Here is a 226,019-nt window from a genome sequence, read left to right as displayed (position 1 = left end):
AGAGCCGCGAGCCCACGCCGCCGCTCATGACAAAACTGACGATCCTCTCGGCCATGCCCATGCCCCTCAGAAGGTCTGGTTATAAGCGCCAACGGACGGATTGCGCCTCAACACTTCGTCAACCGCCTCGAACATCTCGCGCCGGCGCTCGGAAGATACCGGGCTTTCGACCACCACGACCAGTTCGGGCTTGTTGGAGGAAGCGCGCACCAGACCCCAGGTGCCGTCCTCGGCAACGACACGCACGCCATTGACGGTCACCAGATCGACGATCTTCTGGCCGGCGAAGACCTCGCCATTGCGTTTCATCGCCTCAAAGTCGGCAACCACCTTGTCGACGACGCCATATTTCAGCTCGTCGTCGCAATGCGGCGACATGGTCGGCGTGCCATAGGTCAGCGGCAGGTCGCGGTAGAGGTCGGCCATCGACTTGCCAGGACTGCGGTCCAGCATCTGGCAGACGGCGATGGCCGTAACGATGCCATCGTCATAACCCCGGCCGATCGGCGGGTTGAAGAAGAAGTGGCCCGACTTCTCGAAGCCGGCAATGGCCCCGAGTTCGGCCACCCGCCGCTTGAGATAGGAGTGGCCGGTCTTCCAGTAATCGGTCTTCGCACCGTTGGCGGCCAACACCTTGTCGGTATTGAACAGGCCCGTCGACTTCACGTCGACGACGAAGGTCGAGTCCGGGTAGAGCGCGGAGATGTCGCGCGCGAGCATGACGCCCACCTTGTCGGCGAAGATCTCGTTGCCTTCATTATCCACCACGCCGCAGCGGTCGCCGTCGCCGTCGAAGCCGAGCCCGACATCGGCGCCGGTTTCCAGCACCTTGTCCCGGATGGCATGCAACATCTGCATGTCCTCGGGGTTGGGGTTGTAGCGCGGGAACGAGTGGTCGAGCTCGACGTCGAGCGGGATGACCTCGCAGCCGATGCGCTCCAGTGCTTCCGGCGCAAAGGCTCCCGCCGTGCCGTTGCCACAGGCTGCAACGACGCGCAGCTTTCGGGCAATGCGCTTTTCCGCCACCAGATCGTCGAGATAGGTCTTGCGGAAATCCGGCACGAATTCGTAGGAGCCGCCGCCGATCAGATCGAAGTCGCCATTGAGCACGATCTCCTTCAGCGCCGACATCTCATCGGGCCCGAAGGTCAGCGGCCGCTGCGCGCCCATCTTCACGCCGGTCCAGCCGTTTTCATTGTGCGAGGCCGTCACCATGGCGACCGACGGCGTGTCGAGCGCGAACTGGGCGAAATAGGCCATCGGCGACAGTGCCAACCCGATGTCCTTGACGCGTGCCCCAGCGGCCAACATGCCCGAGACCAAAGCCAGCTTGATGGACAGCGAATAGGAGCGGAAATCGTGGCCGGTGACGATATCGGGGCCGGCGCCGAGACGGCGAATCAACGTGCCGATGCCCATGCCGAGCGCCTGCACGCCGATCAGGTTCAGCTCCGGCTCCTTGTCCGAACTCGGATGGCCAAACCACCAGCGCGCGTCGTATTCGCGAAAACCGGTAGGCTTTACCAGTGCGCGCGTCTCGAATTCGAACGTATTGGGCGAGAGATGCCCGACTGGCTTAATGTTCACAACGTCACTCCGGGCATTCGCAAGATGGCGAACCGATGGCTTTCGAACGGTCTATCGCAAGTTCGGAGCGGTGTCCTCAGCCGCAGCACAGGAACAAAGCCGAAAAAGCTCAATAAGATAACTCACTTGCGAAAAATTACGCCAGCCAATCCTTTGCCGCTTGCAGGAAGCGGAAGTGGCGGCTATAAGCCCGCCGACTGGTCACGGAGTGTAGCGCAGCCTGGTAGCGCACATCGTTCGGGACGATGGGGTCGCAGGTTCAAATCCTGCCACTCCGACCAGAAAAAAATCCCGACATCACGATCTGCAAAGCCTTGGCGGTACACCCGCCGGCGCATGCGCGCCACAACTGGGCGCCGCCCGTCGCTTTCGCCTGCCACTCGCCACAAGCAAGCCACCATGTCCTGCCTGCATCGATACAGATGCCGCCGTTGCAGGCAATCCGTTGTTTGGCCAATCAGGCGCGTCTTCTTGAAACCTTCCCACACAACCCAATAGCACAACTCAATTCACGCAATGATTGTAGAAGAATTTATATGGATTGTTGGGATATGATACAGTCTTTCTTGAGCATCAGCTACCATCAGTCATCACATTAGCAAATCAATAATCTTCTATGTGCAATCTGCTGCTGATCTTGAGCGTCTCCACAGGGTGATGTGAATAGATCTTGGCTATCGCCAAACAGGTGGCATATGGAATATCATAATTACTTTGCATACAAACAATGTTCTCGTGACATTCAGGCCTCGCAAAGACGCACGAAGCGGTGTTTGTGGCGCACGTCTCGCCTGCGCGGCAAAGTGGGAGCAGACGGTTCCAAGCCCTTTACCGAACGGATCGGCCTGAAGGCCAGGCAGGACAAGTCGCTGTCCCGCACCCGGCCACCTGATCGGCAGACCATCATTCGAGACCAATCCGGCACTTCGGCAATCGAATTTGCAATCGTCGCCCCAGTCTTCATCCTCTTGGTATTCGGGATGATCGCCTACGGCATCTATTTCGGCGCACTGCATTCCGTCCAGCAGATGGCAGCCGACGCAGCCCGCACCGCAATTGCGGGTCTTGACGAGAACGAGCGCAAGACACTTGCGCAACGCTACATCGATCTCAACGCGGACGGTTACGTCTTCATCGACAGGAAAAAGCTCGTCGTCGAGGTCAAGGACAGCGACAAGGACAGCGAGCAGTTCGTCGTTTCGCTGCGGTACGACGCCAGCCAGCTTCCGATCTGGAACCTGCTGCCGATGCTGCCGCTACCGGAAAAGACCATCTCTCGTTCTTCGACAATTCGGGTGGGGGGCATCTGAATGCGCACGAGCATCATGCAGAAGCTTCACAGCTTCCGACGTTCGACCAGGGGCAACTTTGCGACGATGTTCGCCCTGAGCCTGCCGATCGGCATTGCGGCGGCGGCATTTGCCGTCGACGAAGGCGCGCTCTACGTCGAACGCCGCGAAGCGCAATCGATCACCGACCTGGCCGCGATCTACGCCGCGGCCAACATCGCCAAGGCCGATGCTGCGGTGCTCAAGGTTTTCGCCAACAACGGCCAGGGCGGCGTGTCCCTGTCCGGTTCTTTCGACGTCCAGCCGGCGGCGGTCGGCTATAGGGAAGTCCGGGTCGAGAAGGGCCGCTACACGCCCGACGCGCTGGTCGAGGCAGACAAGCGGTTCGTCGTCGATGCGACGCCCTACAATGCGGTGCGCGTCACCTACCGCAAGGACGGGACCACCTACTTCGCCAATCTTGTCACCGGCCAACGCAACATCGTCACCTCGGCGGTCGCCAGCGCGCCCGCGGAAGCGGCATTTTCCATCGGCTCTCGCCTTGCCAGCGTCAACACGCAGCAAAGCGCCCTGCTCAATCCGCTTCTGGGCGGACTTTTGGGAACCAACCTGTCCCTGGCGGCGATGGACTACAACGCCCTGCTGGCGACGGACGTGAACGCCCTGCAGTTCGTCGATGCCCTGGCGACCGAAATCAAGGTCAGCGCCGGCACCTACAATGACGTGCTGAAAGCCGAAGCCACCGTCGGCCAGATCGTGTCGGCGCTGGCGGCCACGACCAAGGACAAGGATGCCGACGTGGCCCTTGCCAAGCTGCTCGGCGCCAAGCTGCCCGTGACGCTGAAAGTGCCGTTGTCGCACTTCATCGACCTGGGTCAGGTCGGCAAGCTGGCCCTGGGCCACGGCGCGTCGGCATTCGACGCCAAGGTCGGCCTGATGGAACTGATCGGCGCTGCCGCGGCAATCGCCAACGGCAAGGACCAGGTGGCGGCCAACATCGGTGCCGGCGTCCCCGGTCTGCTGTCGGTCAAGCTGGACCTGGCAATCGGCGAGCCGCCGCAAGGCGGCACCTGGTTTGCGATCGGCGAGGCAGGCAAGATCGTCCGCACCGCCCAGACGCGCCTGCAGATCGAAGCGACGGTCGGCGGCGCCGGCGGATTGCTCGGCGGCGTGCTTGGCGCCTCCATCAAGTTGCCCGTCTATGTCGAATTGGCCTATGCCGAGGGCCAGCTCAAGAGCGTCTCCTGCCCGACTGGAAAGCCGGCCAGCGCAATCGTCAACGTGGCCGCCAAGCCCGGCATCGCCGAGGTCTGGCTGGGCCAGGTCAATCCGGCCGATCTCCGTGTCTTCACCAAGGAACCGACGGTCCAGCCCGCGGAGTTGGTCAACGTCAATGCCGTCGGCCTGATCAAGGTCGAGGTCAACGGCAGCGCGAATGTCGACATCGGCAACACCACGCCCAAGACGCTCGCCTTCAACAAGAACGACATCGACGACCGCACCATCAAGTCGGTGTCTTCCAGCAACCTCACGCAGTCGCTGACCAGTTCGCTGATCAAGAACCTGACGCTCAGTGCCGACGTAAGATTGCTGGGCCTGGGGATCGGTATCCTCTTGCCCTCCGAGGCCGCGGTCAAGAACGCCGTCGCAAACCTGTTGTCGGGCGTCACGGCCCCGGTCGACGGCCTGGTTTTCAACGTCCTTGCGCTGCTGGGCGTCAAGGTCGGCGAGGCCGACATCCGCGTCCACGGCGTGTCCTGCGGCCGCTCGGTTCTGGTTCTGTAGCCAGAGGAGCAAACGCCTGCGGGGACAACCCCGCAGGCGCGTTCGTTCAGGCCGATTGCCGGAACTTGGTCTCGTCGATCGCCGCAGCCATCAGCGTCTTGGTATAGGTCTCGCGCGGATCGCCGAAGATCGCCTCGGTCGGCCCCTCCTCGACGATCTTTCCCTGCTTCATGACGATGATGTAGTCCGACATCGCCCGCACCACGGCCAAATCGTGGCTGATGAACAGATAGGACAGGTCGTGGTCGGCCTGCAGCTTGCGCAGCAGCTCGACGATCTGCTTCTGCACCGACCGGTCGAGCGCCGACGTCGGCTCGTCGAGAACGACGACCTTGGGCTTCAGGATCATCGCCCGGGCAATCGCGATACGCTGGCGCTGGCCGCCGGAGAATTCGTGCGGATAGCGGTTGCGCGCAGCCGGATCGAGGCCGACCTCGCGCAAGGCTTCGACGGCACGGGCATCACGCTCCTTGCCCGACAGCGACGGTTCGTGGACGAGAAGGCCCTCAGTGATGATCTGCCCGACCGTCATGCGCGGAGACAGCGAGCCGAACGGATCCTGGAAGACCAGTTGCAGTTCGCGCCGCAACGGACGCATTTCCGACTTGTCGGCCTTCGACAGGTCCTGGCCACCGAAGCGGATCGACCCCTCGCTTGGCAGCAGCCTGAGCAGCGCCCGTCCGAGCGTCGACTTGCCCGATCCCGACTCGCCGACGATGCCGATCGTCTGGCCGCGCTTGAGCGCTACCGAAATGTGGTCGACTGCCTTGAGCAGCATAGGCGGACCAGCGAGAAAACCACCGCCGATCTTGAACTCGACCTCGACGTTGCGCCCGTCGAGCAGGATCGGTGCGTTGTCTGGCGGTGCGGCCTTGCGTCCGGTCGGTTCCGCGGCCAGCAGCATCTTGGTGTAGTCGTGCTGCGGATTGGCAAACAACTCGTCGGCCTTGCCCTCCTCCACCACCTCGCCGGAGCGCATCACATAGACCCGGTCGGCAAAGCGCCTGACGATGCCGAGATCGTGGGTGATGAAGACGATCGCCATGCCGAGCTTGCGCTGCAGTTCCGCAAGCAGCATCAGGATCTGCGCCTGGATCGTCACGTCGAGAGCCGTCGTCGGCTCGTCGGCGATCAGGATGTCCGGATCGTTGGCGAGCGCCATGGCGATCATCACGCGCTGTCGCTGGCCGCCCGACATTTCGTGCGGATAAGACTTCAGGCGGCGCTCGGGGTCGGGAATCTTGACCAGTTCGAGCAGCCTGAGCGCTTCGGCGCGCGCCGCCTTGGCATCGAGCCCGCGATGCCGCCGTATCGGTTCCATCAGCTGGTTGCCGATCGTGTAGAGTGGATCGAGCGAAGTCATCGGCTCCTGGAAGATCATGCTGATCTTGCGGCCGCGGACCTTGTTGAGTTCCGACTTGCCGAGCGTCAGCAGGTTCTTGCCGCGATAGTCGACCGCGCCCGTGGCCTCGCCGTTGGACGCCAGCAGGCTCATCGCCGCCATCATCGTCTGGCTCTTGCCGGAGCCGGACTCGCCGACCACCGCCACCGTCTCGCCGGCATCGACGTGAAGGTTGATGCCCTTCACCGCCTCGACGGCGCCGTCGAGCGTGCGGAAGCGGACGCGCAGGTCCTTGACCGAAAGGATCGTTTCGCCAGCCATCTCACCTGTCCTTCGGATCGAGAGCGTCGCGCAGTCCGTCGCCGATGAAATTCAGCGCGAACAGCGTCGAGACCAGGAAGAAGGCAGGAAACAGCAGCAGCCAATTGGCGGTGCCGATGTTCTTTGCCCCGGCGGAAATGAGCACGCCCCAACTGGTCATCGGCTCCTGGACGCCGAGCCCCAGGAACGACAGGAAGCTCTCCAGGATGATGACCTGCGGCACCAGCAGCGTCATGTAGATGACCACCGGGCCGAGCAGGTTTGGAATGACGTGTCGCTGAACGATGCCGCGCGACCTCACCCCGAGCGCTTCCGCCGCCTGGACGTATTCCTGTCTTCGGATCGACAGTGCCTGGCCACGCACGATGCGCGCCATGTCGAGCCACAGCACCGCTCCCACGGCCAAGAACATCAGCACGAAATTTCGCCCGAAGAAGACGACCAGCATGATGACGAAGAAGATGAAAGGAAGCGAGTACAGCACATCGACGATGCGCATCATCACCTCGTCGGTCTTGCCGCCCATGAAGCCTGCGGTGGCGCCATAGACGACACCGATGACCACCGCGACAACGCCGGCCAGGAGTCCGATCGCCAGCGAGATGCGGCCGGCCATCAGCGTTCGCGACAGCAGGTCGCGTCCGGTGTTGTCGGTGCCGAAGAAGAAATATTGCTGCTTGATCGTGGCGCTCATGACGGCCGACAGACCGTCGGCGGATGTGCTCTCGAGCTTGGCATTGTCGAATGTGTCGGAACGGTCGAGATAGCGGATGTTGCGCGCGTCCAACGGCTTCGCCGACGTCACCGTGATGAATACGCGTTCGTCTTCCTGGCGCCACTCCTTGACGTCGACCCGCATGCGGCGGACGGCGTCGTTCATGGCGGTCTCGATCATTTCCGGCTTTGGATAGGCCGAGAAGCTCGGCGGGGTCCTGACATAGTCGGCATAGATGGTGGTGTACTGGTGCGGCACGAAGTACGGGCCGACAATACAGACCACGCTCATCGCAATCAGGTAGAACAGGCTGAACATGGCAGCCTTATTGGCCTTGAGGCGAGCCCAGGCATCGCCCCAGAGCGAGCGCCCGACGACGGGCGCGGTGATGGCAGTGTCAGTCATAGCGCACCCTCGGATCGAAGAAGGCGTAGAGGATGTCGACGATCAGGTTGAAGGCGATCGTGAACAGCGCGATCACCACCACCGTGCCCATCACCAGCGTGTAGTCGCGGTTGAGCGCGGCATCGACGAAGTACCGGCCGACGCCGGGAATGGCGAAGATGGTCTCGACGATGATCGAGCCGGTCAGCAGCGCCGCCGCTGCCGGTCCCGCATAGGACACGATGGGCAGCACGGCGCCCCTGAGTGCATGCTTGACGACGACCGACCAGTCGGAAAGCCCGAGGGCCCTCGCAGTGCGGATGTGGTTGGACCGTAGCGACTCGATCATCGAGCCGCGCATAAGGCGCGCCACGATGGCGATCTGCGGCAGCGACAGGGTTAGAATCGGGCCGATCTTGTTGATCAGGGCGCCGTCGCCCCAGCCGCCGATTGGCAGCAGCTTCCAGGTCAGGCCGAACAGGAGCTGGATCACAGGTGCGATGACGAAGGTCGGGATCGTGCTTCCGGCGGTAGCCAGCGCGATCACCGAATAGTCCCCGGCCTTGTTCTGGTTGAGCGCGGCTACGATCCCAAGGATTCCGCCGATGAAAAGGGCGAGCGCGAGCGCCGAGAAGCCAAGCTGGATAGAGATCGGCAGCCCCTTGGCAAAGAGCTCGGTGACGGTGAAATCGGGGAGATTGTAGCTCGGCCCGAAATTGCCGTGCAGAAGGTTCTTGAGGTAGTTGACGTACTGGAGCCAGAGGGGGTCGCCCAGGCCGAACTGCGCTTCGAGGTTGGCCTTGATCTCCGGGCTCAGTCCTCGCTCCTGATTGAATGGCCCGCCTGGGGCGATGCGGATCAGGAAGAATGCCAGCGTCACGATGACGAAAAGGGTGGGAATGGCGGTCAGAAGCCGCCGTATCACATATACAAACATGGGCGCCGTACTCCGTTACGCCAGCCAGAAACATTCCAGCTAGGGTCGCCGCTCCCAGGTGGGAGCGGCGACACGATCAGAGTTACTCGACTTTGCTGATGAAGCGGGTCGGGTGAACGTCCATGACGTTTTCATCGAAGCCCTTGAGCTTGGACGAAACGAGGTTCTTGTAGCTGTAGTAAAGGATCGGAATGAAGCCCGTGTCCTCGAGGACGATGCGCTCGGCTTCCTGCATGTCCTTCATGCGCTCTTCCGGCTTGCCGCCAGCGGCAGCAGCCTTGTCCATGGCTTCCTCGAACTTCGGATTGTTGTAGACCGAGTAGTTGTTGCCGCTCGCCTTGCGCGCGACGCCGAGGAAGGTCTCCGGGTCCTTGTAGTCGGCGATCCAGCCGACGCGGGCCGTATCGAAGTCGCCCTTCTGCTCAAGGAACCCGTAGTGGGTCTTGGTGTCGGTGTTGACCAGCGAAACCTCGACGCCGAGCGGCTTGAGCTGCTCCTGGATGGCGACGGCCGTGTTCTTGTGGTTCTCCGACGTGTTGTAGCGGATCTCCATCTTCAGCGGCTTGTCGGGACCATAACCCAGTTCCTTCAGGATCTTGGCGGCCTCGTCTTCGCGGTCGATCTGGGTTTTCTCGGCATAATCGGCAGCGATGGGCGTGTAGCCTTCGATGCCCGGAGGCACCATCGTGTAGCTCGGCAGCATCGAATTCTGCCAGACCTTCTCGGCGATGAAGTCACGGTCGATCGCCATCGAAATAGCCTTGCGAAGCTGCAGGTTGGTCCACGGCTCCTTGTCCCACTTCATCGCGTAGTAGTAGGTGCCAAGCTGAGCACCGACGCGCAGCTGCTCGCCGAACTTGGCCTTCAAGTCCGCCATCTGCTCGGTCGGGATGTCGTCGTTGCTGTCCAGTTCGCCAGCCTCGAAACGCTTGATGGCGGTCGAGCGGTCTTCGGTCGGGATGTAATTGACGACGTCGACCTTGACGTTCGCCGCGTCATAGAACTTCGGGTTCTTGACCAGCTTGATGTGATCGTTGGGCACGAATTCGGCCAGCGTGAACGCACCATTGGAAACCAGGTTGCCCGGCTTGATCCAGTCGGCGCCAAGCTTCTCGATCGCCGCCTTGTTGACCGGGTAGGCCGCCTGGTGGGTGAGCATTTCGAGGAAATAGGGCGTCGGAGCCTTCAGCGTCACTTCAAGCGTCGAAGCGTCGACAGCCTTCACGCCCATGTCCTCGAGCTTTGCCTTGCCGGTATTGACCTCTTCGGCATTGACGATGGGGTAGAGCATCGAAGCGTACTCGGCGCCGGTTGCCGGGTCTTCCAGGCGGCGGAACGAGTAGACGAAGTCTTCAGCCGTTACCGGGCTGCCGTCCGACCAGGTCGCGCCCTGGCGCAGCTTGAAGGTGTAGACTTTGCCATCGTCCGAAACGGTCCAGCTTTCGGCCGCACCGGGGATCAGGTTGGCGCCCTGGTCCTGCATCACCAGGCCAAAGAACAGATCGCGCAGGATGTGCGCTTCGTAGACGGTGGACGTCTTGTGCGGATCCAGCGATTCCGGATCGGCCGAGTTGCCGCGATTGTAGGTCACCTCTGCAAAGGCCGGCATCGAGATCGCGCCGGTAGCCAAGGCAAGCGTCGTGGCGAACACGGTCGCTTTCAGCATGTTCTTCAGCATGATTGTTTCTCCCAAGTGGCCTGTTCCTCGCAAAACAAGGCCTCGCCTAGTTGCGCCCGAATGCCGGATTTTTCCGGTTTCGTTGAGCGAGCCGGCAGCTCCCTACCGCCAGCGGTGGCTGACACTATCCATGGGAAATTTTTATTTCAACACGACTCGCACCTCACCTAAAGTCAACTTGAGCGCGCTCAAACCAAGCGTCCGATGAAATAACCGAGCGGAGGAAGCACGATGCTGCCTCGTTCGAATTCGCCCGAGGCGCCAGGAAAATCGAGCGGCAGCAACCCGGAAAGCCGTGCAGGAACCGGCCAATTGGCGGAATCCCTGGCAAAACTGAAAACGCAAAGCAGCCGCTCGCCATCTGCCTCGCGCACGAAAGAGAGCACGTCGCCATCTGCTTCGAGCAAGGAAATCGAACCGTGGACAAGTGCCGGCAGCCCCCTGCGCGCCGCGAGAACGGCGCGGTAGCGGGCCAGGACCGAGCCCTCGTCTCGCTGCTGCCGGTCGACGGCATGGGCGCGATGGCCGGCCGGAATCGGCAGCCATGGCTTGCCGTCGGAAAAGCCGCCCTGCTCCGACTGGGCTTCCCAGACCATCGGCGTGCGGCAGCCGTCCCGGCCCTTCTGGCCAGGCCAGAACCGGATGCCATAGGGGTCGCGCAGGTCCTCGAAGGCGAGTTCCGCCTCCTCCAGGCCAAGTTCCTCGCCCTGGTAGATGCAGATCGAGCCGCGCAGGCAGGCAAGCAGGGCAATCGAGAACTTCGCCACCGCCTCCGGATCGCCGCCCGGCCGCGTCCAGCGCGTCACATGGCGGGTCACGTCGTGGTTGGAGAACGCCCAGCAGATCCAGCCGTCGGTGACAGCCGCCTCGAAGTCGGCGATGCATTTGCGGACATGGGCGGCCGAGAATTTCGGCCCCAGCAGGTCGAAGGTATAGCACATGTCGAGCTTGTCGCCGCCGGAGGTGTAGGCGGCCACCGTCTGCAGCGAGCGCTCGCCGTCGCCCACCTCGCCGACCGAGCTGCGCCCGTCATACTCGTCGAGCAGCGCCCGGAACCGCTTGAGAAACGCGAGGTTTTCCGGCTGCGTCTTGTCGAACAGGTGGTCCTGGAATTCGTACGGGTTGGTTTCCTCGTTCTCGCCGGCGATGCTCTTCGGCAGGGGCGGGTTGTCGCGCAGCCATTTGTCGTGGACGTAGAAATTGACCGTATCCAGCCGAAAGCCATCGACACCCCGGTCGAGCCAGAATCGCACCGTCTCCAGCAGGGCATCCTGCACGTCGGGATTGTGGAAGTTGAGGTCGGGCTGCGAGGCAAGGAAGTTGTGCTGGTAATACTGCCTGCGCGTCGAATCCCACTCCCAGCCCGGGCCGCCGAAGATCGATATCCAGTTGTTCGGGGCGCTTCCGTCGGGCTTGGGCGGCGCCCAGACGTACCAGTCGGCCTTGGGGTTGTCGCGGCTGGCGCGGCTTTCCACGAACCAGGGGTGCTGGTCCGACGAGTGCGACAGCACCTGGTCGATGATGATCTTCAGCCCCAGGCGATGGGCTTCGGCAATCAACGCGTCGAAGTCGGCCAGCGTGCCGAACATGGGATCGACATCGCAGTAGTCGGAAACGTCGTAGCCCATGTCGGCCATGGGCGACTTGAAGAACGGGGAAAGCCAGACGGCGTCGACGCCAAGCGAAGCGATATGCGCCAGGCGCCGGGTGATGCCGGCAAGGTCGCCACTGCCGTCGCCCGTCGTGTCCTGGAAGGAGCGCGGATAGACCTGATAGATGACGCAGCCGCGCCACCAGTCAGCCGCAGGCGTCGTTGCCGTTTTCCGCACCATCGCAGTTCTCCTTGACCGTCACTCGCCTGGACGTTCGATCGCAAAAATCGCGCTGCGCGCCGGCACGGCGAACCGGTTGTCGACCGGCCTTGTCCCGCTTGCCGCCGGCAGCCACTGGAAGCCGGGACGATCCGGCAGCCGAAAGGCGGCGTCGCGCCGCGCGCCGTTGATCATGACGGCGAGCCGGCCTGCCAGGGCAGTTCCGCTTCCAAGCAGCATGGTCAGGCGATGCCGGTCGGGCTCGCGCCAGTTGGCGTCGGTCATCGACCGTCCCGTTTCCGTCAGCCATTCCACATCGGATACATCCGAGCCATGCCTGGGCGCGCCGGTCAGGAACTCCACTTCGGCCAGCGCGGGCATCTCGCGCCGGAGCCTCGAAAGGTCGGCGACGAAATCCTCGAGCGCGACGTCCCGGTCAGCCCAGTCCAGCCAGGTCAGCTCGTTGTCCTGGGCATAGGCATTGTTGTTACCATGCTGGCTGCGGCCGAACTCGTCGCCCGCGGTCAGCATGATCGCGCCGCGCGAGGCAAACAGTGTGGCCAGCATCGCACGCACGTCCCGACTGCGCTCGGCGGCGATCTCGGGATCCCGGCTTTCGCCCTCGACACCGTTGTTCCACGAGAAGTTCTCGTTGTGGCCGTCGTGATTGTGCTCGCCATTGGCCTCGTTGTGCTTGCGTTCGTAGCGCACGATATCGGCCAGCGTCATGCCGTCATGGGCGGCGACGAAATTCACCGTGCGCGTCTGCGCACCGCCGCCGAAGATGTCGGACGAACCCGCAAGCCGTGTCGCGAGCGCGCCGACCATGCCGCGGTCGCCGCGCCAGAAGCGCCTGACGTCGTCGCGATAACGATCGTTCCACTCCAGGAATTCAGACGGGAAGCCACCAAGGCGATAGCCGTTGTGGCCAATGTCCCACGGCTCGGCGATGAGAATGCGGTCGCCGATGACCGGGTCCTGCCGCATGGCCTGGAGCAGCGGTGCATCGGCCCTGAACTCACCACCGACCCGTCCGAGTACGGGCGCGAGATCGAAACGGAAGCCGTCAATGCCGGCATGGACGACAAAATGCCTGAGACTGTCGAGGATCATCTCCTGCGCCACCGGATGGTCGCAGGCGAGCGTGTTGCCGGTCCCGGTGTCGTTGGCGTAGCGGCCGGGGTCGTCGACCGCGGCGCGATAATAGGCGCGATTGTCGAGACCACGCAGAGAGAGCGTCGGCCCGAGTTCGTCGCTTTCGGCCGTATGGTTGAAAACGAGATCGAGGATGACGCCGATGCCGGCTGCGTGGAGCGCTGCCGTCGTCGCGCGCAGATCGTCCATTCCGCCGGGTGCCAGGCGGGGATCGAGCGCCATGAAGGTGACGGGATTGTAGCCCCAGGAATTGCTGAGCCCCAGCGCCGGCAGGTGGCGCTCGTCCATCGTCGCCGTCACCGGCATGAGTTCGACAGCCGACACCCCGAGCCGCAGGAAATGGTCGATGACGACCGGCTCGGCCAGGGCGCGGATCGTACCGCGAATCTTCTTCGGGATGGTCGGATGGGCGGTCGAGAAAGCCCGCACCGGCACCTCGTAGATGAGCCCGCCCGGCGTGAAGGCGGGTGCGGTGGTCGACGCGGCTGGCAGCCTCGCCGCCACCGCCTTGGGCATCAGGTCGGCGGTGTCGCCGCCCTGGCCTCTTCCCGCCGCCAGCCGCCCGTCATGGCGATAGGCCCTGTCAATTCGAGCGGCATAGGGATCGACCAGCAGCTTGTCGGGATCGAACCACTGGCCTTCGTCGGGCGCATAGGGCCCGTCGGCGCGGAAGCCGTAGCGCGTTCCCTCGGGCAAGCCGGCCACCGACAGCGCGAAAACGCCGTCGCCCGCGCGCTGGAGTTCCAGCCTGTCGGTCTCGGACTTGCCGACCGCATCGAACAGCGACACCCAGATGCGCTCGGCAGCACCGGACCAGGCGGCAAAACGGATGCCGCCTTCGGATACGGTCGCGCCGAACCGCGGCCGATATGCAGCCGCACCGTCTGCTGGCATCAGGTGATAACGCTCGGCTTGTCGCGGCCGATGTGACTGCGGATGCCGGCAATGTCCTCGGCAGCCTGGATCAGGTCGGCAAGGGCGGCCTGCGTGTCGAGCCCGTGCCGTGCAGGGTCGGGCTCGTAGCGCTCTATGTAGACACGCAATGTGGCGCCCGAGGTGCCTGTGCCCGACAGCCTAAAGACGACGCGCGAGCCGCCTTCGAACAGGATGCGGATGCCCTGGTTCTTGCTCACCGAACCGTCGACCGGATCGTGGTAGGCAAAGTCGTCGGCACTGGCGATCTTCATGCCCTGCACGCTCGTGCCCGCCAGCGAGGCAAGCTTGCCCCTGAGTTGGTCGACCAGCGCGTTGGCGCGGGCGGTCTCGACCTCCTCGTAGTCGTGGCGTGAATAATAGTTGCGGCCATAGGTCGCCCAATGCTTGGAGGCGATGTCCTTGGCACTCTCGCCGCGCACGGCCAGGATGTTGAGCCACAGCAGCACGGCCCACAGACCGTCCTTCTCGCGGACATGATCGGAGCCGGTGCCGGCACTCTCCTCGCCGCAAATCGTCGCCATGCCGGCGTCGAGCAGATTGCCGAAAAACTTCCAGCCGGTCGGCGTCTCGTACATGCCGATGCCGAGCTTCTCGGCCACCCGGTCGGCGGCCCCGCTGGTCGGCATCGAGCGCGCGATGCCCTTGAGCCCGGACTTGTAGCCCGGTGCGAGATGGGCGTTGGCGGCCAGCATCGCCAGCGAATCCGACGGCGTGATGAAGATGCCGCGGCCGATGATCAGGTTGCGGTCGCCGTCGCCGTCGGAAGCCGCGCCGAAATCCGGCGCGTTCGGCCCCATCATCTCGTCATAGAGATGCTTGGCGTGGACCAGGTTCGGGTCCGGGTGGTGGCCGCCGAAATCTTCCAGCGGCACGAAGTTGCGCGCCGTGCCCTCGGCAGCACCCAGCCGGCGCTCGAGGATTTCCTTCGCATAAGGGCCGGTCACGGCATGCATCGCGTCGAAACGCATGCGGAAGCCGGACTTGAACAGTGCGCGCAGCGCGTCGAAATCGAACAGCTTCTCCATCAGTTCGGCATAGTCGGCCACCGGGTCGACGACCTCGACCTTCATGCCGCCAACCTCGAAGGTGCCGAGCTTGTCGAGATCGACCGCGCTGACATCTGCGATCTTGTAGGCCGTGATCGCCTTGCTGTGCGCATACATCGCGTCGGTCAGCTTTTCCGGCGCCGGACCGCCATTCTCGGCATTGTACTTGATGCCGAAATCCTCGTGCGGACCGCCGGGATTGTGGCTGGCCGACAGGATGATGCCGCCGAAAGCCTTGCGCTTGCGGATCAGGTTCGAGGCAGCCGGCGTCGACAGGATGCCCCCCTGCCCGACCACCACGCGGCCAAAGCCGTTGGCCACCGCCATGGCGATGACCTTCTGGATCACCTCGCGATTGTAGAAGCGGCCGTCGCCGCCGACGACCAGCGTCTTGCCGGCAAAGCCGTCGAGCGCGTCGAACACCGACTGGATGAAGTTCTCGGCATAGTTCGGCTGCTGGAAGACAGGCACCTTCTTGCGCAGGCCTGACGTGCCGGGTTTCTGGTCGCCATAAGGCGTGGTGGATACGGTGCGAATCATTCAGGCATCCCTTTTTGAGAGAAGCTTGCGGTAAAGTGCGGCATATTTCTGGGCGCTGCGGTCCCATGACACATCCGACTTCATTCCCTGCTTCTGGATCGCGGCCCAGGCGGCCGGGTCGGCATGAAGCGCGTTGGCCCTGAGGATGGCGTGGTGGAAATCGCCCGCGTTTTCCGGCGCAAACTGAAAGCCTGTCGCCACCCCTGCCGTGACCGCAGCCTCGTTGGCGTCGATGACGGTGTCTGCAAGGCCGCCGGTGCGCGCGACGATCGGCACGCAGCCGTAGCGCAGGCCATAGAGCTGGGTCAGGCCACAGGGCTCGAAGCGCGACGGGATCAGGATGCCGTCGGCACCGCCCTGCAACTGATGGGAAAGCCCTTCGTCATAGCCGATGACGACACCGACCCGGCCACGATGGCGCGCGGCCGCGGCCAGCAATGCGCCTTCCAGACCCGCGTCACCCGAGCCCAGGATCGCCAGCCGCGCGCCGGAGGCGATCACCGGATCGATGATCGACGCCAGAATGTCGATGCCCTTCTGCCAGGTCAGGCGGCTGACCACGCAATAGATCGGGCCGTCGTCGCGGTCGAGCGTCATGCGCTCCTCGATCGCCCGCTTGTTCGCCTTGCGCCCCTTCAGGCTCTTGGCCGTGTAGGTGGCGGCGAGATGCTTGTCCGTCTCGGGGTTCCAGATGTCGTCGTCGATGCCGTTGACGATGCCGGAGAGATCGGGCGAGCGCAGGTTGATCAGCCCGTCGAGCCCCATGCCGAAGGCCGGCGTCCGGATCTCCTGGGCATAGGTCGGGCTGACGGTGGTGATCGCCCAGGCCGCCTGCAGGCCAGCCTTGAGGAAGCCGACGCCGCCATAATATTCGACGCCGTCGAGCGCCATCGCCTGCTGCGGCAGGCCGAGGCCGGCAAAGATGTTGACGCCGAACTGCCCCTGGAAGGCCAGGTTGTGAACCGTCATCACCGACGGCACCTGTGCCGCCTCACCGTAGCGCATGTAGGCAAGCGTCATCGCCGACTGCCAGTCATGGGCGTGCACGATATCGGGCTTGTAATCCTTGACCGCGCCGGCGGCGATGTCGGCGCCGACACGCCCCAAGGCGGCGAAGCGTCGCCAATTGTCCTGCCAGTCGGCGCCGGTGGCATCGCCATAGGGACCACCCGGCCGGTCGAACAGGTGCGGCGCATCGAGCACCAGCAGGTCGAGGCCCGCCACCTCCGCTGTATGCAGCGTTGCCTTGCCGCCGTGCAGGGCGGTGTATTGATGAACCGCCTTCTTCTTCAGCGCGCTCATCACGACAGGATAACCCGGCACCAGGCTGCGCATGCCGACGCCGAGCCCGGCGAGCGCTTGCGGCAGCGCGCCGGTGACATCGGCCAGCCCGCCGGTCTTGATCAGCGGGAAGATCTCGGGCGTGACCGAAAGCACCTGCACCAGTTACGACTCCAGCCTGTTGATCATGTCCTGGGTAATCAGGCAGATGCCCTTTTCCGAGACGCGGAAGCGCTTGGCGTCCAGCACCGGGTCCTCCCCGACGATCAGCCCCTCGGGGATGTGCACGCCGTGGTCGATGACAACGCGGCTGAGCCGGGCGTTGCGGCCGACATGGCAGGCCGGCAGCATCACGACATCCTCGAGCGTGGCGTAGGAATTGATCCGCGCGCCGGTGAAGATCAGGCTGCGCTTCAGCGAGGCGCCGGAAACGATGCAATCGCCTGACACCAGCGAAGAGACCGCCGAGCCGCGCCGGCCATCCTCGTCATGGACGAACTTCGCCGGCGGCGTCAGTTCCGAATAGGTCCAGATCGGCCAGTCGCGATCGTAGAGGTCGAGTTCGGGCGTGATGTCTGTCAGGTCGATATTGGCTTCCCAATAGGCATCGACCGTTCCGACATCGCGCCAGTAGGCCTCGGCCTCGGTGCTCGAGCGTACGCAGGACTTGGCGAAGCGGTGCGCCACGGCTTTGCCGTGCTGGACGATGTAGGGAATGATGTCCTTGCCGAAGTCGCGGCTCGATTCCGGCTCGCTGGCATCGCGGCGCAGCTGCTCCATCAGGAACTTGGTCTTGAAGACATAGATGCCCATCGAGGCGAGCGCGTAGTCGGGCTTGTCGGGAATGCCGGGCGGGTCGGCGGGCTTCTCGATGAAGGAAATGATGTTGTCTTTCTTGTCGACGTGCATCACGCCGAAGCCGGTGGCTTCCATGCGCGGCACTTCGAGGCAGCCGACGGTGACGTCGGCGCCGGCATCGACGTGCTGGCGCAGCATCAGTTCGTAGTCCATCTTGTAGATGTGGTCGCCGGCGAGGATGACCATGTATTCGGGGCCGTAGGCCTCGATGATGTCGATGTTCTGGTAGACTGCGTCGGCGGTGCCTTCGTACCATTGCGTTTCCGAGACGCGCTGGCTTGCCGGCAGGATGTCGAAGCTCTCGTTTCGCTCCGGCCTGAGGAAGTTCCAGCCGCGCTGCAGGTGGCGGATCAGCGAATGCGCCTTGTACTGCGTGGCGACGCCGAGGCGGCGGATACCCGAGTTCAACGCATTGGACAGCGCAAAGTCGATGATGCGGGTCTTGCCGCCGAAATAGACGGCGGGCTTGGCGCGCCGGTCGGTCAGCTCCTTCAGGCGGCTGCCCCGACCGCCGGCAAGCACATAGGCCATGGCATCGCGCGCCAGCGGCTGGTTTCTCTTCAGTTCCATGCCATCCTCCCTGCTCAGTCCGCCACAAACTCGAGCATGACCGTCGCCAGCGGCGGCAGGAGCAACGTCGCGGCCGCCCCTCCTCCGTCCACCTGCCTGGCGGTGACCATGCCGCTGTTACCCTTGCCCGACCCGCCATAGTCCAGCGCGTCGGAATTGAAGATTTCACGCCACTTGCCCGGTTGCGGCAGCGGCACCCGGTAGTTATCGCGCAGAACCGGAGTGAAGCTTGAAATCACGGCGATCGGTGCGCCGCCCGGCGCCTTGCGCAGCCAGGCGAAGACCGAGTTGGCGGCATCGTCGACGATCAGCCATTCGAAGCCTTCCGGCTCGCAGTCACGCGCGTGCAGCGCCGGGCGCGAGCGGTAGAGGTAGTTGAGGTCGCGCACCAGCTGCTTCACGCCGCGATGCGGGGCGAAGTCGAGCAGGTTCCAGTCCAGCGCCCTGGCCTCGCTCCATTCCGAACGCTGGGCGAACTCCTGGCCCATGAACAGCAGCTTCTTGCCCGGATAGCCCCACATGAAGGCATAGTAGGCGCGCAGGGTGGCAAACTTCTGCCAGTCGTCACCGGCCATCTTGCTGAGCAGCGTGCCTTTGCCGTGCACGACCTCGTCATGGGACAGCGGCAGGACGAAGTTCTCGCTGAAGGCGTAGAGCAGTCCGAAGGTGATTTCATTGTGGTGGTGCTTGCGGTGAACAGGCTCCTTGGAGAGATACTCCAGCGTGTCGTGCATGAAGCCCATGTTCCACTTGAAGCCGAAGCCGAGCCCGCCTTCATGCACCGGCTGCGACACCTTGGGCCAGGACGTCGATTCCTCGGCGATCGTCATCACGCCGGGATGGGCACCATAGACGGCGGCATTCATCTTCTGCAGGAAACGCACCGACTCGAGGTTCTCGCGGCCGCCGAACTCGTTGGGGATCCACTCGCCTTCCTTGCGGGAATAGTCGAGGTACAGCATCGAGGCCACCGCATCCACGCGCAGGCCGTCGACATGGTATTTCTCGGCCCAGAACAGGGCGTTGTTGACGAGAAACGAGACGACCTCGCGCCGGCCGAAATTGTAGATCGCCGTGTTCCAGTCGGGATGGAAGCCCTGGCGCGGGTCGGCATGCTCATAGAGTGCGGTGCCGTCGAAATGCGCCAGGCCATGCTCGTCCACCGGGAAATGGGCCGGCACCCAGTCGAGGATGATGCTGATGCCCGCCTGGTGGGCGCCGTCGACAAATCGCGCGAAGCCATCGGGATCGCCGAAACGGGCGGAAGGCGCATAGAGCCCGGTCGTCTGGTAGCCCCAGGACGGATCGTAGGGATGCTCGGAGATCGGCAGGAACTCGATATGGGTAAAGCCCATCTCCGCCGTGTAGGGGATGAGCCGGTCGGCCATCTCGTCCCATGACAGGAAGCTGCCGTCGTCGCGGCGCTGCCACGAGCCGGCATGCACCTCGTAGATGCTGATCGGCTCACGCCGATGGTCGGCCGCCTTCCAATGGGCGCGGTGCTTGCCGTCGGCCCATTCGTGGGCCTGTGGCCTGTCCGTAACCGACGCGGTGGCGGGCCTCAGTTCCGAGCGGATGGCATAGGGGTCGGCCTTGAGCGGCAGCCGGACGCCACGAGCGCCGATCAGCTCGAACTTGTAGGGGCGGCCCGGGCCGATGTCGGGAATGAAGATTTCCCAGATGCCGGTGTCCTGGCGCAGGCGCATCGGGTGCCTGCGGCCGTCCCAGTCGTTGAACTCGCCGACCACCGAGACGCGATGGGCATTGGGCGCCCAGACGGCAAAATGCGCGCCATCGACGCCTTCATGCGAAATCAGATGGGCGCCGAGCTTGTCGAACAGCCTGAGATGCGAACCCTCCGAGATGAAGTAGTCATCCATCGGCCCCAGCACCGGGCCGAAACTATAGGGATCGGTGAGCCACCAATCGCCGCTGCCATTGCCGGCGTGCAGTTTGAGCGGCTGGCGCTTGCGGATCGACAGCTTGCCTTCGAAGAAACCGGCATCGTTGCGGCGCAAAAGCTGGCCGCACGCCTTGCCTTCGAGCGTATGGGCGGTCACCGTTTCGGCATGCGGCACGAAACAGCGTGCCAGGAAGCCCTTGCCCGACTGCTGGAGCCCGAGCACCGCGAACGGGTCGCCATGGGTGCCGTTCACGATCGCCTCGATATCGCCATCCGTGGCTCTGTCGAGCTCCGGTTTCGTTTCGGCGGCCGCGCCGGGCTTCAGCATGTTTCGGTGTCCCCTCCCAGGGCTTCGTGCGAGGTCAGTTCATGCAATCACATCAGGCCGGTACGTTCCAGATTTCTTTGGCATATTGGCGGATGGTCCGATCGGAGGAGAACCAGCCGACACGGGCGACATTGCGGATGGCGCGGGCATGCCAGTCGGGGCTGTCGCGCCAGACAGTGTCGACCTGGCGTTGTGCGGCGGCGTAGGAATCGAAATCGGCGGCGACCATGAACCAGTCATGCTGGTAGAGACCGTCCATCAGCTCGCGGTAGCGGGCCGGATCGTCGGGCGAGAACACGCCGGACGAGATCGCGGCCACGGCCTGCTTGAGCTCGGGCGAACCATCGATCACCGCGCCCGGCTGGTAGCCGCTGCTGCGGCGCTGGGCGACCTCCTCGGTGGTCAGGCCGAAGATGAAGATGTTGTCGTCGCCGACATGTTCCTTGATCTCGACATTGGCGCCATCGAGCGTGCCGATGGTCAGCGCCCCATTGAGCGCGAACTTCATGTTGCCGGTGCCCGAGGCTTCCATGCCCGCGGTCGAAATCTGCTCCGACAGGTCGGCCGCCGGCATCAGGATTTCGGCCGCGCTGACATTGTAGTTCGGCACGAACACGACCTTCAGCAGGCCCCGCACGGAGGGATCGCTGTTGACCACCCTGGCGACGTCATTGGCCAGTTTGATGATCAGCTTGGCATTGTGGTAGCTAGGTGCTGCCTTGCCGCCGAAGAATTTCACCCGCGGCGTCCATTCGCGTTCGGGGTGCGAGCGGATCTGGTCGTAGAGCGCCACCGCCTCGATGATATTCAGCAACTGGCGCTTGTATTCGTGGATGCGCTTGATCTGGATGTCGAACAGCGCCGACGGATCGACCCTGATCCCCAGCCGTTCGCCGACGAGGTTGGACAGCCGCTCCTTGTTGACGCGCTTGACGTGGGCGAACTTCTCCCGAAACGCGGCGTCGCCTGCGAACCCGTCGAGTTCGCGTATCGCCTCGATATCGTCGAGGAAGCGGTCGCCGATAGCCTCGCGCGCAAGCCCCGTCAGGCCGGGATTGCACTGGATCAGCCAGCGGCGCGGCGTGATGCCGTTGGTCTTGTTGTTGATACGCTCGGGATAGAGGCCGTGCAGGTCGGCGAACACCGTTTCCTTCATCAGCTCGGTGTGCAGCGCCGACACGCCGTTGACGCTGTGCGAGCCGGCAAAGGCAAGGTTGCCCATGCGGACGCGGCGCTCGCCATTCTCCTGGATCAGCGAGATGCGGCTGATCTGCTCGCCGCTGAAGCGGCCGGTTGCCCTGGCTTCCAGCAGCACCTCGGCGTTGATCGCATAGACGATCTGCATGTGACGCGGGAGGAGCCGCTCGAACAGCGGCACCGGCCAGCTTTCGAGCGCTTCCGGCAAAAGCGTGTGGTTGGTGTAGGCGAAGGTCCGCTTGGTGATGTCCCAGGACGTGTCGAAGTCCATGCCATGAACGTCCATCAACAGGCGCATCAGTTCGGGCACGGCGACGGCGGGATGGGTGTCGTTGAGGTGGATCGCCGCCTTGTCGGGCAATGACTTCAGATCGCCATACTTGCTGATGTGGCGCTGCAGGATGTCCTGCAGCGAGGCGGTCGAGAAGAAATACTCCTGCCGCAGCCGCAGTTCCTGGCCGGCCTTGTGCGAGTCCGCGGGATAGAGCACGCGTGACAGCGCATCGGCCTTGTTGCTTTCGGCCAGCGCGCCGATGTGGTCGCCGGCATTGAACTTGTCGAGCAGGATCGGGTCGAGCGGCATGCCCGACCACAGCCGCAGCGTGTTGACGCGGGCACCGCGCCAGCCGACCACAGGGGTGTCGTAAGCGACGGCCAGGACGCGATCGGTGGGTTTCCAGACGTGCCGCTCGAGCCTGCCGTCCGGTGCGGTGACCTGCTCGACCGAACCGCCGAAACCGACCTCGAAGGCGCGTTCGCGGCGCTCGAACTCCCAGGGATTGCCGTGTTCGAGCCAGGTTTCAGGCAGTTCGACCTGCCAGCCATCGTGGATTTCCTGGCGGAACATGCCGTTGGCATAACGAATGCCGTAACCATGGGCCGGAATGTCGACGGTCGCCATGCTTTCCATGAAGCAGGCGGCGAGCCGGCCAAGGCCGCCATTGCCGAGTGCCGCATCAGGCTCGAGCTTGGCGATGACATCGAACTCGACGCCGAGCGAGGCAAGCGCCTGCCGCATCGCGTCCATCAGGCCGAGATTGGAAAATGCATCGCGCATCAGGCGGCCGATCAGGAACTCCAGCGAGAGGTAATAGACCCGCTTGGCGCTCTGGTCGTAGGCCTCCTTGGTGGAAGAGATCCACTCGTCGACGATGCGGTCGCGCACGACCTTGATCGAAGCGGTCAGCCAGTCATAGTCGGTCGCGACCGTGGCATCCTTGCCGAGCCGGTACTTCAGCGCGCTCAGGATTTCGGCAGCCAATGCCTCGGGGCTCGTGTCGCCAAGCGGCGGCTGAGGAATCTTCGTGGTCACTGCGCGGGTCATCTCGCCTCTCGCATATTGTTCGGCCACCCTTGACTTGCCTCGCCTGCCGACACCTGACCTCCCGCATTCATTTTAGCCATCCCGAATGCGATCTCAATCGATTTAAATCTCCGCGTCAATATCTCGCGACGCGGAGATCTGAGGTTGTACCCGGCCGGTCAGGCGGCGATTGCTGCCTCCGGCGGTGCCTTGGCTCCGGTCATGAAGGCCACGGCATCCGACATGGTGTATTCCTTCGGATCGATGACCGTCAGCCGGCGCCCGAGGCGATGGATGTGGATGCGGTCGGCAACCTCGAAGACATGCGGCATGTTGTGCGAAATCAGCACGATCGGCAGGCCGCGCCGCTTCACGTCGAGGATCAGTTCGAGCACGCGGCGACTTTCCTTGACGCCGAGCGCCGCCGTCGGCTCGTCCATGATGACGACCTTGGAGCCGAACGCCGCGGCTCGTGCCACCGCCACGCCCTGGCGCTGGCCGCCGGAGAGCGTCTCGACCGCCTGGCTGATGTTCTGGATGGTCATCAGGCCAAGCTCGGTCAGCTTTTCGCGCGCTCGCTTTTCCATCGCGCCCCGGTCGAGCATGCGGAACCAGTTGCCGAGAATGCCTGGCTTTCGGATTTCGCGACCGAGGAACATGTTGTCGGCGATCGACAGCGCCGGCGACAAAGCGAGATTCTGGTAGACCGTCTCGATGCCGGCGTCTCGCGCCTCCATCGGCGACTTGAAGTTCACCGGCTTGCCTTCCAGCAGTATCTCGCCCTCGTCGGGCGTGACGGCGCCGGAGATCGCCTTGATGAGCGACGACTTGCCGGCGCCATTGTCGCCGATGACGGCGAGAACTTCGCCGGGATAGAGGTCGAAGTCGGCATTGTTGAGGGCGGTGACGCGGCCGTAGCGCTTGACCAGCCCGCGGGCGGTGAGAAGAGGTTCGGTAGCCATCAGCCTGCAACCTTTCTGATCCACTGGTCGATCGCGACCGCGATGATGATGAGGGTGCCGATCAGCAGATAGGTCCACTGCGGGTCGGTGCCGATGAGGCGAAGGCCGAGCTGGAAGACGCCGACGATCAGCGCGCCGAACAGCATGCCGAGGATCGATCCGCGCCCGCCGAACAGCGAGATGCCGCCGATCACCACCGCGGTGATGGATTCGATGTTGGCGAACTGGCCTGCCGTCGGCGACACGGAGCCGATGCGGCCGATCAGCATCCAGCCGCCGAGGGCACAGATCAGACCGGAGATGACGTAGACCGAGATGAGGACCCTGTTGACCCGCACGCCGGAAAGCTGGGCGGCTTCGGGATCATCGCCGATGGCGTAGACATGCCGCCCCCAGGCGGTGTGGTTCAGGATGTACCAGAGGACAGCCACCAGCAGCACCATGGCGACAACGCCATAGGTGAACACGGCATTGCCGAGGCGGAAATTCGCACCGAAGAACTGGAGGATCGGCGCCTGAGTCTCGATATCCTGGGCGCGGATCGTCTCGTTGGCCGAGTAGAGGAAGTTCGTCGCCAGAACGATTTGCCAGGTGCCGAGCGTGACGATGAACGGCGGCAGCTTCATGTAGGAGACGAGCGCGCCGTTGATCCAGCCGCACAGCGCGCCGACGGCGAAGCCGCACAGGATCGCCAGCGACGGCGGCAGGCCGTAGCGGAAGGTGAACTGGCCCATCACCACCGACGACAGCACCATGATGGCGCCGACGGACAGGTCGATGCCGGCGGTCAGGATAACCAGCGTCTGGGCGGCGCCGATGATGCCGGTGATCGCCACCTGCTGCAGGATCAGCGTCATCGAGAAGGCCGAGAAGAACTTGCCGCCGATGATCAGGCCGAAAAGCACGATCGAGGCCACGAGCACGATGAGCGGCACCGCGGCCGGATTGGAATGCAGGAAATGCTGGATCTTCTCGATCGGCGAACGCGTATGCGTGTCGAAGCTGGCCACTGACGTGTCGCTGCCCGAGAGAACCTTCTCGAACTCTTGCGGCCGCCTGGCATCTGCCGAAGCGTCAGTCATGTCGATTTCCTCCCATGAGGGATTTCATATCCCCCTTGTAGGAAGGGCGACCAAGGGGCCGCCCTTCGTCTGCAAGGAGTGTCACGCCGTCAGGCGGTCAGATCAACCCCAGCACTTCTCCAGGCCGGTCTTGACGTCGATGGATTCCACGCCGGCGGCCGGCTTGTCGGTCACCAGCGAAACGCCGGTGTCGAAGAAGTCCTTGCCTTCGGTCGGCTTGGGCTTCTCGCCGCTGTCGGCGAACTTCTTGATCGCCTCGATGCCGAGTGCGGCCATCATCAGCGGATATTGCTGCGAGGTCGCGCCGATGACGCCGTCCTGGACGTTCTTGACACCCGGGCAGCCGCCGTCGACCGAGACGATCAGCACGTTCTTCTCCATGCCGACGGCCTTGAGCGCCTCGTAGGCACCGGCAGCGGCAGGCTCGTTGATGGTGTGCACGACATTGATGCCGGGATCCTTCTGGAGAAGGTTTTCCATGGCCTTGCGGCCACCTTCTTCGTTGCCGTTGGTGACGTCGTGACCGACGATGCGCGCGTCGTCTTCGTCGCCGATCTTGTTGGCGTCCTTCACGTCGATGCCGAAGCCCATCATGAAGCCCTGGTCGCGCAGGACGTCGACGGTCGGCTGCGAGGGGGTCAGGTCGAGGAAGGCAACCTTGGCGTCCTTGGCCTTGTCGCCGAGCGTGGCGGCGGCCCACTGGCCGATCAGCTTGCCGGCGAGCAGGTTGTCGGTGGCGAAGGTGGCGTCGGCAGCATCTGCCGGCTCGAGCGGGGTGTCGAGCGCGATGACCAGGATGCCGGCGTCGCGCGCCTTCTTGATCGTCGGCACGATGCCCTTGGTGTCGGACGCGGTGATCAGGATGCCCTTGGCGCCGTCGGCGATGCAGGTCTCGATCGCCGCGACCTGGCTTTCGCTGTCACCGTCGATCTTGCCGGCGTAGCTCTTCAGCGTCACGCCGAGCTCGGTTGCCTTGGCGGTGGCACCTTCCTTCATCTTGACGAAGAAGGGATTGGTGTCGGTCTTGGTGATCAGGCAGGCGCCAACCTCGGCGGCCGAAGCCGGCGCGGCAATGCTTGCGAGCGCGGCAACGGCCGCACCAAAGACAGTCGTCTTCAGAACTGAAAATTTCATCTGGTACTCCTCCAAACCAAACCATGCGAGCCCGATCAGCGGGCCTCGCCCCGGATGCTCGTTCACTCTTCCCAGTCGAGTATCCGGCACTGACGAAACACCAATCGGGATCAGCTGTCAATAATTAAATCACTCTTATTTATTATTGACAGGATTGCAGTCGGCCCGCATTCTGTCCCAAAAGAAAAGTCTGAAATTGACGGGAGGAAGCCGGTGGAGGCCGGAAGTTCGAGGCACGGTTCGCCGGACGCTGCTGAAAGCCAGCAACTGCGCGGCACCAACCAGAGCGGCATGCGCGATCACAATGAACGGCTGGTGCTGTCGCTGGTCAGGCAGAGCGGCGCGCTGGCCAAATCCGACATTGCGCGCATGACCGGCCTGTCGGCGCAGACAGTCTCGGTGATCATGCGCGAGCTGGAGGTCGAAGGGCTGCTGCTGCGCCAGGAGCCCATCCGCGGCAAGATCGGCCAGCCATCGATCCCGATGGCGCTCAATCCCGAGGGAGCCTTCTTCATCGGCCTCAAGATCGGCCGTCGCAGCGCCGAACTCGTGCTCATCGACTTTCTCGGCAAGACGCGCGCCATGCTGCAGAATTCGTATGGCTACCCCACCCCGCGCGACACGATCGACTTCGTCAGATCGGGCATCGCCCAGATGCGCGCCAGCCTGACGCGGGAACAGGACAAGCGCATCGCCGGGCTCGGCGTCGCCATGCCGTTCGAGCTGTGGAGCTGGGTCGACACGGCGGGTGCGCCGCGCGAGATCATGGACGAATGGCGCAACCGCGACATCCGCGCCGATCTGCAGACGCTGTTTTCCTTCCCCGTCTACGTGCAGAACGACGCCACCTCCGCCTGCGGCGCCGAACTGGTGTTCGGCGACATCGGCGCCTTGCGCGACTTCGTCTATTTCTACATCGGCGCCTTTGCCGGCGGCGGTGTCGTGCTGAACGGCAGGCTCTACAGCGGCCCGACCGGCAATGCCGGCGCGCTCGGCTCGATGCCGGTGCCAGGCCCGGGCGGGAGGCCGACGCAGCTCATCGACGTCGCCTCGATCGCGGTGCTCGAAAAAGCGCTGAACGCGAAGGGCATCAAGGCGTCCTATCTCTGGACCTCACCCGAGGAGTGGCGCGACCTTGGCCCCGAACTCGACGGCTGGATAGCGACGGCATCCGACGCGCTGGCCTACGCCATCGTCGCGTCGGCCTCGGTCATCGATTTCGAAAGCGCCGTCATCGACGGCTGGATGCCGCCGGCGATCCGCACCCGCCTGGTGCAGGCGGTGCAGGCGGCAATCGGCAAGATCGACGTCGAAGGCCTGCGCATTCCTTCGGTGCGCGAAGGCACGGTGGGCATCCACGCGCGCGCACTGGGCGGCGCCAGCCTGCCGCTGTCGGAACGTTTCCTCATCGGCTCGACGGCGCCGTCGCGGGGGGTCTGATCGTGCTCATCGGCATCCCCCCCCTGCTCGGCCCGGACCTGTTGTTCACGCTTCGCGCTATGGGCCATGGCGACGAGATCGCCATCGTCGACGGCAATTATCCCGCGCTTGAGCATGGCCGCCGCGTCATCCGCGCCGACGGCCTCGACCTTATCCCCGTGCTCGACGCCGTGCTTCAGGTGCTGCCCGTCGACGATTTCGTACCGCAGGCGATCTTCCGCTCCTCGGTCAAGGGCGACCCTGCCCTGCACGACCCCGTGCACGATGAGATCGAGGCGGTCTGCGCCCGTCGCGCGCCCGGCTTTTCGGTCGTGCCGCTCGCTGGCGACGCCTTCTACAGCCGCGTCAAGGCGGCCCACACCATCATCGCCACAAGCGAACCAAGGCTTTACGCCAACATCATCGTCCGCAAGGGCGTCATCTACCCGAAGGGAACCGGCAAGCCATGATCCTGTGCTGCGGCGAAGCGCTCATCGACATGCTGCCCCGGCACAGTGCGGCCGGCGAACCGTCCTTCGCACCTTATGCCGGCGGCGCCATCTTCAACTCGGCGATCGCGCTCGGCCGCCTCGGCGTGCCCACCGAATTCTTCTCCGGCCTGTCGTCCGACCTGTTCGGCCAGCAGATCCGCGACGTGCTTGCGGCAAGTGATGTCGGCTCGCGCTATGCCAACCTGTCGGGCCGCCCGACGACGCTGGCCTTCGTCCGGCTCGACAACGGCCATGCCACCTACACCTTCTACGACGAAAACACCGCGGGGCGGATGCTGACCGAGGCCAACCTGCCCACGCTCGGCGACGACATCGACGCCCTGCTGTTCGGGGCGATCAGCCTGATCCCGGAACCCTGCGGCTCAGCCTACGAAGCGCTGATGAAGCGCGAGCACAAGAACCGGGTGACGATGCTGGACCCGAACATCCGGCCGGGCTTCATCCAGGACAAGCAGGCGCATCTCGAACGGATGCGGCGGATGCTCGGCATGGCCGATATCGTCAAGCTTTCGGACGAGGACCTGGCCTGGTTCGGCGAAACCGGCAGCCATGACGAGATCGCGGCCAACTGGCTGCTCAAGGGTCCGAAGCTGGTGATCGTCACCAAGGGCAGCAAGGGCGCCACCGCCTACAGCGCACGGCACACGGTCTCGGTGACGCCCGAAAAGGTGACCGTGGTCGACACGGTCGGCGCCGGCGACACATTCAATGCGGGTGTGCTCGCCGCCCTGCATGAACAGGGCGCCCTGACCAAGAGTGCCGTCGCCGCGCTTTCGGAATCAGCCATCGAAGCAGCACTTTCGCTCGGGGCACGGGCAGCGGCGGTGACCGTGTCGCGGGCCGGCGCAAACCCGCCATGGCGGCGCGAACTGGCCTGAAACGGACGTTTTCCGGCGATTTAGCCGATCACTTTATGTTTCGCATCGCCAAGCCGGCTCAACGGCCGGCGCGCAAAACCCCATGTTTTCCGCCGATTTGGGCGCGAAATCGCTGCAACCGAAAGTAACAAGAACCGGAGCCGCGCCAAGGATGCCGCAGGGGGCTCGGCTGTTTCGGACTCAGCAACTCTGCTATCAGCGGCCCGAAGAAACGATTGGGTTTTTGGGGCCATCATGCAGTTCATCGATCTCGGCGCGCAGCGCGAACGAATCCGCGACCGTCTGAAAGCGGCTATCGACAAGGTTGTCGATGACGGCCGCTACATTCTCGGCCCTGAAGTCACCGAATTCGAGAACCAGCTGGCAAAGTATGTCGGCGTCAAGCATGTCATCGCCTGCGCCAACGGCACCGATGCGCTGCTTCTGCCGCTGCTCGCCTCCGGCATCGGCCCGGGCGATGCCGTCTTCGTGCCGAGCTTCACCTTTGCCGCGACCGCCGAGGTGGTGGCCCTTGCCAAGGCCGAGCCGGTCTTCGTCGACATCGAACCCGACACCTACAACATCTCGATCGAGAGCCTGGAAGCCGCGATCGCCATGATCAAGGCGGAAGGCCGCCTCAAGCCGAAGGCGATCATCCCGGTCGACCTGTTCGGCATCGCCGCCGACTATGCGGCGATCGACGCCATCGCCAAGCGCGAGAACCTCCTCGTCATCGAGGACGCCGCCCAGTCGATCGGCGGCTCGCAGGACGGCAAGATGTGCGGCGCCTACGGCCATGTCGCTTCCACCAGCTTCTATCCGGCCAAGCCGCTCGGCTGCTACGGCGACGGCGGTGCGATGTTCACCAACGACGACGAATTCGCCGCGCGCCTGCGTTCCTTCGCCTTCCACGGCAAGGGCGAGACCCAGTACGACAACATCCATGTCGGCCTGAACTCACGTCTCGACACGCTGCAGGCGGCGATCCTGATCGAGAAGCTCGCCATCCTCGAGGACGAGATGCAGGCACGCGCCCGTATCGCCCAGCGCTACGCCGACGGCCTCGGCGACGTGGTGAAGGCCTCGCGCGCGCCGGCCGGCGGTCGTTCCGCCTGGGCACAATATGCCATCGAGACCGCCGACCGCGACGGCCTGAAGGCCCACCTGCAGGCCGAGGGCATCCCTTCGGTCATCTACTACGTGAAGCCGCTGCATGTGCAGGTGGCCTACAGCCACTATCCGCGCACGCCGGGTGGCCTGCCGGTGTCGGATGCAATCCCGGGCACTATCCTGTGCCTGCCGATGCATCCCTATCTCAGCGAAGCCGACCAGGACCGGATCATCACCACGATCCGCAATTATGTCGGCTCCAACTCGGCCAAGATCGCGGCCGAGTAAGACGCCGCTTCCAGATCAGAACTTGAAGGCCGGATCGACGATCCGGCCCGTCGAGACGAAGTGCGGGTTGGCGAAGTCGTCCTCGCCGGCCTGGTTGCGCTTGCCATAGACGAGCGGTTCGCCGTCGAGCGTGTGGGTGATCCCGCCGGCCGCGCGCAGCACGGCATCGCCTGCGGCGGTGTCCCACTCCATCGTCCGGCCGAAGCGCGGATAGATGTCGGCCTCTCCGGCCGCCACCAGGCAGAACTTCAAGGACGAACCGACAGACACGATCTCGGCCGCCGCGACCTTCTTGATGAAGGCATCGGTTTCCGGCGTCCGGTGCGAGCGGCTGGCGACGATGGTCAGCGGCTGGCGGCCCTCGCGCACGTGAACGCGACGGCGCTCCGAGACGGCCTCGCCGTCACGGGCCTCGAAGGCTTCCGCCCTGCCCGGCCGGCCGGAGAAGAAGCGCCCCGTGCACGGCGCGTAGACGACGCCGATCTCCGGCGCTCCGCCCCGGATCAGCGCGATGTTGACGGTGAAATCGGTGTGGCGCCTGACGAATTCCTTGGTGCCGTCGAGCGGGTCGACAAGAAAGAAAACCTGACCGAGCTCAGGCGGGACGATGCCCTCGGCCGTCTCTTCTTCGGCAACGCAAGGGATGTCCGGAAACGCCGAGCGCAGGCCCGCCAGGATCACGCGTTCCGCCGCGCGATCAGCTTGCGTGACCGGCGAGGCGTCGGCCTTTTCCTTCACCGAGATGTCGGAATGGAAGACGTCCATGACCGCCCGCCCGGCATCCAGTGCCAGGCGTTCGATCACTTGCAGGATGGCTTCGTCAGATGCCGCCGCCGTCGTCGTATTGGTGTTCTGCAATGTCTCGCTCATTCAGCCAGGCCTCGACCGCCTCGACCATCTCTTCAGGGGTCTTGCCGAGGGTCTGGAGATGAATCTCAGGATTCTCCGGCGTTTCATAGGGCGAATCGACACCGGTGAAATTCTTGATCGCACCGGCCAGCGCGCGCGCATAGAGACCCTTCGGGTCGCGCTTGGCGCATTCCTCGAACGGCGTATCGACGAACACCTCGACGAACTCGCCCTGTCCCATCAGTTCGCGCGCCATGCGGCGCTCGGCTCGGAAGGGCGAGATGAACGAGACGATGACGATCAGGCCGGCATCGGCCATCAGCTTGGCGACTTCGGCGACGCGGCGGATGTTCTCGACCCGATCCTCGTCGGTAAAGCCGAGATCGCGGTTGAGGCCGTGGCGGACATTGTCGCCATCGAGCACGTAGGTGTGGCGCCCGGTGGCGTGCAGCTTCTTTTCCAGCAGGTTGGCGACCGTCGACTTGCCGGAGCCCGACAGGCCGGTGAACCACAGCACCGCAGGGCGCTGGTTCTTGAGATCGGCGCGCGCCTTGCTCGTCACGTCGAGCGACTGCCAGTGGATGTTCTCCGACCGGCGCAGCGGATGCAGGATCATGCCGGCGCCAACGGTGGCGTTGCTGATCCGGTCGATCAGGATGAAGGCGCCAGTGGTGCGGTTGTCGGCGAAGCTGTCGAAGGCGACAGGCGACTGGGCCGAAATGTTGCAGACGCCGACCTCGTTCATCTCCAGCGACTTCGCCGCCTCATGGGCGAAGTCGTTGACGTTGATACGGTACTTGAGATCGGTGACGGTGGCGCTGGCCTGGTCGGTCTCGGTACGCAGGATGTAGGAGCGCCCGGGAAGCAGTGCCTGCTCGTCGAACCAGACGACATTGGCGGCGAACTGGTCGGCGACATGCGGCCGTGCCGCAGGCGCCACCAGCAGATTGCCGCGGGAAACCTCGACCTCGTCTTCGAGCACGATGGTGACGGCCTGGCCGGCAACCGCCGTGCGCAGGTCGCCGCCCTGGGCGACTATGCGCTTGACCGTCGAGGGCTTTCCCGACTTGGCGACGACGATCTCGTCGCCCTGTGAGACCGAGCCCGAAGCGATGGTGCCGGCGAAGCCACGAAAATCGAGGTTGGGCCGATTGACGTATTGCACCGGGAAGCGGAACGGGCGCTCGGCAGCTTCTTCCTCGACGACCACCGACTCGAGATGCTCGATCAGCGTCGGGCCCGAATACCAGCCCATCTTGTCCGAGCGCCGGGTGACGTTGTCGCCAAAGCGCGCCGACATCGGGATCGGCACCACCGACTTGAAGCCCAGGCTCTCGGCAAAGGCGGCGTATTCGGACGTGATGTGGTCGAATACCTTCTGGTCGAAGCCGACGAGGTCGATCTTGTTGACCGCGACGACGATGTTCCTGATGCCGAGCAACGAGGCGATGATCGAGTGGCGCCGCGTCTGGCGCAAGACGCCCTGGCGCGCGTCGACCAGCACGATGGCAAGATCTGCCGTCGAGGCGCCGGTCGCCATGTTGCGCGTGTACTGCTCGTGGCCGGGCGTGTCGGCGACGATGAACTTGCGCTTCGGCGTGGCAAAGAAGCGGTAGGCGACGTCGATGGTGATGCCCTGCTCGCGTTCGGCTTCCAGCCCGTCGACCAGCAGCGCGAAATCGATATCCTCGCCCGTGGTGCCATGCTTGCGGGAATCGCGCTCCAGGGCCGCGAGTTGATCCTCGAATATCTGCTTGGTGTCGGACAAAAGCCGGCCGATCAGCGTCGACTTGCCGTCATCGACCGAACCGCAGGTCAGGAAGCGCAGGAGCGACTTCTGCTCCTGGCCGGCGAGATATTCGCGGACGCTTTCTGCAGCCTCGACCTTGTTTGCCAGTGCGTGCCGCATGCTCAGAAATACCCTTCGCGCTTCTTCTTTTCCATCGAGCCGGCTTCGTCGCGGTCGATGAGGCGTCCCTGCCGTTCGGAGGTGCGAGCCGTCAGCATTTCGCTGACGATGCCTTCGAGGCTGTCGGCGTCGGATTCGATCGCACCGGTCAGCGGGTAGCAGCCCAGCGTGCGGAAGCGCACCAGCTTGTTCTCCACCACCTCGCCCGGATGCAGCTTCATGCGGTCGTCGTCGCGCAGGATCAGCATGCCGTCGCGCTCGACCACCGGGCGATGCTTGGCGAAATAGAGCGGCACGATCGGTATGTTTTCCTGCAGGATGTACTGCCAGATATCGAGCTCGGTCCAATTGGACAGCGGGAAGACACGGATCGATTCCCCAGCCGACACGCGGGTGTTGAATATCTTCCACATCTCCGGGCGCTGGTTCTTGGGGTCCCAGGCATGCTGGGCGTTGCGGAACGAGAAGATGCGCTCCTTGGCGCGCGACTTCTCCTCGTCGCGGCGGGCACCGCCGAAGGCCGCGTCGAAGCCGTATTTGTCGAGCGCCTGGCGCAGGCCGACAGTCTTCATCACATGGGTGTGGGTGTTCGACCCATGGTCGAACGGATTGATGTTGTCGCGGACACCGTCCGGGTTGACGTGAACCAGGAGATCGAAGCCGAGCTCGCGCGCCATCGTGTCGCGAAACTCGATCATCTCGCGGAACTTCCAGGTCGTGTCGACATGGAGGAACGGAAACGGCGGCTTGGCCGGGTAGAAGGCTTTCATCGCCAGATGCAGCAGGACGGAGGAATCCTTCCCAACGGAATAGAGCATCACGGGCTTGGTAAAAGTGGCTGCGACCTCACGGAAGATGTGGATCGCCTCCGCCTCGAGACGGTCCAGGTGAGTCAGTCTGGCAAGCATTGAAAAGCCTTCGGAAATCGTTCCTTGGCCGCGGCTCTGGAGCCGAAACGACCGATTGGCTGCAGTTTCCCCGCAAACCGGCGGCGTCTCAAGCAGCGCAAGTCCAAATTTCGCGGCCGGCCAAGTCAGTTTTGCCCCCTGCGCCGCAACTTCGGGAATGCCATTCCACCGCATGCCGAAACAGGGCTCGAAGCGTGGATAGACATGTCCGCTTTTCCACCCCCCTTCCGGCCGGCCCTATCATCGCGCAAGAGCCAACGACAGGAGCCCGCCTTGGAACAAACGACCAACCTGAAAATGCCCTTCATCATGCCGTCCCAGGCACAGAAACATGTCACCCACAACGAGGCGCTGCAGGCGCTCGACATCCTCGTGCAACTCTCCGTTCTCGACCGGCATCTGGCAGCGCCGCCTGCCTCGCCTGCCGAGGGCGACCGCTACATCGTCGCGGCTGCGGCAACCGGCAGCTGGAGCGGCAAGATCGGCCAGATCGCCGGCTGGCAGGACGGCGCCTGGGCCTTCCACAACCCGGTCAGGGGCTGGCTTGCCTGGGTCGCCGACGAACAGCGCATCCTTGCCCATGACGGCACCGCCTGGGTCGACACCGTTGCGCTCGGCATCAACCCGGCGGCCATGGTCGGTATCAACACGACGGCCGACACCACCAACCGGCTTTCGGTGAAAAGCCAGGCGGTGCTGTTCGACAATCTCGGCGCCGGCCAGCAGGTCAAGATCAACAAAGCTGCCGCCGGCGACAATGCCTCGCTGCTGTTTCAGACCGGCTATTCCGGCCGCGCCGAATTCGGCCTCGCCGGCGACGACGACTGGCACCTCAAGGTTTCTCCCGATGGCGGCGCCTGGACGGAAGCGCTGCAGGTCAGCCGTTCGGACGGGCGCGTGCTGTTGCCGGCAGCGTTGCCATTGACCGACCAGAACCAGGCAGTGGCAAGGCGCCATGTCCGCGAACTGCTCGCTGCCGACCGGAGCTATTTCATCCGCACCGACGGCTCGGATGCCAACAACGGGCTGACCAACACCAGCGGCGGCGCCTTCCTGACGATCCAGAAGGGGCTCGACGCCGCGGCGAGCCTCGACATGGCCGGCTTCACGGTCACCATCCAGGTCGCCGACGGCACCTACACCGGCGCTATCGCCGTTCCAGCGATGACCGGCCAGGCAGGGCCATCGGCGCTCGTCATTGCCGGCAACAGCGGGACGCCGGCCAACGTGATCGTCTCGACCACCAGTGCGAATGCCATCAGCGCGCCGTCCGGCACGGCCTGCCTGGTCAAGGACATGGAGATGAGGACGTCGGCCAGCGGCTTCGGCCTCGACGCGGACGGCGGCACGCTCCGGTTCCAGAACGTCCGTTTCGGGGCCTGCGCCCAGGCGCATATCCTGTGCAGGAACAACGGCGCGGCGATCGCTGCCGGCAACTACAGCATTTCAGGCGCATCGCCGATGCATTGGTCGGCGCAGAGCGGCGGGATCGTCAACACCGACGGCCGGACCGTGACGCTCTCGGGGACGCCCGCCTTCGCCACCGCCTTTGCCGGCTGCCGGCATGGCACGATCGCTTGCGCGGGCATGGCATTCAGCGGCAGCGCGACCGGCCAGCGCTACAATGCGGCACTCAACGGCGTCATCGACACCGCCGGCGGCGGAGCGACCTACCTTCCCGGAAGCGTGGCCGGCGCTGCGGCGACCGGAGGCCAATATGCCTGAATGCCCCGGCTATTGGACGCGGTAGTACCGGCCGTACCAATCGACGAAGCGCAGCAGGCCCTCCTCGATCGGCGTGTGCGGAAGCTCGCCGATCAATGCCTCGAGGTCGCTGACGTCGGCCCATGTGCTGAGCACGTCGCCCGGCTGCAGCGGCATGAAGTTCTTCACCGCCTCTCGGCCTGTCGCGCGCTCGAGAATGCGGATCATCTCCATCAGATGTTCCTTGCGGCGGTTGCCGATGTTCATGACGCGATGCGGCGCCCAGCTGCCCGTGGCGCCGCCAGCTGCGATGTCATAGTCGGGATCGGCCTTTGGCGGCAGGTCGATGAGACGGACGATGCCCTCGACGATGTCGTCGACATAGGTGAAGTCGCGGTACATGTCGCCGTTGTTGTAGATGTCGATGGGTTCGCCCGCGAAGATGGCGCGGGTGAACTTGTAATAGGCCATGTCAGGCCGCCCCAAGGGCCCGTAGACGGTGAAGAAGCGCAAGCCGGTGGCGGGCACGCCGAACAGGTGGCTGTAGGTATGCGCCATCAGTTCATTGGCCTTCTTCGTCGCCGCATAGAGGCTGACGGGGTGATCGACGCCGTCGCGCGGCGAATAGGGCTGCTTCTTGTTGCCGCCATAGACCGAACTCGACGAGGCGTAGATCAGGTGCTTCGGCTGCGTTGCGCGGCAATTCTCGAGGATGTTGAGAAAGCCGGTGACGTTGGCGTCGACATAGGCTTGCGGATTTTCGAGCGAATAGCGCACCCCGGCCTGCGCGGCGAGGTTGATGACGATCTCCGGACGGCATTCGAAGGCCGATTTCACCGCCGCCGCGTTGGCGAGGTCGGCCCGGATGAAGCGGAAATCGTCGTTCTCGGCCAGGATTTCGAGTCGCGACCGCTTGAGCGAGGTGTCGTAATAGTCTGTGACACTGTCGAAGCCGACAACTTCGTATCCCTCCGCCAGAAGCCGCCTGGCGACGTGGAAGCCGATGAACCCGGCAGTGCCGGTGACAAGAACGGTCATGATCCCAATGCTCTTCAAATGCAAAACGCCCCGGCCTTTCTAGAGCCGGGGCGTTGCTAAGACCAGTGTGCAGTCGTTGGCCGGTCAGCCCTTCTTGGGAAGCAGCGCCCAGATCGCCGGAACGGCTGCGGCAGCGAGCGCCACCTTGATCAGGTCGGGCACGATGAACGGCACGACGCCGAACTGCCACGACTTCTCGGCGCCGATCAGCAGCGACAGCCAGGAGAAGCCCATCGCCATCATCACGACTTCGGCGACGAGCATGGCGCCGAGCATCTTGACGATGCTGCGGCCCCAGCCGCGATCAACGGCCCAGCCGACGATCGCCACCATGGCGACGAAGCCGGCGAGGTAGCCGCCGGTCGAACCGAGCATGTAGGCAATGCCGAGGCCCTTCTCGGGCGTGCTCTGGAACACCGGATAACCCATGGCGCCCTGGGCCATGTAGAGCAGGATCGTCGCAAGGCCGAGACGCATGCCATAGGCTGCGGCGATGCCCAGGACGGCCAGCGTCTGCAGCGACATGTCGACCGGTCCGAGCATGACCTTGGTCTTGGCCGAGGCGATGAGCAGCAGCGAACCGGCAACAGCCAGAAGAAGCTGGGTCGCCAGGCGCATCGCGCCCTTTTCGGGCAATGCCGCAGAGATGAGCGCGGTGGAACTGCTGGATGCAACGGCCATGTAAAACCCCTTCTGCTGTGCGTGCCAAGCACGCTAGACGTGATTTTCCCTATATTGTCTTCCGTGCTACGCGGCAAACGAATTTGCCACTGGCTCCTCGAACTCACAGATATTGGCCGGCCATGTCCCTCGACCTCGACACACGCTTCGACCCCGCCTACGGCCAACCGGTCCCGGTCGCCGAGGGCGTCATGCGGATCACCGCCAACAATCCTGGCCCTTTCACCTTCCACGGCACCAACAGCTACATCATCGGCCGCGACACCTTGGCCGTCCTCGATCCCGGGCCGGCCGACGAGGCTCATCTCGAAGCCCTGATCCGCGCCATCGCCGGGCGGCCGGTCAGCCATGTCTTCGTCAGCCACACCCATCGCGACCACTCGCCGCTGGCAGCGCGCCTCAAGGCGCTGACCGGCGCGGTGACCGTTGCCGAAGGCCCGCACCGCCCCGCACGGCCGTTGCGGATTGGCGAGATCGCCCCGCTCGACGCCAGCAGCGATACCGACTTCGTCCCCGACCTCGTCATGGCAGACGGCCAGATCGTCGACGGCGACGGCTGGCGCATGCGCACGGTGCTGACGCCCGGCCATGCCGCGAACCACGCCGCCTTCGCGCTCGAGGGCACTGGCGTTCTGTTTTCAGCTGACCACGTCATGGCCTGGTCGACCTCGATCGTCGCCCCGCCCGATGGCGCAATGTCGGACTACATGGCATCGCTCGACAAGCTCATCGCACGCGATGACCGCCTCTATCTGCCCGGCCATGGCGGCCCGGTGGTGGCGCCACAAACCTTCGTGCCCGGGCTGAAGGCGCACCGCAGGATGCGCGAACAGGCCATCCTCGAGCGGCTTGGCGCCGGGGATCGCCTGATCCCCGACATCGTGCGCGCGATCTATCGCGATACCGATCCCCGGCTCTACGGTGCAGCCGGCCTCTCGGTCCTCGCCCATCTCGAAGACCTGGTCGGGCGCGGCCAGGCTACCAGCAGCGAAGCGCCAGCGATCGACAGCGTCTATTCGCCGGTCAGGTGAGGCTATTGTTCGGGTGTTGCGGTGGTTGCCGTGCCGGCCTGGGCGGCGATCTCCTGATCGAGCGCCGTCAGGAATGCGGTGATCCGCTCGGCATTGTCGCCAAGGTCGTGACGGCCGTAGCGTGAGGCGGAACGCATGTCGACGAAGGTCGAATCGCCGTCATCCACCAGCCGAATCGCCACGTCCGACGGCAGGGCCAGAATGAAGGTCCGCGCTACGGCCTCGATGTCGACCTCACCGATGGCCTGCTCGGCGGCCGGCGGCGGCACCACGACCTCCCAGCCCTGCCGTCCCAGGACAGCCGACACGCTCTCCAGAACCCGGTCGAGCGACAGGTCGTATCGCCGCCCGGCAACCAGCGGATAGGCCTGGGCCTGCAAGGCGCGCTCGCCGGCCGAGGGCAATTCCAGGCTGTTCATCGCAGGCGTCCGCAACGACACCGCCGCCGTCAACGCCGGCGGAACCTCGGTGTCGGTCGAGATGTCGCGCAGCATCGGCAAGGTGGCGATCTGGTAGGCGACGAAGCCGAACGGCGCGAGAACGACAAGCCCGAGCAGGGCACCGGCTGTCAGGTCGTGACCGCCGCGATCGCCAAACTTCCACAGCCGCGAAAAGGCAAAGCCTGACAGCAGCAACGCGAAGGCGGCGAGCAGGGCAACGATGCCGAGCACCCAGAAGAACGCGGTCGTCTCGATCAGGCCACGGCGGTGGCCGAGCACGGCGGTGATCAGCAGCACCGTTGAAAAGGACGCCATGCCGCGCGACAGTCCGGCCGAGCGCGTGGTGCGCTGCTCATGATATCTCGACTGGAACTCGACCATGGAACCCCGTACCCGTCTGCAATGTCACAGCGCCGCCGTCCCCACGGCGAAAATGCTGCTCCTGCAAACTAGAGGGTTTCATGCGGCGGTTGAAGCGGAAAGGCGACGCCTGCCGCCGTCCCGCACATGAACCTGCTCAACCGGCGGCGTCGGATGGCAGCCGATAGTCCCTGAACCTCTCGCGCAACGCCATCTTCTGGATCTTGCCGGTAGCCGTGTGCGGGATCTCGTCGACGAAGGCGACATCGTCGGGCATCCACCACTTGGCGACCTTGCCATCGAGGAAGGCCAAGATGTCGGCCTTCTCGGGCTCCCTGCCCGGCTTGCGCACGACAACCATCAAAGGGCGCTCGTCCCAGCGCGAATGCCTGACTCCGATCACCGCCGCTTCCTGGACATCGGGATGCGCGACGGCGAGATTTTCCAGCTCGATCGAGGAAATCCACTCGCCGCCCGACTTGATCACGTCCTTGGAGCGATCGGTGATCTGCATGTAGCCGTTGACGTCGATATGCGCGACGTCGCCGGTGTCGAACCAGTCGTCGGCATCGAATTGCTCGGCGCTGGCGCCACCGAAATACGCCCCCGAGACGGCCGGTCCGCGCACCTTCAGCCTGCCAAACGTCTTGCCGTCCCAGGGCAGTTCGTTGTCGTCGTCGTCGGTGATCTTCATCTCGACGCCGAAAGGCGTGTAACCCTGCTTCTGCTGGAGGTTCAGCCTGTCATTGCCTTCGAGATCGTCATATTCCGGCTTGATCGTACACAAGGTGCCGAGCGGCGACATCTCGGTCATGCCCCAGGCATGGATCACCTCGACGCCGTAGTTGCGCTCGAACTTTTCGGTGACCATGCGTGGGCAGGCCGAACCGCCGATCACCACCTTGTTGAGATGCGGCAATTTCTTGCCGGTCTCCTCGAGATGCTGCAGCAGCATCAGCCAGACGGTCGGCACGGCAGCGGTGAATGTCACGCGTTCGGTGTCGAGCATCTCGTAGATCGAGGCGCCGTCCATCTTGCCGCCCGGCATGACGAATTTCGCGCCGACCATCGGCGTGCTCTGGGCGAGGCCCCAGGCATTGGCATGAAACATCGGCACGACCGGCATGACCACGTCGCGGACCGAGATGCCCATGGCATCCGGCATCACCGCGATCATGGCGTGGAGCACGTTGGAGCGATGGCTGTAGACGACGCCCTTGGGATCGCCTGTCGTGCCCGAGGTGTAGCACATGCCGGCTGCGGCATGCTCGTCGAGCGCCTTCCAGGCATAGTCGCCGTCGGCCTCGGCCAGCCACTCCTCATAGGCCGTGACATTCGGCAACGCCGTCTGCGACAGGTGGGCGGCGTCGGTCAGGACGATGATGCGCTTGAGCGAGGGCACCTGCGGCGCGACCTTCTCCACCAGCGGCAGGAAGGTCAGGTCGACGAACAGCGCCTGGTCCTGAGCATGGTTCATGATCCAGACCAGTTGCTCGGGAAACAGGCGCGGGTTGAGCGTGTGGTAGACCCCGCCCATGCCCATGATGCCGTACCACGCTTCCATGTGCCGCGCCGAGTTCCAGGCCAGCGTGGCGATACGCTCGCCCGTCTTGTAGCCGTCGCGCTCCAGCCGTTGCGCAACCTTCAGCGACCGCGTGCGCAACTCGGCATAGTTGGTGCGGACGATGGGCCCCTCGATCGACCGCGACACGATCTCCCGATTCGGGTGCTGCCGGGCGGCATGGTCGATGATCTTGTGGCACAGCAGCGGCCATTCCTGCATCAGTCCAAGCATGCGGATCCTCCCAGATCGTCTGCTGCCATTCTGGTCGCAATGGCGCGATTGTCCAGCCTGCCCTCCGGCATGCCAAGCCGGCAAAACGCCGGCGGCCATATTGCGGCCACGGTCCCGGTTAACCTTTGTTACCGGCTGGTGTGGTGGGTAGAGTAATGTGAGGGATCACATGGATACGCAGCCGCGCGCGGAGGATGAAGTCCTGCCGCAGACCGATACCCAATCTGAAGAAATCGGCACGGTCGAGCAGGCCGATACGGATGCCAGCGAGCAACTGGCCGGCGACGAGACGGCGGCAGCCGCCGAAGGCGGCGAAGTCGACGCCGATTCCGCGATCGAAACCAGCGAACCGGTCATGGAAGCAACAGGACCGCTCGAGCTGTCGGCGGAAGAGACCCCCGGCATGATCGAACCCGAGACGTTCGACGACGAGCAATCGTCCGAGCTGGCGACGGCCGAGGCTGAGGAGCCGGTGGCAGAGAGTTCCGCCGCACCGGAAACCGTCATGCTGTCGCCGGAAGACCTCGCGCTCGAACCCGTCGGCGCTGCCGACGCGGCGAGTGAACAAGCAGTTGCCGAAGAGGTGGTGGTTGCCGCCACCGGTGTGACGGAGGAAGAATTCACGCAACTCGTCGACGACGCGCTCGAAGCTGTCGGCGGCATCCTGCTGTTCAAGATGCACATCGACGACGACGGCGAAGACAAGCATGTCGCGGCCGCCTCGATCGGCGACGGCGCGCGCCGCCAGTTCCTGCTGCTTTCGCTGCCCGTCAGCGGCGGCAAGCTGAAGGTCGAATCGGCATCGCGCAGCAACAGCCCGCTGGCAAAGCTGGCCGAAGCCTATGTCGGCGTGGTCGAGGCCTTCCGCGCCGCAGCTTGAAGAGACCGGCTTGGCAGCGCCGAGCGGATTGCCGATCCAATATACCCTACACAAATTGCTGAAGTAGGGTATTCACTATACCCTACGCAAGGTATCGCTGTAGGGTATAGCTATGCATTTGCCGCTTTCTGTCCACACCGCATACCAGGATCTCCTCGAAGCGCATCGAATGCGCGACGTGAGGGCTATCGCTGGCTCTCCCTTCCTCAAGGAGCTTCCGCAAGGCAAATACTGGTACGCGCGGCAAAGAATTGGTGACAAGCCCGTCGATCGCTACATTGGCCCGGACAGTGACGACATGCGCCAGCTCATCGCACGCCTGCGGGAAGATATCCAAGACGACAAGAGCCTTGAACGGCACTCCGCCTTGCTGGTGGCGCAACTGCGCGCAGCCGGGCTTGCGGCGGTCGACCGCCAAACTGGAAGCATCCTGAGCGCGATGGCGAGAGTTGGCGTGTTCCGGTTGGGGGGAACACTGGTTGGAACACACGCGTTCCGACTTTACGGCGCCGAACTGGGATTTTCCTTTTCAGGCACACTCGCAGTTACACAGGACGTCGATATTGCCGCATTCGAAAACCTCAAGCTGGCAATTGACGATCAGGTCGATCCATCGCTGGCTGAAACGTTCAAAACCCTGTCTTTGGAACCCGCACCCGGACTCGACCCTAAAGGAAGGTCTACGAGATGGCGGTTGAAAGGCGGCGGAGCGATGGTCGACTTTCTTGCTCCTCGCATGCAGAGCAAAAGCGAAGTCGTCAAGCTCGAACCTCTGAACGTCTACGCTCAGACGCTTCCGTTCCTGAACTACCTGATCGCAGAGCCGATACCAGCTGTCGCGCTATACCGAAGTGGCGTGTTGGTTCAGGTCCCGAAACCTGAACGCTATGCCGTGCACAAGCTGATCGTGGCCCAACGCCGAACCGGGCTAGGCGTGACCAAGATTGCGAAAGACCTGGCTCAAGCCGAGACGCTGATCCGGGTCTTGGTCGAAGATCGTCCTCAGGAACTGGCGATCGCATACGAGATCGCCCTGAACAACGGAGCGAAGTGGCGCGAAGCTATCGCGTCATCGCTCAAGCAACGGCCAGAAATCAACCGCCTGCTTGACGAAATCTCCTGACGCAGCCGGTCATACCCAATTTGCGAATTGGGTATGACTCGCTCACGCGATCGCGCTGCTACCTTTGCGCCTTCACCGCGGCCTGCGCTGCGGCCAGCCGTGCGATCGGCACGCGGAAGGGCGAGCACGAGACATAGTCCAGCCCGACGCTTTCGCAGAACCTGATCGAGGCCGGGTCGCCGCCATGCTCGCCGCAGATGCCGAGCTTGATCTCGGGCCGCGTCGCCCTGCCCTTCTCGGCAGCGATCTTGACCAGTTCGCCGACGCCATCGATGTCGAGCGAGACGAACGGGTCCTGCTCGATGATGCCCTTCTGGCGGTAGGTCTCGAGGAACGAGGCCGCGTCGTCGCGCGAAATGCCGAAGGTCGTCTGCGTCAGGTCGTTGGTGCCGAAGGAGAAGAACTCGGCGGCTTCCGCGATCACATGGGCGCGGATGGCCGCACGCGGCAGCTCGATCATCGTACCGACGAGATAGTCGATGTTGACGCCCGATTCCTGCATGACGCTCTTGGCGACCGCATCGATGCGCGCCTTGACGTAGTCGAGTTCCTTCATCAGGCCGACCAGCGGCACCATGATCTCCGGCACGACGGGGCTGCCCGTCTTCTTGCCTGCCTCGACTGCCGCCTCGAAGATGGCGCGCGCCTGCATCTCGGCGATCTCGGGATAGGAGACGGCAAGACGGCAGCCGCGGTGGCCCAGCATCGGGTTGAACTCGTGCAGCGCCTCGGTGCGCTGGCGCAGCTTGTCCGCCGACACGTTCATCGCTTCGGCGACTTCGGCGATTTCGTCCTCGGTCTTGGGCAGGAACTCATGCAGCGGCGGATCGAGCAGGCGGATCGTCACCGGCAGGCCGGCCATGATCTCGAACAGCTCGATGAAGTCCGAGCGCTGCATCGGCAGCAGCTTGGCAAGCGCCGTGCGCCTGTCCTTTTCGCTGTCGGCGAGGATCATCTCGCGCATCGCGACGATGCGGTCGCCATCGAAGAACATATGTTCGGTGCGGCACAGGCCGATGCCCTCGGCGCCGAAGGAGCGCGCCATGCGCGCGTCGGCCGGCGTCTCGGCGTTGGTGCGCACCTTCATGCGCCGCGCCGCATCGGCCCATTCCATGATCGCGGCGAAGTCGCCCGACAGCTCCGGCTGCAGCATCGGCACCGAGCCCTTCAGCACCTGGCCGTTGGAGCCGTCGATGGTGATGATGTCGCCCTTGCGGAAGGTGCGGCCCATCGCGATCAGCGTGCCGGCGCGGTAGTCGACGCGCAGCGAACCGGCACCCGAAACGCAGGGCTTGCCCATGCCGCGGGCAACCACGGCCGCGTGGCTGGTCATGCCGCCACGCGTCGTCAGGATGCCTTCGGAGGCATGCATGCCGTGGATGTCCTCTGGGCTCGTCTCGATGCGCACGAGGATGACCTTGCGCCCGGCAGACTTCAGCTCCTCGGCCTCGTCCGACGAGAACACGATCTCGCCGGTGGCCGCACCTGGCGACGCCGGCAGCCCGACGGCGATGACCTCGCGCTGCGCCTTGGGGTCGATTGTCGGGTGCAGCAACTGGTCCAGCGACGACGGATCGATCCGGCCGATCGCCTCTTCCCTGGTGATCAGGCCTTCGCCGGCCATCTCGGCGGCGATCTTCAGCGCCGCCTTGGCGGTGCGCTTGCCCGAACGGGTCTGCAGCATCCACAGCTTGCCGCGCTCGATGGTGAACTCGAGGTCCTGCATGTCGCGATAGTGCTGTTCGAGGCGATTGGAGATCGCCACGAACGAGTTGAACGCTTCCGGCATCAGCTTCTGCAGCGACGGCTTGTCGGAGCCGGCGGCGATGCGCGCCGCCTCGGTGATGTTCTGCGGCGTGCGGATGCCGGCCACCACGTCCTCGCCCTGCGCGTTCACCAGGAACTCGCCATAGAGCATCTTCTCGCCGGTCGAGGGGTTGCGGGTGAAGGCAACGCCGGTGGCCGAGGTGTCGCCCATGTTGCCGAACACCATGGCCTGGACGTTGACCGCCGTGCCCCAGCTCTCGGGAATGTCGTGCAGGCGGCGATAGGTGATGGCGCGATGGTTCATCCAGCTCTGGAACACCGCGCCGATGGCACCCCACAGCTGCTCGTGCGGGTCCTGCGGGAAGGAGCGGCCGAGCTCTTCCTCGACCTTGGCCTTGTAGAGCACGATGACGTCCTGCCACTGCGCCGCCGTGAACTCGGTGTCGAGCTCGTAGCCGAGGCGCCCCTTTTCATCCTCGAGCAGTTCCTCGAAGACCTCGTGGTCGAGGCCGAGCACCACGTCGGAATACATGGTGATGAAGCGGCGGTAGCTGTCATAGGCAAAGCGCGCATCGCCGGCGTCCGCTGCCAGGGCCTCGACGGTGACGTCGTTGAGGCCGAGGTTGAGCACGGTGTCCATCATGCCCGGCATCGAGGCGCGGGCGCCGGAGCGCACCGAGACGAGCAGCAGGCTTTCGGGATCGCCGAAGCGCCGGCCGGTGATCGCACCGATATGGTCGAGCGCCGTGCGGACATCCGCCTCCAGCGTCTCTGGATAGCTGCGGCCATTGGCATAAAACCAGTTGCAGGCGGCCGTGGTGATGGTGAAGCCGGGCGGTACCGGCAGGCCGAGACTGCACATCTCGGCGAGATTCGCCCCCTTGCCGCCGAGCAGGTCGCGATCGCTCGAACGCCCCTCCGCCGCACCGTCGCCAAACCTGTAAACCCACTTGGTCATGCCTTCTCCTCGCCGACTGAGTGTGGAACAGGGCGGTGGCCGCCGCCCGCTTCTGGGCGAGCGATATGATGCTGCGCTGCGAAAGGCAAGGCGGAGTTCCGCCCCCGGATGTCCTACAATCGATTAATGGAGCGACGGATGGGAAAGCTTGCGGCAGCCATCTACCTCATATAGAACATATAGAGAACAATTCCTGGAGACGACAATGCGAAAGACCGGCAAACTCGACTACATCGAAATGGCGGCGGTCGGCGGCACGCTCGACCATGTGAAATCCTTCTACAGCGCGGCCTTCGGCTGGACCTTCACCGACTACGGCCCGGACTATGCTGCCTTCGCCGAGGGCCTCGACGGCGGGTTCCAGGCCGAAGTGCCGGCCAAGCCGCTGCCGATTCTCTATTCCGAGGCGCTGGAAGAGACGCTTGCGGCGGTCGAAGACGCCGGCGGCACGATCGTCAAGCCGATCTTCTCGTTCCCCGGAGGACGGCGGTTCCACTTCACCGATCCCGCGGGCAACGAGCTCGCCGTGTGGGGCGAATAACCCGCACATCCGCAGAGGAAAAGCGGCGAAGGCGCGATTGTGCTTTTGCCGCGCACTGAATATAAGGCGGCGGTCGATTGACTCGCCTGCGGCTCGAGAATTGTCAGCCTGCGGCCTGTTGGGGCGTCGCCAAGCGGTAAGGCATCGGTTTTTGGTACCGACATTCCCAGGTTCGAATCCTGGCGCCCCAGCCATCTGTCCTGAAGTCTGATTCCCGGCCAGCGGCATGAATCTTGTGCCAATCCGTGCACGGCGTTAGATCCTTGGATGTGTTCAGGACAAGGAGGCAACGATGACAGAGATTGCCGTCAACATCCGCTACATGGTCGACGACGTCGACGCTGCCGTGGCATGGTACACCAAGCATCTGAACTTCTCGCCCCTCTCCAACTTTGCTCCAGCCTTCGCCGACGTCAGGCGGGGCCCGCTGCGACTGCTGCTCAGCGGCCCGACCAGCTCGGCAGGAAGGCCCATGCCCGATGGCGAGCAACCGGTCCCTGGCGGCTGGAATCGCATCCAGCTGGTTTTCGACGACCTGCCCGGCGAGGTCGAGCGGCTGCGGGCAGCAGGCATCACCTTCCGCAATGACATTGTCTCCGGCCCCGGTGGGCTGCAGATCCTGCTCGTGGACCCCTCGGGCAATCTGGTCGAGCTGTTCCAGCCGGCGCAACGCGGACCAGCAGCGAAGTAGCTCTGGCAGCACCTCGAGCACGGCGCGCGCCAATGCGGGCACCAGGGCATGCAAACGAAAAAGGCCCCGGATCGCTCCGGGGCCTTTTTTCATTTTCATCGGTCTCAGTGATGGGCCGGTTCGGCCATCTGCTTGGCATCGGGCAGCTCGGCGTGTGCTGCCAGGTCCTTGCGCGAGATGAAGGTGTAGAACATCGGCACCACGAACAGCGTGAACACGGTACCGACGAGCACGCCCGAGAAGATCACCAGGCCCATCGAATAGCGCGCTGCAGCGCCCGCACCCGAGGCAACGATCAGCGGCACGACGCCCAGCGCCATCGCAGCGGTGGTCATCAGGATCGGCCGCAGGCGAACCTTGGCCGAGGCGATGATGGCTTCGCTGCGCGACAGGCCGTGCTCCTCACGTTGCTGGTTGGCGAATTCGACCAGCAGGATGCCGTGCTTGGTGATCAGGCCTATCAGCGTGATCAGGCCGACCTGGGTGTAGATGTTCAGCGTACCCAAGCCGAGATTGAGCGGCACGATGGCGCCGAAGATCGACAGCGGCACCGACATCATGATGATGAACGGATCGCGGAAGCTTTCGAACTGTGCTGCCAGCACCAGATAGATCACGACGATGGCAAGCGCGAAGGCAATCAGGATGGTGCTGCCCTGTTCGCTTTCCAGGCGCGACTGGCCGGAATAGTCGACGAAGAAACCGCCCGGCAGCAACGGCCGTGCGATGTCCTCGATCGTCTTCAGGCCGTCGCCGGTGGTCACGCCGGGCACCGGCAGTGCCGAGATCGTCGCCGAGTTGAGCTGGTTGAACTGCTCGATCGAGGCCGGCGACGAGTTGGTCTTGATCGTCACGACCGCCGACAGCGGCACCATCTGGCCGTTGACGCTGCGGACGAAGAACTCGCCGAGCTTCTCCGGGTTGTTCCGGTATTCCTCCGGCACCTGCATGATGATGTCGTAGCTGTTGGAATCGCGGTCGAACTCGGCGATCGCGCCGCCGCCGACAAGCAGACTCAGCGTCGAGCCGACATCGCTGACGGACAGGTTGAGCGCTGCCGCACGGTCGCGGTCGATGGTCACGGTGACCTGCGGCGCGTCGAAGGACAGCGAGTTCTGCACGACGATGAAGCGTCCCGAAGCCTGCGCCTTTTCCTTGATCTGCTCGGCCACCTCATAGACCTGGCTCGGGTCGCCGGTCGACTGGATGACCATCGAGATCGGCAGGCCGCCACCGGCACCCGGCAGCGACGGCGGGGCGAAGACCAGCGCCTGCACGCCGCTCACCTTGGCCAGCCGGCCCTGGATATCGGCTTGCAGTTCGGCCTGCGAACGGTCGCGATCGGCCCAGTCCTTGAATGCCCAGACCGAGAAGCCCGAATTGGTCTCGCCACCCATGCCGACGATGGAGAAGTTGGCCTTGAGCTCCGGCAGGTCCTTGGTCAGGTCGCGGATCTGGTCGGCGTAGAGGCTGGTGTACTCGGTCGTCGCGTAGCGAGGTGCAGTGATCAGCGAAAACAGCGCGCCCGAATCTTCCTCGGGCGCCAGTTCGCTCGACGTCTTGAAGAACATGAAGCCCGTCACCGAAACCAGCGCAATGACGATCAAAAGCGTCACCGACCGGTATTTGAGCGAGCCGGAGACCAGCCGCTCATAGCGGTTGGCGACGCGCTCGAAGGTACGGTCGACGAATTGCGCGAAGCGGCTGTGGTTGCCTGCCTTCAGCAGGCGCGCCGACATCATTGGGGTGATGGTCACCGCGACGAAGCCGGAAATGACGACGGCGCCTGCCAGCGTCAGCGCGAATTCACGGAACAGCGAACCGGTGAGGCCGCCGGTGAAGGCGAGCGGGGCGAAGACGGCGGCGAGCGTGATGGTCATGGCGACCACCGGCGCGAAGATCTCGCGCATGCCCTTGAACGCCGCCTGCATCGGCGTCATGCCCTCTTCCATGTGACGGTGGATGTTCTCGACCACCACGATGGCGTCGTCGACCACAAGTCCGATCGCCAGCACCATGGCCAGCAGCGACAAGAGGTTGATCGAATAGCCCATCATCAGAAGGATGAAGCAGACACCGATCAGCGACAGCGGAATGGTCACCACCGGCATCAGCACCGAGCGGAACGAGCCGAGGAACAGCAGGATGACGACGACGACGATGGCGACGGCTTCGGCGATGGTCTTGAACACCTCCTCGATCGAAGCACTGATGGTCTCGGTCGAGTCATAGACCATGGTGATGGTCATGCCCTCGGGCAGGCTGGCGCTGATGGCCGGCAGTTCGTCGATGACGGCTGCCGCCGTATTCAGCGGATTGGCCGAAGGTGTCGGGAAGATGCCGATGAAGGTGCCCGGCTCGCCGTTGAAGTTGACGACGGTGTCGGTGCTTTCGGCGGCGAGTTCGACATGCGCGACATCGCGCAGCCGGACGACGTTGCCGTTCGCGGACTTGAGCGGCAGTTCGCTGAACGATTCCGGCGTCTGCAACGTCGACTTCATGGTGATCGAGTAGGCGACGTATTCGTTCTTGGTCTTGCCCGGCGCCGACAGGAAGTTGGAGGCGTTGATTGCCTGCAGCACTTCGGCGGCGGTGAGGCCGCGTGCAGCGAGCTTCACCGGGTCGACCCAGACGCGCATCGAATAGTTGGCCGCGCCCAGGACCTGGACCTCGGCAACGCCCTCGATGGTCGACATGCGCGGACGGATGACGCGTTCGATGTATTCGGTCAGCTCTTCCGAGCTCATGTTCGGGTTCTGCATCGCCAGGTACATGATGGCGAACTGCATGCCCGTACCCTTGACGATGGTCGGGTCCTTGGCGTCGCTCGGCAGCTGCCCACGCACCTGCTGGACCTTGGACATGACCTCGGTCAGCGCCGTGTCCGGATTGGAGCCGAGCTCCATCTGGACCGTTACGATGCTGGTCGACGGACGGCTCTGCGAGGTGACGTAGTCGATGTTTTCGGTCGTCGCCACCGCGGCCGAGATCGGCGCGGTGATGAAGCCCTGGATCAGGTCGGCACTGGCACCGGGATAGACGGTGGTGATGGTGATCACCGTCTCCTCGACTTCCGGATACTGCCGAACCGAAAGGTTGAACAGCCCCTGGAAACCCAGGAGCAGTATCATGAAGGCGACCACCGTCGACAGGACGGGGCGGCGAATGAAGATGTCGGAAAAACTCATTTCGGGGCTGCCTTCGCGTTGGCCGAAGCCGTGGGCGAAACGGTGTTGTCGACCTTTACCGGCGTGCCGTTGGTCAGCCTGTTCTGCCCGGCAATGACGAGTTCGTCGCCCAGCGCCACGCCTTCGGTGATCTCGACGCGGCCTTCGGAGCGGCGGCCGACCTTGACGAACACCTGCTTGACGACAAGCGCCGGCTCAGCCGCTGCCGGCTGCGCCGGGGCGGCAGAAGCGGCGGCGGGAGCCGCTGCACCAGCGGCGGCCGGTTTGGCCTCGGTCGGGCGCACGACATAGACATAGTCGCCATAGAGGCTGGTGGTCAGCGCCGTCTGCGGCACGGCCAGCACGCCGTCTTCCTCGGGAAGCTCGACGCGGACGCGCACGAACTGGCCGGGGCTCAGATTACCTTCCGGATTGGTGATTTCGGCGCGGACCGAGACAAGGCGGCTCTGCGGATCGACCTTGGGGTCGATGCCGACCACCGAGCCCTTGAAGGGCATGTCTTCGGCGGCAACGCCGAAGCCGACCGGCTGGCCGATCTTCAGCAAGCCGAGCTGCTGCTCGGGCACGGAAAAGTCGGCCCGCATCGTCTCGAGATCCTGAAGCGTGGCGACGATCGTGCCGGGCGCCAGGTACTGGCCGTCATCGACCTTCGGAATGCCGATGGTGCCGGAGAACGGCGCGCGCAGCTGCTTCTGGTCGACCACGGCCTGCAGCTTCTGCACCTGCGACGCCGATGTCGTGGCCGCTGCCCGTGCGGCATCGAGCGCGACTTCGGAGCCGACGCCACGACGCTGCAGCTCCATGGCGCGGTCGAGCGACTGCTGGTCGAGCGCGGCCTGGGCCTTGGATGCCGCCAGGTCCGCCTGCTGCACGGTGTCGTCGAGCTGGATCAGCACGTCGCCCTGGTTGACGTGCTGGTTGGCCGCGAACTTGATATCCTTGATGATACCGGCCTGCTCGACGGTCAGGTCGACGCCCTGGGAGGCGTTGACGGTGCCGATGGTTTCGATGCCGGGGGTCCAGGGAGCGGGCTCGACCTTGGCGGTTGCCACGGTTACCGAGGCGACCGGCATGTTGGCGAAGAATTGCTGGATCGCGTTGTCGCGGAAAACGTTGAATCCGACGATGCCGCCAACGACAAGAACGAGCAATACGAGAGCGATGATGAGACGCTTTATCAAAGGAGATCCCCAATCCGTAAGGAATCGGCATCCGGGCGGGCCGCGATGCACATTGAACGTGTTTATAGAAAAACCCAAGTGCGGAGCGCTTACTGTACCGTCTGGACGGTATTGTCAATCCAAGATAATGTGAAGTTTCACGGAGACTCCACCATGTCGGGCCACAGACCCAGTTCACGCGAGAAGATCCTCGCTGCCGCCGCCGAACTCGCGGACATCGTCGGCCCGGGCAACCTGTCGCTCGATGCGGTGGCCCAGCGCGCCGGGGTGTCCAAGGGCGGGCTGCTCTACAATTTCCCTTCCAAGGCCAAGCTGATGCAGGCCCTGGTCCAGGACTATCTCAAGACCTTCGAGGAAGCGCTCAGCGCCAGGTCGTCCGATGGCGAAGCCAACAGCAGCCTGGCTGCCTATGTCGAGCTGTCCGCCCAGGAATGCACTCAAAAGCAGCCTTCTGCGGCCGGTGTCCTTGCCGCACTTGCCGAAGACCCCGATTTCCTCAATCCGGTCCGCGACTTCAAACGCCATCTGCTCGACCGCCTCAAGGCCGAAAATCCCGATACGGCCAAGCTGCTCGTGGCCTTCCTCGTCATCGAAGGGCTGCGCAGCATGAAGCTCTTCGACATGGACATACTCCATGAGGATGAACGCAACATGGCGATCGCCTATCTGCTCGAGCAAGCGGCAGTAAAGTAGGCGGACTGCGCCGGGGCGATCTCCGAGCGCCGGGAAAACTTCATTGCCTACGTAGATCAGGCCGGCGGCCAACCGGTGCCGATCAGCTCGCCTCGCGCAGGGCCTCGGCGGCCTGGAGGTCGACCGAGACGAGCTGGCTGACACCCTGCTCGGCCATGGTGACGCCGAACAGGCGGTTCATGCGCGCCATGGTGATCGGATTGTGGGTGATGACGACGAAACGCGTTTCGGTCGATGCCGCCATCTCGTCCATCAGGTTGCAGAAGCGCTCGACATTGTGGTCGTCGAGCGGTGCGTCGACCTCGTCGAGCACGCAGATCGGCGCCGGATTGGTCAGGAACACCGCGAAGATCAGCGCCATGGCCGTCAACGCCTGCTCGCCGCCGGACAACAGCGTCATGGTCTGCGGCTTCTTGCCGGGCGGACGGGCCAGGATTTCGAGGCCGGCTTCGAGCGGGTCTTCCGACTCGATGAGCTGAAGCTCCGCCGTGCCGCCGCCGAACAGGTGGGTGAACAGGCGCTTGAAGTGGCCGTTGACGAGATCAAAGGCGGCCAGCAGGCGCTCGCGCCCTTCCCGGTTCAGGCCCTGGATGCCCTGGCGCAGCTTGCGGATCGCCTCGATGATGTCCTCGCGCTCGGAGACGATCGCCTCCAGCCGCTCGGACAGTTCCTTCTGCTCTTCCTCGGCCCGCAGATTGACAGCACCAAGCCGCTCGCGCTCGATCTTGAGGCGCTCCAGCGTGCGTTCGACCTCGACCGGGTCCGGCATCGGGCTGTCGGCTTCGAGACCGGTGTGGCGAAGGACAAGATGAGGCGGCGTGGCCAGCACTTCCTGGATGCGCGCCTCGACCTCGCGGCGACGTTCGTCGGCGGCTGTCAGGCGTTCCTCGGCGCGCGCACGGGACTCCCGGGCCTCGGCAAGGCCCTGGATCGCGGCGGTCGCGGCCTTGTCGAGAACTGCCTGTGCGGTCTCGGCTTCCTGCAGGCGATCCGAGACTTCCTTGCGCAGGACCTCGGCGCGGCTGAGTTCCGACATCAGCGCGCGGCGGCGGGCGTCGAGTTCGTCCGGCGCTTCGGCCAGCGTTTCGCGTTCGGCAGCGGCTTCCTCGCGTCGCTCGGCGAGCGCTTCGATCTGCTCGGCAGCACTTTCGGCACGCAGCACCCAGCTCTGGCGCTCGGCGGCGATCGCGGCCAGCCGGCGCGCCCTCGCCTCGGCCTCGCGGCTGAGCCCGTCATGCACGGCGCGCGCGTCGGCCACCGCCGAACGGTCACGCGCGACAGCGCCTGAAAGCTGTTCGAGGCGCATCTGCAGGTCGGCGAGGTCAGGTGCCGAGCCGAGCAGGTCCTCGGCCTCGACATAGGTCTCCTGCGCCTCTTCATGCGCATCGGCGACACGCGTCCGGGCTTCTTCGAGCGCCGCACGGCGGCTGGTCAATTCGCCCGCAGCCTTTTCGGCCTGGGCCAGTGCATCGCGGGCGGCGCCCACCTGGTGCTGCGCTTCGCGCCATGCTTGGCGCGCCTGCCGCTCGGCCTCGGTGCTTTCGCGCACGGCGGCCTCGGCGCGTGCCAGCGCTTCTTCCGACTTGCGCACGGCCAGCGTCGCGGCGACGGCCTCGGCATCGAGTTCGGCCAGCCGATTCTTCTGCGCCAGACGCTGCGCTGCCGCCGTCGGGGCGTCGGCGCTGGCTGTCAGCCCGTCCCAGCGCCACAGCGCGCCTTCACGGCTGACAAGCCGCTGGCCCGGCGACAACAGCGCCTGGAGCTTCGGGCCGTCAGCGGCATCGACCACGCCGACCTGTGCGAGGCGCCGTGCCAGCTGGCGCGGGGCGCGGACGACTTCGGCGAGGCTGCGCGCGCCGGCGGGCAGCCTGGGATCGCCCGGCGCAGGTTCCGCATCGCCCCAGTGGACGGGGGCTGCGCGGTCGAGCGCGGCTTCGAGGTCGTCGCCCAAGGCAGCACCCAGCGCCGTCTCGAAACCGCGTTCGACGCCGATCTGTTCGAGAACCGCCGGGAAAAGGTCGCCCGAGGCAGCGTTGATGATCTTGGCCAGCGTGCGCGCTTCGGTCTCGATGCGCGCCAGTTCGGCCTTGGCCTCCTGCAGCGGCGCGCGCGACGCAGCTTCGGCCTGCCGCGCCTCGGTGACCGCACGTTCGGCTTCGGTCGCTGCAAACTCGGCCTCTTCCAGGGCCTCCTGCGCCGCTTCGGCCAGCATCTGCTTTTCCGCGGGATCGGCCAGTGCCGAGATGCGGGCGCCAATCTCGCCGGCCTCGCGGTCGAGCTCGGCAAGCTGGCGGGCGAAGCGGTCGCGGCGCTCGGCGGCGTCGCGCATGGCACGCTCGGCCTGGGTGCGCCCGGCAGCCGCGTCGGCGCGTTCGGCGGTCACCCTGCCCAATTCGGCCTCGGTCAGCGCCAGCGTTGCCATCGCCTCCTCGAAGGCAGCGCGCGTCGCCGTCTCGCGGTCGGTGGCGCCTGCGTTCTCGTCGTTGAGCGACCTTTCCTCTGCGTCGAGACGCGACAGGATCGCGGCGTTGTCGCCGATCATGCGCTGCTCGCGGGCAATGTCGGCGTCGAGCTGCTGCAGCCGCCGGTCGAGCTCGCTCTGGCGCGAGTTGATGCGCCCGGCTTCTTCCTCGAGCTGGGACCGAGCGATGGAAAGCCGCTGGAAGGTCGCTGCCGCCGCCGCAGCGGCATCGCGCATCTCCGGCAATTTGTGGGCGCCGACGGCCTGGTCCCTCGCAGCGGCCATCTGGGCGGCCGCGCGGTCGCCGACGAGCGACGTCGCTGTCGCCAGTGCCGACTGCGCCTCGCCCTCCTGGGTCTTGGCCAGCGTCCAGCGCAGGTGCAGCAGCGTGGCTTCGGCCTTGCGGATGTCGGCGGACAGGTTCTTGAAGCGCGAGGCCTGGCGCGCCTGGCGCTTCAGGCTTTCGATCTGGCTTTCGAGTTCGCCGACGACGTCGTCGAGGCGTTCGAGGTTCTGCTCGGCGGCGCGCAGGCGCAATTCCGCCTCATGGCGACGGGTGTGCAGGCCGGAGATGCCGGCCGCTTCTTCGAGCAAGGCACGACGCGCCTGCGGCTTGGCCTGGATCAGTTCGCCGATGCGCCCCTGCCCCACCATCGACGGCGAGCGTGCGCCCGTCGACTGGTCGGCGAACAGAAGCTGCACGTCCTTGGCGCGCGCTTCCTTGCCGTTGATGCGGTAGACGGAGCCGGCCTCGCGCTCGATGCGGCGCGACACCTGCAACTCGTCGGCGTCATTGAAGGAAGCTGGTGCGGTGCGGTCGCTGTTGTCGAGGAACAGCGTGACTTCGGCTGTGTTGCGCGCCGGCCGGGTGCCCGAACCGGAGAAGATGACGTCGTCCATGCCGGACGCGCGCATGTTCTTGTATGAGCTTTCGCCCATCACCCAGCGCAACGCTTCGACCAGGTTGGATTTGCCGCAGCCATTCGGCCCGACGATGCCGGTGAGGCCGCGTTCGATGACGAACTCGCCCGGTTCCACGAAGGACTTGAAACCGAGAAGGCGGAGGCGCGAAAACTTCATGCGCGCCGTTCCGCACGGAAGGGTACGCCGAAGCCGCGTGGCTCCGGCGCTACCAAACTGTCAGAGCATGCCGTCGATGACCGCCGACATTTCCTCAATGGACAAAGCCCCTTTGTAGACATTCCCGTTGATGAAGAAGGTCGGCGTGGAGTCGACCTTGAAATCCTTCTCGCCGCGGGCACGTACCGCCCTGATATCGTCCAGAAGCTTCTGGTCAGTCAAGCAGGCCTCGAACGACTCCTGTGAAAAGCCGGCGAGCTTGGAAATCTGCAGCAGCGCGTCCTTCGGGTTCTGCGATGCCGCCCAGTTCGACTGCTGCTTGAACAGCACGTCGACCATCGGGAAGTAGTTATCCTTCGAGCAGCGCGCAAGCATGAAGCCTGCCTCGGCCAGCGGGTCGAAGGGGAACTCGCGGTAGATCAGGCGCACCTTGCCGGTATCGATGTAGTTGGTCTTGATCGTCGGCAGCGTCTTCTCGTGGAAGCTGGCGCAGTGCGGGCAGGTCATCGAGGCGTATTCGACGATGGTCACCGGCGCGTCCGCCTTGCCGAGCACCATGTCGGGCAGGCTGCCGGCTTCGAGCAGCTTGGCCATGTCGACCGTGCCCTGCGCCTCGGGCGCCTTCACCGCCTGGACAGGCGTCGCAGGAGCGGCCGGGGTGGCGGTCGGCGTTGCCGGCTCGGCAGGCTTGGGCGTTGCCGCGTTGGCCTGCTCGCCGGAGTCGCTGCAAGCTGAAAGCAGCGCCGCGGCCGAAACGGCTGCGATCCCGGTAAGTGCGGTCCTGCGAGAAATCGAACGAAGCATACGAATCACCTGACGATGGTTGGATTTTGCAATGTGCGGTTACGTGAAAGCGAGAGTTGGCGCGAATTAAGGCATGGCTGTCCCCAAACCAATCGCGATTTGCCGCACTTTCGATCACGAATGCGCGAGAAAGACAGCCAGTTCTACTTTCGGCTGCCCAGTATGCTGGCGCCAAGCTTCTCGAGCGATGCCTTCAGGCCCTCGTCCTCGATCAGGCGCACCGCGCCCGACAGCTTGCCCTGCTCGGCGTCGGTCAGCTTGCGAAGCCGCGGCCTCGGTCTGGTTGCCGCTCCCGAAACCGGTTTCTGGACGATGCGGATGCGGCCTATGGCGTTGAAGCCGAGATAGGAATTGACCCGGCCGATGATCTCGCCGGTCTCGTGCTGGAGATGCAGCGCTGCCGGCCCCGAGCAGGCGACGATCAGCACCGCCGGTTCGAACGGATCGTCCTCATGCATGCGCCGCGGCCACTGGATCTTTTCAGGCCGGGTGTTGTGGGCAAGGCGGGGGCCGACGATCTCTTCCCAAGACTGGACGAGCCCGACCGAGATGCCGGTGCGCTTACGCAAGACGGGATCGAGGATGGCGCTCGCCAGATCGCTGACCGGGACGGGATTGCCCGTCCACCTTTTCCCTGCCATGTCGTTCTCCAGAATACCCCTGTCGACACGCAACGCCGAAGGCAGTCCAGACCATCAATGGCATCCCCGACCGATAGCCGCAAGCACGCCGCCGATGTCGACGGCAGGATCGCTGAACTGCTGCTCGCATGGTACGACGTTCACCATCGCGAGTTGCCCTGGCGCACGCCCCCCGCAGACCTGAAGCGGGGCATCCGCCCGGATCCCTACCGCGTCTGGCTGTCGGAGATCATGCTCCAGCAGACCACCGTCGAGGCGGTGAAGCCCTATTTCCGCGCCTTCCTCGAGAAATGGCCCACCGTCCGGTCTCTGGCGGACGCCGAAGCCGAGGACGTGATGAAGGCCTGGGCCGGGCTCGGCTACTACTCGCGCGCCCGGAACCTCAAGGCCTGCGCCGAACAGGTGGTGCAACTGCCGGGCGGACGCTTCCCCGACAGCGAGAACGGCCTGCGCGAACTGCCCGGCATCGGCCCCTATACGGCGGCGGCGATCGCTTCGATCGCGTTCGGCCGGCCGGCGGCGGTCGTCGACGGCAATGTCGAGCGCGTGGTCACCCGGCTGTTTTCGATCGCAACGCCCCTGCCCCAGGCCAAGGTGGAAATCCGTGCGCATGTCGAGCGCATGCTCGCCGCCGCGAGGCCCGGCGACTTCGCCCAGGCGATGATGGACCTCGGCGCCACCATCTGCACGCCGCGCCGGCCGCGCTGCATGCTGTGCCCGCTACGCGACGACTGCAGCGCCGTTGCCCATGGCGACCCCGAGCTTTACCCGGTCAAGCCGGCCAAGGCGGAAAAGCCGATGCGGCGGGGCGCGGCCTTCGTCGCCGTCACGCCGGACGGTTCGGTGCTGTTGCGCAAACGGCCAGGCAAGGGCCTTCTGGGCGGCATGACCGAGGTGCCGACGACGGGCTGGACCTCGCGGATCGACGGCGCGACAGGCGCCGCCAGTGCCCCCTTCCCCGCCAGTTGGCGGCGTGCCGGCAGCATCGCCCATGTCTTCACCCATTTTTCGCTCGACCTCGAAGTCTATCGCGCCGAGGTGCCGCCAAGCGCGCCACCCCAGGGGCACTTCTGGTCGGCCGCGGCCGCGCTCAATGGCGAAGCCTTGCCAACCGTCATGAAAAAAGTCATCGAAGCTGCCATACCGGGCGCAACTAAACGAACACGCTAGGGGAGCCATGAGCGAGATCCGCCACATCGTCTACGACATCGGCAAGGTGCTGATCCACTACGACCCGGACATCCCCTTCAGCAGCATCATCCCCGACGCCGCCCAGCGCCGCTGGTTCTTCGACAATGTCTGCACCAGCGAATGGAACATCGAGCAGGATCGCGGCCGGACCTGGGAAGAAGCCGAGGCGCTGCTGGTCGCCGATTTCCCCGAGCACGAAAACAACATCCGCGCCTTCCGCCAGAACTGGCACGAAATGGTGCCGCACCACTACGAGGACAGCGTTGCCTTGATGGAGAGCCTCGTCGCCGCCGGCCACGACGTCACCATGCTGACCAACTGGGCCTCGGACACCTTCCGCGAAGCACGCGGCCGTTTCCCGTTCCTCGAAACGCCGCGCGGCGTGACCGTGTCGGGCGACGTCGGCCTGATCAAGCCCGACCGCCGCATCTACGATCTGCATGTCGCGACCTTCGGCCTCGACCCGAAAGCTTCGCTGTTCATCGACGACAGCCAGAAGAACGTGAACGCCGCCATCGAGGCCGGCTGGCAGGCAGTGCTGTTCACAAATGCGAAAACGCTCGAGGCGGACCTCGAGCGTCTCGGGATCGGACGGTGACTGGAAACCGGCCGATCGACGAATCCGGACTGGCTAGATTGGCTGCCGGAATTCAATTCTTATCGCAGGCCCGAACCGGGCTCTGAAGGTCCAGAACGGGGTGTCGATGAAGCCTGCGCGCCGGTTTGTCCGGCGCGAGACTGATCGATCAGGCTCCCGCCTTTTCCATGCCGACGCGGACGATGCGGCGCAACTCGTCGATCTGGGTCAGGCCGCCGGCGCGTTCGTAGTGCCAGAAGGTCCAGCCGTTGCAGGCGTCGAGCCCTTGGACCGACGCACCGACGCGGTGGATCGAGCCGGCGGTGTCACCGATCGCCAGCGTGCCGTCGGCACGAACCTTGGCCGCCCAGCGCTTCTTGGCATCGTACAGCGTGGCGCCGGGCGCCAGCAGGCCCATGTCGAGCAGGCTGCCGAAAGCGACCCGCGGCTCGGCGCGCTTGCCGGTGAGCACGGTGAGTGCCGGGCCTTCGAGCGGACGCACCGAAGCGATGCGCTCGTTGGCGGCGTCGATATAGGCCTGCTCGCGTTCGATGCCGACGAAGTGGCGGCCGAGGCGCTTGGCCACGGCACCCGTCGTGCCCGAGCCGAAGAACGGGTCGAGGACCACGTCGCCGGGCTTGGTCGAGGCCATCATGATGCGGGCCAGCAGCGCCTCCGGCTTCTGCGTCGGATGCAGCTTGTTGCCGGCCTCGTCCTTCAGGCGCTCGCCGCCGGTGCAGATCGGAAACAGCCAGTCCGAGCGCATCTGGACGTCGTCGTTCGACGCCTTCATCGCATCGTAGTTGAAGGTGTAGTTCTTGCCCTTCTGGTCGCGCGAGGCCCAGATCATCGTTTCATGCGCGTTCTGGAAACGGCGTCCGCGGAAATTCGGCATCGGGTTGGTCTTGCGCCAGACGACGTCGTTCAGGATCCAGAAGCCGAGGTCCTGCATCGTCGCGCCGACGCGGAAAATGTTGTGATACGAGCCGATGACCCAGATTGTGCCGTTCGGCTTCAGCACGCGGCGGGCGGCAAGCAGCCAGGCGCGGGTGAAGGCGTCATAGGCGGCGAAGCTCTCGAACTGGTCCCAATGGTCGTCGACCGCGTCGACCTTCGACTGGTCGGGGCGATGCAGGTCGCCGTCGAGCTGCAGGTTGTAGGGCGGGTCGGCAAAGATGATGTCGACGGAGTTGGCCGGCAGCTTGTCGAGCGCCGCCACGCAATCACCCTTGATGATGGTGTCGAGCCATTCCGACTGTTGGGGAGTGCGGGAAAGCTGGTCGAGAGGACGCACTGCTGACATTCTGATACCCGGGATGACGCGTTACTGTTTACTCACCGTTATGGTTACCGATCAGCGTAAACAATTGGTGAAGCGGCCCCGGCAATTTGCGGTTCGGCGCAGAATGGTGTAATCGCCGCGCCTTGAGCTTTTCGGCCTGCGCCCCGGCGCCGCCCCAGTTTCCCGGACCGTCATGACCCAGCCAGAACTAGTGATATTCGATTGCGACGGCGTGCTCGTCGATTCCGAAATCATCGCCGCGCGCATCGAAGCGGAACTGCTGACCGCAGCCGGCTTCGAAATCACCGCCGAGGAGATCGCCGAGAGCTATGCCGGCCTGACCTTCAAGGACATCATGCTGAAGATCGAGGAGAAGGCGGCCATCCCCTTCCAGGCCTCGCTCATCAGCCAGGCCGAGGAACTGGTCGACCGGCGCCTCAAGAACGACGTGCGCGCCATCGACGGCGTGCACGAGGCGGTCGCCGCGGTGACCGCGCCGCGCTGCATCTGCTCCAACTCGACCACCGAGCGCATCGAGATGATGCTCGAACGCACGCGCATCCTGCCGCTGTTCAAGGGCCGCATCTTCTCGGCGCTGGAAACGCCGAGCAAGAAGCCGAAGCCGGCGCCGGATGTCTTCCTGCACGCCGCAAGCACCTACGGCGCCGATCCGGCCAAGACCTTCGTCATCGAGGATTCGGTGCACGGCATCTCCGCCGCTGCCGCGGCCGGCATGCGCGTCATCGGCTTCACCGGCGGCGCGCACAGCTATCCCGGCCATGCCGACATGCTGACCGAGGCAGGCGCCGAGACGGTGATTCGGCGCTGGGCCGACCTCGGCGGCGTGCTCGCCGCACTCAGCATGTGGTCCGAGCACGCCTGAACGCAAAAGCGCCGGCGAAACGCCGGCGCTTGATGCCTGAAGACGCTGCCCTGGAGGCCTTGCCTTACTGGGGCTTCTTCTTGGCCGGCCCCTCGTCGAAGCCCGCATAGATCTGGATGTCGCGCGCGGTCGGAACCGGGATCACGACATTGGCGTCGGTGAAGACGAACTGGGTCGCGGTGGACGGATCGGACACCTGCACCACGTTCTTGTGGAGCTGCGAATAGAGCACCTCCTCGCCGCGGATCACGGCGATGCGGATCGGCATGTTGACCGTGCCGGCACCGCCGGCCGGGCCGACCACGACCTTGCCGGCAACGCCGACCTTGATCGTCATCTGGCCGTCGGCGCGCGTGCAGCTGCGGGTGACGTCGGTGATCGCCGACTGGTGGACCAGCTTGGTCGCGTCATCCTGGCCGCCCTTGGCGTAGCTGTTGAAGAAGGCCGTGCCGTCGCGAAGCGTGACATTCGGGCAGTAAGCAAGCAGCTCGCTGGCCAGGATCTTGCCTTCCTCGGCGGCAATCTCCTTGGGGTCCTTCGGGGCGGGAGGGCTGAAAAAGCCGCCGCTGCCGCCCGATTGGCAGCCCGTGACGGCGAGCATAAAGCCTGCGGTCGCCAAAGCCGTCAGAAAACGGCCGTCGATCAAACGAAACACCATGAACTGCACTTCCCTCTCGCAAAGCAGTCGTTCTATATCAACCGCGCGGCAAAAATGCGACTGATGGAGCGCAGTTTTCCCCGTCCCGCCGATCACCGGCAGGTCGCTGCGCGTTGGAACGGATAGATATGCACTATGTGAGTACCCGTGGGGAAGCGCCCACGCTTGGATTTTCCGATGCAGTTCTGGCTGGCCTGGCCCGCGACGGCGGCCTCTATCTCCCGGCGACATGGCCCACCTTCAGCGCTGCCGAAATCCGCGCCATGCGCGGTCTCGGCTATGCCGACCTGGCAATCCGCATCCTGACGCCATTCCTCGGCGGCGAGATCAAGCAGGACGTCTTCGAGCGCCTGGTGCGCGAGGCCTATTCCACCTTCCGGCACGACGCCGTCTGCCCGCTGGTCCAGACCGGCGCCAACAGCTTCGTGCTAGAGCTGTTCCACGGCCCGACGCTCGCCTTCAAGGACGTCGCCATGCAACTGCTGGCACGCCTGATGGACCATGTGCTCGCCGAACGCGGCCAGCACGCGACCATCGTCGGCGCCACCTCCGGCGACACCGGCGGCGCCGCCATCGAGGCCTTTGCCGGGCGCGAGCGGACCGACATCTTCATCCTGTTCCCGCATGGCCGCGTCTCGCCGGTGCAGCAGCGCCAGATGACGACCTCCACGGCCGCCAACGTGCACGCCCTGTCGATCGAAGGAAACTTCGACGACTGCCAGGGCCTGGTGAAGGACATGTTCAACGACCACGGCTTCCGCGACCGGGTGCAGCTGTCGGGCGTGAACTCGATCAACTGGGCCCGCATCATGGCCCAGATTGTCTACTACTTCTCCTCGGCCATCTCGCTCGGCGCGCCCGACCGTCCGGTGTCCTTCACCGTGCCGACAGGCAATTTCGGCGACATCTTCGCCGGCTACGCCGCCAAGCGCATGGGCCTGCCGATCGACCAGCTGGTGATCGCGACCAACGACAACGACATCCTCGCCCGCACGCTGCAGAGCGGCGAGTACCGCCAGACCGGCGTGGTCGCCACGACCTCGCCGTCGATGGACATCCAGGTGTCGTCGAACTTCGAACGGCTGCTGTTCGAGGCCTCCGACCGCGACCCGGCAGTCGTCCGGCGCTACATGGCAAGCCTCAAGCAATCCGGCGCCTTCACCATCGAGGCAAAGGCTCTGGCCGGCATCCGCGGCGAATTCGGCGCCGGCCGCGCCAGCATGGACGAGACGGCCGCGACCATCCGCACGACGCTCGAAGCCAGCGGCTACCTGCTCGATCCGCACACCGCAACCGCTTTCCACGTCGCCTCGGGGCTTCCCGGGAGCGACGTTCCAATGGTGGTGCTGGCCACCGCCCACCCGGCAAAATTCCCGGCCGCGGTGAATGCCGCCTGCGGCATCGAGCCCGCCCTGCCAAAATGGCTGTCGGGGCTGATGGAACGTAAGGAAAAGTTCACGGTACTTCCATCAGAGATAAAAATGGTGGAAGATTACATTAGCCGCCGCACACGAGCGGCGGGTTAGGGAGTACGCTTAATATGAGTGTTGAGGTAAGCCGTCTGTCGAACGGCCTGACAGTGGCCACTGAAACACTTCCAAGCGTAGAGACTGTAGCTCTCGGTACCTGGGTCAAGTCGGGCGCGCGCAACGAGCGCGACGACGAGCACGGCATGGCTCACCTGCTCGAGCACATGGCGTTCAAGGGCACCAAGAACCGCACCGCCTTCCAGATCGCCTCGCAGATCGAAAATGTCGGCGGCGAAATCAACGCCGCCACCTCGGTCGAGACGACGTCCTTCTATGCCCGCGTGCTGGCCGACGACGTGCCGCTGGCGGTCGACATCCTGTCCGACATCCTCCAGGATTCCGAATTCGATCCTGACGAACTCGAGCGCGAACAGCATGTCATCCTGCAGGAGATCGGCGCCGCGCACGACACGCCGGACGACATCGTCTTCGACCGCTTCACCGAAACCGCGTTTCGCCACCAGACGATCGGCCGCTCGATCCTCGGCACGCCCGAGACGGTGCAGTCCTTCACCTCGGCCCAGCTTCACGACTTCATGCAGCGCCAATATGGCGCCGAACGCATGGTCGTGGTGGCTGCCGGCGACGTCAAGCATGACGAATTCGTCCGCCACGTCGAAAAGCGGCTCGGCAATTTCCGCTCCAAGGCCGAAAGCGCCATTCCGCAATACGCGCAGTATGTCGGCGGCGACTTCCGCGAAGACCGCGACCTGATGGACGCGCAGATCGTGCTCGGCTTCGAGGGCCGCGCCTATCATGTCCGCGACTTCTACGCCTCGCAGGTGCTGTCGATGATCCTCGGCGGCGGCATGTCGTCACGCCTGTTCCAGGAAGTGCGCGAAAAGCGCGGCCTTTGCTACTCGGTCTATGCCTTCCACTGGGGCTTCTCCGACACCGGCATCTTCGGCGTCCACGCCGCGACCGGTCAGAGCGACATCGCCGAACTGCTGCCCGTCATCATCGGCGAGTTGCAGAAGGCCGGCGACAGCATCCTGCTGGAAGAACTCGACCGTGCCCGCGCCCAGTACCGCGCCGGCCTGATCATGTCGGCCGAGAGCTGCTCCAGCCGCGCGTCGCAGATTGCCCGCCAGCTTCTGCTGTTCGGTCGCCCGATCGCCAAGGAAGAGCTGATGGAGCGGCTGTCGGCCCTCACCGTCGAGCGCCTGACCGACCTGTCGGCCCGCCTGTTCTCCACCCGACCGACGATCACGGCGGTTGGACCGGTCGGAACGCTCGCGCCCTACGAATCGATCCTCGACGCGCTGCCGGGTGCACAGGCGACTGCGCGCAAGCTCGCCGTCTAACCAGCCTAAACTCGCATGTTGTCGTTCTCGCTCTTTCGCCGCGACACCCCGGCTCTGAAGGGCGAACGCGTCAGCCTGCGGCTGCCGACCTGGCGCGACTACCACGAGTGGGTGGCGCTCAGGGCTGAAAGCCGTTCGTTCCTGGAGCCCTGGGAGCCGCGCTGGGCACCCGACGAGTTGGATCGCTCGGCCTGGCGCGTCCGCCTCTCGCGCTACAAGGACGAATTCATCCAGGGCACGGCGCTCGCCTTCTTCATCTACGAAAATTCGAGCGGCAAGCTCGTCGGCGGCATCACGCTCGGCAACATTCGCTACGGCGTCGCCCAGACCGGGCATATCGGCTACTGGATCGGCGAGCGCTACGCCGGCCAGGGCTTCATGGTCGATGCCGTCAGGCTTGTGGTCCGGCATGCTTTCGATACGCTCCGGTTGCACCGGATCGAGGCTGCCTGTATCCCCGACAATGCGCGCTCTGTCCGCGTGCTTGAAAAAGCCGGATTCCGGCGCGAAGGACTTTTGCGATCCTATCTCAGGATCAACGGCGAATGGCACGACCACTATCTCTACGCACTGATCGCGGACGACCCGCAAGCTGTCACCATGAAGGCCTGAACTTGTCGAAGCATTTCCTGCTGGCGCCCTTGTTTGCGCTCGTCGTTTCCATGATCGCCAGTGTCTGCGCGGTATCGCAGGCACTCGCCGTGGAACCGATCAAGATCTCCCGCGACGACGTCGCGCTCAACCTCTCGGGCGCCGTCGAAATCTACCGGAATCAGGGCGAGAACTTCCAGGTTTCGACAGCACCAGGCCTCGACGGCATCGTGCGCCGCATCGAGGTCGAGGCCAACGACAAGCGCTCGTCCGGCGACTGGGCGGTCTTCGCGCTTGCCAACACCACCGACCAGGTCATCGACCGCCTGATCGTCGCGCCGCATTTCCGGCTTGTCGGCTCCGGCGTGTTCTGGCCCGACCTCGGCTCGAGCCGCATCGCCGCCATCACGCCGAGCGAGGGCTTTGCGCTTGACCGCCAGGCCAGCCCCGACGCCGACGTGTTCCTGGTCACGCTCAACCCGAACTCGGTGGTGACCTTCATCGCCGAACTCGCCTCGCCCAAGCTGCCGCAGGTCTATCTGTGGGAACCGGAGGCCTACAAGGACACGGTCAATTCCTACACGCTGTTCCGCGGCATCGTCATCGGCATCGCCGGCCTGCTGGCGCTGTTCCTGACCATCCTGTTCGTCGTCAAGGGAACCTCGATGTTCCCGGCGACCGCCGCACTCGCCTGGGCGGTGCTCGCCTACATCTGCGTCGATTTCGGCTTCCTCAACAAGGTCATCGAGGTCTCGCCCGGCAACGAGCAGATATGGCGGGCGGGAACCGAGGTGGCGCTGGCTGGAACCTTCGTCGTCTTCCTGTTCGCCTATCTTAACCTCAACCGCTGGCATGGCCATTTCAGCTACGGCGCCTTCGTCTGGATCATCGGCCTGCTGCTGATCGCCGGCGTCGCCATCATCGATCCCGCCGTCGCCGCCGGCATCGCGCGCATTTCCTTCGCCGCGACCGCGCTGACCGGCCTCGGGCTGATCGTCTATCTCAGCATCCGCGGCTACGACCGTGCCATCATGCTGGTTCCCAGTTGGGCGATGGTCCTGATCTGGCTGAGCGGCTCATGGATGGCGATCACCGGCGTGCTCGACAACGACATCGTCCAGCCCGCCCTCGGCGGCGGCCTGATCCTCATCATCCTGCTCATCGGCTTCACCGTCATGCAGCATGCCTTCGCCGGCGGCGGGGCGCATCAGGGCCTGTTCAGCGACATGGAGCGGCAGGCCCTGGCGATTTCGGGCTCCGGCGACATCGTCTGGGACTGGGACGTGCTGCGCGACCGCGTCGTCACCCGCCCCGACGTATCGATCCAGCTGGGCCTGGCACCCAACAGCCTTGGCGGCGCCGCGCGCAACTGGCTGCCCGTGCTGCATTCCGACGACCGCGACACGTTCCGGACGACGCTCGACGTCGTGCTGGAGCACCGCCGGGGCCGGGTGTCGCAAAGTTTCCGCCTGCGTGGCGCCGACGGCCACTATCACTGGTTCTCGCTCAGGGCGCGGCCGGTGATCGGCTCCGATGGCGAAGTGATCCGCTGCGTCGGCACGATGGTCGACGTCACCGAGCAGAAAAAATCGGAAGAGCGGCTCCTGCACGACGCCGTGCACGACAACCTGACCGGCCTACCCAATCGCGAACTGTACATGAACCGGCTCGAGGCGATCATCTCTATCGCCCGCACCGAGGAAAAGGTGCGGCCGTCGGTCTTCGTCATCGACATCGACCGCTTCAAGCTGGTCAATGACGGCCTCGGCATCTCCGCCGGCGACACGATCCTGCTGACCATCGCGCGGCGCCTGCACCGCCTGCTCAAGCCGAAGGACTCGCTGTCGCGCTTCGCCGGCGACCAGTTCGCCCTGATGCTGCTGTCGGAGCAGGACCCCACCCGCATCGCCGCCGTCGCCGACGCCATCAAGCAGGCGATCAAGGCACCGATCACCTTCGCCAAGCGCGAGATCGTGCTCACCGCCTCCGTCGGCCTGATCACCTGGACCACCGCCCAGGCCTCGGCCGAGGACATGGTCAAGGACGCCGAGCTTGCCATGCACCAGGCCAAGCGCTTCGGCGGCGACCGCATCGAACCGTTCCGCCCGGCCTTCCGCACCGTCGGCACCGACCGCCTGCAGCTCGAATCGGATCTCCGCCGCGCCATCGAGCGCAAGGAGTTCACGCTAGCCTACCAGCCGATCGTGCGGCTCGAGGATGGCACCGTCGCCGGCTTCGAGGCATTGCTCAGGTGGGACCACCCGCGCCGCGGCATGATCCCGCCGGGCGACTTCATTCCGGTGGCCGAGAGCTGCGGCCTGATCGTCCAGCTTGGCCTGTTTGCCATGCAGCGCGCGGCCGACGACCTCGCCGACTGGCAGAAGCAGATCAACGACGCCCCGCTCTCCGTCTCGGTCAACCTGTCGAGCCGTCAGCTGATCCGCCGCGACCTCGTCAGCGACGTCCGGTCGGTCATCGCGCGGGCCAACCTCAAGCCGCGCTGCTTCCGCCTCGAACTCACCGAATCGCTGGTCATGGACAATCCCGAGCAGACCAACCACGTGCTGACCAAGCTGAAGCAGCTTGGCATCGGCCTGTCGCTCGACGATTTCGGCACCGGCTACTCATCCCTCGCCTACCTGACCCGCTTCCCCTTCGACACCATCAAGATCGATAAGAGCTTCGTCGACGACACCTCGCCCAAGCGCGCGGTGCTGATCAAGTCGATGGTCAACATGGCTCACGAACTGGGGCTGTCGGTCGTCGCCGAAGGCATCTCCGACGAAAGCGACGCGCTGGAGCTGCGCCAGATGGGCTGCGAATATGTGCAGAGCTTCATGTTCGGCGCGCCGATACCGGGCGACCAGGCGCTCAAGATGCTGAAGGAACAGTACCCGCTCGCTCAGGCGTGACCGGCTGCCGTGCTCAATCGCGCCAAGTCGATGCCGAGCGTCGCCAGGATGCGGTCATATTTGCGGTCGATGTCGGCGTCGAACAAAAGCTCCGACGTCGCCGGGCAGGTCAGCCAGCCATTCTCGGCGATCTCGCTTTCGAGCTGGCCCGCACCCCAGCCTGAATAGCCAAGCGCCATCAGCGCATGGCGCGGCCCGCGGCCTGCGGATATCGCGCGCAGGATATCGACGGTTGCCGTCAGGCAGATCTCGTCCGAGACCGGCAGCGAGGACTCGACCTTGTAGTCGTCGCTGTGCAGCACGAAGCCACGGCTGCGGTCGACCGGCCCGCCATTGCGGACGATGAAGTCCTTGGCCTTCATCGGCAGCCGGATCGCCTCCTGTTCGTCGAGAATGCCAAGCTGGACCAGGAGATCGGGAAAGAGCAGCGGCTGGACCTGGTTGATGATCAGGCCCATGGCGCCCTCGTCGCTATGGGCGCAGATGTAGATGACGGCGCGCGAGAACCTGTCGTCCTTCATGCCGGGCATGGCAATGAGGAACTGGTCATCGAGAAAACCGCGCTGCGATGCGCCTTTTTTCTGGCGTAAGAGGTCCATAGCCAAGGGTAACGCGTTTCCCGCTGTCTTGAAAGATGGCTCAAGGGGACTACGCGCTCACCTTTGGCCCACGGCGTCACGCAAATATGATGGCGACGTGACCCAAAGGCATGTTGCGCGGACCGACGGAGGCTATCAAATCACCGCCATGAAATTCACGCTCCCGCTCGCCCTCTGCCTCGGCACCGTTTCTCTGGCCGCTGGCCCCGCCCATGCATCGTCGTCCGCCTGGTTCGAGACCGACGGCGGCCGGTTCCGGCTGGTGACGACCGGTCAGCCCGACGCCTCGGGCAAGCTCCAGGGCGTGCTCGACATCGAGCTCAAGCCCGGCTGGAAAACCTATTGGCGCGACCCCGGCAATTCCGGCGTGCCGCCGCAGATCGACCTGTCGGCCAGCAGCAATGTCTCGGGAGCCGAGATCTCGTATCCCGCCCCCCAGCGCCACGACGACGGCTACGCCAAATGGGCCGGCTACGACTTCCCGGTCCGTCTGCCGGTCAACTTCACCGTCCCGGCACCGGGCGAGCCGACAGCAATCAAGGCCGACGTGTTTCTCGGCATCTGCGAGACCATCTGCGTGCCGGTACAGGCGCGACTGGAGATCGACCCTGCCGCAGATCCCGCCAATGCCGGCGATGCCGCGCTGGTGACGGCAGCACTTGCCGCGCTCCCGTCGGGCGCCCAGCCCGATTTCGGCGCCACCCTGTCGCCCGCTCAGGGCGAAACAATCTCGATCGAGGCAATCGCGCCCGGCGACCCCGAAGGCATCGATCTATTCCTTGCCGGCGTTGACGGCTACCAGTTCGGCACGCCAGAGCGGCATGAGCAAGCAGGCAAGCTCACCTTCTCGCTCAAGGTGATCGACCGGCCTGCGACAAAGCCCGCCGGGAAGGGTATCCCCTACACCCTGACCAGTTCCGGCGGTGCGGTGGAAGGATACCTCGCCTACCCCTGAACCCCTCGGCGAACCGCCGGCCATTGGATATCCGAAGCATCTGCGCTAGTGGATCCCTGGGGTCTACCCGACTTCAATCACATTGCCACGAGGACCGACATGACCATTTCGATCGGCGACAAGCTGCCCAGCGCCACCTTCAAGACGATGACCGCCGACGGCGCCAGGAATCTCACCACCGAAGAAATCTTCGCCGGCAAGAAGGTCGTGCTGTTTGCGGTGCCAGGTGCCTTCACGCCCACCTGCAGCAACAATCACCTGCCCGGCTACGTCGAGAACCATGACGCCATCGTCGCGCGCGGCGTCGACACCATCGCGGTGGTCTCGGTCAACGACGTGCATGTCATGGGCGCCTGGGCGCGGTTCAGCGGTGGCGAAGGCAAGGTGCAGTTCCTCGCCGACGGCAGCGGCGATTTCGCCCGCGCGATCGGCCTCGACTTGGATCTGTCGGCAGCCGGCATGGGCCTGCGCTCGAAGCGCTATTCGATGATCGTCGAAGACGGCAAGGTCGCCCAGCTCAACCTCGAAGGCACGCCCGGCCAGGCGGTCGATTCGGGCGCGGCCCGCATTCTCGAACAGCTGTGACATGAAAATGGCGCGCTGCCTTCAGGCGGCGCGCCCCACTCAGGCATGGCAGAAGTCCAAGCCTAAACTCTGCGGCCGTTCTTGAACGGCGCCATGCCCTCGCGTGCCAGTTCGTCGGCGCGTTCGTTCTCGGGATGGCCGGCATGGCCCTTGACCCAGTGCCAGGTCACCTTGTGGCGCCTGTTGGCCTCGTCCAGCGCCTGCCACAGCTCGCCGTTCTTGACCGGCTTCTTGTCGGCGGTCTTCCAGCCGTTCTTCTTCCAGCCGTGGATCCACTTCGAGATCCCGTCCATGACGTATTTGCTGTCGGTGTGCAGGTCGATCTCGCACGGCTCCTTGAGGGAGTTCAGCGCGGAGATGGCAGCCAGCAGCTCCATGCGGTTGTTGGTGGTCTCGGCCTCGCCGCCCGACAGCTCCTTGACCTTGGCCTTGTAGCGCATGATCGCGCCCCAACCGCCCGGACCCGGATTGCCCGAGCAGGCGCCATCGGTGAAAATTTCAACTTGCTTCATTTCAGTCCGTATTCCTGGGCGGACTTGATCGTCCTGTGGAAGCGCATACGGCGTATGTATTCCGAAGGATCGCGCTTCATCACCAGCCCGCCATCCGGCACCGTCAGCCAGTCATACAGCCTGGTCAGCATGAAGCGCAGGGCCGAGCCGCGCGCCAGGATGGGCAGCGCCGCCTTCTCGTCCTCGCTCAGCGGCCGGACGCTCTGGTAGCCGTCCAGCAGCGCCGTGCCCTTGGTCAGGTTGAAGGAAAAATCCTTCTCGAAGCACCAGGCGTTGAGGCAGGTGGCGAGATCGTAGGCGTAGAGGTCGTTGCAGGCGAAATAGAAGTCGATCAGGCCCGACAGCCTGTCACCGAGGAAAAAAACGTTGTCGGGAAACAGGTCGGCGTGGATGACGCCGGAGGGCAGATCCTTCGGCCAGTTCTTCTCGAACTCGGCAAAGTCGGCATCGACCTCTTTGGCAAGGCCCGGCTCGACCTCGTCGGCGCGCGGGTGCGCGGCGTCCCAGAGCTTGCGCCAGCCGTCGATGGCGAGCGCGTTCGGCCGCGTCATCGCAAAATCCTTGCCGGCGACATGCAGTTCGGCCAGCGCCCGGCCGACCTCGCGGCAATGCACGACCTGGGGCCGGCGCAGCCACATGCCTTCCAGGAAGGTGATGATGACGGCGGGACGGCCGGCCAGCGTGCCGATGACGTTGCCGTCCTTGCCGTCCACCGGCAGCGGGCAGGAAATGCCCTTGTGGGCGAGGTGCTGCATCAGGCCGAGGAAGAACGGCAGGTCGGACTTCTCGACGCGCTTTTCGTAGAGCGTCAGGATGTAGGAGCCTGTCGTCGTGTGCAGCAGGAAGTTGGTGTTCTCGGTCCCCTCGGCGATGCCCTTGTAGGACAGCAGGTCGCCGACCGGATAGTTGCGCAGGAACGCCTCGAGTTCGCCCTCGCCGACATCGGTATAGACAGCCATCAGCCGTTACCGTTGACAAAGGCCATGTCGGCCGGCGTCAGCTCGACGTCGCGCAATACCCGCATCACAGGGAAGTCCTCCGTCTCGGTCGCCGTGATGGCAAGTTCCACGTTCACCTCGAAGCGCTCGCGGAAGGCGTTGATGATCTCGTCGACGATGATCTCCGGTGCCGAAGCGCCCGCCGACAGGCCCAGCGTAGCGATGCCGCCGATGTCGTTCCACGGGATCTCCGACGCGCGCTGGACCAGCAGCGACATCCTGGCCCCTGCCCGCTCGGCGACTTCGACGAGGCGGCGCGAATTGGACGAATTGGGCGCGCCGACGACGAGATAGAGATCGGCGCCCGGCGCCGTTTCCTTGACCGCATCCTGGCGGTTGGTCGTGGCGTAGCAGATCGATTCGGCGGCGGGCGCCTGCAAGGCCGGGAACTTCTCCTGCAGCGCCTTCAGGATGCCCGCGGTGTCTTCCACCGACAGAGTCGTCTGGGTGACGAAGCCGAGCGCCTCAGGATCGGCAGGCGTGAAGTTGCGGACGTCGGCCTCGGTTTCGATCAGCGTGACCGCGCCATCGTCCAGCTGGCCCATGGTGCCGATCACCTCCGGGTGCCCGGCATGGCCGATCAGCAGCACGTGGCGTCCCTTGCGCTGGTGGCGCATCGCCTGCTTGTGCACCTTGGAGACCAGCGGACAGGTCGCATCGAGATAGAACAGGTTGCGCGCCACGGCATCCGCCGGCACCGACTTCGGCACGCCATGGGCGGAGAACACGACAGGCGCATCGTGATGCTCGTCGGGGATTTCGCTCAGTTCCTCGATGAAAACGGCACCCAGGTTCTGCAACCCCTCGACGACGTAGCGATTGTGCACGATCTCGTGGCGCACATAGACGGGCGCGCCGTATTTCTTGAGCGCCAGCACGACGATCTGGATGGCGCGGTCGACGCCGGCGCAAAAGCCGCGCGGCTGGCAGAGCCTGATGGTCAGGGGCGGTTTGGCAGAGGTCTGGAGCATGTGATCCGGTTCTTCGTTCCGTGCCGAAATGATGTCTGCGACCCTGTGCTGTCAAGGCCGGCAGGTGCTGTCATTTGCTTTCCGGCCGCCGCAGCAACCAGAAGCCCATGACGCCCAGCAGTGCCGCCGCCAAGCCGTACCAGGTGACCGCATATTGCAGGTGGTTGTTCGGCATATCGACCATGGTGACGCCGCCCACCGGAAGGCCGCCCGGGTTCGGCGTCTTGTCGGCATCGACGAAGAACGGCACCACGGCCGCATCCGCCGGCAGGCCCGCAGTCGCCGCCATGACGCCGAGGTCCTTCCAGTAGAAGACGTTCTTTGCCAGGTCGTTGTCCGGCACCAGCGAGCCTGGCTTGCCCGCCAGCGGATTGCGCGCCAGGCCGGTGATGCTGACGGGGCCGGTGACCTGGCCCACCGGCCGCTTGGCCGCATCCTTGAAATCATAGGGAACGAAGCCGCGGTTCACCATGACGAAGCGGCCGTCGTCCAGCTTGAGCGGGGTATAGACGTAGAAGCCGGACTGGCCTTCCCAGGTGGCGAGGAAATGCCGTTCGCCGGTGTGCTCGAAGGTTCCCGAAAGCGTCACCGGCCAATAGTCGACATCGCCGGTGGCACGGTACTTCACTTCCATTTCAGCCAGCCGCAGCGGCTGCATCTGCGTGCGCTCGTTGATCTGGGCGATCAGCCCCTCTTTCCAGTTCAGGCGCTCGACCTGCCAGCTGCCGAGCCCGATCAGCAGCGCAAAGGCGATCGTGCCGAGCACGAGCATCAGAACGCGGCCGGAGCGGCGCGCCGGTGCAGGCAAGGTATTCTGTTCGATCATTGGCCCTTGTCCAAACGCCCTTCGGCAGCCTTGTTGCGGTATTGCAGGGTGATCAGCACGCCCTTGATCAAGCGAAGCGAGCCGAGGCTGAGCACGAGCGTCAGCGGTATCCACAAGAGCAGATGCAGCCACAGCGGCGGCGACAGCGTCACCTCCATCCAGAGCGCCAGACCGACGACGACGAAACCGATGATCAGGATGACGAAGACAGCGGGACCGTCCCCGGCATCGGCAAAGGAATAGTCGAGGCGGCATACGCCGCATTGCTTGGCGACGGTCAGGAAGCCCGAAAACAGCCTGCCTTCGCCGCAACGCGGGCAGCGCCCCTTGAGACCCGCCGCCACGGGCTCGACCGGCGGCCAGATCGCCTTGTCTTCACTCATGGATTTATCTCGATGGGAGTGCCGTTTTCGACCATCTTCCAGATCTCCGCCATGTCCTCGTCGGTAACGGCGATACAGCCATTCGTCCAGTCGAACATCTGCATCAGCCAGGACCACCAGCCGAAACCTTTTGACTGACCGTGGATCATAATCATTCCGCCGGGATCGACACCTGCCCTCTTTGCCGCAGCCTTGTCGTTGGCGTCGGGATAGGAGATGTGGATCGACTTGGTGAAGGCGCTTTCGGGGTTGCGCCAGTCGAGCACGTAGCGCCCCTCCGGCGTGCGCTCGTCGCCTTCCTGGCGCTTGTGGCCGACCGGGTTTGCACCCAGCGCTACCGCATAGCTGCGCACGACCTTGTCGCCGGAGAGCAGCTCCAGCCGCCGCTCCGACTTGTCGACCCGCACCAGGTCGACGGCCTCGGCACGGGCCATCGACGCGGACGCGAACAGGGCAAGAAAAGGAAGAGCGAAGCGACCGGTCAGCATCCCGGATGCTTGACGCAAGAAAGCGCCCAAAAAGAGAAGGCGGCCGCGTTGCCGCGACCGCCTTGCTCGAAACGTCCCGGACTTAGTGGACAGCGATGGTGCCGCCGACCGAACCCCAGATGTAGATCGCGGTGAACAGGAACAGCCACACCACGTCGACGAAGTGCCAGTACCAGGCGGCCGCCTCGAAGCCGAAATGCTGCTTCGACGTGAAGCCGCCGGCCATCGCACGGAACAGGCACACCAGCAGGAAGATCGTGCCGATGATGACGTGGAAGCCGTGGAAGCCCGTCGCCATGAAGAAGGTCGCGCCGTAGATCGAATCCTTGAACGCGAACGGAGCGTGGATGTACTCGTAGGCCTGAACGAACGAGAACAGGACACCAAGCCCGACGGTGAGCGCGAGGCCGTTGACGAGGCCCTTGCGGTCATCGTGCAGCAAAGCGTGATGCGCCCAGGTCACCGCCGTACCCGACAGCAGCAGGATGATGGTGTTGTAGAGGGGCAGATGGAAAGGATCGAGGATCTCGATGCCCTTGGGCGGCCACACGCCGCCGGTGAACTCCGTGCGCATGACCTGCGTGGCCTCGCCCGGGAACAGGCTGGCATCGAAGAAGGCCCAGAACCAGGCGACGAAGAACATCACCTCGGAGGCGATGAACATGATCATGCCGTAGCGCAGGTGCAGCGACACGACGCGCGTGTGATGCCCTTCGTTGCCTTCCTTGATGGTATCCGACCACCAGCCGAACATCGTGTAGAGCACGACCAGCAGGCCGATCGCGAAGATCCAGTAATTGGCGTTCGCGACGTTGTAGCCGAAGATCGGGAACTCGGCGCCCTTCAAGTGCTGCATCCAGGCGACGCCGCCGAACGCCATGATGAGGGCGCCCAGCGAGCCGAGGAACGGCCACGGGCTTGGATCGATGATGTGGTAATCGTGATGTTTGGCGTGTGCGTCTGCCATATCAGCCCCCCGCTTTTCCGTCGAAATTGATAGTTTTGGTTTCGCCGTCGGCCTTGGGCGCGGCAGCTACGGGCTTTTCCCCCTCAATCGGGAAAAAGGTATAAGACAAGGTGATCGTCTTGATGTCCTTGAGTTCAGGGACATTGACGATTTCCGGATCGACGAAGAAGACGACCGGCATGTCGAGCGTCTCGCCCGGCTTCAGCGTGGTGTCGGTGAAGCAGAAGCATTCGACCTTGTTGAAGTAGGCGCCGGCGAGATCGGGCGTGACGTTGAACGTCGCGCGGCCCTGCGTCGGCGTGTCGAAGATGTTCTTGGCCACGTACTGGATCTGCGTCGTCTCGCCGATCTTGATCTGGACGTCGCGCGCCACCGGCTTGAAATCCCAGGGCAGCCCGCCGGACGTATTGGCGTCGAAGCGGACGGTGATCGTGCGATCCAGGATCTTGTCAGAATACTGCTCGACGCGCTGCGTCGTGCCGCCATAGCCGGTGATCTGGCAGAACATGGCGTAGAGCGGAACCGCCGCATAGGCCATGCCGACCATGCCGCCCACAAAGGCGATGCACATGCCGGCAACCATGCGGTTGGAGCGCTGCTTCTTGGCGTCGGCGGCCTGCGTTTCGTTGGGCATGCTGTCACTCATAGCGGCCGGTCCAGGATGGCCGGGCCGAACTTCGCGATGGTGGCGAGATAGAAGATGATGACGAGTGCCGCCAGCGCCAGACCGATGGCGATATTGCGGCTGCGGCGTGCCTTCTTCTGCTTGTCGGTGAGCGTCACCAGGTGATCGTCAGACATCATGCACCTCCAAGCGCGAAGACACGCTCGACAACGCTGTCGGCCAGATAGGCCGCAAAGATCACGAACAGGTAAAGCAGCGAATAGCCGAACAGCGCCTTGGCCGGCTTCATCACCCGGTCGCTGTCGGGCATGCGCAGCACCTTCCAGGCATACCAGACGAAGCCGATGCCGAGGGCGAGCGAAACGACGCCGTAGCCGATGGTGGTGTAGCCGAGCAGCCATGGCGCCACGCCGACAGGCGCGAGCAGAAGCGAATAGGCGAAGATCTGGCGGCGGGTCGAAGCCTCGCCGGCGACGTTGGGCATCATCGGGATGCCGGCACGCTCATAGTCCTGCGACTTGAACAGGGCCAGCGCCCAGAAGTGCGGCGGCGTCCACAAGAAGGTGATGAGGAAGAGCACGACGCTCTCGAAGCTCACCGAGCCCGTCACGGCAGCCCAGCCGATCATCGGCGGCAGCGCACCGGCCGCGCCACCGATGACGATGTTCTGAGGCGTCCAGCGCTTGAGCCACATCGTGTAGACGACGGCGTAGAAGAAGATGGTGAAGGCGAGCAGTGCTGCCGACAGCCAGTTGACGAGGACGCCCAGCGTCATCACCGACAGGACCGACAGCACCAGGCCGAAGGTCAGCGCCTCGTGCGGCGTCACTTTGCCGGCCGGGACCGGCCGGTTGACGGTGCGCGTCATGACGGCGTCGATATCCGCGTCGTACCACATGTTGAGCGCACCCGAGGCGCCGGCGCCGATGGCGATCGCGAGGATCGCCACCACCGCCAGGAACGGGTTGATGGTGACGGGCGCGGCAACCATGCCGACAAATGCCGTGAAGACGACCAGCGACATGACGCGTGGCTTCAGCAGGGCGAAGAAATCGCCTGCAGTCGCCTCCGACATGCGGATGGTCTGGTCTTCAAACCGGTTGTGGACAAGGGCCATGCGTACTTACGTCCAGTCGTTCCGTTTGGCCGAAACCGCCGGCCTTGCCGGCGGCTTCGTAGGTCAGTCAGTGCCTTACTTGATCTTCGGCAGCTGTTCCCACTGGTGGAAGGGCGGTGGCGAAGGCAGCTGCCATTCGAGGGTGGTCGCACCCTCGCCCCACGGGCTGGCACCGGCGACGCGCTTCTTGGAGAAGGCTTCGAAGACGCCGAACAGGAAGATCAGCACGCCGACGGCGGAGATGTAGGAGCCGTAGGACGAAACCGCATTCCAGCCGGCATACGCATCGGGATAGTCGATGTAGCGGCGCGGCATGCCTGCGAGACCGAGGAAGTGCTGCGGGAAGAACACCAGGTTCACGCCAATGAACGTCACCCAGAAGTGCGTGTTGGCGATGGCCGACGAGTACATGTAGCCTGTCATCTTCGGGAACCAGTAGTACCAGGCCGCGAAGATCGCGAACACGGCACCCAGCGACAGCACGTAGTGGAAGTGCGCGACGACGTAGTAGGTGTCGTGGAGCGAACGGTCCAGGCCGGCGTTGGCCAGCTGCACGCCTGTGACGCCACCGACGGTGAACAGGAAGATGAAGCCGATCGCCCACAGCATCGGCGTCTTCATCGAGATGGAACCGCCCCACATGGTGGCGATCCACGAGAAGATCTTCACGCCCGTCGGCACCGCGATGACCATCGTCGCGAAGACGAAGTAGCGCTGCGTGTCGAGCGAGATGCCGGTGGTGTACATGTGGTGAGCCCACACGACGAAGCCGACGGCACCGATGGCGACCATGGCATAGGCCATGCCGAGGTAACCGAAGATCGGCTTGCGCGAGAAGGTCGAGACGATGTGGCTGACGATGCCGAAGCCCGGCAGGATCAGGATGTACACCTCGGGGTGACCGAAGAACCAGAACAGGTGCTGGAACAGGATCGGGTCGCCGCCGCCTTCGGGTGCGAAGAAGGCCGTGCCGAAATTGCGGTCGGTCAAGAGCATGGTGATGCCACCAGCCAGAACCGGCAGCGACAGCAGCAGCAGGAAGGCGGTGATCAGCACCGACCAGGCAAACAGCGGCATCTTGTGCAGCGTCATGCCCGGAGCGCGCATGTTGAAGATCGTGGTGATGAAGTTGATCGCACCAAGGATCGACGAGGCGCCGGCAATGTGCAGCGACAGGATCGCGAGATCCATCGCAGGCCCGGGCTGGCCCGAGGTCGAGAGCGGCGGATAGATCGTCCAGCCGCCACCCACGCCGTGGGCACCCGGCGCGCTCGGCATGAAGGCCGAGATGACGAGCAGGATGAAGGCCGGCGGAAGCAGCCAGAACGAGATGTTGTTCATGCGCGGGAACGCCATGTCAGGCGCGCCGATCATGATCGGGACCATCCAGTTGGCGAAGCCACCGATCAGCGCCGGCATGACCATGAAGAAGATCATGACCAGGCCATGGGCCGTGGTGAAGGCGTTGAACATGCTCTTGCCGGCATCGATCGCAGCGTCGCCTTCGACGCCGTAGACCATCGAGGCCAGGCCGTGGAAAATCTGGATACCCGGCTCAGCCAGTTCCCAGCGCATCATGACGGACAGGAAGCCGCCGACGCAGCCTGCCATGATCGCGAAGATCAGGTAGAGCGTTCCGATATCTTTGTGGTTGGTCGAGTACACCCACCGGACCCAGCCCTTCGGCTTGTGGTCGTGATGGTCGTGAGCTGCAGCGCCTGCCATGTTCCGCTCCGTTCCCTGATCCTATTTCGCCGCGGCTCAGTTGCCGGCGGCCGCGACCTTGGCCGCACCGTCCGTCTCAGCCATCAGCGCCTTGTTGGCACCCGGCAGGTCGGTCCTCGCGGCAGCCAGCCACGTCGTATACTGTGCGTCGCTGACGACGCGGATTGCGATCGGCATGTAGGCGTGGTCCTTGCCGCAAAGCTCGGAGCACTGGCCGTAATACAGGCCTTCCTTGTCAGCCTTGAACCAGGTCTCGTTGATGCGACCCGGGACGGCGTCGACCTTGATGCCGAAGGCCGGCATGGCGAAGGCGTGAATCACGTCCGATGCGGTGACCAGCACGCGAACGACCTGACCAATTGGAACGACAACTTCGTTGTCGACGGCGAGAAGGCGCGGATAGGCACCCTTGTCTTCCTTGCCGGCAGCCGCGCGGTCACCCTCGGCGAGCATCGCCGCGTTGAACGAAAGCGGCTCTTCCGTCTGGTATTCGTAATCCCAGTTCCACTGGTTGCCCGTCGCCTTGATCGTCAGCTTCGGCTCCTCGACGGGCGAATACTGCGCGGTCAGAAGCTGGAAGGACGGGATGGCCAGGAACAGCAGGATGACAACCGGACCGACGGTCCAGACGACCTCGATCAGCGTGTTGTGGCTGGTGCGCGACGGCACTGGATTGGCGCTCGCCCGGAACCTGATGATGCAATAGGCCAGCAGGATCAGGACGAAGAGCGTGATCGGAACGATGAACCACAGCGTGTAGCGCTCGAACCAGGTGATCTGCTCCATGATGCCGGTCGCGGCCGGCTGGAATGTGGTCTGCCACTCTACCGGCTGCGCCGCATAGGCCACGGCGCTGGCAAAGGAAGCAGTCGCCGCGACGGCGCTAGCAAGGATTTTTCTCATCACCCTCTGTATCTCCCATTTCCATGCGGTCTTGGCCGCAAGGACATCGTGCCGCTCCGGGACGGGAATCCCAGAGACGTTCGGAGGTTCAAACCATACTCTCTTTGTAACCGCAAGGAAGCAGAGGCGGAACTCATGCGGCATTTTTGCGCGCAGGCGGCAAGGCTGGCGCTTGGGCCCGTTTGGCGCTAGTTGATGGACGCATCAGGGTGGGCCAGCCGCCCGCAGGGTGCTGGCACGCGCTCAAAAGTCGTCGCAATTCGAGCAAAATTGAACTCGAATGTCTGGAAAACCTATGATTGCGGGATGGCGAAGGCGCCCTCTTGTTATTTACTAGCTGCCGGCACGACCTAAATTGTCGTGATTCGCAATGGAGCCGTCATGAAGTCTGGGCTTTTGAAAACCTTGGCCAAGGTGTTGGTTGCCGCTGTCTGCCTGGCCCCCATGCAGGCCGGCGCGCAGCAGAGCGGCACGGTCAAGTCCACCCATGGCGCGTGGTCGATCATCTGCGACACGCCTGCGGGCGCCACCAACGAACAATGCGTGATGATGCAGAACGTCATCGCCGAGGACCGCCCCGAGATGGGGCTTTCGGTGGTCATCCTGCGCACCGCCGACAACAAGGCCGAGATCCTGCGCGTGCTCGCGCCGCTCGGCGTGCTCCTGCCCAACGGCCTTGGCCTCAATGTCGACCAGAAGGACATCGGCCGCGCCTATTTCGTGCGCTGCTTCCAGGACGGCTGCTATGCGGAAGTGATCCTCGACAAGCCGCTGCTCGACACGCTGAAGACCGGCAAGGCCGCCACCTTCATCGTCTTCCAGACGCCCGAGGAAGGCATCGGCATTCCGGTCGACCTCAACGGCTTTGGCGAAGGCTTCGCCGCGCTGCCCTGATGCGGAGCGGCACGGCGCTGCCGCGCCAGCGCCTCAACGTGGCTTGAACGGCGAGATCGGCTCCATCAGCTGGGCCTCGGGCATTGTTTCGACTTCGAGGCCATGCTGGCTGGCATAGCTGCGCAAAGCCTCGGTCGCCGCAGGTTCGGACACCTCGACATCGATCATCGACCGCGAGCGCGACGTCACCGAGATGCCGGGCAGGCTGTCGATCTCGCTTGCCACCTGGGCTGCGTCCTTCGCAGCCTTGCCAATGATCAGAACCAGCTTTTCCACGCGCGAGCACTCCAGCGTCACGATCGGCCTCGGATCGTCGCCCGAGGATATAGGGCGCCGCTTCGCAAGCGCAACCGGGCGGGCAGCCGTCAGATGATCATGCCGCCGCCCTCGCGGACTGCGCCAAACCCATGCTTGCGAAGGCTGGCGAAGGCCAGTTGCCTCATGGCCTGGTGGCGAGCCCTGTTGCCCGGCATCGCAAGGATGGCGGGGTTGGCCGACAACATCCGCGCAATCGCACCCGTCATTGCCGGACATGCCATCGACGTACCGCTCATCGGCGCATATCGGTCGCCCGGCACGGTGGAAACCACGCCTGCCCCCGGCCCGATCAGGTCTATCCTCGTCGGCGCATGCCCCTCGTTGGAAAAGCTGGCGAAGAAATCGTCGCGATCGGGGTCTCCGCGGTCGCTCGACAACGTCCAGCGGTCATATGCATTGGCGGGCATGCCGGGCTCCCAGCCAAGCGCCGAAACGGCAATGGCATCCCGGTGCCGTGCCGGAAACGCCACGAAGCGCCGGAAGTCGTTGCCGGCCGCGGCAACGACGAGAACGCCCTGCTCCGCCGCATTCTCGATTGCCAGCGACAGCACGCGATCGTCCTGGCTCGGATTGGCGTCCCGCTCGAACTTCAGGCTGAGGTTGATGACATGGCATCCGTCCGCAACGGCCTGCTCGATCGCCCGGTGGATCTCGAAATTCCTGGCGATACCTGTGTCCGGGTCATCGAACACCCGGTAGCTGCGAATGCGCGCGCCCGGCGCAACGCCGCCGTACCCGTTCGCGCCATTGCCGGCGATGATGCCTGCGACATGCGTGCCGTGGCCGATCGACGAATCTTCGTCGCCATCCACGTTGGGCAGGTCCACATGTCGATCGACACCGCTGTCCACGACCCCGACTACCACGCCTTTGCCGCTGCCTGCAGGTCCGGGCGGAAGAAAATGCCGGAGGCTGTCGGCTGCGCTCGTCAGATCGATTGGATCCAGCACGATGACGCTGCCCGACGGCAGGTCCGCCTTTCGCCGAAAATGTCCCCAATGTCCGGCAAAGCCAGGCTCGACGGCAAGCATCGCGTCCATCACCGCCGGTGCCCTCAGGCCGAATCTCACGATGCCGGCGCTGTCCGAAACGGCCGTCAGCTGCTGGCCGCCGTTCTTCAGCCCCAATGTCGCAACCGCATTGCTGACGGGATTGCCGTTACCGGCCGACTGGAGAGCGATGCTGAAGAACTCGGCCCCGGACGGACCGAGGCTTCCGGTCAGGCGAAGACGACCGACACGAACATCCGCCACGGCCATCGTGTAGTTCACCACGGGATGGAAGGTTCCACCCACGGCGGCCGGCGCCGGTCCCACGATCGATGTCCTGACCAGCGTGACGCCGCTTTGCGGAACGACTTCCAGAACCTCCAAGCCACGTGTCGTCAGTTCATCGGCCACGGGCATGGGCCTGACGGTTACCGGCAGTGCGAAACCTATGCCTCCGGCCGGAGCCGCCAGAAAATCCAGTTCCGTATCAATGGCCACCACCTTCTCCAGCGCGACCACCACATCCTCGCCGCTGGAGCGCTGATCGGGAATAAAGACGTACTCTTCCATTTGCTCCCCCATTTGGCGCGATCTGATTGAGCGCAGCGGCCAGAATACTCTTACTGATTGTATTTCTCAATTTATACATCTCTAGCTTGTAGGTCTGGATACGAGGCATGGCGTCCCTCGCCACTCCGCATCAGGCTAACGATTGCGATGACGGCCAAGCCGCCCTACATCAGGTTCAAACCTCTCCGGGATCCCTGCCATGAACCTCGTCAGCCAGTTCGACATCACCGAAGACCGCGTGCGCAAGCTCGTCGCCGATACGATCGAGGGCGCCGACGATGGCGAGCTGTTCCTCGAATACCGCGAGGGCGAGGCGCTGATGTTCGACAATGGCCGGCTGAAGACGGCCAGCTTCAACACCGACCAGGGTTTTGGCCTGCGCGCGGTCGCCGGCGAGGCCACCGGCTATGCCCATTCCAGCGAGCTGTCCGAAGCGGCCCTGCTGCGTGCCTCCGACGCCGTCTCCGCGGTCAAGGGCGGCTATTCCGGCACGCTCGCCGCCGCCCCTGCACGCACCAACCGCCATCTCTACGGCGAGGAAAACCCGATCTCCTCCCCCTCGTTCGAGGCCAAGGCCAAGCTCTTGCAGGAAATTGACGCCTGGCTGCGCGACAAGGATCCGCGCGTCCGCCAGGTCACGGCGTCGCTTGCCTCGTCGTGGCAGCATGTCGAGATCCTGCGCGGCGACGGCCAGGTGGTACGTGATATCCGTCCGCTGGTGCGCATGAACGTTGCCGTGGTCGTCGGCGACGGCGACCGCCAGGAAAGCGGTTCTTATGGTGCTGGCGGACGCAAGAGCTTCGACGAGTTCCTGACCGAGGACAGCTGGCAGACCGCCGCCTCGGAAGCCCTGCGCCAGGCGCTGGTCAATCTCGAGGCGATCCCCGCCCCTGCCGGCACCTTCGACATCGTGCTGTCGTCCGGCTGGCCCGGCGTCATGCTGCACGAGGCCGTCGGCCACGGTCTCGAAGGCGACTTCAACCGCAAGAAGACCTCGGCCTTCGCCGGCCTGATGGGCCAGCAGGTCGCTGCCAAGGGCGTGACCGTCGTCGACGACGGCACCATCGCTGAGCGCCGCGGCTCGATCACCGTCGACGACGAGGGCACGCCGAGCGGCCGCAACGTGCTGATCGAGGACGGCAAGCTGGTCGGCTACATGCAGGACCGCCAGAACGCCCGCCTGATGGGCATGAAGGCGACCGGCAACGGCCGCCGCGAATCCTACGCGCACCAGCCGATGCCGCGCATGACCAACACTTACATGACCTCGGGCGACATGACCCCGGAAGAGATCATCGCCTCGGTCAAGAACGGCATCTACGCCGTCTCCTTCGGCGGCGGCCAGGTCGACATCACCTCGGGCAAGTTCGTGTTCGGCTGCACCGAGGCCTACATGATCGAGGACGGCAAGGTGACCCAGCCGATCAAGGGCGCGATGCTGATCGGCAACGGCCCGGACGCGATGCACCGCGTCACCATGGTCGGCAACGACATGAAGCTCGACACCGGCATCGGCATGTGCGGCAAGGCCGGACAGGGCGTGCCGGTCGGCGTCGGCCAGCCGCATCTCAGGATGAACCAGATGACGGTCGGCGGCACGCGCGTCTAGTCAGGCGCCTTGCCAGGCTAAACGAGTATTCAATGATTGAATGATAGCAACGGCGGCATCACAGCCGCCGGAGCTTGCCGAATGCTTGACAGCTTGCCGATCGAATTCTGGTATGCTGTCGTTGCTGTTAGCACGGCGATGTTGGTTCACCGGGCATATCGCCGGCGCAAGACCAATACCTCGCTGGCAGCGCTTCCCGAAGCCTTTCGGCGCGGCGCCACCATGCTCGCAGGATCGCCGCAGGCAGCAGACGCAGCGGCACGCGCGGACTTCCTCATCCCTTGGGCGATCCAGCAGGTGCGTGGCAATGACGAGCCGGTCGATCCGACTGCCCTGACGAGCCGGGAACTGCGCCTCGCGGAACTGGTTCATGCAGCGGTCATTCTGGACGAACCGGCCTTCAAGGCGGCCTGCGGCCAGGTGTCGGCAATCGAAAGAAAGATTCTCGAATCGGTGCGCGGAATGGCGGCCCAGGAGCCACGCGTGACGCTGGAGCAATTCAAGGGCGACAGGCTGCAGGAAAGAGTTCGAAAGGCGCTGGCGCCGCGGCCGCCCTTGCCCACGGCATCGGCGGCAGCACCGGCGGCGGCGGAACGCGGCGAGGCCCCTCCCCGCCGTTTCAAGCAGGTGTCGGAATTGCTGGACTGGCTGCCGGACAACAGCGACCCCGATCTCTGGCATCTGCTGGTTGCCAACCTGAACTACGACTACGAAGACACGCTCAAGGTCGTGCATTGGATCGTCAGCCAGCCCGACTGCGATCGGGCGACGGCGGCGCTGGCCCTCTTCCTGATCAATGCCGATGCCTATATCGGTTACGAGACCCTCGAAGCCTGCGACGGCTGGGATCGCCACTACTGGTCGATAGCACGGACGATCTGCGAACGATCGGAAGCAGGCCTCTATCCCCGGTCGCGCTTCAACCTGACCTGTGTGAACGTCGACAACGACCAGACCGGCACGTTGGACATGTTGCTGCGCTGCGCGAGAGATCTGGTCGAGCGCGGCAAGACTGTGCCATGGCCGATGCCGGTCAGGCTCCTGTCGCAACCGTTCGAAGGGCGCGATGCCATATCGGCGACCTATCTGGTCAACGACGACACGCTTTACTACCGGGCCTAGGCGTTCGCATCGAGCGGGCTCAGCGCCGCTTCTTCGGCTTCTCCAGCAGCGCCACCGCCTCGACGTGGTGCGACCAGAGGAACTGGTCGATCGGCGTCACGCTCTTCAATGCGTAACCGCCGTCGATGAGGATGCGGAGGTCCCGCGCCAGCGTCGCCGGGTTGCATGACACCGCTGCCACATAAGGCACGTCGGAGCGGGCGATCTGCTTGCACTGGTCCTCGGCGCCGGCGCGCGGCGGGTCGAAGGCGACGCCGTCGAAGGCGTTGAGTTCCTTGAAGGTCAGCGGCCGGCGATCGAGGTCGCGGCGCTCGACGGTCACGCGCTTCAGGCCCGACGCGAAGCGGAAACCACGATCCAGAGCCGCCAATGCCGGCGCGTCGCCCTCGACGGCGTGAACCTCCGAATTTGCCGCCAGCCGCAGCGAAAAGGTGCCGCTGCCGGAGTACAGGTCGGCGACCTTCTTGGCCTTGCGCAGATGGCCGGCAACGAGCGAGGCCATCGCCTGCTCGGCTTCGCCGACAGCCTGGACGAAACCGCCGGTCGGCGGCGTCACCGTGGCTGTGCCGAAGGTCAGCATCGGCTTGACCGGCTCGACGATGATCTCGCCGTCGATGGAAAGCCTGGCGATCTTCGACTTGATGACGAAATCGGTAGCGGCGCGGCGGATCGCCTCGGTCGGCTTGCCGCAATCGCTGGCGGCCACGTCGAAGCCGGATTCGGTCGCGGTGACCAGGAACCTGAAGGGTTTCGACGTGTTGGAGATGATGCCGGCGAGGTGGCGCAGGGTGCCCGCCGCCTCGACGATGGCCGGCAGCAGCACCGGGCACTCCTCGATATCGACGAGGGTGTGGGAAAACGCCTTGTTGTAGCCGAGATGCATCCCGGTCTCGGTGTTGCGGGCGGTAAAGGCGGCGCGCCTGCGGCTGTGCGGCGGACAGGCGACGAGCTCGCCGACCGCAGTTTCGATGCCCCTCGCCTTCAGCGCATGCGCCACCAGCCCGCGCTTCCAGTCGCGATAGGCCCGGTCCTCGAGATGCTGGATGGCGCAGCCGCCGCATTCGGTGAAATGGCGGCAGGCGGGCTCGATCCGCTGCGGCGAGGCCTCGATCACGGCGAGCAATTGCGCGCGATCCTTTTCACGCGCGGCGGTCACCGTCTCGCCAGGCAGCGCGAAGGGAATGAAGATGTGGCCGCCATGGGTATCGACAACGCCGTCGCCATGCGCGCCCAGCCGCGCAATCTCGAACCGTGCAGTCATCGATCTTTCACTCCAGCGAGCAGGTATTCACGATTGCCGTCGGCGCCTTCGAGCGGCGACGGGCAGATGCCGAGCGCCCGCCAGCCCGGAATGGCGTCGAGCCACATGCGCAATTCGTCGGCAATGCGCGGGCCGTCGTCGGTATTCCTCAGCAGGCCGCCCTTGCCGATCGCATCGCGCCCGGCCTCGAACTGCGGCTTGACCAGAAAAACACCCCTTGCGCCCGGCGCTGCCAGGTCGAGCGCGTTGGGCAGCGCCAGACGCAGCGAAATGAAGCTCACGTCAGAGACGAGAAAGTCCGGCTGCCTTCCGCCGAGGTCGTCAGCGGCCAGGTGACGCGCATTGAGGCCTTCGAGGCAGGTGACGCGCGGGTCCCACCTCAGCTTCTCGTCCATCTGGCCGTGTCCGACGTCGATTGCCACGACATGGGCCGCACCGCGCTCCAGCAGCACCTGCGTGAAGCCACCCGTCGAGGCGCCGATGTCCAGTGCCGTGCTATCAGCCGGATCGAAGCCGAAATGATCGAGCCCGGCGATCAGCTTCAGCGCGGCGCGGGAAACATAGGCCTGCGCCGGATCGTCGACCTCGATGGCAACACCCGCGGCAACCGTTTGTCCGGGCTTCTTCGCCGGCTGGCCGTCGACCGTCACGGCGCCACGCGCCACCGCGTCGCGGGCGCGCGAGCGGCTGGCAAAAAAACCGCGGCTGACGAGCAATTCGTCGAGCCGCAGGCTGGCTCCGGAGCGCTGCGCGTCCGATTGGACGCGCACTGGTGCTCCAACTTCCTGAACCTGCGCATCGTGCTTTCCGGAAATCGATTCCGATTTCCGGGCCGATGCGCGGCCTTGCCTCGAGGTTTCCATGGCTTTAAATGGCGAATGCGCGCCCCGAAGGCAAGCGCCCCGATCAGGCGCGCGCCGCTTGGGCCGACTTGCCGAGTGCGGCAAAGACCGCACGCACGATGCCGGCCGAATCGAGGCCCGCATCGACATACATCTTGTCGGGATTGGCATGGTCGACGAAGCTGTCGGGCAGCGTCAGCGGACGCACCTTGAGGCCGTTGTCGAGCAGGCCGTTGCGGGCGAGGAAATCGAGCACCTGGCTGGAGAAGCCGCCGACCGACCCCTCCTCGACCATGACCAGCACCTCGTGCGAGCGCGCCAGGCGGCGGATCAGGTCCTCGTCGAGCGGCTTGGCGAAGCGCGCATCGGCCACCGTCGTCGACAGGCCGGCAGCGCCCAGCTCTTCCGCCGCGAGCAGGCAATCCTTGAGGCGCGTGCCGAAGGACAGCAGCGCCACCTTGGTGCCCTCCCTGACGACCCGGCCCTTGCCGATCTCCAGCACCTGCCCGCGCTCGGGCATGTCGACGCCGACGCCGTTGCCCCGGGGGTAGCGGAACGAGATCGGACCTTCGTCGAACTCGGCCGCGGTGCGCACCATGTGGCGCAGCTCGGCCTCGTCGGCCGCCGCCATGACGACGAAATCGGGCAGCGACGCGAGATAGGCGGTGTCGAAGGCGCCGCAATGGGTCGGGCCGTCGGCACCGACGAAGCCGGCGCGGTCGATGGGGAAACGAACCGGCAGTTTCTGGATGGCGACGTCGTGGACGACCTGGTCGTAGGCGCGCTGCAGGAATGTCGAATAAATAGCCACGAACGGCCGCATGCCTTCGGTGGCGAGACCGGCGGCGAAGGTCACCGCATGCTGCTCGGCGATGCCGACATCGAAGGTGCGCGAGGGAAACGCCTCGCCGAACAGGTCGAGGCCGGTGCCCGACGGCATGGCGGCGGTGACGGCGACGATCCTGTCGTCCTCGCTGGCCTCCTGGACCAGGCTCTCGGCAAACACCTTGGTGTAGCTCGGCGCATTCGCCGGCGCCTTGGCCTGGGCGCCGGTGATGACGTCGAACTTGTTGACGCCGTGATACTTGTCGGCGGCGGCTTCCGCCGGGGCGTAGCCCTTGCCCTTCTGGGTCACGACGTGGATCAGCACGGGGCCGGTTCCGTTGTCGCGGACATTCTTCAGCACCGGGATCAGGTGCTCGAGATTGTGTCCGTCGATCGGGCCGATGTGGAAGAAGCCCATCTCCTCGAACAGCGTTCCGCCGGTGACGAAGCCGCGCGCATGCTCGACGGCGCGGGTGATGGCGCGGTCGACGCGGCGGCCGAGATAGGAGGTCAGCTTCTTGCCGAGCTCGCGCACGCCGGCATAGGTGCGGCCCGAGGCGAGGCGCGCCAGATAGGCGCTCATCGCGCCTGCAGGCGGGGCGATCGACATGTCGTTGTCATTGAGGATGACGATCAGCCGGGCGTCGAGCGCACCGGCATTGTTCATCGCCTCATAGGCCATGCCCGCCGACATCGCTCCGTCGCCGATGACGGCGATGACGTTGTTCCTGCCGCCGTTGAGATCGCGCGCCACGGCCATGCCGAGGCCGGCCGAGATCGAGGTCGAGGAGTGCGCGGCGCCGAAAGGATCGTATTCGCTCTCGGCACGCTTGGTGAAGCCGGAAAGCCCGTTCTCCTGCCGCAACGTGCGGATGCGGTCGCGGCGGCCGGTCAGGATCTTGTGCGGGTAGGCCTGGTGGCCGACGTCCCAGATGATGCGGTCGTCGGGCGTGTCGAAGACGTAGTGCAGCGCGACCGTGAGCTCGACCACGCCGAGGCCGGCGCCGAGATGCCCGCCCGTCTGGGACACGGCGTCGACCAGCTCGGCCCGGAGTTCGCTGGCCAGCTGCGGCAGCTGGGTCTCGTCGAGCGCGCGCAGTTCGGCCGGTAGCCGGACCTTGTCGAGAAGGGGAGTTTCAGGTTTTGCGTTCATCAAACAGCACTAACATCCATTAACCCACGGCAGATACGACCGCCGACCCGGAAAGTAAATGCGCGGCGGTGACGCGGCCGGGCCAGGATCGTGCTTCCAAGGCGATCCTACCCCTCGGGCAGCGGGATGAATTCTTCTTCATCACCGGGAACGATATCGAAGCGGCCGGTCTTCCATTCGTTCTTGGCCTGCTCGATGCGCTCCTTCGACGACGAAACGAAGTTCCACCAGATGTAGCGCTTGGAACCGAGCGAGGCGCCGCCGAAGAGCATGAAATGCGCGCCGGTCTCGGACGAAATGACGATCTCGTCGCCCGGCTTGAACACCAGCAGGCGCTCGATCGGGAAGCGGTCGCCCAGGATGTCGATCTCGCCGCCCAGCGTGTAGATGGCGCGTTCCTCGGCATCGGCCGGAATCTTGATCCTGGCGCCCGGCGCAAGCGAGATGTCGGCGTAAAGCGTATCGGAGGCGGCCCGGACCGGCGAGCGCAGGCCCTTGAAATCGCCGATGATGAGCCGTCCGCTGACACCGTCGGCGGCAAATTCCGGCAGGTCGGCGCTGACGGTGTTCTCGAACAGCGGCGCCACCTCCTCCTTGCCGTCGGGCAGCGCCAGCCATGTCTGCAGGCCCGACACCGACATCGGCGCGCCGCGCAGCTCCTCGGGCGTGCGCTCGGAATGGACGATGCCGCGGCCGGCGGTCATCAGGTTCACGTCACCCGGCGCGATCACCATTTCGGTGCCGAGCGAATCCCGGTGCCTGATCTTGCCGTCGAACAGGTAGGTCACGGTCGCAAGCCCGATATGCGGATGCGGCCGCACATCCAGGGCGTGGCCGGCGCGCAGGATCGCGGGGCCCATGCGGTCGAAGAAGATGAACGGCCCGACCAGCCTGCGCTTGGCAGTCGGCAGCGCGCGACGGACCTCGAAGCCATCGATGTCCTTGGCATTGGGCACGACCATCAGTTCGATCTGGTCGCAGGAAAAGGCGTCACCCGGGGTCGGATCGGCGGCTGGGAAGAAGCTCATGACGGTATCCTAGAGTTACGGGAGCGCTGCTGTCACCACTGGTGTCAGGCAAATCTCAGCGCCGAACGTGCCTTTGCCTTGGCGGCCTCTTCCTCGCGGTTGCGCGGATGCTGGTGGGTTTCCATCTCATGCAGCATGTCGTGCGCAGCTTCCGCGATCCTGTCGACCGCCCGCGTGAAAGCCTCCTCGTTCTTCTTCGACGGCTTGGTCGAACCGCTCAGCTTGCGGACAAACTGCAGGGCGGCGTCGCGGATCTCGTCATGCGTCGCCGGCGGCTCGAAATTGAACAATGTCTTGATGTTGCGGCACATCGCCTGCTCCCGGGTTCTATCAACCGTGTGGGTTCCCCATAACTGGGCGCAACGTGCCGCAAGGTCAAGCCATTCGGCCGCCGATCACTCCGCGTCGAGCGGCTCGGTGCCGACCGGCTTGCCGTCGCGCGACAGGCGGATCTTCTCGACCTTGTCCTCGGCCGCCTTGAGCAGACGGTCGCAATGCGCCTTCAGCGCCTCGCCGCGTTCGTAGATCTTGATCGACTGGTCGAGCGGCACATCGCCACGCTCGAGGTCATCGACGATCTTCTCCAGGGCGGCCAGCGCCTGCTCGAAGCTCATCGCCTTGATTTCGTCATTGGGCTCAGCGGCCATGGTTCATCCTTTCATGAGGCGGGTCACGTGGGCGGCGACGGAGAAGGCCAGCCCTTGAAGGTCATAGCCGCCCTCGAGCAGGCTGACGAGGCGGTTCGACGAATGCCGCGCGGCGCGGTCCATCAGTTGGCCCGTCGCCCAGTCGAAATCGGCTTCGGTCAGGTTGATCTCGGCCAGCGGGTCGCGATGATGCGCGTCGAACCCGGCCGAGATGATGATCAGGTCAGGCGCGAAATTGTCGAGCGCCGGCAGCACGCGCGAGCGGATGGCGTCGCGGAAATGGTCGCTGCCGGTGTCGGGCGACAGCGGCGCGTTGACGATGTTGCCGACGCCGGTCTCGCCCTTGGCGCCGGTGCCCGGAAACAGCGGCATCTGGTGGGTCGAGCAGTAGAGAACGCTCGGGTCGTCCCAGAAGATGTCCTGGGTGCCGTTGCCGTGGTGCACGTCCCAGTCGACGATGGCGACGCGCTCGGCGCCATGCTTCTTCTGGGCGTAGCGCGCGGCAATGGCCGCGTTGTTGAACAGGCAGAAGCCCATCGCCGTGGTCTTCTCGGCATGGTGCCCAGGCGGGCGCGAAGCGACGAAGACGTTGTCGGCCTTCTTGGAGAAGACGTCGTCGACCGCCGCGTTGGCGGCACCGATCGCCGTCAGCGCCGCCTGCCAGCTCTTGGGGCTCAGCACGGTGTCGCCATCGATCCGCTCCATCCCCTCTTCCGGCACCTGCCGGCGGATGCCCTCGACGAAAGGCTCGGGATGGACGTAGAGAATCGTCTGCTCTCCACCTTCGGGCGCTTCGACGCGGTCGAGCCTTTCGAACGGTTCGTCGTCGAGCACGCGCTGGATGGCGCGCAGCCGGTCGGGCCGCTCGGGGTGGCCGGCGGGCGTCAGGTGTTCGAGATAGATCGGATGGGTGTAGAGCCGCGTGGTCATCGCCCCACCTTATCAGCTATGGCCGGCCAGACCACGCGATTGCCGACGAAGCCTGGGGAAAAATGGGCGGGCTTCAACGCACCCTGACACCGCGACGCAATCCCGGTGCCGACGCAGGGGCGCACGTGGACCGAGATGCAGGCATCAGCCGGGGCACTTGTTGTCCACCAGCAGTCCCTCCATCAGCGCGCGAAACGCCTTCACCGCCTTTTTCGACGTCGCGCCAGGGTCATCGGAGTTGGCGATCCACTGCGCCGCATAAAGCGAAGCGCCACTGATCAGCCGCGCCATGGCCTCCGGGTCGATATCGCGGATGACCCCCTCTTCCTTCAGCGCGGCGAGGTTGCTGGTTATCGACATGATACAGGCGTTGGCGTTGGGCCATTGCGCCGGATCGCCGAGGACTCCGGGACCGTCGCGCAGCATGATGCGCTGGATTTCCGGCTCCAGCGCCATTTCGACGTAAGCGATGTTTTCGTCGACGAAACCCTGCCAGCGCGTCGTGGCCTTGGCCGAGATGACGTTGAGACGCACCGACATCTCCCGGTCGATCTGGGCCACGACGGCCTCGAACAGACCCTTCTTGTCGCCGAAGTGGTGATAGAGCGCGCCGCGGGTGAGCCCGGCATCGGCGGTGAAATCATCCATCGATGCGTTGGCGTAGCCCACCGTGGCAAAGGCCCGGCGTGCGGCCGCCGTCAGCTTGGCACGCGTTTCGGCAACCATCTCGCTTCGCGGCTTGTGCGCAGTCTTCATCGCCACTTCCATGCCGGCCTCTCACATACGTTGCGTATATTTATTCGCATACGCGACGTATATTAATTGACATACGCGGCGTATGCAATTATTTCGTTCACATACGCCGCGTATGTAAGTGGCGCATCCTCGCATTTCCAGGAGTGCTCCAATGCACAATCCGTATGGTGAAATCTTCAGTGTCCCGGGGGCCAAGGGCTTCGCGGCGGCTGCCTTCTTCGCCCGCCTGCCGATCGCCATGGCGCCCATCGGCATCGTCGCGATGCTGTCGCAGACGCACGGCGAGTATTGGCTGGCAGGCGCGGTCTCCGCCACCTTCGCCTTGGCCAATGCCTTTGCCGCCCCCCAGATCTCGCGCCTGATCGACCGGCGCGGCCAGACTGCCGTGGCCGTGCCCGCCACGGTCATCTCGGTCCTCGCCTTCGCCACCTTGCTCCTTGCGACGCGCTACGACTGGCCAAGCTGGACGCTGTTCGTCTCGGCCTTCCTCGCCGCGGCCATGCCAAGCGTGCCGGCCATGGTGCGGGCCCGTTGGACCGAGATCTTCCGCGACCGACCCGAGCTCAACACCGCCTTCGCCTTTGAATCGGTCGCCGACGAAATGGTCTATATCGCCGGCGCTTCGATTTCCGTCGGCCTGAGCGTCGCCCTGTTCCCGGAAGCCGGCATGGTGGTCAGCACGCTGCTGCTGGCCTTCGGCATGGCAGCCTTCATCCTGCAACGCTCCAGCGAACCCAGGGTCAGGGCGCCCGAACTTGCGAGCGGCGGCTCGGCGATCATGCTGCGCCCTGTCCAGATCATCACGCTGGCGCTCATCTTCGTCGGTTCGATCTTCGCCACCGCCGAGATCAGCGCCGTGGCGATCACCAAGGAACTCGGCCAACCCACCGCCGCCAGCCTCGTCATCGGCGTCTACGCCGCCGGTTCCCTCGTCGTCGGACTTATCGTCGGCGCCCTGAACCTCAAGGCACCGAAGCAACGCCTGCTCGCCATGGCGATCGCCGTCGTCGCGCTGACGACACTGCCCTTGCTGGTCGCCGACACGGTTCCCCTGCTCGCGCTCGCCATCTTCGCCAGCGGCATTGCGATCTCGCCCACCTTCATCATGGCCTTCGGCCTGATCGAACGGCGGGTGCCCGAGGCCATGCTGACCGAAGGCATCACCTGGGTGATGACGGGCATTGGCATCGGCATGGCTCTGGGCGCCTTCGTGGCCGGCTGGGTCGTCGACAATTTCGGCGCGCAGAACGGCTTCTGGGTTTCCGTGGCCGCCGGCACGATCTCGTTCGCAGTCGTCCTGCTGGGTCAGAAAGCACTCGCGGACGAGCACGAAGTAGAGTTGCCGCGTGCTGCTCCACAAGCAGCGGAATGAGCCAACATTTTCTCAGGCATGCCCTTCCGGCTGCACCAACGAGTCGCCATATCAGGCGGCTCGACTGGCTTTGAAATCTCAGTTATCTCCGCCCCGGTGACATCAATGCGCAATCCATACTCTGAAATCTTCAAGGCACCGGGGGCCAAGGCGTTCTCCGCCGCCGGCTTCGTCGCGCGCCTGCCCATGTCCATGGTCACGCTCGGCATCGTGACCATGCTGTCGGAAACCCACGGCGAATACTGGCTGGCCGGCGCCGTGGCCGCCGCCTTCGCCCTGTCGAGCGCGGTCATTGCGCCGCAGGTCGCCAGGCTGATCGATCGCTACGGCCAGGTCCGCATCCTGCTGCCGAGTGCTGCCCTGGCTGTGGCAGCACTGTCGGGACTGATGCTCGCGACGCGCTACGGCGCGCCCAACTGGGTGCTCTTTGCCTTCGCCATTGCCGCAGGCGTCACGCCGATCATGGGCGCGATGGTGCGCGCGCGCTGGACCGAGATCTACCGTGACACACCCCAGTTGCACACCGCCTTCGCCTTCGAATCGATCGTGGACGAGGTGATCTTCATGGCCGGCCCGATCGTCGCCATCGGCCTCAGCGTCGGCTTCTTCCCGGAGGCAGGCCCTCTCGTTGCGACCGTTTTGCTGGCCCTGGGCAGCCTGCTGTTTGCCGCGCAGCGCTCGACCGAGCCGCCCGTGCATGCGCAGGACCGCAGCGACGGCAAATCCGTGATCTGGCTCGGCCCGGTCCAGATCCTGGTGCTGACCCTGATCGCCATCGGCGCCATCTTCGGCACCGCCGAAGTCACAGCCGTGGCCTTCGCCGAGGCCCAGGGCAACAAGGCGTCCGCAGGCTTTGCGCTGTCCGCCTATGCCGCCGGCTCGCTCATCTCCGGCCTCGTCTTCGGCGCCATGAAGCTCAAGATGCCGCTCGCCCGGCAGCTCCTGATCGCGATCGCGCTTGCCGCCCTGACGACGCTGCCGCTGATGGCCGTCGACAACGTCACGATGCTTTCCGTCGTCCTGTTCCTCGCAGGCGTTGCAGTGTCGCCGACCATCATCCTGACGATGGCGCTGGTCGAGAAGATCGTGCCGTCGACGAAGCTCACCGAGGGAATGACCTGGGCCGTTACGGGCATCAGCATCGGCATGGCCGCGGGCTCGTCGGCGTCGGGCTGGATGATCGACAATCTCGGGCCCAACAGCGGCTTCATGGTGTCGCTGGTGGCGGGCTTCATCGCGCTGGTGATCACCTTCCTCGGACAGCGTCCGCTGCGGCAATCGGTGCGCATGGCACCGGCAATCACCCAGCCGGCGGAATAGGAGCGGCGCGGTCCGCGCGCCTTGGCGCGCGGACCGGTCTCTATCAGGTGCTCTTCGGCGTGCCGTCCCAGCGCGACGCCTCGCCCGAACCGAAGGCCTTTTCCTTCAGCTCCCGGAACTTCGACGACGTCTCCTCCAGCTTGCGATCCCATTCCGGGTTGGGCACCTGGCCCTCGATGACCCTGAAATAGACCTGCATCAGCGAGGCCACGGCGAAAGGCTCGATCAGCGCCGACTTGAACGCCCAGGCAAAGACGATCGCCAGCACGAAGGCCCAGCCGCCAAGCTGGCCCGGCATGAAGTAGAGGATGGCACCTGCCGGCGCGAGCATGAACAGGAAGATCAGCAGCGACACGACCCAGACGACCAGCGACAGCCAGACGGCGTTCTTGACCATGGTCTTACCGTTCTGCGCGTAGAGCACCACGCCCTGGCGCGCGCTCTGCCATGGCGAGGTGCTGCCGATGCGGATGTTGTAGCCGAGGATGATCTCGTCGACATAGGTCAGCGACATGCGGATCACGGTGTTGACGAACCTGACCACCCCGTCGAGGCCCGGGATCGGCAGGAAGGCGGCGATGCCGCCGATCAGGCCGGTGATGGTGCGGATCACGCCCTTCACCAATTGGTCGAGCACGAACAGGATGCTTGCCTCGCTGAAGCGCTCGTTGACGACTTCGCGGGCGTAGGCGATCTGGTTCTGGCCGCCGGGGATGTCGCGCCCGTCGATGAGATGGACCATCACCGCGATGTGCCCGGCCTTGACGATGTAGAGGATGTATTCGCGGATCCAGTAGACCGCGACCGACACCACGCCGAAGCCGGCGATGCCGCCCCACAGGGCGAACGAGACCGGGCCTTCGGGGTCGGTCGCGATGTGGCCGACGCCGTAGCCGACGCCGGCGCCCGCCCCCATCGCCACGATGTAGGCGAGCGTGATGCCGAAATAGACGACCATGCGCAGCACGATGAACGGCCAGGTGCGCGCCATGATGGCCAAGCTTTGGCCTATGCTGAAATCCCACATACCCGACTCTCCCCCAAGAGAGGTCAAAAGAATGCGCCGCGGCGAGCGGAAGTCAATCACCCCCGGAAGGGGTGAAAATCAGCGGATTTCGGTCTTGGCGATACGGATGCCGAAGCCTTCGAGACCGACATAATGGCGCTCGCGCGAGGCCACCAGGTTGATCGACGAGATGCCGAGATCCTTGAGGATCTGGGCGCCGAGGCCGATCTGGCGCCATTCGTCTTCACGATGGCGGGCTTCTTCATGATCCTCGCGCTCGGCCGAAGGCCGGTTGCGGCCGAGGTTGGAAACGCCGACCGATCCTTCGCGCAGGTAGACGATGACGCCGCGCTTGCATTCGCCGAAGGTCTTCATGATGTCGCCAAGGCGGTTGCTGGTGCCGAACACGTCGGTCACCACGTCCTCGGTGTGCAGGCGCACCGGCACTTCCTCGCCGTCGCGGATGTCGCCGAAGACGATGGCGAGATGGTGCATGACGTCCCACGGCAGCGTGTAGGTGATGGCCTTCGCGGTGCCGGCGGGGGTCTCGATGTCGAAGGTGTCGACGCGCTCGATCAGCGTCTCCTGGCGCTGGCGATAGGCGATCAGGTCGGCGACGGAAACCTGCTTCAGCGCGTTCTTCTCGGCGAAGGCCTGGACCTGCGGACCGCGCATGACGGTACCGTCATCGTTCATCAGTTCGGAAATCACGCCGACCGGCGGCAGGCCGGCAAGCTTGCACAGGTCGACAGCCGCCTCGGTATGGCCCGAGCGCATCAGCACCCCGCCCTCGCGCGCGATCAGCGGGAAGATGTGGCCCGGCCGGACGAAGTCGGCGCCGCCGACATTGCCGTTGGCGAGGTTGCGCACGGTCAGGGTGCGGTCCTCGGCCGAGATGCCGGTCGAGGTGCCGTGCTTGAAATCGACGCTGACGGTGAAGGCCGTCGTGTGGGCGGAATCGTTGTCGGCGACCATCGGTGCGAGGTTGAGCCGGCGGGCGTCTTCCTTGAGCATCGGCGCACAGACGATGCCGGAGGTGTGGCGCACGATGAAGGCCATCTTCTCGGCCGTGCAATGGACGGCGGCGACGATCAGGTCGCCCTCGTTCTCGCGCCCGTCGTCGTCCATGACGACCACGATCTCACCGCGCTCGAAGGCTCTCAGCGCTTCGACAATCTTCTTCTGGTCGTATGGCATGGTTGCTCACTTCGCTCGTTCCGGCGAATGGGGAATGGTGAGTAGCGAATAGAGGCAAACGGCACCATTCGCTACTCACTATTCGCTATTCGCTCATCTTCCCGTCTGTCCTCGATGGCGCAGATAGTGGTCGGCAATGGCGCAGGCGACCATCGCCTCGCCGATGGGCACGGCACGGATGCCGACGCAGGGGTCGTGCCTGCCCTTGGTCATCACGTCGACCTCCTTGCCATCCTTGTCGATCGACTTGCGCGGCGTCAGGATCGACGAGGTCGGCTTGACCGCGAAGCGCGCGATCACCGCCTGCCCCGTCGAGATGCCGCCCAGTATACCGCCGGCGTGGTTGGACAGGAATATGGGCTGGCCGTCATTGCCCATGCGCATCTCGTCGGCATTCTCCTCGCCGGTGATGCGCGCGGCTTCGAAGCCGTTGCCGATCTCGACGCCCTTGACGGCGTTGATCGACATCAGGTTCGAGGCGATGTCCTGGTCGAGCTTGCCGTAGATCGGCGCACCGAGCCCCGCAGGCACGCCCTCGGCGACGACCTCGATCACCGCGCCGACCGACGAGCCCGACTTGCGGATGCCGTCGAGATAGTCGGCGAAAGGCTGGACCGAAGAGGCATCGGGCGTGAAGAACGGGTTCTCGGCGCTGCCGATGAAATCCCAGTCCCAGTTGGCCCGGTCGATCGACCTGGTGCCCATCGACACCAGCGCGCCGCGCACCACGAGACCCGGCACGATCTTGCGGGCGATGGCACCGGCAGCGACGCGGGCGGCCGTTTCGCGCGCCGAAGAGCGTCCGCCGCCGCGATGGTCGCGCAGGCCGTATTTGACGTCGTAGGTGTAATCGGCATGGCCCGGGCGATATTGCCGGGCAATCTCGCCATAATCCTTGGAACGCTGGTCGACATTCTCGATCATCATCGAGATCGGCGTGCCGGTGGAAATCAGCGTCTCGCCATCTTCGTCCAGGATCACGCCCGACAGCACCTTGACCTCGTCGGGCTCGCGGCGCTGGGTAACGAAACGCGACTGGCCCGGCTTGCGCTTGTCGAGCTCGTCCTGGATGTCCTTCAGCGTGAAACGAATGCCGGGCGGGCAGCCGTCGACGACGCAGCCAAGTGCGGGCCCATGGCTCTCGCCCCAGGTGGTGACGCGGAACAGATGGCCAAAGGTATTGTGCGACATGGACAGGCCCTTTCCGGCGGCTTGCCGGGGTATGGGGCCTTCTAGCGCATGGCCCCGAAAAGTAAAATTCCTTTTCGGAAAGGACCGTGCGCCAACCGCGGGGATGGCGCGTCCTTGCGCCTCCGCAACGACGTGCGGGGTGCGATCGTCTTTTTAGCGGTGGTCAAACCGTGATCGTGGGCGATTTAGTTTTGACACATTCGGTTGGTTTCTGCTTCCCTCCGACCGCCCGTAAATCGTCGCCTTTCGGGGGAGAGGCGTGAATGAACGTGAAAGAAAGAGGACGATAATGCGTACCCTTATTGGCGCCGTTACCGCCGTTCTGATGATCTCCGGCGCCGCGCTGGCCGCAGAGGCCGAAGGTCAGGTCAAGTCGGTCGACAAGGACAAGTCGGTCATCACGCTCGACAACGGCAAGTCATACAAGCTTCCGGGCGAATTCGACGTCGACAACATCAAGCCCGGCATGGAAATCCTTCTGGCCTACGATGTGGTCGAGGGCGAGAACCTGATCACCGACATGGAACTGCCGCAGTAGGCACCGAAATCGCTGCTGCTAGATCCAGTCCAGCCGGCCGCCTTCGAGTTTCAGCACGCGGTCCTGGGGAACCTCCAGGGCCGCGGCTCTGTTTTTGGGCAGATCTTCGACAAGGCGGAAGATGGCGCGGATGACGCCGCCATGGGTGACGCACACGGTCGGCTGCACGACCTCCTCCAGCCACGGACGGATACGGGCCGTCAACATCTCATAGCTCTCAGCATCTTTGCCGGGCGGCACGAAGTCCCACTTGTCGTGCAGGCGCGCTGTGCTGGCGCCGGGCTGGCGGATTTCGAGCTCGGGAAAGGTAAAGCCCTGCCAGTCGCCGAAGTTCACTTCGACCAGGCGGCTGTCGGTGCGATAGGCCGAGGGATCGAGCCCCATTGCCTTGCGCACGCGCTCCATCGTCTCGCGGGTTCGCCGCATCGGGCTCGCCACGAAATCGAAAGCCTCGGGATCGCCGACGAACTCGGCCAGGCGACGGCCGTTGCCGTCGGCCTGTTCGCGGCCGATCGCATTGATGTCGGTGTCCGCCTGCCCCTGCAGGCGCTGCTCGGCATTCCAGGGCGTCTGGCCGTGGCGCACGAAATAGGTGAGCGGGGTCATGTCAGGCTGGTACTGTATGTCAGTCCTTGACGGTCGCGATGTCGGGCGCATCGACCGCCTTCATGCCGACGACATGATAGCCGGAATCGACGTGATGCACCTCGCCGGTGACGCCGCGCGACAGGTCCGACAGGAAGTACAGCCCGGAATCGCCGACTTCCTCGATGGAGACGGTGCGGCGCAGCGGGGCATTGTACTCGTTCCACTTCAGGATGTAGCGGAAGTCGTCGATGCCGGAAGCGGCAAGCGTCTTGATCGGGCCGGCGGAGATCGCGTTGACACGGATCTTCTTCGGGCCGAGGTCGACGGCGAGATACTTCACGCTCGCCTCGAGCGCGGCCTTGGCGACGCCCATGACGTTGTAGTTCGGCATCACCTTCTCGGCGCCGTAGTAGGTCATGGTCAACAGCGAGCCGCCATCGGTCATCAGCTTCTCGGCGCGCTGGGCGACAGCCGTGAAGGAGTAGACCGAGATGTCCATGGTGCGCAGGAAGTTGACGTGGCTGGTGTCGACGTAGCGGCCGGTCAGTTCATCCTTGTCGGAGAAGCCGATGGCGTGGACGACGAAGTCGAGCTTGCCCCACTTCTTCTCCAACGTCTCGAAGCAGGCGTCGATGGTCGCCATGTCGGTGACATCGCAATGGCCGCAGACGAAGGCGCCGATTTCGGCGGCCAGCGGCTCGACACGCTTCTTCAGGGCATCGCCCTGATAGGTGAAGGCCAGCTCGGCGCCCTGGTCGGCGCACGCCTTGGCAATGCCCCAGGCGATCGATCTGTTGTTGGCGACGCCGAGAATAAGGCCGCGCTTGCCGGCCATCAGGCCCTGTCCACCCGCCATATGAGCGCTCTCCGATGCAAGAATTGTTTCGGAGAGCCTATCGCATAGGCAACTCATGCCTTCAAGCTTTGATACGCCGATGGCCGGCGACGTCGCGCCGGCCGGCTGTCAGCCGTTGGACTTGCGCATCAGCTCTTCGAGCGCGGCATCGCCAGCCTCGGGCAGCATGACGCGGACATGGACATAGAGATCGGCCTTGCCGCCGGTCTTCTCGGGCAAGCCACGCCCCTTGATACGCAGGACCTTGTCCGAGCTCGACCAGGCCGGAACGTTGACGGCAAGGCGCCCGGTCGGGGTTTCCACGGCAAGCTTGGCGCCGAGCACGGCATCGCGCAACGGGACCGGCAGGTCGGCGTGAAGATCCCTGCCCTCGACGCGATAGCGCGGATGGCGGCGGAACCTGATCTTGACGAGCGCGTCACCCGCGCCGCCCTGGCCCTTGAGCCTGATGGTCTGGCCGTCCTCGACATATTCCGGCAGCTTGACCGCCATCTTGCGTCCGTCGGGAAACATCGCCGTGACCTTTGGCGCGGTCGCGGCTTCCTCGATCGTCACGTCGAGCGTGACGTTGACGTCGCCGCCCGGCTGGGCGCGCTGGCCACCGCCCATGCCGGCGCCCGCACCCGCTCCCGAGCCACGCTGGCTGAAGGAATCACCGAAGATCTGGCTGAAGATGTCGCCGGCATCGAAGGACCCGCCGCCGGGGCCACCTGAACGGAACTCGAAGCGCGAGCCGCCAGGCCCGGCCTGCTGGCGGCGAAAGCCGCCGAACGGATCGCCGCCCGCGGCACCTTCGAAGCCATGAAAGCGCTGCTTGCCCTCGGCATCGATCTCGCCGCGGTCGAACGCGGCCTTCTTCTTCTCGTCGCCGAGAATCTCGTAGGCCTGGTTGGCGGCGGCAAAACGTTCCTTCGCCTTCGGATCGTCCGGGTTCTGGTCCGGATGATGCTTCTTGGCGAGCTTGCGAAAGGCCGCTTTGATGTCCTTGGCCGAGGCGTTCTTGGCAACGCCCAGCACCTCATAGGGGTCGCGCATGCGCAATTCCACAACAGAGAAAAGGGTTGGTTTCCTCCTATATGCGCTCGGCTAGGAAGAAATTCCAGAGGCAGGCTTGCCGCAAAGCGTCAGGCCGGCTCGAAAGCCACCATTTGCCAGGCGCCGGCACCGGCGGCACACACCTCGCCCTTGTACAGGCCGACGCCATCGAAACTTTCGCGCGAAGCGGCGAATTGCCGGCACAAGACGCCACGTCCGGTGCTTTCCACGAGCGCGCTGATCGCACCGCGAGATCCGGTCTCGGCATTGGCCCAGGGAATTGCCTGTCCCTGCAGGCCTTCGACGTCGGCGGAAGAGACCGCGTTGCGGATCGTCGCCTCGTCGGACAGGCGATTCGCATCGTTGCTGCGGCTGGCATCGTCCGGCACCTTGCTGGTCAGAAGCGTGCGGTCAACCTCGGCCTTCTCCAGGCTGAAGCCGCCAACGCCACAGGCGCTGATCGTCGTCAGGCTCAGCAGCAGCAGCACCTTGAAGGATCGGAACCCGAATTGTGGGAGGCAATGGCCCTCAAAGGCTTGCGCGAAGCGCGACAATAGGCATTCTCCCGGTCGTAAATGGCAGGTCGAGTAAGAGCTATGACGGACACAGAGTTAAAAAGCAGTGACTTCACCGAGAGCGCGGAGCCTTATCGGCTGTTTGCAGCGTGGCTGAAGGACGCTACCGCCAGCGAACCGAACGATCCCAACGCGGTGGCGCTGGCAACCGTCGACACCGACGGACTGCCTGACGTTCGCATGGTGCTGCTCAAGGGCTTCGATGAACAGGGCTTCGTCTTCTACACCAATTTCGAGAGCGCCAAGGGCCGCGAGATCCTGGCGACGATGAAGGCCGCCATGTGCTTCCACTGGAAATCGCTGCGCCGCCAGGTGCGGGTGCGCGGCCCCGTGGAGATCGTCACCGACGCCGAGGCAGACGCCTATTTCGCCTCGCGCCCGCGCGGCAGCCGCATCGGCGCCTGGGCCTCGAAGCAGTCGCGCCCGCTCGAAAGCCGTTTCGCACTGGAGAAGGCGGTCGCCGAGTACACCGCGCGCCATGCCATCGGCGAGATTCCGCGGCCCGCCCACTGGTCCGGCTTCCGCATCCGGCCGAGCCAGATCGAGTTCTGGCACGACCGTCCGTTCCGGCTGCACGACCGCATCGTGTTCACCGCCAACGCCAAGGGCGAGTGGGACAAGGACCGGCTCTATCCCTGAGTTTCTGCCCTCCCCCGTCCGGGACGGACAAACTCACTTCTTGCGCGTCATGAAGGCGACGAGTGCGGCGCGTGCCTCGTCCGACTTGAGCCGGGCGCGGAAGTGCTCACCTTCCACCTTGATGCGGGCAAAAAGCTCGGAGCGGTCGCCGCGCATCAGGTCGCGGGCGATCTTCAGCGCTTCCGGCGGCTTGGCAGCGATGTCGCGGGCCGTCGCCAGCGTTGCCGCCTCCAGCTCGTCTTCCGCCACGACCTTGTAGATCAGCCCGGCAGCGAGCGCCCGTTCTGCCGGGAACCCCTCGCCCAGGCCGAGCAGCGCAAAAGCGCCCTGGCGCCCAAGCACCTGCGGCGCGAGCAGGCTCGACCCCGCCTCCGGCACCAGGCCGAGATCAACGAAGGGCGTGCGAAACACCGTGCGCGGCGTGGCGAAGGTCAGGTCGCAATGCAGGTTGATGGTCGTGCCTATGCCGACGGCGATGCCGTCGACGCCCGAAACCACCGGCTTTTCGGTCCTGGCCAGGGCGAGCAGGAAATCCCACACCTCGCCGCCGCCTTCGCCACCGGTGGCGATCGTCATGAAGTCGGCCAGGTCGTTGCCGGCCGAGAACGCGCCGGGCACGCCGAGAAAGACGTGGACGCGCACGGCCTTGTCGGCATCGCCGGCGGCAAGCGCCGACGCCATCTCGGCATACATGGCGCGGGTGATCGCGTTTTTCTTGTCCGGGCGGTTCATCCGGATGATCTGCACGGCATCCTGCCGTTCGATGACTATATGGTCGCTCACGTCAGACTGTTCCTCGTCCCAGAATCTTATGCCGAAACCAGCGCCTTGGCGGCTTCGCGCAGGCTCGCCGCGCCGCCGGTGACGCGATCCTTGAGTGCGGCGGTCTCGCCGAGCAGGTTCTCGGCGAAGAACCGGCACAGCGCGATGCGCCCGGCATCGCCCTCGGCAAGGGCGGCGCGTGCCAGGTAGGCGCCGCCGGCAGCCAGCGCGAACAGCCTCAGATAGGGCGTGGCGCCGGCCAGGGCGTCGTCGGAGCGGCCGTCCTCGAGCAGCTTCTGCAGGAAACGCGTCGTCTGCTGCAGGTCGTCGAGCGCCTGCTCCAGGCAGATGGCGCTGCGGCCGTAGTCGTCGCTGTTCAGTGCCGCAACCGCATTGGCGACCGCGTCGAGCTCGCCGACATAGTCGAAGACATGGTCGCCATTGCCGAGCGGCAGCTTGCGGGTGACGAGGTCGATCGCCTGGATGCCGTTGGTGCCCTCGTAGATCGGGGCGATGCGGGCATCGCGCAGCAGCCGCGCCGCGCCCGTCTCCTCGATGAAACCCATGCCGCCATGGACCTGGACGCCGAGCGAGGCGACGTCGACGCCGACATCGGTGGCAAAGGCCTTGGCGACCGGGGTCAACAGATTGGCCCGGTCCTGCCAGTGCGCCTTGGCTGTGCCTTCCGAGACGCTCGCCATGTCGATGGCATGGGCGCAGGAATAGGCGATGGCGCGCGCGCTCTGGGTCAGTGCCTTCATGGTCAACAGGTTGCGCTGCACGTCGGGGTGATGGACGATCGGCGCCATGCCTTCGCCGCTGTAGCCCGAGGCCTTGCCCTGGCGGCGGTCATTGGCATAGGCGAGCGCCTTCTGGAACGCCGCCTCCGCCACCGCCACGCCCTGCATGCCGACGGCGAGGCGGGCATTGTTCATCATCGTGAACATGCAGGCGAGGCCACGGTGCTCCTCGCCGATGAGCCAGCCGACAGCGCCGGGCTCGCGGTCCTTTGCGAAACCGTCGCCATAGATCATGGTGCAGGTCGGCGAGGCATGGATGCCGAGCTTCTCCTCGAGCCCGGAACAGAACACATCGTTGCGCGCGCCTGGCCTGCCGTCGTCGTCGAGCAGGTATTTCGGCACCAGAAACAGCGAGATGCCGCGCGTGCCGGCGGGTGCGTCGGGCAGCCTGGCCAACACCAGGTGGACGATGTTGCCGGTCAGGTCGTGCTCGCCATAGGTGATGAAGATCTTCTGGCCGAAGATGCGGTAGCTGCCGTCGCCGGCACGCTCGGCGCGGGTGCGCAGCGCGGCAAGGTCAGAGCCCGCCTGTGGCTCTGTCAGGTTCATGGTGCCCATCCATTCGCCGGAGACGAGCTTTTCGAGATAGGCCGCCTTCAGGTCCTCCGAGGCGTGCTTGTCGAGCGCCTCGACCGCGCCCATGGTCAGCGTCGGGCCGAGGCCGAAGGCCATCGAGGCTGAATTCCACATCTCAAGCGTCGCGACGCCGAGCATCGTCGGCAGGCCCTGGCCGCCGAATTCCTCGGGACCGTTGAGGCCGTTCCAGCCGCCTTCGATCCAGTGCCGGTAGGCCTCCTTCCAGCCGGGCGGCATGGTCACCGCCGCGTCCTTGAGCCTGGCACCGGCCTTGTCGCCGACCTCGTGAAGCGGCGCCACCTCGTCGGTGGCGAAGCGGCCAGCCTCGCCCAGGATGGCGTCGACAAGGTCCTCGCCGAGGTCGCCGAAGCTTCCTGCATCGAGCGCGGCCTTCAGCCCCGCGACATGCTTCAGCGCAAAGGCAATCTCTTCCACCGGGGCGCGGTACATGACACTTCCTCCTGGTCATCCGGCGCGGCCCGCCGGCCGCCTTGCGCGACACACTATCCGCCTTCTTCCGCCGAGGGGAAGTGACTTTTTACGTAAACGTCAATTTTTTGTGCAGCTTTGAACTAAAGTCTGGCGCTGCCAAGGGCGGTGCAACAATCCGATTCAGCAGTGCTCGCCGGCGCGCTACCGCAAGCGCGAGGCAGACGGCAATCCGCCGAGCCCACCCGCGCCGGATCCGTCCTCCCGCAGGCAACCCCGTCCAACGAGGGCAAATAGCCGCCATTGCAACCGCTGGGCGGTGGAGCTTCATCAGCTTTTCCTTAACCATGACGGTTCACGATCGGCTATCGGTCATCGGGGATCGCCGCTTGAGGGGATTGGCGTCTAGATTTCGCAGGCTCGCGCTTTCAGCGATTGCCGCCGCGTGCGCCACGTTCCCGGTAACGACCCACGCCTCCGACTTCTCCGAACCTTGGAAGAAGGTCGACCGGGCGCTGGTCATCGACGCCTACGAATACAACTCCATCGACTGGCAGAAGCTCGCCGGCGACAAGCGCATTGTCGGCTTCATCAACAAGGCCTCCGACGGGTTGCCGCCACCCTACTCCTGCTCCGGCGAGGAAACCGCCTACAGGCTGTGCAAGGCGCTGTGGAAACGCCATGCGGTGGCGCGCGAACTGTTCCACACCCGCAGGACCGTTGCCAAGGCGCTCGGCCTCAAATGGGGCGCCTACCACCTCGCCCGCCCCGGCAATCCGATCGAGCAGGCTGAGAACTTCCTCGACTTCGCCGAGCCCGGTCCCGACGATTTGATGGCGCTCGACATCGAGGAGAACGACCCGACGAAATGGATCTCGCTGGAAGATGCGGAAATCTTCGTCCGCCACATCTTCCTGCGCACCGGCCGCTATCCGATCCTCTACACCAACGGCACGACCTCGCGGTACATCGCCGACAACCGCTACCGCTACCGGCTGCTGTCGCGACTGCCGCTCTGGTATGCCCGCTACAAGCCCGAGATCGGCATCCATTTCCCGAAGGGCAACTGGCAGACCTACACGCTGTGGCAGTTCTCGGCACAGGCCAATTGCGGCATCCGCCGCTGCCCCTATCGGGTCGCCGGCACGCCCAACGACATCGACGTCAATGTCGCGCCGATGAATGCCGAAAGCCTGCGAAAAGCCTGGCCGTTCGGCAAGCTGATCGAAGCGACCGACGAGTTCGTCGCATCGGTGCCGGTGCCGATCGCCCGCGAAAAGGGTCTCAAGGGCGAAAGCCGCATCACCTACGCCTCGGTCGCCTACCCGGTGCGCCTCGATCTTCTGGCGGAAGCGCTGCGCTCAAGCTGGGACAGGGCAGTTCTCGGTGCCGTGCCGGCTATCCAGCCGCCCGCACGCCGTTATGCCCACGGTATGGCCGAATATATCGCCGCCAGGCTCGACACCCGCCCCGATGTCGGCCGCAAGATCGACTTCGACCCGGTTTCCACCGCCTCGACCGAGATGGACAGCGCCGGGCGTTAGCCCAAGGGACGGAATCAGTCGCCTAATTGCCCTGTTCGCGGGCCACCGCGAGCCAGCCGATGTCGCGGCGGCAGAAACCGTCCGGCCAGTCGACCAGGTCGACGGCGGCATAGGCTTTGGCCTGCGCCTCGCTGACCGTGCGGCCGGTCGCCGTGACGTTCAGCACGCGGCCGCCATTGGCCACGATGTCGGCGCCCTGCACGGCGGTGCCGGCATGGAACACACGGGCGCCGGAAGCTTCGGCCTTGTCGATGCCGGCGATGACCGAGCCCTTTTCCGGCGTGCCGGGATAACCCTTCGCCGCCATGACGACGGTCAGGGCGGCCTCGTCGCGCCACCGCGCCGAGACATGGGCGAGCTGGCCATCGGCGGCGGCATTGAGCAGCACCAGCAGATCTTCCTTCAGCCGCAGCATCAGCACCTGGCATTCGGGATCGCCGAAGCGGGTGTTGTATTCGATCAGCCTCGGCCCCTTGTCGGTCAGCATCAGGCCGGCGAACAGCACGCCGGCAAAGGGCGCGCCCATCTCGGCCATGCCGCGCATCGTCGGCTCGACGATCTCGCGCATCGTCTGGTCGATCAGTTCGGGTGTCATCACGGGAGCCGGCGAATAGGCGCCCATGCCGCCGGTGTTGGGGCCGACGTCGCCGTCGCCGACGCGCTTGTGGTCCTGGGCGGTGCCAAAGGGCAGCGCGGTCTTGCCGTCGCAGAGGCAGAAGAAGCTCGCCTCCTCACCGGTCATGAACTCTTCCACGACCACCGATGCACCGGCGCCGCCGAAGGCGCCGTCGAAGCAGCCGTCCACGGCGGCCAGCGCTTCGTCCAGCGTCATTGCAACCGTCACGCCCTTGCCGGCGGCAAGCCCGTCGGCCTTGATGACGATCGGCGCGCCCATCTTCTCGACATAGGCGCGGGCGTCGGCGGCATTGTCGAAGCGGCCATAGGCGGCGGTCGGAATGCCGTAGCGGGCGCAGAGGTCCTTGGTGAAACCCTTGGAACCCTCGAGCTGGGCCGCAGCCCTGGACGGGCCGAACACCCGGATGCCAGCGGCGCGCAGGTCATCGCCGATGCCGGCGACCAGCGGGCCCTCGGGGCCGACGACGACGAGGCCGATGGCCTTGTCCTTGCAGAGGGCAGCGACCGCGGCATGGTCGGCGATATCCAGCGCCACCAGTTCCGCCTCCTGGGCGATGCCGGGATTGCCAGGCGCGGCATAAAGCTTGGTCAGCATCGGCGATGCCGCGATCTTCCAGGCGAGTGCGTGCTCGCGACCACCGGAACCGATGAGCAGGACATTCATGCGCTTGACCTCTTGCCGATGCGGAATTTGATGCACCCGCTAGTGGCCGAGAGAGACGAGGTCAAGGAGAGAACGCGTTTCGCCCGCCATCAACCAAGAGTCAGGACCGGCTACCGGTCATAATGGTAGCGGCAGGCGGCGATCTCCAAGGCCTGCGCATCGCCCTTGCCTGTCACCCGATAGACGAGTCGATGTTCCCGCGTGATGCGGCGCGACCAGAAACCGGAATAGTTGCCGGAAAGCGGTTCCGGCTTGCCGATGCCGACGAAGGGCGAGCGCCTGGCATCCTTGATGAGCTCATTGATACGGTCGCAAACGGCTTTGTCTGCCTGCTGCCAAAACAAATAGTCAGACCAGGATGCTTCCGAAAAAATGATGCGCATCACTCGATGAGATCGCGTTCGACGCCGGAACCGGCATTGAGTTCATCAATGGAGCGCTGGAGATGTTCGGCGTTGGCGCGAGAGCTCAGCAAATGCAGTGTTTCGCGCAACCCTTCAAGCTCAGACAGGGCCATGACCACCACAGGCTCGTGATTCTGCCTGGTCACCACCAGTTCGATCCGGTCCGCCTCGACCTTGTCGAGATACTTGGCCATGTTGGCGCGCAGTTCGGTAAGCGTTACATGGGTCATATCGGCCTCCTCGATCACTTCTGTACATATATACGTACAGAAGGCCAACAACAAGTTCGACGCGACTTGACGCAGGATTTGACGCCTGCCACTCCATTTTTATGGAAACCATTCAGTCAAAAGCCGGCCAGGGCCGGGTCGCCGACGCCCCCAGCGGACATTGGGTTTACCGCGCCCTGCCGCGAGGCCTCTGGCCCTATGCGCAGCTGGCGCGCTGGGACCGGCCGATCGGCTGGGTGCTGTTGCTCTGGCCGTGCTGGTGGTCGGCGGCGATGGCGGCAAGCGCCTATGCCCGCCCCGGCGACAGCCTGATGTCGCTGCTGCCCTCGCCGTGGTTCCTCGTCCTGTTCCTCGTCGGCGCCGTCGCCATGCGCGGCGCTGGCTGCACCTACAATGACATCGTCGACGAAGGCATCGACGCGCAGGTCGAGCGCACCCGCTCGCGGCCCCTGCCCTCCGGCCAGGTCACCCGCCGCCAGGCCTGGACGTTCCTCGTGCTGCAGGCGCTGGCCGGCCTGGTCGTGCTGCTGCAGTTCAACAGCTTCGCCATCCTGCTCGGCATCTCGTCGCTGGTGATCGTGGCGATCTACCCGTTCATGAAGCGCATCACCAACTGGCCGCAATTCGTGCTTGGCCTCGCCTTCTCCTGGGGCGCGCTGATGGGCTGGGCGGCCGAGTTCGGCGACCTCGACGCCCCGGCGGTGCTGCTCTATTTCGGATCGATCATGTGGGTGATCGGCTACGACACGATCTACGCCCACCAGGACAAGGAAGACGACGCGCTCGTCGGCGTGAAGTCGACGGCCCGCTTCTTTGGCGAAAACACCAAGTCGTGGCTGGTCGGCCTCTATGCCGGGGCGCTGATGCTGTTCGCCACGGCCTTTGCCATCGCGCAGGTGCCGATGCCGGCGCTGGCAGGACTGGTTGCCGCCGGCATACATATGGCGAGGCAGATCACTTCGCTCGACATAGACGATCCGGACCAGTGCCTGCGGCTGTTCAGGTCGAACGGCCAGGTCGGCTGGATCATCTTCATCGGCCTGCTCTGCGGCGGCGCCTGGGTGGCGCTGAAGCCGCTGATCTGATCACGCCCGGGCGATGATTTCTTCGCCGTCGATGACGAGGCGCACACCGAGCGTGCCCGACTTGCGACGGGCGAGGAAACGTGGCCGGCGCATGCGCGACACGCGGCCCTTGCGGCGGTCCTGCGGCGGCATGGTCTTGATCGCCGCACCAAGCGACTCCTCGAGCGTGCGGGCAACGCCGTCCGCCTCGATCAGAAGCATCGGCAGGTTGTAGAAGTCGGCCCAGGCGCGCCAGTCGGCGGCAACGTCGTCGAGGTCGTGGGCAACCAGCAGGGGCACCGACAGCATCGGGTCGTTGTGCAGCAGTTCGAGCGTCACCGTGACGTTGAGGTTCTCGTCCTCCATGGCACGCGCGGCGACACCGCGGAAGGCGCGGGCCGGCAGTGCGATGATGGCGGGGAGCCCGCTCTGCGCCAGCACCCGGCGAATGACGGCGCCGCGGTGGTCGATGGTGAAGGTGACGTCGCCAAGGTCGTCACGCGTGGCGTAGCTGACCATCTGCGGCAAGCGGAACGGGTCGAGGCGCATGTTGCGTCCCGCCCAGACTGGCTTCAGTCCGGTGTTCATATTGTGCCTTCCTGTTATCTCCTGAGAGCCGGTTTCCGGTCTCTCCGGACCAGTTTTCCCGGTCTCGTTGGGAAGGACACTAGCGGGGCCTCCTTACCGCCCCGCTTAAGAAATTCGGTTAAATTTTGCTGATCGCGGCGATGGTTATCGGAATGCCACCAGAGACGTTCAAATCGTCTTGCCGGGGTTCATGATGCCGGCAGGATCGAACGCCGACTTGACCCTGCGCATCAGCTCGATGGCGTGCGGCGGAGCGGTGGCGATCAACTCGTCGCGCTTGAGCTGGCCGATGCCGTGCTCGGCCGAGATCGAGCCGTTCATGCTGCGCACCACGTCGTGCACGGCCTTGTTCATGTCCCGGTACAAAGCGAGGAACGCCGCAGCTTCCATGCCCGCCGGCTGCGAGATGTTGTAGTGCAGGTTGCCGTCGCCCATGTGGCCGAAGCAGACCACACGCGCCTCGGCGCACACTCCGGCCACGACCACCGCAGCCCGTTCGATGAAAGCCGGGATGCTGGCGATGGGCACCGATATGTCGTGCTTGATCGAGGCGCCTTCCGGCTTCTGCGATTCCGGCAGCATCTCGCGCAGGCGCCAGAACTCGTTCGCCTGGCCGAGGCTCGCGGCAATGACCGCATCGCCGACCTGGTCCGCCTCGAAGCCGGCCGACAGGATGTCCTCCATCAGCGTGCGCGCATCCTCGGCCGAACGGCCGGACGAGATCTCCATCAGCACTTCCCAGGCCCAGTCGCCCGAGAGCGGTGGCCGCGCATCGGGGATGTGGCGCATGGCAAAGCTCATCGGGGTGCGGCCGATGAGCTCGAAGGCGGTGAGCGCGCCGCCTCCAAGCTCCTGCGCGGTGTTGAACAGCGCCAGCGCTGCCTCGGCCGACGGCAGGCCGACCCAGGCGACTTCGCGCCCCTTCGGCTTCGGATAGAGCTTCAGCACGGCGGCGGTGATGACCCCGAGCGTGCCTTCCGCGCCGACGAACAGGTTCTTCAGGTCGTAGCCGGTGTTGTCCTTCTTCAGCTTGCGCAGGTCGTCGAACACCTCGCCGGTGGGCAGCACCACCTCGACGCCGAGGCAGAGCTCGCGCGCATTGCCATAGGCAACCACGCCGGTGCCGCCGGCATTGGACGACAAATTGCCACCGATCTGGCAGGAGCCTTGCGACGCCAGCGACAGCGGGTAGAGCCGGTCGACCTCGTCGGCCGCCTTGTGCAGCACATCGAGCACGACACCGGCTTCGGCGATCACCGTGTTGGAAACAGGATCGATCTCCCTGATGCGGTTGAGCCGCGACAGCGACAGCACGACCTGGCCGCCCGATCGGTCTGGAACCTGGCCGCCGACGAGCCCGGTGTTGCCGCCCTGCGGCACGATCGGCGTGCGCGTCTCCGAGGCAAGTTTCATGATCGCGCTCACCTCCGCGACGCTGCCTGGCCTGAGCACCAGCGACGTCACACCGGCAAACAGGCCGCGCGGCTCGTGCACATAGGGCTCGATATCGGCCTCGGCGCGAACGGCGTAGCGTGCGCCAACGATGGCTGCGAAGCGCTCAGCGAGCGCGGGATCGAGGCCGGGAAGATCTTGCGTCATCTCTTGAAGCTAAATTCAGACGTGGAGATTGTCACGCGGTGCCGCCGCGCGCGCCAGCCGATCGTTGATCGCTTCGCCAAGCTCGTCGGACGGCACGGGCTCGACGGCGATCGATGCGGCACCGCTGCGGTCTAGCGCCTGAAGGTGGGCGAAGAGGTTCGTCGCCGCCTCGCGCAGGTCGCCCGTCTCGGACAGGTTGAGGAAGGCACGCGCCTGCTGCCAGCCTTCGGCGCGCTCCGGGCCGAAACCGAGCAACGCCTCGCCTGCCCCGACCTTGCCGACATTCAGCCGCAGCGCCGCACCCGGCGCATAATGCGAGGCGAGCATTCCCGGCGCTTCGATGCCGGCGGTGGCACCGCGCAGCAACGGCGCGCCGGCCAGCGCCTCGATTTCGCTGGCCGCGACACCGCCCGGGCGCAGCATGCGTACCTTGCCGTCCTCGACCTTGACGATCGTCGACTCCAGCCCGACCGGCGTTGAGCCGCCATCGACGACAAGCGGGATGCGGCCGCCGAGGTCGCTCGCCACGGCCTCGCCGCTGGTCGAACTGATCTTGCCCGAGGTGTTGGCGCTCGGGGCCGCCAGCGGCCTGCCGAGCCTTGCGATCAGCTTGCCGCCGAAGCCCATCGGCATCCTGAGCGCGATGGTGTCGAGCCCTGCGGTGACCAGCGGATGGATGCCCGCTTCGGGCCGCAATGGCACGACCAGCGTCAGCGGCCCGGGCCAGAATTTCTCGGCCAGATTTCGCGACAGCGGATCGAACACGCCGATGCGCTCGGCCATGGCCATGTCGGCGACATGGGCGATCAGCGGGTTGAAGCGCGGCCGGCCCTTGGCCTCGAAGATGCGGGCGACCGCCTCGCCATTGGTGGCGTCGCCGGCAAGGCCATAGACTGTCTCGGTCGGGATGGCGACGACTTCGCCCGCGCTGAGCAAGGCCAGCGCCGCGTCCATCGCCTTGTCCGCTGCGATCAGTTCCGCCACGTCATAGCTTCCAGTTGAATGCCCCGGTCCCTAGCCCGCATCAGGCCGAGCGACAAGGCCGAGGTCCAAGATTTCAGCCATTGCCTAAAATGCGCGGCATCTTCGCAAGCCGGCTGCAACCGCCGGCGAGATAGATTGCCCTCAAAGGTTGATTCAAGTCTGAGGGCTAAATGCGCCTGTTTGCTGCGTTTCTTGTTGCCGCCGTTTCCGGGTCGGCCCATGCGTCGTCGATCGTCACCGTCAGAGGCGATGCGGCCAGCCCGTCCTCGATCTCGGTCGGACTGCCGCAATCGGCGTCCCGCTCGATTGTCGCGATCGGCATGCCGGACATCGATACAGGCAAGGTCGCGGCGGTCGACGCCAAAAGCTCCGGCCCGCAACTGGCCCCCGAACTGATGGTCATTCGCGGTGGCGAAGTCGGCAGCGCTTCACCGGAGCCGGCACTGGCCTCGCCAGATGCCGCCACGCCAGCGCAGCAGGCGGCCGCCGGAGACCAGGCTGCCGTTCCGGCCTCGCCCGATGCAGCAGTCGATCCAGCGACTGTGCCCGCAGAAACGCAGTAGCCCGGCCCGACACCTCCCAGTCGACGCGCAGCACCATCCTGCACGGCGATCAGTTGATCGAGGCCCACCGCAACAGCGTCAAGGTCCCCCTGCGCGACGGAGGGCGGCCTGCGCCGCCCTGCCTCAGCCGGCGATCTTGGAGAAGTCGGCGACCTGGTCGGTCGCCGCGCGGATGCGGGCGAGCAGCGCCAGGCGATTTGCCCGCACGGCCAGATCCTCGTCATTGACGAGAACCTTCTCGAAGAACGCATCCACCGGTTCGCGCAGCACGCTCAGCGCGCGCATGGCGCCGGAAAAGTCTTCATTCCGTATGGCTTGGCCGGCTTCGCTGATGGCCTGATTCATCGGCGCGAACAGCGCCTTCTCCGCGTCCTCGCGGAACAGGCCGGGGTCGACGGCATCGGCGACGGCCGTGCCCTTCTTCTCTTCGGCGGCCAAGATGTTGGCCGCACGCTTGGTGCCGGCCAGCAGGTTCTTGCCGTCTTCGGTGTCGAGGAACTGCCCGAGCGCCTCGACCCGGCGGGTGACGGCCAGGAGGTCGTCCGCCTCGGGCGTGATCACCGCGTCGATCAGGTCGTGGCGGGCGCCGAGCTCGCGAAGATAGACCTTGAGGCGGTCATGGAAGAACGCCAGCAGGTCGGCCTTGAGCGCGCCGGCAGCCGCGATGACGTCCCGGCGCAGCTCGGCCTCGTAGGCGGCGAGCGCGTTGTCGACGTCCTGCTCGCCATCGACGTCGCCGCTGTCGATCGCCGCCTGCGAGGCTTCGAACGCCGCCAGCCGGCGCTGGACCGAGCCTTCCTCGAGCTGCGCAAGGGCCGCGTCGAACAGACCCTGCAACGGCAGGCTGCCGCGTGCCGACAGGATGATCCTGACGATGCCCAGTGCTGCGCGGCGCAGCGCGTAGGGGTCCTTCGAACCCGTCGGCTTCTCATCGATGGTCCAGAAGCCGACCAGCGTGTCGAGCTTGTCGGCCAGCGCCACCGACACCGAAACCGGGTCGGCCGGCACCCGGTCGGAGGGGCCCTGCGGCTTGTAGTGCTCCTCGAGGGCGGCTGCGACCGACGGGCTCTCGCCCTGCAGCAACGCATATTTGCGGCCCATGGCGCCCTGCAATTCGGGGAACTCGCCGACGACCTCTGTCTGCAGGTCGGCCTTGGCGAGCACGGCGGCGCGGTCTGCCAGCTTCGGCTCGGCGCCGACCAGCGGCGCGATGGCGCGGGCCAGCCCGCGGATGCGCTGGACGCGCTGGCCTTGCGTGCCGAGCTTGGCGTGGAATGTCACGCCGAGATGGTCGAGGCGGGCCATGCGCTGGTCGAGCGGCTTGTTGAGATCCAGGCCGAAGGCTTCGGCCGACGATTTCAGCGTATCGAGGTCGGGCAGGTCGCCCTGGTCGGTGTTCCAGAAATAGAGCGCATCCGACAGGCGTGCGCGCACGACCTTGCCGTTGCCATGGGCGATTTCCTTGCCGCCATCGGTGGCCTCGATGTTCGAGGTCAGGATGAAGTGGTTGGAGAGCGCATCCTCCTGGCCCTGCGGCCGCGTCACGAAGCACTTCTGGTTGGCGCGGATGGTCAGGCGGATGACCTCGGCGGGGATTTCGAGGAAGGCGTCCTCGAAGGTGCCCATCAGCACCACCGGCCATTCGACCAGGCCCGAAACCTCTTCCAGCAGCCCCTCGTCCTCGACCAGTTCGAGCCCGCTGGCAAAGGCAAGGTTGCGCGCGTCGGCGACGATCATCTCCTTGCGGCGGTCGGCGTCGATGACCACCTTGGCCGCCTCCAGCTTTGCCGCGTAATCGTCGAAGCGGCGCACCGTGATCGCGCCAGGCGCGTGGAAGCGATGACCGTATGTGACGTTGCCGGAGCGGATGCCGTCGACCTCGAAGTCGATCACCACAGGCTCTTCAGTCTCGGGGCCGAAGGTGCAGACGATCGACTGCAGCGGGCGCACCCAGCGCAGGCTGCCCGGCTTGGCCGAGGCCGGGCCCCAGCGCATCGACTTCGGCCAGGGGAAGCTCTTGACGATCGCCGGCATCAGCTCGGCGACGATTTCTTCGGCCGCACGGCCTGGCTTGGAGATGTGGGCGACGTAGAAATCGCCCTTCTTGGGATCGCTATGGACATGCGCCTCCGAGATCGAAGCCAGTCCGGCGCTGCGCAGAAACCCCTGGATCGCGGCTTCCGGCGCCTTGGTGCTCGGGCCCTTGCGGTCCTCGCGGATGTCCTTGGAGCGAGCGGTCAGCCCCCTGATGTCGAGCGTCAGCCGGCGCGGCGTCCAGTATTCGCGCGCCGCCTCATAGGTCAGCCCCGCCTCGACCAGACCGTCGGTCAGCATCTTCCTCAGATCGCCCGCCGCCTTGCGCTGCATGCGCGCGGGGATTTCTTCGGAACGCAACTCTAGAAGCAGATCGGGCATCGGACGGGCTCACGCGGGAAATGGTCCGCGCGGCATAGCAACTCAGCCGCCCGCTGTCACCTTCCCGAACGCGTTCGGCAAAATTCCGTCGAGGTGTCGGGGCGTGGCCGGCGAATTCGTCCTTGGAATGAAGATTTCCATGAACCGAACGCTGCGCTGGAGCGACCCACGCTCAGACAGACACCTATTGGCAAAACGACGATGAAAACCGCCTCCGCCCTGCTCCAGATCCTCAGCCTCAGCGCCCTGCTCGCCATGCATGTGGCGGCGCCGGCCGAGTTCAGGATGCCCGGCGTGCGCAAGGCGCTGCAGACGATCAATGGCGAACCGCTGCAGCCACGCCTTCCGGAAGGGCTGGAACTCGCTGCAGCCTGATTGCCGCTTCGCGGCGACCTCCCCCCATCAAGGGGGAGGTAAATAGCTCAAGCCGCCAGGCCGCCGGCTTCCGTCAACAAGAAAGCTTCGCCGCAAGCCTTGGACAAGTTGCGGACGCGCAGGATGTAGCTCTGGCGTTCAGTGACCGAGATCACGCCGCGTGCGTCGAGCAGGTTGAAGACGTGGCTCGCCTTGATGCACTGGTCGTAGGCCGGAAACACCATCTTGTGCTGGGCCAGGTTGCCGCCCTCGGCGGGCGCGCCGGCGGCCAGCAGCGCCTTGCACTCGGCTTCGGCATCCTCGAAGTGCCTGAGCAGCATCGCCGTGTTGGCGTGCTCGAAATTGTGCCTGGAATATTCCTGCTCGGCCTGCAGGAAGACCTCGCCATAGGTGACCTTGTCATCGCCTTCGAGGCCGTTGAAATTGAGGTCGTAGACATTGTCGACGCCCTGCACATACATCGCCAGCCGTTCGAGGCCGTAGGTCAGTTCGCCGGCCACGGGCGCGCATTCGATGCCGCAGACCTGCTGGAAGTAGGTGAACTGCGACACCTCCATGCCGTCGCACCAGCACTCCCAGCCAAGGCCCCAGGCGCCCAGCGTCGGGCTTTCCCAGTCGTCCTCGACGAAGCGGATGTCATGCACCAGCGGGTCGATGCCGATCGCCTTCAGCGAGCCGAGATAGAGCTCCTGCAGGTTGGACGGGTTCGGCTTCAGGATCACTTGGTACTGGTAATAGTGCTGCAGGCGGTTGGGGTTCTCGCCATAGCGGCCGTCCTTCGGACGGCGCGACGGCTGCACATAGGCCGCGTTCCAGCGCCGCGGACCGAGCGCGCGCAAGGTCGTCGCCGGGTGGAAGGTACCGGCGCCCACTTCCATGTCGTAGGGCTGCAGGATGATGCAGCCCTGCGCGGCCCAGAAACTGTGCAGCGTCAGGATCAGCCCCTGGAACGAGCGGCTGGGGTGCATGTGGGCAGGCATGGTGTCGGTCACGGGCAACGCTCGATCATTGGCGCGCCCCGCAGCAAAACGGGGCCAGAGAGGCCCCGTCCTATTCCGCCCGAAGATATGGGTCAAGCAGCGGCGCTCAGCCGCCGCCAATGCTGCCGGTCAATTGCCGGGCAGGCGCAGTTCCTGTCCGGGCGCCAGGCGGGCCGGATCGCCGCGCAGTTCGGGATTGAGATCGAGCAGTTCGCGGTAGCGGTCGCCATTGCCCAGCACCTCGTTGGCGATCGACCACAGCGATTGGCCACGCTGCACCTTGTAGGCGGCAGGGATGGCCTGGACCACGGGCTCTGTCGCCGGCGTCTCCAGCTCGCTCTTCTTCTGGCTGTCCGTTGCAGGGGCTGCCGGCTTGACCACCGGCGGCTTTGCCGGGGCTTCGAGGGCCGTCGGCTTCTCCGGCATCGGCGGCATGCCTTTCGCCAGCTTCTGCTCGACGTCGGCCAGGACATTGGGCTCCGGCTTCATGTCGCGCGCATGGCTCCACTGGAACGTCGCTTCGAGCCGGCGCCCGGCGCGCCAGTAGGCATCGCCGAGGTGGTCGTTGAGAACCGCATCGTCGGGCTTGAGCGAGACGGCACGCTCCAGCTCGCGCACGGCATCGTCGAAACGGCCGAGGCGATAATAGGCCCAGCCGAGCGAATCGATGATGTAGCCGTCGCTCGGACGCAGGTCGGCGGCCTGCTTGATCATCCCGAGGCCCTCCTCGAGATTGATGTTCATGTCGACCCAGGAATAGCCGAGATAGTTGAGCACCTGCGGCTGGTTGGGGAACAGCTTCAGCGCCTCGCGGAAGTTCGGCTCGGCTTTCGGCCATTCCTTGAGCCGCTCATAGGCGATGCCGCGCTGGTAGAAGACGTTCCAGTTGACGTTGGTCGGCGTCTTCAGCACGCCGACAGCCTTGTCGTAGACATCGGCTGCGGCGCGGTAGTTGTCGGTCGCCGCATAGACGCCGCCGAGCGCGAGATAACCGCGCATGTCTTCGGGATTGGCGTCGACCAGTGCCTTGAGATGCTTGATCGCCTCGTCGTGGCGCTTCAGGTCCGCAAGGTTGAGGCCGAGTTGCAGTTCCGACAGCCGCTTGAGCGGCGAGGATGCGGGCACGCGGCGATAGAGTGCGATCGCCTGTTCGCCGTCCTGCTGCTGTTCGGCAATCGCCGCGAGCTGCACCAGCAACTCGTCGCTCTCCGGCTTCAGCGCCAGCGCGTATTGCAGGTACAGCCGGACGAACGGCTCGCCGCCGCCGCGATTGAGCGCGGTCGACAGGTTGAGCAGGATTTCGGCGGCACCGTCGTTCGGGCCGGAGACCAGCGGCGCAATCTTCTCGCCCTTGGTGATCTTTTCCCGCAAGGACGAAATCGGCAACTTGCCCGGCGCAAACTCGTCGGCGCGGTCGAGGACCGCCAGCGCTTCGGTCTTCTTGCCACCGCGCGCCAGGAAGCCGGCATAGGCCTCGGCGGCACGCATCCAGGTTTCGGGCGCGGCGCTGCCGGCGCCGAGATTGTCGATCGCCGCCTTGTAGATCTCGCCGGCCTTGTCCTTCTGGCCGGCAGACTCGGCGATCAGCGCACGATGGTAGGTCTTGAACAGGTCGTACCATTCGGGTCCCTCGAGCTTGTCGAGGAACTGCAGCCCGTCGCCGGCCTTGCCTTCGCCCTGCTTGGCCCAGCCGGTCATCACACCGGTGATCAGGCGGTCGAGGTCGGATTCGAGCGCCAGCTTGAGCCAGTTCTGGGCGGCTTCGTAATCCTTCTTGCGAAACGTATCGACGGCCAGCGCCAGCCGCGAGAAGCGCTCGACGTCGGGGACCGTCTTCAGCATCTGGGCATAGGGCAGCGATTCATCGAAGCGGCCCTGCGCGATCAGCGCCAGCATCACGCTTTGCTGCAGGGCGGTGTCTTCGGGATCGAAGGCCAAAGCGCGCTTGTAATAGGCGATGGCGCTGTCCAGGTCGTCGTCGGCTTCGGCGGTACGCGCCGCCAGGTAAGCGCCGGAAAACGAGCTGATTTCAACCGGCTCGGTGATCTCTTTGGCATATCCGGGCTGGGTCAGGGCGGTAAAGCCCGCCAGAGCCGCAAGGCCCAACAGCCAGATCGCGCGTCGCTGCCGCATGAAAGTCCTTCCTAGTGAGGTCCCACGGTCATCATGACACCCGTAAGCCGGGTCGCAACCGCTTGTCTGCGCCAAGCATGGCCTTTTTGGGGTCGCGCATCAATCCGCAGCCGCTTCACAATCCGACAGCCGGTCCAAGGTTTGCACAGCCGGCGGCGGATGCGCGAACCAGGGCCGGCCTCAGACGACGCGGCTGATGCAGAAATCGATGACGTCGAGCAATGCCGACTTTTGCGGCGTCTGTTCGAGCGGGGCGAGCGCGTCGCGGGCAATCTCGCCGAAATGGCTGGCGCGTCCGATCGTGTCGGCAATCGCACCGTGCCGCACCATCAGGCCGACGGCCTTCTCCAGGGCGGCGTCGTCGGTGGCGCCATCCTCGATCGCGCTTTTCCAGAATGCGCGCTCGGCAGCGGTGCCACGACGGTAGCTCAGGATCACCGGCAGGGTAACCTTGCCCTCGCGGAAGTCGTCGCCGACATTCTTGCCGAGGTCCTTGGCCGAACCGCCATAATCCAGCGCATCGTCGATAAGCTGGAAGGCAAGGCCGAGATTCATGCCATAGGAGCGCAGTGCCGCCTTGTCGTTCTTCGAGGCGCCGGCGATCACCGGGCCGACTTCGGCGGCAGCAGAAAACAGCGCCGCGGTCTTTGCCTTGATGACGGCGAAATGCTCGTCCTCGGTGGTTTCGAGGTTCTTGGCGGCAGCCAGTTGCATGACCTCGCCCTCGGCGATGATCGATGCGGCGGACGACAGGATGTCGAGCGCCTCGAGCGAACCGACCTCGACCATCATGCGGAACGCCTGGCCGAGCAGGAAGTCGCCGACCAGCACGCTCGCCTGGTTGCCCCAGATGGTGCGGGCCGTCTTCTTGCCGCGACGCAGGTCGCTTTCGTCGACGACGTCGTCATGCAGCAGCGTTGCTGTGTGCATGAACTCGACCGACGTGGCCAGCCTGACGTGGTTTTCGCCGGAGTAGCCGAACATCTGGGCGGCTGCCAGGGTCAGCATCGGCCGCAGGCGCTTGCCGCCGGAGGAGATGAGATGGTTGGCGACCTCCGGGATCATCTCGACATCGGAGCCGGCCTTGGAAAGGATCAGCTCGTTGACCCTGGCCATGTCGGCCGAAGTCAGGTCGATCAAATCCTTGATCGACGCAGCGTCCCGCTTTCCCTTCTCGATGTTGAGAACGACACCCAAGGCCTACACTCCCAGTTTACACAGGCGCGTGGTCGCGCGCGTAGCTCTTAGGCGATTCTAAGGCGGCATGCACTCTACCCGCAAGTGGCGAATTGGCGCGGTGCAACACGCGGCGTTTACTTCACGGCCTCAAACTGCGAATTTCCCCGGCATGATCGAACTCATCCGCACCAACGACGCCGTCATCATCTCCTTCGTGGAATCGCTGCTGCGCGATGCCGGCATCGGCTGCTTCGTCGCCGACCAGAACATGAGCGTGCTCGACGGTTCGATCGGCATCCTGCCGCGCCGCATCATGATCGACGAGGACGACGCCGACGAGGCGCGCCAGTTGCTGACGGATGCCGGCATCGAGCACGAAATCCGCCAGAAGTGACAGCCGAACCGCCGCCAGCCCCGGACGTGGATCTGCCGCCGCACACGGTGGACGCCTTCCACCGCGGCGAGTTCTGGCTGGTCCAGCCGAAGGACAACGGCCACCGCTCCGGCATGGATGCCTTGACGCTCGCCGCTGCCGTACCGGGCTCATTCGCCGGCCGGCTCGCCGATTTCGGGGCCGGCGCCGGTGCTGCCGGCCTTGCGGTCGCCTCGCGCTGCAAGCAGGCAGAGGTGGTGCTCGTCGAGCTCACGCCTGAAATGGCGGCCTTTGCCGACGCCACGCTTGCCCATCCCGGCAATGCGCAGCTGCGCCAACGCGCCTCCGTGCTCGTCGCCGATGTCGGCCTTTCGGGTAAGGCACGCACCCAGGCCGGGCTTGCCGACGGCTCGCTCGACTTCGTCATCATGAACCCGCCCTTCAATCCGCCGCATCACCGGCCGACGCCGGACGCGCTGAAGCGGCAGGCGCACGTCATGGACGACGGGCTGTTCGAGAACTGGATCCGCAGTGCCGCCGCAGTCGTCAGGCCGCGCGGCGGGCTGGCCATCATCGCCCGGCCGGAACAGTTGGCCCCCATCCTCGGCGCCCTGGACGGGCGTTTTGGCAAGGTCGAGATCGTGCCGGTCCATCCCCGCGCCGACGCCGCCGCGATCCGCGTCGTCGTGCGCGCCGTCAGGGCCTCGCGGGCGCCGCTGGCGCTCTGCCCGCCGCTCGTGCTGCGCGATGCGGACGACAGGTTGTCGCAACGCGCCGATGATATAAGCAACGGCCGCTCGTCGCTTTTCGGCGACTGAGCAACGCCAAAGCATTGCGGATGTCGCAGGAATGCATACATCCCGCATGACACAGACCGGAGAGACCGAAACGTGAAGAAGCTGTTGCGCCGCCTGCTGCCGAGATCGATGCGTGGCGGCGAGGTCGTCATTCCCGTGCTCAGGCTGCAGGGCGCGATCATGTCGGGCGGCGGCCAGTTCCGGCCGACCCTTTCGCTGGCAACCACTGCCGGCCTGATCGAGAAGGCGTTCGCCATTCCCGGCCCGGCGGTCGCCATTTCGATCAACTCTCCCGGCGGCTCGCCGGTGCAGTCGCGGCTGATCTACAAGCGCATACGCGACCTTGCCGCCGAGAAGAACAAGAAGGTGCTGGTCTTCGTCGAGGACGTCGCCGCCTCGGGCGGCTACATGATCGCGATCGCCGGCGACGAGATCATCGCCGACCCCTCGTCCATCGTCGGATCGATCGGCGTGGTGTCGGCTTCCTTCGGCTTCACCGACCTGATCAAGAAGATCGGCGTCGAGCGGCGCGTCTACACGGCGGGCGAGAACAAGGCGACGCTCGATCCGTTCCAGCCGGAAAAGAAGGAAGACATCGAGCGGCTGAAGAAGCTGCAGCTCGAAGTGCACGAGACTTTCATCGACATGGTCAAGGACCGTCGCCGCGGCAAGCTCAAGGACGATCCGGACCTGTTCACCGGCCTGTTCTGGTCGGGCAAGAAGGGGCTGGAGCTCGGCCTGGTCGATTCCCTCGGCGACATGCGAACCGTGCTCAGGGACCGCTACGGCGCCAAGGCCGAACTCAAGCTCATCACCGCGCCGCGCGGCCTGTTCGGCCGCCGCCTCGGCCTCGGCTCTTCGACTTCAGGCTTTGGCCCCGATGTCGCCGGCGCCGTCGCCTCGGGGCTGGTGGATGCGGCGGAAGAGCGCGCATTGTGGAGCCGCTTCGGCCTTTGAAAAAGCCGAAACCGCGGACTATCATCGGGGAATGACCCCGGCTGGCCGGAAACGCACCCGGCAACCGAAGGGAGGAGAATGACGATGCCTCAGCTCATCTTTTTCGCGCTTGTCGGCGTGGTCGCCTATATCGGCTATCGCTCCTTCATCAGGGAGGCCGAGCGGGTGACGGCCAAGGTGCGGCGCAACGAGCGCCAGCGCGAGACCGGCGCCTCGGGCACGCTGGTCAAGGACCCCGAGACCGGCGAATACCGGCTCGAGAAGGAATGAACGCCGGCTCGTGACCCTGAACAGCGTTCCGCTCGCCGAACTCGCCCCGGCCAAGATCAATCTCGCGCTGCACGTCACCGGCCGGCGCGCCGACGGCTACCATCTGCTCGAGACACTCGTCGTGTTCGCCGAATTCGGCGACCGCATCACGGTTGCGGCGTCGAGCGAAGACTGCTTCTTCGTCGACGGTCCCTTCGCCGGCGACGTGCCGCGCGATGCCGGCAACCTCGTCCTGCGCGCCCGCGACGCGCTGCGGGCGGCCTATCCCGCCCATGCCGCCCAGCCGGTTTCGATCTCGCTCGAAAAGCACCTGCCTGTCGCGTCCGGCATCGGCGGCGGTTCGAGCGATGCGGCGGCGACGCTGCGCGCGCTGTCCCGGCTCTGGCGCCTCCCGGCCGACGCCGCCGCACTGGCGCGCCTCGCCCTGCCGCTCGGCGCCGACCTGCCGATGTGCCTCGCCGGGCACCCTCTCCTTGCCCGCGGCATCGGCGAAAAGCTCGATCCGGTCCGGCATTTTCCGGCCCTGCCGATGGTGCTGGTCAATCCCGGCATCGCCGTGGAGACGCCAAAAGTGTTCCGCGCGCTGGCCTCGCGCGACAATGCCCCGCTTGCGCCGCTCGACAGTGCCGACACCGTGCTCGACTGGCTCGCCACGAGCCGCAACGACCTCGAGCAGGCAGCGATGTCGATCGAACCGTCGATCGCCGAGGTCCTGGCCGCGCTTCGCAGTTCAGGTGCCGCCTTCGCCCGCATGTCGGGCTCCGGCGCCACCTGCTTCGGCATCTTCGACAGCGCAGCAGCCGCTACGCGTGCGGCAGCGGCGATCTCGAACGCGCATCCCGGCTGGTTCAGCACCGCCACCGTGACGCGGACCTAGGAGCCCAGGAATGGCAAGCGAGCCCCGCCCCTTCGTGCCTGTCCGCATCGCGGTGCTCACCGTCTCCGACACACGCACGCTGGCCGACGACAAGTCGGGCCAGACGTTGGCCGACCGCATCACTGAAACCGGCCACGTGCTCAAGGCACGCGACATCGTCACTGACGACAAGGACAAGATCCGCGAGCGCGTCACCGCCTGGTCGCTCGACCCCGAGATCGACGTCATCATCACCACCGGCGGCACCGGCTTCACCGGCCGCGACGTCACGCCCGACGCGCTGGAGCCTATCTTCGAAAAGCGCATGGACGGCTTCTCGGAGGTGTTCCACCGCATCTCCTACGACAAGATCGGGACGTCGACGATCCAGTCGCGCGCCACCGGCGGCGTGCTCAACGCCACCTTCGTCTTCGTGCTGCCGGGGTCGCCCGGCGCCTGCCGCGACGCCTGGGACGGCATCCTCAAGGCGCAGCTCGACTACCGCCACATGCCATGCAACTTCGTGGAAATCATGCCGCGGCTCGACGAACATCTCAGGCGCGGCGGCACCAAGACAGCCTGACGCTACCGCTGGGCGACGACGATCTCGGCGTCGAGCGTCTTCATCGCCAGCCCGCGGGCGATGCCTTCGGCATCGGCGCCGTTGCGCGCCTGCACCATCGCCTGCTTCCTGGTGATGATCAGCGCCTGCTCCAGTGCCCGGGGCCGTGATGTCACCCGCGCCCAGAACGGTCGGTTGCTTGCCCTCGACCGGGTGAAGCGGGCAGCCATGGACAGCCGGCTCATGTGGCGCACCGCGTCCTCGGTCCAGCCTTCGGCCAGGCGGGCGCCGGGTTCGACCAGCAGCAGCCAGTCACTCTTGGCCTGCGCGATGCCGACCTTGATGCCGCCGCTGGCGACATAGCCGCAGCCGGCATGCTCGGCGACATAATGCGTCTGGTCGGTCGAGCCGAGATCGCAGACGATCACCTCGCGCACCACGCCCTCGACGGCAGCACCGACCAGCGAGGCCAGCGTGCGCGCCAGCCCCTCCTCATCGTCCCTGGTTTCGATCAGAACGCTCAACATCCCTAGCCGCATATCCGAAAGCCGGGCCCAGCGCCAGTTTTGCCGCCACATCGACAAAGTTCTTGATTTGTTCTCTTTCGCCGAATAGGAATAGTTTCATGCTGGACGAATCGACGGACGGCGCTTTTCCCTCCGGGAGACAGTGAAATGGAACCCATTGCGCGTGCCGATATTGCTGCCTTCAAGGGCGGCGGAGCCGGGATGGCCAATGCCATGGTCGAGGAAAGCGGCCTGCGCATCAACCATGAGCGCAGGCGCGGGCGTGGCGCAGGCGTCAATCCGTCAGGGCGCTACGAGCCGGTCAGCCGCCATGTCTTCGACGACGGCTGGAGCACCATCGAAGAGCTGCCGCCGTTCAAGACTGAAGTACAGGTCGAAAAGCCGCGCACCATCATCACCCGCAACGAGTCGCCGGACATCTCCTTCGACCGCTCGATCAACCCCTATCGCGGCTGCGAGCATGGCTGCGTCTACTGCTTCGCCCGGCCGACCCACAGCTACATGGGCCTGTCGGCCGGACTCGACTTCGAGTCCAGGCTGTTTGCCAAGCCCGACGCGGCGCGGCTGCTCGACCGAGAGCTGTCGAAGGACGGCTACCAGCCGCGCACCATCGCCATCGGCACAAACACCGACCCCTACCAGCCGATCGAAAAGAACTGGCGCATCATGCGCGAGGTGCTGGAGGTGCTGGAGGCGCGCAACCACCCGGTCGGCATTGTCACCAAGTCGGCGATGATCGTCAGGGACATCGACATCCTCGGCCGCATGGCCGAGAAGGGGCTGGCCAAGGTGGCGCTGTCGGTGACGACGCTCGACCGCCTGCTGGCGCGCACCATGGAGCCGCGCGCCGCGACCCCGACCAAGCGGCTCGAGGCGATCCGGCAACTCTCAGATGCCGGCATCCCGGTCTCGGTGATGGTGGCGCCGATCATTCCCGGGCTCACCGACCAGGAAATCGAGCGCATCCTCGATTCGGCGAAGGCCGCCGGTGCGACCAGCGCCGGCTACGTCATCCTGCGCCTGCCGCTCGAAGTCAGTCCGATCTTCAAGGACTGGCTGCTTCGCCATTACCCCGACAGCTATCGCCACGTGCTGTCGCTGATCCGTTCGATGCGCGACGGCAAGGACTACGATTCCGAGTGGGGCAAGCGCATGAAGGGCAAGGGCCCCTATGCCTGGCAGATCGGCCGCCGTTTCGAGATCGCCGCCCAGCGCCTCGGCCTCAACTCGGTGCGGACGCCGCTGCGCACCGATCTGTTCGAGGCTGCCCCCAAGGACCAGCAGCAACTGATGCTGCTCTGACGACGGCGCGGGCAGGCCATGCCCGCTGCATGAGATCCCGTCCGGCCCCTCCCCGTGGCCAGTCGACGGTGCCTTCCCGGGCCGCCGCCCCAATCGGCCGGGAAGGTCTTGCGGAGAATCGGAGCCGATGCGAGCATCGCCGCACTATGGCTCGCCCGCGTTCCGATTCTCCGCCCCTCTTCGAGTTCATCGACAAGCCCGACTTCGCCTTCGAAACGAAAGCGATCTCGGGAGGGTTGTGGCCATGCGCCGGTCTCGACGAGGCCGGACGCGGACCGCTCGCCGGCCCGGTCGTGGCCGCAGCCGTCGTGCTCGATCCCGACAACATCCCCGCTGGCCTCGACGATTCCAAGCGGCTGACCGCTGCCCAGCGCGAGGCATTGTTCGATGATGTCCTGGCCAAGGCGCTGGGCGTCGCCGTTGCTTCCGTCTCGGCCGACAGCATCGACCGCAGCGACATCCGCAAGGCAAGCCTGGAAGCGATGCGCCGCGCGCTGGCGGGCCTGCCGATGACCGCGAAATCGGCCCTTGCCGACGGCCGCGACGTGCCGCCCGGTCTCGCCTGCACCTGCAAGGCGTTGGTCAAGGGCGACCAGCGTTCGCAATCCATCGCAGCCGCCTCGATCGTCGCCAAGGTGACGCGCGACCGGATGATGTCGGCCTGCGGCTCAAACGACAATCGCTACGGCTTCGAGGTGCATATGGGCTATGCCACCGCCCGCCACCGCGCAGCGATCGTCGAGCATGGCGCTGCGGTGCGCATCCATCGCGTGTCCTTCGCGCCGTTCCGGGACTGACCGCACCCGCACGACACTTCGAGGCTCGCCCGCTCGACCTACCCAGATGCTTCGATCTCCCAAGGCACGTCCCGAAAACAAAAAAGCCGCCGGAAATTCCAGCGGCTTTCTGCATTCTTTTCGGCGTGCTCGACTTAGTTGAGCTTGGCCTTCAGTTCCTGAACCGAACCCTTGAACAGCTCGGCATTGGTCTTCGCGTCAGCCTTGCCGGCCAGAACCTGGCGGGCCGCTTCGACCGCGAGGTCGACTGCATTGGCGCGGACTTCGTTGATCGCCTCGCGCTCCGCCTGGCCGATCTTCTGCTCGGCAAGCGCGGTCCGGCGCGCAACGTATTCCTCGGTCTTCTTGTGCGCTTCTTCAGCAAGAAGGCCTGCTTCACGCTTCGCCGATTCGACGATCTCGGAGGCTTCCTTCTCGGCTTCCTTGCGCTTGCGCTGATACTCGGCGAGCAGCTGCTGGGCTTCTTCGCGCAGCTTGCGTGCATCTTCGAGCTCGGCGCGAATGCGGTCGGCGCGGTCGTCGAGCGACTTCGACAGCATGCCCGGCACCTTCAGGTACAGGACAACCCCGACAAAAATAACGAGAGCGACTGTGGCCCAGAATGTTGCGTCCATGGCCTCTCTCCTACTTGCCCGCTGCCTTGACGGCAGCGGCGATGTCGGCCTTGTCGACCTTGCCCGCACCCAGAGCCTGGACGATCGCAGCTGCGGTGTCCTCGGCGATGGAGCCCACTTCCTTCATGGCGTTGGCCTTGATGGTGGCAATGCGGGTCTCGGCAGCGCTGAGCTTCTGGTCAAGCCCGGCTTCGACTTCCTTGCGCTTGGCTTCGGCTTCCGCCTTGGCTGCGTCGCGTGCGTCCTGGCCGATGGCGTTTGCCCTGGCTTTCGCCTCGGCAAGCTCCTGCTCGTATGCGGCCACGGCCGCATCCGCCTCGGACTTCATCCGGGCGGCCTGGTCGAGATCCCCGGCGATGCGATCGCGACGCACCTCGAGGATACCGCCGACACGCGGCAGCACGACGTTCTTCAGGAAAAGATAGAACAGGCCGAAAGTGATCGCGAGCCACAAGAGCTGCGACGGATAGGTCGACGAATCGAAAGGCGGAAACAATCCACCGCCGCCGCCATGCTCCGCACCCGTTTCCGTGTGCGCTGCAGTACCGGCATCGGTTTGAGCTTCCCCAGCCGCAGGCGCGACTTCCTCGGCATAACCCGGCGTGACAAACATCTCTTTCCCCTGTCATCTACCGGCCGCAACTTGCGGCCGGTCAACTCGCCTGCGCGGCTCTTATGCGAAGAGGAGCAGCAGAGCGATGAGGAGCGAGAAGATGCCGAGAGCTTCGGTCACGGCGAAGCCGAAAATCAGGCGGCCGAACTGGCCATCAGCTGCCGACGGGTTGCGCAGGGCGCCCGAGAGGTAGCTGCCGAAAATGGTGCCCAGGCCGATGCCCGCGCCACCCATGCCGAGGGTCGCGATGCCTGCGCCGATTGCCTTTGCTGCGTCTACTTCCATTGTCCAACTCCTTGTGGATCGAAACTTAGTTGCGATTTCCCGACCGGCGGCGAGCCGCCGACGATTCTTGCTCAGTGGCCCGGATGCAGGGCGTCGTTGAGATACATGCAGGTCAGAACCGCAAACACGTAGGCCTGCAGGAATGCGACCAGGACTTCCAGGCCGGTGATCGCGACCGTCATGAACAGCGGCAGGATCGAACCGACGACACCGACAGCGCCGAATGCGCTGAGCGAGGTGACGAACCCGGCAAAAACCTTGAGGGTGATGTGGCCGGCCAGCATGTTGGCGAACAGACGAACCGACAGGCTGATCGGACGCGACAGGAACGAGATCACTTCGATCAGCACCACCAGCGGCACCAGGATGCCCGGCACGCCCTGCGGCACGAAGAGCTTCAGGAAGCCGAAACCGTGCTTCAGGAAGCCGTAGACGATGACGGTACCGATGACCAGCAGTGCCAGCGCGAAGGTGACGATGAGATGGCTGGTGACGGTGAAGAAATAAGGAAACAGGCCGATCAGGTTGGCGACGAGCACGAACATGAACAGCGAAAAGACGAGCGGGAAGAACCGCATGCCCTGCGAACCCGCGGCGTCTCTTAGCATCGAGGCGACAAATTCGTAGGACATCTCCGAAACCGACTGCATGCGGCTCGGCACGAGGCCGCGGCTCGACGTCGTCAGGAACAGGAAGGCGCCCGCAGCGATCACGGTGGCGACCATGAAGGCGGCCGAATTGGTGAAGGAGAAGTCGAGGCCGCCGATCTCGATCGGAATCAATTTCGAGATCTGAAACTGATGAATTGGATCGTTGGCCACGTGGCCCCCCTTCGCCTAAATTGCGCCTTGCAGCGCCACTATTTCTTTTCCGGTCCGTCCGACGGCTTGCCAGACGACCTGACACCCGCCTCGGTAACCATTCCTGCCGAACGCAGGACATTGAGCACACCGGCGCCGAAGCCGAGCAGCAGAAACACGATCAGCCCCCAGGGCGACGTACCTGCCATCCGGTCGATGATCCAGCCGAGACCTACACCCACCGCGATCCCGGCGATGAACTCGCTGGACAGCTTGAGCGCCTGGCCGTAGCCGGTCACACCACTCGACCCTGTACTCTTTTCCCCCTCGCGCTCGGCCTGGCGTCTTGTCGCAAGAGTTGCTTCAAGCTGTTGCCGGCGGCGCTCGAGTTCATCGTCGCGAATGTCGTTTTCAGCTCGATTTTCAGGCCGGTCGTTTCCAGTGTCGCCTGGCCCTGATGGCTTGGCCATTGCAAACTCCCGCCCGGTCCGAGCGTATCCGTTCGTCCGCTTCAAAGTCGCCGGCAACATAGTTAGAGGGCCCCTGCCCGTCAAGCCACGGGGACGCCCATCTAACTAAGTATTTTATATAAGAAAATCATGAGGTTGGCGAAGTGCGACATCCTGCCCGCTGCTCCGTCCGGCGATCAGCGGCCGAATCCCGCGCCAATCGCCCCGCCGGCCCGACTCCACGAGCCAGGCATGAGCGCGTCAGCTCCAGCCGCCGCCATAGGTGCGATAGAAGATGTGCAGGCCGATCTTGGTCATCTTCTTCATGCCGCGGGCCCAGCCCGGATTGACGTAGTTGGCGTAGTAATGGGTCGACGAACCGACCTCGGGGATGAAGATCTTGCCGGCGGTGACCGCCATGGCGACATCCTGGGCCGTCTTGTAGTGCGACGGGCTGGTGACTCGGTCCTTGATGCCGTCGCAGGCGAACGAGAACTGGCAGCGGTTGAACCAGCCGTCATTCTGGTAGACGACGCCGCAGATGCTGCCGGGATAGGCAGGGTTGCGGACGCGGTTGAGGATGACCTGGGCGACGGCCGCCTGGCCGCGCACCGATTCGCCACGCGCCTCGAAGTAGATGCCGTTGGCGAGGCAGGCCTGCTCGGCCTTGGAGAAGACGCTGGCCGGCAGCGGGTTCTGCAGCCACGCATGATCGCCCTTGCCCATCGGCGGGATGAAGCGGCCGCTCGCCTCGTCCTCGTCGCGCAGCAGCGCTTCGAAGGGCGAAGCCTTGGCATAGTCAGGCTCGGCCGGGGCGTAGGCGGTGGCGAGGATGTCCGGCTTGTCGTTGTTGACCAGCGACGCCAGCATCGGCGGCACGCCGGAGGCCTTGCTCTTCGTTTCCTTGGCGTGGAAGGCGGCGGCGATCTCGACTTCCTTGCCCCGGATGTCGGGCTTGGCGAAGGTCATCTTGATGCTGCTATCGAGCGCCGGGCGCAGCAACGAGCTGGTGCGCTCGAATACCGAACCGGCGGTGAAATTCCTCGGCGGCGCGACCGGCGAGACATTGATGATGCGGCCCTTCTTGTCGACGCGGACGATGCGGTCCTCGTCGGGAAGATCGGATGCGCCGAATTTCTTGCCGCGGAACGAGACGGTGCCGACGCCGGCGATCTTGACGCCCGACCCTGAGATCGGGCCGGTGACGATGCCGTCGACGAAGGGCATTTCGGCGGCATGGACCGAGCCGGCGGCGGCTTTCTCGACGTAGGAGCTCCAGCGCGCCTTGGGGCCTTCGAGGCCGGAGACGAGGCTGGTCATGTCCTGGTAGGCAGCGACGGTGGGAAAGCCGAGCCAGATTCCGAGCCCGACGATGGCGGGCGCCAGGAACGAACGTCTTCCCTCGCGGGCAGCAGCAATTCCCTCGCGGGCAGCAGCAAACCGCCGCTTCACAACTCGTCGATGCACGGAAACTCTCCAGGACGCAACACACCCTACTGGAGATGAAAATGATGCATTAACCTTGATGGAGCGTTAACGGGCGCAACGGTGCGCCATGCAAGAAGGGCCCGCGATGCGAGCCCTTCGATGCTTCACTTCTTCTTTTTGGCGCGCCCGGCGAACGGGTTGTCCGAGGTGCGCAGCGCCATGCGGATCGGCACGCCGGGCATGTCGAAGGCGTCGCGCAAATTGTTGACGAGATAGCGCACATAGGACTGCGGCATCGCATCGGGGCGCGAGCAGGAGACGACGAAGCCGGGCGGCCTGGTCTTTGCCTGGGTGATGTACTTGACCTTGAGGCGGCGGCCGGCGACGGCGGGCGGCGGGTGATGGGCCAGGATGCCTTCGAGCCAGCGGTTGAGCTTGCCGGTCGAGATGCGGCTGTTCCATACGCGGTGCGTCTTCATGACCGCGTCCATCAGCTTGTCGAGCCCGCGACCGGTTTCGGCCGACATCGGCACCGCCTGCAGGCCACGCGCCTGAGGCAGCAGCCGCTCGGTCTTTTCGCGCAGTTCGGCGAGCGCTTCCTGCGGGTTGTCGATGAGGTCCCACTTGTTGAAGGCGATGACGGGTGCCCTGCCCTCGCGGATGATCAGGTCGGCGATCTGCAGGTCCTGCTTCTCGAACGGGATCGTCGCATCGAGCACGATGATGACGATCTCGGCGAAGCGGATGGCGCGCAGGCCGTCCTGCACCGAGAGCTTTTCGAGCTTTTCCTGGACCTTGGCCTTGCGGCGCATGCCGGCGGTGTCGAACAGCTTGATGCCGCGGCCGCGCCAATCCCAGTCGACCGAGATCGAATCGCGGGTGATGCCGGCTTCCGGTCCGGTCAGCAGGCGCTCTTCGCCGATCAGCGCATTGATCAGCGTCGACTTGCCGGCATTGGGCCGGCCGACGACGGCGATGCGCAGCGGCTTGGTCTCGTCGTAGGCGTGCTCGTCCTCGGCGTCGGGATCGGCGATGTCCTCGCCGATTAGCACGTCGCTTTCGGCGATGTCGTCGGCATCGTCCTCGTCGTCGGCAAAGACGCGTTCCTTGCCGAGCGCCTCGACGACGGCGTCGCGCAGGTCGGGCATACCGAGGCCATGCTCGGCCGAAATCTGCACCGGTTCGCCGATGCCGAGTTCCCATGCCTCGAGCGCGCCGCCCTGGGCGCCGCGCGCCTCGGACTTGTTGGCGACGAGCACCACCGGCTTGCCGGAGCGGCGCACGATCTCGACGAAGGTACGGTCGTCAGGGGTCAGGCCGGCCTTGGCGTCGACCATGAAGAAGATGAGATCGGCCTCGTGGATGGCGATCTCGGTCTGAGCCCGCATGCGGCCCTGCAAGGTCGCCGCACCGGCGTCCTCGAAACCAGCGGTGTCGATGACGTCGAAGACGAGATCGTAAAGCTTGGCCGGATGGACGCGGCGGTCGCGCGTCACGCCTGGCGTGTCGTCGACAAGGGCAATCTTCTTTCCCACCAAGCGGTTGAAAAGAGTGGATTTGCCGACGTTGGGCCGGCCGATTATCGCAATCTTGAAAGCCATCGGGCCCGCATCACGACGCGTTGCCGGAACCGCGGATCAGTTCGGCCAGGAGGTTGGAGCGCTGACGCGCGTTGCGCGGGGCGCCTTCATCGGAAGCGATCTGCTCGAACAGCTTGAGCGCGTCGGGAAGCTTGCCTTCCTTCCAGGCGGAGAGGCCGAGAGCCTCGCGGGCGGAATGGCGCAGCGGATTGGTGTCGTTGGTCAGCGCCTCGACGCGGGCCGAGACGTCGGCGTAGGAGCCGTGGTCGACCAGCAGCATGGCGGCGCGCAGGCGGGCGATGTCGCGGATGACGGCAGGGATCGAGCTGTCGGCGGCGACTTCGTCGAAGCCGGCGATCGCAGCCTTGAAGTCGCGCTTGTCGGCCTGGACGGTGGCGGCACGCATGCTGGCCAGCAGCGGATAGGCGCCGTAGCCATCCTTTTCGAGCGCTTCGAAGGCGGCGAGCGCCTCGTCGGCCTTGCCGGAGTTGGCGAGCGTCAGCGCCTGCGAGAACTGGTCGCCGGAGCGGTTGGCCTCGGTCTCGACCCAATATTCCCAGGCGACGAAAAGGCCCGTGCCGATCACGACCAGAACGGCGAGCACGATGGCCAAGGGGCCAAAACGGTCCCACAGGGCCTTCGCCTGCTCCTGGCGAATTTCCTCGTTTACCTCACGAAAGAAACTGTCGTCCGACATGCTATCCAACCACCTTTGCCCCCTCGGGGCCGTTTGAGCCTGCGTTTTAGCGGAATTTCGCCGCCATGGAAGGGGGCGGGGTGGAAATTCGGTGAAAGGCAAGAACCTGCCTTGCCACGCCCCGTTTCCGGTCTGGCCATTGTCATCCTTCGGAAGCGGGGCGCGAGGCCGTGCCTTCCGATAGTTTAGTAATGGCGCGACGTCCGCGCCCCGCCGGCGATTTCTGTTCCCGTCCGTTCCGCTTCCGGGGCATCGGCATTTTCGCCCGTGCCCCCACTAGCGCATCGTCCAGCGCACCCGGGCCGTAGTGCCCGAAGGGGAACCCTTGGACGGAACCTCCCCGGACCGTGAGCCACGTTAGCCCACGAGCGGAGGCGCCGGTTCCTCCCCGCATGCCACCGTCGCGACCGGCGTTCCCGCGGGAGGAACTGGCATGGATTGTAAGGGAGGTCTGGAGGGCGTGGAGAAACAGGGCCGGCTATCCACGCGGATTGCTGACAGATGGTGACACGTGGGAGGCGGAGGCAGTGCCTTGTGAAGCAAACTTCTGGCCTCTCATTCCTTCGCCCCCCCTCTGCCTTGCCGGCGTTCGATGCTCGAAAAGCCAAGCAGTTGGTTTTTCGTCCGCTGCGCGGACCGCATCTCACCCCCCAGGCAAGAGGGGAGCGCGAAGGAATGAGGCGATGAAGATCAGGAGCCGCAGGACCCAACAACAATCACCGACCGTGAAGAAACATTCCACGCCGGGCCAACTGCACCCAGCACCACGCTACATGCCGCATTCCACCGCGAACGCATCCATGCCACATTTCGGCCGTACCCGCCTTTTGTCGCCAAGCCCCCGAAATCGCATCGAAGTTCGCCATGTCCAAAGCGTTCCGCCTCAGTGTCCTGTTGTCCGCATCGCTGATGGCGTTGCCGGCGGCGGCCGGCCCTGCCCCCAAGGTCGACGAGGTCAAGGAACCGCAAGTGGTGCTGATCTCGTTCGACGGCGCGCACGATGTCGCCCAGTGGCAGCGCAGCCGCAACCTCGCCGCACGCAGCGGGGCACGCTTCACCTATTTCCTGTCCTGCGTCTTCCTTCTGTCGCGCGAGACCCGCGCCGAGTACCGCGCGCCGGGCAAATCGGCAGGCAAGTCGAATGTCGGCTTCGCCATGAACAGGCAGGAGGTGGCCGACAGGCTGGGCCAGATCAACCTGGCGGCAGCCGAAGGCAACGAAATCGCCAGCCACGGCTGCGGCCATTTCGACGGCGGCAAGTGGAGCAAGGCCGAGTGGACCAAGGAGTTCGACGCCTTCTCGACCATCATGCGCGATGCCTACAAGATCAACGGCATTGCGCCCGAGCCGGCTGGCTGGGCCGGCATCGCCGCCTCGGTGAAGGGCTTCCGGGCGCCATATCTGTCCGACAGCAAGGGCCTGACGGCGGCGCTGCACGACAAGGGTTTTGCCTACAATGCCAGCGGCGTGTCGCGCGGGCCGGAAGAACCCCGGCTCGACGGCAGCATGATGGAGTTTGCGCTGCCGCTCATTCCGGAGGGCCCTTCGGAGCGGCGCATCATCGCGATGGACTATAATCTGTACGTCCGCCACTCCGGCGGCGTGGACAAGCCCGAAGAAGCGGCGACATACGAAAACCGCGCCTATGGCGCGTTCCGGCAGGCCTTCGACACGCAATATGCGGGCGGCCGCATCCCGCTGCAGATCGGCTTCCACTTCACGCTGATGAACGACGGGGCCTATTGGCGCGCGCTGGAACGCTTCGCCAGCGAGGTGTGCGTGAAATCGGACGTCGAATGCATCAGCTATGCCGACTTCGTGGCGCGGCGCAACGACGCCCCGGTGCAGACCGGCGGGTGAAGCGAGGCTTTTCTTCAAACGGGACGGTGACGCCCCCCTCCCCCTTGTGGGGAGGGATAGAGGGTGGGGGTACTGCCAACGCTTCCGCTGGCCATCATCCAAAAATCATAAGGGTAGGAGAACTTCACCCCCACCCCTCAAGGGGGAGGGGAGCGCGGACGTTGCGCCAGACCAATCACGCCACCGGCTGGTCTTTAGGCTTCAAGCCAGCCTTTTCGCGATCGAGATAGCGCTGGTCGATGTCGGGCAGCGCCTCGCCCACGAGCGTCGCCTCGAAGGCGCGCAGGCGCTTGTAGACCGACAGCAGCTCGACGATGGTCGACCAGGAATTGACCAGGAACTGGAACGAGCTGGTGACCTGGGAGAAGGCGTAGCTGATCTGGTTCATCAGGCCGAGCGTCAGCTTTCCGGCCGCAATGGACGGCACCATGACGACCAGCGAGAAGATGTTGTTGGCCTGAAGGTAGGTGTAGCGGACGACGTTGAAATAGACGTAGTGGAAATAGAGCCGGAAGTAGTTGCGGCGGACGTTGGCGAACAATTCGGTGACGGTTGCCGGCTGGGCGCGGTCCTCGTGATCCTCGCCATAGACGAGTTCCTTGCGGTAGGCGGCCTCGACGCGCTGGTTGCGGAACTGCAGACCCGGCAGCTTATAGCCGGCAAGAACCAGGCTGACCGTGCCGAAGATCGACCAGGCGATGGCTGCGACCAGAAGCGGCTGCTTGACTTCACCCAGCAGCGGCAGGTGCGTGATGTGGGTCGACAGTTGGATGAGCACCGGCGTGAAGGCAATCAGCGTCATGATCGAGTCGATGAAGTTGACACCCAGGCCCTCCATGATCTGGGCAAAGCGCATGGTGTCTTCCTGCACGCGCTGGGAGGCACCCTCGATGTGGCGCAGGCGCGACCAGTGTTCCATGTAGTAGCCGTTCATCGCCATGCGCCAGCGGAAGATCCAGTGGCTGACGAAGAAGGCGTTGACGACGGCAATGTTCATGCCCAGCAAGGCCAGGCCGGCAAAGCTCGCGACCTCCCAATAGAGCTGCTCGTCGGTCGCCGTGGTGGCCTTGGACAGGACGTTCTGGATGAGGTCGTAGAACGGGCCGTACCAGTTGTTGACGGCGACGCTGACCTGGACCTGGAAATAGACGACGAACAGAATGAGCGCCGTGCCGAGGACCGACCAACGCTGCCAGGGATGCGGCGAGAACCAGGCCCAAAAGGCGTAGAAGATCATCACGCCGACGAAGAAATAGATGTAGAACCACAGGAAGGGCGGCGACCAGAACACCGACACGCCGATGATCTTGGGGGCGTCGGCAGCCGCCGGCGGCATACCGAAGACGGCCCCCAATTGTTCGCCTCCGAAGAACCAAGCCAGGACAAGGACGAGGCTCCAGACGGCAGCCGAGGAGAAAAACAGCTTCGGCTGCGGGAAGAAGGATACGAACACGCTTCAGGGTTCCTTTCGGCGTTCTGCGGCCCATGCAAAACATGCATATGCAATTTGCCGCATGAAGTCATACTTCGCGCCGGATGGGAATCCCCGCGGGCGCATCGACATTGCAATGCGCGCCGGATCGTGGCGATTTTCGGCCCCCGACCATTACAGTTTGGCAATGCAAGCACGGAACCCGCGATGAACCAGTCAGCCCTTGCCGCAGCCGGGCTCTATGCCGCGCTCAATGCCCTGATCCTGCTGTGGCTGACGATGGCGACCGCGCTGGTGCGGCGCAGGCACATGGTGGCGATCGGCGACGGCGGGGTGGAGCATCTGCGCAGGACCATGCGCGGCCATGCCAACGCCGCCGAGAACATGCCGGTGATGCTGATCCTGCTCGGCCTTGCCGCAGTGCTCGGCGCGCCGGCGCTGGCTATCCATGTGCTGGGCGCGGCCTTCACCTTCGGCCGCGCGGTCCATGCCTGGCACTTCACCCACCAGACGGCGGCGCATTGGCAGCGGGCGACCGGCTTCGGGCTGAGCATGATGACGATCGCTGCCGCGGCACTCGGCGTGCTGGGTCATGCGCTCGCGCTTATCTAGGCGCGGCAGGCGCCCTCGCCCGGAACCGGCAGGGCCCGCCTGAAGCCACGACCGAGCGGCAGGTCGCCGAGCTCGCGTGCATCCATGCGCTCTATGTCGGGATGGGACAGCGGATCGCGCAGCCAGGCGAGAAAGCGTTCGCTGTCGCTGCCTTGGTTGTCGTGCCGGCCTTGCAGCAGGGTGGTGAGGCTTGAGAAAATCTTCATCTGACTTCTCCCGAAGCGTTGGTCCTTTCACTCAAATTCGGCTATAAACGCTGTTCCTACAATCAAGAACTTGGCTGACGGAGTTTAGAAAATCTCAAGTCAGGCGCTCAGTCGCGTGCATCTCAACCGCGTGCATCTCAACGGGCTCCGCGCGGTGGAGAGCGTGGCGCGCTGCGGCTCGCTGGTCAAGGCGGCAGAGGAGCTGGGCGTCTCGGCCAGTGCGGTGAGCCAGCAGATCGGCCGCACCGAGGCGCAGCTGGGCCGCGCGATCTTCCAGCGCACCGGGACGGGGCTGGCGCCGACGGCGTTCGGCGCCAAGTTCTGCGCCAGGCTGACGAGCGGCTTCCAGGAGCTGGGGCGCGCGGTGGCGCTGGCCGACGAGGCGAGTTCGAAGATGCTGGTGGTGTCGGTGGCGCCGGCCTTCGCCTCGCGCTTCCTGGTGCAGCGGCTCAGCCGCTTCAACCAGCGTTTTCCCGAGCTGAAGCTGAGGATCGACGCCTCGACCGGGCTTGTCGATCTCGACCATTCCGACGTCGACCTGGCGATCCGCATGGGCGACGGCAAGTGGCCGGGGGTGCGGGCGGAGCTTTTGCTGGCGCAGGAGGTGTTTCCCGTCTGCGCGCCGGCGCTGGCGGCCAGGCTGAAGCGGCCGGCCGACATCGCGCAGCTGCCGGTCATCGCCGACGAAAGCACCATGATCAGCTGGGAGCGCTGGTTCGAGGCGGCGGGGCTTGCGCCCTACCCGGTGCTGCCGGCGGGCCCTGCCTTCACCGACCCGATCCTCGGCATCGATGCGGCGATCGCCGGCCAGGGCGTGGCGCTGGCCTGGCAGTTGCTGTCGGCCGACGCCTTGGCCGACGGGCGGCTGGTGGCGCCGTTCGGCATCACGGTGGCGAGCGGGCTCGGCTACTACCTGGTGACGTCGGCGACCGAGCGGCCGCCGCGCAAGGTCAGGGAGTTTTCAGGCTGGCTGGCCGAGGAGGTTGCCGCGACGATGGCGCGGTTCGGATGTCAGCCCGAAAAGGCAGCGTCGTAGATTTCGGGCTTGAAGCCGACGATGCGGCGGCTGCCGAGATCGAGCATCGGGCGCTTGATCATCGAGGGCTGCGCCAGCATCAGCGCGACGGCCTTTTCGGCATCGATGCCGGCCTTGTCGGCGTCGGGCAGCTTCTTGAAGGTGGTGCCGGCGCGGTTGAGCACGGTCTCCCAGCCGAACTCGCCAACCCACTTTTCCAGGCTTGCGCGGTCGACGCCGGCTGCCTTGTAGTCGTGGAAGTCGTAGGCGACGCCGCGGCCCTCGAGCCAAATGCGAGCCTTCTTGATCGTGTCGCAGTTCTTGATGCCGTACATTTTGATGGGCAAGGTCGGGTTGATGGGCAAGGTCGGGCCTCCGCGTCTGGCGGCCGGGCGGCATTGCCGACTCGACCGTTTCGGTTGCGGCTAGCTTGTACATCGAGGCCGCTTTGGCAAGCGCGCGGCGGCGCCGGTGCCGGTGCTGTACGCCTTGCAAAACGCCTCGGGATTAATTACATAGGAAGCTAATCATTTCTATACTAATAAAAAAGGGGATCGAGATGAGCGACGAAGCCTTGAAGGCGGCATTTTTCGACGAACTGCTGAAGGTCAACCGCAAGATGCGGACGATGTTCGACGCCCGGGTCAAGAAGCGCGGGCTGACGCTGGCGCGCGCCCGGCTGATGATGCAGATCGCCGAGTGCGAAGGCAAGACGCAGGCCGAGCTGGCGGAGCAGATGCACATCGAGCAGCCGTCGCTGGTCGGCCTGATCGACGGACTGGAAAAGAAGGGGCTGGTGGTGCGCTGCACCACCGACGACGACCGGCGCGCAAAACGCATCTTCCTGACGCCCACCGCCCGGCGCGAGACCGACGGCATGCGGGCCTTCGTCGCCGAGCTGCGCAACCGGGTGCTGGCCGGCGTCGACGACGCCGACATCGAGAGCGCCACCCGCGTGCTGAGCGTGCTCAGCCGCAACATCGGCGAGGCCGCCTGCGAATAGGGATGGCCGAGATGCAGCAGGCACCGGATACCGGCGAAGGCCGTGGTAAGACGGCCGAGCCCGGGCAAGCCGCTGCGGCGACCCGGAGTGAGGTGCCTGTCGCGCCGCAGCCTGCTGCGCCGGCGCCAGCACCCCCGGCCTTCGTGCCCAAGCCGATGCCGATGGCCGCGGCCTATGTCTGCGCCTCGGTGGTGCTGGCGCTGACGCAGGGGCTGGGCATGAACCTGGTCGCCGCCAACGTGCCGCAGATCCAGGGTTCGATCGGCGCGACGGCGACGGAGACGACGTGGCTGGTCGCCGCCTACATGGCGCCGAACGTCTCGCTGGCGCTGGCGCTGATCAAGATCAGGACGCAATACGGCCTGCGCAACTTCGCCGAGCTGAGCATCCTCGGCTTCGTCGTCGCCTGCGTGCTCAACCTGTTCATCTCCGACCTGCAGTCGGCGCTGGCGGTGCGCTTCATGAGCGGCATCGCGGCCGCACCGATGTCGACACTCGCCTTCCTCTACATGCTGGAATCGTTTTCGCCGGAAAAGAAGCTGAATGTCGGCCTGCCGCTGGCGCTGACCAGCATCGCGCTGGGATCGCCGGTGGCGCGGCTGATCTCGCCCGCCCTGTTCGACATCGGCGGCTTTCACGCCGTGACCATGTTCGAGCTCGGCATGGCGATGGTCGCCTTCGCGCTGGTCTACGCCTTGCCGCTGGCGCCGCAGCCGCGCGCCAGGGTGATCGGGAAGCTCGACGTGATCAGCTACCTGCTTATCGCCACAGGCTTCGGGGCAACCGCCATCGTGCTGGTGCTGGGGCGGCTCTACTGGTGGCTGGAAGCGCCGTGGATCGGCGTGCTGCTGGCGCTGGCCGTGGCCTGCATCACCATTGCCGCCGTCATCGAGCTCAACCGCGAGAACCCGCTGCTCGACATACGCTGGCTGGCGAGCCCGCCGATCCTGCATTTCACCGGCGTGCTGCTGATGTTCCGCCTGGTGCTGTCCGAACAGACGCTGGGCGCCTCCAGCCTGTTCCAGGCGCTCGGCCTCAGCAACGAACAGACGCGCTCGGTCTATGGGGTGATCCTGGTCGCCTCGATCGCCGGCGGGCTGACCTGTGCCGCGCTGATGAAGCACGGCAAGGAGGAGCGCATCCACATCGCGGCGCTGATCCTGATCGCCATCGGTGCCTACATGGACAGCCGCGCCACCAACCTGACGCGGCCGGAGCAGGTGTTCTACAGCCAGGCATTGATCGCCTTTGCCGGGGCGCTGATCCTGCCGCCGGCGATGAAGAGCGGGCTGATGTCGGCGCTCAAGAAGGGGCCGAACTACATCCTCAGCTTCATCATCGTGTTCCTGACCACCCAGAGCCTCGGCGGCCTGCTGGGCTCGGCGGTGTTCACCACCTTCGTCACCAGCCGCGAGCAGTTTCACCACAACATGCTGGTGGAAGACATCGCGCTGACCGACCCGCTGGTGGCGCAGCGCGTGGCCCAGCTCGGCGGCGCCTATTCGCGCGTCATCACCGACAAGGCGTTGCTGAACGCCGAGGGGCTGCAGTTGCTGTCGCAGCAGGCGACGCGCGAGGCCTATGTGCTAGCCTACAACGACGCCTTCCTGCTGATCACGGCGATCGCGCTGGTGTCGCTGGTCCTGCTTCTCGCCCATATCGCCATCGTGGCCCTCCGAAACCGGACCGCCGCGCCCCAAGTTCCAGCCACTACGTGAACCGCCATGCTATCCAAGAGCCTCCATCTCCTGCGTTCCGCCAGCACCATCCTGGCCATCCTCCTCGGCATCGCCGGGCTGACGCTGATCCTCTATGTCTGGCAACTGCCGCCGTTCAGGAGTTCGGTCGAGATCACCGAAAACGCCTATGTGCGCGGCCAGCCGACCATACTGGCGCCGCAACTGTCGGGGACTGTCGCCGAAGTCGCGGTGCAGGATTTCCAGAACGTCGAGGCGGGCCAGCTGCTGGTCCGGATCGACGACCGCATCTTCGTCCAGAAGCTGGAACAGGCGCGGGCGACACTGGCATCGCAGCAGGCGGCACTGGCGAATTCCGAGCAGCAGCGGCATTCGGCCGAGGCGCGCGTCAAGTCGGCGGAGGCGCAGGTCGCTTCCGCCAAGGTCGCCTATGACAATGCCCTGGCAAGCTGGGGCCGGATCGAGCCGCTGCTGGCGCGCGGCGTGTCGACGCTGAGCGAAGCCGACAAGTCGCGCACCGCACTCGAACAGGCGCGCGCCGCCCACAGCCAGGCGGAAGCCGCACTCGAGGTGACGCGGCAAGACCTGCAAGCGACGATCGTCAGCCGCGCAGCACTGGAAGCAGCGGTCTCGGGCGCGGAAGCAACCGTGCATCTCGCCGAGATCGACCTCAAGAACACACGCATCGTGGCGCCCGAGGACGGGCGGCTCGGCGAGGTCGGCGCGCGGCTCGGAAAATATGTGGCGCCGGGCACGCAGCTGGTGGCGCTGGTGCCCGAGCGGATCTGGGTGGTCGCCAATTTCAAGGAGACCCAGCTTGCCGGCATGAAGGCGGGCCAGCCGGTGACATTCACCGTCGACGCGCTGGGACACACCCGGCTCGACGGCCACGTCGAGCGATTTGCCCCGGCGACCGGATCGGAATTCAGCGTGCTACGGCCCGACAACGCCACCGGCAACTTCACCAAGGTGGCGCAGCGCCTGCCGGTACGCATCAGCATCGAGCCGGGCCAGGCGATGGCCGACAGGCTGGCGCCCGGCATGTCGGTGGTGGTCAGCATCGACACGGCGGCGCAGCCACTGGTCGAGACGGCAGCACATTAAATGTTGGCTTTCAGGACGTCCTGAAAGCCAACACTAGAGTGGGTTCAGCGCGCGGTTCGTGGCAATCTGTGCTGCGTGGACTTCGGCATATGTCGGATTATCGGCAAAGAGCCGGAGGTGGCTGTCCCACCATTCATTGTCGCGGATTCTCGGCGCTTTGCCCTGGACTGCCGCAGCAAGGGCATGGCGGGTCTTGTCGGCATCGTAATCGCAGCAATAAACAGGCGTAAGCGGGTCCCTGGCGCCAGGACTGCGCCAGGGACCCGCCGTCGACGGGGTCAAAGCCGAATTCAGTTATCAGCCTCATGACGATCTGCTTGCCTCGCGCATCATCACCAGCCACCGGAATTGCGAGACGTCCCTGCGTGCCTTCCGGCGTGCCGAGTTCGGCGAGAGTGTAGAACAACAAGCTGTTGAACGCCTTGAAGATCGGGCGCCCTAGCTGCCGCGACACCCAGATGCTTTCAGGCATCCCGACATCGATCTCGACAAGATGCGGGTCGCGTATCCCGGGAAAATAGTTGCTGACATCAATGATGACCACGTCGTCCGCAGCGCGATCGAACAGATCCGTCGGAAGCTTAGCCGCGGCCGGAAAAGGTATCGCAAGCAGCACGACCTCCGCGCCATCGACCGCTCCGCGAATGTCGGTCGCCCGAGCGCCGATATCGGCTGCGAACGCCAGAACCGCCTCTGCGCCACGCGAATTGGCCACGCTGACATCATGGCCTTGTTCGCTGCACTTGCGAGCCAGGGCTCCCCCCATCTCGCCAATGCCAATGACACCGATTTTCATTCTTTTGCCTTTCCTCGGGCATTTATCAGCAGCTAGTTCTGATGGGGCGGAGCATCCCGGTCGTATGAGCGCCTCGATTGGCATCACCGTGTCTCAGGCGTCGAAGGAACCGTCCCGCGCCCAGCATCCGCAACGCCTCAATTCAACCTGGCGGCATCCTCTCGAACTGCAGCAAGGCGGGATCGACGGTGTCCCAGACGTGGCCGCGGATGGTGTATGTGACCGCCTGCGGATTGAACTGGCCCGGGTCGTCCAGGCTGGCCGCGTGGATCGCGATCACATCCGGCATTGCGACGAATGTCAGGTAGACCGGCGTTCCGCAGGTCGGGCAGAAGGCGTGGATCTTTTCGGCGCCGCTGTCGGCTGCGACCCGCCAGGTTTTCGCTTCGCCCGTTATCCTGACATCGGCCTTGCCGGCGAAACTCAGATATGAACCATGCCCGGTGCCGCTTCGTTTCTGGCAATCGCGGCATTGGCAGTGGTTTTCGAAGACGGGCTGGCTGCCCGTTTCATAGCGGATCGCGCCGCAGGCACATCCGCCGGCATAGAGCCTGGTCATCGACATTCTCCTTTCTGGCTGGCCTCAGGCCGCTTTCGGCTTGGCGAAAATGTCGAGGGCTCGGCCGGTTTCGAGGAAGGACTTCAGGCTGGAGAGCACGATCGGCCAGCCTTTGCTGATGCCGTTCGCCATGCCGCTGCCGGCTTCGAGCTCGTCATGAATGACGGTCAGCCGAACCATGCTCTCATATTCCTCGATCTCGAACGTCACCCGGCTGTGGCTGGTCGGATCGGCGGCCTGCGAGGCGTTTGCCCAACTGATGACGAGACGGGACGGCGGCGAGATTTCGATGACCTTGCCGACGAGCTCGACGGTGCGCTCGTCATTGGCGCGGACATGCTCCCACTTCGAACCGGGGTTCCAGTCCGAGACGTTCTCATGGCCCCAGTAACGCCTTGCGACGTCGGGCCTGGTGACGGCTTCGAACACCTTTTGCGGCGTCGAGAGAATGTAGGTCACGTAGACAAAGCTGGTCTTTTCCGTGGTCATCGTCACTCTCCTTCGAGTTCCTTCTTCAGATCGTGCAGCAGGGTGAGCCGCTGACGTTCGAACTTCCGCACCCAACGTTCGTAGACCTCGTGCAACGGCACCGGGTTGATGAAGTGCAGCTTTTCCCGACCGCGCCTGACCGTGCTCACCAGATTGGCCGCCTCCAGGATTTCGAGGTGCTGGGTGGCGGATTGCCGGGTCATTTCAAGGTTTTCGCAAAGCTGGCCAAGCGTCTGCCCGTTCTGTTCACACAGAAGGTCGAGCAGCCTCCTGCGTGTCGGGTCGCCCAGCGCTTTGAAAACCTTGTCAGTGTCCATAGGTCTCACTCGTCAGTGAGATCATAATATGCAGGCAAATACCTGCATGTCAATTCACGGCACATGCCTGCTGACAAGGGGCACCGTGCAGACCACGGCAGGCTCCAAACTCCGCGTGCAACAAAAAGGGCGCCACCGCGTGGTGGCGCCCTTTTCGTGCAAGGTCGTCGGGGGCTTACGCCTTGCGGTGGGTCGGGTAGCTCGTCGAGAAGATCTCCTCGACCGGCGGATGATTGAAGGTGCGCAGCGGATATTTGGCGATGACGCCGTCGAACTGCGCCTGCGCGCGCTTGCGGTATTCTCGGTCGTCGACACCCGGGATGACGCCGTTCTCCATGACGAAGCGACCGGCGATCATCACCGTCGAGACCGACCGGGCCGAGGCGTTGAGCATCAGCGTCTGGATCGGGTCGATGGCCTGGCCCATGAACGGGTCGTCGAAATCGACGACGATCAGGTCGGCGGCGGAGCCGGCCTGCAGGCGGCCGAGGTCGGGGCGGTTGAGCGCGTCGGCGCCGCCGGTCGTGGCAGCGTCGTAATAGTCCTCGGAGCGGCAGCCGTCTGTGCCGCCTTCCTCGATGCGGCAGAGCATCATGCCGACCTGCATGTTGAGGAACATGTCCGGCGGATAGGTGTCGGTGCCGAGGCCGATGCGGATGCCCATGTCGCGATATTTGCGGAACGACTGCAGCGCGTTGCCATGGCGTGCGGAGACCAGCGGGCAATGGGCGATGGTGCCGCCGCCGTCGCGCAGGATCTCGAGATCCCTGCCCGGCCGGTCGATGCCATTGCGGCCGCTGACATGGGTGCCGTGCGGCAGGATGGCGCGCGGCGACAGGAAGCCGAGGCTTTCCAGCCATTCGGCCGGGCTCATGCCGCGCAGCTTGAGCACGCTCTGGTACTCGAACGGCGACTGGCAGCAATGCAGCCGGATCGGCACGTCGAGCGCCTCGGCCGCCGCCGCCGATGCCTTCAACAGCTCTGGCGTGCAGGTCTCGATGCGGTCGGGCGCCAGCATGGTGCGGATCAGGCCCTTGGCCTGGCCCTCGAACTTGCGGCAGAAATCGACGGCGTCGGCGAGGCCGTCGAGGCCGCGTTCCTCGTCGAAATGGAAATCGATGGTGCCGTCGCGGCGGACAAGCGAATTGCCGGAGCGATAGGCCGGGCCGAGATAGACGCGCAGCCCGAGGTCACGCGCGGCTTCGGCGGCGGCGCTGAACTCGCCGACGGTCTCGCCCCACTGGCGGTAGAACAGCGAGGCGATGGGCAGCGCCGTGGTGATGCCCGAGCGGATCAGCCGCGAGAAGGCGTAGCGCTTCTGGAACGCCAGTTCTTCCTCCGAGTACATCTCGAAGGGACCGCTTTCCATGTAGGTCTCGGGCCAGATGCGGCCCTTCCTGGCCGCCGGCTGGTTGTCGTAGCCGAGCACGGTGGTGTCGAGGTCGGAAAGCGCGTCGAGATCGACGAAGCCCGGGCCGATCAGCGCGTTGCCGTAGTCGATGCGGCGGGCGACCGGGCCCTCGTAGCCGTGACCGACGAAGAGCACGCGGTCGCCGGAGACGACGACTTCACCATTGGGGTAGAGGGCATGGCGGCCGTCGACATGGCCGACGACCCAGCGGGCGGTGAGAAGCAATGGTTCGGTCATTTCAAATTCTCATTCGACTGTGAACAGGGCCTGGCCGTCGCGGGCCACCGGCTTGCCGCGCTTCAGCACCAGCTTGCGTTTCGGACGGGCGGCGACCGCTTCCGGAACGGTCTCGGCATCGAGCAGCACGATGTCGGCGAAGGCGCCCTCGCGCAGGCCGTAATCGGCGATCTCCATGACGTCGGCGCCGCCCTGGGTGCAGATGTGGAGGGCATATTCGACGTCGGCGTCGTTGCGGAAATTGTTGCGCAGGCCGATGAACAGCGCGCGCTCGAGCATGTCGAGATTGCCGTAGGGACCCCAGGTGTCGCGGATGCCGTCGGAGCCGGCGCAGAGGCGGACGCCGGCGCGGCGCAGCTCGGCGGCCAGCGGCACGGGACGCGAGGCGGGCGCCGTGGTGGCAATGGCGATATCCTGATGCGCCAGATGCTCGGTGAGCGCTGCGGCGCGGGCACGGTCGGTCATGCCGAGGCAGAAGGCGTGGCTGACGGTGACCTTGCCCTGCATGCCGAGCGCGCGGGTGCGCTCGATGATCATCTCCATCGAGAAGGCGCCGAGGTCGTCGGCCTCGTGGAGATGGATGTCGACCGGCTTGCCGTGCTTCTGGGCAAGGCCGAAAATGGCGTCGAGCTGGCCCTTGGGATCGCGGTCGATGCCGCAGGGATCGAGCCCGCCGACGACATCGGCGCCATTGGCGAGTGCCTCGTCCATCAGTTCGAGCGTGCCGGGGCGGATCATCAGGCCCGATTGCGGGAAGGCGACGATCTCGATGTCCATGACATCGCGGAAGCGCTGACGCGTGGCGGCCACGCCCTCGAAGCACCACAGCTTCTGGTCGGTGTCGACGTCGACATGGCTGCGGATGGCCGTGGTTCCATGCGAGGCGGCGAGCGCCACCTGGCGCGCCGACTGGCGGGCGGGATCGATGTTGAGTTCGCGGCGCAGGCGGCGCTCGGTGGAAATCTTGTCCTCGAGGGCGGGGCCGGCCTGGTGGACATGCCAGCCCATGCCCCACAGCGACTTGTCGAGATGGGCGTGCGCCTCGACGAGGCCGGGAATGGCGATGGCGCCGCCGCCGTCCTCGACCTCGGCGGTCGAGGCTTCGGCCTTGCCGATGCGGGCGATGCGGCCATCGCGGATGAGGATGTCGGTCAAGGCACCGCCGAAGGGCCGGACGTTCCTGAGGAGGAGTTCTTTCATTTCAGCACCGCTGCATTGTCGGATTTCGGTGGTGCCGGGCGCGGACGCCCGGCGTGGTCAGCCGGCGACCTTTTCCGGCTTCGGCGCGGCGTAGCCGGCGGCTTCCTCATGATGGAGAAGCTCGGCCGGGCGCTTGAGCACGAACTGGTTGTCGGCGGCGATGTAGTTGTCGGCATGCAGACGGGCGATCGGCTGGTAGACCTCCGGCCGGACGTAGCGGCCGCGCTCGTCGAGGCACTCGTCGCGGACATACATCTGCACGACCTCGCCGATGACGATGGTGCGGCGGCCGTAGTCGAGGATCTGCGACACCCGGCACTCCATGGCGCAGGGCGATTCCGCGATGCGGGGTGCCGCGACCTTGACCGAAGGCGTGCTGGTCAGGCCAGCGACCTCGATCTCGTCGACGTCGCTGGGGAAGTTGATGCCGGTGACGATCATCTCCTTGGCGATGGCCATGTCGACCATGTGGACGACGAACTCGCCGGAGCGCCTGATGTTGGCGACGGTGTCCTTGGCGGTGCCGTCGGGGCGCGTCTGCATGCCGAGGACGAGCAGCGGCGGCTCGTGCGAGAAGACGTTGAAGAAGCTCATCGGCGCGGCATTGTTGCAGCCGTGCTCGTCGATGGTGGTGACGAGCGCGATGGGCCGCGGCCCGACGAAGCTGCACAGCAGGCGGTAGCGATCGTTCTCGGGCAATTCGGCGAAATCGAAATCCATTTTTTCTCCCTCAGACCGCAGCCCGCAGCGGGTGGGCGGCACTTGCCTGCGCCACGATCGGCTCGATAGCACGCCCTTCCTCGACCGCATAGCAAGAGGCGCGAACGCCGCCATCATACATGCGAAGCACGGGCGCCTCACTCCGGCACCGCTCGTTGGCGAGCGCGCAGCGCGGATGGAAGTGGCAACCCGGCGGCGGGTTGATCGGATTGGGCACCTCGCCCGCGGCCGGCTGGCGGTCGCGCTTCGACATGCCGAGATCCGGGATCGTGTCGAGCAGCAGGCGGGTGTAGGGGTGCTGCGGGTTGGCGAACAGCTCGGCCGCCGGCGAAACCTCGACGAGGCGGCCGAGATACATGACGCCGATCCAGTCGGACATGAAGTTGACCACGGCGAGGTCGTGGCTGATGAACAGGTAGGTCAGGCCAAGCTCGCGCTGCATCTCGCGCATCAGGTTGAGGATCTGGGCCTGGACGGAGACGTCGAGCGCCGATGTCGGCTCGTCGCAGACGAGGAACTCGGGCTTGGTGGAAATCGCCCGCGCGATCGAGATGCGCTGGCGCTGGCCGCCGGAGAATTCGTGCGGAAACTTGTCGCCGTCCCTGGCGTTCAGCCCGACGAATTCGAGCAGGCGATCGACCTCGCGGCGTTCGTCCTGGCGCGAGGCGCACATGCCGTAGGTGCGCAGCGGCTCGGCGATGATGTCGGCCACGCGCCAGCGCGGGTTGAGGCTGGCATAGGGATCCTGGAAGATCATCTGCATGCGGCGGCGGATGTCCGCCGGCTGGCCGGCTGGCGCACGCGAGATGTCGGCGCCGTCGAACAGGATGGAGCCGCCGGAGGGATTGGACAGGCCCATGATCAAGCGGGCGACCGTGGACTTGCCGCAGCCGGACTCGCCGACGAGGCTCAGCGTCTGGCCGCGCGGGATCTCGAGGTCGAGACCGTCGACGGCCTTGACCGTCTGCTGTTCGCCGCCTTCGAGCAGGCGGTTGAGGAAAGGCTTCGCCATGGCGAAGTGCTTCTTCAGGCCCTTGACCTGGAGCAGCGGCTGGCCGGTTCCGGCAATCGGTGCGGCGTTCATGGCGTCACCCCTTCATAGAGCAGGCAGGCGGCGGCACCGTCGGCCACCGGGCGCAGTTCGGGCCGGACACGGTGGCATTCGGCGAAGACCCTGGGACAGCGCGGATTGAAGGCGCAGCCGGCGGGAATGTCGGTCAGGCGCGGCATCGAGCCCTCGATCTGGATCAGCCGCTCGGGGCGCGGCCCGACGCGCGGGATCGAGCCCATCAGGCCGGCCGTATAGGGATGGCTCGGCTTCTGCAGCACATGCGCCACCGGGCCGATCTCGGCGAGACGGCCGGCATACATCACCGCGACCCGGTCGGCGGTCTCGGCAATGACACCCATATCGTGGGTGACGAGGATCGCGGCCGCGTTGCGCTCGCGGCAGACCCGCTTGAGCAGCGCGATGATCTGCGCCTGGACCGAGACGTCGAGTGCCGTGGTCGGCTCGTCGGCGATGATCAGCCGCGGCTCGGCGCAGAGCGCGAGCGCGATGACGACGCGCTGGCGCATGCCACCGGAGAACTGGTGCGGATACTGGTCGAAGCGCCTGTCGGGCGCCGGGATGCCGACCTCGGCGAGCCAGCCGATGGCGCGCTTCCTGGCTTCCGCCGCCGACATCGGCAGATGGGTGCGGATGGTCTCGACAAGCTGCTCGCCGACGGTGAACAGCGGATTGAGGCTGGTCAGCGGGTCCTGGAAGATCGCGCCGATGTGGCGGCCGCGGACCTTGCGCATCTCGTCGGGCGACAGGTTGTCGATGCGCTTGCCGTCGAGGCGGATCTGGCCGCCGCCGATGCGGCCGGGCGGTTCGAGCAGGCCGATGACGGCGGCGCCGGTCATCGACTTGCCGGCGCCGGATTCGCCGACGACGCCGAGGATCTCGCCCTGTTCGACGTTGAAGGAGACGTTGTCGACGGCGGTGAGCACGCCCTTGCGCGTGGGGAACTCGACTTTCAGATTTTCGACTTCAAGCAGGGCCATGGCCTTACCTCAGCTTCGGATTGAGGGCGTCGCGCAGCCAGTCGCCGATCAGGTTGACGGCGAGGACCAGCACGGCGAGCGTTGCCGACGGGAAGATCACCACCCACCAGATGCCGGAGAACAGGTACTCGTTGCCGACGCGGATGAGCGTGCCGAGCGAGGGCTGGGTCGCCGGCATGCCGACGCCGAGGAAGGACAGCGTCGCTTCCGTCAGCACCGCCATGCCGAGATTGATGGTGGCGATGACCAGCACCGGGCCGAGCACGTTGGGCAGGATGTGGGTGAGCATGATGCGCAGGCGGCCGACCCCGATGGTGCGGGCGGCCTGGACGTATTCGCGCTGGCGCTCGACCAGCGTCGAGCCGCGCACGGTGCGGGCGTATTGCACCCAGTTGGTGAGCCCGATGGCCAGCACGAGAACGAGGATGGCCGCGCTCTCGTGCTGGTTGGCGGGGAGGATGCCACGCATGACACCATTGATGAGCAGCGCGACCAAGATCGCCGGGAAGCTCAGCAGGACGTCGGCGACACGCATGATGACGGCGTCGACGATACCGCCGACGAAACCGCCGACCAGGCCGAGGAAGACGCCGAGAACGGCGGCGAGGATGACCGAGGCAAAGCCGACGAAGAGCGAGATGCGCAGACCGTAGAGGATGGACGACAGCACGTCGCGCGCCTGGGTGTCGGTGCCGAGCCAGTAGGCCGGGTTGGCGCCCTCCATCCAGGCTGGCGGCAATTCGCTGTCGAGCAGATTGAGATTGGCGATGTCGAACGGATCGTAGGGGGCGATGACCGGCGCGAAGATCGCGCCGAAAAACAGCAGCGCCAGCGCCATGGCGGCGATGACCGTCGTTTTCGAACGGCGGAAGCTGTAGAACAGGTCGCTGTCGGCGAAGCTGCGCAGACGCCCGGTGAAGGAGGTGTCACTCATGGTCATGGGTTCCCGTCAGGCGCCCTTCCCGGTGGCCCGGGTCGGATCGGTGCGAAGGCGCGGATCGATGACGTTGTAGAGAAGGTCGACGCTGGTGTTGATGATGACGAAGATCAGCGAGACCATGACGAGATAGGCCGCCATGACCGGCACGTCGGTGAAGTTGACGGCCTGGATGAACAGCGCGCCCATGCCCGGCCACTGGAACACCGTCTCGGTGATGATAGCGAAGGCGATGAGGCCGCCGAGTTGCAGCCCGAAGATGGTGACGACCGGGATCAGCGTGTTCTTGAGCGCATGGCGGAAGTGGATGGCGCGGTTCTTGAGGCCCCGCGCCTTGGCGAACTTGATGTAGTCGGCGCGCAGCACCTCCAGCATCTCGGCGCGCACCAGCCGCATGATCAGCGTCAGCTGGAACAGGCACAGCATGAAGGACGGCAGGATCAGCGCCTTGAGCCCGGAAGCGGTGAGGAAGCCCGTCGACCACCAACCGACATCGACGACATCGCCGCGGCCGAAGGACGGCAGCCAGCCGAGCCAAACGGAGAAGACGAGGATCAGCAGGATGCCGGTGACGAAGGTGGGCAGGGAGATGCCGATCAGGGACAATATCTGCAGCCCCTGGCTGAGGACGCCGCGCGGCTTGAGCGCGGTGTAGATGCCGAGCGGTATGCCGAGCGCCAAGGACAGGATGGCGGCGACAAGGACGAGCTCTGCCGTAGCGGGGAAGCGCTCGGCGAGCAGCGCGCTGACAGGCCGGCTGTTGCGGTAGGAGATGCCGAAATCGCCGCTGGCGGCATTGGCGACGAAACGCCCGTACTGGATGACCAGCGGGTCGTCGAGGCGCAGGCGCTGACGCACCTCCTCGCGCTCGACCTGGGTGGCGTCCTGGCTGACGATGTTGTTCACAGGGTCGCCGAGGAACCGGAACATCAGGAAGGCGATGAACGCCACGGCCAACATGACCATGACGGCCTGCAGCAGACGGCGGACAAGGAATACGAACATCGTCGCAGCTCCCTAGAGGGGTAGGCCCGCTTCGTGGCGGCGGGCTTGCCGGTAGCGAAAAGGCCCCTGCCCTCGCAGGACAGGGGCCCGGTTCGGGTTACTTGACCTTGGCGTACCAGAGGCGGAGCAGATCGTCGGCGGTCTGCACGACCTCGACATTGTCACGCACAGCCCAGGACAGAGGCTGCTGGTGCAGCGGCAGCCAGGCGACTTCCTGCTCGGTGATGCCGAAGGCCTCGACCATCATGGCGCGGCGCTTGGTCTCGTCGAGCTCGACGTCGATCTTCTTGACCAGCTCGTCGACCTTGGCGTTCTTGTAACCGCCGGGATTCCAGGTGCCGAGCTTCTCCTCGGGCGAGTGCAGCATGGCCGACAGCACGGAGAAGCCGTCGAGCATCGGCAGCGTCGCCCAGCCGATCATGAACATGTCGGTCTGGCCTTCCTGCGCCTTCTTGAAGTGCAGGGTGCGGGCCTCGGTGACCAGCTTGGCCTTGAGGCCGACCTGAGCCAGCATCGCCGTCATGGCCTGACAGACTTCCTCGTCATTGACGTAGGCGTCGTTCGGGCAGTTCATGTTGAACTGGAAGCCGTCGGGATAACCGGCCTCGGCCAGCAGGGCCTTGGAGGCTGCCGTGTCGTAGGGGAACCGCTCGTTGAGCTTGGCATCGAAGCCAGGCACTTCAGGCGCGATCTGCATGCCCGCATTGCGGGACTTGCCGCGCATGATCTTGTCGCGGACGAGATCCATGTTGATCGCCTGGTAGACGGCCTTGCGAACCCGGGCATCCTTGAACGGATTGCCCTCGACGTTGCCGTCGACCAGCTTATCGCGCATGTTGAAGTTCATCATGATCGAGCGCAGGCCGGGCGACTCCAGCACCTTGGTGCCGGGGTTGGATGCAATGCGCTTGGCATCCTGCAGCGGCGACGGCGTGATGACGTCGACCTCTCCGGAGAGCAGGGCCGCGACACGGGTGGCGTCGGAGGTGATCGGCGTGAAGGTGATCTTGGTCAGGTTGTGCTCGGGCTTGTCCCACCAGCCTTCGTTGACGACGAGAACGGTCTGGGCGTCGGGACGGCGGCTCTCGACCTTGAACGGGCCGGTGCCGTTGGCGTGGGTGGTGGTGTAGCCCTCCTCGCCGAGCTGGGCATCGACGGGGGCCACCGCATTGTTCTTCTCGAGCCAGCCGGCATCGAAGATGGCAATGTTGGTCAGGTAGTTGTTGAGCAGCGGCGTCGGGCCGGAGAGATGCAGGTCGACGGTGTGCTCGTCGATCTTCTCGACCGATTTCAGCGCCGGCAGGTTGCCCTTGATCGGCGACTTCTCGGCGGTGGCGCGCATCAGCGACACGACCACGTCGTCGGCGCCGAAATCCGCACCGTCCTGGAACTTGACGCCCTGGCGCAGCTTGTAGCGGATGACGTCAGGCTTGATCACTTCCCAGGAAAGCGCCAGCGCCGGCTCGATCTTCAGCTCCTTGTTGTAGCGCACCAGCGGCTCGTAGACGTGCTGCAGGAAATTGATCGAGAAGCTGTCTGTCATCGAGTGCGGGTCGAGCCCGTAAATGTCGCCGGCCGCGGCGTAGCGCAGTTCGGCGGCGCTCGCATTGCCCATCAGGCCAAGCTGGACCAAAGCCGCGGCGGTGGCCGCGAGCAGGAACTTCTTCATTGAACTCCTCCCGTTACAGAACCTATGGACCCGCGCCGTTTCGTTTGCAGGGCGCCTTTGGGCTCCATCCATTTCACGCTGACATCGTATCCAATTATTGTCAACAATCTATGTCGACAAATTTGTTGACTTCCTGTCTTTTTGAGATTGAATAGGTTGCGGGTCGCATGTTCGGACCCGGCGGGAGGAGGAGCGGATGGACATTGAAGCCGGCAAGCGACATGCCACCGATCAAGACATCTACGAGAAAATCTGGAATGCGATCGCCGAGCGGCAGATCGGCCCAGGCACGCGGCTGAAGGAAGAGCAGCTCGCCGACATCTTCAGTGCCAGCCGGGCGCGCATTCGACAGGTCCTGCAGAATCTGGCGCGCGACGGCCTCATCACATTGGTTCCAAATCGCGGCGCTTTTGTATCCAAACCATCGATCGAAGAGGCCCGCGATGTCTTCTTCGCCCGCCGCACCATCGAAGAGCGCCTGGTCGAGCGGCTGTGCGCGACGATCGACGCCGAGGGCATCGCGCGGCTGGGCCAGCATGTCGAGGCCGAGCGCAAGGCCCACCAGGGCGGCGATGTCGCCGGCGCGATCAGGCTGTCGGGCGCGTTCCACATGCTGATCGCCGAGCTGGCGCAGTCGCAGATCCTGGCCAGCCTGCTGCGCGACCTTGTCTCGCGGACATCGCTGATCATGGCGATGTACCAGCAGAAGGACGTGCTGAACTGCGGTCCCGACGAGCATGCCGACATCGTTGCCAGCATCACCGCGCGCGATGCCAGGAAGGCGCTGGCCGTCATGCACCACCACCTCGCCCATATCGAAAACCAGCTCGACCTTGAAAGCGACCGCGTCACCGCGCGCGACCTGGAAGACATTCTCGGCCTTTGAGCCGCCGGCAACTCGGAAAGCAGACGACATGGCGCAGCCCGACATCCTCGTGCGCAACGCAACCATCGTGACCATCGACCGGGACCGCCGGGTGATCGAGGGCGGCTGGCTGGCCGTCACCGGCGACCGCATCAGCGCCATCGGCACCGCCGGCGATGCCGCGCCGACAGATGCCAGGGACAGCATCGACGGCACCGGCATGGTGGCGATGCCGGGGCTGATCGACAGCCACTCGCATGCCGGCCACGGGCTGGTGCGCAATGCCGGCGCCGGCGTCGACACCTGGTTCGAGGCCTGCGAGGAGATCTATGCGCGCGGCTCGACGCCCGCCTTCTGGCGTGCCGAAGCGCGGATGACCCAGCTCGAGCGCCTGCGCGGCGGCATCACCACGGCGATGACGCTGCTCGGCGGCGGCGCCGACATCTACCGCACCGACGATCCGGCCTTCGGCGACGCCCATAGCGGGGCGACCGCCGAATCCGGCCTGCGCACCTTCATGGCGGTCGGCCCGGGCCGGCCGCCCTTCCCGCGCAGCTATCGCCATTTTTCCGACGCCGGACAGGCGAAGGACGTGACGGTGTCGTTCGAACGCCAGCTGGAGGTCAGCGAAATCCTGATCGACCGCTGGAACGACCTGCCTGGCCGCGGCACCGGCGTTTGCCTGGTGATGCCGGTCTATTATGCCGCCCAGGTGGCGAATGCCGACGCCCGCCGGCAAGTGGTCGAGATGGGCGAGGCAATCATGGATCTGCGCCGTCGCAAGGGCGTGCTGTTCACCCAGGACGGCCACCGCGACGGCTCGATCGCGCTGGCGCGCGATCTTGGCGTCCTCGGTGAGTTCGCACTGCTGGGCCACAGCGTCGACCTTACCGAGGACGATTTCGCCGCACTCAGGGAAACGGGCGCCTCGATCATCCACAACCCTTCCGCGATCATGTCGGTCTATGGCCGCTGCCCGGTGCCGGAGCTGATCGAGGCCGGGGTCAATGTCTGCCTCGGCTCGGACGCGGCTGCGCCTGACCGCGGCTACGACATGTTCCGCCACATGGCGCAGTGCATGCACTATCACCGCCGCCACTTCCGCGACCCGGCCTATCTGCCGCCCGGCAAGACGCTGGAGATGGCGACCATCGACGCGGCGAAGGCAATGGGACTGGAGAGCGAGCTCGGCTCGCTGGAAATCGGCAAGAAGGCCGACATCGTGCTGGTCGACATGCGCAAGCCGCATCTCTACCCGCCGGTCATGCCGGTGACGCGCATCGCCCATTTCGCCAATGCCGCCGATGTCGACACCGTCATCGTCAACGGCAAGGTGCTGATGCGCGGGCGCAGGACAGATCATCTCGACGCCGACGACATCCTCGCCGACGCGGCGGAACAGGCAGCGCTCGCCTTCGAGCGCGTCGGCCTGACGCACCTGCTCGAAGAGCCGCAGGAATTCTGGCGCAACGCACGGCAGCCGCTGCCGATCTGACCTCACCCGAGCAAGGGCCAGCGGCCGACGCTTTGTCGGTCGCCGAACTTGCTGCGCAAAAGATGAAACTCCGCGACCCGTACAGTGATGGGCCGGTCGAGAGGCATCTCCGGGACCAGTCTCTTGTCGTACAGCACCGTGCAATGAGGCACAAAGCTCGCGCGGCGGCGAAGCCTGAGCCCGGCATCGTTCAACACACCGTTGATCCGCCGTTCGAGATCGATCACGAGATTGACGCCCGCACCGCACAGCAGGACGAGCGGCCCCCCATTCCGGAAACTCACGATGCGGTCGAAAACAAGGTCGAAAGGCGGCATCCTGACATTGGCGGCAGCGGCCACCACCGCCCGCACGATGACTTCTTCGATCTCCCTGCAATCGCCAAACCCCGTCAGCGAAACATGCAGACCGCCTGGTTCGATCGGCTGGCCGGTGAGACCATGAACGCGACGCGTGGCATCGACTATGGCCCCCATCGCTTGACACCAACCGGGGTGCAAACGGAACATGAGCATGTCCCGCTCCACCCTCGAACGCTTCGCCCCGTGAACCCGCGGTCGCAAACCGAGTGCGGTTACTCCGAAGTCGAACTGCAGTTGATCCGACATGCCCTTCCATTCAAAGAACAAAGAAAGAACATAGCAAGTTTATTTTCCTAGACCGGCAATGCTGGCCAGCGTTCACCCGCGGTGGACCTATGCTGGACCTCCACCAGCCAGCAGGAGACGGTTTGGGGTGCACCACGCGCATTGCGTCGGACCGGCACGAGATATCGGTACCGCATTATCCGTCGGCGCGGCGGCGCCGAGCGGTCATAAGGTCGTGCTCGGCGCAACAGTCGGAAGAATACGTTCGTTTAGCGCAACAGATGCAGCGCTGCGTATTGCAGCAGCATGATGGTCTTGCCGTCGCAGATGCGACCGTCGGCGATCATGGCCAGCGCCTCGTCGATGCCGATCTCCAGCACCTCGATGTCCTCGCCCTCGCCCGCATGGCCGCCGCCGGCTGAGACGCGATCGGCCGGCTCGTACTCGCCGACGAAGAAATAGATCTTCTCGGTGACGGCGCCGGGGCTCATGAAGGCTTCGAAGACGCGGCGGACATGGTGGATGCGGAAGCCGGTTTCTTCCTCGACCTCGGCGCGGATGCGCTCCTCGGGTGCTGCGTCGTCAAGCAGGCCGGCGGGCGTCTCGATCAGCATGTCGTCGTAGCCGGTGACGAAGGCGGGGTAACGGAACTGCCTTACCAGCACGACGGTGCGGCGCGCGGGATCATAAAGCAGGATGGTGGCGCCGTTGCCGCGATCGTAGGTCTCGCGGCTCTGGACCTGCCATTCGCCGTCGCCGCGGCGGCAAGCGAAGGTGGTCTTCTTGAGGACGTACCAGTCGTCGGAAAGGGTGGTGACGTCCTGGACACGGATGCGGTCGGCAATGCTCATCTGACACCTTCAATGCGGGCCACTCGGCCGGAGATTCGCGGGCGCCAGAATAGGCGGGGCCACGCCGGAGCGCGACCCCGCATGGTGAGCCTCAACGCACCGGAGGAGCGTACATCAGGCCGCCGGCGTTCCACTGGGCGTTGATGCCGCGATCGATCTTGAGGTCGCTCGACTGGCCGAGATTGCGCTCGAAGATCTCGCCGTAATTGCCGACCTTGGAGATAACGTTGTAGGCCCAGCGCGGGTCAAGGCCGAGTTGCTGGCCGCTGTCGCCTTCAGCGCCGAGGAAGCGCTTGACGGCCGGGTTGGCCGAGGTGAGGCCGGCTTCGGCATTGTCCCTGGTGATGCCGAGTTCTTCGGCCTCGATCAGCGCGAACAGCGTCCAGCGGACGATGCTGAACCACTTGTCGTCGCCCTGGCGCACGGCAGGGCCGAGCGGCTCCTTGGAGATGATCTCGGGCAGCACTGTGTAGGCGGCGGGGTCGGTGAGTTTGAGGCGCTGGGCGTAGAGTGCCGAGGCATCCGTGGTGTAGACGTCGCAACGGCCGGTGTCGAAAGCCTTGATGATGCCGTCGGCGGAATCGATGACGACGGGCTCGTATTTCAGCTTGTTGGCGGAGAAATAGTCGGCGACGTTCTGCTCGGTCGTGGTGCCCTGCTCGGTGCAGACGGTGGCGCCATCGAGTTTGAGCGCGCTGTCGACGCCGAGGTCCTTGCGGATCATGAAGCCCTGCCCGTCATAATAGGCGGTGCCGGCGAAGCGCAGGCCGAGGCTCGCGTCGCGCGACAGCGTCCAGGTGGTCTGGCGCGACAACAGGTCGACGGCGCCCGACTGGACCGCGGTGAAGCGCTCCTTGGTCGACAGCGGCACGTAGCTGACCTTGTCGGCGTCGCCGAGGACGGCTGCGGCCACCGCGCGGCAGACGTCAATGTCGAAGCCCGACCACTTGCCGGCATCGTCGGGCGCCGAGAAGCCGGCGACGCCCTGGCTGACGCCGCAGGTGACGGTGCCGCGCTGCTTGACGATGTCGAGCGTGTCGGCCTTTGCCGGCGTGGCAAGTGCTGCCGTGCCGAGCAGAAGTGCTGAGATCAGATGTTTCATGGTTGCTCCTCCCTTGTTTTGAGGCAAAGCCTCTTCGTGCCGCCGGCGCCGGGCGCCGGAAGTCCTTGAAATTCGCCGTGTCGAATGCCGCCGCGCGACAGCCGCGCGGGTTTTCAGTTACGCCCCGCCGGCCTCCACGGCAGCAAAGGTCTCTTCGAGAACGCCGACCAGATGATCGGCATCGCGCCTGGTGAAGATCATCGGCGGGCGCATCTTGAGCACGTTGTCGTGCGGGCCTTCGGTGCCGATGAGCACGCCGCGAGCGCGCGCCCCGTCATTGACCTTGCGGGCGAAGGCGGTGGCCGGCTCCCTGGTCCTGCGGTCGGTGACCAGCTCGATGCCGAGGAACAGGCCCATGCCCCTGACGTCGCCGATGACCTCGTAGCGCGTCTGCATGTCGCGAAAGCGCCCGACGAGATAGGCGCCGACATCGGCGGCGTTGTCGCGCAGGCGGTCGCGCTCGATGACGTCGAGCACGGCGAGGCCCGCAGCACAGGACACCGGGTTGCCACCGAAGGTGTTGAAATACTCCATGCCGTTGTTGAAGCGGTCGGCGATGTCGCGCGTGGTGACCAGCGCCGACATCGGGTGGCCATTGCCGATGGGCTTGCCCATGGTGACGATGTCAGGGACGACGCCCTGCGTCTCGAAGGCCCACCAGTGGCTGCCGACACGGCCGAAACCAACCTGCACCTCGTCGGCGATGCAGAAGCCGCCGGCGGCGCGGACCATGGCGTAGACTTCCTTGAGATAGCCCTCGGGGAGAAAGACCTGGCCGGCGACGCTGGGGATGGATTCAGCGATGAAGAAGGCCGGCGCGCGGCCTTGCTTGCGCATCGTTTCGATCTGCCCGGCGATGCTTTCGGCGAAGCGTTTTGCATGCTGCTCTGCCGGCCAGTCCGACGGCGCGCGGTAGCTGTCGGGAATGGTCGCCTCGAAGACATGCGCCGGCCGGCCCTTGCCGCCCTTGCGCTTGTATTTGTAGGGGCTGAGGTCGATCAACTCCTGGGTGGTGCCGTGATAGGCCCAGTCGAGCACCAGCGCGTCGTTGCTGCCTGTGAGGGTGCGCGACATGCGCAGCGCCAGCGAATTGGCCTCGCTGCCCGAGCAGGCGAAGGAAGCGACCGACAGGCCCTCGGGCAAGGTCGCGGTCAGCCGCTCGGCATAGGTGACGATGGCGTCATGCAGGTAGCGCGTGTTGGTGTTGAGCTTCGCCGCCTGGGTGGCGATGGCCTCGACGACATCGGGATGGGCGTGGCCGAGGTGGCAGACATTGTTGAAGCAGTCGAGATAAGCGCGGCCCCGGTCGTCGATCAGCCAGGCGCCCTCGCCACGCACGAACTTGATCGGCTGGGAATAGGAGATCGACAGGTTGGGCAGCAGCGAGGTTTTCCGCGCGGCGACGATTTCGGGGCGGGTGCGGCCGGTCTGGCGTAAGGTCTCGGGCGGGATGCCGGCCAGCGTCGCTGCATCCGGGAACAGCTCGGCCCAGACGTCGAGATAGCGCGCCTCGCCGACGCCGAGGATGTCGCGGGCAGCGAGATCCGGGTCGGTGGAAATCTGGAAATGCAGATGCGGCGCCCAGCCGCCGTTTTCGGCGGGCGCACCCATAGCACCGACGAGCGCGCCGGCTTCGAGCCTTTGTCCGGGCTTGAGGCGTGACATCGCTTCATGCGCCATGTGGCCCCAGAGCGTGACGAAGGGCGGGCAGCCCTGGGGTGCGTGCTCGAGCGCGACCAGACAGCCATAGCCGAGCGGGTCGTCCTCGATCTCGACGCTTTTCACGGTTGCGGCGAGCGGGGTGTAGACCCTGCTGCCAGCCGGCATGAACAGGTCGAGCCCGAGATGGTGGACGCGGCGGGCGCCCTCGACGAAGCGCGACCAGAAAATGTCGGAGGTGTAGACGGTGCGCGCTTCACCCCACGGGCCGATGCCGAGCACGATGCCGTTGTCTGCGCACCAGGCATCCCACCAGGCGGTGGCCTTGTCGGGTTCACGGCCCGCCGAGGTAACGGTCATCGGATGGGCCGGATCGCCATAGGGCACCAGCGCCTTGGCGAGCGTCGCCGGATGGCGGTCAAGCACGGGCGCAAAGCTCTTGCGGTTGACCTCGATCCAGGCGGTGACGGCCTTCGCCCCGGGTGCCGCGTCGAAGCCGCAGGCATGGCGCAGGATGGCGGTGGCGAAGCGCCGGTTCATGGCATCGAGGCGACGAAGCAGGCGCCAGGCCGGGGCCTCCGAGATGGCGAGATAAGGATTGTCGCCGACCTGCGCCTTGCGCACCGCCGAGAGCGAGACGGAGATGACGAGGCGCGCGACGATGAGGTCGAACAGAAGGTCGACTTCCTCCTCGCGCAGCGGGAACTCGGCATGGAAGCCGGCGGCGAGTGCGGCGGCGGCACCAATGGGATCCTCGACGTCGAGGATGGAATAGGCGCAGGCCACCGCGACTTCGGCAATCAGAGGCGAATGGAGCGCGTCGCCGAAATCGATGATGCCGGCGATGCGGCCATGGTCGTTCTCGTCGACCAGCACGTTCCAGTCGTTGGCGTCGTTGTGGATGACCTGGGCGCGCAGCGACGGCAGCCTCGGTGCGACCTCACGGTCGAAGCGTTCGAGGAACCGTTCGAGCAAAGCGCGGTCGGCATCGTCGGCGATATGGGCGAGACGGCCGCGAACGGCGCCGGCCTGGCGAATGTCCCAGTCGAAGCTCCTGAGCGCGCCAGGGTGGATGAAGCCTTGCAGGGCACGATCGAGCTTGCCAAGGCCGCGGCCAAGATTTTCGAGCAGCGTCGGGGTCCGCGCGGCTTCGGCCAGCGGCAGGCCGGGCAGCCAGGAGACGAGGCGCAGCGCATGCCGGCCGCCGTTGGACGCCAATGCATGGGCGAGCGCTTCGCCGCCGGCGGTCTTCTTCAGGCCCGGTACGGCGACATCGGCCCCAGAACGGGCGAGATGGTCGAGCAAAGCCGCCTGGAACTCGCTTTCATGGCGCGGTTCGGACGCGTTGACGATCTTGAAGATCCAGTCGCCCTCTGCCGACATCAGCCTGAAATTCTGATCGCGCTCGCTGTCGAGCGGGGTTGCGACGCCGCCGACGCCGAAATGGCCGGCGGCGAGTGCCGCCGCCTCTTCGCGGGAGAATTGCGGTGCGGGGTGGTTGACGTCGGTCATCGGCAATCCAGGATTTCTGATGCCGGAGCTTGGCACGGGCTTAAAAATGAGGCATCCGGCAATGTGACGGTTGCACCGGCACTTCGCGTGCATTGACCGGCACATTCACGGCGGCCGACGGAAGCGAACGATGAAGGAACTCGACGCCAAGGACAGGGACATTCTCGGCATCCTGACGAAGGAGGCCCGCATCCCGATGAAGGCGCTGGCGGCACGCATCGGGCTGTCTCGAAGTGCCACCACCGAACGCGTGGCGATGCTGGAAACGAGCGGCGTCATCCGCGGCTATCGCGCCGATATCGGCCAGATGGACCGCGGGCTGGTCTCGGCCTTCCTGATGGTGACGCTGGTCTCGACGCCATCTATGGGCGTGCTCGACCAGCTGGCGCGCTATTCGGAAGTGCGGCGGGTGTCGTCGGTCACCGGCCAGTTGGACCTGATCGTCGAGGTGGAGGTGCCGTCTATCGACAGGCTGAACACGCTGCGCGACATCATCGCCACGCATCAAAGCGTGCAAGACCTGACGACGCTGATCGTGCTGCGCCGGGACATCGAGCGGCTGGAATGAAGCGCCTGACGGAGCGTTTCCGCGAAAACGCTCCGTCTTCCTGTTCTTGCGCCATTCCCGGCGGCATCGATCTCAAGGATTGCCCCAGGGCTTGCCCCGGGCCATGAGTTCGATCGCCTTGACGTGCTCGGCCTCGTCGAGGCTGGCAAAGCCGAGGCGGAAGGCTTCGGACGGGTGCGCGGCATCAAGCGCGAAGCGAACGCCCGGCAGGATGGACAGGCCCAGGCCCCCGGCGCGTGCTGCCCAGGTCTCGGCGCTCAGCGGCCCGTGCAGTTGCAACCAGATCGCCAGCCCACCGGCCGGCAAGGCGAAGGATGCGACGTCGCCGAAACGTTCGGCCAGCAAGCCGGCCAGATGGTCGCGGCGTTGCTGGTAGATGCGGCGGGCCTTGCGGGCATGGCGGCGCAAGGCGCCGTCCGAGATCAGCCCGGCAATGGCGTTCTCCAGCGGCAGGTCGCCCTGTCGGTCGACGGCTTCGCGGCGGTCGGCCATGCGCTGGAGCAGGCCGCGCTCGGCAACGGCGTAGCCGACGCGGATGCCCGGTGCGAGCAGCTTGGACAGCGAGCCGATGTAGACGACGCGCTGGTCGGGCGTCGCCCGCGCCGCCATCGGCAGGACCGGCCTGCCGTCGAAGCGGTATTCGTGATCGTAGTCGTCCTCGATGATCGCCAGCCCGAAGCGGCGGGCAAGGTCGAGAAGGCGGAGCCGGCGCGCCGCGCCGAGCGTCACCGTCGTGGGATACTGGTGATGCGGCGTGAGGTAGACGGCCTTCAGCCCCCGCTCCCGTTCGGCGAGGCGTTCGAGGGCGTCGATGTCGAGGCCGCCGCCGTCGACCGGCACGCCGAGCACGCGGGCGCCGGCGGCGCGGAAGGCCGCCCAGGCGAGCGGATAGCCGGGTGTCTCGACGGCAATGGCCTGGCCCGGCGACAGCATCGCCGACGCCGCCAGGAACAGCGCCATCTGGCTGCCGCGGGTGACGAGGATGTCGTCGGGGGCGGCCGTCAGCCCGCGCTCTTCCTTGAGGTAGGCGGCGAGCGCCTCGCGCAGTTGCGGGCTGCCGCGCGGATCGCCATAGGCGCAGGCGGTCAGGAAGGACGGCCCGGCAAGGGCATTGCGAAAGGCCCTGGCGAACTCGGCCGCCGGCATGAGACGGGCATCGGGGGCGCCGTCCGACAGGTTCAGCATCGGCTTTCGCGCCGGGACGGCGGCGGGCGATGCTGCCGATGGTCGAGCGGGGCGCGCCGGCGCCATGCCGAAATCGGGCAGGTCGTGCGCGACGAAGGTGCCGCGCGATGGCTCGGTGGCGAGCCAGCCCTGCATGGTCAGCTCGTGATAGGCGGCATCGACCGTGTTGCGGTTGAGCCTGAGGTTCTTCGCCAGCGCCCGCGTGCCCGGCAAGGGATCGCCCGGCTTGAGCCTGCCGCGTTCGATCTCGGCGATGATCGCGGCAGCGAGGGCGAGAAAGACCGGCTGGCCCGTGTCAGGCCCGAGCTCGATCGCAATGTCCTTTCGCCCCGCCATCCGGCCTACCCATTTTCTTCAAACCGGACCTGTTGACTAGGCCGGACAAGGCCTATCGCATGAAGACGAGGTTGCTGCAATCCCGCGGCACCGAGATCGAAAGGACAAGGTCATGGCCGAGAAAGCCGTTTTCTATCATGCCGGATGCTCCGTCTGCGTCGATGCCGAGCAGCAGTTCGCCTCGGCGCTCGACGGCGCGCGCTACAAGGTCGAGATCGTTCATCTCGGCGAGGACAAGGCGCGGCTCGGCGAGGCCGAGGCGGCCGGGGTCAAGTCGGTTCCGGCCTTCGTCATCGGCGGCGCCGTCTATCACATCAACCACGGCGCCGACCTCTCGGCCCTGCGCTGAGCGGCCGACGGAGACTGGCATGCTGAAGTCCGCGATCGCCATACGGCATATCCACTTCGAGAACCTGGGCACGTTCGAAGCCGTACTGGCGGGCGCGGGCTACAAGCTTCACTACCACGACGTCGGGGTCGACTCGCTGTCGATGCTCGACCCCGTGCAGCCGGACCTGCTGGTCGTGCTCGGCGGTCCGGTCGGCGTCTATGACGACGACGCCTATCCGTTCCTGGCCTGGGAGCGGGCGCTGCTGTCGCGCCGCCTCGCCGCCGGCCGGCCGACCTTCGGCATCTGCCTCGGCGCGCAGCAGATGGCGGCGACGCTGGGGGCCAAGGTGGCGCCGACCGGCGTCAAGGAAATCGGCTTTTCGCCGCTGACGCTGAGCAGCAGCGGCTGGGCAAGCCCGTTGCGCCATCTCGACGGCGTCCCGGTGCTGCACTGGCACGGCGACGCCTTCGAGATCCCAGAAGGGGCCGAGAACCTGGCTTCGACGCAGCTGTGCGGCCAACAGGCGTTCGCTGTCGGGCGCAACTTGCTGGGCGTGCAGTTCCATCCCGAGGCCGAGGCCTGCAACGGCCTGGAACCCTGGCTCGTCGGCCATGCCACCGAACTGTCCACCGCCGGCATCGACCCACGCGCGATCCGGGCGGACGCGATACGCCACGGCGCGCGCCTGCGCGAGGCAGGCCGGGCGATGTTCGGCGAATGGCTCGAAGGGCTCGAGCCATGAGCGGCGACGTCGCCGCCAATCTGGCAACGGTGCGCAACAAGATCGGCGAAGCGGCCGAGCGGTCCGGACGCACGGCCGAGGCCGTGCGGCTGGTGCTGGTGACCAAGACGGTGGCGGCCGAACGCGTCCGCCAGGCCGTCCGCGCCGGCCAGATCGACCTCGGCGAGAACAAGGTGCAGGAAGGCCGGCGCAAGGCCGACGGGCTTGCCGGCGAGACGATCCGCTGGAGCATGATCGGCCATCTGCAGAGCAACAAGGTCAAGGACGTGCTGCGCTTCGCCGCGGAAGTGCAGTCGCTCGACCGGCTGTCGCTGGCGACCGCGCTGGAGAAGCGCCTGCAGCATCTCGGCCAGGGCCTCGACGTGCTGGTGCAGGTCAATACCTCGAACGAGGCAAGCAAATATGGGCTCGCGCCTGACGAGGTGCCGGCGTTCCTGAAGGCGTTGCAGGCGTTCGACGCCCTGCGCCCGCGCGGCTTCATGACGCTGGCGCGGTTCACGCCGGATGTGGCCGAGGTGCGGCGCTGCTTCCGCGTGCTGCGCTCAATCCGCGACAAGGCGGTGCTCGACGCGCCGCAGGGCGCGGCACTCGCCGGACTTTCGATGGGCATGTCGGGCGACTACGAGGTGGCCATCGAGGAAGGGGCGACCATCGTGCGGGTGGGCCAGGCGGTGTTCGGCCCACGGCCCCTGCCCGATTCCTACTACTGGCCGGACCTGGCCATGACGGCCGGGGGAAGCTGACCTCTCCCGGCTGCGATCGACGCACATCCGGCCCGCCCGTGCCGGGACTGACCAAGGGACGTTTCGGCCTGGCGACGAGAGGGCGCGCCCAGGCAATCTTCGTTCGTCGTAGCGATCACGCTTCCACGTCGCCGCGCTGCGGCAGCCCTCTACCACCTCCCAGGTGCCGTTCGGATGTATTAGTCGCTTCTGGCAGAGCTGTTTCAATTGCTGTACGCTCTGCGACGGAGGAACGAACGCCGGCACAGCCAGCGTCACAGACCGACGAATCTGGGAGGGTTCATGGTCGACATCATTTCCAAGCGGGACGGCCCGCGGCGCGAGGATGTGCAGATCAAGCGATTGGTCGAGCAGAACCGCGCCACGATAACGCGCCTTGCCGACCAGATCAGTTCCGGTGCCTATTCCGCCCGCAAGGCTCCGCGCGAGGCGCCCAAGGCCCAGGGCCTGATCTTCCATCAGGTCACCGCGGGCTCGCCTGCGGCAGAGCCTGATCCGCACGTGCGGATCAGCCTCAACGGGCGCGTCGTCATCGTCGACCAGAACTGCGGCAAGCAGCTTCATCACATTGGCGAGATTCGAAGCAAGAACGGCCTGGACGTGTTCGTGCTCGCCACGCGCGCCAATGGATTCTTTTCGCCGGTCAACGAGGCGATAGCCGAGGCGCTGTTCGAACTCGACGGCACGACGATCGAGGCCAGCGGAAGCGAAGAACAACTTGCTGTCGCCATCGGTGCGAGATTGGGATTTGCCGGATAGCGGACTCTTCGACGGCATGTGCCAAGCCATATGGTCAAACAACAACCAGGAACTTGATGTAACAGCTGGATGACAAAAGAGATCGGCCAAGACGAAATCCAGGTCGCTGCCCGTCCGTCGCGCTCAAGGCCGGTTGCGGGAAAGATGGTCCCGGCCAGCGCGGACTATGACGAGCGCATCACGATGCGCGCCTGGGAGACGTTGCTGTCGGGCGAAACCGGCGACACAAGCCACCGCTTCCCCGTTCGTTCGCTGATCCACGATTCCTGGAGCCGTTGCGCCATCGGCGGCATCAACGCCCAGCAAGGCGAAGCCCCCATCAACAGCGGCAAGGACGAGATCGAATATCTCACCCGCGCCAACAACGACCTGCTCGCGGCCGCGCGCCGATCGTTCGCCACCATCGGGCGCCTCCTTGACGGCACCGGCGCGATGCTGGTGCTGGCCGACGGCGAAGGGATGCTGATCGACGCCATCGGCGACAAGAAGACCATCCACGACGGCATGGATATCCATCTCGCCATTGGCGGCAAATGGACCGAGGACGTGGTCGGCACCAACGGCATCGGCACGGCGCTGTGGACGGGCGAGCCCGTCTTCGTTCATGCCGCCGAGCACTTTTGCGCAGGCATCAAGTCGTGGACATGTGCCGGCTCGCCGATCCGCGACCCCTATGACGGGACGATCATCGGCGTGGTCGACCTTTCCGGCCATCCCGACATCTTCCGCCCCCACAACACGGCGCTTGTCACGGCGGCCGCGCGCGAAATCGAAAAAGCGCTTGCCGACCATCAGAATGCCGAGCGCACGCGGCTGCTCGAGGTGTTCATCGCGTCCGCTCCGCACTACCGCCGCACAGACGGCCTGATGATCGTCGACCGGCGCGGCCGCCCGATCTATTGCAACAACCTGCCGGATTACGCCGCGGGCAATCCGCTCGACGACCAGTTGCCGCAAGGCCGGGGCTGGCGCCTTCAGTTTCCAGAGGCGGACACCGTCGCCGCACTGGCAAACGCCCTGCCCCAGGGCCTGCAGGCCTGTAACATCAGCCCGCTCAATCTCGACGGCGATCTTCGCGGCGCAGCCCTGGTATTTCCATCGGGCAGGGTTGCGCGTCGTACATACCCCTCACGGCCGGCGACACCTCACCTGGCCGAAGCCGCGGCAGAAATCGTCGGGGACAGCGAAGCGCTGTTGGCGGCCATCGACGTCGCATGCCGCGTTGCGCAATCGAAGGAAGTCACCTCGGTGCTGATCGAGGGCGAGACCGGTGTCGGCAAGGAGCTGTTCGCGCGCCTGGTCCACGCCGGCAGCCGGCGTGCACCCAGCGACCCGTTCGTGGCCCTGAACTGCGGTGCCATAACAAGAGAGCTGTTCGGCAGCGAATTGTTCGGCCACGTCGCCGGCGCCTTCACCGGCGCCAGCCGCGAGGGCAAGCCGGGCGTCTTCGAGCTGGCCAATGGCGGCGTGCTCAGCCTCGACGAGATCGGCGAGATGCCGCTGGAGATCCAGCCCTTCCTGCTGCGCGTCCTGGAGGAGCGGGTCGTCCATCGCCTCGGCGACAGCCGTGGCCGCCCGGTGGACGTGCGCCTGATCGCCTCGACAAATCGCGATCTCAAGCAGGAGGTTGCCGCCGGCCGCTTCCGGCGTGACCTCTACTACCGCATCGGCACCGTATCCATCCATGTGCCGCCGCTACGCGAACGCGGCGACGACTGGCAATTGCTGCTCGAGCACTTCAATCGCAAGATCGCCGGCCGGATCGGCGGCACGCTCCTGGAATTCTCCGACCCTGCCCTTGAGGCGTTGCAAGCCTATCAATGGCCCGGCAACGTCCGCGAGCTGCGCAACCTGGTCGAACGGCTGCATGTACTTTCGCATGGCAACATGGTGGAGGCTACAGACCTGCCCGAAGAGATCGCTTCGCCGGCGAAGCCTGAAATGCCCGCGAAGATCGCTGAATCAACCGCAGCACCGATCATCAGTTTCGAGGACGCCGAGCGCCAGGCAGTGCTGTGCGCGCTGACGGCCGAGGGCGGCAATCTCAGCCGCGTGGCGCAGAGGCTCGGCATTTCGCGTCCGACGCTGTACCGCAAGCTCGATCAGTTCGGCATTCGCCGCGGCTTCGTCTGAGCGTTGTTTCCCTGTCGGCAAAAAAGAACCCCATGGCCGTGAGCCATGGGGCGGGGAAAGGCGGCGCGTGGCCGCCACTCTCAGGCTGCCACTCTCAGGCGGCCCCTCTCAGGCAGCTTGCGCGGCAGTGTCGCCAACGAGAATGGCGCGATTGCGCAGCAAGAGCCCGGCCGCGGCCGCGCCAAGGCATGGGGCAACGATGTAGAGCCAGAGCTGCGACATCGCCGCTCCGCCGGCAAACAGGGCCGGTCCGAGCGAACGAGCCGGATTGACCGAGGCGCCCGAGACGACGATGCCGGCGAGATGGATCGCCACCAGCGTCAGTCCGATCGCCAGGCCGGCAACCGGTCCCGAACCGGCCTGCGACGTGGCGTTCAGGATCACCGTGACGAACAGGAACGTTGCCACCAGTTCGAACAGGAAGGCCGAGACGACGGAATAGGCTGACCAGCCGTTCTGGGCAAAGCCGTTCGCCGCCACGTCAAAGCCGGAGACCTTGCCCTGCGCGATGACATAGAGCACGCCGGCGGCGACGATCGCGCCGAAGCACTGGGCAATGACGTAGCCGACAAAATCCCCCGAGCCGAGGCGCCCGGAGACCAGAAAGCCAAGGCTGACGGCGGGGTTGAGATGCGCGCCCGAAATCGGGCCGATGGAATAGGCCATCGCCACGACCGACAGGCCGAAGGCCAGCGCCACGCCAAGCAGCCCGACCTCCGAGCGCATGAAGAGGATTGTCGCGCAGCCGAAGAAGACCAGCGCGAAGGTGCCGATGAATTCGCAGACGTATTTGTTCACTTTCCACTCCCTGGGGTTGATATGCCGGATCGGCCGTCTCTTCTGTTGGGGCGACCGATCCGGATCCATTCACGGCATGAGGACACGCGGCCTCATGATCGCTTGCTTTCGCTCGAGCCTAGGCCCGACCGAGCTTTTCAGCGCCGCCGCCCAGCGCCGGGCCGGCTGTCGGGTCTTCCTCCTCGGCAACGTCGCCGACGAGCGTTTCCGTCGTCAGGATGAGCACGGCGACCGACGCGGCGTTCTTGAGCGCGGTGTAGGTGACGCGGACCGGATCGATGATCCCGGCTTCGTACATGTTCTGGAACTTGCCGAGCGCGGCGTTGTAGCCGTAGCCGCCATTGACCCGCGACACCTCGGCCACGACTGCTTCCGGATCGCCGCCGGCATTGGCGACGATGCGCCAAAGCGGCCGCGTCAGCACCGACTTGACCAGGCGCACGCCCTCGGCGACATCGCCTTCAACCCCTGCGAGCACCTCGTCGAGCACGGGCGCGATCTGCGTGAGTGCAGAGCCGCCGCCCGCCACGACGCCCTCTTCGGAGGCCGCTCGCACGGCGTGCAGGGAATCCTCGATGAGCTGGATGGTCCGCTTCTGCTCGACCGGGGTTACGCCACCGGCATAGAGCACGGCCGTGCCGCCGGAGAGCTTTGCCAGACGTTCGCGCAGCTTGTCCTGCTCGATGTTCGGCGGAGCCGCCTCGTATTGGCGCTGCACCTGGGCGCGTCGCGCCGCGATGGCGGCGATGTCGCCGCCGCCGCGGATGACCGAGGTGTAGGTTGCGCTGGTCTTGACCCGCTCGGCCGTACCGAGATCTTCGGCGGTGATGTCTTCGAGACGCCCCCCAAGATCACGCGCCAGCACCTTGCCGCCGGTCAGGATCGCGAGATCCTCCAGCATTGCCTTGCGCCAGTGACCGTATTCCGGCGGATGGACGACGAGATACTTGCCCGGCCCGTTCTTGCCGAGCAGCGTGACCACCACCTCCGGCGACACTTCTTCCGCCACGATCAGCAGCGGGCGGCCGTCCTCGTCGGCGATGCGACGAACCGCATCCAGCGCCGCCGGATCCTTGATCTTGAGATCGGTCATCAGGATGTATGGCCGATCGAGCACCGCCTCCATCCTCTCCTGGTCGGTGACCATGTGGTGGGAAAGATAGCCGCGGTCGAAAGACATGCCTTCGACCACATCGAGGGTGGTCTCCGTCGTCACGCTGAAGTCGGTGGTAATGACGCCTTCGGCGCCCACCCGCTCATAGGCCTCTGCCACCAGCGCGCCCAGCCTGGGGTCGGTGGCAGCGATGTTGGCGACCGCCGCCAGGTTGCCGTTGGACCTGGCCGGCTTGGCCGAAGCCTTCAGCGCGTCGACGACCCTGGTCACGGCAAGATCGATGCCCTTGCACAGGTCGACGGACTTCGCACCGCGCTCATTGGCCTCGACGCCCTTCTGGATCAGCGCATTGGCGAGCACGATCGCGGTCGTGGTGCCATCGCCGGCGACTTCGTTGGTCTGCATCGAAACCTCGCGCACCACCTGTGCGCCCATGTTCTCGAAACGATCGTGGAGTTCGATCTCCGACGCGATGCTGACGCCGTCACGGGTGACCATCGGCGTGCCGATCGGCCTGTCGATCATCGCGTTCATGCCTTTCGGTCCGAGCGTCGGCTCGACAGCGGCAGCGAGTTGGAACACGCCGCGTGCAAGCGCACGCCGGGCATGGGAATTGTGGATCATAACTTTAGGCATGACTCCTCCTTCCGCCTTACGGGCGGTTTGTTGATTAGGGGCCTCGTGCGAGGAAGGCCGTTGTCTCAGGTCAGTGGCGTTTGGGTTGGCCGTGCCTTGTCCGGAACCCGATCCAGGATGAAATCGACAAGGGTAGGTTCCCCGTCGACGACATCCGCTTCCTTGTATCGCGTGTGCTTGAGCCCCCGGCACAAGGCGCCGTTGAACTCCATATTGATGCGAACCCCGCGCAATTCCGCGAGATAGGCGCCCAGTGCCGAGTTCGGGATGCCAGCGCCCTCAGATGTTACGAAGACCGGGTCCTCGGGCCGCCGCCCGGGAAAACGCTCGAGCAGCGCTGCGCGGTATCGCGGCATTTGCTTCGCCGCCTCGCCCGGCTCGAACCGGACGACATCGAGCGCCGCCAGGTCCATGCCGAGGATTTCCCGATCCGTCAGGCCATGCCGCCGCAGGCCGCACAGCACCGCCTCCTGGCGCCGCTTGAAGGCCTTCACCCTGAAGGTCTCGCGCAGGCTTTCGAGATCCTGGTCGCCGGAAAGCTCGCCGAAGATCTGGCCAAACGTCTTGCCGGCCTCGATGCCGCGATTGACCTCTTCGGCGAACATGTGGTCGTGCAGCCAGACGCGATAGGCCGGCGACCACGAGAGCCCGTCGAGCGCCTTGCGGATGCCGTCGAGCATGAGATAGGCGAAGTTGGGCGAGCACCAGTAGGTCGGCAGGCGGAAATCGACCTCCACGCTGCCGTCGCCCCTGACTTCGGCCCGCTCGACGAACCCCATCTCGGTGACGGGTTCGTCGAGTTCAGGATCGTTCACCTGTGCGAGAAGCCGCCGGAGTTCTTCCTCGCGGCTGATCGAAACGCCGGCGGTTCCCATGGCCCCTACTCCGCCGCGATGCTGAACGGAGACCGAGCGAAGGCCGCCTTCTTGGCCTCGATGTCGATGTCGTAGAGCCGGGCCGCGTTCAGGCCAAGGATCTTCTCCTTGATCTCTGGCGTAAGGTCGACGCCCCGTTCCTGCTTGATGTCCTCCGGCAGCTCGAAGGCCCAGAACTTCTCGACCAGCCAGCGCGGCGTCCAGATCGCGTAGTCCGAGCCGAACAGGATCTTTTCCGGGCCGGCCCAGAACAGCAGTTCGGAGATGACCTCGGCGAAATAGCGCGGGCGCGAGTGGATGAAGGGCAACGCAACGGCCAGGCCGCCATAGACGTTGGTCTCCTGCACGGCGATCCAGCAGAAATCATCGAGGCGCGGCAGGCCGCAATGCTCGACGATCCAGTTCAGGTTCTGGAAATCGGTCGCCGCGTAGTCGACGTCATGGACGTCGAACGCATCCTTGTTGAGCGGGATGATCGTCGGTCCCTTGTGGACGTGGACGTTCTTGATGCCGAGCTTCTCGCAGAGCTCGAAGCACCTGTAGGCCGCGGGGTCGTTGAGCCGCCATCCCTTGGAGGCACCGTTCCATTCGGCCGTGTACATCTTCACGCCCTTGATGTCGTAGGTCTCCTTCATGAAGTGGATGTATTCGAGCGCCTTTTGGCCATCGCGCGGATCGAAGGAGCCGTTGACGATGAAGCGCTCGGGATAGCGCTTGGCCATTTCCGAATTGCGCTCGACGGTGTTGAAGCCGTTCTTGTAAAAGTCCTTGAGATAGGTCGACTGCACGATGGCGACGTCGTCCGGGCCGTCGATGAACAGGTCGCGGTAGAGATCGTCGGCGCTGTACTTCTCGAACTTGCTCTTCTCCCACAGCTGCTCCTTCGGGCTGAGCGCCGTATGGTAGGCGTAGAAGCACTCGACGAACTGCTTGCCGTGGATGTTGCGCTGGTTTTCCGGGCTGCCGTCCCAGAAATGGGTGTGCCCGTCGACGACGAAGATTTCCTTGCCTTCCGGTGTAATGAACATTGCTGCCTCCGCAATAGTCGCGTTGATCGGGCCGGCGCGCCAATGGCTGGCGCGCCGGGTCTGCCGCGTTGCCTCAGATGTATTCGAAGACCTCGTCCATATCGCCGAACAGGATGACCTCGTTGTCGTCGATGCGGACCATCCGGCCGTAGTGGGTGGAGGTGTTGACCTCGAAGATCTCGGCCGTCATCTCGCGGCCGAGATATTCGCCGATTTCGTCCATCTTGAAGATCAGCTTGCCGTTGCCGTCGATGCGGATCATCGCCGGCTGGTAGGTGACCGTGACCCCGGGCTTCTTGCCCATGAACTCGGCAATCGCCCGCGCTTCGACGGAATCGTTCATGGTGACCCCGCACTGGTGCGAGATCGTCTGCTCGAAGGTGATGTCCTTCATCGACTTGAAGATGTTGGACTGTGAAGCGTCGCGTGCTGCAGTTGACATGGCAATTGCTCCTTGTTCAGCGCTTGAGGCCGAGTTCGCCGAGGATCTGACCAATCCGTTCCTCGGACTGGGCACGAACGTCCGCGAAGGAAATCGGCTTGGAATGCGGCATCGACCAGATCGGCTGAAGGCCGATGGCTGCCTTATCGGCGAGCGCGCCGTGCTTCGTGACCCAGCCCTGGAAGAGCTTCCTGTTGGCTGCGCCGTGCTTTTCGTCGTTGGCCAGCAGGTAGATCAGGTCGATCGTGTTGGCGAGGTTGCGCTCGTAGTCGGCTTCAGCCGCCGAAACCACCGGCGGCGTGATGAAGTCGTGGTTGGCGGCAGCGGCCTGCATGAGGAAACCGGACCGGAAGAGTTCGCCGACCAACGGCTCGAAGATGATGTTGATGGCGAAGTACTGCTCGAGATAGTCGGGCGTTCCCATGATGGTTTCGATGGCTTCGCGCGTGCCCTGCCAGATGCCGTCCTCGAGCCAGTGCTTCTTGCCGAGCTCGTCATCCCAGCCCGGGATGTCCATGCCGATCTCGGCAAGGTAGAGCGTGATGTCCTGGGCGAGGCGCAGCTTGTAGGACGAGTTGGTCAGCGTCGCGTTGTTGATCATCTGGGTGTAGCCGTAACGCTGGGCCTGCATCAGCGATGTGCCGAGGCCGAACTCGGCATGCTTCCAGGCGCCGAGATGCGCCTGCAGGATCTTGACCCAGACCTTGTCGAAGGTTTTCGGGGCGCCGGCCCTGCGCGCGTTGGTGATGACGCTCTGCACCATCGTCTCGATCTTCGACTGGCGCTGGTAGTGCGTGCGTTCCCATTCCTGGTCGGGCGCGCGGAAGGCATGCCAGTTGGAACTCTGGGCCGCCGTGTTGTCCTTTATGTAGGCGCCCTTGCCATTGGAAAAGGAGATGATCCAGTCCTGGATCAGGTAGCGTTCAGGGTCGGGTTGGACGTCGACGGTGACGTCCTCGTAATGGGTGGCGCGCTGGCCCTTGGGGTCGAAGTACCGGTACTTGCGGCTGTCGGAGTCGGCGAATATCGCCGCACCCGCGGCTCCCGATCCGACTGAACTCGAAGTTGCTGGCATGGTCTCACTCCCTTGTTGCAGTTGCTCTGGTATGTCCGGTTCCGGCTCAGTGAGCCGCTGTGCCGCCGGACGATGTGGTGAACTTGTCGAAGAAGATGCGCTCCAGTTCGAAGCCGTTCATGAACAGCACCGGCTGCAGCGCATCGATCATCGGCGGCGGGCCGCAGGCGTAGACGTCGCCCTGCCCGTCGACCGCGAGTTGCTTGAGCTTGGCGTCGACGCTCTCATGCACGAAGCCACGCTCGCCATCCCAGGCCTCACCGTTGACGTGCGAGAGAACCGGGATGAAGTTGACGTCCGCATGCTGGCCGACGAGTTCGGCGATCCTGTCGAGATAGAACAGGTCGTCGGGCGTACGGGCGCCATAGAAGAAGTAGACCGGTCGCTTTTCGCCGCTCTTGAGGTGATCGTTGAGGATCGACCAGACCGGCGACATGCCGGAGCCGGCGCCGACCAGCACTAGCGGTCCTTCTCGCTCCTCGCGGCGAAAGCAGGTTCCATAGGGTCCGACGACGGTGACATCGGCTCCGACCTTGATGCCTCCGGAATCGAGCTCTCCGGAGAACTTTCCTTCGGGATATTTCTTGATGATGAAGGAGAGTTTTTGGGTTTGGTCCGGCGTATTTGCCATGGAGAACGAGCGCGTAATCGTCTCCCCTTTTTCCGTGGTGACCGTGATGTCGACATATTGCCCCGCCCAGAACTTTATCGGGGAGCCGAGTTCGATCTCGATGCCGCGAATGTCGTGGGTCAGGCGCTCGACGTGAGCGATCCGGCCTTTGAATGTCTTCACGGCAATCGATTTCGCCAGAACCTCCTCGTCATAGTTGAGAAGTTCGACTTCCATGTCGGAGTAGGCGATCGCCCGGCACAGCAGGATGTGGCCGGTGTCCTTCTCCATGTCGTTCAGCGCGAAGGTCGAGTATTTGAGCATGTCGACTTCGCCGTCGAGCAGCACGCATTTGCAGGCCGAGCACTGCCCTTCCTTGCAGCCATGCGGCAGCGCGATGCCCTGGCGAAACGCCGCGTTCAGCACCGTCTCCCCGTTCTCGACCTCGAATTCGACGCCGACGGGCTCCAGGCGCACTGTGTGAGCGTCACTCATTAAATTAGCCTCCCGATAGCGAGTATCTTCACTGGTGCTCTTGGCTTCTGACCGAGCGAGCCCTTGTAGCCAGCCGTCACCTTTCTCCAGTCGTCGGCAGGCGGATGGGCCCCTGTGACGGTGAAGACGGTTGTGGCGATTGCAGCCCAGGCCGCGACGACGATGGGCAAGGCGAAGCGGGCTCATGTCATGTCGACCACCAAGCGGTGGGCGGGCCGGCGGTGAGCCGGCCCGCCTGACCGTCAATTGAACGGCGAAATGGTGAAGCCGGCGCGATACTCGGCGAGGTGCTTTTCGCGATCGGCCGGCGACATTGCGCGGAGTGCGTTCAACGGCGATCCGAGGGTGTGGCCACGCACGTCGTCGAGCGTCCACATCTCCTTGGCGTCGAAGCGCAGATGCGGCTGCGGGACGAGCGTCTTGCCATCGGAACGAACGAAGTTCAGATCCTTGATCGCATCGGCCAGATCCCAGCCATCATAGAGCGTCTCCCACTCGCGCTTGCCGCTGAAGCGGCCCATCGCCGGCGTCGGCCGGCCCTGGTACTCGTCGGCGAAAGCCTCGACGGCGGTCCAGCGATCGAGCTCGTGGGCGAAGGTGTGCAGCTTGCCGTCGATCTCGTCGACCACCATGTCCTCGCGGATGAGGCATGGTACGAGGCAGCTCCAGCAGCGGTGCGGATAGACGTAACCGACGTCTTCGTTGAAGGTGATGATCTTCTCGCCGCGATGGCTGAGCTTGTCGTACCACTTCCAGAAATCGCCGAACTGCGCGTACCAGCCGGGATACTTCTGCTCGAACCACTCAAAGTCCTTGTCGGTCTGGGCTTCGATGCGCCAGAAGTTCACGGGCCAGCCGACGGCGAAGAACTGCGCGACCTTGTGGACGTAGAGCTTCTTGGTGATGCGGTTCCACGCCTCGTGGACGTCATCGTGATGGATCTTGATGCCGTATTTTTCCAACGGCAGCATGTAGGTGCGGTAGTAGTCCTCGAAGATCCAGCGGTGCCACATCTCCGCATAGGACTCCTTGTCCTTGTCGCGGTTGGTGGTGCCGTACTCGATGAAGGTGCCGATCGCCGCGTCGACGATGGCGTGGTTTTGCCAGAAGGCGTAACGCAGATCGCGTTCGAGCAGGAGATGGTTCTCCGGCTCCTTGAGCGCGGCCATCAGCAACGAGTGGCCATTGCCGATATGCCGGCTTTCGTCGGACTGAACCGACAGGAACACGGTCGGCAGCGCATAGTCGCCGTTGCGGGCAGCTTCCGAGGGCATTGCCACGAAGAGCGTGTTGGTGAAGGCGGTCTCGGCGACCACGGTCAGGTACATGCAGGCCGAGGTCATGGTGTCGCCGGTGATGAAACCTTCACCGAACTGACGGCCAATCGTCGTGGCATAACACTTGCCGAAGGCCTCTTCGGTGATGTCGAAGCCGGCCGGATCGATGTAGTTCTCCATGTACCATTTCTTCAGGTTCATCTGGATGGTCGAGTGACGGAACTCGTCGACCATCTGCATGGTGAAGCCGGTACGCAGGTCTTCGCCGGGGGCGAGGCGCGCCACCATCGCCATGGAGCGGGCGGCCGAGATTTCCGGGAAGGGGATGATGGCCAGGAAAAGCTTCATCCACTCGACCCAGCGCGGCTCCACATTGCGGAACATGTCGCCGCGCAGTGCTGCGTCGAGCGCGCCGTAGACGCGGTTGTCCTTTTCCTCCTGCATCGGGAAGTAGGACCGCAAAACCTGCTTCATCGGATCGCGCGGTGCCTTGGCGATCTTGTAGTCGGTTGGAAACGTCATCGCTTCCTGGACGTAGGTCGGGTTCCAACCGAGGTCGGAAATCTTCTTGGTCGCCTCGCCGACGGAAATTCCGCGTTGCGAGGTAATCTTGTTGAGCGTCAAAGACGTCATAGCCATAAGCCTCCACTGGATTGCGCCGTGGGCCTCATGGCCCAGGCAGGAAGCGGCACACACCACCGCCAATTGAAGTTCGAGCGACATGCCAAAGAGTGGCGCCGTCAGGCGCGGCCCCAGGCCAGCCGTTCAAGTGGATCACGGCAAAGGTGCGGGAAGAGCCTTCGGCTGCCCGTCGAAGCCGCCCGCAGTCGCGGGCACGCCATCGCACGGGGCTGGCCGAAACCTGTCTCCTCCATCCTTCGTTCTTGTGGCACCGCTTCGATGCGCGGCGGGCTTCTTATGCGAAAGTACTATGCAAGGGGTGTGCCAACTCGGGGAAACAGCCCCTGAACCGGCGAAACGCGGCTCGGCGGCAATCAAGAATGGAGCCTGCCAGCAAATTTGTAACGTTATTTTACAGTCGTAATTTACAAATGTAATATTTTATATTTTGAGATCAAAATAATATACGCTTTTGATTACAAGATAACCGATGGTCGACATCAATCTTTATTTGGATTATCTAATTTTGCAGCGAATTTTCGCTCACCTCTTTATCCGGGAACGACCATGACGGACCAGAATGGACAACCGGGGCGGCCGGAGCCGCTGCAGGACGTGACAGCGGAACTGGTTCGCCTGATGCCGCGCGACCTGATCTTCACGATGCGATTCCTGGGCGAAAGCCAGCATCGGCTGCAGCGGCATTTCCAGGATTTCATCGAGACCGAGATGAGGTCGGCAGGGATGACCCCGCAGACCCATCCAATGCTCCATGCGTTCATCGAACGCCACGCCATCATGCTGCGCGACTTCGTTTTTTCCGGTGTCTCGCTGTCGCGTCAATTCCATGTCGACGAGATCGAGCGGCTCATCGGCGACACCACCTCGCTGCTTCGCGTCGACATCTGGGATGATCTCAAGAGCCACATCGAGGCGGCGGAAAAGCAGTTCAGATCACAGGTTCCACGCCTGCCAAACCTGCTGTCCGACTGGGAAAGCCCGGCGTCCGACACTCCGGAAGACGGGCAATGACGGGCCTTTCAGTGCCGGACCCGGCCACCCTGCCACGCGCCGAGGATCGCCACCGGGCTCTCGCGCAGCGCCTTGTGGGCGTCGGCCATCAGGCTGGCCCGCATGTCCGGATCGAGTGCGGCGAGCGTGGCCTGCGCCGCCACCGTGGCGTCGGCGCCACCCTCTCCCGCCGCCCGTTCAATGGCGGCGAGGCAAGGATGCCCGCGTCCCAGTCTTCGTTCGGCAGCGGCGCGCAGGGCCTCGAAGAATGGCTTGCCGATCGTATCGAACATTCCGCTGCCTCACCTTCCACCAACCCGGTCGCCTCCGCCTTCATCCGCAACGATAGGGGATTGCAATGAACGATCAAGCACCCTCCGCGACCGAATTGCTGCAACGGCGCCTGACGCTGGTCGGCGACGTCTCGACGCTCAACGCCCAGGCGCTGAAACTCCTCCAGGCGCTTGCCGGCGCCGAAATGGAGGTCCTGCGACTGGAACTCGAAATCGGCAGAACGGCCGCCTCCGCGCAACTGGTGCGGGATTTGCATGAGGCTGAGAAGAACGCCGCGGCGATCCGGGCCGCGCAGACTGAATGCGACGACCGGATTGCCGATGCCGACCGGGAAGTCGCCGAACTCGATCTCCAGCTCGCAACGGCGCGCCGAACCTGACGGGAGGAAGACATGAACCAGCAGACCATTCGCAACTTGACCCTGTTCGAGCTCCTGGCGCGCAGTTGGAAGCGCCCATCGCCGATCGCCGACGTCCGCTTCAGCGCCGACGGGTCGGCGGTTGCGTTTTCCGGCACCGACGGCAGCGTCGCCATCGCGCCGACCACCGATACCGAGCCGCCGGAGGAGCGGATCAGGGTCAGCGCCGATCTCGGCCAAACCACGATCAGGCCACGGAAGAACCCGCCGGCACCGATCACCGCCGCCGTCATTCGCAATGATGGCGACGCCCCCCTGGCCGCATATCGGACGTCAGGTTTCGTCTGCGGCGGCGGAACCGGCGACGTCCTTGGCCTTACTTGCTCCGGCGAGGTCGAGGAAACATTGTTCCGGACGGAGGCCGGGCCGGTGATAGCGGTCGACCATTCCGAGCAGGCCGGCATCACGATAGCCACGGATGGCGACCACCTCTACATCTCGCGCGCCTCGGGCGAAGTGACGCGCCATGGACGCGGGCCCGGTTCCCACATCGAAGCGCTTGACATATCGCCGGACGGGCGCCAGGTGGCCGCGTCGTTCGCCGACGGCCTGTCGATCTGGGCGCTTGAAGGCTCCACCGCCGCGTTGCACGAAATCACGCTGCCCTCGCGGCCACATTCCTTGCGCTGGAAAGCCGACGGAAAGGCCCTCGCCTGCAGTCTCGAAGGCGGCGGTTTTGGCCTTGTCGACCTGCAGGGCGGACGCGTGGAGCTTTTCGGCGACTTCCCTGCCTCCGTGCAATCATTGTCGTGGAGCAGCCCGGCCGATGCACTCGTCGTGTCAGGCGCGTTCCGCATCGCGGCGTGGTCAGGCGCATCGCAGCAGGACGGAGACCGCGCCGCGCTCGTGACCGGCCGCCCCGGACTGGTGCTGGTCGATGCAGTGGCGGCACACCCGAAAAAGGCGCTCGTGGCGGCGGGTTACGCCAACGGGCAGATCGTCATTGCCGAGGTCGGCGCGCGCGACGAAATGCTGGTCCGGTCCTCGGGCGGCGTCGTCACCGCACTTGCCTGGTCCGCCGACGGCACCCACCTCGCCCTGGGCGACGCCAGCGGCACGGCCGCGATCGTCACCTTCCCCCATCAGATGTTCAAGTAGCCTGCAACCAGGAGGAAACGATGCAGACCCAACTCACCAGCGATGAACAGAGCAAGGACGAGTTCTTTCAGCAGCTTGCGCAGCTGTCCGAGGAAATGGTGACGAAGCACGGCAAGGATTTCAGCATGGGCGCGCTGGTGCTGGCGGCACGCTGGATCGCCGAGAACCGGATCGGCGAAAACCGGGCCGGCGAGGCCAAGTCGAACTAGGACATCCCGAACCGAGGTCCACGTCGTGAACGGCGGACCTCGGCTTTCGGATCAGATCATGGTCCGGCAAGACGTACAGAGCCTCGTTCCATTGCAACAGGAACGAGGCTCCAGGCGAACTGGCGGAAAGGGTCATGCCCGAGCCTGGCGCCCGTCCGCACTCCCGGCCTGTTCCTGCTGATGGAGCAGGCAGACCGTCCGCAACATGGAAGCGAGGTTCGATACGCCATCATGGATTTCGACAGCTTCGTCGTGCAGCGCCGAGATGAGCTTCGAGGTCGACAACCCCTCGCCCAGCGCAATCTCGTCGAGCACGTTCCAAAAGGCCGACTCAAGCCGGATGCTGGTCGAATGACCGGCAATGCGGAGCGAGCGGCTCACCTGCTGGAATCTCTGCGGCGCCTGGGTTGCCAAGACTCTGCACATATCGGTCTCTCCCACCTGCGTCTTCCTCCTGTTGCATCACGGTCGCGGGGAGCTCCGCCGCCGGCGCGACGTCCGGCAGCGGAACTTTCGATCCGCCGGCCAAGCCTGGCGCCTGGCCGGCAATCACCCTTACGGGATGAGCACGGCGCGGCCGTGGATCTTGCCGTTGTTGAGGTCGTGCAGCGCGCGGTTGGCATCGGCGAGGCGATACTCGACGGTCGTCAGCTCGACGAGACCGCGGTCGGCAAGCGCCATCAACTCGACCAGCTCGGCCCAGGTGCCGACCAGATTGCCGATGATGTTCTTCTCGGTAATCACCATGTCCACCGTGGGCACGCGGATGTCCTCGCCATAGCCGACGACATAATAGCTGCCCATCGGCCGTGTCATGGCGAGGCCCTTGGTGGTGGTGCCACGCTCGCCGACGAAGTCGATGACAGCCTCGGCGCCCTGCCCCTCGGTCAAGGACAGCACAGCCTCGACCTCGTTGCCGTCGGCAAGGACCAGCTTGTCGGCGCCGATCTTGGCGGCCAGTGCCAGCGAAGCCTCCGACTTGTCGACGACGACGACATCTGCCGCACACATCGCCTTCAGGCACTGGATTCCGATATGGCCGAGGCCGCCGGCACCGATGACGACGCAGGTCTCGCCAGGCAGCAGATGGCGGGTCGCCTTCTTGACCGCACGGTAGGCCGTCAGGCCGGCGTCGGCATAAGGCGCGACTTCCTTGGGCGACAGCGTCTTCGGCAGCGGCACGATGTTGCGTTCGGAGGTGCAGAGATACTCGGCATAGCCGCCGTTGCAATCAAGGCCGGGGAACTTGCCAGGCCCGTGCATGTCGAAGCCGCGCCGGCAGGCCAGGCAGGTGCCGCCCGAGATCTTGGGATGGACAATCACCGGGTCGCCGACCTTGATGCCTTCGACCTCCTTGCCCACCGCCTCGACCCAGCCGGCATTCTCGTGACCCATGATCAGCGGCAGCAGCTGGCTGCCGTTGGGGTCCATGTGCGGACGCCAGACGCCCTCGATGATGTGCAGGTCTGTTCGGCACACGCCGGCGCCGCCGATGCGCACGATGACATCGGTCGACTTGTTGATCTTCGGGTCGGGGACCTCCTGAAGCGACACCCACTCGTCGGCCTTCAGGCTGTCATCGTAGTTGGTCAGAACCTGCGCTTTCATCTTCTTCTCCCTTGCCGCCGGAATCCTCGACCCGGCCGTCGCCAGAGAGCGTGGCAAGTTGCGTGCCAGTATGTAAAATACAATAAAATCAGATATTTGTTCCATAAACGCCAACTCATGCCCGTTCGCCAACTGAACGTTCGGGCGAATGGACTGTGCAGTTTCTGGCTATCTCAAATCCGCTGTTTCGGCCGGGCCTTCGGGCCGGCACGGACGCCTGGGAGGACCCATGCAATACCTGTCTGGAATTGATCGCGCCCGCGCGGCACTCGAACGCGGCGACCGCTTTCCTGCCGGCGCCCTGTCTGCGGCCGTCGCAGAGAGCTGGCAGCGCTGCCGCGACCTCGGTCTTGATCCGCGCGCCACGCCGCAAGGCAACGTCATCGCCTTTTCCGACGTCAACCGCCGGCGCGAAACGAACGCTGCCCTGCGGCGCCTGGCGCTGGCCGAGATGCAACTGCTCCATTCCCAGATTGCAGGCTCAAATTTCATGATCGCCCTGGGCGACGCCGACGGCGTGGTGCTCGACACGATCAGCGACCAGCGCTTTGCCGACAGCGCGGCCGGGCGTTCGATCATTCCCGGAAGCGTCTGGAACGAGAGCGACCGCGGCACCAACGCGCTCGGCCTGGCAGCGCTGAGGCGCGAGCCGGTCGCCATATACGGGCGCGAGCATTACTTTTCCTGCCACGGACATTTGAGCTGCATGGCCGCCCCGATCCTCGATCCCGGCGGCCATGTTCTCGGATTGCTCGACGCCTCCTGCTCGGAAGAAGCACGCCAGCAACACACCCATGCGCTGGTGAGGATGGCCGCCGCCCAGATCGAAAACGGCCTGATCTTCCAGGAGCGTGCCGAAAGCTTCATCTTCGCCTTCCATCCGCGCGTGGAATATCTCGACACGCTGTCGGCCGGGCTTCTGGCCGTCTCCCAGGACGGAGAGGTCTTGTCGATCAACCGTCCCGGCGTCCACCTCCTGACCGGGCTGCCGGCAACACTCGGCATCCATTTCGACGGATTGTTCGAGGCGGGTTTCGGCACGGCGATGGACGGCCTGCTAAGCGGAGGCGTCATTCGCATACGCGATCGCGCCGGCAGCGGCGTGTTCATGGTTTGCCGTCAAATCGGCCAGCGTGGCATCGTCGAAAGGCCGCAACGCGCACGCGCGGTGCCGGCCGTGCTCAGCTCGCCAGGCACACCGGACTTCGTGTGCGAGGATCCCGCGCTCAAGCGGTCGGTAGCCGACCTGGCGAGGGCGGTGGCGCTGCGCATGCCGATCCATGTGGCGGGCGAAACCGGCACCGGCAAAGAACTGATGGCGCGGCACGTTCACGATCTCAGCGGCAGGAAGGGCGAATTCGTGGCATTGAACTGCGGCGCGGTGCCGGAGGCCTTGTTCATTGCCGAGATCTTTGGACACGAGCGCGGGGCCTACACCAATGCGCGCGCCGACGGCGCTCCGGGTCTGGCCCGGACGGCCGACCGCGGCACGCTGTTCCTGGACGAGGTCGGCGACATCCCGGCTTCCGCCCAGACGGCCCTGTTGCGCTTCCTCGACAGCATGGAAGTACGCGCGGTTGGCAGCCAGAAGACGCACAAGGTCGACGTGCAGATCGTCTCGGCGACGAACCGCAACCTCGAGGAGATGGTCGCGTCACGCGAGTTCCGCGCCGATCTGCTCTATCGCCTCAACGCCTATACCGTGCGCATGCCGCCGCTGCGGTCCCGGTCGGACTTCGCCCTTGTCGTCCAGCATCTCATGCAGAAGATCGCGCCGGGCACGGCGATCACCGATGCCGCGATCGCGCGGTTGTCGCTGCGCAGTTGGCCTGGCAACATCCGCGAGCTCCAGTCGGTCCTGCAGCGTGCGCTGGTGCGGCAGCATCTCGAATTTGTCGACGAAGAATCCTTCACCGAGCGAGAAACAGCGCCAGAGGACAGCTGCGAGGATTGCCGCGGCCACGCATTGAGCCGGCACAAGTGCCGCGAGATCAGGAGCGTGTTTCGTGCCTCGGGTGACAACGTCTCGAAGACAGCGCGGATGCTGGGCCTCTCCCGAACCACGGTCTACAAGCACGTCCGCTGACTTGGCAGCTGACTGCGAGCTTCCCCGCAACTCGCAGGAGCGCCGAAGCGCACTCCAAGGCACGCGGCGCCGAAATGGCTAAGTCACTAGCTCGCCGAAACGACGCTATTGCCGTTGTTTGCCCGTCACTCCCACTCGATCGTGCCGGGCGGCTTGGAGGTGACGTCGTAGACGACGCGGTTGATGCCGCGGACTTCGTTGATGATGCGGGTCGCGGCCTGGCCGAGGAAATTCATGTCGTAGTGGTAGAAGTCGGCGGTCATGCCGTCGACGGAGGTCACCGCGCGCAGCGCGCAGACGAACTCGTAGGTGCGGCCGTCGCCCATGACGCCGACGGTCTGGACCGGCAGCAGCACGGCGAAGGCCTGCCAGATAGCGTCGTAGAGGCCGGCCTTGCGGATCTCGTCGAGATAGATGGCGTCGGCCTGGCGCAGGATGTCGAGCTTTTCGCGCGTCACGCCGCCGGGGCAGCGGATGGCGAGACCGGGCCCGGGGAACGGATGGCGGCCGATGAAGCTGTCGGGCAGGCCGAGCTCACGTCCGAGCACGCGGACCTCGTCCTTGAACAGCTCGCGCAGCGGCTCGACCAGCTTCATGTTCATGCGGTCGGGCAGTCCGCCGACATTGTGGTGCGACTTGATCGTGACCGAAGGGCCGCCGGTGAAGGAGACGCTCTCGATGACGTCCGGATAGAGCGTGCCCTGGGCGAGGAAATCGGCGCCGCCGAGCTTCTTGGCCTCTTCCTCGAACACCTCGATGAACAGGCGGCCGATGGTCTTGCGCTTGGTCTCCGGGTCGGCCTCGCCTTCGAGCGCACCGATGAAACGATCGGCGGCATCGACCAGGATCAGCGGCAAATTGTAGTGCTCGCGGAACATGGCGACGACGTCGGCCGCCTCGTTCTGCCGCATCAGGCCGTGGTCGACGAGGATGCAGGTGAGCTGGTCGCCGACCGCCTCGTGGATGAGGAGTGCCGCGACGGAGGAATCGACGCCGCCCGAAAGCGCGCAGATGACCTTCTTGTCGCCGACCTGCTGGCGGATCGCCTCGACCGCATGCGCGCGATAGGCATGCATGGTCCAGTCGCTCTCGATGCCGGCGATCTTGTGGACGAAGTTGCGCAGCAGCTTGGCGCCGTCCGGCGTGTGCACGACCTCGGGGTGGAACTGCACGGCGTAGAAATTGCGGGCCTCGTCGGCGATCGCCGCAAATGGGGCGCCGCTGGAGGTGCCGATGACGCGGAAACCGGCGGGGATGGCCGTGACGCGATCGCCGTGGCTCATCCAGACCTGGTGACGGGTGCCCTTGGCCCAGACGCCGTCGAACAGGGCGCTGTCGTCCTCGATCTCGAGATAGGCGCGGCCGAACTCGCGATGGTGGCCGGCCTCGACCTTGCCGCCGAGCTGGGCGCACATGGTCTGCTCGCCGTAGCAGATGCCGAGCACCGGGATGCCGGCCTCGAAGACGGCGTCAGGAGCGCGCGGGCTGCCGATGTCGACGGTGGAATGCGGGCTGCCGGAGAGGATCACCGCCTTGGGATTGATCCGCTTGAAGGCCTCGGCGGCCGACTGGAAGGGAACGATCTCGGAATAGACCCCGGCCTCGCGGACGCGACGCGCGATGAGCTGCGTCACCTGGCTGCCGAAGTCGATGATGAGGACGGTTTCAGGGTGCTCGGAGTTCTTCATGGCGGGCGTTTAAAGAAAGATTCGAGTCTGTGCAATGGGCTGGATTGCATGGCTGGCAGGCAGCGCGTGCAATGGCTGCCCAACATTCCAGCGCCAATCACCTGCCCTGCGGTTCGGCAAGCCCGCGCAGGGCTGCCATCAACGCGGCGAAAGGCCCCTCGCCCAAACGCTCGCGGTAACGCTTCTCGATGTCGAGCTTGATGCGGTCGCCGTCGTCGAGCGCTTCAAGCCCCTTGCGGGTGTAGATGACCAGCTTGCCGCGCCTGTCGCCGGGATCGGCGGCGCGCTCGATCACGCCCTCGGCCTCCAGGCCGTCAAGAAGCTGCTGCACGGCCTGCTTGGAAATGCCGGCACGCTCGATCAGCGCCGCCTGTTTGGCGCCGCGGCGGGGTATGTGGCCGAGGAGCCCGGCACGGCTCTCGCTGAACCAGCCATGGCCGGCAGCGCGCATCGCCTCGGCAAACTCGGCCTGCCAGGCACGGCTCGCCTGCCACAGGCGCCAGCCGACGTGGTCGGGCAATGCGCCCGCACCAGTTTCGTCAAGTTGCTTGACCATTTTTCCAATCGCGCCTATCGTCAAGAAGCTTGACTATATTGGTAAAGGAAGGAACCGAAGATGGCAATTCTCGACCAGGCCTCGCTGAAGGTGCTGATTGGGGGCACGACCCATGTGCTCGATCGCAACGGCAAGGAGGCGTACGTCTATTTCGAAACCGGCGACCAGGCGCACATGCTGCTCGACGACGGCGAGACGCGGCAAGGCACCTGGGCGCTCGCCGAAGGCGGCTACGTCGTCGATTGGGACAATGGCGCCGTCGGGCGCTGGACGCTCGACCACGAGGCAGGATCGGTCAGCTATGTGAACCGGGACAACGATGCCAGGGTGAGGCTCGCCGGCATCCTGTTCGGCAATGCCAAGGGCCTGCCGCGCAGAGAAAACTAGAGCTTCAATTCGCCGCTGGAGATCGCCTCGCCGAGACGCTGGACGGCGTGGGCCAGCTTCTCGTCGACGACGTGGAGGTATTCGGTCCAGTCGTCGACATGGCTGATGTCGCTGGCGCCATCGGAGATGCCGCGCAGGCCGACGAGCGGCACGCCGAAGACCTGGCAGGCGCGCAATACGGCAAAGGTCTCCATGTCGACCATGTCTTCCGCGATGGCGTCGTAGGCGGCGCCCGAAATGATGGTGCTGCCCGTCGACAGGCTGGCCTGCCGCACATCGGGAATGCGCAGCGGCAGCTCCAGGGTGGCGGGAAGGTCGAGGAACGGCGTCCGCCCCTTCTCGAAGCCCATGGCGGTCGCGTCCATGTCGCGGAAACAGACCGACGTCACCTGGTAGACCTCGGTCTGTTCAAGCCGGCGGCTGCCGGCGGATCCAAGGCAGACGACGAGATCGGGGAGATAGTTGGAAGCGGCGAGCAAGGCCAGTTCGGCGCCCACCCTGACGCCGGCCTCGACCGGGCCGACGCCGGTCATCAGCGGCGTGAACAGCTTTTGCAGATGCGGGCCGTATTCGGCCTCGGCGGCCATGACGAACAGCACGTTGCGGCCAGCGAATTGCGTCATGCCCGGCATGGCCTATCCCTCTATGCCTTCGCGGCCGGCAATCGCCATCATCGTGCCGGTCATGGTGGCGATCAGCTTGGCCTCGCCGTCGGCAGCGATGGCATAGGCCTGACCGTCGGCGACGACGATGGTGCGGCCGGGCTTGGTGACCGAGCCGCGGAACAGGAAGCGCTCGCCCTTGCCGGGGGCGAGCAGATTGACCTTGAACTCGATGGTGAGCACGCCTGTGCTTTCCGGAAACAGCGAAAAGGCGGCGTAGCCACAGGCGGAATCGAGCGCCGTCGAGATGACGCCGGCGTGGAGAAAGCCGTGCTGCTGGGTCAGCTGATCGGAAAACGGCATCTCGATCTCGATGATGCCCGGGGTGACGAGCGTGAGTTCGGCGCCGATGGTCCGCATCGCGCTCTGACGCGCGAAGGACGCCCTGACGCGTTCGTCATAGTCGGGTGTGGGTACGATCTTGGCTGCCATGTCGGTGTCCTCTCGGCTCGCTTATCGCAAGGCCGGCAGATGCAGGCAATTGCAAATGCTGCGGAGCAAACATCAGTTGAGCCACCAGATCGAGGCATTGAGCAAGCTGGCGAAGGCAACCCAGGCCGCATAGGGAGCAAACAGCCAGGCGGCAACGCTGTCCTTGCGGCCGGCGAGCGCCATGAAGCCGAGGATGGCGCAGAAAAGCGCCGCGATGACGAGCAATGCCAGACCGGGCTGCTGCAGGCCGAAAAAGACCGGCGACCACAGGAAATTGAGCACCAGCTGGCCGATCCACAGGCGCATGGCGGCGCTCCAGGGGTCATGCCGCCAGACGCGCCAGCCGGCGACGGCGACGAGAATGTAGAGCGCCGACCAGACGGGTCCGAAAATCCAGTTGGGCGGGTTGAAGAAAGGCTTGGCCAAGCCGGCATACCAATCGCCCGGCAAGGTGAGGTAGCCGATCAGCGTACCGCCGCCGAGCACGACCACGATGAAAGCAAGCAGCACGACAAACCTGGCCATCGAACCTCCGGAACCGGCTGGGCGGCTGGATGCCGCCCGACCTTCAACTGGAGGACAAGTCCGGTTCGTCAATAGCGATGCGTCGTGGGCCGCAGCTCAGCCGTTGCGACGCATGGCGGCGAAGTAGAAGCCGTCGGTGCCGCTTCTGGCGGGGGTCAAGGACAGGCCTTGCCCGCCAAACCGCACGGCATCGTCGCGGCCGGGAAAGCGCGATGCCCACAGCGCCCGGTGATCGACGACGGAGAAACCCCTGCTGCGCTCCACGAAGGCGTCGACCTGATCGGCGTTTTCCTCGTCGAAGACGGAGCAGGTGATGTAGACGATGAGGCCGCCCGGCTTCACATAGGCGCTGGCGGCGTCGAGGATGGCCGACTGCTCGGCCTTGCGGACGTCGAGCTGCCGCTGGGTGAGGCGCCACTTGGCATCGGGCCGGCGGCGCCAGGTGCCGCTGCCGGTGCAGGGCGCGTCGATCAGCACCAGGTCCATGTGGCCGGCGAGGCCCGACAGTTCGGACGGCTTGGTGACGACCTGGACGTTGCGGTTGTCGGAGCGGCGCAGGCGATCGAACATCGGCGCCAGGCGCGACTTCTCCGAATCGTGGGCGAAGATCTGGCCGCGGTTTTCCATGGCGGCGGACAGCGCCAGCGTCTTGCCGCCGGCACCGGCACAGAAATCGAGCACCTGCATGCCGGGCGTGGCGCCGGCGAGTTCGGCGGCAAGCTGCGAGCCTTCGTCCTGGATCTCGAACCAGCCCTTCTGGAAGGCCGGCTCGGCCTGGACGTTGGGGTGGCGGCCGCTGCCGTCGATCGGCGGGATGCGGACACCGTGCGGTGCCAGCGCCATCGGCGAAGCCTGGGTGCCCTCGAGCTCGCCTATGACGCGATCACGGTCGGCCTTCAGCGTGTTGACGCGGATGTCGAGCGGCGGACGGGCGGCAAGGGCGGCGCCCTCCTCCACCCAGTCGGCGCCGAATGCGCGTTCGAGAAGAGGCGCGCACCAGTCGGGGCTGTCGGCGCGGACGACGTCGGGCGCGTCGTCGAGCTTGCGCTCGGCAATGGAGGCCAATTCTGCCGGGCTCAGCGGCTCGGGCGCGAACTTGTCGCCGTCGAGCGTCTGGTTGAGGGCCGCGGCCGACTGGTCCCATTCGAGCAGGAGCGCGCCGAAGCCGAGGGCGCGCGAGGTCTCGTCGCCGAGCATCCAGCCGGCGGAGCGCTTGCGGCGCAAGGCGTCGTAGACGATGTTGCCGATCGCGGCGCGATCGCCGGCACCGGCGAAACGGTGGGAAAGGCCCCAGTCCTTGAGTGCATCCGCGGCAGGACGATGCCGCCTCTCGATATCGTCGAGTACTTCGATGGCTGCAGCCAGCCTTCCGCCAAGTCGCATGTTCGGTGATCCGTCTTCGGTTGACCCGTATCAGGCCTAGCTAAACAGCCGGGACGGATTGCACAAGCGCCGGCCATGGTTCGCACGGCAAAAACTTTCCACCGGAAGGGCCAGCCGCAAAACAAAACAGGCGCGGATCGCTCCGCGCCTGTGCAGTCGATGGGAGGCTGATGCCGGTCAGGCCGCGCGGGCTGCCCGCGCGATGTCGAAGCGGTCGGCGTTCATCACCTTGGCCCATGCCGCCACGAAGTCCCTGGTGAACTTCGCGCCAGCATCGGACGAGCCATAGACTTCGGCCAAAGCACGCAGCTGCGAGTGCGAGCCGAAGATCAGGTCGACGCGGGTCGCGGTCCACTTGACCTCGCCGGTGGCGCGGTCACGGCCCTCGAACACGTCCTTGGCTTCGGATGTCGCCTTCCACTCCGTGCCCATGTCGAGCAGGTTGACGAAGAAGTCGTTGGAAAGCGTGCCAGGACGGGCGGTGAAGACACCATGAGCCGAATCGCCGGCATTGGCGCCGAGCACGCGCAGGCCGCCGACCAGCACCGCCAGCTCCGGTGCCGACAGCTTCAAGAGCTGGGCCCGGTCGACCAGGTTTTCCTCGGCGGTCAGGCGCTGCCTGCCGCTGGTGTAGTTGCGGAAGCCGTCGGCGGACGGCTCGAGCGGAGCGAAGGACTCGACGTCGGTCTGCTCCTGCGAGGCATCCATGCGACCTGGCGTGAACGGCACCTTCACGTCGTTGCCGGCATCCCTGGCGGCCTTTTCGACGGCGGCGGCACCGCCGAGGACGATGAGGTCGGCCAGCGACACCTTCTTGTCGCCGGACTGCGCAGCGTTGAACTCCTTCTGGATCGCCTCGAGCTTCTCCAGCACCGAGGCCAGCTGAGCCGGCTGGTTGACGGCCCAGTCCTTCTGCGGGGCAAGACGGATGCGCGCGCCGTTGGCACCGCCGCGCATGTCCGAACCGCGGAAGGTCGAGGCCGAGGCCCAGGCGGTCGAGACCAGCTGCGCCACGGTCAGGCCCGAGCCGAGGATCTTCGCCTTGAGGGCAGCGATGTCGGCGTCGCTGACCAGCACGTGGTCGACGGCGGGGATCACGTCCTGCCAGATCAGCTCTTCCTCGGGGACGAGCGGGCCGAGATAGCGTGCGACCGGGCCCATGTCGCGGTGGGTCAGCTTGAACCAGGCGCGGCCGAAGGCGTCGGCGAACTGGTCCGGGTTCTCGAAGAAGCGGCGCGAGATCTTCTCGTATGCCGGATCGGTGCGCAGCGCGATGTCGGAGGTCAGCATCGCCGGCGCGTGGCGCTTGGACTTGTCATGCGCATCCGGCACGGTGCCGGCGCCCATGTTGTGCTTGGGCGTCCACTGGTGCGCGCCGGCCGGGCTCTTGGTCAGCTCCCATTCGTAGCCGAGCAGGTTCCAGAAGAAGTTGTTGCTCCACTTGGTCGGCGTCGTCGTCCAGGTGACTTCGAGGCCGCTGCCGATGGTGTCGCCGCCCTTGCCGGTGCCGAAGCTGTTGTGCCAGCCCAGGCCCTGCTGCTCGATGTCGGCCGATTCCGGTTCGACGCCGACATGCGCCGCATCGTTGATGCCGTGAGTCTTGCCGAAGGTGTGGCCGCCGGCGATCAGGGCGACGGTTTCCTCGTCATCCATCGCCATGCGGGCGAAGGTCTCGCGGATGTCGCGCGCCGATGCGAGCGGATCCGGGGTGCCGTTCGGACCCTCCGGGTTGACGTAGATCAGGCCCATTTGTACCGCTGCCAGCGGATTGGCGAGGTCGCGGTCGCCGCTGTAGCGCTCGTCGGCAAGCCACTTGCCTTCTGAACCCCAGTAGATGTCCTCTTCGGGTTCCCAGACGTCGGCGCGGCCGCCGGCGAAGCCGAAAGTCTTGAAGCCCATCGATTCCAGCGCGACGTTGCCGGCCAGGATCATCAGGTCGGCCCAGGAAATCCTGCGGCCGTATTTCTGCTTGATCGGCCACAGCAGGCGGCGGGCCTTGTCGAGGTTGACGTTGTCCGGCCAGCTGTTGAGCGGGGCAAAACGCTGCTGGCCGGCTCCGGCGCCGCCGCGGCCGTCACTGATGCGATAGGTGCCGGCGCTGTGCCAGGCCATGCGGATGAAGAGCGGGCCATAATGGCCGAAGTCGGCCGGCCACCAATCCTGCGAATCCGTCATCAGCGCCTTGAGGTCGGCGCTCACGGCGTCGAGGTCGAGGCTCTCGAACTCCTTGGCGTAGTCGAATGCCTCGCCCATCGGGTCGGACAGGCTGGAGTGCTGGTGCAGGACCTTGAGGTCGAGCTGGTTCGGCCACCAATCGCGATTGGTCCTGCCGGCAGTGGAGTGTGCGACCGGGCATTTGCCGGCGCTGTTTTCGTCAGTTTTCGCGTCCATTTTTATCTCCGAAACGTCTTCGTGTAGGTGCTTGCGGGCATCCGCCCGCCTCTCGACGAGTTGGCAGCTCTACAGCAGGGCCAGGCGGCACTCGCCGGCAGTGATTGGGTTGTGAACGTCCGATACCGGCGTGCCCGCACTGGTGGTCATCGTCGGTGTTGTCATGGCTTGCGCCTCCCTCTTGGCTTTTATCGCTAGACCGTTCCGGGCAGCGCACGGCAGCACCGCTTCATTGGAACCATTCCAGTCTAGGACCGGATTTTGATAAAGCCAAATTGCCTTTTCAAACAATCTTGATAACCTTTGATTATGATACGGCTGACAATCCGACAGATGGAATATTTCGCGGCACTGGCCCAGATGCTGCATTTCGGCCGGGCGGCCGAGTTTGCCGGGGTCAGCCAGCCGGCGCTTTCGGCGCAGATCGCCGAGATGGAGGAACGGCTCGGCTGTACGCTGTTCGAACGCGGCGGCAAGGCGGTGCGGATGACCGAGGACGCGCTCGAACTGCAGCCGCGGATCGAGAAAATCCTGGCCGAAATCCGGGACGTCGAGACCATGGCGCGGCGCGGCAGGCCGCCGATGGAGGGGCGGTTGCGGCTGGGCGTGATCCCGACGGTGGCGCCCTATCTGTTGCCGCACATCCTGCCGGCCATGAAGCGCGAATATCCCAAGCTCCGGCTGGAACTGCGCGAGGCGATCACCGGCTCGCTGGTCGAGGAGGCGCTGAACGGGCGCATCGACGCCTTCGTCGCCGCCCTGCCGCTCGATCATTCAGGGCTGACGACCGAGGCGTTGTTTGCGGACCGGTTCTACCTTGCCGTGCCTGCCGACGACCCCGACTTCGTCTCGCCGCCGGTTCCGCCGGAAAGCCCTGCCCTGGAAAGGCTGATGCTGCTGGAAGAAGGCCACTGCCTGCGCGAACAGGCACTCGCCGTGTGCGGCAGCGTCAAGCCGGTGGCGATGGCCAATTACGGCGCGACCAGCCTGACCACGCTGCTGCAGATGGTGGCGCACGGGCTGGGGGTGACGCTGATACCTGCGATGGCTGCGGGACCGGCGCACGACCAGCGCGACCTGAAGATCGTGCCCTTTGCCGAACCGGTGCCGGAACGGCGGATCTGCCTTGCCTGGCGCCGCAACAGCCCCAGGCACAACGAATGCCTGGAACTGGCGCGGATTATCCGCGGACTGCAGCCGCTACTGCAGCATTGAACCCGGCGAGCGTCGCCTCGTCGGCTGCGCTGCGCGCCTTGCGCGACTGCACCAGGCAAGCCTGCGAGCGCAGGATGACGCCATCCGACAGGATCTTGAGGTGATTGGCGCGCAGGGTCGAGCCGGTCGAGGTGATGTCGACGATGACGTCGGCCGAGCCGGCAGCCGGCGCACCTTCGGTGGCACCCAAGCTCTCGACGATGCGATAGACTTGGATGCCGTGCATCTGGGAGAAGAACTGCTGCGTCAGCCGCCAGTACTTCGTGGCGATGCGCAGGCGGCGGCCATGGCGCTGGCGGAAATCTGCGGCGACGTCGTCGAGGTCGGCCATGGTGTCGACATCGAGCCAGATGTCGGGCACGGCGACGACGACATCAGCGTGACCGAAGCCGAGGCGGGCGACGATCTCGGCCTTGCTTTCCCAATCGGCGAGGTTTTCGCGGATCAGGTCCTCGCCGGTGATGCCGAGATCGACATTGCCCTGGCCGATCTCGCCGGAGATCTCGGACGCCGACAGGAATGCGATCTCGATATCCGCCCTGCCCTCGATCGAAGCGCGGTAGCGACGGTCGTCGTCGGGCAGGTTGACGACAAAACCGGCCTTGGCCAGCACGTCGAGCGCCTGCTCCTTGAGCCGGCCCTTGGAGGGAAGTGCGATCGAGATGGCCATCAGCGCGCCTCCCTCAAGGCTTCGATGCGGTCGAGCCAGACGGAGAAACCGACGCCGGGGATGGGCTTGCCGGCGCCGAGCAGCGTCAGCAGCCGGTCGTAGCGGCCGCCACCGGCCAGCGGCCGGTCGGCATCGGGACCGGAAATCTCGAACACCAGGCCGGTGTAATAGTCGAGCGGGCGGCCGAAGGCGGCGTCATAACGCACCGAGCCGGCAGCAAGGCCATGGCCGGCGACCGCCTCGGCACGGGCGGCGAAATTGTCGAGCGCGGCACCGAGCGTGAGCCCGGCGCCGGCGGCGAACTCGCTGAGTGCTGCGGGCGCCTGGTCGAGCGAGACATGGATCGCCAGGAAGCGCTCCAGCGCCTCGAAGGCATCGCTGGACAGGCGGACGCTGCGCAGCTCGGCCTTTTCGATCAGGCGGCGGGCGATGTCGTTGGGCGTGCGACCGGCGGATGGCGACAGGCCTGCCTGCTCCATGCCCTGGGCAATATGCGCAGCCAGCGCATCGTGGTCGCCATCGGCGACGAGCGAGGCGACGGGTTCGGCAAGGGCCGAACCGCGGGTGGGCGCGGCCAGGTCCTCAAGGGCGCTGGCAAGCTGCTCGGCCGAACCGAAGGCACGGGCAAGACGCATGCGCCAGCCGCGCGGCAGGCCAAGGGCCGCCAGCACGGCCTCGAAGATCGCCTGGTCGCCGAGCGTGACGGTGAGGTCGCGCCCCGGCAGGCACAGCGAGAGCAAGGCGTGCGCATCGGCCACCGAACGCGCGTCGGCGGCGGCGATGTCCTTGTCGCCGAGGTCCTCGACGCCGGCCTGGAAGAACTCGTTGCCGCCCTCGCGGCGCTGGCGGAAGACCTCGCCGAGATAGGAATAGCGGCGCGGCGTGCCTGACTGGGTGTGGATATGGTCGAGGCAGACCGGAATGGTGAATTCCGGGCGCAGGCAGAGCGACGCCCCGGTCTCGCTTTCGGTCAGGAAGATGCGGCGGCGCAGGTCCTCGCCGGCCATGTCGAGGAACGGATCGGCCGGCTGCAGCACCGGCACGTCGACCGCATCGGCCCCGCGCGCGGCGAACAGCTTGAGGATGTCGGGAGCAATCGCCGGGAAGCGCGCGTTCATGGACGCATCTCCACGCATGTACAGCCACGCCCCTCACCCTTACCCTCTCCCCGTAAACGGGGCGAGGGGGACGTCAGCGTCGCGGCCGGCTTCCTTCTCCCCGTTCCACGGGGAGAAGGTCCCGGCAGGGGGATGAGGGGCATCGCAAGCTGCATGCATTCGCTAGCCACGGTTGCGGTCTTCCGCCTGCGCGGCAAGGATCTTCTTCACTTCAGCGACGAGATCGGCTTCCGGCACGGTGATCTGCGCCGGACGGGCAGCACGCCATTCGGCGTTGTCGGTGATCTCGGCCGACATGCGGGCGCCCTCGATCAGGTCCTTGATCTGGACCTCGCCATTGGCGCGCTCGTCGCCGCCCTGGATGATGACGACGCCAGAGCCGCGACGGTCGGCATATTTGATCTGCGCCTTCATGCCGGAACCGCCGAGATACATCTCGGCGCGCACGCCGGCGCGGCGCAGGTCCGCGACCATCTTCTGGTAGCGGCCGAGGCTTTCCGTATCCTTGTCCATGACCAGCACGACCACGGGGGCGACCACGTCCGAGGTGTCGAGCTTGCCGAGGTTCTTGAGCGCCGTCATCAAGCGCGACACGCCGATGGAGAAGCCGGTGGCCGGCACGGGCTCGCCGCGGAAACGCGAGACGAGGCCGTCATAACGGCCGCCGCCGCCGACCGAGCCGAAGCGCACGATGACACCGTCCTCATTCGGAATTTCAGCCAATAGTTCGGCCTCATATACGGGGCCTGTATAGTATTCGAGGCCGCGGACGACGGAGGGATCGATGCGGATGCGGTTTGAACCGTAGCCTGCCGAGCGAACGATGTCATTTATCGTAGCGAGCTCGTTGATGCCCTGGGCCGCAAGTGCATTCTCCGAGAAACCAACGCGCATTTCATCAATGGCGAAGCGATTGCTCAGAATTCCATCGCTAGCGTCGCGTCGATCATCTTCGAGGGCTTCCGGAAAGTCCTTTTCGTTTTCCCAGAACCCGTTCGGCGCACCGAATACGTCCATGACCTGATTGATCTGGTCCTCATCCAGCCCAGCACCCTTGGTGAAGTCGCCCTCGCCTTCCGCACCACCGTCCCAGCGGCCCTTGCCGAGCAGCAGGCGCACGCCTTCGGGGCCGAACTTGTCGAGCTTGTCGATGGCGCGCAGCACGGTGAGGCGGCGGTTGGCGTTGTCGTCGCCGCCGAGGCCGATGGCCTCGAGCACGCCGTCGAGCACCTTGCGGTTGTTGACGCGGATGACGTAGTCGCCGCGCTTGATGCCGAGCGCTTCCATCACGTCGGCCATCATCATGGTCATCTCGGCATCGGCCGCGACACCGGGCGTGCCGACGGTGTCGGCGTCGAACTGCATGAACTGGCGGAAGCGGCCGGGGCCGGGCTTCTCGTTGCGGAACACCCAGCCCGAGCGGTAGCTGCGATAGGGCTTGGGCAGTTTCTCGAAGTTCTCGGCGACGAAACGCGCCATCGGCGCGGTCAGGTCGTAGCGCAGCGACAGCCACTGCTCGTCATCGTCCTGGAACGAGAAGACGCCCTCATTGGGACGGTCCTGGTCGGGCAGGAATTTGCCCAGCGCGTCGGTGTATTCGATCAGCGGCTGGTCGACGGGCTCGAAGCCGTAGAGCTCGTAGACCTCGCGGATCTTCGCCATCATCTTCTCGACGATCCGGATGTCGTCCGCGCTGCGGTCGACGAAGCCGCGCGGCAGCCGCGCTTTCATCTTTTCCGATTTGTCGGCCATGTCGAGAATTCCGCAATTTTTCCAGAAATTTTGGCCGCTTGCGCAGCGCGCCGTGTCGTAACCGAAATGGGATGGAGCGGCAAGCGTTTGGCGCGCGCCGCAAGCGGCAAGGCCGAAACAAAGCGGCTGCGCGCCGACATCGTGCCGAAACAGCCGCGCCCGATAAGCCGCCGCAACCGAACGATGGAACGACTGCCATGTCCAGCAACACTGGAGAAATCGACGAGACGACGGTCCGGCTGCGGCCGGCGGGACCGGAAAAACCCAAGGCGAAGAAGCCTGCGACCGCGCGCGACGCGCTGATGACCTGCGTGCTGGTGCTGTATCCGGCGCTGGCGACGGTGGGCGCCATCGCGGCGAGCCTGCTGTTGTCGGGCACGAGCGCCTGATGCCGATGCGCCGCGCGAAAACAACGCCGAAGACGATCGCGACGCTTGCGGTCATGGCTGCGCTGGCACTTGCCGCCTGCACCACCAGCGGCGGAGCATTGGCCGGGGGCGGTTGCAGGCCCAGCGATGCAAAGCTCGCCGGGCACTACTACCTCAACGGGGTGATGGAGGTCGGCTCGGAGCTGTTGCTGCGGCCCGACGGCAGCTTCGAATTCATGCTCGCCTACGGCGCCAACGACCAGTACGGCAAGGGCTGCTGGGTGAGGCGCGGCGGAACCGTCGAGGTGATCCCGTCGGGGCGGAGCGCTGCCTCGCGGCGGCATACGCCGGAGGATCGCGGCTTCGGCGGGCTGGTGCTGACGGTGTGGGGCCGCAGCCTGGTGTGGGATATCGCCGGCAGCGGGTACAAGGGACGGTATGAGCGGTAGTACCTTCTCCCCTTGCGGGAGAAGGCAAGAGCGCGCCCTCACCCCGGCCGCTTGAACGCCTTGCGCTCGGCCTCGATCTTGCCGCGGCACATGCAGCCTTCGATGTGGTCGTTGACCAGGCCCATCGCCTGCATGAAGGCGTAGACGGTGGTCGGGCCGACGAAGGTCCAGCCGCGCTTCTTCAGCTCCTTCGAAATCCGCGTCGAGGTCGGCGTCGTCGGGTTGGCGACCAGGGTGGGATAGTCGACCACCTTGGGCCGCTCGTCGGCGCCCGGCTCGAATTTCCAGAACCAGGCGGCGAGCGAGCCGGCCTCGTCGGCAAGCGCGCGGGCGCGGCGGGCGTTGTTGATGGTCGAGACGATCTTGCCGCGGTGGCGGACGATGCCGGGATTGCCGAGCAGCCGCTCGATGTCGGTCTCGCCATATTCGGCGACCTTGTCGAAATCGAAGCCGGAGAACGCGGCGCGGAAATTGTCACGCTTGCGCAGGATCGTCAGCCACGACAGGCCGGACTGGAAGCCCTCCAGGCAGATCTTCTCGAACAGGCGGTGCTCGTCGGCGACCGGCCGGCCCCACTCGTTGTCGTGATAATGCAGGTAGTCTGGCAGCACTCCCGGCCAGAAGCAGCGTGTCGCCCCGTCGGCGCCCAGCACCAGGCCCGTCTTTTTCTGTTCCATCTGAAATCCATTCGTTAACAGCGAGAAGCGCCGATTTACCCGTGCTTTACCAGACTCCTGAACGAGCCGGTAACCACACCAAAAGCTTTCCCGACAATCTCGCATTTTAAGCAACCCGATTCACGTTTCGGTGGCGGGGCGCGGACAACATGTCGCCAAACCGGGGAGATTCCCCGCAGCGACGAACGTGTTGAGAGTGCGTCCATGAAGAAACGTCTGATGCTTTTGGCGACGGCGGCACTACTGGCCGAACTGGCCTCGCCGGCCCTTGCCTATGACCGCTATGCCGAACGGCCGCCGGTGGTGGTGAGCCCCGACCTGTCGGCACCCTGGGTGCTGCAACTCGGCCGCAACCCGAACGAGGCGATGCCGCGGCAGCAGCGGCGCCAGGCCGTCCAGCCGCGCGCAAGGCAGGCAGCGCCCAAGGTGCAACAGCGCAGCGCGCAACAGCAGCGCAGCGTCCAGCCGCGCCAGCCCAAGGCCGCTCAGGTGCAGACGGCAGCGCTGCGCGCGCCGGAAAAGCGCACGGTCAAGCCGCAGATCAACCCGATCTACCTGCCGCAGACGGTCGCCTATGACGGTGGCGAGAAGGCCGGCACGATCATCATCGATACAACCGAGAATTTCCTCTATCTGGTGCAGGCGGACGGCCAGGCGCGCCGCTACGGCGTCGGCACCGGCAAGCCGGGCTTCGAATGGTCGGGCACGCACAAGGTGAGTTCCAAGCGCGAATGGCCGGACTGGCGTCCGCCGGCGGAGATGATCGCGCGCGAACGGGCCAAGGGCCGCGTGCTGCCGGCGATGATGGTCGGCGGGCCGGAAAACCCGCTCGGCGCTCGCGCACTCTATCTCGGTTCGACGCTCTACCGCATCCACGGCACCAACCAGCCCTGGACCATCGGCGGCGCGGTGTCGTCAGGCTGCATCCGCATGCGCAACGAGGATGTGATGGACCTCTACGAGCGGGTTCCGGTCGGCACCAAGGTCGTCGTCAGGTAATTTCCGGTTACGGGGGCGGAGCCGGGCCGAAAGGCCTGGTTCCCGAGCAAAGGGGCAGCGCGGCGGAAGATCGCGCTGCCCTTTTCGCTTTTCGGCTGCGAATCGGCCTTCTCCGGCTCGATCTCTTGGGAAAAAATGTTTATCATGGATAAAAATTGACCTGATCGACCCATTCCATCCCAGGCGTACGGACGTATCCGGGGGCATCCTGGGTCGACGACCGCCGAAGGATGAAGAATGCCGCCGCTCGACGACAACCGCTATCTGAAAGGCGGCCCCGTGGCCGCCCGCATCATCGCCGAAGTGCGCGCTGCCGCGCAGAAGGCAACCGAAGAAGGCTTCCGCCCGAAACTCGTTTCGATCACCGTCGGCGACGTCGCCGCGGTCGATGTCTATGTCCGCAACCAGCGCGCCAAGGCGGAACTGGCCGGCATCGACTTCGAAGAACGCCCCTTCCCGGCCGAACTGACGGCAGGCGAACTCGAGGCGGCCATCCACGGCATGAACGCCGACCCGCGCATCACCGGCATCATCATCCAGCGGCCGGTGCCGGCGCATATTCCGATCAAGGCGATCCAGGCGGCGGTGCATCCGCTGAAGGACGTCGAGGGCATGCACCCGTCGTCGATCGGCAACATCGTCTACAACCAGCTCGACCTCGCGCCCTGCACGGCGGCTGCCTCGGTCGAACTGCTGAAGGCCACCGGGCTCGACCTGAAGGGTCTGGAAGTGGTAGTCGTCGGCCATTCCGAGATCGTCGGCAAGCCGATCGCGTTCCTGCTGATGAGCGAAGGCGCGACAGTGACGGTCTGCCACCACATGACACGCTCGCTGGCGGCGCATGCACGCCGCGCCGACGCGCTGTTCGTGGCAGTGGGCAAGCCGCGACTGATCAAGGCCGACATGGTCAAGCCAGGGGCCGCCGTCATCGACATCGGCATCAACGCCGAAACGCTGCCGGACGGGTCCAGCCGCATCGTCGGCGACGTCGACACCGAATCGGTCAAGGAAGTGGCGTCGTGGATCACCCCGGTTCCAGGCGGCGTCGGCCCGGTGACGGTGGCGATCCTGCTGCGCAACACGATGGTAGCGCTCAACCGCCAGCGCGCGGTCTATCGCGCCACCTTCGGCACGGCGGAAGCAACGCTGGCAGCGGAATAGGATCGTGCGCCGGCCTCAAGCCGGCGCGCCACGTTCCGGCCCGTCCAGATGCCGCTATCGCTCGAGCAACAGGCTGGCGAGCAACAGGAGGCCGCCGGCGACGAGAACAAACGTCGCCAGGCCCTTCCATGTCCGCGCGATGACAAAAGCTGGAAAAAGGGCGACGAAGTAGGGAGCCCAACCGTCCAGTTTCGCATATTCGATCAGGCCCCACGTGCTCGCAACGTAGGCCAGGACGAACACCACTGTCTGGTCCCTGGTCCAGGGTGCTTTCGGCTTGCCTGGCTTCATGCCAGCCGAGGCGCCGCTCTTTCCCGCGCTGGTCGAAGCGCCCGACGCATAGGTCGCCGAACCGAAACTGACCGCCTCCTGCCCGCTTCCCCCGCAATTCCAGCAAGTCTCCTGGCGCGGCATGCTCCCCACACCTGTGCCGCCGCAGGCCGTACAACCAGTCCCACGCCCCCCACATGTATAGCAAGGGTCGCGACCCGCGCCATTCACCTTACCTGTGCCGCCGCAAACTGGGCAAATAGCCACTTTCGGCCTCCCGGGCGTATCGAGCCGTAAAGCTCAACGGACTCCCACTGTGAACCTCTCCAGCCAGCACCCGTGACTCTTCACGAAACGCGCGGTCGCGTTTCGCCGGCTTCATGCATCAGAAGCCAATCCCCTCCACCGAAACAATTGTAGGCAGATTTCAAGAAAAATAGACTTGTATCGCTGCCCCTTGCAATGCTCTCGGATGGCGACATCAAGGAAGCGCGGGGTGCAGGCCTGGCCTTCGGCAGCGCCGCAGCCGGACAGACGTCAAGCTCGCCGAGTCACGGCTACAGGCTCGGGACCTAGAGCCTCCAGGTGCCGTCCTGGATCGGCTGCGACGCAGGGTTGGCAACCATCTGCAAGCCGCTGGTGACGACGATCGGCGTGCCGTCGGGCACGCGGTTGTACAGATCCATGATGTCCTGGTTGATCAGGCGGACGCAGCCGGACGAGACGGACTTGCCGATCGAGGCCCATTCCGGCGAGCCGTGCAGGCGGTAGAGCGTGTCCTTGCCGTCCTGGAAAATGTAGAGCGCACGCGCGCCGAGCGGATTCTGGATGCCCGGCTGCATGCCGCCTTCCCACTCGTTCTTGCCTGGCACCTGCACTGCGCGATATTTTTCCAGTTCCGGCTGGCGGTCGATCATCTCGTTCGGCGGGAACCAGCGCGGCCAGGTCTGCTTCCATTCGATGACGCCGCGGCCGGCCCACTCGAAGCCGGCACGGCCGAGGCCGACGCCGTAGCGGATGGCCTCGCCATTGTCGCTGACGAGATAGAGGAAGTGCTGGGAAGTATCGATGACGACGGTGCCCGGCGCCTCGCCGGTGGGGTCGGCCACGACCTGGCGATAGTAGCGCGGGTCGATCTTCTTGAACGGGACGCCCGGAATGTCGTAGCCATTGTCGATGACCGGCGCATACATCCTCTGCGGCTCGGTGAAGGACGGGTCATTGCGCAAGGTGGGCGGTGGCGGCGCCACCGGAAATGCCGGCTTGGCCACGCGCTCGCTGCTCGTGGTCGAGCAGGCGGAAAGTGCGGCCGAGGCAACACCGGTTGCGGCCAATGCCAGAAAATTGCGGCGGGTGAAATTCGACATCGGCATTCCATGTTATTGAAGGCGTTGCAACGCGCCGGACCCTTGCATGTTCCATGCCAAGGTTTCAATCAGCGCCCTGCCCGCACGCGGGGCGCGCAACGCGGATTGCCGCGAGATGATGCTTTCAGGTCACTCAAGCCCCGCCGGCTTGTCGCCGCCAAAAGCCCAGTCGAGCAATTTGACGGTGTGGACCACCGGCAGCTTCGCCGCCGAGGCGATCTGGGTGATGCAGCCGATGTTGCCGGTGGCGACGAGCGATGCGCCCGTGGCCTCGATGTTCCTGACCTTGCGGTCGCGCAGCCGCGCCGAGATTTCCGGCTGCATGATGTTGTAGGTGCCGGCCGAGCCGCAGCACAGGTGCCCCTCGCGCGGCTCCCTGACGACGAAGCCGGCGCGCGCCAGCAGGTCTTTAGGCTGGCGGGTGATCTTCTGGCCATGCTGCATCGAGCAGGCGGAGTGATAGGCAACCGTCAGGCCGGGCTTGCGGGCCGGTTCCGGCAGGTCGAGGGTGGCCAGGTACTCGGTGACGTCCTTGGCCAGCGCCGACACCCGCGCCGCCTTCTCGGCATAGGCCGGGTCGAGCCTGAGCATGAAGCCGTAGTCCTTGATCGTCGTGCCGCAGCCTGACGCGGTGATGACGATGGCGTCGAGGCCGCCGTTGCCGATTTCGCGCGTCCAGGCGTCGACATTCTGCCGCGCCGAGGCAAGGGCGGCCTCCTCGCGGCCCATGTGATGGACAAGCGCGCCGCAGCAGCCCTCGCCCCTGGGCACGACGACCTCGATGCCGAGCCGGGTGAGCAGCGAGACCGTCGCCTCGTTGATGCCGGGCTCGAGCACCGGCTGGGCGCAGCCGGTGAGGATGGCGACGCGGCCCAGCCTGGCGCCCTGCGCGGCATGGCTGCCGGGGGATGCCGTGGCCGACTGGGCCGGCACCGTGGCAGGCGCCAGCCGGAGCATGGCCGCGAACGGCTTCAGCGCCGGCACTCGGTCGAAGACATTGGCGAAGGGCCGGCCAAGGCGGGCCAGCTTCAGCGCCGCGCGGAACCGCTTGGGATAGGGCAGCACGGCGGCCAGAACGCCGCGCGTCAACCGGTTCATCAGCGGGCGGCGATAGGTCTTTTCGATATGGACGCGGGCGTGGTCGACCAGGTGCATGTAATTCACGCCCGACGGGCATGTCGTCATGCAGGCGAGGCATGACAGGCAGCGGTCGATGTGGGTGACGATCTCCTTGTCGGCCGGCCGGCCGTTCTCCAGCATGTCCTTGATCAGGTAGATGCGGCCGCGCGGCGAATCCAGTTCGTTGCCGAGCGTGACATAGGTCGGGCAGGTCGCCGTGCAGAAGCCGCAATGCACGCATTTGCGCAGGATCTTCTCCGATTCCTGGACATGCGGATCGGCGAGCTGGGCGGTGGTGAAATTGGTCTGCACGGCGTTTTGAGCTTTCTCAGATCAGCCAGCTGTCGGGGCTCTTGATCGCCTCGCCTCGTCCCAATGCCTGAAGGCCGACGATGCAGCGGACGATGAACCAGACGGCGACGGCAAACATCAGGATGAAGCCGATGAAGACCATCATCAGCACGACGGAGACCAGCGCGTAGAGCAGGCCGATCCAGAAGGTGCGGATGAGCCAGGTGTAGTGGCTCTCGACGAAGCCGCCAGCCTTGCCGCGGTTCAGGTAGGCCAGGACGATGCCGACAATGCCGCTGATGCCGATGACCAGGCCTGCGAGGTAAAGGATGTAGATGACCTGGACATTGGTCTGGCCGGGCTCGAGCCAGCGGTCGGTCTGGCGCGGTGTCTTGGGCGGCGTATCGCTCATGGTCGTGCTCCCTCTGTTGCACCCGCCAAGGTAGCAGACTCGGAGCCGGGAACCATGCGGCCCGGGTTGAGGATGGCCTTGGGGTCGAATTCGGCCTTCAGCCGGGCCGAAAGAGCCGCCAGGGCCGCCGGCTGCGGCTCGAAGACGGGAACGGCGGCGCGCCAGGCAGCCGCGGCGCGGACCAGCGTGGCATGGCCGCCGCCGAACTTTCGGATCAGGGCACGCAACAGATCGGCTTCCGGCTCGCCCTCCATGCGCAGCCAGACGAGGCCGCCCTGCCAGTCGTAGAACGCGTCGGCCGCCACCTGCATGCGCAGGGCAAGCACCATGTGGTGGGCGTCCGCCGGCGGCATCGACACGCGCCAGACGGGCTTGTCGGAGCCATCGGAGAAGGGCCTGACATCGCGCACGTCGCGCCACAGCGTGGCCGATGCCGCGCCCGATATCTCCTCGATCGCACCGGCATTGCCGAGCAGCCGCTTCAGCTGGTCGAGGCGGTAGGCGACCGACGGACCGAAGCCCTCGACGCGCAGCAGGGTCGCCGGATCGCCGCCGAGGCCGCCGTCGAGCACCCGCGCGGCCATGCGTTCGGGCAGATGGGCGGCGGACGAGACCTCGGCGCTCGACCCCATGGCGAGGGCCATCGCAGCAGTGGCGTTGTCGTCGAGCATGCCGCGGATGGCGAGCGTGGTCTCGGTTTCGGCCGCGGGCAGCACCTTGAAGGTGACGTCGGTGAGGACGGCCAGCGTTCCCCATGAACCGGCCATCGCCTTGGACAGGTCGTAGCCGGTGACGTTCTTGACGACGCGCCCGCCCGACTTGAAGGCCTCGCCGCGGCCGGAAACAGCGTTGATGCCGAGGATATGGTCCCGGGCGGCGCCCGCCTTGAGACGACGCGGGCCGGCAAGGTTGGCGGCGAGCGCGCCGCCGATGGTGCCGCGTCCCGGCGCCTGGCCGAGCAGCGGGCCGTAGTCCATGGGCTCGAAATCAAAGCGCTGGCCGTTTTCGGCGAGCAGTTTTTCGATGTCGGCGAGAGGCGTGCCGGCCTTGGCCGACAGCACCAGTTCGGCGGGCTCGTAGAGCGTGACGCCGGCGAGCCTCGACAGGTCGAGCGTATGCTCGCATTGTAGCGGTCGGCCGATGCCGCGCTTGGAGCCGTGGCCGACGATTTCGAGCGGCGCTTCCTCGGACAACGCCCACTGGACAGCGGTGAGGACTTCGGCCGAGGTGGTGGGGGTGAAGGTGGTCATGAGCTCACAACTCTAGGGTTCCTCGCCCCCGCAGAGCGGGGGAGAGGTGCCGAGCGCAGCGAGGCGGAGAGGGGGAACTTCATCGCCCTTCGCCTCCAGATTGGGTAGTGACAGGCGCGAACGTGAACTTCATGTCGGCCGCACCGACATCATGGGCAAGCCGGCCATCCAGTGCGGCGAGAATTGTCTCGCAGACGGCGCCGACGTTCTTCAGCGCGTCTGAAGTCCAGAACCTCAGGACGGAGTATCCATTGGCACACATGTATTCATCGCGGCGGAGATCATAGCTGCTGTCAGCATGTTGGCTGCCGTCGAGTTCCACCACAAGCTTGGCCTGACGGCAGACGAAATCGGCATAATAGGGACCGAGCGGCACCTGCCTGCTGAACTTGTGGCCACTGAGCTTCTTGGCCTTCAGTTCGTTCCAAAGCGAGGCTTCGGCAATGTTGTCGCCGTTGCGCAGTTGGCGTGCTCTCGCGATGTGGCTCGGCGAACGGCGAGTTGGAAGCGGGGCAGCCCCCCTCTCCGTCTCGGGCTTTGCCCGAGCCACCTCTCCCCCGCTCTGCGGGGGCGAGGAACCCAAGTCCTGCGAACGTGTCACATCCTGGGATCCCATCACAACCGATGCTCCCTCAGCTTTTCGAGGGCGGCGCCGCCGCGGGGGGAGAGGCGGTAGCCGGTGGCGAGGCTTTCGGTCAGGCCGAGTTCCTTGAGCTTGCGCACGTCCTGCTTGAATTTCAGCTTGTCGACACCCAGGCGGTCTGCAAGGGCTGCAGCTGGCATTTCGGGGTTCTGGCCGATCAGGCGCAGGATCGAGGGGAAGTAGCCCGGGGCCGCGCTGTCCCATTTGGCGAAGCGCGCGGCGAGTGCGTGCCAGTCGGCGTCGGAGAGATCGGCTACCTGGCGCAGCGCCAGCCTGGTGTCGGCTTCGATGCCGTCGAAGGCGATGCGGTAGAGCGTGAGGTCGGCGCCGGCGCGCAGGTCGCCGATCAGCGCGGCACGGTCGGCGTAGCCGGCGGCGCGGGCATCGCTGTCGGAAATGGCGGCTTCATCGACGGGCTCGACCGCGCCGATGCGGACGACGCCGATGGCGGTGCGCAGGCCGGTGCCGGATATGACCGTCGGCCGCTGCCAGCGGCGGAAGGCGAGCACAATGTCGCCGCGCGCGATGCCTTCGAGGGTCGCCTGCTTCAGCAGCATCAGAACCTCGGGATGTCGGGGAAGGCCAGCTGGCCGCGGTGGACATGCATGCGGCCGAGCTCGGCGCAGCGGCGCAGCTGCGGGAAGACCTTGCCGGGGTTGAGCAGGTGGTTGGGGTCGAAGGCGCATTTGACCCGCATCTGCTGGTCGAGGTCGATGTCGTTGAACATCTCGGGCATCAGATCGCGCTTCTCGACGCCGACGCCATGCTCGCCGGTCAGGACGCCGCCGACCTTGACGCAGAGGCGCAGGATGTCGGCGCCGAAGGCCTCCGCCTTTTCGAGCTCGCCCGGCTTGTTGGCATCGTAGAGGATCAGCGGGTGCAGATTGCCGTCGCCGGCATGGAAGACGTTGGCGACACCGAGGCCGTATTGCTCGGACAGTTCGCGCATGCCGGCCAGCACGCGCGGCAGTTCCTTGCGCGGGATGGTGCCGTCCATGCAGTAATAATCGGGCGAGATGCGGCCGACCGCCGGGAATGCCGCCTTGCGCCCGGCCCAGAAGGTCAGCCGCTCCTGCTCGGATTGCGAGATGCGGCAAGTGGTGGCGCCGTTGCGGTTGGCGATCGCCTCGACCAGGCCGATCAGGTGGTCGAGCTCGACAGCCGGACCGTCCAGTTCGACGATCAGCAGCGCCTCGCATTCCAAGGGATAGCCGGCATGAACGAAATCCTCGGCGGCGTGGATCGCCGGCCGGTCCATCATCTCCATGCCGCCGGGAATGATGCCGGCGCCGATGATGTCGGCGACGCATTGGCCGCCCTGTTCGCTGGTCGGGAAGCCGATCAGCAACGCACGCGCCGTCTCCGGCTTCTTGAGGATGCGGACGGTGACCTCGGTGACGACGCCGAGCAGGCCTTCCGAGCCGGTCATGACGCCGAGCAGGTCGTAGCCCTCGGCATCGAGATGCTTGCCGCCTAGACGCACGACCTCGCCGTTCATCAGCACCATCTCGATGCCGAGCACGTTGTTGGCGGTGAGGCCGTATTTCAGGCAGTGCACGCCGCCGGAATTCTCGGCGACGTTGCCGCCGATGGAACAGGCGATCTGCGACGACGGGTCGGGGGCGTAATAGAAACCGTCCTGCTCGACCGCATGGGTGATGCCGAGGTTGGTGACGCCCGGCTGCGCGGTAACGGTCCGGTTGGGATAGTCGATCTCGAGGATGCGGTTGAACCGGCTCATGACCAGAAGCACGGCATCTTCGAGCGGCAGCGCGCCGCCCGACAACGAGGTGCCCGAGCCGCGCGGCACGACGCGGATGTTGCGCTCGTTGCAGTATTTGAGCAGGCGCGACACCTGCGCCACCGTCTCGGGCAGCACGACGACCATCGGCAACTGGCGGTAGGCGGTCAGGCCGTCGCTCTCGAAGGCGCGCATCTCGTTGACCGCGTCGACCACGCCCTCGCCCGGCACGATGATGCGCATGTCGGCGACGATCTCGGCGCGGCGGCCAAGGGTCGCCGCATCGGGCTTGGGCATCGATATGCCGGACATCGGTCACCTGCGGTCGATAACTGGTAAAAAGCTTTTACCAGTGATGTCCGGCTCATGCAAACTGGAAGAAGGTCTGGCCCCAACGAGGGTCGCGACCAGCCTCACGCAGCGTCAATCTGACGCTGGTGGGATCGCGCTGCCCATTCGGGCAGGCGGGCTGACGCTGGCGGGACGGCGCTGCCCATTCGGGCAGGCGGGCTGACGCCGGTGGGAAGGCGCTGCCCGTCGGGCGGGCCGGAAGATTACTCGCTATGGGCTGTCTTGGGCTCTTCGTGGGCGCGCCGGACGCGTCGCACACCCCACCAGACAAGCAGGATCGCCAGCGGCACCGAAGCCGCCGTGACCACTTCCGGTGCGAAGAAATGATCCACCGTCGAGGCGCCCTTGGCGACATAACCGATCAGGCCGACGACATAATAGGAGACGGCGGCGACCGACAGGCCCTCGACCGTCTGCTGCAGGCGCAATTGCAGCCGGGCGCGGTTGTTCATCGAGGCGAGCAGGTCGCGGTTCTGCCTTTCGACCTCGACATCGACCCAGGTGCGCAGAAGCGTGGTGGCGCGGGTCAGCTTGCGCGACAGGTTGGCCTGGCGCTCCTCGACCGACCGGCAGGTGCGCATGGCGGGCGCGACGCGGCGCTTGAGGAAACCCGACCAGGTATCGTAGCCGGGCACGACCTCCTCATCCAGCGCCTCCAGGCGCTCGCGGACAATGCCGTCATAGGCCTTGCTGGCGCCGAAGCGGTAGAGGCTGGAGGCGGCATCGGCCTCGAGTTCGGCGGCAAGCTCGGTGAGGTCGGCCAGCAGGGCCTGGCTGTCACGCGTCTCGGTTGCCTTCATTTCGCGGGTGGCGACTGCAAGCCGGTCTTCGATGCGGCGGACGCGGCTCGACAGCGACAGCGCCATCGGCAGGCCGAGCATCGCCAGCGTGCGGTAGGTCTCGATATCGATGAGGCGCTGCGACAGCGCGCCGGTACGGGCCGGCGTCAGGCCGCGATCGAGGATCAGGATGCGCGTCATGCCGTCGCCGTCCTGGCGGAAATCGGTGACGATGGCGGCGGCACCGTTCTCGACGATGGAGTAGCACAGGCTGGTCGGATCGAAGCCGGCGATCAGCTTTTCGGTGGCCGGCGTCCACTTGCGGATCTCGAGCCGGATTCCGGAGATGACCGTGCCGGGCGGGCTGAAGCCGTTGCCGAAGGGCGAATCTTCCTGCGAGCGGCCGCTGTCGGACAGCGGTCCTTCCCAGAGGTAGGTCGAGAACTCGGTGTGCCGCTCCCAGCGCAGCGATCCCTGCCCCCACTTCATGGCGTGGTGGCGCGCCTGGCGGTCGGGCGATGCGATACCGAGCCGGCGCGACAGTTCGGACAGCACCGCGTGGTCGACGCTCGAGCCGCCCTCGGTCATGAAAGAGAGCTGGACCAGCACGCGCGGATTCTCGACCAGCGGGTGGGGCCTGGAATGGACCTCGCCGAGAGCGCCGGGACGGCCCTCATGCGCGGGGAATCCCATCACGCTGCCGGTGGAACGCGGCAGGAATTCGAGTGACGACGGATCGACTGTCACGGATGGCTCCCTCGATGCCCAGACCGTCGAGCCTCTAGGGAAATTCAATGCAACAGGCAAACGTGAACTTTAGCCCGGACTGATGAAAGGTAGCGCGACAACGACCGTACGAACCTGGAGGATTGGATAATTAATTTGACCAGTTGGCGGCAGCGCCCCTATCCTGCAGCCAGACAACGCCTCCGGACACGACCTTGAGCGACATCTTTTCCAGGATCGAGCATTCGCGCACCGCCGACGAGGTGGTGCAGCAGATCGAGAGCCTCATTCTCGAAGGCGTGCTGCGCGCCGGCGACCGTCTGCCGGGCGAGCGCGAGATGGCCAAGCAATTCGACGTGTCGCGACCGATCCTGCGCGACGCGCTGAAGGCGCTGGAAGCGCGCGGGCTGATGGTGACGCGCCATGGCGGCGGGACGCATGTCGCCGACGTCATAGGCCAGGTGTTTTCGAAGCCGGTGATGGAGCTGATCGTCAACCACCGCAAGGCGGCGGCCGACTATCTCGAATATCGCCGGGAGATCGAAGGACTGGCGGCCGAATATGCGGCACGGCGGGCGACGGCGGAGGATGTCGCCCTGCTCGACCGCATCATGGCGCGGATGGAGGCAGCGCATGCCCGCGCCGACGCCACCGAGGAAGCGGAAATCGACGTCGAGTTCCACCATGCGGTGGGCGAATGCGCCCACAACATCATCCTGCTGCACACGCTGCGCTCGTGCTACCGGCTGCTGTCGGACGGCGTGTTCAACAACCGGCTGGTGGTGTTCACCGTGAGCGGCACGCGCGAGGTGCTGCTCGAACAGCACAAGGCGATCCATCGCGCGGTGGTGACCGGCGATCCCGCCGGCGCGCGCAAGGCGGCGATGGACCACATCACCTATCTCGAGCGCGCCATGGCCGAGGCCGAGCGCAGCGGCGACTGGCAGCGCATCTCGCGCCTGCGGCTACGGCAGCGAACCGACAGCGGCGAGACGGGCCGGAAGCCATGAGTGGCGTGCATTTCCTCGACGCCCGGGGGCCGGAGAGCATTCGCATCTACGCCATCGGCGACATTCACGGGCATCTGGACCTGCTCACCGAGATGCACGCGCGCATCGCAGCGGAGATCGAGCGCGACAAGGTGGCGGACTGGCGGATCGTCCATCTCGGCGACCTGGTGGACCGGGGCCCCGACAGCCGGGGCGTGATCGATTACCTGATCGCGGCCACGGCGCGCGACAGCCGCAACATCGTTCTGACCGGCAACCACGATGTCGGCTTGCTCGATTTTCTCGCCTTGCCCGACCCAGAGGGGCTGTTTGCCCGGCATGGCGGCAAGGAGACGGCCCGCTCCTACGGCGTCGGATTGAACATGAGCGACGCGCAGAGCCTCATGCAAGGCCATGCCCAACTCGTGGCCGCGGTGCCCGACAGCCATCTGCGCTTCCTGCGCGCACTGCCCTATTCCGCGAGTTTCGGCGACTTTTTCTTCTGCCATGCCGGCATCCGGCCCGGCATTCCGCTCGACCAGCAGGACCCGCAGGATCTCATCTGGATCCGCAACCAGTTCCTCAACCATCCAGGGCTGCACCCGAAGGTGGTTGTGCACGGGCACACACCGCAGGCGGAGCCCGAAGTGCTGGCCAACCGGGTCAACATCGACACCGGCGTGTTCTATTCAGGCGCACTCACCGCGCTCGTCATCGACGGCGCGGAGAAACGGCTGTTTTCAGTGGAAAAACCCGGCTTTAGCGGGAGGCGGTGACGCCGTAGCCGTCGACGGCGTGGTGGTCGGCCGCGGCATCGGCGGCATAGATCCCGAAACCGCCGAGCACGATTGCCGACAGCATGGCGAAGGACAGGAGCGCTGCTTTCAAGGGAGTCATCTCAGGTTGAGCTTCCTGTATTCTGCATGAGCAGAGTTACGAATAAGTTTCCGAAAAGTTTAAGCGATTCCGTCGAGGCGACGGCTTCACGGCCGTGCTTCTAGGGTGGTTCTGTATCGGGCTTGTGTCGCGCGGCGTTCAGAGATGGTTCATTCGCGATACCATCGCCGACTGGCGCGGGGCTGTCTTTAGAAAGGCTTTGGGGCACAATCCAGCGGGCAAATGACTATCCCCGGCGGATTTTGTTCGACGTGCCAAAAATGTCACGGAACGAGCGCGCGCCGCCCAGTCAGATCGCGGCGACCCAGGACCGCGCCAGGGCCAGGCCGACGGCATCGGCCTCGGGGCCATGAAGCGCGGCCTCGCCGTCGAGGCGCTGGGGCCAATCGGGGTGGCGCTCGGCGATGGTCTCGGCAAAGGCCACGGTCCAGTCGCGAACCATCGGCCGGTCGGCCTCGAAGTGGAACTGGATGCCATAGCCGGCGCGGCCGATGCGGAAAGCCTGGTTGCCGGTGACCGAACTGCCGGCAAGCCGCACGGCATCCTCGGGCAAGGTGAAGGTGTCGTCGTGCCACTGGAAGATCGGGAAGCGCTGGGGAAGATCGCTGAAGACCAGGTCGTCCTGGGCCTCGTCGGTCAGGGTGATGCCGTGCCAGCCGAATTCGGTAGAGCCGCCGATGCGGTTGTGGCCGCCGAAGGCGCGCGCCATCAGCTGACCGCCGAGGCAGATGCCGAGCACCGCCTTGTCCCTTTCGACAAATTCGCGAGCGAGTTCGAGCAAGGCCGGGAAATACGGGGAATGGGCGTCGTCGCGAGCATTCTGGCCGCCGCCGAGGATGACCATGGCGTCGTGGCCGGCCGCATCGGCCGGCAGGGCTTCGCCGAGATAGGCATTGCACCGGTCGATCTCGGCGCCGACTTCGACGAGCGCGGCTCCAACCTGGCCGAGGCCGGTGTTGGCAAAATTCTGGACGACAAGAACGCGCATTTCGGCCCTTCAGCAGCACAGTGACAACGCTGCGGCGAGCCCTATCATGCGGCGTGCGACGCAGCCAAGAAGGAACAGCTATGCCACTGCAGAACCGGGTCGACCCGTTCGGCGAAATCCATGTCGATCCGGCACGCGGCATGTTCACCGGCAATCGCGGCATCATCCACGAGCCCGAGACGAGGTCGCTGCTCAACCGGCGCTGGGCGACCAAGGCGTGGATCACCTGCGCGCTCGAGTTCAAAGGCGTGCGCCGCGTGCCGATGGGACGCAACCGGCCGGGCGGCAAGACGGGGTGGACCGAACTCTTCTTCCTCGACGAGGTGACGGCACTGGCCGCCGGCCACCGCCCCTGCTTCTATTGCCGCCGGCCCCGTGCCCAAGCCTTCAGCGCAGCCTATGCCGTCGCCTTCGGCGCCGACGATCCCAAGGTCGGCGAGATCGACGGGCAGCTGCATCTGGAAAGGCTGGCTTCGGGCGGCGAGCCCATAGAGGTGGACCAGCACGGGCTGCGGCTGCTGCCTGACGGGGCGATGTTCTCGGACGGGGCCTCCGACTATGCGGTGCGCGGCGGCAGGGCGATGCGCTGGAGCTTCGGCGGCTACGACGCAGCCTTCGGCTTCGACGAACTGGCCGATGCCGAGATGTGCATCATCACGCCGGCGACGACGCTGGCCGTGCTGCAGCGGGGCTACCGGCCGGAATGGCATCCGAGCGCGGAACGGCTCTCGGCAGGGGCGTAGATCCGCTGCGAGCGGCACGATGGGCATCGAGCAGCGCCGCGAAATAGGCAGGCGGGATGGTCATGACCAAAGATGCACGGCGCCCCAGCACCTTGAACGACATGCCGGTTTCAGCTCGACGCGCCATCTCCTCTTCTGTGAGGTTGAGGCCGATTACTTCCTTGATGATGCAGAAGTCGGCGCAACTGACCCGCTCGCGATCGATTGCTGTCGTGCTTACCTTTTCGCCATCGGCATAGGCCTGCTTGAGATAGACGCGCTTCGGATATCGACCGGTGACAAGGATCTGGAAGTCGCTGTTTGCGGACTGCCCCTTCGGATCGATCCAGCTGCGGATCAGGTAGGTGTTCCCAAGCAGGTTCCGGTCATGAAAAATCAGCGGCCCCGAGACTTTGATCAAGCCCGTGTGCGGATCGTGTCCAACCGAAATGTTCCTGGACACCTGCTCCTTCTGCGCTGCTGGCACGATGGGAATGCCGTAGGCGGCGGCGAGCTGCGCACCGCAACCCGCCAACAACAGGCATGCAGCAACGACACGAAAGATCGCCATCTCCGCCCCCCGGCAAAATATGAACATATCATGAACAAACATGGATATCCAGAGGCCACGCAGCTGCCCCTTGACCACCGGCGCGGCCTGCCGCATTGCTCGGCCATGCGCGCAAACTACAAGATGCAACGGCTGTTCGTGCCCGATGACCTCTCGGCCAGGACGGCGCTCGACGCCGATCCGCAGCAGAGCCACTACCTCGCCCATGTGCTGCGCCTCGGCGAAGGCGCGGAAGTGCTGCTGTTCAACGGCCGCCACGGCGAATGGACGGCAAGGATTGCCGGCCGGACAAAAAGGGCGGTGCGGCTCGAGGTGCTGGAGCAGCAGCGGCCGCAACCCGACCATCCCGATCTCGTCTACTGCTTTGCCCCGCTGAAGGTGGGCCGGCTCGACTATCTCGTGCAGAAGGCGGTGGAGATGGGGGCTGGCACGCTGGTGCCCGTCATCACGCAGCACACGCAATTGACAAAACCCAGCATCGACCGGCTGCGAGCCAATGCGGTGGAGGCCGCCGAGCAGTGCGGCATCCTGGCCATTCCCGACGTGCGCGAGGCGGTGAAGCTGGAGCAGTTGCTTGGCACCTGGGACAAGGACCGGCGGCTGATCTTCTGCGATGAGGATGCCTCGACCAACAATCCGATGGCAGCGCTGCAGGGCATCAAGGAACGCAAGCTGGCGCTGCTGGTCGGGCCGGAGGGCGGCTTTTCCGACGACGAGCGGCGCATGCTGCGCGCCCTGCCCCAGGTGACGGCCATTCCGCTGGGACCGCGCATCCTGCGCGCCGACACCGCGGCAGTGGCAGCCCTCGCCGTCATCCAGGCGACCATCGGCGACTGGTAGTCAGCCAAGCACCTTGCCGGGCCACGGGTTGATGCCGTCGCGCAGCCAAAGCAGCGTGTCGAGCCAGAAATCTGCGGCGTGAGCGCTGTGGAACAGGCCGAAATGGCCGATCTCGCGCCGGTCGAAATCATCAGGCGACAGCAGGATCTGGGTCGCGCTTGCGCCGGAGTAGTAAGCCAGCGCCCGCCTGATGGCCTGCGGTGTGCCGAGTTCGTCATCGCAAACGCCGACGGCGAGGATGGGCGCGGACACGGCGGCCAGGCGACGCAGGACAGCGCTGCGCTCGTCCTCGGGGTGGCTCTGCTCCATCCGGGCGCGGCGAAAACTCCAATCGTTGGCGACGCCCGCGGGAAGGTCCTCGAGCCAGCCAAGGCGCTTGCCGGGGAAATAGCCCAGCAGGGCGGTGAGCGCAGGCATGGCGACATGCCATTTCAGGAGCAGGCGCAGGCGGCGGTCGGCGGCATAGTCGCGCCACCAGGCATATTGGGCGCCGATGGTGAGCATGCGGGCGATGGCCGGGGCGGATTCGGCGAGGCCGGGCAGGAAACCGCCGATGCTGTGGCCGACAACCATGATCGGCGCGCCGGAATCACGCGCGCCAGCGAAGCGCAGCACGGCGTCGAAATCCAGTTCGCCCCAGTCGCGCCAGCGATGGCCGCAGCGGCGCAAATCGACCGGGCGCGAGGCACCGATGCCGCGATAGTCGTAGGTCAGGACATCGAAACCATGCCCGGCCAGAAAGGCGGCGTAGCGGTGATAATACCGAGCCAGCACGCCGGTGGCGGGATTGACGACGACCGTGCCAAGGCCGGCACCACCGGGCCGTGGCCAGACGTGGCCGCGCAACGCGACGCCATCGTCACAAACGATCTCGACAGATTTGGGCTCGACCACTGAGACAGCGATGGACATGGCAAACCTCGCATACATGCAAGCTGTTGCACGGATAAGCGAAAATGCCTATCGATTACATTCACTAGTCGGTATACACAGGCGATGAAGCCATCCGACATTCCGACGCGCGAGCGCATCGTCAACGCCGCCTCCAAACTGTTCTACAGCGCGGGCATCAGGGCCGTCAGCGTCGATGCGGTGGCCGAAAAGGCAAGCCTGACCAAGCGCACGCTCTACTACCATTTCGCCAGCAAGGACGAGTTGATCGCCGCCTATCTCGACGGTCGCGACCAGCCCCAACCTTGCGCTTTACCAGCGCTGGTTCGCAGAGGCACAAGGAGGGCCGGCGGAGAAGGTGATGGCCCTGTTCGGCAACCTTGCCAAGGCCGCACGGCAGCCGAAATGGAAGGGCTGCGGCTTCCTGCGGACCGCCGCCGAACTGGCCGACATGCCCGGGCATCCGGCGATCAAGACAGGCATCGCCCACAAGAAGCGCGTCGAAGGCTGGCTGCGCGACGTGATGGCGGAGGCAGGTGCGGCGGCGCCGGAGACGCTTTCCCGCCAGATCGTGCTCCTGCTCGACGGAGCCTTTGCGGTGGTGCTGCTCAATCGCGATGCGAGCTACATGGAAACGGCGGGCGAAGCGGCATCGACGCTGGTCAAGGCGGCACTTTCGGCGCGATAGTCAAGGCAGGGACTTGCCTGACGCAGCGGGTGCAGCGAAATCATTCAATATCTATTGACGAAGGCTCAGGATTTTTCGCTTGATCGGCGAGCGCTCGATCGTCCATCAAGCGCCCGCGGTCCTTCCGCCTTCAGGAGAAGCATACATGGCGCGCGACACCACTGATTTCCGGCCTATCGAAGGGATGGACGAACTCGTCGACTATCTCGCAGCCGGCAACAAGCCGCGCGACAAATGGCGGATCGGCACCGAACACGAGAAATTCCCCTTCTATGTCGACGGCAATGCGCCGGTTCCCTATGGCGGCGACCGCGGCATCCGCGCCATCCTCGAAGGCATGCAGCAAAAACTCGGCTGGGACCCGATCATCGACGCCGGCCGCATCATCGGCCTGGTCGAGCCGACCGGCCAGGGCGCGATTTCACTGGAGCCGGGCGGGCAGTTCGAGCTGTCGGGCGCACCGCTGGAGACGATCCACCAGACCTGCCGCGAGGGCAACGCGCATCTGGCGCAGGTCCGCGAGATCGCCGAGCCTATGGGCATCCGCTTCCTCGGCCTCGGCGGCAGCCCGAAATGGACGCTGAGCGATACGCCGCGCATGCCGAAATCGCGCTACGACATCATGACCGCCTACATGCCGAAGGTCGGCACCAAGGGCCTCGACATGATGTACCGGACCTGCACCATCCAAGTGAATCTCGATTTCGAGAGCGAAGCCGACATGCGCCGCAAGATGCAGGTGTCGCTCAAGCTGCAGCCGCTGTCGACCGCGCTGTTCGCCAATTCGCCCTTCACCGACGGCAAGCCCAACGGCATGCAGAGTTGGCGCGGCGACATCTGGCGCGACACCGACAACCAGCGGTCAGGCCTGCTGGAGTTCTGCTTCTCGCCGGAGTTCGGCTTTGCCGATTATGCCGAATGGGCACTCGACGTGCCGATGTATTTCGTCATCCGCGACGGCCGCTACCACGACATGACGCACATGACGTTCCGCCAGTTCATGGCCGGCGACGCACGCAACGAAATCACCGATGGCATGCCGACCATGGGCGACTGGGCCAACCACCTGTCGACGCTGTTCCCCGACGTGCGCCTCAAGCGATTCCTGGAAATGCGCGGCGCTGACGGCGGCCCGTGGCGGCGAATCTGCGCGCTGCCGGCTTTCTGGGTCGGCTTGCTCTACGATGCGGCGACGCTCGATGCGGTGGAAGAATTCACCCACGACTGGAGCTACCAGGACGTACGGGCGATGCGCGATGCGGTGCCCGAGCAGGGCATTTCGGCGGCGTTCCGCAACACCACGCTGCGCGACGTCGGCCGCGACGTGCTTGCGCTGTCGCGCCAGGGGCTGGTCAACCGTGGCCGCAAGAACCATGACGGTTTCGACGAGGCCGGCTTCCTCAACACGCTCGACGAAGTGGTCGCGCGCGGCACGACAAGCGCCGAGGAAATGCTCAACGCCTACAACACGCGCTGGGGCGGATCGATCGAACCGGCGTTCCTGGAGTATGCGTATTAGGGTTGCGAAAGCCCCTTCAACGTCCCGCTAAAAGGCACTACGCTCCTCCTCCGGCGAATGACCCGAGGAGGAAAAAAATGCTGCCACTGTTCGAGATGCTGGCCAATGCCCAGAACGGCAACGGCATGGAGGCACTGGCGCGCCAATTCGGGCTCAGCCAGCAACAGACGCAATCGGCGCTCGAGGCGCTGATGCCCGCCTTCAGCCAGGGGCTGAAGCGCAATGCATCCGATCCCTATGGCGTCGGCTCCTTCCTGCAGGCGATGGCGAGCGGCCAGCACGCCAAATATTTCGAGGACGCCACCCGCGCCTTCTCGCCCCAGGGGGTGCAGGAGGGCAACGGCATCCTCGGCCACCTGTTCGGCTCCAAGGACCTGTCGCGGGCCGTCGCCGGGCAGGCAGCGCAGGCGACCGGTATCGGCCAGGACGTGCTCAAGCAGATGCTGCCGGTGATCGCCTCGATGATCATGGGCGGGCTGTTCAAGCAGTCGACCGGGCAGATGCAGGCGGCCAGCGGCATGGGCGGCAACAACCCGCTGGGCGACATCATCGAGCAGATGATGCGGCAGGGTGGCGGAATGATGGGCGGCGGCCAGCAGCAGGCGCCGCAGCAGACGCAGGCGCCAGACCCGTTCGACAACCCGTTCGGCAAGGTGCTGAAGGACATGTTCGGCGGCGGCCAGGCGCAGCCGCAATCGGCTCCCCGCCAGCAGGCACCGCAGCAGAGCCCCTATGGCGACAATCCGCTGGGCAAGATCTTCGAAGAAATGCTGGGAGGCGGCCAGTCCGCACAGCCGGCGCCGCAGCCAAGGCAGCGGCCGCAGGAGCAGGCCAACCCGAGCGGCCGGCCACGCAACCCCTATGACGACCTGTTCGGCAAGATGTTCGAAACCGGCAGCCAGCAGCGCGACGACTACCAGAAGGGCGTCGAGTCGATCTTCGAGCAGTTCAGCAAGGGGATGGACAGGTACAGGTGAGCGAATAGGGAGTAGCGAATAGGGAGTAATGAGTAGTGGAAGGGAGACTACTCCCTGTTCGTTACTCGCTACTCACTACTCACTATTTCCTCCCCGCTACGAAAAAAGCCCGGTCCTTGGGAGGACCGGGCAACGTGCAGGCTGGGCCGGCGGGGACCGGCTGGGAGTGGGGAGCCTGCGAACCCTCGATTACATCTCAGGCGACGCGACGGGCCATCGCCTCGAGATTGTCGGCGCGGGTTTGCCGGATCGTCCGCAGACGGGCGGTCGGATCGGAAGCAAACGGCAGGTCGACGGCGACATGCAGGTCGCCACGGGTGAGCCCGACATCGGCGAGTTCGGTGTCGGTCATTTCACCCAGGCGATAAAAGGCGCGCCGGTTTTTCCAGGCGCGGAAGAGATCGGCGGTGTAGGTGACGATACGCATCGCATTCACCGGCCGAACCGCGGAATGCGTCGTCTCAGTGCAATGGTCGAGCGTGGTCATTGTCATCTCCCTTCAGGACAAACGGGTCCCTTCCGGCCGGCGCTCCTTGCTGCCAAACCGGTTCCGATACACATGCCTCATGTGGACGATCAAACATTGCCATCGGTGGATTGATTAATCCAACGAATGTTTCTAATCTTTATCATCAAAGTTCATGATGGAAACGTCGATGGCCGCTCCGCTCGATCTTGACCAGCTCCAGACCTTCGTCACCATCGTCGACACCGGCAGCTTCACCCGCGCCGCCGACGAGGTCCACCGCACCCAATCGGCAGTGTCAATGCAGATGCGCCGTCTCGAAGACCGCATCGGCAAGGCGCTGTTCGAAAAGGAAGGGCGCATGAACAAGCTGACCGAGGAAGGCGAGCGCCTGCTTTCCTATGCCCGGCGGCTGCTGCACCTGAACCGCGAAACGCTGGCGGCGTTCGACGACCGCGCGCTCGAAGGCACGATCCGCATCGGCGTGCCCGACGATTATGCCGACCGCTTCCTGCCCGAGATCATGGCGCGGTTCTCGCGCTCCAACCCGCGCGTCGAGCTGTCGGTGATCTGCGAGCCGACGGTGAACCTCGCCGACATGATCCGCCGCGGCAACCTCGACATCGCCCTGGTGACGCAGTGCGAAGACACCAATCCGACCGAGATCGTCCGCAACGAGCCGCTGCTGTGGGTCTCCTCTGCCAGCCACATGGCGCATGAGGAAGAGACCCTGCCGATGGCCTTCGGCCGGCCGAACTGCCAGTGGCGGCGCACCGCCTGCGAGATGCTGGATGCGCGCGGCCGTCGGTATCGCATCCTGTTCACCAGCTGGTCGGCGACGGTGATCACGGCTGCGGTGCTGGCCGGGCTGGCCGTGTCGGTGCTGCCCGAATGCGCGCTGCGGCCCGGCATGCGCGTACTGGGCGAGGCCGACGGGTTCGGCTCCCTGCCCGACTGCAAGATCGGCATCCTGCGCGGGCATTCCAGCCGGCCGCAGATCATCGACGCGCTTGCCCGCCACATCTCGGAAAGCCTCGACAACATCTCGATCCCGACGCCGGAAGAAACGGGTTCGTTCGACTTCGCCACGCTGATGGCGACACGCAGCCGGCGGCTGAAGCCGAACCAAATCATGCCGGGATGGTAGGCAAAGGCTGAGCCGGCGTGCTTGACGAGGGGGCCTTGCCGGCCCTCAATCGCGCCATGAGCGAAGTTGCCACCGAATCACGAACCAACGCTGCGGAATATACCGTCAGCGAAATCTCCGGCGCGCTGAAGCGCACTGTCGAGGACGCTTTCGGCAATGTGCGCGTGCGCGGCGAAATCTCCGGCTATCGCGGGCCGCATTCGTCGGGCCATGCCTATTTCTCGCTGAAGGACGACCGTGCCCGCATCGAGGCGGTGGTCTGGAAAGGCACGATGAGCCGGCTAAAATTCCGTCCCGAGGAAGGGATGGAGGTGATCGCCACCGGCAAGCTGACCACCTATCCCGGCTCGTCGAAATACCAGATCGTCATCGACAGCCTGGAACCGGCGGGCGCCGGCGCGCTGATGGCCTTGCTCGAGGAACGCAAGCGCAGGCTTGCCGCCGAAGGGCTGTTCGACGACCGGCGCAAGCAATTGCTGCCGTTCATGCCGCTGGTCATCGGCGTGGTCACCTCGCCGACAGGCGCCGTCATCCGCGACATCATCCACCGCATCAAGGACCGCTTTCCGCTGCATGTGCTGGTCTGGCCGGTGCGCGTCCAGGGCGAGACCTCGGGCGCCGAGGTGGCGGCAGCCGTCAACGGCTTCAACGAACTGCCGGAAGAAGGCGGTTTCCGTCGCCCCGACCTTCTGATCGTGGCGCGTGGCGGCGGCAGCCTCGAAGATCTCTGGGGCTTCAACGACGAGGCGCTGGTCCGCGCCGTGGCCGCCTCGCATATTCCTGTCATTTCGGCTGTCGGCCACGAGACCGATTGGACGCTGATCGACCTTGCCGCCGACCGGCGGGCACCGACGCCGACGGGCGCGGCCGAGCTTGCGGTGCCGGTAAAGGCCGAGCTCGAGGCGACGCTGGCCAATCTCGGTGCGCGGCTGCGCGGCGCGGTCTCGCGCATGATCGACAGGCGCAGCCAGGCCGTGCGCGCCGCGGCCCGGGCGCTGCCCACACCCGACCAGTTGCTGGCGCTGCCGCGCCGGCGTTTCGACGAGGCCACCAGCCGGCTAGGCCGCGCGCTGACGGTCACCACCGAACGCAAGCGCGCGCGGCTGTCCGCGGTGCGGCTGTCGCCGGCGACCCTGTCGCGGCGCATCGCCGAGACGCGCCGGCACCTGGACCGCGACATGCTGCGGGCGAATGCGGCGCTGCGGGCGCTGGTGCGCGAGAAACACGTGCGCTTCGACCGCACCAAGGCTCGGCTCTCGCCCGAGCCGCTGGCGAGGCGGCAAGAGGCCTGCCGCCTTCAGCTCACCAGCCTGGAACGGCGCGGCACACTGGCCGTCGGTCGTGCGCTCGAACGGGCGCGGACGCAGCTGTCGCAAGCAGACCGGCTGATGGCGACGCTGTCGCACAAGGCGGTGCTGGCGCGCGGCTTTGCACTTGTGCGCGACGCCGACGGCGCGGTGCTGAAGCGCGCAGCCGAGATTTCGGCGGGATCGGCGCTGTCGATCGAATTTGCCGACGGCACGGCCAACGCCGTCGCCACCAGCGGCGACGCCAAGCCGCGGCCGGTTACCAAGCCGGTGAGCAAGGTCAAGGAACCCGGCAACCAGGGCAGCCTGTTCTAGAGGCTGTTCCGTGCCAAGCGGCGTGGAACAGACCCGGCGCATGACTTAGTCCGAAGTCGTTCCTGACGGAGCCGCAAGCACCGGAGCGACGAGCGGGGAAATGAACGGCGCGCTCCACGATCCGCCGACGAAGAAGGCCGCGGGCGGAATGGCCGGCGGGGTCGCGGCGGTGGCATCCTTGGCTTCGATCGCCCCGGACAAGGCGAGGCCACGGCCGACATAGGGCACGATCCCCGTCAGCCAGATGCGGTTGGTCGCGGTGCGCGCCTCGGCCTTGTCGATCCTGGCGACACCGTTGGCGACCGTCGCCTTCAACTCGACGCCATCCACCGGCAGCGTGCCGCCCGAGACTTCATCCAGCGAGAAGAAGCCGCGCTCGGACGAACGCTTGAGGAATGCCTGCAGATCGAGCCCGATGATGGCACCCGCGCCGAACGTGGCGGCGATGGAGCCGTTGGCATTCTGCAGAAGCGTGCTCCAGCTCAAGCCAGGCCCCTTGAGAATGACTGACACCGTGCCCCGGCCAATCGGCACGATGCGGCTCATGCCGGCGGCGGTGCCGAATGCGCCGCCATCGATGTCCGACGCCAGAAGCCGCAGTTCGGCCTGGCTGCCGCCCGGCTTGCGGTCGAAGCGGATGCCGGCCTGGACGTTGCCGCCAAAGGCCTCGGCGTCGGAGATGTCGAAGGCCACGAGGCCACCCTTGACCTGCGCCGTGGCGGCGACCTCGGACAGCGCGATCGAGCCGGCCGTCGCCTTGCTGGTCGACAGCCTGAGGTCGAGATTGATGCGGTCGGCGAAGCTGGTGTCGATCTCGGCGGCATTGCCGTTGGGCGATGCCATCGGCGCGAAGGCCGAGGCAAAGGTCATCAGGTCGAGCGAATCGAATGCGAGCGTGCCGGAGAGCGACGGCAGCGGCCCGTTCAGCGCCAGATCGAGGATGCCCATGCCCGGATTGCCATCGATCGTCACCTTGGCATTGTCGAGCTTGAGGCGATCGAGATCGCCGCTGACGCCGGATGCGATGGAGATCGAGCCGACCGGACTGGTGGGCATGACGCCGGGGCGCGACCATTCGAGCACCCGCCTGAGCGAAGTTGCCGCGAACTTGACCTGGCCGTCGACATGGACATCGCCGGCCAGGCTGGCGGTGCCGTCAAAGGACGCTTCCACCGGCGCCGACTTGAGCGACGCAACGATCGGCGCGGCGCCGCCGGCAAAGAGCACCAGCGGGCGAGGCGACGACAGTTCGAGTGCCGCCTGCTCGCCACGCCAGATGGCGGTGGCGGTCAGGCTTCCGGCCTTGTTGAGCGCCGGCAGGCTGGCCTTGCCCGTGAGGTCGGTCAAAAGCTCGTCCTCGCCCTCGTCCGAAACGGCGACGACGCGGCCATCGACAAATTCGACCGATCCGAACTCATCCGAAGGCATCTTGCCGAGGTCCGGCTCGGCGGGACTGGCGGAGACCGTGGCGCGCGCAAGCTCGATCGCACGCGTCAGCCTGCCGCCGCGTGACCGGGGCATCTCTAGACCGCCGTCGGCCAGGCGCCGCAGGCGCACCGTCGGTCTCAGGAAATGGGCGTCGGAAAAGTCGACATTGCCGCTGAGGGCGGAGAATGCCGACAGCTCGATCTCGACGCGTTCGGCCTCGATGACCGGCGATCCCTGCTCATCTTCCCAATCGGTGAGCGTCACGTCGGTAAGCGTGGCGCGGAAGACCGGCCAGATCTCGATGTCGGGCGTGCCGTTGATCGAGACGCGGAAGCCGCTCCACGCGCTCATCTCGAAGGCGATGCGGTCCTTGACGATCTGGGTGGAGGCGATGAACGGCACGGCCGCAACAGCCACAGCGACCAGGACGGCAATGCCGACGATCGCCCAAATGCTGCGCCTGAACAGTGGTGATGGCATGTTGCCCTTGTGCTGCCCGTGCTGCGCGGTTGTGGGAACCGGGTGTAACCGAGTAACGCGGCATTTCAAGTCTTTGTGGCCATCGGATGACGTTTGCGCACAGCGCAATGGCGCTATTCGACATTTCCTTGATCTGCTGCAGTGCGACATGCATAACCAGATGCCTTCCTGGGAGAGATGCTGATGTCCGTTGAAACGCCACTCTGGGTGCCTTCCGCAAAGCAGGTCGCGGAGGCGCCGCTGACGGCGTTCATGGCCGAGGCGTCGGCGCGCGCCGGGCGGGCATTTTCCAGCTATGCCGAGTTGCACGCCTGGTCGGTGGACGAGCGCGAAGCGTTCTGGGACCTGGTCTGGGACTTCTGCGGCGTGATCGGCGACAAGGGCAGTCGCGTGCTGATCGACGGCGACAAGATGCCGGGCGCGGCGTTCTTTCCCGATGCCAAGCTCAATTTCGCACAGAACCTGCTGCGGAGCACCGGCAGCGCCGAAGCCATCGTCTTCCGTGGCGAGGACAAGGTCGAGCGGCGGTTGTCCTGGGACGAGTTGACGGCGCTGGTGTCGCGGCTGCAGCAATTGTTCGTGTCGCTCGGCGTGAAGGAAGGCGACCGGATCGCGGCGATGATGCCCAACATGCCCGAGACGGTGGCTGCGATGCTGGCAGCGGCCTCGATCGGAGCGGTGTGGTCGTCGTGCTCGCCCGATTTCGGCGAGCAGGGCGTGCTCGACCGGTTCGGCCAGATCGAGCCGAAGGTCTTCATCGTGCCCGACGGCTACTGGTATGCCGGCAAGCACATCAAGGTCGGCGACAAGGTCGCAGCGGTCGCCGACAAGCTGACGACAGTCATCAAGGTCCTGGTCGTCGACTATCTCGGCACTGCAAGCGACGTGGCCTCGGGCATCGCCAAGGCCGAGGCGCTGGAGGATGCGCTGGCGCCGTTTGCGGCAAAGCCGGTGACCTTCACGCCCCTGCCCTTCGCCCACCCGCTCTACATCCTGTTTTCCTCCGGCACGACCGGCATCCCGAAATGCATCGTCCATTCCGCCGGCGGCACGCTGCTGCAGCACGTCAAGGAGCACAGGCTGCATGCCGGGCTCAAAGCCGGCGACCGCTTCTTCTACTTCACCACCTGCGGCTGGATGATGTGGAACTGGCTGGTCTCTGGGCTCGCCTCGGAGGCAACGCTGCTGCTCTATGACGGCTCGCCGTTCCATCCCGACGGCAACGTGTTGTTCGACTTCGCCCAGGCCGAGGAAATGTCCTATTTCGGCACCTCGGCGAAATTCATCGATTCCGTCCGCAAGGCCGGCCTCAGGCCCATCGACAGCCACGACCTGTCGTCCGTGCGCACCATCTCGTCGACCGGCTCGCCGCTGTCGCCGGAAGGCTTTGCCTTCGTCTATGACGGCATCAAGCGGGACGTCCACCTCGCCTCGATCTCGGGCGGCACCGACATCGTGTCGTGCTTCGTGCTCGGCGTTCCGACCGAGCCGGTGTGGACGGGCGAGATCCAGGGCGCCGGCCTCGGCCTTGCCGTCGATGTCTGGAACGACGACGGCAAGGCGCTGCGCGAGGAGAAGGGCGAACTGGTCTGCGCCAAGGCGTTCCCGGCAATGCCGATCGGCTTCTGGAACGATCCGGACGGGGCCAAATACCACGCCGCCTATTTCGAGCGCTTCGACAATGTCTGGTGCCATGGCGACTTCGCCGAATGGACAAGGCATGGCGGCATGATCATCCATGGCCGATCGGACGCGACGCTCAATCCGGGCGGGGTGCGCATCGGCACCGCCGAAATCTACAACC

Annotated in this window: 215 protein-coding genes, 2 tRNA genes and 1 pseudogene (2 of these 218 only partly in view); 78 read left to right on the top strand and 140 right to left on the bottom strand. The window is 65.2% G+C overall.

What is annotated here, in order from left to right; all coding sequences use genetic code 11:
• Both ASC75_RS18085 and ASC75_RS18080 read right to left on the bottom strand, forming a co-directional pair.
• Positions 1-55: the beginning of a mannose-1-phosphate guanylyltransferase/mannose-6-phosphate isomerase gene (locus ASC75_RS18085; protein ID WP_055978459.1), read on the bottom strand. 2,186 nt of this gene lie to the left of the window's left edge; 55 of the gene's 2,241 nt are visible here — the first part of the coding sequence; its start codon is at positions 53-55; the stop codon falls past the left edge of the window.
• Positions 56-66: 11 nt separating this feature from the next.
• The gene (locus ASC75_RS18080) at positions 67-1,587 is read right to left on the bottom strand and encodes a phosphomannomutase/phosphoglucomutase (protein ID WP_055978360.1); all 1,521 of its coding nucleotides are present in this window, start codon (positions 1,585-1,587) and stop codon (positions 67-69) included.
• A gap of 204 nt (positions 1,588-1,791) precedes the next feature.
• On the opposite strand from ASC75_RS18080, the gene ASC75_RS18075 reads away from it, so the two are divergent.
• The 3 genes from ASC75_RS18075 (at position 1,792) to ASC75_RS18065 (ending at position 4,661) form a co-directional block, all read left to right on the top strand.
• Positions 1,792-1,868, top strand: a tRNA-Pro gene (locus tag ASC75_RS18075).
• A gap of 492 nt (positions 1,869-2,360) precedes the next feature.
• Positions 2,361-2,897, top strand: coding sequence for a TadE/TadG family type IV pilus assembly protein (locus ASC75_RS18070; protein WP_348271297.1), 537 nt, complete (start codon positions 2,361-2,363; stop codon positions 2,895-2,897).
• Positions 2,898-4,661: a pilus assembly protein TadG-related protein gene (locus tag ASC75_RS18065; RefSeq protein WP_055978359.1), complete on the top strand. Its 1,764-nt coding sequence runs from the start codon at positions 2,898-2,900 to the stop codon at positions 4,659-4,661.
• Between the two features lie 46 nt (positions 4,662-4,707).
• Here the strand turns inward: ASC75_RS18065 and ASC75_RS18060 are convergent, their stop codons facing one another.
• The 14 genes from ASC75_RS18060 to ASC75_RS17995 all read right to left on the bottom strand — a co-directional run bounded on the left by ASC75_RS18060 (position 4,708) and on the right by ASC75_RS17995 (position 26,144).
• A complete protein-coding gene (locus ASC75_RS18060) occupies positions 4,708-6,324 on the bottom strand; it encodes an ABC transporter ATP-binding protein (protein WP_055978358.1) in 1,617 nt (538 codons plus the stop codon).
• 1 nt (position 6,325) lies between these two features.
• On the bottom strand, positions 6,326-7,444 hold the full coding sequence (locus ASC75_RS18055; protein WP_055978357.1) for an ABC transporter permease subunit: 1,119 nt from the start codon (positions 7,442-7,444) through the stop codon (positions 6,326-6,328).
• The gene (locus ASC75_RS18050; RefSeq protein ID WP_055978356.1) at positions 7,437-8,360 is read right to left on the bottom strand and encodes an ABC transporter permease subunit; all 924 of its coding nucleotides are present in this window, start codon (positions 8,358-8,360) and stop codon (positions 7,437-7,439) included. The genes ASC75_RS18055 and ASC75_RS18050 overlap by 8 nt, the downstream gene beginning before the upstream one ends.
• An 82-nt stretch (positions 8,361-8,442) precedes the next feature.
• Positions 8,443-10,038, bottom strand: coding sequence for a peptide ABC transporter substrate-binding protein (locus ASC75_RS18045; RefSeq protein ID WP_055978355.1), 1,596 nt, complete (start codon positions 10,036-10,038; stop codon positions 8,443-8,445).
• A gap of 188 nt (positions 10,039-10,226) precedes the next feature.
• Positions 10,227-11,870 (bottom strand): alpha-glucosidase family protein, encoded by a 1,644-nt coding sequence (locus ASC75_RS18040; RefSeq protein ID WP_055978354.1) that lies wholly within the window; start codon positions 11,868-11,870, stop codon positions 10,227-10,229.
• A gap of 18 nt (positions 11,871-11,888) precedes the next feature.
• Positions 11,889-13,898 (bottom strand): glycogen debranching protein GlgX, encoded by a 2,010-nt coding sequence (gene glgX / locus ASC75_RS18035; protein ID WP_055978353.1) that lies wholly within the window; start codon positions 13,896-13,898, stop codon positions 11,889-11,891.
• Entirely contained in the window at positions 13,898-15,526 is a 1,629-nt protein-coding gene (locus ASC75_RS18030) for an alpha-D-glucose phosphate-specific phosphoglucomutase (protein WP_055978352.1), read from the bottom strand. Before ASC75_RS18030 ends, glgX begins: the two co-directional genes overlap by 1 nt.
• Complete coding sequence (gene glgA, locus ASC75_RS18025; protein ID WP_055978351.1) at positions 15,527-16,969, bottom strand: glycogen synthase GlgA; 1,443 nt, start codon at positions 16,967-16,969, stop codon at positions 15,527-15,529.
• A gap of 3 nt (positions 16,970-16,972) precedes the next feature.
• Positions 16,973-18,235, bottom strand: coding sequence for a glucose-1-phosphate adenylyltransferase (gene glgC, locus ASC75_RS18020; protein WP_055978350.1), 1,263 nt, complete (start codon positions 18,233-18,235; stop codon positions 16,973-16,975).
• A gap of 14 nt (positions 18,236-18,249) precedes the next feature.
• Positions 18,250-20,466 carry a 1,4-alpha-glucan branching protein GlgB gene (gene glgB / locus ASC75_RS18015; RefSeq protein ID WP_055978349.1) on the bottom strand — a complete coding sequence of 739 codons (2,217 nt, stop codon included), beginning with the start codon at positions 20,464-20,466 and terminating at the stop codon, positions 18,250-18,252.
• Positions 20,467-20,518: 52 nt separating this feature from the next.
• The gene (locus ASC75_RS18010) at positions 20,519-22,987 is read right to left on the bottom strand and encodes a glycogen/starch/alpha-glucan phosphorylase (protein WP_055978348.1); all 2,469 of its coding nucleotides are present in this window, start codon (positions 22,985-22,987) and stop codon (positions 20,519-20,521) included.
• Positions 22,988-23,145: 158 nt separating this feature from the next.
• Positions 23,146-23,928, bottom strand: a complete 783-nt coding sequence (locus ASC75_RS18005) for an ATP-binding cassette domain-containing protein (RefSeq protein ID WP_055978347.1) — start codon at positions 23,926-23,928, stop codon at positions 23,146-23,148.
• Complete coding sequence (locus ASC75_RS18000) at positions 23,928-25,010, bottom strand: ABC transporter permease (RefSeq protein ID WP_055978346.1); 1,083 nt, start codon at positions 25,008-25,010, stop codon at positions 23,928-23,930. Before ASC75_RS18000 ends, ASC75_RS18005 begins: the two co-directional genes overlap by 1 nt.
• Positions 25,011-25,112: 102 nt before the next feature.
• Complete coding sequence (locus ASC75_RS17995; RefSeq protein ID WP_184117345.1) at positions 25,113-26,144, bottom strand: sugar ABC transporter substrate-binding protein; 1,032 nt, start codon at positions 26,142-26,144, stop codon at positions 25,113-25,115.
• Positions 26,145-26,357: 213 nt separating this feature from the next.
• Between ASC75_RS17995 and ASC75_RS17990 the strand changes: the two genes are divergently transcribed.
• From ASC75_RS17990 to ASC75_RS17975, 4 genes are all read left to right on the top strand, one after another.
• Positions 26,358-27,584, top strand: a complete 1,227-nt coding sequence (locus ASC75_RS17990) for an ROK family transcriptional regulator (protein ID WP_055978345.1) — start codon at positions 26,358-26,360, stop codon at positions 27,582-27,584.
• A 2-nt stretch (positions 27,585-27,586) separates the two neighbouring features.
• Complete coding sequence (locus ASC75_RS17985) at positions 27,587-28,033, top strand: RbsD/FucU domain-containing protein (RefSeq protein ID WP_055978344.1); 447 nt, start codon at positions 27,587-27,589, stop codon at positions 28,031-28,033.
• On the top strand, positions 28,030-28,953 hold the full coding sequence (locus tag ASC75_RS17980; RefSeq protein WP_055978343.1) for a carbohydrate kinase: 924 nt from the start codon (positions 28,030-28,032) through the stop codon (positions 28,951-28,953). The genes ASC75_RS17985 and ASC75_RS17980 overlap by 4 nt, the downstream gene beginning before the upstream one ends.
• 234 nt (positions 28,954-29,187) lie before the next feature.
• Positions 29,188-30,330 (top strand): DegT/DnrJ/EryC1/StrS aminotransferase family protein, encoded by a 1,143-nt coding sequence (locus ASC75_RS17975; protein WP_055978342.1) that lies wholly within the window; start codon positions 29,188-29,190, stop codon positions 30,328-30,330.
• Positions 30,331-30,345: 15 nt separating this feature from the next.
• Here ASC75_RS17975 and cysQ read toward each other — a convergent pair whose 3' ends face one another.
• Genes cysQ through cysD form a run of 3 tightly spaced genes read right to left on the bottom strand, consistent with a single transcriptional unit; the run spans position 30,346 to position 33,996 of the window.
• Positions 30,346-31,200 carry a 3'(2'),5'-bisphosphate nucleotidase CysQ gene (cysQ, locus tag ASC75_RS17970; protein WP_156381309.1) on the bottom strand — a complete coding sequence of 285 codons (855 nt, stop codon included), beginning with the start codon at positions 31,198-31,200 and terminating at the stop codon, positions 30,346-30,348.
• Positions 31,151-33,088, bottom strand: coding sequence for a sulfate adenylyltransferase subunit CysN (gene cysN, locus ASC75_RS17965; RefSeq protein ID WP_055978341.1), 1,938 nt, complete (start codon positions 33,086-33,088; stop codon positions 31,151-31,153). Before cysN ends, cysQ begins: the two co-directional genes overlap by 50 nt.
• 2 nt (positions 33,089-33,090) lie before the next feature.
• The gene (gene cysD / locus ASC75_RS17960) at positions 33,091-33,996 is read right to left on the bottom strand and encodes a sulfate adenylyltransferase subunit CysD (RefSeq protein ID WP_055978340.1); all 906 of its coding nucleotides are present in this window, start codon (positions 33,994-33,996) and stop codon (positions 33,091-33,093) included.
• Between the two features lie 273 nt (positions 33,997-34,269).
• Here cysD and ASC75_RS17955 point away from each other — a divergent pair, with 273 nt between their 5' ends.
• On the top strand, positions 34,270-35,721 hold the full coding sequence (locus tag ASC75_RS17955) for a DUF2793 domain-containing protein (RefSeq protein ID WP_055978339.1): 1,452 nt from the start codon (positions 34,270-34,272) through the stop codon (positions 35,719-35,721).
• A 9-nt stretch (positions 35,722-35,730) separates the two neighbouring features.
• Here ASC75_RS17955 and ASC75_RS17950 read toward each other — a convergent pair whose 3' ends face one another.
• Both ASC75_RS17950 and ASC75_RS17945 read right to left on the bottom strand, forming a co-directional pair.
• Positions 35,731-36,738, bottom strand: a complete 1,008-nt coding sequence (locus tag ASC75_RS17950; RefSeq protein WP_055978338.1) for an NAD-dependent epimerase — start codon at positions 36,736-36,738, stop codon at positions 35,731-35,733.
• Between the two features lie 84 nt (positions 36,739-36,822).
• Complete coding sequence (locus ASC75_RS17945) at positions 36,823-37,419, bottom strand: biotin transporter BioY (RefSeq protein WP_055978337.1); 597 nt, start codon at positions 37,417-37,419, stop codon at positions 36,823-36,825.
• A 122-nt stretch (positions 37,420-37,541) separates the two neighbouring features.
• Here ASC75_RS17945 and ASC75_RS17940 point away from each other — a divergent pair, with 122 nt between their 5' ends.
• A complete protein-coding gene (locus ASC75_RS17940; protein WP_055978336.1) occupies positions 37,542-38,450 on the top strand; it encodes an MBL fold metallo-hydrolase in 909 nt (302 codons plus the stop codon).
• Positions 38,451-38,452: 2 nt separating this feature from the next.
• On the opposite strand, the gene ASC75_RS17935 is transcribed toward ASC75_RS17940, so the two are convergent.
• Positions 38,453-39,271: a DUF1499 domain-containing protein gene (locus tag ASC75_RS17935; protein ID WP_055978335.1), complete on the bottom strand. Its 819-nt coding sequence runs from the start codon at positions 39,269-39,271 to the stop codon at positions 38,453-38,455.
• A 136-nt stretch (positions 39,272-39,407) separates the two neighbouring features.
• Complete coding sequence (locus ASC75_RS17930) at positions 39,408-41,045, bottom strand: long-chain-fatty-acid--CoA ligase (RefSeq protein ID WP_055978334.1); 1,638 nt, start codon at positions 41,043-41,045, stop codon at positions 39,408-39,410.
• A 169-nt stretch (positions 41,046-41,214) separates the two neighbouring features.
• On the opposite strand from ASC75_RS17930, the gene ASC75_RS26140 reads away from it, so the two are divergent.
• Positions 41,215-41,925: a hypothetical protein gene (locus tag ASC75_RS26140; protein ID WP_156381308.1), complete on the top strand. Its 711-nt coding sequence runs from the start codon at positions 41,215-41,217 to the stop codon at positions 41,923-41,925.
• 112 nt (positions 41,926-42,037) lie between these two features.
• Positions 42,038-43,048, top strand: a complete 1,011-nt coding sequence (locus ASC75_RS17920; RefSeq protein ID WP_055978333.1) for a GSU2403 family nucleotidyltransferase fold protein — start codon at positions 42,038-42,040, stop codon at positions 43,046-43,048.
• Between the two features lie 58 nt (positions 43,049-43,106).
• On the opposite strand, the gene ppdK is transcribed toward ASC75_RS17920, so the two are convergent.
• On the bottom strand, positions 43,107-45,773 hold the full coding sequence (gene ppdK, locus ASC75_RS17915; protein ID WP_055978332.1) for a pyruvate, phosphate dikinase: 2,667 nt from the start codon (positions 45,771-45,773) through the stop codon (positions 43,107-43,109).
• Between the two features lie 205 nt (positions 45,774-45,978).
• Between ppdK and ASC75_RS17910 the strand changes: the two genes are divergently transcribed.
• The 3 genes from ASC75_RS17910 to ASC75_RS17900 all read left to right on the top strand — a co-directional run bounded on the left by ASC75_RS17910 (position 45,979) and on the right by ASC75_RS17900 (position 47,005).
• Positions 45,979-46,314 (top strand): VOC family protein, encoded by a 336-nt coding sequence (locus ASC75_RS17910; protein WP_055978331.1) that lies wholly within the window; start codon positions 45,979-45,981, stop codon positions 46,312-46,314.
• Between the two features lie 119 nt (positions 46,315-46,433).
• Positions 46,434-46,508 (top strand) — tRNA-Gln (locus ASC75_RS17905).
• Positions 46,509-46,606: 98 nt separating this feature from the next.
• Positions 46,607-47,005: a VOC family protein gene (locus ASC75_RS17900; RefSeq protein ID WP_055978330.1), complete on the top strand. Its 399-nt coding sequence runs from the start codon at positions 46,607-46,609 to the stop codon at positions 47,003-47,005.
• A gap of 104 nt (positions 47,006-47,109) precedes the next feature.
• Here ASC75_RS17900 and ASC75_RS17895 read toward each other — a convergent pair whose 3' ends face one another.
• Together ASC75_RS17895 and ASC75_RS17890 are read right to left on the bottom strand one after the other, a co-directional pair.
• A complete protein-coding gene (locus tag ASC75_RS17895) occupies positions 47,110-50,193 on the bottom strand; it encodes an efflux RND transporter permease subunit (RefSeq protein ID WP_055978329.1) in 3,084 nt (1,027 codons plus the stop codon).
• The gene (locus ASC75_RS17890) at positions 50,190-51,374 is read right to left on the bottom strand and encodes an efflux RND transporter periplasmic adaptor subunit (RefSeq protein WP_055978328.1); all 1,185 of its coding nucleotides are present in this window, start codon (positions 51,372-51,374) and stop codon (positions 50,190-50,192) included. The genes ASC75_RS17895 and ASC75_RS17890 overlap by 4 nt, the downstream gene beginning before the upstream one ends.
• A gap of 153 nt (positions 51,375-51,527) precedes the next feature.
• On the opposite strand from ASC75_RS17890, the gene ASC75_RS17885 reads away from it, so the two are divergent.
• The gene (locus ASC75_RS17885; protein ID WP_055978327.1) at positions 51,528-52,067 is read left to right on the top strand and encodes a TetR/AcrR family transcriptional regulator; all 540 of its coding nucleotides are present in this window, start codon (positions 51,528-51,530) and stop codon (positions 52,065-52,067) included.
• Positions 52,068-52,149: 82 nt separating this feature from the next.
• Here the strand turns inward: ASC75_RS17885 and smc are convergent, their stop codons facing one another.
• From smc to ASC75_RS17870, 3 genes are all read right to left on the bottom strand, one after another.
• Positions 52,150-55,608, bottom strand: a complete 3,459-nt coding sequence (gene smc / locus ASC75_RS17880; RefSeq protein WP_055978326.1) for a chromosome segregation protein SMC — start codon at positions 55,606-55,608, stop codon at positions 52,150-52,152.
• A gap of 60 nt (positions 55,609-55,668) precedes the next feature.
• Positions 55,669-56,412 carry a DsbA family protein gene (locus tag ASC75_RS17875; protein WP_055978325.1) on the bottom strand — a complete coding sequence of 248 codons (744 nt, stop codon included), beginning with the start codon at positions 56,410-56,412 and terminating at the stop codon, positions 55,669-55,671.
• A 143-nt stretch (positions 56,413-56,555) separates the two neighbouring features.
• On the bottom strand, positions 56,556-57,053 hold the full coding sequence (locus ASC75_RS17870) for a DUF721 domain-containing protein (RefSeq protein ID WP_055978324.1): 498 nt from the start codon (positions 57,051-57,053) through the stop codon (positions 56,556-56,558).
• A gap of 57 nt (positions 57,054-57,110) precedes the next feature.
• Here ASC75_RS17870 and mutY point away from each other — a divergent pair, with 57 nt between their 5' ends.
• The gene (gene mutY, locus ASC75_RS17865) at positions 57,111-58,223 is read left to right on the top strand and encodes an A/G-specific adenine glycosylase (RefSeq protein WP_055978323.1); all 1,113 of its coding nucleotides are present in this window, start codon (positions 57,111-57,113) and stop codon (positions 58,221-58,223) included.
• A gap of 7 nt (positions 58,224-58,230) precedes the next feature.
• Complete coding sequence (locus ASC75_RS17860; RefSeq protein ID WP_055978322.1) at positions 58,231-58,842, top strand: HAD family phosphatase; 612 nt, start codon at positions 58,231-58,233, stop codon at positions 58,840-58,842.
• A 148-nt stretch (positions 58,843-58,990) separates the two neighbouring features.
• On the opposite strand, the gene ASC75_RS17855 is transcribed toward ASC75_RS17860, so the two are convergent.
• Positions 58,991-60,124: a site-specific DNA-methyltransferase gene (locus ASC75_RS17855; protein WP_055978321.1), complete on the bottom strand. Its 1,134-nt coding sequence runs from the start codon at positions 60,122-60,124 to the stop codon at positions 58,991-58,993.
• A gap of 172 nt (positions 60,125-60,296) precedes the next feature.
• Between ASC75_RS17855 and ASC75_RS17850 the strand changes: the two genes are divergently transcribed.
• Positions 60,297-60,986 carry an HAD family hydrolase gene (locus ASC75_RS17850; protein ID WP_055978320.1) on the top strand — a complete coding sequence of 230 codons (690 nt, stop codon included), beginning with the start codon at positions 60,297-60,299 and terminating at the stop codon, positions 60,984-60,986.
• A 64-nt stretch (positions 60,987-61,050) separates the two neighbouring features.
• Here ASC75_RS17850 and ASC75_RS17845 read toward each other — a convergent pair whose 3' ends face one another.
• Positions 61,051-61,644 (bottom strand): hypothetical protein, encoded by a 594-nt coding sequence (locus ASC75_RS17845; protein ID WP_055978454.1) that lies wholly within the window; start codon positions 61,642-61,644, stop codon positions 61,051-61,053.
• Positions 61,645-61,772: 128 nt separating this feature from the next.
• On the opposite strand from ASC75_RS17845, the gene thrC reads away from it, so the two are divergent.
• Genes thrC through ASC75_RS17825 form a run of 4 tightly spaced genes read left to right on the top strand, consistent with a single transcriptional unit; the run spans position 61,773 to position 67,980 of the window.
• Entirely contained in the window at positions 61,773-63,170 is a 1,398-nt protein-coding gene (gene thrC / locus ASC75_RS17840) for a threonine synthase (protein WP_055978319.1), read from the top strand.
• A 14-nt stretch (positions 63,171-63,184) separates the two neighbouring features.
• A complete protein-coding gene (locus ASC75_RS17835) occupies positions 63,185-64,477 on the top strand; it encodes a pitrilysin family protein (RefSeq protein ID WP_055978318.1) in 1,293 nt (430 codons plus the stop codon).
• Between the two features lie 15 nt (positions 64,478-64,492).
• On the top strand, positions 64,493-65,089 hold the full coding sequence (locus ASC75_RS17830) for a GNAT family protein (protein WP_055978317.1): 597 nt from the start codon (positions 64,493-64,495) through the stop codon (positions 65,087-65,089).
• A 50-nt stretch (positions 65,090-65,139) separates the two neighbouring features.
• Positions 65,140-67,980 carry an EAL domain-containing protein gene (locus ASC75_RS17825; RefSeq protein WP_055978453.1) on the top strand — a complete coding sequence of 947 codons (2,841 nt, stop codon included), beginning with the start codon at positions 65,140-65,142 and terminating at the stop codon, positions 67,978-67,980.
• Here the strand turns inward: ASC75_RS17825 and ASC75_RS17820 are convergent.
• Positions 67,971-68,579: a YqgE/AlgH family protein gene (locus ASC75_RS17820; RefSeq protein ID WP_055978316.1), complete on the bottom strand. Its 609-nt coding sequence runs from the start codon at positions 68,577-68,579 to the stop codon at positions 67,971-67,973. The genes ASC75_RS17825 and ASC75_RS17820 overlap by 10 nt on opposite strands.
• Before the next feature lie 148 nt (positions 68,580-68,727).
• Here ASC75_RS17820 and ASC75_RS17815 point away from each other — a divergent pair, with 148 nt between their 5' ends.
• Positions 68,728-69,534, top strand: coding sequence for a protein-disulfide reductase DsbD domain-containing protein (locus ASC75_RS17815; RefSeq protein WP_156381307.1), 807 nt, complete (start codon positions 68,728-68,730; stop codon positions 69,532-69,534).
• 99 nt (positions 69,535-69,633) lie between these two features.
• Positions 69,634-70,119: a peroxiredoxin gene (locus ASC75_RS17810; RefSeq protein WP_055978315.1), complete on the top strand. Its 486-nt coding sequence runs from the start codon at positions 69,634-69,636 to the stop codon at positions 70,117-70,119.
• 62 nt (positions 70,120-70,181) lie between these two features.
• Here the strand turns inward: ASC75_RS17810 and rnhA are convergent, their stop codons facing one another.
• The 12 genes from rnhA to coxB all read right to left on the bottom strand — a co-directional run bounded on the left by rnhA (position 70,182) and on the right by coxB (position 79,634).
• Positions 70,182-70,631: a ribonuclease HI gene (gene rnhA / locus ASC75_RS17805; protein WP_055978314.1), complete on the bottom strand. Its 450-nt coding sequence runs from the start codon at positions 70,629-70,631 to the stop codon at positions 70,182-70,184.
• Entirely contained in the window at positions 70,628-71,590 is a 963-nt protein-coding gene (locus tag ASC75_RS17800; protein ID WP_055978313.1) for a homoserine kinase, read from the bottom strand. The genes rnhA and ASC75_RS17800 overlap by 4 nt, the downstream gene beginning before the upstream one ends.
• Positions 71,590-72,600, bottom strand: coding sequence for a 4-hydroxy-3-methylbut-2-enyl diphosphate reductase (ispH, locus tag ASC75_RS17795; protein ID WP_055978312.1), 1,011 nt, complete (start codon positions 72,598-72,600; stop codon positions 71,590-71,592). Before ispH ends, ASC75_RS17800 begins: the two co-directional genes overlap by 1 nt.
• A gap of 70 nt (positions 72,601-72,670) precedes the next feature.
• Positions 72,671-73,426, bottom strand: a complete 756-nt coding sequence (locus ASC75_RS17790; protein WP_055978311.1) for an SURF1 family protein — start codon at positions 73,424-73,426, stop codon at positions 72,671-72,673.
• Positions 73,423-73,809, bottom strand: coding sequence for a DUF983 domain-containing protein (locus ASC75_RS17785; RefSeq protein WP_055978310.1), 387 nt, complete (start codon positions 73,807-73,809; stop codon positions 73,423-73,425). Before ASC75_RS17785 ends, ASC75_RS17790 begins: the two co-directional genes overlap by 4 nt.
• Positions 73,806-74,243: a L,D-transpeptidase family protein gene (locus ASC75_RS17780; RefSeq protein ID WP_244487866.1), complete on the bottom strand. Its 438-nt coding sequence runs from the start codon at positions 74,241-74,243 to the stop codon at positions 73,806-73,808. The genes ASC75_RS17785 and ASC75_RS17780 overlap by 4 nt, the downstream gene beginning before the upstream one ends.
• 136 nt (positions 74,244-74,379) lie before the next feature.
• The gene (locus tag ASC75_RS17775) at positions 74,380-75,264 is read right to left on the bottom strand and encodes a cytochrome c oxidase subunit 3 (RefSeq protein ID WP_055978308.1); all 885 of its coding nucleotides are present in this window, start codon (positions 75,262-75,264) and stop codon (positions 74,380-74,382) included.
• Between the two features lies 1 nt (position 75,265).
• Positions 75,266-75,898, bottom strand: a complete 633-nt coding sequence (locus ASC75_RS17770; RefSeq protein WP_055978451.1) for a cytochrome c oxidase assembly protein — start codon at positions 75,896-75,898, stop codon at positions 75,266-75,268.
• Positions 75,899-75,906: 8 nt separating this feature from the next.
• Positions 75,907-76,065, bottom strand: a complete 159-nt coding sequence (locus tag ASC75_RS26485) for a hypothetical protein (protein ID WP_055978450.1) — start codon at positions 76,063-76,065, stop codon at positions 75,907-75,909.
• Positions 76,065-77,006 (bottom strand): heme o synthase, encoded by a 942-nt coding sequence (locus tag ASC75_RS17760; RefSeq protein WP_055978307.1) that lies wholly within the window; start codon positions 77,004-77,006, stop codon positions 76,065-76,067. Before ASC75_RS17760 ends, ASC75_RS26485 begins: the two co-directional genes overlap by 1 nt.
• A gap of 75 nt (positions 77,007-77,081) precedes the next feature.
• A complete protein-coding gene (gene ctaD / locus ASC75_RS17755) occupies positions 77,082-78,731 on the bottom strand; it encodes a cytochrome c oxidase subunit I (RefSeq protein WP_055978306.1) in 1,650 nt (549 codons plus the stop codon).
• Positions 78,732-78,767: 36 nt separating this feature from the next.
• The gene (coxB, locus tag ASC75_RS17750) at positions 78,768-79,634 is read right to left on the bottom strand and encodes a cytochrome c oxidase subunit II (protein WP_055978305.1); all 867 of its coding nucleotides are present in this window, start codon (positions 79,632-79,634) and stop codon (positions 78,768-78,770) included.
• Positions 79,635-80,015: 381 nt separating this feature from the next.
• Here coxB and ASC75_RS17745 point away from each other — a divergent pair, with 381 nt between their 5' ends.
• Positions 80,016-80,528, top strand: coding sequence for an invasion associated locus B family protein (locus ASC75_RS17745; protein WP_055978304.1), 513 nt, complete (start codon positions 80,016-80,018; stop codon positions 80,526-80,528).
• 33 nt (positions 80,529-80,561) lie between these two features.
• Here the strand turns inward: ASC75_RS17745 and ASC75_RS17740 are convergent, their stop codons facing one another.
• Both ASC75_RS17740 and ASC75_RS17735 read right to left on the bottom strand, forming a co-directional pair.
• Positions 80,562-80,804: a hypothetical protein gene (locus ASC75_RS17740; protein WP_156381306.1), complete on the bottom strand. Its 243-nt coding sequence runs from the start codon at positions 80,802-80,804 to the stop codon at positions 80,562-80,564.
• Between the two features lie 89 nt (positions 80,805-80,893).
• A complete protein-coding gene (locus tag ASC75_RS17735) occupies positions 80,894-82,405 on the bottom strand; it encodes a S8 family serine peptidase (RefSeq protein WP_055978302.1) in 1,512 nt (503 codons plus the stop codon).
• A 199-nt stretch (positions 82,406-82,604) separates the two neighbouring features.
• On the opposite strand from ASC75_RS17735, the gene tldD reads away from it, so the two are divergent.
• Entirely contained in the window at positions 82,605-84,014 is a 1,410-nt protein-coding gene (gene tldD, locus ASC75_RS17730; protein ID WP_055978301.1) for a metalloprotease TldD, read from the top strand.
• Positions 84,015-84,095: 81 nt separating this feature from the next.
• The gene (locus ASC75_RS17725; RefSeq protein ID WP_055978300.1) at positions 84,096-85,136 is read left to right on the top strand and encodes a DUF4274 domain-containing protein; all 1,041 of its coding nucleotides are present in this window, start codon (positions 84,096-84,098) and stop codon (positions 85,134-85,136) included.
• 19 nt (positions 85,137-85,155) lie between these two features.
• Here ASC75_RS17725 and ASC75_RS17720 read toward each other — a convergent pair whose 3' ends face one another.
• The 8 genes from ASC75_RS17720 to ASC75_RS17685 all read right to left on the bottom strand — a co-directional run bounded on the left by ASC75_RS17720 (position 85,156) and on the right by ASC75_RS17685 (position 92,578).
• On the bottom strand, positions 85,156-86,397 hold the full coding sequence (locus tag ASC75_RS17720; protein ID WP_055978299.1) for a class I SAM-dependent RNA methyltransferase: 1,242 nt from the start codon (positions 86,395-86,397) through the stop codon (positions 85,156-85,158).
• Positions 86,394-87,128, bottom strand: coding sequence for a TlyA family RNA methyltransferase (locus ASC75_RS17715; protein WP_055978449.1), 735 nt, complete (start codon positions 87,126-87,128; stop codon positions 86,394-86,396). The genes ASC75_RS17720 and ASC75_RS17715 overlap by 4 nt, the downstream gene beginning before the upstream one ends.
• Before the next feature lie 175 nt (positions 87,129-87,303).
• Complete coding sequence (gene dxs, locus ASC75_RS17710) at positions 87,304-89,217, bottom strand: 1-deoxy-D-xylulose-5-phosphate synthase (RefSeq protein ID WP_055978298.1); 1,914 nt, start codon at positions 89,215-89,217, stop codon at positions 87,304-87,306.
• 107 nt (positions 89,218-89,324) lie between these two features.
• On the bottom strand, positions 89,325-90,245 hold the full coding sequence (locus ASC75_RS17705) for a pirin family protein (RefSeq protein ID WP_055978297.1): 921 nt from the start codon (positions 90,243-90,245) through the stop codon (positions 89,325-89,327).
• A 44-nt stretch (positions 90,246-90,289) separates the two neighbouring features.
• Positions 90,290-90,556, bottom strand: a complete 267-nt coding sequence (locus ASC75_RS17700) for a DUF2277 domain-containing protein (protein ID WP_055978296.1) — start codon at positions 90,554-90,556, stop codon at positions 90,290-90,292.
• Between the two features lie 84 nt (positions 90,557-90,640).
• A complete protein-coding gene (locus ASC75_RS17695; RefSeq protein WP_055978295.1) occupies positions 90,641-90,892 on the bottom strand; it encodes an exodeoxyribonuclease VII small subunit in 252 nt (83 codons plus the stop codon).
• A gap of 3 nt (positions 90,893-90,895) precedes the next feature.
• Positions 90,896-91,822 carry a histone deacetylase family protein gene (locus ASC75_RS17690; protein WP_055978294.1) on the bottom strand — a complete coding sequence of 309 codons (927 nt, stop codon included), beginning with the start codon at positions 91,820-91,822 and terminating at the stop codon, positions 90,896-90,898.
• A gap of 144 nt (positions 91,823-91,966) precedes the next feature.
• Positions 91,967-92,578, bottom strand: a complete 612-nt coding sequence (locus tag ASC75_RS17685; RefSeq protein WP_055978448.1) for a TetR/AcrR family transcriptional regulator — start codon at positions 92,576-92,578, stop codon at positions 91,967-91,969.
• Positions 92,579-92,729: 151 nt separating this feature from the next.
• Between ASC75_RS17685 and ASC75_RS17680 the strand changes: the two genes are divergently transcribed.
• The gene (locus tag ASC75_RS17680; protein WP_055978293.1) at positions 92,730-93,950 is read left to right on the top strand and encodes an MFS transporter; all 1,221 of its coding nucleotides are present in this window, start codon (positions 92,730-92,732) and stop codon (positions 93,948-93,950) included.
• Between the two features lie 105 nt (positions 93,951-94,055).
• Positions 94,056-95,270, top strand: coding sequence for an MFS transporter (locus ASC75_RS17675; RefSeq protein ID WP_055978292.1), 1,215 nt, complete (start codon positions 94,056-94,058; stop codon positions 95,268-95,270).
• A 43-nt stretch (positions 95,271-95,313) separates the two neighbouring features.
• Here ASC75_RS17675 and ASC75_RS17670 read toward each other — a convergent pair whose 3' ends face one another.
• The 3 genes from ASC75_RS17670 to aroC form a co-directional block, all read right to left on the bottom strand.
• Positions 95,314-96,297, bottom strand: a complete 984-nt coding sequence (locus ASC75_RS17670; protein ID WP_055978291.1) for a hypothetical protein — start codon at positions 96,295-96,297, stop codon at positions 95,314-95,316.
• A gap of 78 nt (positions 96,298-96,375) precedes the next feature.
• Entirely contained in the window at positions 96,376-97,473 is a 1,098-nt protein-coding gene (gene ribB, locus ASC75_RS17665) for a 3,4-dihydroxy-2-butanone-4-phosphate synthase (RefSeq protein WP_055978290.1), read from the bottom strand.
• 93 nt (positions 97,474-97,566) lie between these two features.
• A complete protein-coding gene (gene aroC, locus ASC75_RS17660; RefSeq protein WP_055978288.1) occupies positions 97,567-98,664 on the bottom strand; it encodes a chorismate synthase in 1,098 nt (365 codons plus the stop codon).
• A gap of 289 nt (positions 98,665-98,953) precedes the next feature.
• Here aroC and ASC75_RS17655 point away from each other — a divergent pair, with 289 nt between their 5' ends.
• The gene (locus ASC75_RS17655; protein ID WP_055978286.1) at positions 98,954-99,202 is read left to right on the top strand and encodes a DUF1344 domain-containing protein; all 249 of its coding nucleotides are present in this window, start codon (positions 98,954-98,956) and stop codon (positions 99,200-99,202) included.
• An 18-nt stretch (positions 99,203-99,220) separates the two neighbouring features.
• Here the strand turns inward: ASC75_RS17655 and ASC75_RS17650 are convergent, their stop codons facing one another.
• The 4 genes from ASC75_RS17650 to ASC75_RS17635 all read right to left on the bottom strand — a co-directional run bounded on the left by ASC75_RS17650 (position 99,221) and on the right by ASC75_RS17635 (position 102,235).
• On the bottom strand, positions 99,221-99,808 hold the full coding sequence (locus ASC75_RS17650) for a histidine phosphatase family protein (protein ID WP_055978284.1): 588 nt from the start codon (positions 99,806-99,808) through the stop codon (positions 99,221-99,223).
• Between the two features lie 19 nt (positions 99,809-99,827).
• On the bottom strand, positions 99,828-100,646 hold the full coding sequence (gene fabI / locus ASC75_RS17645) for an enoyl-ACP reductase FabI (protein WP_055978283.1): 819 nt from the start codon (positions 100,644-100,646) through the stop codon (positions 99,828-99,830).
• A gap of 108 nt (positions 100,647-100,754) precedes the next feature.
• Positions 100,755-101,681: a DnaJ C-terminal domain-containing protein gene (locus ASC75_RS17640; protein ID WP_055978281.1), complete on the bottom strand. Its 927-nt coding sequence runs from the start codon at positions 101,679-101,681 to the stop codon at positions 100,755-100,757.
• Between the two features lie 89 nt (positions 101,682-101,770).
• The gene (locus ASC75_RS17635; protein WP_055978276.1) at positions 101,771-102,235 is read right to left on the bottom strand and encodes an RT0821/Lpp0805 family surface protein; all 465 of its coding nucleotides are present in this window, start codon (positions 102,233-102,235) and stop codon (positions 101,771-101,773) included.
• A 42-nt stretch (positions 102,236-102,277) separates the two neighbouring features.
• Here ASC75_RS17635 and pdxH point away from each other — a divergent pair, with 42 nt between their 5' ends.
• Complete coding sequence (gene pdxH, locus ASC75_RS17630; RefSeq protein WP_055978274.1) at positions 102,278-102,895, top strand: pyridoxamine 5'-phosphate oxidase; 618 nt, start codon at positions 102,278-102,280, stop codon at positions 102,893-102,895.
• 33 nt (positions 102,896-102,928) lie between these two features.
• Here the strand turns inward: pdxH and ASC75_RS17625 are convergent, their stop codons facing one another.
• Both ASC75_RS17625 and ASC75_RS17620 read right to left on the bottom strand, forming a co-directional pair.
• Positions 102,929-103,678 (bottom strand): crotonase/enoyl-CoA hydratase family protein, encoded by a 750-nt coding sequence (locus ASC75_RS17625; RefSeq protein ID WP_055978272.1) that lies wholly within the window; start codon positions 103,676-103,678, stop codon positions 102,929-102,931.
• A 26-nt stretch (positions 103,679-103,704) separates the two neighbouring features.
• On the bottom strand, positions 103,705-105,483 hold the full coding sequence (locus tag ASC75_RS17620) for an acyl-CoA dehydrogenase (protein WP_055978270.1): 1,779 nt from the start codon (positions 105,481-105,483) through the stop codon (positions 103,705-103,707).
• A gap of 368 nt (positions 105,484-105,851) precedes the next feature.
• Here ASC75_RS17620 and ASC75_RS17615 point away from each other — a divergent pair, with 368 nt between their 5' ends.
• Complete coding sequence (locus tag ASC75_RS17615; RefSeq protein ID WP_244487865.1) at positions 105,852-107,006, top strand: GH25 family lysozyme; 1,155 nt, start codon at positions 105,852-105,854, stop codon at positions 107,004-107,006.
• Positions 107,007-107,028: 22 nt separating this feature from the next.
• Here the strand turns inward: ASC75_RS17615 and purD are convergent, their stop codons facing one another.
• From purD to ASC75_RS17600, 3 genes are all read right to left on the bottom strand, one after another.
• On the bottom strand, positions 107,029-108,306 hold the full coding sequence (gene purD, locus ASC75_RS17610) for a phosphoribosylamine--glycine ligase (protein ID WP_055978269.1): 1,278 nt from the start codon (positions 108,304-108,306) through the stop codon (positions 107,029-107,031).
• Positions 108,307-108,416: 110 nt separating this feature from the next.
• Complete coding sequence (locus tag ASC75_RS17605; RefSeq protein ID WP_055978267.1) at positions 108,417-108,689, bottom strand: Txe/YoeB family addiction module toxin; 273 nt, start codon at positions 108,687-108,689, stop codon at positions 108,417-108,419.
• Complete coding sequence (locus tag ASC75_RS17600) at positions 108,689-108,940, bottom strand: type II toxin-antitoxin system prevent-host-death family antitoxin (protein ID WP_055978446.1); 252 nt, start codon at positions 108,938-108,940, stop codon at positions 108,689-108,691. The genes ASC75_RS17605 and ASC75_RS17600 overlap by 1 nt, the downstream gene beginning before the upstream one ends.
• Before the next feature lie 101 nt (positions 108,941-109,041).
• Between ASC75_RS17600 and ubiA the strand changes: the two genes are divergently transcribed.
• Positions 109,042-110,025, top strand: coding sequence for a 4-hydroxybenzoate octaprenyltransferase (ubiA, locus tag ASC75_RS17595; RefSeq protein ID WP_055978262.1), 984 nt, complete (start codon positions 109,042-109,044; stop codon positions 110,023-110,025).
• On the opposite strand, the gene ASC75_RS17590 is transcribed toward ubiA, so the two are convergent.
• The 3 genes from ASC75_RS17590 to ASC75_RS17580 form a co-directional block, all read right to left on the bottom strand.
• On the bottom strand, positions 110,026-110,592 hold the full coding sequence (locus ASC75_RS17590) for a DUF6101 family protein (RefSeq protein ID WP_055978260.1): 567 nt from the start codon (positions 110,590-110,592) through the stop codon (positions 110,026-110,028). It lies immediately after the preceding gene.
• A 168-nt stretch (positions 110,593-110,760) separates the two neighbouring features.
• Positions 110,761-112,191, bottom strand: coding sequence for an FAD-binding oxidoreductase (locus tag ASC75_RS17585; RefSeq protein ID WP_055978257.1), 1,431 nt, complete (start codon positions 112,189-112,191; stop codon positions 110,761-110,763).
• Between the two features lie 15 nt (positions 112,192-112,206).
• Complete coding sequence (locus ASC75_RS17580; RefSeq protein WP_055978256.1) at positions 112,207-113,175, bottom strand: L-threonylcarbamoyladenylate synthase; 969 nt, start codon at positions 113,173-113,175, stop codon at positions 112,207-112,209.
• A 170-nt stretch (positions 113,176-113,345) separates the two neighbouring features.
• Here ASC75_RS17580 and ASC75_RS17575 point away from each other — a divergent pair, with 170 nt between their 5' ends.
• On the top strand, positions 113,346-113,738 hold the full coding sequence (locus ASC75_RS17575) for a hypothetical protein (protein WP_055978253.1): 393 nt from the start codon (positions 113,346-113,348) through the stop codon (positions 113,736-113,738).
• Between the two features lie 123 nt (positions 113,739-113,861).
• Here ASC75_RS17575 and glyS read toward each other — a convergent pair whose 3' ends face one another.
• Positions 113,862-116,153, bottom strand: a complete 2,292-nt coding sequence (glyS, locus tag ASC75_RS17570) for a glycine--tRNA ligase subunit beta (RefSeq protein ID WP_055978251.1) — start codon at positions 116,151-116,153, stop codon at positions 113,862-113,864.
• A gap of 201 nt (positions 116,154-116,354) precedes the next feature.
• Here glyS and ASC75_RS26135 point away from each other — a divergent pair, with 201 nt between their 5' ends.
• Positions 116,355-116,528, top strand: coding sequence for a hypothetical protein (locus ASC75_RS26135; RefSeq protein WP_156381304.1), 174 nt, complete (start codon positions 116,355-116,357; stop codon positions 116,526-116,528).
• A gap of 47 nt (positions 116,529-116,575) precedes the next feature.
• On the opposite strand, the gene ASC75_RS17565 is transcribed toward ASC75_RS26135, so the two are convergent.
• The 3 genes from ASC75_RS17565 to ASC75_RS17555 all read right to left on the bottom strand — a co-directional run bounded on the left by ASC75_RS17565 (position 116,576) and on the right by ASC75_RS17555 (position 120,838).
• Positions 116,576-117,520, bottom strand: a complete 945-nt coding sequence (locus ASC75_RS17565; RefSeq protein ID WP_055978445.1) for a glycine--tRNA ligase subunit alpha — start codon at positions 117,518-117,520, stop codon at positions 116,576-116,578.
• A 117-nt stretch (positions 117,521-117,637) separates the two neighbouring features.
• Positions 117,638-119,641: a tetratricopeptide repeat protein gene (locus ASC75_RS17560; RefSeq protein WP_055978248.1), complete on the bottom strand. Its 2,004-nt coding sequence runs from the start codon at positions 119,639-119,641 to the stop codon at positions 117,638-117,640.
• A gap of 180 nt (positions 119,642-119,821) precedes the next feature.
• Complete coding sequence (locus ASC75_RS17555; protein ID WP_055978246.1) at positions 119,822-120,838, bottom strand: polyprenyl synthetase family protein; 1,017 nt, start codon at positions 120,836-120,838, stop codon at positions 119,822-119,824.
• A gap of 151 nt (positions 120,839-120,989) precedes the next feature.
• Between ASC75_RS17555 and ASC75_RS17550 the strand changes: the two genes are divergently transcribed.
• The 6 genes from ASC75_RS17550 (at position 120,990) to moaB (ending at position 124,656) form a co-directional block, all read left to right on the top strand.
• Positions 120,990-121,214, top strand: a complete 225-nt coding sequence (locus ASC75_RS17550; protein ID WP_055978242.1) for a DUF2007 domain-containing protein — start codon at positions 120,990-120,992, stop codon at positions 121,212-121,214.
• On the top strand, positions 121,211-122,011 hold the full coding sequence (locus tag ASC75_RS17545) for a methyltransferase (RefSeq protein WP_055978240.1): 801 nt from the start codon (positions 121,211-121,213) through the stop codon (positions 122,009-122,011). The genes ASC75_RS17550 and ASC75_RS17545 overlap by 4 nt, the downstream gene beginning before the upstream one ends.
• Positions 122,012-122,083: 72 nt before the next feature.
• Positions 122,084-122,947 (top strand): S49 family peptidase, encoded by an 864-nt coding sequence (locus ASC75_RS17540; RefSeq protein ID WP_055978239.1) that lies wholly within the window; start codon positions 122,084-122,086, stop codon positions 122,945-122,947.
• Between the two features lie 84 nt (positions 122,948-123,031).
• A complete protein-coding gene (locus tag ASC75_RS17535) occupies positions 123,032-123,217 on the top strand; it encodes a hypothetical protein (protein WP_055978237.1) in 186 nt (61 codons plus the stop codon).
• 10 nt (positions 123,218-123,227) lie between these two features.
• Positions 123,228-124,094: a 4-(cytidine 5'-diphospho)-2-C-methyl-D-erythritol kinase gene (locus tag ASC75_RS17530; RefSeq protein ID WP_055978235.1), complete on the top strand. Its 867-nt coding sequence runs from the start codon at positions 123,228-123,230 to the stop codon at positions 124,092-124,094.
• Positions 124,095-124,104: 10 nt separating this feature from the next.
• A complete protein-coding gene (gene moaB / locus ASC75_RS17525) occupies positions 124,105-124,656 on the top strand; it encodes a molybdenum cofactor biosynthesis protein B (protein ID WP_055978233.1) in 552 nt (183 codons plus the stop codon).
• 2 nt (positions 124,657-124,658) lie between these two features.
• Here moaB and ASC75_RS17520 read toward each other — a convergent pair whose 3' ends face one another.
• Entirely contained in the window at positions 124,659-125,162 is a 504-nt protein-coding gene (locus tag ASC75_RS17520; protein ID WP_055978231.1) for a glycosyl transferase family 2, read from the bottom strand.
• A gap of 147 nt (positions 125,163-125,309) precedes the next feature.
• Between ASC75_RS17520 and ASC75_RS17515 the strand changes: the two genes are divergently transcribed.
• Positions 125,310-126,464 carry a PA0069 family radical SAM protein gene (locus ASC75_RS17515; RefSeq protein WP_055978229.1) on the top strand — a complete coding sequence of 385 codons (1,155 nt, stop codon included), beginning with the start codon at positions 125,310-125,312 and terminating at the stop codon, positions 126,462-126,464.
• Positions 126,465-126,610: 146 nt separating this feature from the next.
• Positions 126,611-127,261 carry a ribonuclease HII gene (locus ASC75_RS17510; protein WP_055978227.1) on the top strand — a complete coding sequence of 217 codons (651 nt, stop codon included), beginning with the start codon at positions 126,611-126,613 and terminating at the stop codon, positions 127,259-127,261.
• A 134-nt stretch (positions 127,262-127,395) separates the two neighbouring features.
• Here the strand turns inward: ASC75_RS17510 and ASC75_RS17505 are convergent, their stop codons facing one another.
• The 8 genes from ASC75_RS17505 to ASC75_RS17470 form a co-directional block, all read right to left on the bottom strand.
• Positions 127,396-127,875 carry a F0F1 ATP synthase subunit B gene (locus ASC75_RS17505; protein ID WP_055978225.1) on the bottom strand — a complete coding sequence of 160 codons (480 nt, stop codon included), beginning with the start codon at positions 127,873-127,875 and terminating at the stop codon, positions 127,396-127,398.
• A gap of 10 nt (positions 127,876-127,885) precedes the next feature.
• Positions 127,886-128,488 (bottom strand): F0F1 ATP synthase subunit B, encoded by a 603-nt coding sequence (locus ASC75_RS17500; RefSeq protein WP_055978223.1) that lies wholly within the window; start codon positions 128,486-128,488, stop codon positions 127,886-127,888.
• 60 nt (positions 128,489-128,548) lie between these two features.
• The gene (locus tag ASC75_RS17495) at positions 128,549-128,773 is read right to left on the bottom strand and encodes a F0F1 ATP synthase subunit C (RefSeq protein WP_055978221.1); all 225 of its coding nucleotides are present in this window, start codon (positions 128,771-128,773) and stop codon (positions 128,549-128,551) included.
• Between the two features lie 71 nt (positions 128,774-128,844).
• Complete coding sequence (locus tag ASC75_RS17490; protein ID WP_055978219.1) at positions 128,845-129,594, bottom strand: F0F1 ATP synthase subunit A; 750 nt, start codon at positions 129,592-129,594, stop codon at positions 128,845-128,847.
• A gap of 38 nt (positions 129,595-129,632) precedes the next feature.
• Positions 129,633-130,043 (bottom strand): AtpZ/AtpI family protein, encoded by a 411-nt coding sequence (locus ASC75_RS17485; protein ID WP_055978444.1) that lies wholly within the window; start codon positions 130,041-130,043, stop codon positions 129,633-129,635.
• 240 nt (positions 130,044-130,283) lie between these two features.
• On the bottom strand, positions 130,284-131,489 hold the full coding sequence (locus tag ASC75_RS17480) for a cell wall hydrolase (RefSeq protein ID WP_055978217.1): 1,206 nt from the start codon (positions 131,487-131,489) through the stop codon (positions 130,284-130,286).
• Positions 131,490-131,614: 125 nt separating this feature from the next.
• The gene (der, locus tag ASC75_RS17475) at positions 131,615-133,051 is read right to left on the bottom strand and encodes a ribosome biogenesis GTPase Der (RefSeq protein WP_055978216.1); all 1,437 of its coding nucleotides are present in this window, start codon (positions 133,049-133,051) and stop codon (positions 131,615-131,617) included.
• 10 nt (positions 133,052-133,061) lie between these two features.
• Positions 133,062-133,727, bottom strand: a complete 666-nt coding sequence (locus tag ASC75_RS17470) for a tetratricopeptide repeat protein (protein WP_055978214.1) — start codon at positions 133,725-133,727, stop codon at positions 133,062-133,064.
• Between the two features lie 864 nt (positions 133,728-134,591).
• Between ASC75_RS17470 and ASC75_RS17465 the strand changes: the two genes are divergently transcribed.
• On the top strand, positions 134,592-135,587 hold the full coding sequence (locus tag ASC75_RS17465; RefSeq protein WP_055978212.1) for a hypothetical protein: 996 nt from the start codon (positions 134,592-134,594) through the stop codon (positions 135,585-135,587).
• Positions 135,588-135,762: 175 nt separating this feature from the next.
• Here the strand turns inward: ASC75_RS17465 and sbmA are convergent, their stop codons facing one another.
• Positions 135,763-137,040, bottom strand: coding sequence for a peptide antibiotic transporter SbmA (gene sbmA, locus ASC75_RS17460; protein ID WP_055978210.1), 1,278 nt, complete (start codon positions 137,038-137,040; stop codon positions 135,763-135,765).
• Between the two features lie 186 nt (positions 137,041-137,226).
• On the opposite strand from sbmA, the gene ASC75_RS17455 reads away from it, so the two are divergent.
• Positions 137,227-137,631, top strand: coding sequence for an MAPEG family protein (locus ASC75_RS17455; RefSeq protein WP_055978209.1), 405 nt, complete (start codon positions 137,227-137,229; stop codon positions 137,629-137,631).
• Here ASC75_RS17455 and ASC75_RS17450 read toward each other — a convergent pair.
• Entirely contained in the window at positions 137,628-137,837 is a 210-nt protein-coding gene (locus ASC75_RS17450; protein WP_055978207.1) for a hypothetical protein, read from the bottom strand. The two genes, ASC75_RS17455 and ASC75_RS17450, sit on opposite strands and share 4 nt — an antisense overlap.
• Before the next feature lie 115 nt (positions 137,838-137,952).
• Here ASC75_RS17450 and ASC75_RS17445 point away from each other — a divergent pair, with 115 nt between their 5' ends.
• The gene (locus ASC75_RS17445) at positions 137,953-138,873 is read left to right on the top strand and encodes a LysR substrate-binding domain-containing protein (RefSeq protein ID WP_055978205.1); all 921 of its coding nucleotides are present in this window, start codon (positions 137,953-137,955) and stop codon (positions 138,871-138,873) included.
• Here ASC75_RS17445 and ASC75_RS17440 read toward each other — a convergent pair.
• Entirely contained in the window at positions 138,849-139,199 is a 351-nt protein-coding gene (locus ASC75_RS17440; protein ID WP_055978443.1) for an ArsC family reductase, read from the bottom strand. The two genes, ASC75_RS17445 and ASC75_RS17440, sit on opposite strands and share 25 nt — an antisense overlap.
• A 212-nt stretch (positions 139,200-139,411) precedes the next feature.
• Here ASC75_RS17440 and ASC75_RS17435 point away from each other — a divergent pair, with 212 nt between their 5' ends.
• From ASC75_RS17435 to ASC75_RS17425, 3 genes are all read left to right on the top strand, one after another.
• Positions 139,412-139,855 (top strand): MarR family transcriptional regulator, encoded by a 444-nt coding sequence (locus ASC75_RS17435; protein WP_055978203.1) that lies wholly within the window; start codon positions 139,412-139,414, stop codon positions 139,853-139,855.
• A 155-nt stretch (positions 139,856-140,010) separates the two neighbouring features.
• Positions 140,011-141,573: an MFS transporter gene (locus tag ASC75_RS17430; RefSeq protein WP_055978442.1), complete on the top strand. Its 1,563-nt coding sequence runs from the start codon at positions 140,011-140,013 to the stop codon at positions 141,571-141,573.
• A 6-nt stretch (positions 141,574-141,579) separates the two neighbouring features.
• Positions 141,580-142,656 carry an HlyD family secretion protein gene (locus tag ASC75_RS17425; protein ID WP_055978201.1) on the top strand — a complete coding sequence of 359 codons (1,077 nt, stop codon included), beginning with the start codon at positions 141,580-141,582 and terminating at the stop codon, positions 142,654-142,656.
• 133 nt (positions 142,657-142,789) lie between these two features.
• Here ASC75_RS17425 and ASC75_RS17420 read toward each other — a convergent pair whose 3' ends face one another.
• The 12 genes from ASC75_RS17420 to ASC75_RS17365 form a co-directional block, all read right to left on the bottom strand.
• Positions 142,790-143,452 (bottom strand): NAD(P)-binding domain-containing protein, encoded by a 663-nt coding sequence (locus ASC75_RS17420; protein WP_244487864.1) that lies wholly within the window; start codon positions 143,450-143,452, stop codon positions 142,790-142,792.
• Between the two features lie 142 nt (positions 143,453-143,594).
• Complete coding sequence (locus tag ASC75_RS17415) at positions 143,595-144,011, bottom strand: GFA family protein (RefSeq protein WP_055978441.1); 417 nt, start codon at positions 144,009-144,011, stop codon at positions 143,595-143,597.
• Positions 144,012-144,035: 24 nt separating this feature from the next.
• On the bottom strand, positions 144,036-144,500 hold the full coding sequence (locus tag ASC75_RS17410; RefSeq protein ID WP_055978199.1) for an SRPBCC family protein: 465 nt from the start codon (positions 144,498-144,500) through the stop codon (positions 144,036-144,038).
• A 2-nt stretch (positions 144,501-144,502) separates the two neighbouring features.
• On the bottom strand, positions 144,503-144,817 hold the full coding sequence (locus ASC75_RS17405; RefSeq protein WP_055978196.1) for a helix-turn-helix domain-containing protein: 315 nt from the start codon (positions 144,815-144,817) through the stop codon (positions 144,503-144,505).
• 175 nt (positions 144,818-144,992) lie between these two features.
• Entirely contained in the window at positions 144,993-146,465 is a 1,473-nt protein-coding gene (locus tag ASC75_RS17400) for an amidohydrolase family protein (protein ID WP_055978194.1), read from the bottom strand.
• A 9-nt stretch (positions 146,466-146,474) separates the two neighbouring features.
• Positions 146,475-147,665, bottom strand: coding sequence for an amidohydrolase family protein (locus tag ASC75_RS17395; protein WP_055978192.1), 1,191 nt, complete (start codon positions 147,663-147,665; stop codon positions 146,475-146,477).
• Positions 147,666-147,722: 57 nt separating this feature from the next.
• Positions 147,723-148,385: a flavin reductase family protein gene (locus ASC75_RS17390; protein ID WP_055978190.1), complete on the bottom strand. Its 663-nt coding sequence runs from the start codon at positions 148,383-148,385 to the stop codon at positions 147,723-147,725.
• 10 nt (positions 148,386-148,395) lie between these two features.
• The gene (locus ASC75_RS17385; protein WP_055978188.1) at positions 148,396-149,469 is read right to left on the bottom strand and encodes an oligopeptide/dipeptide ABC transporter ATP-binding protein; all 1,074 of its coding nucleotides are present in this window, start codon (positions 149,467-149,469) and stop codon (positions 148,396-148,398) included.
• Complete coding sequence (locus ASC75_RS17380) at positions 149,466-150,434, bottom strand: ABC transporter ATP-binding protein (protein WP_055978186.1); 969 nt, start codon at positions 150,432-150,434, stop codon at positions 149,466-149,468. Before ASC75_RS17380 ends, ASC75_RS17385 begins: the two co-directional genes overlap by 4 nt.
• Before the next feature lie 4 nt (positions 150,435-150,438).
• Positions 150,439-151,368, bottom strand: a complete 930-nt coding sequence (locus tag ASC75_RS17375) for an ABC transporter permease (RefSeq protein ID WP_200943466.1) — start codon at positions 151,366-151,368, stop codon at positions 150,439-150,441.
• A gap of 15 nt (positions 151,369-151,383) precedes the next feature.
• On the bottom strand, positions 151,384-152,376 hold the full coding sequence (locus ASC75_RS17370) for an ABC transporter permease (RefSeq protein WP_055978183.1): 993 nt from the start codon (positions 152,374-152,376) through the stop codon (positions 151,384-151,386).
• Positions 152,377-152,473: 97 nt separating this feature from the next.
• Positions 152,474-154,045, bottom strand: coding sequence for an ABC transporter substrate-binding protein (locus ASC75_RS17365; RefSeq protein ID WP_055978181.1), 1,572 nt, complete (start codon positions 154,043-154,045; stop codon positions 152,474-152,476).
• 196 nt (positions 154,046-154,241) lie between these two features.
• Here ASC75_RS17365 and ASC75_RS17360 point away from each other — a divergent pair, with 196 nt between their 5' ends.
• On the top strand, positions 154,242-154,931 hold the full coding sequence (locus tag ASC75_RS17360; RefSeq protein WP_055978179.1) for a GntR family transcriptional regulator: 690 nt from the start codon (positions 154,242-154,244) through the stop codon (positions 154,929-154,931).
• A 28-nt stretch (positions 154,932-154,959) separates the two neighbouring features.
• Positions 154,960-156,405 (top strand): amidohydrolase family protein, encoded by a 1,446-nt coding sequence (locus ASC75_RS17355; RefSeq protein WP_055978177.1) that lies wholly within the window; start codon positions 154,960-154,962, stop codon positions 156,403-156,405.
• Positions 156,406-156,407: 2 nt separating this feature from the next.
• Here ASC75_RS17355 and ASC75_RS17350 read toward each other — a convergent pair whose 3' ends face one another.
• The 4 genes from ASC75_RS17350 to ASC75_RS17335 all read right to left on the bottom strand — a co-directional run bounded on the left by ASC75_RS17350 (position 156,408) and on the right by ASC75_RS17335 (position 162,116).
• Positions 156,408-156,920 (bottom strand): 2'-5' RNA ligase family protein, encoded by a 513-nt coding sequence (locus ASC75_RS17350; RefSeq protein WP_162244939.1) that lies wholly within the window; start codon positions 156,918-156,920, stop codon positions 156,408-156,410.
• A gap of 341 nt (positions 156,921-157,261) precedes the next feature.
• The gene (locus ASC75_RS17345; protein WP_055978174.1) at positions 157,262-157,843 is read right to left on the bottom strand and encodes an NUDIX domain-containing protein; all 582 of its coding nucleotides are present in this window, start codon (positions 157,841-157,843) and stop codon (positions 157,262-157,264) included.
• A 91-nt stretch (positions 157,844-157,934) separates the two neighbouring features.
• On the bottom strand, positions 157,935-158,945 hold the full coding sequence (locus tag ASC75_RS17340; RefSeq protein WP_055978172.1) for an amino acid ABC transporter substrate-binding protein: 1,011 nt from the start codon (positions 158,943-158,945) through the stop codon (positions 157,935-157,937).
• Positions 158,946-159,062: 117 nt separating this feature from the next.
• Positions 159,063-162,116, bottom strand: a complete 3,054-nt coding sequence (locus ASC75_RS17335) for an aminotransferase class III-fold pyridoxal phosphate-dependent enzyme (protein WP_055978171.1) — start codon at positions 162,114-162,116, stop codon at positions 159,063-159,065.
• A 130-nt stretch (positions 162,117-162,246) separates the two neighbouring features.
• Between ASC75_RS17335 and ASC75_RS17330 the strand changes: the two genes are divergently transcribed.
• Positions 162,247-162,684, top strand: a complete 438-nt coding sequence (locus tag ASC75_RS17330) for an Lrp/AsnC family transcriptional regulator (RefSeq protein ID WP_055978169.1) — start codon at positions 162,247-162,249, stop codon at positions 162,682-162,684.
• 72 nt (positions 162,685-162,756) lie between these two features.
• On the opposite strand, the gene ASC75_RS17325 is transcribed toward ASC75_RS17330, so the two are convergent.
• The gene (locus ASC75_RS17325) at positions 162,757-164,205 is read right to left on the bottom strand and encodes a PLP-dependent aminotransferase family protein (protein WP_055978167.1); all 1,449 of its coding nucleotides are present in this window, start codon (positions 164,203-164,205) and stop codon (positions 162,757-162,759) included.
• A 112-nt stretch (positions 164,206-164,317) separates the two neighbouring features.
• Between ASC75_RS17325 and ASC75_RS17320 the strand changes: the two genes are divergently transcribed.
• From ASC75_RS17320 to ASC75_RS17300, 5 genes are all read left to right on the top strand, one after another.
• Entirely contained in the window at positions 164,318-164,554 is a 237-nt protein-coding gene (locus ASC75_RS17320; protein WP_055978166.1) for a thioredoxin, read from the top strand.
• 19 nt (positions 164,555-164,573) lie between these two features.
• Complete coding sequence (locus ASC75_RS17315; protein ID WP_184117346.1) at positions 164,574-165,278, top strand: glutamine amidotransferase; 705 nt, start codon at positions 164,574-164,576, stop codon at positions 165,276-165,278.
• A complete protein-coding gene (locus ASC75_RS17310) occupies positions 165,275-166,021 on the top strand; it encodes a YggS family pyridoxal phosphate-dependent enzyme (RefSeq protein ID WP_200943465.1) in 747 nt (248 codons plus the stop codon). Before ASC75_RS17315 ends, ASC75_RS17310 begins: the two co-directional genes overlap by 4 nt.
• Before the next feature lie 282 nt (positions 166,022-166,303).
• Positions 166,304-166,780 (top strand): hypothetical protein, encoded by a 477-nt coding sequence (locus ASC75_RS17305; RefSeq protein ID WP_055978162.1) that lies wholly within the window; start codon positions 166,304-166,306, stop codon positions 166,778-166,780.
• A 69-nt stretch (positions 166,781-166,849) separates the two neighbouring features.
• Entirely contained in the window at positions 166,850-168,913 is a 2,064-nt protein-coding gene (locus ASC75_RS17300) for a sigma-54-dependent Fis family transcriptional regulator (protein ID WP_082496644.1), read from the top strand.
• Between the two features lie 108 nt (positions 168,914-169,021).
• Here ASC75_RS17300 and ASC75_RS17295 read toward each other — a convergent pair whose 3' ends face one another.
• The 8 genes from ASC75_RS17295 to ASC75_RS17260 all read right to left on the bottom strand — a co-directional run bounded on the left by ASC75_RS17295 (position 169,022) and on the right by ASC75_RS17260 (position 177,896).
• Complete coding sequence (locus ASC75_RS17295; protein WP_055978160.1) at positions 169,022-169,711, bottom strand: MIP family channel protein; 690 nt, start codon at positions 169,709-169,711, stop codon at positions 169,022-169,024.
• A 118-nt stretch (positions 169,712-169,829) separates the two neighbouring features.
• Complete coding sequence (locus ASC75_RS17290; RefSeq protein ID WP_055978158.1) at positions 169,830-171,461, bottom strand: molecular chaperone GroEL; 1,632 nt, start codon at positions 171,459-171,461, stop codon at positions 169,830-169,832.
• Between the two features lie 65 nt (positions 171,462-171,526).
• Positions 171,527-172,336 carry an iron-sulfur cluster assembly protein gene (locus ASC75_RS17285; RefSeq protein ID WP_055978155.1) on the bottom strand — a complete coding sequence of 270 codons (810 nt, stop codon included), beginning with the start codon at positions 172,334-172,336 and terminating at the stop codon, positions 171,527-171,529.
• 5 nt (positions 172,337-172,341) lie between these two features.
• Positions 172,342-173,364 carry an amidohydrolase family protein gene (locus ASC75_RS17280; protein WP_055978154.1) on the bottom strand — a complete coding sequence of 341 codons (1,023 nt, stop codon included), beginning with the start codon at positions 173,362-173,364 and terminating at the stop codon, positions 172,342-172,344.
• 73 nt (positions 173,365-173,437) lie between these two features.
• Complete coding sequence (locus ASC75_RS17275; protein ID WP_055978152.1) at positions 173,438-173,806, bottom strand: MmoB/DmpM family protein; 369 nt, start codon at positions 173,804-173,806, stop codon at positions 173,438-173,440.
• A 16-nt stretch (positions 173,807-173,822) separates the two neighbouring features.
• Positions 173,823-174,881 carry an aromatic/alkene monooxygenase hydroxylase subunit beta gene (locus tag ASC75_RS17270; protein WP_055978150.1) on the bottom strand — a complete coding sequence of 353 codons (1,059 nt, stop codon included), beginning with the start codon at positions 174,879-174,881 and terminating at the stop codon, positions 173,823-173,825.
• A gap of 46 nt (positions 174,882-174,927) precedes the next feature.
• Entirely contained in the window at positions 174,928-175,986 is a 1,059-nt protein-coding gene (locus tag ASC75_RS17265; RefSeq protein ID WP_055978148.1) for a 2Fe-2S iron-sulfur cluster binding domain-containing protein, read from the bottom strand.
• 242 nt (positions 175,987-176,228) lie between these two features.
• Positions 176,229-177,896, bottom strand: a complete 1,668-nt coding sequence (locus tag ASC75_RS17260) for an aromatic/alkene/methane monooxygenase hydroxylase/oxygenase subunit alpha (RefSeq protein ID WP_055978146.1) — start codon at positions 177,894-177,896, stop codon at positions 176,229-176,231.
• 555 nt (positions 177,897-178,451) lie between these two features.
• Between ASC75_RS17260 and ASC75_RS17255 the strand changes: the two genes are divergently transcribed.
• Positions 178,452-178,916 carry a hypothetical protein gene (locus tag ASC75_RS17255; RefSeq protein ID WP_055978144.1) on the top strand — a complete coding sequence of 155 codons (465 nt, stop codon included), beginning with the start codon at positions 178,452-178,454 and terminating at the stop codon, positions 178,914-178,916.
• Positions 178,917-178,924: 8 nt separating this feature from the next.
• Here the strand turns inward: ASC75_RS17255 and ASC75_RS17250 are convergent, their stop codons facing one another.
• Positions 178,925-179,188, bottom strand: a complete 264-nt coding sequence (locus tag ASC75_RS17250; protein WP_055978142.1) for a hypothetical protein — start codon at positions 179,186-179,188, stop codon at positions 178,925-178,927.
• A gap of 65 nt (positions 179,189-179,253) precedes the next feature.
• Here ASC75_RS17250 and ASC75_RS17245 point away from each other — a divergent pair, with 65 nt between their 5' ends.
• From ASC75_RS17245 to ASC75_RS17235, 3 genes are read left to right on the top strand one after another with little or no spacing between them, the layout of a single operon-like run.
• Entirely contained in the window at positions 179,254-179,568 is a 315-nt protein-coding gene (locus ASC75_RS17245; protein WP_055978140.1) for a hypothetical protein, read from the top strand.
• 12 nt (positions 179,569-179,580) lie between these two features.
• On the top strand, positions 179,581-180,705 hold the full coding sequence (locus ASC75_RS17240; protein WP_055978138.1) for a WD40 repeat domain-containing protein: 1,125 nt from the start codon (positions 179,581-179,583) through the stop codon (positions 180,703-180,705).
• Between the two features lie 20 nt (positions 180,706-180,725).
• The gene (locus ASC75_RS17235) at positions 180,726-180,914 is read left to right on the top strand and encodes a hypothetical protein (protein ID WP_055978136.1); all 189 of its coding nucleotides are present in this window, start codon (positions 180,726-180,728) and stop codon (positions 180,912-180,914) included.
• Positions 180,915-181,046: 132 nt separating this feature from the next.
• Here ASC75_RS17235 and ASC75_RS17230 read toward each other — a convergent pair whose 3' ends face one another.
• The gene (locus ASC75_RS17230; protein WP_343065527.1) at positions 181,047-181,355 is read right to left on the bottom strand and encodes a ribbon-helix-helix domain-containing protein; all 309 of its coding nucleotides are present in this window, start codon (positions 181,353-181,355) and stop codon (positions 181,047-181,049) included.
• Positions 181,356-181,469: 114 nt separating this feature from the next.
• A complete protein-coding gene (locus ASC75_RS17225) occupies positions 181,470-182,522 on the bottom strand; it encodes an NAD(P)-dependent alcohol dehydrogenase (RefSeq protein WP_055978132.1) in 1,053 nt (350 codons plus the stop codon).
• 229 nt (positions 182,523-182,751) lie between these two features.
• On the opposite strand from ASC75_RS17225, the gene ASC75_RS17220 reads away from it, so the two are divergent.
• Positions 182,752-184,608, top strand: coding sequence for a sigma-54-dependent Fis family transcriptional regulator (locus ASC75_RS17220; protein ID WP_055978130.1), 1,857 nt, complete (start codon positions 182,752-182,754; stop codon positions 184,606-184,608).
• A 125-nt stretch (positions 184,609-184,733) separates the two neighbouring features.
• Here ASC75_RS17220 and guaA read toward each other — a convergent pair whose 3' ends face one another.
• Positions 184,734-186,296 (bottom strand): glutamine-hydrolyzing GMP synthase, encoded by a 1,563-nt coding sequence (gene guaA, locus ASC75_RS17215; RefSeq protein WP_055978128.1) that lies wholly within the window; start codon positions 186,294-186,296, stop codon positions 184,734-184,736.
• Positions 186,297-186,393: 97 nt separating this feature from the next.
• The gene (locus ASC75_RS17210) at positions 186,394-186,852 is read right to left on the bottom strand and encodes a MarR family winged helix-turn-helix transcriptional regulator (protein ID WP_055978126.1); all 459 of its coding nucleotides are present in this window, start codon (positions 186,850-186,852) and stop codon (positions 186,394-186,396) included.
• A 60-nt stretch (positions 186,853-186,912) separates the two neighbouring features.
• Between ASC75_RS17210 and ASC75_RS17205 the strand changes: the two genes are divergently transcribed.
• Complete coding sequence (locus ASC75_RS17205; protein ID WP_055978124.1) at positions 186,913-187,239, top strand: hypothetical protein; 327 nt, start codon at positions 186,913-186,915, stop codon at positions 187,237-187,239.
• Here the strand turns inward: ASC75_RS17205 and ASC75_RS17200 are convergent.
• The 6 genes from ASC75_RS17200 to ASC75_RS26130 form a co-directional block, all read right to left on the bottom strand.
• On the bottom strand, positions 187,236-187,871 hold the full coding sequence (locus tag ASC75_RS17200; protein ID WP_055978122.1) for a 5'-methylthioadenosine/S-adenosylhomocysteine nucleosidase: 636 nt from the start codon (positions 187,869-187,871) through the stop codon (positions 187,236-187,238). The genes ASC75_RS17205 and ASC75_RS17200 overlap by 4 nt on opposite strands.
• Positions 187,872-187,874: 3 nt before the next feature.
• Complete coding sequence (locus ASC75_RS17195) at positions 187,875-188,333, bottom strand: PaaI family thioesterase (protein WP_055978120.1); 459 nt, start codon at positions 188,331-188,333, stop codon at positions 187,875-187,877.
• Positions 188,334-188,405: 72 nt separating this feature from the next.
• Positions 188,406-188,858 carry a TspO/MBR family protein gene (locus ASC75_RS17190; RefSeq protein ID WP_055978118.1) on the bottom strand — a complete coding sequence of 151 codons (453 nt, stop codon included), beginning with the start codon at positions 188,856-188,858 and terminating at the stop codon, positions 188,406-188,408.
• Positions 188,859-188,954: 96 nt separating this feature from the next.
• Positions 188,955-190,241 (bottom strand): RsmB/NOP family class I SAM-dependent RNA methyltransferase, encoded by a 1,287-nt coding sequence (locus ASC75_RS17185; protein ID WP_055978115.1) that lies wholly within the window; start codon positions 190,239-190,241, stop codon positions 188,955-188,957.
• A gap of 177 nt (positions 190,242-190,418) precedes the next feature.
• Positions 190,419-192,632 carry a catalase/peroxidase HPI gene (gene katG, locus ASC75_RS17180; RefSeq protein ID WP_055978113.1) on the bottom strand — a complete coding sequence of 738 codons (2,214 nt, stop codon included), beginning with the start codon at positions 192,630-192,632 and terminating at the stop codon, positions 190,419-190,421.
• Between the two features lie 69 nt (positions 192,633-192,701).
• A complete protein-coding gene (locus ASC75_RS26130) occupies positions 192,702-192,923 on the bottom strand; it encodes a hypothetical protein (protein WP_156381301.1) in 222 nt (73 codons plus the stop codon).
• Positions 192,924-192,941: 18 nt separating this feature from the next.
• On the opposite strand from ASC75_RS26130, the gene ASC75_RS17175 reads away from it, so the two are divergent.
• Entirely contained in the window at positions 192,942-193,847 is a 906-nt protein-coding gene (locus ASC75_RS17175; RefSeq protein WP_055978110.1) for a hydrogen peroxide-inducible genes activator, read from the top strand.
• Here ASC75_RS17175 and hisG read toward each other — a convergent pair.
• From hisG to hisS, 3 genes are all read right to left on the bottom strand, one after another.
• On the bottom strand, positions 193,813-194,517 hold the full coding sequence (gene hisG / locus ASC75_RS17170) for an ATP phosphoribosyltransferase (protein ID WP_055978109.1): 705 nt from the start codon (positions 194,515-194,517) through the stop codon (positions 193,813-193,815). The two genes, ASC75_RS17175 and hisG, sit on opposite strands and share 35 nt — an antisense overlap.
• On the bottom strand, positions 194,517-195,635 hold the full coding sequence (locus tag ASC75_RS17165) for an ATP phosphoribosyltransferase regulatory subunit (protein ID WP_055978107.1): 1,119 nt from the start codon (positions 195,633-195,635) through the stop codon (positions 194,517-194,519). The genes hisG and ASC75_RS17165 overlap by 1 nt, the downstream gene beginning before the upstream one ends.
• A gap of 162 nt (positions 195,636-195,797) precedes the next feature.
• Positions 195,798-197,387, bottom strand: coding sequence for a histidine--tRNA ligase (hisS, locus tag ASC75_RS17160; RefSeq protein ID WP_055978105.1), 1,590 nt, complete (start codon positions 197,385-197,387; stop codon positions 195,798-195,800).
• A 197-nt stretch (positions 197,388-197,584) separates the two neighbouring features.
• On the opposite strand from hisS, the gene ASC75_RS17155 reads away from it, so the two are divergent.
• Together ASC75_RS17155 and ASC75_RS17150 are read left to right on the top strand one after the other, a co-directional pair.
• The gene (locus ASC75_RS17155) at positions 197,585-197,776 is read left to right on the top strand and encodes a hypothetical protein (protein ID WP_055978438.1); all 192 of its coding nucleotides are present in this window, start codon (positions 197,585-197,587) and stop codon (positions 197,774-197,776) included.
• Positions 197,776-198,204 (top strand): hypothetical protein, encoded by a 429-nt coding sequence (locus tag ASC75_RS17150; protein WP_244487863.1) that lies wholly within the window; start codon positions 197,776-197,778, stop codon positions 198,202-198,204. Before ASC75_RS17155 ends, ASC75_RS17150 begins: the two co-directional genes overlap by 1 nt.
• A 38-nt stretch (positions 198,205-198,242) precedes the next feature.
• Here ASC75_RS17150 and ASC75_RS17145 read toward each other — a convergent pair whose 3' ends face one another.
• Positions 198,243-198,881, bottom strand: a complete 639-nt coding sequence (locus ASC75_RS17145; protein ID WP_055978104.1) for a DNA-3-methyladenine glycosylase I — start codon at positions 198,879-198,881, stop codon at positions 198,243-198,245.
• A 204-nt stretch (positions 198,882-199,085) separates the two neighbouring features.
• Here ASC75_RS17145 and ASC75_RS17140 point away from each other — a divergent pair, with 204 nt between their 5' ends.
• Both ASC75_RS17140 and ASC75_RS17135 read left to right on the top strand, forming a co-directional pair.
• Positions 199,086-199,880 carry a L,D-transpeptidase gene (locus ASC75_RS17140; protein ID WP_055978101.1) on the top strand — a complete coding sequence of 265 codons (795 nt, stop codon included), beginning with the start codon at positions 199,086-199,088 and terminating at the stop codon, positions 199,878-199,880.
• Positions 199,881-200,117: 237 nt separating this feature from the next.
• A complete protein-coding gene (locus ASC75_RS17135; RefSeq protein WP_055978099.1) occupies positions 200,118-201,041 on the top strand; it encodes a bifunctional 5,10-methylenetetrahydrofolate dehydrogenase/5,10-methenyltetrahydrofolate cyclohydrolase in 924 nt (307 codons plus the stop codon).
• Between the two features lie 54 nt (positions 201,042-201,095).
• Here ASC75_RS17135 and ASC75_RS17130 read toward each other — a convergent pair whose 3' ends face one another.
• From ASC75_RS17130 to ASC75_RS17090, 9 genes are all read right to left on the bottom strand, one after another.
• Positions 201,096-201,455, bottom strand: coding sequence for a hypothetical protein (locus tag ASC75_RS17130; RefSeq protein WP_055978097.1), 360 nt, complete (start codon positions 201,453-201,455; stop codon positions 201,096-201,098).
• A 428-nt stretch (positions 201,456-201,883) separates the two neighbouring features.
• Positions 201,884-202,678, bottom strand: coding sequence for a L,D-transpeptidase (locus ASC75_RS17125; protein ID WP_055978436.1), 795 nt, complete (start codon positions 202,676-202,678; stop codon positions 201,884-201,886).
• 129 nt (positions 202,679-202,807) lie between these two features.
• Complete coding sequence (glcF, locus tag ASC75_RS17120; protein ID WP_055978094.1) at positions 202,808-204,109, bottom strand: glycolate oxidase subunit GlcF; 1,302 nt, start codon at positions 204,107-204,109, stop codon at positions 202,808-202,810.
• 16 nt (positions 204,110-204,125) lie between these two features.
• Positions 204,126-204,500, bottom strand: a complete 375-nt coding sequence (locus tag ASC75_RS17115; protein WP_055978092.1) for a DUF4870 domain-containing protein — start codon at positions 204,498-204,500, stop codon at positions 204,126-204,128.
• Positions 204,497-205,750 (bottom strand): glycolate oxidase subunit GlcE, encoded by a 1,254-nt coding sequence (glcE, locus tag ASC75_RS17110; protein ID WP_055978089.1) that lies wholly within the window; start codon positions 205,748-205,750, stop codon positions 204,497-204,499. The genes ASC75_RS17115 and glcE overlap by 4 nt, the downstream gene beginning before the upstream one ends.
• A 79-nt stretch (positions 205,751-205,829) precedes the next feature.
• Positions 205,830-206,366, bottom strand: coding sequence for a DUF559 domain-containing protein (locus ASC75_RS17105; RefSeq protein ID WP_082496642.1), 537 nt, complete (start codon positions 206,364-206,366; stop codon positions 205,830-205,832).
• Positions 206,366-206,950: a hypothetical protein gene (locus ASC75_RS17100; protein ID WP_055978087.1), complete on the bottom strand. Its 585-nt coding sequence runs from the start codon at positions 206,948-206,950 to the stop codon at positions 206,366-206,368. Before ASC75_RS17100 ends, ASC75_RS17105 begins: the two co-directional genes overlap by 1 nt.
• Positions 206,950-208,446 (bottom strand): FAD-linked oxidase C-terminal domain-containing protein, encoded by a 1,497-nt coding sequence (locus ASC75_RS17095; protein WP_055978085.1) that lies wholly within the window; start codon positions 208,444-208,446, stop codon positions 206,950-206,952. The genes ASC75_RS17100 and ASC75_RS17095 overlap by 1 nt, the downstream gene beginning before the upstream one ends.
• A gap of 242 nt (positions 208,447-208,688) precedes the next feature.
• The gene (locus tag ASC75_RS17090; protein WP_055978083.1) at positions 208,689-210,011 is read right to left on the bottom strand and encodes a DUF3422 family protein; all 1,323 of its coding nucleotides are present in this window, start codon (positions 210,009-210,011) and stop codon (positions 208,689-208,691) included.
• Positions 210,012-210,205: 194 nt separating this feature from the next.
• Here ASC75_RS17090 and ASC75_RS17085 point away from each other — a divergent pair, with 194 nt between their 5' ends.
• Together ASC75_RS17085 and ASC75_RS17080 are read left to right on the top strand one after the other, a co-directional pair.
• Positions 210,206-211,000: an FCD domain-containing protein gene (locus ASC75_RS17085; RefSeq protein ID WP_055978081.1), complete on the top strand. Its 795-nt coding sequence runs from the start codon at positions 210,206-210,208 to the stop codon at positions 210,998-211,000.
• Positions 210,997-211,755, top strand: coding sequence for a metallophosphoesterase family protein (locus ASC75_RS17080; RefSeq protein WP_055978079.1), 759 nt, complete (start codon positions 210,997-210,999; stop codon positions 211,753-211,755). The genes ASC75_RS17085 and ASC75_RS17080 overlap by 4 nt, the downstream gene beginning before the upstream one ends.
• Here ASC75_RS17080 and ASC75_RS26125 read toward each other — a convergent pair.
• Together ASC75_RS26125 and ASC75_RS17075 are read right to left on the bottom strand one after the other, a co-directional pair.
• A complete protein-coding gene (locus tag ASC75_RS26125; protein ID WP_162244938.1) occupies positions 211,739-211,876 on the bottom strand; it encodes a hypothetical protein in 138 nt (45 codons plus the stop codon). The two genes, ASC75_RS17080 and ASC75_RS26125, sit on opposite strands and share 17 nt — an antisense overlap.
• A 289-nt stretch (positions 211,877-212,165) precedes the next feature.
• Complete coding sequence (locus ASC75_RS17075) at positions 212,166-212,864, bottom strand: type 1 glutamine amidotransferase (RefSeq protein WP_055978077.1); 699 nt, start codon at positions 212,862-212,864, stop codon at positions 212,166-212,168.
• Between the two features lie 80 nt (positions 212,865-212,944).
• Here ASC75_RS17075 and ASC75_RS17070 point away from each other — a divergent pair, with 80 nt between their 5' ends.
• Positions 212,945-213,607, top strand: a complete 663-nt coding sequence (locus ASC75_RS17070) for a hypothetical protein (RefSeq protein ID WP_055978075.1) — start codon at positions 212,945-212,947, stop codon at positions 213,605-213,607.
• Here ASC75_RS17070 and ASC75_RS17065 read toward each other — a convergent pair.
• Positions 213,519-214,199 (bottom strand): hypothetical protein, encoded by a 681-nt coding sequence (locus ASC75_RS17065; RefSeq protein WP_184117347.1) that lies wholly within the window; start codon positions 214,197-214,199, stop codon positions 213,519-213,521. The two genes, ASC75_RS17070 and ASC75_RS17065, sit on opposite strands and share 89 nt — an antisense overlap.
• A gap of 63 nt (positions 214,200-214,262) precedes the next feature.
• Here ASC75_RS17065 and ASC75_RS17060 point away from each other — a divergent pair, with 63 nt between their 5' ends.
• The gene (locus ASC75_RS17060) at positions 214,263-214,997 is read left to right on the top strand and encodes a 16S rRNA (uracil(1498)-N(3))-methyltransferase (protein WP_055978434.1); all 735 of its coding nucleotides are present in this window, start codon (positions 214,263-214,265) and stop codon (positions 214,995-214,997) included.
• Here ASC75_RS17060 and ASC75_RS17055 read toward each other — a convergent pair whose 3' ends face one another.
• A complete protein-coding gene (locus ASC75_RS17055; RefSeq protein WP_055978433.1) occupies positions 214,998-215,909 on the bottom strand; it encodes an alpha/beta fold hydrolase in 912 nt (303 codons plus the stop codon).
• An 84-nt stretch (positions 215,910-215,993) separates the two neighbouring features.
• Between ASC75_RS17055 and ASC75_RS17050 the strand changes: the two are divergent.
• From ASC75_RS17050 to ASC75_RS17040, 3 genes and pseudogenes are all read left to right on the top strand, one after another.
• Positions 215,994-216,576 (top strand): annotated as a pseudogene (locus ASC75_RS17050) (TetR/AcrR family transcriptional regulator).
• Between the two features lie 145 nt (positions 216,577-216,721).
• Positions 216,722-218,095, top strand: coding sequence for a glutamate--cysteine ligase (locus ASC75_RS17045; RefSeq protein WP_055978432.1), 1,374 nt, complete (start codon positions 216,722-216,724; stop codon positions 218,093-218,095).
• Positions 218,096-218,172: 77 nt separating this feature from the next.
• Entirely contained in the window at positions 218,173-219,072 is a 900-nt protein-coding gene (locus ASC75_RS17040; RefSeq protein WP_055978071.1) for a DUF937 domain-containing protein, read from the top strand.
• Positions 219,073-219,268: 196 nt separating this feature from the next.
• On the opposite strand, the gene ASC75_RS17035 is transcribed toward ASC75_RS17040, so the two are convergent.
• Positions 219,269-219,559 (bottom strand): DUF1127 domain-containing protein, encoded by a 291-nt coding sequence (locus ASC75_RS17035; protein WP_055978069.1) that lies wholly within the window; start codon positions 219,557-219,559, stop codon positions 219,269-219,271.
• Between the two features lie 169 nt (positions 219,560-219,728).
• Between ASC75_RS17035 and ASC75_RS17030 the strand changes: the two genes are divergently transcribed.
• Both ASC75_RS17030 and xseA read left to right on the top strand, forming a co-directional pair.
• Complete coding sequence (locus ASC75_RS17030; protein WP_055978431.1) at positions 219,729-220,685, top strand: LysR substrate-binding domain-containing protein; 957 nt, start codon at positions 219,729-219,731, stop codon at positions 220,683-220,685.
• A gap of 56 nt (positions 220,686-220,741) precedes the next feature.
• Complete coding sequence (gene xseA, locus ASC75_RS17025; protein ID WP_055978430.1) at positions 220,742-222,307, top strand: exodeoxyribonuclease VII large subunit; 1,566 nt, start codon at positions 220,742-220,744, stop codon at positions 222,305-222,307.
• A gap of 45 nt (positions 222,308-222,352) precedes the next feature.
• On the opposite strand, the gene ASC75_RS17020 is transcribed toward xseA, so the two are convergent.
• Entirely contained in the window at positions 222,353-224,215 is a 1,863-nt protein-coding gene (locus tag ASC75_RS17020) for an AsmA-like C-terminal region-containing protein (RefSeq protein WP_055978067.1), read from the bottom strand.
• A gap of 183 nt (positions 224,216-224,398) precedes the next feature.
• Here ASC75_RS17020 and ASC75_RS17015 point away from each other — a divergent pair, with 183 nt between their 5' ends.
• A protein-coding gene (locus ASC75_RS17015) for an acetoacetate--CoA ligase (RefSeq protein ID WP_055978429.1) crosses the window boundary here: on the top strand, positions 224,399-226,019 show its 5' portion. 338 nt of this gene lie beyond the right edge of the window; only the first 1,621 of its 1,959 coding nucleotides appear in the window; it begins with the start codon at positions 224,399-224,401; its stop codon lies off the right edge, out of view.

Source organism: Aminobacter sp. DSM 101952 (assembly GCF_001424795.1).
Taxonomy (GTDB): Bacteria; Pseudomonadota; Alphaproteobacteria; order Rhizobiales; family Rhizobiaceae; genus Aminobacter; species Aminobacter aganoensis.
The sequence above is the reverse complement of the archived record's forward strand: the minus strand, read 5'-3'. Positions and strand labels throughout refer to the sequence as shown.

Bases quoted from the DNA above. Each gene is read 5' to 3' on its own strand.
- ASC75_RS18000 (WP_055978346.1), bottom strand. From the start codon at position 25,010: ATGACTGACGCTTCGGCAGATGCCAGGCGGCCGCAAGAGTTCGAGAAG.
- ASC75_RS17505 (WP_055978225.1), bottom strand. From the start codon at position 127,875: ATGGACGCAACATTCTGGGCCACAGTCGCTCTCGTTATTTTTGTCGGG.
- ASC75_RS17265 (WP_055978148.1), bottom strand. From the start codon at position 175,986: ATGAGTGACGCTCACACAGTGCGCCTGGAGCCCGTCGGCGTCGAATTC.
- ASC75_RS17690 (WP_055978294.1), bottom strand. From the start codon at position 91,822: ATGACCACGCGGCTCTACACCCATCCGATCTATCTCGAACACCTGACG.
- ASC75_RS17055 (WP_055978433.1), bottom strand. From the start codon at position 215,909: ATGTCCATCGCTGTCTCAGTGGTCGAGCCCAAATCTGTCGAGATCGTT.
- ASC75_RS17735 (WP_055978302.1), bottom strand. From the start codon at position 82,405: ATGGAAGAGTACGTCTTTATTCCCGATCAGCGCTCCAGCGGCGAGGAT.
- ASC75_RS17365 (WP_055978181.1), bottom strand. From the start codon at position 154,045: ATGAAGAAGTTCCTGCTCGCGGCCACCGCCGCGGCTTTGGTCCAGCTT.
- ASC75_RS17380 (WP_055978186.1), bottom strand. From the start codon at position 150,434: ATGGCCCTGCTTGAAGTCGAAAATCTGAAAGTCGAGTTCCCCACGCGC.
- ASC75_RS17115 (WP_055978092.1), bottom strand. From the start codon at position 204,500: ATGAGCGATACGCCGCCCAAGACACCGCGCCAGACCGACCGCTGGCTC.
- ASC75_RS17375 (WP_200943466.1), bottom strand. From the start codon at position 151,368: ATGAGTGACACCTCCTTCACCGGGCGTCTGCGCAGCTTCGCCGACAGC.
- ASC75_RS17405 (WP_055978196.1), bottom strand. From the start codon at position 144,817: ATGGACACTGACAAGGTTTTCAAAGCGCTGGGCGACCCGACACGCAGG.
- ASC75_RS17280 (WP_055978154.1), bottom strand. From the start codon at position 173,364: ATGTTCATTACACCGGAAGGCAAGGAAATCTTCGTCGTCGACGGGCAC.
- ASC75_RS17310 (WP_200943465.1), top strand. From the start codon at position 165,275: ATGAGCGGCGACGTCGCCGCCAATCTGGCAACGGTGCGCAACAAGATC.
- ASC75_RS17220 (WP_055978130.1), top strand. From the start codon at position 182,752: ATGCAATACCTGTCTGGAATTGATCGCGCCCGCGCGGCACTCGAACGC.
- ASC75_RS17340 (WP_055978172.1), bottom strand. From the start codon at position 158,945: ATGAAACATCTGATCTCAGCACTTCTGCTCGGCACGGCAGCACTTGCC.
- ASC75_RS17875 (WP_055978325.1), bottom strand. From the start codon at position 56,412: ATGCTTCGTTCGATTTCTCGCAGGACCGCACTTACCGGGATCGCAGCC.
- ASC75_RS17815 (WP_156381307.1), top strand. From the start codon at position 68,728: ATGAAATTCACGCTCCCGCTCGCCCTCTGCCTCGGCACCGTTTCTCTG.
- ASC75_RS17175 (WP_055978110.1), top strand. From the start codon at position 192,942: ATGATACGGCTGACAATCCGACAGATGGAATATTTCGCGGCACTGGCC.
- ASC75_RS17885 (WP_055978327.1), top strand. From the start codon at position 51,528: ATGTCGGGCCACAGACCCAGTTCACGCGAGAAGATCCTCGCTGCCGCC.
- ASC75_RS17455 (WP_055978209.1), top strand. From the start codon at position 137,227: ATGAACCAGTCAGCCCTTGCCGCAGCCGGGCTCTATGCCGCGCTCAAT.
- ASC75_RS17605 (WP_055978267.1), bottom strand. From the start codon at position 108,689: ATGCGCATCATTTTTTCGGAAGCATCCTGGTCTGACTATTTGTTTTGG.
- coxB (WP_055978305.1), bottom strand. From the start codon at position 79,634: ATGAGAAAAATCCTTGCTAGCGCCGTCGCGGCGACTGCTTCCTTTGCC.
- ASC75_RS17165 (WP_055978107.1), bottom strand. From the start codon at position 195,635: ATGAACGCGCGCTTCCCGGCGATTGCTCCCGACATCCTCAAGCTGTTC.
- cysN (WP_055978341.1), bottom strand. From the start codon at position 33,088: ATGCGGCACGCACTGGCAAACAAGGTCGAGGCTGCAGAAAGCGTCCGC.
- ASC75_RS17020 (WP_055978067.1), bottom strand. From the start codon at position 224,215: ATGCCATCACCACTGTTCAGGCGCAGCATTTGGGCGATCGTCGGCATT.
- ASC75_RS17425 (WP_055978201.1), top strand. From the start codon at position 141,580: ATGCTATCCAAGAGCCTCCATCTCCTGCGTTCCGCCAGCACCATCCTG.
- ASC75_RS17920 (WP_055978333.1), top strand. From the start codon at position 42,038: ATGCATTTGCCGCTTTCTGTCCACACCGCATACCAGGATCTCCTCGAA.
- ASC75_RS17210 (WP_055978126.1), bottom strand. From the start codon at position 186,852: ATGGTCAAGCAACTTGACGAAACTGGTGCGGGCGCATTGCCCGACCAC.
- ppdK (WP_055978332.1), bottom strand. From the start codon at position 45,773: ATGACCAAGTGGGTTTACAGGTTTGGCGACGGTGCGGCGGAGGGGCGT.
- ASC75_RS17935 (WP_055978335.1), bottom strand. From the start codon at position 39,271: ATGGTCGAGTTCCAGTCGAGATATCATGAGCAGCGCACCACGCGCTCG.
- ASC75_RS17195 (WP_055978120.1), bottom strand. From the start codon at position 188,333: ATGGCAGCCAAGATCGTACCCACACCCGACTATGACGAACGCGTCAGG.
- tldD (WP_055978301.1), top strand. From the start codon at position 82,605: ATGAACCTCGTCAGCCAGTTCGACATCACCGAAGACCGCGTGCGCAAG.
- ASC75_RS17225 (WP_055978132.1), bottom strand. From the start codon at position 182,522: ATGAAAGCGCAGGTTCTGACCAACTACGATGACAGCCTGAAGGCCGAC.
- ASC75_RS17940 (WP_055978336.1), top strand. From the start codon at position 37,542: ATGTCCCTCGACCTCGACACACGCTTCGACCCCGCCTACGGCCAACCG.
- ASC75_RS17950 (WP_055978338.1), bottom strand. From the start codon at position 36,738: ATGACCGTTCTTGTCACCGGCACTGCCGGGTTCATCGGCTTCCACGTC.
- ASC75_RS17035 (WP_055978069.1), bottom strand. From the start codon at position 219,559: ATGACCACGCTCGACCATTGCACTGAGACGACGCATTCCGCGGTTCGG.
- ASC75_RS17360 (WP_055978179.1), top strand. From the start codon at position 154,242: ATGGACATTGAAGCCGGCAAGCGACATGCCACCGATCAAGACATCTAC.
- ASC75_RS17315 (WP_184117346.1), top strand. From the start codon at position 164,574: ATGCTGAAGTCCGCGATCGCCATACGGCATATCCACTTCGAGAACCTG.
- ASC75_RS17930 (WP_055978334.1), bottom strand. From the start codon at position 41,045: ATGCTTGGACTGATGCAGGAATGGCCGCTGCTGTGCCACAAGATCATC.
- ASC75_RS17430 (WP_055978442.1), top strand. From the start codon at position 140,011: ATGCCGATGGCCGCGGCCTATGTCTGCGCCTCGGTGGTGCTGGCGCTG.
- ASC75_RS17780 (WP_244487866.1), bottom strand. From the start codon at position 74,243: ATGGCCCGTGCCGAGGCCGTCGACCTGGTGCGGGTCGACAAGTCGGAG.
- ASC75_RS17400 (WP_055978194.1), bottom strand. From the start codon at position 146,465: ATGACCGAACCATTGCTTCTCACCGCCCGCTGGGTCGTCGGCCATGTC.
- ASC75_RS17575 (WP_055978253.1), top strand. From the start codon at position 113,346: ATGCGCCTGTTTGCTGCGTTTCTTGTTGCCGCCGTTTCCGGGTCGGCC.
- ASC75_RS17235 (WP_055978136.1), top strand. From the start codon at position 180,726: ATGCAGACCCAACTCACCAGCGATGAACAGAGCAAGGACGAGTTCTTT.
- ASC75_RS17800 (WP_055978313.1), bottom strand. From the start codon at position 71,590: ATGGCTGTCTATACCGATGTCGGCGAGGGCGAACTCGAGGCGTTCCTG.
- ASC75_RS17895 (WP_055978329.1), bottom strand. From the start codon at position 50,193: ATGAGTTTTTCCGACATCTTCATTCGCCGCCCCGTCCTGTCGACGGTG.
- ASC75_RS17410 (WP_055978199.1), bottom strand. From the start codon at position 144,500: ATGACCACGGAAAAGACCAGCTTTGTCTACGTGACCTACATTCTCTCG.
- smc (WP_055978326.1), bottom strand. From the start codon at position 55,608: ATGAAGTTTTCGCGCCTCCGCCTTCTCGGTTTCAAGTCCTTCGTGGAA.
- ASC75_RS17830 (WP_055978317.1), top strand. From the start codon at position 64,493: ATGTTGTCGTTCTCGCTCTTTCGCCGCGACACCCCGGCTCTGAAGGGC.
- ASC75_RS18005 (WP_055978347.1), bottom strand. From the start codon at position 23,928: ATGGCTACCGAACCTCTTCTCACCGCCCGCGGGCTGGTCAAGCGCTAC.
- ASC75_RS17810 (WP_055978315.1), top strand. From the start codon at position 69,634: ATGACCATTTCGATCGGCGACAAGCTGCCCAGCGCCACCTTCAAGACG.
- ASC75_RS17095 (WP_055978085.1), bottom strand. From the start codon at position 208,446: ATGTCCGGCATATCGATGCCCAAGCCCGATGCGGCGACCCTTGGCCGC.
- ASC75_RS17900 (WP_055978330.1), top strand. From the start codon at position 46,607: ATGACAGAGATTGCCGTCAACATCCGCTACATGGTCGACGACGTCGAC.
- ASC75_RS17695 (WP_055978295.1), bottom strand. From the start codon at position 90,892: ATGGCCGCTGAGCCCAATGACGAAATCAAGGCGATGAGCTTCGAGCAG.
- katG (WP_055978113.1), bottom strand. From the start codon at position 192,632: ATGGACGCGAAAACTGACGAAAACAGCGCCGGCAAATGCCCGGTCGCA.
- ASC75_RS17650 (WP_055978284.1), bottom strand. From the start codon at position 99,808: ATGACCCCGCTCACCTATTTCGTGCGCCACGGCCAGACGCCCTGGAAT.
- ribB (WP_055978290.1), bottom strand. From the start codon at position 97,473: ATGCCATACGACCAGAAGAAGATTGTCGAAGCGCTGAGAGCCTTCGAG.
- mutY (WP_055978323.1), top strand. From the start codon at position 57,111: ATGGCATCCCCGACCGATAGCCGCAAGCACGCCGCCGATGTCGACGGC.
- ASC75_RS17435 (WP_055978203.1), top strand. From the start codon at position 139,412: ATGAGCGACGAAGCCTTGAAGGCGGCATTTTTCGACGAACTGCTGAAG.
- ASC75_RS17585 (WP_055978257.1), bottom strand. From the start codon at position 112,191: ATGACGCAAGATCTTCCCGGCCTCGATCCCGCGCTCGCTGAGCGCTTC.
- ASC75_RS17685 (WP_055978448.1), bottom strand. From the start codon at position 92,578: ATGAAGACTGCGCACAAGCCGCGAAGCGAGATGGTTGCCGAAACGCGT.
- ASC75_RS17260 (WP_055978146.1), bottom strand. From the start codon at position 177,896: ATGACGTCTTTGACGCTCAACAAGATTACCTCGCAACGCGGAATTTCC.
- ASC75_RS17770 (WP_055978451.1), bottom strand. From the start codon at position 75,898: ATGCCCAACGAAACGCAGGCCGCCGACGCCAAGAAGCAGCGCTCCAAC.
- ASC75_RS17560 (WP_055978248.1), bottom strand. From the start codon at position 119,641: ATGCGGCAGCGACGCGCGATCTGGCTGTTGGGCCTTGCGGCTCTGGCG.
- ASC75_RS17945 (WP_055978337.1), bottom strand. From the start codon at position 37,419: ATGGCCGTTGCATCCAGCAGTTCCACCGCGCTCATCTCTGCGGCATTG.
- ASC75_RS17670 (WP_055978291.1), bottom strand. From the start codon at position 96,297: ATGTGGGATTTCAGCATAGGCCAAAGCTTGGCCATCATGGCGCGCACC.
- ASC75_RS17130 (WP_055978097.1), bottom strand. From the start codon at position 201,455: ATGCCGCGCCAGGAGACTTGCTGGAATTGCGGGGGAAGCGGGCAGGAG.
- ASC75_RS17820 (WP_055978316.1), bottom strand. From the start codon at position 68,579: ATGGACCTCTTACGCCAGAAAAAAGGCGCATCGCAGCGCGGTTTTCTC.
- ASC75_RS17270 (WP_055978150.1), bottom strand. From the start codon at position 174,881: ATGCCAGCAACTTCGAGTTCAGTCGGATCGGGAGCCGCGGGTGCGGCG.
- purD (WP_055978269.1), bottom strand. From the start codon at position 108,306: ATGAATGTCCTGCTCATCGGTTCCGGTGGTCGCGAGCACGCACTCGCC.
- ASC75_RS17370 (WP_055978183.1), bottom strand. From the start codon at position 152,376: ATGTTCGTATTCCTTGTCCGCCGTCTGCTGCAGGCCGTCATGGTCATG.
- ASC75_RS17415 (WP_055978441.1), bottom strand. From the start codon at position 144,011: ATGACCAGGCTCTATGCCGGCGGATGTGCCTGCGGCGCGATCCGCTAT.
- ASC75_RS17620 (WP_055978270.1), bottom strand. From the start codon at position 105,483: ATGTACCGCGCCCCGGTGGAAGAGATTGCCTTTGCGCTGAAGCATGTC.
- ASC75_RS26485 (WP_055978450.1), bottom strand. From the start codon at position 76,065: ATGTCTGACGATCACCTGGTGACGCTCACCGACAAGCAGAAGAAGGCA.
- ASC75_RS17190 (WP_055978118.1), bottom strand. From the start codon at position 188,858: ATGGCCAGGTTTGTCGTGCTGCTTGCTTTCATCGTGGTCGTGCTCGGC.
- ASC75_RS17395 (WP_055978192.1), bottom strand. From the start codon at position 147,665: ATGAAAGAACTCCTCCTCAGGAACGTCCGGCCCTTCGGCGGTGCCTTG.
- ASC75_RS17135 (WP_055978099.1), top strand. From the start codon at position 200,118: ATGCCGCCGCTCGACGACAACCGCTATCTGAAAGGCGGCCCCGTGGCC.
- ASC75_RS17510 (WP_055978227.1), top strand. From the start codon at position 126,611: ATGGCTCGCCCGCGTTCCGATTCTCCGCCCCTCTTCGAGTTCATCGAC.
- ASC75_RS17080 (WP_055978079.1), top strand. From the start codon at position 210,997: ATGAGTGGCGTGCATTTCCTCGACGCCCGGGGGCCGGAGAGCATTCGC.
- ASC75_RS17325 (WP_055978167.1), bottom strand. From the start codon at position 164,205: ATGGCGGGGCGAAAGGACATTGCGATCGAGCTCGGGCCTGACACGGGC.
- thrC (WP_055978319.1), top strand. From the start codon at position 61,773: ATGCACTATGTGAGTACCCGTGGGGAAGCGCCCACGCTTGGATTTTCC.
- ASC75_RS17860 (WP_055978322.1), top strand. From the start codon at position 58,231: ATGAGCGAGATCCGCCACATCGTCTACGACATCGGCAAGGTGCTGATC.
- ASC75_RS18055 (WP_055978357.1), bottom strand. From the start codon at position 7,444: ATGACTGACACTGCCATCACCGCGCCCGTCGTCGGGCGCTCGCTCTGG.
- ASC75_RS17450 (WP_055978207.1), bottom strand. From the start codon at position 137,837: ATGAAGATTTTCTCAAGCCTCACCACCCTGCTGCAAGGCCGGCACGAC.
- ASC75_RS17070 (WP_055978075.1), top strand. From the start codon at position 212,945: ATGCCACTGCAGAACCGGGTCGACCCGTTCGGCGAAATCCATGTCGAT.
- ASC75_RS17725 (WP_055978300.1), top strand. From the start codon at position 84,096: ATGCTTGACAGCTTGCCGATCGAATTCTGGTATGCTGTCGTTGCTGTT.
- glgB (WP_055978349.1), bottom strand. From the start codon at position 20,466: ATGCTGAAGCCCGGCGCGGCCGCCGAAACGAAACCGGAGCTCGACAGA.
- ASC75_RS17045 (WP_055978432.1), top strand. From the start codon at position 216,722: ATGGCGCGCGACACCACTGATTTCCGGCCTATCGAAGGGATGGACGAA.
- ASC75_RS17850 (WP_055978320.1), top strand. From the start codon at position 60,297: ATGACCCAGCCAGAACTAGTGATATTCGATTGCGACGGCGTGCTCGTC.
- ASC75_RS17485 (WP_055978444.1), bottom strand. From the start codon at position 130,043: ATGGCCAAGCCATCAGGGCCAGGCGACACTGGAAACGACCGGCCTGAA.
- ASC75_RS17345 (WP_055978174.1), bottom strand. From the start codon at position 157,843: ATGAGCATTGCCGACCGCATCCGTGTCCAGGACGTCACCACCCTTTCC.
- ASC75_RS17100 (WP_055978087.1), bottom strand. From the start codon at position 206,950: ATGCTGCTGAAGCAGGCGACCCTCGAAGGCATCGCGCGCGGCGACATT.
- ASC75_RS17600 (WP_055978446.1), bottom strand. From the start codon at position 108,940: ATGACCCATGTAACGCTTACCGAACTGCGCGCCAACATGGCCAAGTAT.
- ASC75_RS18040 (WP_055978354.1), bottom strand. From the start codon at position 11,870: ATGGTGCGGAAAACGGCAACGACGCCTGCGGCTGACTGGTGGCGCGGC.
- glgX (WP_055978353.1), bottom strand. From the start codon at position 13,898: ATGCCAGCAGACGGTGCGGCTGCATATCGGCCGCGGTTCGGCGCGACC.
- ASC75_RS17330 (WP_055978169.1), top strand. From the start codon at position 162,247: ATGAAGGAACTCGACGCCAAGGACAGGGACATTCTCGGCATCCTGACG.
- ASC75_RS17040 (WP_055978071.1), top strand. From the start codon at position 218,173: ATGCTGCCACTGTTCGAGATGCTGGCCAATGCCCAGAACGGCAACGGC.
- ASC75_RS17515 (WP_055978229.1), top strand. From the start codon at position 125,310: ATGGAACCCATTGCGCGTGCCGATATTGCTGCCTTCAAGGGCGGCGGA.
- ASC75_RS17680 (WP_055978293.1), top strand. From the start codon at position 92,730: ATGCACAATCCGTATGGTGAAATCTTCAGTGTCCCGGGGGCCAAGGGC.
- ASC75_RS17465 (WP_055978212.1), top strand. From the start codon at position 134,592: ATGTCCAAAGCGTTCCGCCTCAGTGTCCTGTTGTCCGCATCGCTGATG.
- ASC75_RS17350 (WP_162244939.1), bottom strand. From the start codon at position 156,920: ATGCTCATGTTCCGTTTGCACCCCGGTTGGTGTCAAGCGATGGGGGCC.
- ASC75_RS17305 (WP_055978162.1), top strand. From the start codon at position 166,304: ATGGTCGACATCATTTCCAAGCGGGACGGCCCGCGGCGCGAGGATGTG.
- ASC75_RS17285 (WP_055978155.1), bottom strand. From the start codon at position 172,336: ATGGGAACCGCCGGCGTTTCGATCAGCCGCGAGGAAGAACTCCGGCGG.
- ASC75_RS17065 (WP_184117347.1), bottom strand. From the start codon at position 214,199: ATGTTTGTTCATGATATGTTCATATTTTGCCGGGGGGCGGAGATGGCG.
- ASC75_RS17785 (WP_055978310.1), bottom strand. From the start codon at position 73,809: ATGAGTGAAGACAAGGCGATCTGGCCGCCGGTCGAGCCCGTGGCGGCG.
- ASC75_RS18065 (WP_055978359.1), top strand. From the start codon at position 2,898: ATGCGCACGAGCATCATGCAGAAGCTTCACAGCTTCCGACGTTCGACC.
- ASC75_RS17835 (WP_055978318.1), top strand. From the start codon at position 63,185: ATGAGTGTTGAGGTAAGCCGTCTGTCGAACGGCCTGACAGTGGCCACT.
- ASC75_RS17255 (WP_055978144.1), top strand. From the start codon at position 178,452: ATGACGGACCAGAATGGACAACCGGGGCGGCCGGAGCCGCTGCAGGAC.
- ASC75_RS17825 (WP_055978453.1), top strand. From the start codon at position 65,140: ATGATCGCCAGTGTCTGCGCGGTATCGCAGGCACTCGCCGTGGAACCG.
- ASC75_RS17470 (WP_055978214.1), bottom strand. From the start codon at position 133,727: ATGTCGGACGACAGTTTCTTTCGTGAGGTAAACGAGGAAATTCGCCAG.
- ASC75_RS17535 (WP_055978237.1), top strand. From the start codon at position 123,032: ATGCCTCAGCTCATCTTTTTCGCGCTTGTCGGCGTGGTCGCCTATATC.
- moaB (WP_055978233.1), top strand. From the start codon at position 124,105: ATGGCAAGCGAGCCCCGCCCCTTCGTGCCTGTCCGCATCGCGGTGCTC.
- ASC75_RS17980 (WP_055978343.1), top strand. From the start codon at position 28,030: ATGATCCTGTGCTGCGGCGAAGCGCTCATCGACATGCTGCCCCGGCAC.
- glgC (WP_055978350.1), bottom strand. From the start codon at position 18,235: ATGGAACTGAAGAGAAACCAGCCGCTGGCGCGCGATGCCATGGCCTAT.
- ctaD (WP_055978306.1), bottom strand. From the start codon at position 78,731: ATGGCAGGCGCTGCAGCTCACGACCATCACGACCACAAGCCGAAGGGC.
- ASC75_RS17760 (WP_055978307.1), bottom strand. From the start codon at position 77,006: ATGGCCCTTGTCCACAACCGGTTTGAAGACCAGACCATCCGCATGTCG.
- ASC75_RS17975 (WP_055978342.1), top strand. From the start codon at position 29,188: ATGCAGTTCATCGATCTCGGCGCGCAGCGCGAACGAATCCGCGACCGT.
- cysQ (WP_156381309.1), bottom strand. From the start codon at position 31,200: ATGAGCGAGACATTGCAGAACACCAATACGACGACGGCGGCGGCATCT.
- ASC75_RS17200 (WP_055978122.1), bottom strand. From the start codon at position 187,871: ATGCCGGGCATGACGCAATTCGCTGGCCGCAACGTGCTGTTCGTCATG.
- ASC75_RS17720 (WP_055978299.1), bottom strand. From the start codon at position 86,397: ATGACTGCACGGTTCGAGATTGCGCGGCTGGGCGCGCATGGCGACGGC.
- ubiA (WP_055978262.1), top strand. From the start codon at position 109,042: ATGGAAACCATTCAGTCAAAAGCCGGCCAGGGCCGGGTCGCCGACGCC.
- ASC75_RS17845 (WP_055978454.1), bottom strand. From the start codon at position 61,644: ATGGTGTTTCGTTTGATCGACGGCCGTTTTCTGACGGCTTTGGCGACC.
- fabI (WP_055978283.1), bottom strand. From the start codon at position 100,646: ATGGCGGGTGGACAGGGCCTGATGGCCGGCAAGCGCGGCCTTATTCTC.
- ASC75_RS18010 (WP_055978348.1), bottom strand. From the start codon at position 22,987: ATGACCCGCGCAGTGACCACGAAGATTCCTCAGCCGCCGCTTGGCGAC.
- ASC75_RS17060 (WP_055978434.1), top strand. From the start codon at position 214,263: ATGCGCGCAAACTACAAGATGCAACGGCTGTTCGTGCCCGATGACCTC.
- ASC75_RS18030 (WP_055978352.1), bottom strand. From the start codon at position 15,526: ATGATTCGCACCGTATCCACCACGCCTTATGGCGACCAGAAACCCGGC.
- ASC75_RS17705 (WP_055978297.1), bottom strand. From the start codon at position 90,245: ATGAGCTTCTTCCCAGCCGCCGATCCGACCCCGGGTGACGCCTTTTCC.
- ASC75_RS26125 (WP_162244938.1), bottom strand. From the start codon at position 211,876: ATGACTCCCTTGAAAGCAGCGCTCCTGTCCTTCGCCATGCTGTCGGCA.
- ASC75_RS17300 (WP_082496644.1), top strand. From the start codon at position 166,850: ATGACAAAAGAGATCGGCCAAGACGAAATCCAGGTCGCTGCCCGTCCG.
- ASC75_RS17420 (WP_244487864.1), bottom strand. From the start codon at position 143,452: ATGAAAATCGGTGTCATTGGCATTGGCGAGATGGGGGGAGCCCTGGCT.
- rnhA (WP_055978314.1), bottom strand. From the start codon at position 70,631: ATGAAGCAAGTTGAAATTTTCACCGATGGCGCCTGCTCGGGCAATCCG.
- der (WP_055978216.1), bottom strand. From the start codon at position 133,051: ATGGCTTTCAAGATTGCGATAATCGGCCGGCCCAACGTCGGCAAATCC.
- glcE (WP_055978089.1), bottom strand. From the start codon at position 205,750: ATGACCACCTTCACCCCCACCACCTCGGCCGAAGTCCTCACCGCTGTC.
- ASC75_RS18045 (WP_055978355.1), bottom strand. From the start codon at position 10,038: ATGCTGAAGAACATGCTGAAAGCGACCGTGTTCGCCACGACGCTTGCC.
- ASC75_RS17390 (WP_055978190.1), bottom strand. From the start codon at position 148,385: ATGGATTTCGATTTCGCCGAATTGCCCGAGAACGATCGCTACCGCCTG.
- ASC75_RS26135 (WP_156381304.1), top strand. From the start codon at position 116,355: ATGAAAACCGCCTCCGCCCTGCTCCAGATCCTCAGCCTCAGCGCCCTG.
- hisS (WP_055978105.1), bottom strand. From the start codon at position 197,387: ATGGCCGACAAATCGGAAAAGATGAAAGCGCGGCTGCCGCGCGGCTTC.
- ASC75_RS17245 (WP_055978140.1), top strand. From the start codon at position 179,254: ATGAACGATCAAGCACCCTCCGCGACCGAATTGCTGCAACGGCGCCTG.
- ASC75_RS18060 (WP_055978358.1), bottom strand. From the start codon at position 6,324: ATGGCTGGCGAAACGATCCTTTCGGTCAAGGACCTGCGCGTCCGCTTC.
- dxs (WP_055978298.1), bottom strand. From the start codon at position 89,217: ATGAACGCAAAACCTGAAACTCCCCTTCTCGACAAGGTCCGGCTACCG.
- ASC75_RS17520 (WP_055978231.1), bottom strand. From the start codon at position 125,162: ATGTTGAGCGTTCTGATCGAAACCAGGGACGATGAGGAGGGGCTGGCG.
- ASC75_RS17675 (WP_055978292.1), top strand. From the start codon at position 94,056: ATGCGCAATCCATACTCTGAAATCTTCAAGGCACCGGGGGCCAAGGCG.
- ASC75_RS17250 (WP_055978142.1), bottom strand. From the start codon at position 179,188: ATGTTCGATACGATCGGCAAGCCATTCTTCGAGGCCCTGCGCGCCGCT.
- ASC75_RS17185 (WP_055978115.1), bottom strand. From the start codon at position 190,241: ATGCGACTTGGCGGAAGGCTGGCTGCAGCCATCGAAGTACTCGACGAT.
- ASC75_RS17910 (WP_055978331.1), top strand. From the start codon at position 45,979: ATGCGAAAGACCGGCAAACTCGACTACATCGAAATGGCGGCGGTCGGC.
- guaA (WP_055978128.1), bottom strand. From the start codon at position 186,296: ATGAAGAACTCCGAGCACCCTGAAACCGTCCTCATCATCGACTTCGGC.
- ASC75_RS17290 (WP_055978158.1), bottom strand. From the start codon at position 171,461: ATGCCTAAAGTTATGATCCACAATTCCCATGCCCGGCGTGCGCTTGCA.
- aroC (WP_055978288.1), bottom strand. From the start codon at position 98,664: ATGTCGCACAATACCTTTGGCCATCTGTTCCGCGTCACCACCTGGGGC.
- ASC75_RS17030 (WP_055978431.1), top strand. From the start codon at position 219,729: ATGGCCGCTCCGCTCGATCTTGACCAGCTCCAGACCTTCGTCACCATC.
- xseA (WP_055978430.1), top strand. From the start codon at position 220,742: ATGAGCGAAGTTGCCACCGAATCACGAACCAACGCTGCGGAATATACC.
- ASC75_RS17385 (WP_055978188.1), bottom strand. From the start codon at position 149,469: ATGAACGCCGCACCGATTGCCGGAACCGGCCAGCCGCTGCTCCAGGTC.
- ASC75_RS17790 (WP_055978311.1), bottom strand. From the start codon at position 73,426: ATGATCGAACAGAATACCTTGCCTGCACCGGCGCGCCGCTCCGGCCGC.
- ASC75_RS17500 (WP_055978223.1), bottom strand. From the start codon at position 128,488: ATGTTTGTCACGCCGGGTTATGCCGAGGAAGTCGCGCCTGCGGCTGGG.
- ASC75_RS17590 (WP_055978260.1), bottom strand. From the start codon at position 110,592: ATGAACACCGGACTGAAGCCAGTCTGGGCGGGACGCAACATGCGCCTC.
- ASC75_RS17275 (WP_055978152.1), bottom strand. From the start codon at position 173,806: ATGTCAACTGCAGCACGCGACGCTTCACAGTCCAACATCTTCAAGTCG.
- ASC75_RS17140 (WP_055978101.1), top strand. From the start codon at position 199,086: ATGAAGAAACGTCTGATGCTTTTGGCGACGGCGGCACTACTGGCCGAA.
- ispH (WP_055978312.1), bottom strand. From the start codon at position 72,600: ATGCTCCAGACCTCTGCCAAACCGCCCCTGACCATCAGGCTCTGCCAG.
- ASC75_RS17075 (WP_055978077.1), bottom strand. From the start codon at position 212,864: ATGCGCGTTCTTGTCGTCCAGAATTTTGCCAACACCGGCCTCGGCCAG.
- glyS (WP_055978251.1), bottom strand. From the start codon at position 116,153: ATGCCCGATCTGCTTCTAGAGTTGCGTTCCGAAGAAATCCCCGCGCGC.
- ASC75_RS17655 (WP_055978286.1), top strand. From the start codon at position 98,954: ATGCGTACCCTTATTGGCGCCGTTACCGCCGTTCTGATGATCTCCGGC.
- ASC75_RS26140 (WP_156381308.1), top strand. From the start codon at position 41,215: ATGGATACGCAGCCGCGCGCGGAGGATGAAGTCCTGCCGCAGACCGAT.
- ASC75_RS17745 (WP_055978304.1), top strand. From the start codon at position 80,016: ATGAAGTCTGGGCTTTTGAAAACCTTGGCCAAGGTGTTGGTTGCCGCT.
- ASC75_RS17335 (WP_055978171.1), bottom strand. From the start codon at position 162,116: ATGACCGACGTCAACCACCCCGCACCGCAATTCTCCCGCGAAGAGGCG.
- hisG (WP_055978109.1), bottom strand. From the start codon at position 194,517: ATGGCCATCTCGATCGCACTTCCCTCCAAGGGCCGGCTCAAGGAGCAG.
- ASC75_RS17355 (WP_055978177.1), top strand. From the start codon at position 154,960: ATGGCGCAGCCCGACATCCTCGTGCGCAACGCAACCATCGTGACCATC.
- ASC75_RS17995 (WP_184117345.1), bottom strand. From the start codon at position 26,144: ATGAAATTTTCAGTTCTGAAGACGACTGTCTTTGGTGCGGCCGTTGCC.
- ASC75_RS17145 (WP_055978104.1), bottom strand. From the start codon at position 198,881: ATGGAACAGAAAAAGACGGGCCTGGTGCTGGGCGCCGACGGGGCGACA.
- ASC75_RS18050 (WP_055978356.1), bottom strand. From the start codon at position 8,360: ATGTTTGTATATGTGATACGGCGGCTTCTGACCGCCATTCCCACCCTT.
- ASC75_RS17205 (WP_055978124.1), top strand. From the start codon at position 186,913: ATGGCAATTCTCGACCAGGCCTCGCTGAAGGTGCTGATTGGGGGCACG.
- ASC75_RS17495 (WP_055978221.1), bottom strand. From the start codon at position 128,773: ATGGAAGTAGACGCAGCAAAGGCAATCGGCGCAGGCATCGCGACCCTC.
- ASC75_RS17775 (WP_055978308.1), bottom strand. From the start codon at position 75,264: ATGGCAGACGCACACGCCAAACATCACGATTACCACATCATCGATCCA.
- ASC75_RS17105 (WP_082496642.1), bottom strand. From the start codon at position 206,366: ATGGGATCCCAGGATGTGACACGTTCGCAGGACTTGGGTTCCTCGCCC.
- ASC75_RS17700 (WP_055978296.1), bottom strand. From the start codon at position 90,556: ATGTGCCGCAACATCAAGACATTGTTCAATTTCGAGCCGCCGGCGACG.
- ASC75_RS17320 (WP_055978166.1), top strand. From the start codon at position 164,318: ATGGCCGAGAAAGCCGTTTTCTATCATGCCGGATGCTCCGTCTGCGTC.
- ASC75_RS17240 (WP_055978138.1), top strand. From the start codon at position 179,581: ATGAACCAGCAGACCATTCGCAACTTGACCCTGTTCGAGCTCCTGGCG.
- ASC75_RS17550 (WP_055978242.1), top strand. From the start codon at position 120,990: ATGATCGAACTCATCCGCACCAACGACGCCGTCATCATCTCCTTCGTG.
- ASC75_RS17125 (WP_055978436.1), bottom strand. From the start codon at position 202,678: ATGTCGAATTTCACCCGCCGCAATTTTCTGGCATTGGCCGCAACCGGT.
- ASC75_RS17640 (WP_055978281.1), bottom strand. From the start codon at position 101,681: ATGCGCGACCCCTATGAGGTGCTGGGCGTTGCCAAGAACGCCTCGGCC.
- ASC75_RS17855 (WP_055978321.1), bottom strand. From the start codon at position 60,124: ATGTCAGCAGTGCGTCCTCTCGACCAGCTTTCCCGCACTCCCCAACAG.
- pdxH (WP_055978274.1), top strand. From the start codon at position 102,278: ATGACGGACACAGAGTTAAAAAGCAGTGACTTCACCGAGAGCGCGGAG.
- ASC75_RS17155 (WP_055978438.1), top strand. From the start codon at position 197,585: ATGTCCAGCAACACTGGAGAAATCGACGAGACGACGGTCCGGCTGCGG.
- cysD (WP_055978340.1), bottom strand. From the start codon at position 33,996: ATGCTTGCCAGACTGACTCACCTGGACCGTCTCGAGGCGGAGGCGATC.
- ASC75_RS17150 (WP_244487863.1), top strand. From the start codon at position 197,776: ATGCCGATGCGCCGCGCGAAAACAACGCCGAAGACGATCGCGACGCTT.
- ASC75_RS17870 (WP_055978324.1), bottom strand. From the start codon at position 57,053: ATGGCAGGGAAAAGGTGGACGGGCAATCCCGTCCCGGTCAGCGATCTG.